Source organism: Burkholderia vietnamiensis LMG 10929, assembly GCF_000959445.1.
GTDB classification, from domain to species: Bacteria; Pseudomonadota; Gammaproteobacteria; order Burkholderiales; family Burkholderiaceae; genus Burkholderia; species Burkholderia vietnamiensis.
Genome location: NZ_CP009630.1, coordinates 1604968 through 1835013 on the forward strand (window position 1 = coordinate 1604968; position 230046 = coordinate 1835013).

A 230046-nucleotide genomic window follows, 5' to 3' on the forward strand; every position below is an offset into this window, starting at 1 on the left:
CGCGCATGGGTCGAGGAGCCGTGCTACTGGGGCGTGCGCAGCGTGCTGCAGGCGGCCGGCCTGACGCTCGCGCCGGTGGCGGTCGATCAGGAAGGGCTGGATCCGCGCACGAGCGACATGCAGCATCCGCCGCGGCTCGTGCTCGTCACGCCGTCGCACCAGTATCCGCTCGGGATGGTGATGAGCCTCGCGCGGCGCCGGATGCTGCTCGAATACGCGCGTCAGCATCGCTGCTGGATCATCGAGGACGACTACGACAGCGAATTCCGCTACGGCAGCCGGCCGCTCGCGTCACTGCAGGGCCTCGACGACGGCGGCCGCGTGATCTACGTCGGCAGCCTCGGCAAGATGCTGTTCCCCGGCTTGCGGATGGGCTACATGGTCGTGCCCGAGCATCTCGTCGACACGTTTCGCACCGGGCTGTCGGAGCTGTACCGCGAAGGCCAGCTGATGCAGCAGGCCGTGCTCGCGGAATTCATCATGGATGGTCACCTGACGTCGCACGTGCGGCGCATGCGCACGCTGTACGGCGAGCGTCGGCAATTGCTGATCGATGCGATCCATGCGCGCTTCGGCGACGCGCTGCCGGTGATGGGCGACGAGGCCGGCCTGCATCTGGTGCTCGGTCTGCCCGAAGGATGCGACGATCACGAGGTCACGCAAAGCGCGTTCGACGCCGGAGTGATCGTGCGCCCGCTCACCAGTTACTACAGCAGCGAGGCCACCGCACGGCCCGGGTTGCTGCTCGGCTATGCATGCGTCGCGCACGAGCGCATCGGGCCGGCGTTCGATACGCTCGCGGCAACGATCGAACAGCATCTGCCGCGGCATTTCACGCACGCGGCGTAGCGCACGGGCGTCAGCGCGTGGCGTTGGCGCGTGCGGTTACCGCGTGCCGGCCGCGCTGCGATCGAACGCCGCGGCGCGCACCGCTTCGCCCGGCTTCGTGAAGATCCGCTGCCGCAGCGCCGCGATCTGCGCATCGCGATCCTGCTGCGACAACCCGGCCGCATCGATCTGCGCGCGCTGCGCCGCATAATCCGCGTAACGGCTTTGCCACGACGCGTCGTCCTGCTGCATCTGCACGACGCGCGCGGCCACGTCCGCACCGAGCGACTGCGTCAGTTGTGCGCGCACCGCGTCCGGCGTCGCGCCGCTCTTCTGCAATTGCGCGATCTGGTCGAGCGCCGCGCGCTGCCGCTCGGCCGGCGCGCGCGCGGCACGCTCGTCGGCCGGCATCTGCTGGTCGAGCGCCGCGAGCCGCTCCGCTTTCTGCGCATCGGTCAGCGTGCGGTCCTGCACGATCCTGAGCCGTGCGAGATCGTAGCGCTGCTGCGATTGCTCGGCACCGAAGAACGGCTGGCTCCAGTCGCCGAGCGTCCGGTGCGCGATCGACGCGCGCTGGTCGAGCGCGCGCTGCAGCGCCTCGGGATCGATCTTGTCGACCGCGCCGCCGTCCGGCAGCTTCTCGAGCGCGTCGAGATACGCACGGTAGCGGCGCCACACGTCGAGCGCCTCGGGCTGCGCGGGCGTTGCATCGAGCTGCGCGGCGATCTCGCGTGCGACCAATGCGTCGAGCGCGGCCGCAGTGAGCTCGCTGCGCGCGGTCAGGCAGTAATCGAAGAAGTCACGCACCGCGCGCACCTTCGCGAGATGCCCGCCCGAATCGAGCGGCAACCGCGGCGCGCTGGAGCCGACCAGTGGCGCCGGCAATGCGGCGCTCGCCGGCAGCGCGGCCTGACGAACTGCGGCGCTCGCGCCGTCGGCCGCGACCGCATTGGCTGGCGTGCGCGCCGCATCAGCGCCGCTCTGCGATCCCGTGCCGCTCCAGATCGCGACGCCGACGATCGCGGCCAGCCCCGCCGCACCGTATGGCGCGATCCGACGCAGCAGCGGTGCGCGTGTTTGTTGTGCACTCATCGATCACACACCCGCGAGTTTCAGCCGGTTCGCATGCGTGCGGATGACCGCGACCGGGTCCTCCGCAAACGCACCGTGCACGCCGAGCGTCTGATTGATCTCGTCGACGTGATTCCACTTGTAGTGCGTGCCCAGCACCTGCCCGTACAGCGCGCTGCATTTCGACACGAGCCCGTCGTTGCGCCCCGAGCCGCGATTGATCATCACCGTGCCGGTGGCGAGCATCGCAAGCGTCGAAGAGTCGTCCTTGTACGCGGGATCGATCAACGGAATCGTGCTGACATCCTTCGCGAGCATGACGCCGGATAGCGAAAAGGCCGGCCGAATCGCGGTGCCCGTCCACGAGTACAGCAGATGCGTATGGCCGCCGATCGTCTCGGTCGACGCGCCCGTCTCGCAGCTGCCCGGCGCGCCAAGGCCCGCGCTCGGATAGTTGACGTTGTAGACGGCGGCCTGCGACGTGGTCAGCGTCTGCAGCGCGGCCAATGCGTCCTGCTTCAGGTTGAAGTTGGTGCTCGTCAGGAATGCCATCAGATTGACGAACTTCGCGATCACCGCCGACGACAGCCCCGTCGGGTCGTAGGCGAGCACGCGCTGCACGAAGTCCGCGAACTCGGAGCCGCGGTGCGGCGTGCCGATCGTCGTCACCGATGCGACGAGTTCCGGCGCGACCGCCGCGACATAGCGCGACGTGAGGCCGCCCTGGCTGTGACCGACCAGGTTCACCCGCGTCGCACCGCTCGCGGCGAGCACCCGCTTGACGTAAGCGAGCAGCTGTTCGCCGCGCCCGTTCGGACCGTCGTCGCTCTGGAACGCCGACAGATTCGCGACATAGACGCTCGCGCCGTGCTGCTGCAGATCGCCACGTATGCCGTACCACTGATCGATCGCGCCGCCGATTTTCTCGTTGCCGTTGATGCCGTGCACGAAAACGAGCGGATAACGCGTCGCCGCGTAAGTGTCCGATGGCGCGGTTGCCGCCACGGCCGTGCGCGTCGTCGCGAGCGCCATCACGGCAGTCGCTCCCGCGAACGGCGCAGCGCTCATCGCGCATGCCGCTGCACCCGCCATCACCCTGGAACGCATCGATTTAGTCATGTGTACACCCCCGAATTCATCGTCCTCAAAGGCGTGCCGCCGGCCATTGCGTTGCCGTTGCGAACACGCGTCGGCGACGCGCACGCGCCGTTGCAGACAACGGTACCGGCGTGCGCGTCGAGGCCGAGAGTGAATCACAAACCGCGAAGGTTTGACCACCCCGCGAGACCGTTCGCCGAGTGGTCGACACGTCCCGCGACGCAACGCGACGCGCGTCGCGTTGCGCGCGAGCGGAGGTCACACACCCGCGAGTTTCAGCCGGTTCGCATGCGTGCGGATGACCGCGACCGGATCCTCCGCATACGCGCCGCGCACGCCGAGCAACTGGTTGATTTCGTCGAGGTGGTTCCACTTGTAGCGCGTGCCCAGCACCTGCCCGTACAGTGCGCTGCACTTCGACACGAGGCCGTCGTTCTGCCCGGCGCCGCGGTTGATCATCACCGTGCCGGTGCCCAGCAGCGCAAGCGTGGACAGGTCGAGCGCGTTGGCTGGATCGATCACCGGAATCGTGCTGACGTCCTTCGCGCCGGTGACGCCGAACATCGACACGGTGGGCTGAATCGCGGTGCCGGCCCACGAGTACAGCAGGTGCGTATTGCCGCCGACCGTCTCCGTCGGCGCACCCGTCTGGCAGCTGCCCGGCGCGCCGAGACCCGCGCTCGGATAGTTCTGGTTGTATGCAGCGGCCTGCGAAGTCGTCAGCGTTTTCAGCGCGGCGAGCGCGTCCTGGTTCGTGTTGTTGCTGCTGCTCGTCAGGATGCCAAAAACGTTGAAGAAGGTTGCAATCACCGACGACGACAACCCCGTCGGGTCGTAGGCGAGCACGCTCTGCACGAAGTCCGCGAACTCGGAGCCGCGGTGCGGCGTGCCGATCGTCGTCACCGATGCGACCAGATCGGGCGCGACCGCCGCGACATAGCGCGACGTGAGGCCGCCCTGGCTGTGACCGATCAGGTTCACCTTGGTCGCGCCGGTCGCGGCGAGCACCGTCTTCACGTAAGCGAGCAGCTGCTCGCCGCGCCCGTTCGGACCGTCGTCGCTCTGGAAACCGGACAGATTCGCGACATAGACGGCCGCGCCGTGCCGCTGCAGATCCTCCTGGATGCCGTACCAGTACTCGAGCACGCCTGCGTACTTGTCGGTGCCGGTAAGGCCGTGCACGAGGACGACCGGATAGCGCGTCGCCGCGTAGTCGTCCGTCGCCGCGGTTGCCGCGGTCGCCGCGTGCGTCGTCGCGAGCGTCATCACTGCGGTCGTCCCCGCGAACTGCGCGCCGCTCATCGCGCATGCCACTGCCGCTGCCACCACCCTGGAACGCATCGATCTGACCATCTATGTTCTCCTGATTATTGTGATTCTGGTGCGAATGAGATCGGATCGATGCACATTGCCCGTTGCCTCGAACGCAGCCGGCATGTGCATCGAATGCGGGAGTGAATCACGAGTGGCGAACGTTGGGTCCCGACTAGATACGGTTCTCTAATCGCTTGACGCGCCCCGCCGCTTCGGGCGGGGGCGCGCCGCTGCGCGCGCATGCTGCATCGCACACGCGCTGCGCGTTACAGCTTCGCGCTGACGCGCACCCACGCGGTACGCCCGGGCTCCATCACCGGCGCGTTCGCCGAATAACCGAAGCCCGCGTTGCCCGCGAGGTTCAGATGCTCGGTGTAGGCCTTGTTCAGCACGTTGTCGACGCCGACCGAGATCTGCACCTTCTTGCTGACGTTGTATTGCGCATGGAGCGACAGCACGCCGAACCCGCTGCTCGGACCGAAGTCCTTGCCGACCACGTTGCCCTGGTTCAACGCATAGCGATGCTGCGCCGCAACGACTCGCCACAGGCCACCGGCCGACCAGGCGCCACGGGTGTATTCGAGCCCGAAGCGCGCGTCGAGCGGCGGCATCTGCGGCAACGGATCGCCGCTCGTCGCGTTGCGCCCCCATGCATACGCGAGCGACGTCTCGACGCGCAGCGGCGCGACGGGCCGCCACGACACGCCCGCTTCGCCGCCCATGATCTGCGCGTTGACGTTGGTCGCCCGCGTGGTCGCGCCCATCATTCCGGTCGAGTAGTCGAACAGGATGTAGTCCTGTACGTAGCCCGCGTAGGCCGACACCCACGCATCGAACCGGCCGCTCTTGTACTGCGCGCCGATGTCGAGCTGCGTGGTCTTCTCCGGCCGCACCGCCGAGAACGCGTTGATCGAGCCCGCCGGGCCGCGGGTCGCGGAGAACAGCTCCCAATAGTCGGGGAAGCGTTGCGCGTGGCCGATACCGGCGTACCACGTGAGCGGCAGCGACGCGAGGTCGCGTTCATAGCGCACGAAGGCGCTCGGCAGCACGCGTGCGCGATCGTCGTCGAACGTGGGATTCGGCTTGCTCGTCATCATCCCGCTCGTCGCCGCACGCTTGTCGCGCGCGCTCGCGTAGTCGACCCGCGCGCCGCCGATCACGCGCGCCGCATCGCTCGCGAACCACGTCAGCTCGCCGAACGCGCCGGCATTCCACATCGTCGCCTGCGGGTCCCAAGGCTGGTCGCCGTAGTTCTGCCGCCCCATCGCCGAGCGCGAATCGAGCCGGTTCGACTGCGCGTCGACGCCGGTCACGAGCTTGAAGTCGTCGCCGAACCGGAGCGTCGCCGCCGCGCGCGCGCCGAACGTGCGGCGCCGCACCTCGGAGGCCATCCGCATCGGCATGCTGCTGGTCGGATCCGGCTGACGCAACGTGTAGTTGTCCATCACGTGATCGGCTTCGTTGTAGTACACCCGCGCCTCGATCCGCTCGAGCACGTCGCCGAGATGCCGCTTGTCGAACGACAGGCCGAACGTTTCGCGGCGAAAATGCGCGCCGTCCATTCCGCGCCCCGCGTAGCGGGCGTAGCCGTCGCCGGTGCCCGCCGTCAGCTCGACTCGCGTATGGTCGTCGGGCGTCCAGCCGAGCGCGGCGTCCGCGTTCCACTTGTCCCATTGCGACGGCACGGTATCGCCGTTGCCGTCCTGGTAGTCCTGCGCGTGCGCGTGATTCGCGATCACGCGGCCGTAGACGTCCGGCGTGCCGGCCGTCACGTCGACGTTCTGGTCGTTGCGGCCGAACGAGCCGCCGACCACGCTGCCGTCGAAGCGCATGCCCGGCCGCTCGAAACGCGGCGTCACGCGCTCGAACAGCACGGTGCCGGCCGACGCGCCCGGCCCGTACAGCACCGTCTGCGGCCCCTTCACGACGGTGACCTTGTCATAGCTCTCCGGCGCGATGTACGAGGTCGGCGCGTCCATCCGGTTCGGGCAGGCGCCGAGCGTCGGCAGCCCGTTCGCCAGGATGTTCAACCGCGAGCCGAACATCCCGCGCAACACGGGGTCGCCGTTGGTGCCGCCGCTGCGGATCGACGTGAAACCGGGGATCGTCTTCAGATAATCGGCGCCGTCGCTTGCCGGGAGCGGCTGACGCGGCGTCTTCGGATCGGTGACGACGACGAGCGGCGTCGTCAGCGGCGACGCGACGACTTCGACGGGCGGCAACAGCCACGCTGCGTCGTCCGGCGGCGCGCCGGCGACGCGCACGGGTTCGGCCGCGACGGCGGCGGTCATCGCGCTGACGGCCAGCGCGGGAACGGTGAGAGTGAGCACGCGCGGCACGCGCCGTGCATCGGGATGGCGCGACGCGTTCGGCGCGCGCGACGAAAAATTGGTCATGAGTAAGCCCGAGTGACGCCCTCCACGCAGCCTCGACGGACTGCACGGATAGCGGCGATGAAAGAGACGGAAGACTGCGCGTCAGGCGCGCTCGGGCGGTGCGCGTGGATACGCGCGCGGATAGCGTCGTGTGGCAGCCGCAAGCGTGCGCGGTGCGGCAGCGCCCGCGAACACGGCGGGGATGAAGGCGATCGACGCGGCGACGGGGCCGCCGATCGCGGGAACGTGCGCGAAGAAGCCGCAATAGCCGCAGGCGTCGAGATGCGCCGCGTGATCGTGCGTCTGCTGCGCCGCCCGCGCGAGATGTGCGCCGTGCCCGGTGCCGCAGACGACCGCATCGGGCGATGCGGCCTGCGCGATACGCCACTGCGATACCAGCGGCGCGGCGATCGCGAGCCAGATCGCGAACACGCCGAGCCAGGCGGTCAGATGACGATGTCGATGCAGCATGCGCGGCAATGCGTAAACAGAATGTAAAAGCAGCCGCGATGTTACAGAATGTTTAGCGCGCTGGCCAGCCGAGCGCGGCCGTAAACGACGCAGGGGCGCATGGTTGTATCGGCAACCATGCGCCCCTGCAGCGTGCGCGCGTCGAACCTGCGCGGCTTACGGCATCATGCGCCGCAGCACGTCGTCACGCCGGACGAAATGATGATAAAGCGCAGCCAGTGCATGCAGGCCGATCACGAAGTAGAAGGCGTTGCCGATCAGCTCGTGCGCTTCCTTGATCGTCGGCCGCAGCGCCTTGTCCGGGCCGAACAGCGTGAACGACACGCCGAGCCAGTCGAGCGACACCGGCTTGCCGCCCATGTTGACCATCATGATGCCGAGCAGCGGCTGCGCGACGATGAACACGTACAGCGCCAGATGCGCGAGCGTCGACAGCCACTTCAGCAACGGCGCCTGCGCGATCGCGTCCGGCGCGCGGCTCACCATGCGCCACACCACGCGCAGCACCGACAAGGCGAGCACGAACGTGCCTGCGGTCAAATGCACGTTCATCCAGAACGCGCGGCTGTCGCTGCCTTTGGGGCCGCGAACCTCGATGGCCAGATAGGCGAGCGCAACCAGCAGGAAGACGGCCCAGTGAAAGAAGATAGCCGGCGTGCTGTAGCGCGACTGTTTCGCGATTATGTTTTTCATCGTTGCTCTCATGTTGCTCGTGGAGTATGCGCGGCCGGCACGGGCCGCGGCTGCCCGGCGCGCGGCGGCTGTCGCGATTGTAGCGTCGCGGGCAGCGGGTATTGCACGACTGGATCAAATATCCGACGAATCAGAGCGGCGCGGCGGCATGGCGGCATGGCGGCATGGCGGCCATATGGAAAGTCCGCATCGCGCGCGTGCACGGCTGTGGCACGATGAAGCTTTGGTGCGACGTTGCGCAGGCATCATGAGCAAAGCGTTCTTCGTTGCGGCCTACCGGCTCGTCGCCGCGCTGCTCGCGGTGTCCACCACGCTGCACAGCGTCGCCGGCCGCTGGGGCCTGCCCAGTTTTCATCTCGGCAACTATCTCAGCTATTTCACACAACTGAGCAGTCTGTACGCGGCGGCGATGCTGATCGCGGGGCTGTCGCGCATTCCACGCACCGGCTCCGCGCGCTACGAGTCGATGCGCGGCGCGGCGGTGCTGTACGTGCTGATCACCGCGATCGTCTACGAGCTGCTGCTCGCGCGGCTCGATGCGTTGCGTCACGTCACGCCACCCCTGAACAACTGGGTGCTGCACCGGATCGTGCCGCTCGTCGTGCTGTGCGACTGGCTGTACGTGAGGCCGCGCTCGCCGATTCCGCGCCGCAGCACAGTCGCGTGGCTCGGCTTTCCGGTCGTCTATCTCGGCTATACGCTCGTGCGCGGCGCACTGGAAAACTGGTACCCGTATCCGTTCGTCGATCCGCGGCCGCACGGCTACCTGCCGGTCGCCGTTCAGTGTTCGCTGATCGCGCTCGGCGCCGCGGCGCTCGCGCTGGGGATTCGCTGGCTCGGCAATCGTCCGGCGCGGCTCGGCGCCGCGCAGCTCGAGGACGGGTGAAGGCGGGAACGTGTGCGCCGCGCGGCGCACACGTCGTCATGCGATGGCGTCAGCCGCCGTTGCGCGCCAGGAAGTTCATCGGATCGGCGACCTTGCCGTTCTGGCGAACTTCGAACTCGAACGTCGCGCGTCCGCTCGGATCGGTGCCCATCTCGGCGATCGGCTGCCCCGTGCGCACCGCGTCGCCTTCGTTCACGAGCAGCTTGCCGTTGTGCCCGTACGCGGTGATCAGGCCGTTTTCATGCTTCAGGATCACGAGCGGCCCATATGCCTTGACGCCCGTCCCGGCATAAACCACGCGCCCGTTCGCCGCGGCGCGCACCGAATGATCGGGCCCCGACGCGGCAATCACGATGCCGCGCGTCTTGCCGGCCGAGAACGGCGTCGCGACGATGCCGGTAGCCGGCCATGCCAGCGAGCCCGGCTGCGCGGAGGCGGACGGCGCCTGCGTGAGCGACGTCGCGGCCGGCGGCGGCGCGACGCGCAGCACCTGGCCGGGCGACAGCGCGTCGTTGGGCGACATGTGGTTCCAGCTCGCGACGTCCTGCACGCGCTGCCCGTAGGCAGCCGCGACGCTCGCGAGCGTGTCGCCCGGGTTGACGCGGTAATAGCCGGCGATCACGCCGGGCGTCGCGGCCGACATGGGCGTCGACGATCGCATCGGCTGCCAGCTGTCGGTCCACGGCGTCATCGTACAGCCCGACAGCGCCGCGGCCGCGACGACCAACGCCGCCTGCGGCAGCCAGCGCGTCAGCGCCTCGTGGATCGGAATCGTTTCTCTCAAGGGTCCTCCGGGGTTTGCGTCGTTGCGCCGCCCACCGCCCTCCGGCATGCGACGCACGATGTCCGGCCGCACGGCCGGACCAACCAGTATCCGACCGCTGGCGCGGCCGGCAGTTTCCACTGCGGAACGTCGGCGCGAATGGGCTCATCGGCCCCTTTTTCGCGTCGTCCCGCCCGGCAAAGATACCATTGGTCGCGCCCATGCCCGCGACCCGTAGCCGATCCCGCAACAATCTTGCGGCTGCCGCCGCCCGCTCGCGACCGGTGCAGCCCATGAAAACAGCCCGCCGTTCCGGGATGCGGAACGGCGGGCTGTTCGTACTGCCTGAGATCGGTCAACGCGGGCCGCGGTAGCGGCCCGCCGACCGTCGGCGATCAACGACCCTTGTAGATCGGTGCGCCGTCCGACACGCGCTTCACTTGCCAGCCGGTCTTGGCTACCGGTGCACCCGACTCTTGCTGGCCGGCCGGTTGCGCGCCGTAGCCGCTGGTATCGGCAGCGGCGACGTTCTGTTGCGGGTTCACACGCGCTTCAGCTGCCTGGATGCCGACCGGGTAGTCGGTCCGGTCGCTGCCCAGCTTGTAGCCGGCCTGTTGCAGTTGGACCAGCTCGGCCTTCACTTGCGCACGGGTGACCGGCGCATTCTGTTGGGCGAACGACACGGCGGGGACGGCGAGAACGGCAGCTGCAGCGAACGTTGCGATCAGCGATTTCATGATTACCTCCGGAATTTTTTTGCTCCGCCGCACACACCATGTCTGCAGCGATGGAACCAAGTTTAGTCCGGCGAGCACCTAGGGAAAACCATGAAAGAACGAAAACACTGTTTCCGTGACGCCAACAATTCCGGGATCTGGAACCAAAAACCCTACTCAAAGAATAGAATTTCGCAACAATCGCGGCTCGCCGCCTCCCTCAGGACCAGTTCGCGTGGAAGCTGCCGGGGCGGTCGGTCCGCTCGAACGTATGCGCGCCGAAGAAGTCTCGCTGCGCCTGCACGAGGTTCGCCGGCAGCCGTTCGGAACGATAGCTGTCGAAGTACGCGACCGCCGACGCGAACGCCGGCACCGGCACCCCGGCCTTCACCGCGGCCACCACGACGTCGCGCAGCGCGGTCTGGTAGTTGGCGGCGATGTCCTTGAAGTACGGGTCGAGCAACAGGTTCGCGAGCGCCGGATCCTTCGCGTAGGCGTCCGTGATCTTCTGCAGGAAGCGCGCGCGGATGATGCAGCCCGCGCGGAAGATCTTCGCGATCGTGCCGAGATCGAGATTCCAGCCGTACTCCTCGGATGCGGTGCGCAGCTGCGCGAAGCCCTGCGCATACGAGATCACCTTGCTCAGGTACAGCGCGCGGCGCACGGCTTCGACGAACGCGGCCCGATCGCCGTCGAACGGCGCGGCAGCCGGCCCCGACAGGATCTTGCTGGCCGCGACGCGCTCGGTCTTCAGCGACGACAGCACGCGCGCGAACACCGACTCGGTGATCAGCGGCAGCGGCACGCCGAGATCCAGCGCGTTCTGGCTCGTCCACTTGCCGGTGCCCTTCTGCGCGGCGCGATCGAGGATCACGTCGACGAGCTGCTTGCCGGTTTCGTCGTCCTTCTTGCCGAAGATCTTCGACGTGATCTCGATCAGGTAGCTGTCGAGCTCGCCCTGGTTCCACTCGGTGTACACCGCGCCGAGCTCGTCGTTCGTCAGGCCCGCGACGTCCTTCAGCACCGCGTAGCTCTCGGCGATCAGCTGCATGTCGCCGTATTCGATCCCGTTGTGAACCATCTTCACGTAGTGGCCCGCACCGTCCGGCCCCATGTACGCGACGCACGGCTCGCCGTCCGACGGCGCCTTCGCGGCGATCTGCTTGAGGATCGGCTCGACCAGGTCGTACGCGTCGCGCTGGCCGCCCGGCATGATCGACGGGCCGCGCAGCGCGCCCTCCTCGCCGCCCGACACGCCGGTGCCGATGAAGTGCAGGCCCGATTGCGCGAGTTCCTGGTTGCGGCGGATCGTGTCGGTGAAGTGGGTGTTGCCGCCGTCGATCAGCACGTCGCCCTTCTCGAGCAGCGGCTTGAGCGACGCGATGGTCGCATCGGTCGCTTCGCCGGCCTTCACCATCATCAGGATCCGGCGCGGCGTTTCGAGCGACGCGACGAATTCCTCGAGCGTATAGGTCGGGACCAGATTGCGACCCGGGAATTCGGCGATCAGTTCGTCGGTTTTCTCGCGGCTGCGGTTGTACACCGACACCGCGTAACCGCGGCTCTCGATATTGAGTGCGAGATTGCGCCCCATCACCGCGAGCCCGATCACACCGATTGCTTGTTTGCCCATTAGTCAATTCTCCGGAAAAAACGGTGCGCGGCCCGAATCGGGCCGCGCGCACAGGCGAAAGGATAGTGGAAACCCGGTCGCGATGCGCGACGACGTGTCATTGCTCCGCGTGCGGCAAGCGCCGGAACACGACGCTCAGATTGTTCGCCGGCATTTCGACGACCTCGACGCAGTCGAGCCCGCAATCGAGCCCGAGTGCGACGACGGCCTCCAGATCGCGCACGCCCCACGACGCGTCGCGCTCGCGCAGTTGCCGGTCGAACGCTTCGTTGGACGGCGCGGTGTGACGGCCTTCGCGCCGATACGGACCGTACAGGAACAGCACGCCGCCCGTGCGCAGCGCGCGCGCCGCGCTGGCGAACAGCGCGGCGGTGCACGCCCACGGCGAGATATGGATCATGTTGATGCAGACGACGGCGTCGAGCGCATCGGCCGGCCACGACGCGTCGCGCACGTCGAACGCGAGCGGCTCGGCGAGGTTCGCGACGCCCGCATGCGCGGCCCACGCGGCGATCGAGCGGCGCGCCCGTGGATCGGGATCGCTCGGCTGCCAGCGCAGCCCCGGCATCGCCTGCGCGAAATGCACCGCATGCTGGCCCGTGCCGCTCGCGATCTCCAGCACGCTGCCTTGCGCCGGCAGCACGCGGCGCAGCACGTCGAGAATCGGTCCGCGGTTGCGCTCGGCGGCCGGCGCCGACAACCGTTCGGCCGGATCGGGCGATGCCGTCGGCCCGCTCACGCTGCACGCTCCGGCACGCCGGCCGCAATGCCGAGCCGCGTATTCAACGCGTCGAGCGCGGGCGCGCAATGCGCCTCGACTTTCAGCGTCAGCATCGGATCGGCACGCGTGTGGCCGAGATTCAGCGCGGCTACCGGCTTGTGCTGCGCGTGCGCCCACACGCAGAAGCGATAGCCCGAGTACACCATCAGCGACGAGCCGACCACGAGCAGCGCATCGGCCGCATCGAGCGCCTGCGACGCCAGTGCGACGCGCTCGCGGGGCACGTTTTCGCCGAAGAACACCACCGCGGGCTTCAGCAGCCCGCCGCACGCTGGGCACGCCGGCGCGCGGAACGTATCGAGCGCGGTCCATTCGAGATGCGCGTCGCCGTCGGCGGCCGGCTCCGCCTGTGCGCCGAGCAGTTCGGGGTTGTCCGTTTCGAGGATGGTCTGGATCGTCGCGCGCGCATGATCGGCGCCGCAATCGAGACACGTCACGCCGTTGATGCCGCCATGCAGTTCGATCACGTCGGCGCTGCCCGCGCGCTGGTGCAGGCCGTCGACGTTCTGCGTGACGAGGCGCTCGATCCGGCCGGCTGCGCCGAGCCGCGCGAGCGCGCGATGCGACGCGTTCGGCTGCGCGCGGCCGACCACCGGCCAGCCGATCATGCTGCGCGCCCAGTAGCGCCGGCGCGCGGCGTCGGAGCCGAGAAAGTCCTGCAGCTGGATCGGCGGCGAGCGCATCCATTTGCCGTCGCGGTCGCGATAGCCGGGAATGCCGGAATCGGTGCTGATGCCCGCGCCGGTCAGCACGAGCAGCCGCGGATGGCGCTCGACGAAGGTATGCAGCGCATCGAGCGCGGCCGGGTCGATGCCGGCGGACGGCGGGTCGTACAGGTCGTGCAGGTCGGGATCGTGCAGGCGGGTGTCGTTCATGTCGGCGGGCGGGATCGAGCGTGATCGAACGTGATGGGGCGCGCCGGAACGTCGTGCGCCCCGCAGCGGCGCTCCAGCACGCCAGCACATGATACAGAACGCTGCGCGATCCGGCCGGAGGCCGGCACACGACCGCGATGGCGCAAAAAAAGACGCCCATCGGCCACATGGCGATGGGCGCTCCAACAATTGATCCATCGGGGTAGTGGATCAACTGACAGCACAAACTCGTCGGATCCGCCGCTGCTCGGCCGGCGAACCCTACCCCTGAACTGCACCTGCGATTTCCCGGTATGGCGTGGCGGCCTGCGCGTCCACACTTCGCGGTTTTTGGCGATTCGCCGCGCCGCAGCGAGCGCGTGGCGTCCGGCTCGCGCCTGCTGCGCGCGGCGGGCGGCACGACGACGCTTCGCTGCCGTCGGTCGTCCCGCAGCATGCCGCCGCGGGTCATGCCGGCCGGCAGCGGTCGATCCCGTGCGTCACGCCTGCACACTGGCTGTCGGCGTGCGTCCGGACGGAACGGACGGGCGCGCGCCTACGTCGCCACCAGCGGCGGCGACGCGCGTGCACGATCACGGACAGGACTGCGATTCATGTTTGCAACACGACAGGTTGCGCTTCGATCTGTTCTCATTGTCTTGTCCCCGTGTTCGATGCGTCCGACCCGCTGAAGCGAAGGCCGCGCGCCACGGCGGCGGCGCGCGCACTTTTGGCGTGCACAAGACATGCAAGGAGCGCACCATGCTGCACGGCGCAAGGCTGCACGGGCCCCGATATCGCGGCGATGCAACGCGCGCAGCGACGCCAATGCGTGAATGATTCGAAAATGAAACAGCGAGGCCGTCCGCGCGAGCGGCGGACGGTGACCGCACTGTCGTGGGCGATCGCTCGCGTTGGCGGGCGCGATTCACCGGTGCCGACGCGATACCGACGATCCGCTTACAATCCTGCGATCGTCGCCGCGGCAGCACGAATCGCGCGGCGCGCTCCGCAGCCGGCCCGACGCACGATGCACGATGCGTGCTCAACGCGATGCCCGTCGGTACATCGCCAACCCCGGACACGGCCGCACGCGTGTCCGCTTCGTCCACTCATTCGAGGAATGACCATGCCGCCGACCGCTACCGACCGCACCGGCGCCGCGAGCCGGGTCTTCTCGGACGAGCGGCTGTCGATCGGCCTGACGCTGCCGCTGCTGCGCGCCGGCGACAGCGTCGCGGATTTCAACGAACAACTCGAACTCGCCGCCCTGGCCGACGCGCTCGGCTTTCGCGCGCTGTGGGTGCGCGACGTGCCGCTGAACAGTGCCGACTATCCCGACCCGGTCGGACATCTCGACCCGTGGGTGCTGCTCGGCGCGCTCGCGTCGCGCACGCGCCGGATCGTCCTTGCGAGCGGTGCGATCGTGCTGCCGCTGCGGCATCCTCTGCACATCGCGAAGGGCGCGCTGTCGGTGGCCGCGCTGTCCGGCGGGCGCTTCGTCCTCGGCCTCGGCTCCGGCGACCGGCCGTCCGAATATGCGGCGTTCGGCGTCGACGCGCAAACGCGGCGCGACCGCTATCGCCGCCATTGGGAAGTCGTCGCGGCGGGGCTCGACGTTCCGTCGCGCGTGCTGCCCGACGAGACGCCGCCCGGCGCGCCGGCGTTCGCGCTGCTGCCGCACGGCGACGCCGCGGTGCCGATGCTCGCGGTCGGCTCGGGAGGACAAAGCGTGGACTGGATCGCGCGCAACGCGATCGGCTGGATGACGTATCACCGCGATCCGGAGACGCAGCATGCGCGTCATTCGATGTGGCGAGCGGCCGTCGAGCGGCTGGCACAACCGGCGTTTCGCGCGTTCGGCGTGGCGATGCGGCTCGATCTCGATGCGAACCGCGCTGCGCCCGCCACCGCCCTGCCGCTCGGTTACGCAACCGGACGCGCGGCGCTGATCGAGGTCCTGCAACGCATGCGCGCAGCCGGCACGCATCACGTGACGCTGAACCTCGGCTCGGCGCGGCCGCTGCGCGAAGTCGTCGAGGAAATCGCGGAACACGTGCTGCCGGTTTTTCACGACGGTCGCGAATGATTCGTCAGTGATCCGGGAAGTGCCGCGCAGCACGTTGCATTCCCGGCGGATGAACCCCATGGTCGCGCAACGATCGAGCGCGCGGGCCGCACCGCGACGCTTTCATCGCCTGAGCCGATGCGCTCGCATGCGCCGCCTGGGTTGCCCCATTCGCGCCCGCTCGCCGCCGATGGAACTATTCGGTTCCGGTCGCGATCATGTTAACGTCCGTCCATCGTCCAGACCGCCGGGCCGCATCCGAATGCGCGCCCGCATGCCCATCCATGCGACATTTCCTGCTCGGCTGGCTGCTCGCCGCCGTCGTCTCCATTGCCCATGCGGCCGCCCCGGCCTCGGCTCCCGCTGCCGCGTCCGCCGCGTCGGGCGCCGTGCCTGCGTTGACGCCGCAACAGGCGCAACAGGCGCTCTCCGTGCTGCAAAACCCGCGCGAGCGCGAACAGGTCGAAACGACGCTGCGCGCGATCGCCGCCGTCGGCGTACTGAGCACGCCAGCGTTGCCGGCGAGCGCGGCGGCGCCGGCCAGCGCTGCGTCGGCGGCCGCGCCCGCCGCGCTCACGACCAACGGGCTCGCGTCGATGCTGGTGCGCCAGGGCTCGCACTGGGCCGGCGAAATCGGCGACGCGCTGAACGAATCGCTGCGCTCGCTGCTCGACGTCGCTTCGGTCGGCAACTGGTGGCACGAACGGCTGGTACGCGCCGACGAACGTGCGGACCTGCTGCACGCGCTCCTGACCATCGTCGCCGTGCTCGTGCCGGCATTGGGCGCCGAATGGCTCGCGAGAAGGCTGCTGCGACGCACGCTGCGCGCATTGGGCGCGCGTCGCGCCGAGTCGTCGCGACGGGCCGACGCCGCGCCGTCCGACACGGAGCCGCCCGAGTCGACCGAGTTGCCCGAGTCGATCGACCCCGCCGCGTCGACACCGCTCGCGGCCGGCACCCCGAGCGCCTCGAGCGTATCGAGCACGTCCGCCACGCCCGAGACGCAAAGCCGCGGCCACGCGCGGCGCCATACGACGCTGCTGCACCGGATGCCGCGCGCGCTGGTCAGTCTGGTGGTGCGCGCGGTGCCGCTGCTGGTGTTCGCCGGCGTCGCGAGCCTGACGATGTCGGTGCTCGACGGCGACGGCACGCCGACCGACACCGCGCTCGGCTCGCTGATCGACATCTACGTGATCTGCCGCCTCGTGACGATCGTCAGCCGCTTGTTTTTCCAGCCCGATGCGCGACAACTGCGGCTGCTGCACATCAGCGACGCGTGGGCCGCGTACGCGCAGCGCGCGATCGCGCGGATCGCGATCGTCGTCGGCATCTGTACGGCCGCGATCGAGCTCGCCGCGAGCTTCGGCCTCAGCGAGGCCGGCCACGTCGCGCTGCTGAAAGCGGTCGCGCTCGTCGGCCACCTGATGATCTCCGCGCTGATCCTGCGATGCCGGCAGCCGGTCGCCGCGCGCATCCGTGCGACCGGCGACGAGCACCGCGCGTTCGCGATGTTCTCCCACGCGCTCGCCGACGCGTGGGCGCCCGTCGCGGTGTTCGCCGTGATGGCACTGTGGTTCGTGTGGGCGCTCGACGTCCACAACGGCTACCGCGTGCTGATCGCGCTCGGCGGCCGCTCGATCGCGGTGATGATCGGCATGCGGATCGTATCGATCGTCGTGTTCGGCGCGCTCGCGCGGCTGTTCCAGCGCCGCGACGACGACCGTACGCTCGTCCATCTGCACGCGTACCGCTACTACCCGCTGCTGCGCAGGATCGTGTCGACGGTGATTGCGATCGTGACCGTCGTGCTGCTGCTGCAGATCTGGGGCGTGCCGATCTTCCATGCGTTCAAGACCGGCACGATCGGCCATCGGCTGGCGTCCGCGCTGATGACGATCGCGATCGCGGCGCTCGTCGCGCTGTTCGTCTGGGAGGCCGCCAACATCGCGATCGAGCGCCGCCTGCAGCAGTGGACGCGGGAAGGCAATCTCGTGCGCGCCGCGCGGCTGCGCACGCTGCTGCCGATGCTGCGCTCGCTGCTGTTGATCATGATCGCGCTGGTCGTCGTGCTGACCGGCCTCAGCCAGATCGGCGTGAACATCGGCCCGCTGCTCGCCGGCGCCAGCATCTTCGGCGTCGCGCTCGGCTTCGGCTCGCAGAAGCTCGTGCAGGACTTCATCACCGGTATCTTCCTGCTGATGGAGAACGCGATGCAGGTGGGCGACTGGGTCACGCTCGCCGGCGTGTCGGGTACGGTCGAATACCTGTCGATCCGCACCGTGCGGCTGCGCGGCGGCGACGGCTCGCTGTACACGATCCCGTTCAGTTCGGTCACGACCGTCAACAATACGAATCGCGGGCTCGGCAACGCGGCCGTCAAGGTCAGCATCGCGTACGGCCAGGACATCGATCCGGCAATCGCGACGCTGAAGGAGATCGGCGCCGCGCTGCGCGACGATCCGAACTACAAGGACGGCATTCTGTCGGATTTCAGCTACTGGGGCGTCGATCAGGTCGATGGCGCGACCGTCACGCTCGCCGGGCAGATCCAGTGCAAGGATTCGGCACGCTGGGGCGTGCAGCGCGAGTTCAACCGGCGCATCGCGGTGCTGTTCCGCGAACGCGGCATCCGCATTGCGAACCCGCAGCGCAGCGTGGTCGCGTATGACGCGGGCGCACAACGCGGCGGCGCTGACGGCGCCGAAGGCCCGGATACGGCTGCCGCCCCATCGGCCGCGGTCAATCCGCCACCGCGGCCCGCACCGCAGTGATCCGCGCCGGGCGCGACGCGCGCGTGCCCGGATGCGCGCCGTCCCGCCCGGCACTCTGCCGAGCCGGCTGTCCACGCACGTTTCACGCACGTTTCACGCACGCCGCGTCACAGCTGCGATTCGATCGGGAACAAGCCGAGAAACCACACCTCGACGCGTCGTGCCGTCGACACTTCCGGCTCGTGGTCGAATTCGGTCACCTTGCCGTCCTCGTCGGTCTGAATCCACTCGAGGCGCCGTGTGCCGGACGGATCGGTCGTCGCTTCGACCCGCCACGCGATGCGATCGAGCCGCGGCTCCAGGTCCGCCGCGACTTGTGCCGCGAGCGCCGGGCTCTCGCAGTAAACGCCGATCTCGGTATTGAGCCTCAGCGAGCGCGGGTCGAGATTCATCGAGCCGATGAACACGCTCTTGCGATCGAACACATAGGTCTTCGCATGCAGCGACGCGCGCGACGAGCCGATGATCAGCCGCTTCGAAATGCTCTTGTCGCCTGACGGCCGGCGCTCGTACAGCCGCACGCCCGCTTCCACCAGCTCGCGTCGATAGCGCCGGTAACCGGCGTGTACGGCCGCGACGTCGGTCGATGCGAGCGAGTTGGTCAGGATCGTCACGCGGACGCCGCGCGCGGTGAGCGCGCGCAGCCGTTCGATCATCGCCGCGCCCGGCACCAGATACGGCGACACGATCAACAGGTCGTGCTCGGGCCGCAGCGCCAGCGCGCGCAACTGCGGCAGCAGGTGCCCTTCGCTGTCGTTCGGCGCGCGTGCGATCTTCGCCGGATCGTCATACAGCACGGTCGCGCGTCCCCACGACAGCTCCGTGCCTTCGCCATGCACGATCCGGTCGAGCCGCTCGCGCGCTTCGAGCACGTACGGGTTGTCCTCCATCGCACGCAGATAATCGCGCAGCCGCTCGCGCTCGCGATCGAGGCTGCCCGGCGTCGCGTCGTGCCCGACCAGCGCGCCGACGGAATACGCATACGGCGAATTCCAGAACGTATCGAACTCGGTCGAGATGTCGTTGACCACGCGGCCATGCACGACCACGTCGAGATCGCCGAACTCGAGCATCGACGACGCGCCGAAATACTCGTCGCCGATATTGCGGCCGCCGATGATCGCCGCCTGGTTGTCGGCGATCATCGCCTTGTTGTGCATGCGCCGGTTGACCCGCGAGAATTCGAGCACCGTGCCGATCTTCTTGAACTCGCGCGTCGCGACCGGATTGAACAGACGGATCTCGATGTGCGGATGCGAGCTGATTTCGAGCAGCTTGCGGTCGTCGGCGTTGGTGCCGAGATCGTCGAGCAGCACACGCACGCGCACGCCGCGATCGGCGGCCCGGATGATCGCGTCCGCGAGCGCGTGACCGGTCAGATCGTCGTGCCAGATGTAGTACTGAAGGTCGAGCGAACGATCGGCACGATCGGCGAGCAGCACGCGCGCATCGAGTGCGTCGACCGGATCGCTGAGCAGATGAAACGCGTCCTGCCCAGGGTGGGCGGCGGCCTGCGCGCGGAACGCGACGCCGAGGCGCGTGTTGCCGGTATCGGTGTAGGCATGCGTCGGCGTGCGGTCGACCTGCGGCGGCAGGCTCGCGCACGCGGCAAGCATCAGCAACGAGAGAATCGCACCCCACGAACGCAGCATGGTCATGATGGACGCCCGCCGTCGGGCGAAATCGGTTTGTGTTTGTTCCGGCTGACGGATGAAACGCGGCGCCGGCTGCGTCATAGGATACTTGATTGCGATCGCGCCGCTCCCGACATTTCTCGATGGAAACGTTGCCAGCGGATGCGGTGGCGGCCGCGCGCGGCGAGCCGCCGCCGATCCCGCGAATCGTGCTTGAATACGGTCCGGGGCCAACCGTTCAGCGGCAGCAAATGCTGCCGCGCGATCGAATCGACAATGCACAATATCGAACTTTATTTCGGCAGCACCGAGGAACTGAATTCGTCGGAGCAGCAGGCGCTCGAGCGCGTCGTTCGCTGGCTCGCGGAACACGAACAGGCGGCGGTCATCCTCTGCGACATCTCGGTCAACGGGCGACAGGTCGACATCCTCGTCGGCACCGAGACGACGACGTTGCAACTCGAAGTCAAAGGCTTCCGCGCGCCCGTCACCGGTCAGGAAAACGGCGAATGGACGCTTAACTACGCCGACGGATCGACCAGGCGCGTGGGCAATGGTTACCTGCAGGCGCTGCGCAACAACCAGGCGTTGCGCAACGCGATGTCGGAACATCGGCCCGACGGCGAAGCGGTCTCCTATCCGAAAGGCGCGGTGTTGTTCGAACCGGAAATCCCGCCGAGATCGAATCTGCGCATTCACGTCGATCCGCGCGTCGAGATCTGCGGCGCCGACGCGCTCGAGCTCCTGCTGTCGACGCGCGGCCGCGAACCGTGGCCGCTGGCGTGGCTGCGTGCGTTCGCGCACGAGCGCGAGCTGATTCCGCAGGCGATACCGGTCGCCACGACCGCGCGAACCGTCGAGCGCGCCAGCGCGCCGACTTGGGAGGTGGTCGCGATGCCGGTCGCGAGCATCGTAAAGGCAGCCGAAGCGGTGGAAGCCGCTGAGCCGGCATCATCGCGCGCACCTGCACCGGTGCTGCCCGCGTCGCGGGCAGCCGACGAAAACACAACGTTCACCGTCGCGCCGCGGCCGGCAGCCGAGCGCGGCCACGTCTCGCAGGACACCGCGCGGCACGCGCCGTTGGCGACGGCGCGCACCGGCGGACACACGCCGTTCGGCTCCGGCGACGCAATCGCGCGGCGACCGAAACGGCGCCGCACCGTGCTGCGCTATGCGTCGGTGGCGATCGCCGCAGCCGCCATCGCCTATGCGGCCGCCCATCGGCATCGGGCCGCCACCGTCGCTGCGACGCCCGCAGCGGCGTCGCAGCCGGTCGGACACACAGCACGTGCGCCGGCGAAGGCGCCGCGCGGCGAGCGCCACGGTGCCGTGCGGCAGGCCGCGCATGAATCGCGCGCACCGGTGGCGTCGGCTTCGCCGAACGATACGGTCACTGCGGCGCACACGCGCGCTGACGAGACACGCGCGCCCGTTGCGGCCGTCGCCGCGATGGCCGCGCCGGCCACGTCGGCGATCACCTGTCCCGCAGGCGTCGACCGCCTCGGATGCAACGGCAGGACCGGCACGCTCGCCGCCCCCGAATGTCCGCCCGCGTTCCACGCGCAGGGCAACACCTGTGTTCGCGATCGGGAAAACTGATCGGGCGATACCGATTTCTGAAACGGGAATTTCGGGGCCGAGATTCGTCGGCACCTCGAACCACAAGCAGGATAGCTAAGGCCAAGCGGACAGAATTCCGTCCGCCTCCGAACGCGAGCGATTTCATCGCACCTCGATCATCCCAAGCATGCCCAACCACCGATAAGCCGGCCAGGTTCGAATGTTTCAGATATACGCAATTCGATCGGCATTGTTTTAATTTCGATTGGATTTTCCTCTTTTGCACACCTTGTCATCCGGCATTTCATTTCCTATAAATCACTGGTATCAAATCGATCGACAATAAAACAGCGATACCCGAGACCACCACACAGAAGGAAATCGAATCCTGGGCCTTCCATGAAGCCATGCTCCCGCATGTCCCGCCGTCGCGGACGTGAGCATCGGCGTCGTCCGCCGCCATGGTCGATCCGCTATTGCCGAGCCAGATCGGAGCACCACGAAATTCGCCGGAATCGCGGCCTTTGACGATGCCGGCGCGCATGCGTCCGCGGCGCATGCAGCTGTTCTCGAAGGCACGGGGAAGCATCCAACCTCTTCAAGGTGAAAAAATGAACCTCAATCCGATTGAAAACCAGCCGCACGGGACCTTTGCCGAATTCGCCAATACCGTCCCTGTTTCTGCCCGCGCCGTCGATACATTCAAAATGGCGCTCTATCACGATGGCGTGCAGTTGGGCTGGCTGGGGCAAAACAGCGGCGAATGGGCCATTCTGGTCGATTCCGCCGCGAAAGCGCTGACGCTCGAACAGTACCCTTATAACGGCGTGACGTATTACCGGATTCTCGGCACCAGCCGGTATATGTCGGTCAGCAACAATGCCTACGTCGGTTTTTATAACTGGATCGGCGCGCGCGGCTGGACGCGGCAAGGCTCGGTTTTGATTTCCGATTTCAATCACCAGAAACTCTCGGTCTATTCGAAGGACAACGCGTATTTATATGCGTGGGACGCGTACACCGTGCTCGATGTGAAGTTCGACGAGCAATAACGCAGAACGCTTCGTCCGTTTGCTCGAATTTCCGGCTTCAACCCAGCGCAGGAAGCAGGCGCCCGCCCGACGACACGGGCGGGACGCCCGCCGGGTTGCGCCGTTCACATTCATCTCACGATCAAGAAAGGCAACACCATGACCTTCAAGATTCTCAGTTGCGATGGTGGCGGTATCCGGGGATTGATCACTGCCCTGCTCATCCAGGATCTCGACCGGCGCAGCCAGATCATCGCGCGCGCCGACGGCTTTGCCGGCACCTCGACGGGCGGCCTGATCGCCCTCGGGCTTGCGAACGGCGTATCCATTTCCGAGATCGTCGACATCTACAGGACGAAGGGTTCGGTGATCTTTCAGGAAAACGACGCATGGCTCGCACAAAAGCAAGCCGTCGAACAGGGCACGGTCTTCGCCGGACCCGGCTTCTTCCAATGCCAGTATGTCAACACCGGGCTGCAGCAGATCGCCAGATCGCTGGTGGGCAACGGCAGGCTGGCCGATCTGTCGCGCTTCGTCGCAATCAACTCGGCACGCCTGTGGGATCCGTCAGTCAAGAGCTGGGCGCCGTGCACGCTGTCCAACGGAAACGGCAACACCTATCGCAATGTCAGCCTGTTCGATGCCGCTCTTGCCACGTCGGCTGCACCGACCTATTTCCCGCCGTACGAGATCGCCGGGCTCGGCTATTTCGCCGATGGCGGCGTGTTCGCCAACAATCCTTCTTTGTCGGCGATCGCCGAGGCGCTGGCCAGCCGTCGCGCAGGCAGTCTCGACGACATGCGCCTGCTGTCGCTCGGCACCGGAACCAGCCCGGCGGGCATTCCGCCGAGTGCGGTCGGCAACCCGTTGGACTGGGGCGTTTCGACATGGCTGTGGCCGGCCGAAAGCGGGAACGTACCGGCAGCCGCGCTGCTCGGGCTGACGATGGATACGACGGCGATGGTCGCCGCACAACAGGCCGGGCAGATCCTGAACGCCAACTACCAGCGCGGCAATTTCGTGCTCAGTCAATTCATCGGCCTCGACGACTGGCATAAGGCGCCGGAGCTGGAGAAGGAAACCCAGGCGTACATGCGCACGGCCGAGTGGCAGCGTGTTTGCCAATGGGTGGAGCAATTCTGGCGCTGACGATGGCGGCTCGATAGTCAGGCCTCGCCGCGATGCTTCCGGGGTTCGCAGAGATGTGGACTGAAACCGGGACGATCGGCGGCGGGCCTGCATCGGCATCTCGTTCGTCGCGAAGACCAGTCAGGCGACGCCGCGACGCAACATCGGCGCAAACACATCCTTCAGAATCCGCGCGGCCAATGAATCGGGTACTGCGTCCGGCATCGACATGCTGACGTGCCGCAGGCCATCCAAGATGCGCGATCACGACGAGCGCGTGATCAGTGGACGAAGCTGCTGTTTCATGGAATCGAGAAGCGGTGGCATGGATCAGCCGCAGCAAGCGAAGTCGAGGTGGAAGCACCGTCACTATTCGACATGAGGGCGTCCGTCGACATACCTCCGTCGACGAGACAAAAGCGACGCTCGTGCATGCGGCGTTCGGGCTGTTCTCGATCGCGCGCAGCGTCGGGCTGCTCGCCCGCTGCATCGAGCAGCTGCCCGAGAGTGCCAGCGCCACGCGGCGGCGCTCCACCGTTCGTCCTTTTTTATCGTTGGTGAAACCCGTCACGCTTCGCCGAGGCGGAATACCGCCACGGCGGCCTTCATCGATTGCGCCTGATGCTCCAGCGCATCCGCGGCGGCGGCGGCCTGCTCGACGAGCGCCGCATTCTGCTGCGTGACTTGATCCATCTGGCTCACGGCGATGCCCACCTGCTGTATGCCGGCGCTCTGCTCGCTCGTCGCCGACGTCATTTCTACCAAGATGGTCGCCACGTTGCGCACGGCGCCCACGATCTCCTCCATCGCCGCGCCCGCTTCGGCCGCGAGCGCGTTGCCGTTTTGCACCTCGTTCATCGAGGCGCCGATCAGTTCCTTGATCTCGCGCGCGGCGTTCGCGCTGCGCTGCGCGAGCGTTCGCACCTCGCCCGCGACCACCGCGAAGCCACGCCCCTGTTCGCCCGCACGCGCCGATTCGACGGCCGCGTTCAGCGCGAGAATGTTGGTCTGGAACGCGATGCTGTCGATCATGTTCGTGATCTCGGCGATCTTGAGCGCGCTTGCGCTGATGTCCTGCATGGTCCGGACCACGCGGCCGACCACGTCGCCTCCCCGGCGCGCGAGGTCCGCCGTGCCGCTCGCGAGCGCGCTCGCCTCGGTGGCGTTCGCCGCGTTCTGTCTGACCGTCGAGGTCAGTTCCTCCATGCTCGCGGCGGTTTCCTCGAGCGACGCCGATTGCTGCTCCGTGCGGCTCGACAGATCGAGATTGCCGGCGGCGATCTCGCGCGCGGCAGTGTGGATCGCGTCGCAGCTGTCTCGCACGCCGCTCACGGTGCGCGAGAGTCCGTCGAGCATGCGCCGCATGGCCGCGAAAAGCAGGCCGATTTCGTTGCGGCCCGCCTCCGGCACACGCACGGTCAAATCGTTCGACGCGATGCGGTCGAGCACCGCCACCGCTTCGCCGAGCGGGCGCGTCACGATGCGCGCGAGCGCGACGTGCGTGATGACCACCAGCGCAAGCGCCAGCCCGACGCCGACCACCACGAAGCCCACAATCCACTGGTAGCGCGCGTTGCCGTCGTTGAGCGCCTGTTCGGTGAGGGTGTTCGCGAGTGTCTGCAGCTTCTCGACGTTTTGCGAGTACACCATGCCCGCGCGGGTGACGTCGCGGTCATTGATGGTCACGTAGGCGGCAGTGTCGTTATTGCGCAGCGCGTCGGCCGCGCGCGCGAGCGGCGCGGCGAGCCCGTCCGACGACGCCACGAGCTGGCGCTTGAGCTCCGCATCCATGCCGTCGAACGCACTTGCGTCGCGATACGCGCGGGTTTCGCTCGCGGAGCGTTCCAAGGTGCGGTTCGCGCTCTGCAAGGCCGAATCGCGCGTCGCCGTGTCGTTACGCTCTTTCAGCGCGCTATAGGCGCGCACCAGCGCCGAACGCGTGCGGGTGCTGTCCTTGTAGGCGTCGTTGACGAGGATGGTTTGCCGCGCAATCTCGTGCAGGCGCTGCGCGTTCGCATTGGCCATCCGCAGCGACACGACGCCGGCGATGCCGCCAATCACGATCACCACCCCAAACATCGTCAGTGCCACGAGCAGACTGGCTCGTACCGTCATGTTGCGCATCTTGCTTTCCTGTCTCTGCTTGGTCATTGGCCGCTTGACGGCATGTCGTGGGACGTCCCGGGCATCGGGCCTGTACGTTCCGGGCATTTTTGGGCGGATTGTGAGTGTGTTACGTGGCGCCCGACGCATCGGTCGCGCATTTTAACGTATGACATCGTACTTTCAATACAGGATTTTTGCGCTGCGCCATAGGAAATTCGTGCCCTTTTAGGCAAACCAAAAGGGCACAAAAGACCCCAATACCCTCATATACTGCGTGGAATACACTAGTAACTCTGACGGCTTAGCCTCTGGCAGACACGGACGGGAGCGCTGGTGCATACCGCGATAATATCATCGTGTCATCGTATGACATAAATCCTGCCAATGGTATCGCCTCGTCGACAAGATCACAAGACCAGGACGGAGACAGCAGTGACCGACACCAATTTCGATACGCAACCGGGGCGGACGTCGACTTTTCACCTGAGCGCGAAGTGTGCGATCTTCTTTCGCCCCGGCCGACTACGCGAAGGACGGCCCCGTCGACTGCGGCGCCAACGGCGAGCTGTTCTACAGCCGCTGGCAGGCCAACGACTGCCTGAACTTCGCGCGCCGGTGTACGCCCGCAACGCCAGCCATATCCCGCTCACCGACGAAGGCAACACCTCGCGATCCTGAACGTGCACGCGATGCCGCCGTTTGCCCGCTCGGGCAACACGGCCACCTGCTCGTCGACCGACAAAGGCAACACGGGCGTCTACGATTGCGCTGGCGGGTGCACGCCGTCGCAGGCCTATACGACCCGAACAACGTCGCCCTGAAAACGGCCATCGTCGAGCAACTGCTGCGTGCCGGTCGATCAGTCGCCGGCGCAGTCGTTCAACCCGGATGCCCGTGAGGCCATGACCGGCATCCGAGGCATCATGGACAGACGTCAGAGGGGCTAGAAGGTGCCCGGACTGAACTGGGCATGCCGATTTATCAGAAACGAAAAAGCCGACCCACTGGGTCGGCTTTTTCGCGTCGAATCGCGGTCGATTGCCACCGCGAACCAAACCTTCAAACGTACAGCCAATTTCCGATAAAGCTGAAGCGAAACGTGTCCAGGTGGACAACTTGTGCTCAACGGCACAACGCAACGCATCGACCGGAAAGGAAATCTGGTGGGCCCCCCGGGAGTCGAACCCGGCACCAACGAATTATGAGTTCGCTGCTCTAACCAAGCATGAGCTAGGGGCCCCGATGTGAAACCAGGCGTGCGGCGCGCAGTTGCGGCGACGACGCCGGGCCGGCATTGTAACAACAAAGCGGCGGGGAGAGGACAAACGCCACCGGCATCGCGTGGATGCCGGCGGCGTTCGCAAGTGAAACGCTGGCGATCAGTTCCCTTCGAGGAACGACTTCAGCTTGTCGGAACGGCTCGGATGACGCAGCTTGCGCAGCGCCTTGGCTTCGATCTGACGGATCCGCTCACGCGTGACGTCGAACTGCTTGCCGACTTCCTCGAGCGTATGGTCGGTGCTCATCTCGATGCCGAAGCGCATCCGCAGCACCTTCGCCTCGCGCGGCGTCAGCGAATCGAGCACGTCCTTCACGACGTCGCGCATGCTGGCATGCAGCGCGGCGTCCGCCGGCGCGACCGTGTTGTTGTCCTCGATGAAGTCGCCGAGGTGGGAATCGTCGTCGTCGCCGATCGGCGTTTCCATCGAGATCGGCTCCTTCGCGATCTTCATGATCTTGCGGATCTTGTCTTCCGGCATCTCCATCTTTTCGGCGAGCGTTGCCGGATCCGGCTCGAGACCGGTTTCCTGCAGGATCTGCCGCGAGATGCGGTTCATCTTGTTGATCGTCTCGATCATGTGAACCGGAATACGGATCGTGCGCGCCTGGTCCGCGATCGAGCGCGTGATGGCCTGACGGATCCACCACGTCGCATAGGTCGAGAACTTGTAGCCACGACGGTATTCGAACTTGTCCACCGCCTTCATCAGGCCGATGTTGCCTTCCTGGATCAGATCGAGGAACTGCAGGCCACGGTTCGTGTACTTCTTCGCGATCGAGATCACGAGACGCAGGTTCGCCTCGGTCATTTCGCGCTTCGCCTGGCGTGCCTTCAGTTCGCCGGCCGCCATCTGACGGTTGGTTTCCTTCAGGTCCTTCAGCGGCAGCACGACGCGCGCCTGCAGGTCGAGCAGACGCTGCTGCTGTTCGCGGATCGCCGGGATGTTGCGCGACAGCACCGCGCTGTACGAATGACCTTCGGCCGCGATCTTCTCGGCCCAGTCGAGATCCGTCTCGCTGCCGGGGAAGCGCGCGATGAATTCCGAGCGCGGCATCCCGCACTTGTCGACGACGATGTGCAGGATCTGACGCTCGACCTGACGCACTTCGTCCACTTGCGCACGCAACGTGTCGCACAGACGCTCGACGGTACGCGCGGTGAAGCGGATCGTCATCAGCTCGGTCTGGATCGTTTCCTGCGCCTTCAGGTAGGACTTCGACTTGTAGCCTTCCTTTTCGAACGCACGGCGCATCTTGTCGAACCACTCGCTGATCTGCGAGAACTTCTCGAGCGACGCGCGCTTCAAGGCTTCGAGCTGGGCGGCGTTGGCGGTTGCCTGAGCGGCGCCGTCATCGTCCTCCTCTTCCTCTTCTTCCTCTTCCTCTTCGGCTTCTTCGTCCTCGTTCTCGATCGCTTCCGCTTCCTTCGCGGAGAAACCGTCGGTATCGGCGGCGTCTGCGGCGTTCGGATCGAGCAGGCCGTCGACGAGCTCGTCGACGCGGATCTCTTCGTTCGCGACGCGCTCGGCCATCGCGAGGATGTCGGCGATCGTCGTCGGGCACGCGGAAATCGCCATCACCATGTGGCGCAGGCCGTCCTCGATCCGCTTCGCGATCTCGATTTCGCCTTCACGCGTGAGCAGCTCGACCGTGCCCATCTCGCGCATGTACATCCGGACCGGATCGGTCGTGCGACCGAATTCCGAATCGACCGTCGACAGCGCGACTTCCGCTTCTTCCTCGACTTCGTCGTCCGACGACGCGGCCGGCGCGTTGTCGTTCAGGAGCAGCGTTTCCGCGTCCGGCGCCTGCTCGTAAACCGCCACGCCCATGTCGTTGAACGTGCCGATGATCCCTTCCAGGGCTTCCGTCTCGGTGAAGTTGTCCGGCAGGTGGTCGTTGATTTCGGCATACGTGAGGAAGCCGCGCTCCTTGCCGAGCTTGATCAGCGCGCGCAGCTTCACGCGGCGCTCTTCGAGCTCCTCGGCCGTGCCGGGCGTGCTCGTCGCGAACGCTTCCTTCAGCAGCGCCTTTTCCTTGGCGCGACGGTCGCGCACCTTGGATTTGCCCGGAGCCGCGGCCGCCGCTGCTGCTGCGGGCTGCTGCTCGTCGCTCTGATTTGCGTCGTCATCGACGGATACTTCGTTCAGCTTTTTGGTCATGGAGTTCGCCGTACCGGCTATATCGACTCGCGGCTGCTGGACGACAGCCGGTTGAACCGTGGGTGCATGAGTAGTACGTACTGCCGTTTCGTCCGCGGCGGCAGTCGTGTCCCTTGCGCTTTTCGCACTTGCCCGCTTCGCCGCCGGCTTGGCCGGCCCGGAGTCGGGTCTCGCGGCAGCTCGTGATCCGGCTGCCGGCGCCGGCGCAGCCTGAGCAGTGCCGGCCGCGGTTTTCTTTCCTGCAGGGGCCGACGTGGCCGAAGACGTTGCCCTGGTGGAAGAAGCAGACTTGGCCGCTGTGACCTTTTTGGTCGGCTCCGTCGAGCCCTTGCCCGTTGCTTTCTTTCCGCCTGTCGTCTTTGCCATCGCGATTCTCGCCTCTGCTTGGAAAACAAACCGCTGGAAACCTTATATTATAGCACGCTGGGTAGCCCTCTCCTGACGCCCCGGCCGCCTACAGCCCGAGCCGACGTTTCATGTCGGTTCGCTGCTGGTTCAATTCCGTCAACTCGGTCAGCTCCTCGGGCGTGAACGTCGATTGCCGCGCCAGCCGGTCGAGCCGGTCGCAGCAGGCGTCGTAGCGCATCTTCAGCACGGCCGCCTGCAATTCCTCCCCGGCGATCCGCTCCTGTTCGCGCTGTCGCTCGAACACCGTCTCGTCCTCCGGATTCTGTAACAGCAGATCGCGGACGTTTTCATCATAGTCCAGAATTTCGCGGAAGATTTCGTCGTAAGTCGCGCTGTTCGACGAGGCTCGCAGCACATCGGACAGCAGCCGGAACTCCGCGCCGTCGCCCAGCGCGCGTGCGTGCTCGGCCACTTCGGCGAACAGCTCGCCGATCCGCGGCAGCGCCCGCAGGGTCGCAAGCTGCTCGTCGTCGAGCGCGGTCGCGATCCGCGGGTACATCACCAGCGTACGCAACGCACGCTTTTCGCTGTCGGTCACGCGCCGCCGCTCGCTGCGCGCGGGCGCCTGGCGCGGCGCCGCCGCGATGCGCGCGTCGACCTCCGACAGCGCCGCGACTTCCTCGAACGGGATGTGCAGGCGGTCAGCGAACATGTGCATGATCTGCGCGCGCAACGCGTTGGCCGGCAGCGCCTGCAGCAACGGCTTTGCGTCGAACAGCGCCTTCGCGCGGCCTTCCGGCTGGTCGAGCGCCTTGCCGGCGATCGCTTCGTTCAACAGAAATTGCGACAGCGGCATCGCACGCTCGACCTGCTCCGAGAATGCATCGGCGCCGAATTCGCGCACATAGCTGTCCGGATCGTGCTCGGGCGGGAGGAACAGGAAGCGGATCGTCCGGTTGTCGGCCGCATGCGGCAGGCACGCTTCGAGCGCGCGGCGCGCGGCGCGCCGGCCGGCCGAATCGCCGTCGAAGCTGAAGATCACCGTATCGGTCTGGCGCAGCAGCTTCTGCACGTGGATCGGCGTGCAGGCCGTGCCGAGCGTCGCGACCGCGTTCGGAAAACCGAGCTGCGCGAGCGCGACGACGTCCATGTAGCCTTCGACGACGAGCACGTACTTGCGCTCGCGGATCGCGAGGCGCGCCTCGAACAGCCCGTACAGTTCGCTGCCCTTGTTGAACAGCGGCGTTTCGGGCGAGTTCAGGTACTTCGGCTCGCCGCTGCCGAGCACGCGCCCGCCGAAGCCGATCACCTGCCCCTTCACGTTGCGGATCGGGAACATGATGCGCTCGCGGAACCGGTCGTAGCGTCGCGCGGCGCCTTGCGCGTCGGTCTTTTCGCTGACGATCACGAGCCCCGATTCGACGAGCGAGTCGTCGCGGTAGTCGGGGAACGCGCTTTCGAGGTTCTGCCAGCCGTCCGGCGCATAGCCGAGGCCGAAGCGGGCGGCGATCTCGCCGGTCAGGCCCCGGTTCTTCAGATACTGGATCGCGACGGTCGCACCGCGCAACTGCTTGCGGTAGTAGTCGCACGCGACGGACATCACGTCGGACAGCGCGGTCGCGACCGATTTCGACACCGGCGCCGGATAGTCGCCACCGCCGCCGCCCGCACCGCCGCGCATCGACGGCTCGTGCGGCACGGTCAGCCCGACCGACTGCGCGAGCTCCTGCACGGCTTCCGGGAAGGTCAGCCCCGCGTGCTCCATCAGAAAGCCGATCGCGGTGCCGTGCGCGCCGCAGCCGAAGCAGTGATAGAACTGCTTGGTCGGGCTGACGGTGAACGACGGGCTCTTCTCGTTGTGGAACGGGCACAAGCCCATGAAGTTCGCGCCGCCCTTCTTGAGCTGCACGTAACGCCCCACCACGTCGACGATATCGACGCGGTTCAGCAAGTCCTGCAGGAACGAATGCGGAATCACCGTGGGATCGAGCGAGAAAGGGCCATACGACGCCCGGCGCGCGCGTGGCGACGCGCGCGCCGGGATGTGGGTGTCAGCTGGACAGCGCGGCCTTGACCAGGGCGGAAACGGCCGTCATGTCGGCACGGCCGGCGAGCTTGCCCTTCAGCACGCCCATCACCTTGCCCATGTCCTGCGGGCCGGCTGCGCCCGTGGCGGCGACGGCGGCCTGCACTTCGGCGGCCACCTCGGCGTCCGACAGCTGCGCGGGCATGTACGCGCCCAGCACGTCGAGCTCGGCTTGTTCCTTCGCGACGAGATCGTCGCGGCCGGCGGCCTGGAACTGGCTGATCGAGTCCTTGCGCTGCTTGATCATCTTGTCGATCACCGCGGTGATGCCCGCGTCGTCGAGCGTCACCCGATCGTCGACTTCGCGCTGCTTGATCGCGGCCATCAGCAGGCGAATCGTCGCGAGACGCTCGCTGTCCTTGGCGCGCATCGCGGTCTTCATGTCTTCGCTGATCTGCTCTTTCAAACTCATCTTGCACCCGGGATGAAAACGTGACTTCGACGCCCGCAACCGGGCGTCAACACAAAAACCCGCTTGGGAACATGTCTCAAGCGGGTTGCTCGAATCCTGCATCGGCGACTCGCGACCCCGGACCGGGGCCGAGCGTGCGAAGCTCGCCGGTGCGCCGCTCAGCGAACCGCGCGGCGCTCAATCGTTCAGTACAGCTTCTTCGGCAGCGTCTGGCTGCGGATGCGCTTGTAGTGGCGCTTCACCGCTGCAGCCTTCTTACGCTTGCGCTCCGCCGTCGGCTTTTCGTAAAACTCCCGCGCACGAAGCTCGGTCAGCAGACCGTTCTTCTCGATCGTGCGCTTGAAGCGGCGCATGGCGACTTCGAACGGCTCGTTTTCTTTAACGCGAATGATCGTCATGATCCGACACGAATAAAGGTTTGCAGGGAAGATTCACGAGTATAGCAGAGCGACCTCGCGAGGGATAAGGGCCGGGCCCCGCCGCGCGCGGCGCTGCGCCGCACGTCACGCGGCGCGACTGAACTCCGCCGCGGCTTGCCCCGCGGCCGTCCCCGACGCCCATGCCCACTGAAAGTTGTAGCCGCCGAGCCAGCCCGTCACGTCGACGACCTCGCCGATGAAGAACAGCCCGGGCACCCGCGCGCTCATCATCGTCGCCGACGACAGCTCGCGCGTATCGACGCCGCCCTTCGTCACCTCCGCCTTCTTGTAGCCTTCGGTGCCGTTGGGCGTCAGCGTCCAGCCGGCCAGCGCGTCGCCGATCTGGCGCAGCGTCCGGTCGGGCAAGTCGGCGAGCCGCGCATCGGCCGCCACGCGATGCGTGTCGAGCCACACGTGCGCGAGGCGCGACGGCACCCAGTCGGCGAGCAGCGAGCCGATCTGACGCTTCGACGTACGCTTCGCGTCGAGCAGCTCCGCGACGGCGTCGCGCTGCGGAAGCAGGTCGATGCGGATCGGATCGCCGGGCTGCCAGTAGCTCGAGATCTGCAGGATACCGGGGCCGGACAGGCCGCGATGCGTCAGCAGCAGGTCTTCGACGAATTCGCCGCCGCGCTTCTTGTCGCCGGTCGACACGCGCACCTCGAGCGACACACCGGACAGCGCCGCGAACGGCTCCCAATCCTGCGATGCGAACGTCATCGGCACGAGGGCCGGCCGCGTGTCGATCAGCTTGTGGCCGAACTGCTTCGCGAGCCGGTAGCCGAAATCGGTCGCGCCGATCTTCGGGATCGACAGGCCGCCGGTCGCGACGATCAACGCCCTGGCGCGGATCGCCCCCGCCTGCTGCGTGTCGAGCGTGAAACCGTCGTCCGGCGCGTGGCGCACGGCGTCGACGACCACGGGCCGGCGCCACGCGATGCCGCCGGCGTCGCATTCGTGCTTGAGCACGTCGATGATTGCGTCGCTGCCGTGATCGCAGAACAGCTGCCCTTTGTGCTTCTCGTGCCAGCTCACTTGATGGCGCTTGAGCAGGCCGACGAAGTCGCGCGGCGTGTAGCGCGCCAGCGCCGAGCGCGCGAAATGCGGATTCGACGACAGGTAGTTGTCGGGCCCCGCGTAGAGATTCGTGAAGTTGCAGCGGCCGCCGCCCGAGATGCGGATTTTCTCGGCGAGACGCGGCGCGTGATCGACCAGCACGACGCGGCGGCCAAGCTGCCCGGCCACCGCGGCGCTCATCATCCCGGCGGCGCCCGCGCCGATCACGGCGATATCGTAAGTTTCCATGGCGCGGATTGTACCTGTCCGACCTCGCACCCGGGCCGCCGGAGCCGGCGCGCAGCCTTCGCCTGCTATAATTTCGGGTTACGTTTACCTCCCGCTGCGCGCCGCTACGGCACGCGCCTTCCCGACCCATGCTCGTTCTCGGCATCGAAAGCTCCTGCGACGAAACCGGCCTCGCGCTCTACGACACGCAGCGCGGCCTGCTCGCACACGCGCTCCATTCGCAGATCGCGATGCACCGCGAATACGGCGGCGTCGTGCCCGAGCTCGCATCGCGCGACCACATTCGCCGCGCGCTGCCGCTGCTCGACGAAGTGATGGCCCAGAGCGGCACGCATCGCGACGACATCGACGCGATCGCATTCACGCAAGGGCCGGGCCTCGCCGGCGCGCTGCTGGTCGGCGCGAGCATCGCGAACGCGCTCGCGCTCGCATGGAACAAGCCGACGATCGGCATCCATCATCTCGAAGGCCATCTGCTGTCGCCGCTGCTCGTCGACGCCCCGCCGCCGTTCCCGTTCATCGCGCTGCTGGTGTCGGGCGGCCACACGCAACTGATGCGCGTGACCGACGTCGGCGTGTATGAAACGCTCGGCGAGACGCTCGACGACGCGGCCGGCGAAGCGTTCGACAAGACGGCGAAGCTGATCGGCCTCGGCTATCCGGGCGGCCCGGAAGTATCGCGGCTCGCGGAAACCGGCACGCCCGGCGCGGTCGTGCTGCCGCGCCCGATGCTGCATTCGGGCGACCTCGATTTCAGCTTCAGCGGCCTGAAGACGGCCGTGCTCACGCAGATGAAGAAATTCGAATCGGCGAAGCTGGAAGGCGACGCGCTCGAACGCGCGAAGGCGGACCTCGCACGCGGCTTCGTCGACGCGGCGGTCGACGTGCTCGTCGCAAAGTCGCTCGCCGCGCTGAAGCAGACGAAGCTCAAGCGACTGGTGGTGGCCGGCGGCGTCGGGGCGAACCGCCAGTTGCGCGCGGCGCTGTCGGCTGCGGCCGCGAAGCGCGGCTTCGACGTGCACTACCCCGACCTCGCGCTGTGCACCGACAACGGCGCGATGATCGCGCTGGCCGGCGCGCTGCGGCTCGGCCGCTGGCCGGAGCAGGCGAACACCGACTATGCGTTCACGGTGAAACCGCGCTGGGATCTCGCATCGCTCGCACGCTGACGCGCGCACCGCGCCGATAGACGCCGCAAAACAAACAGGCTGCCCGATCGCGAGCAGCCTGTTTTCATTTCAGCGCCGATACGAACCGGCGAACCGATACCGACAACCCGGCGTTACGCCGCGAGCCGCTTGTCGCGCTCGATCAGCGCATACGCGCTGTGATTGTGGATCGATTCGAAGTTCTCGGCTTCGAGCACGTAGGCGATCACGCGCTCGTCCGCATCGAGACGCTGCGCAACGTCGCGCACCAGATCCTCGACGAACTTCGGATTCTCGTATGCGCGCTCCGTGACGAACTTCTCGTCCGGACGCTTCAGCAAACCCCACAGCTCGCACGACGCCTCTTCCTCCGCGATGCGGATCAGCGCCTCGACCGGCAGGTCGCCCGCGAGTTCGGCATCGATCGTCACGTGCGAGCGCTGGTTGTGCGCACCGTACTGCGAGATCTTCTTCGAGCACGGGCACAGGCTCGTCACCGGCACCAGCACCTTCAGAAACACGCGCGTGTGGCCGTCGCGGCTTTCGCCCGCGAGCGTGACTTCATAGTCGAGCAGGCTCTGCACGCCCGACACCGGCGCCGTCTTGTTCACGAAGTACGGAAACGTCACTTCGATGCGGCCGGCCTGCGCCTCCAGCTTCTCCAGCATCGACGCGAGCATCGCGCGAAAACGCTCGACCGTCAGCGGCGCACGGTTCTCTTCGAGCAGCGCGACGAAGCGCGACATGTGCGTACCCTTCTGATCGGCCGGCAGGCGAACGTCGAGGTTCCAGACACCGACGCTCGGCTGCACGTCGCCGCTCTCGGTGCAGACCGTCAACGGATGCCGGACCGCCTTCACGCCCACGCGCTGAATCGGAATCTGACGGGTATCGACCGTGCTCTGCACGTCGGGCATCACGAAGGCGGGGTTCATCTGGTTCATCTTGTTCAATCCTTGTTGTCCGCGCGTCCGACGACGCGCACGCCGCGTCATGCGGCAGCACAAAAGCAACATGGGCCCGCAGGCCCATGTTTGTCGCATCAGTGAAGACCGGTTGCGCCAGTTTATGCGACGCGCTTCGCCTCGCCGGCGAGATCGGCTACCGGGCTGAGGAAGCGTTCGCGAATCGACTTCGCGATGCCCGCGCTGTCGAGGCCGCATTGCGACAGCAGCTTCGCGGGGTCGCCGTGATCGATGAACTGGTCAGGGAGGCCCAATTGTAGTACGGGTCGGATAACCCCACTCTCCATCAGGGCTTCGACGCACGCGGAACCTGCGCCACCCATCAGGCAGCCTTCCTCGACCGTGACGAGATAGTCGTGCGTCTCGGCGAGCTCACGCACGAGCGCCGCGTCGATCGGCTTCACGAAGCGCATGTTCGCGACCGTTGCGTCGAGCTCGTCGGCCGCCGCGAGCGACGGCGCGACCATCGTGCCGAACGCGAGGATCGCGACGCGCTTGCCTTCCGGCTGCGACGAACGGCGGCGCACTTCGCCCTTGCCGATCGGAAGCGCGGTGAACTCCTTGACCGTCGCCACGCCGGTGCCCGAGCCGCGCGGATAGCGCACGGCGGTCGGGTTCGGCTGCTGAAGCGCCGTGTGCAGCATCTGCCGGCATTCGTTCTCGTCGGACGCGGCCATGATCGTCATGTTCGGGATGCAGCGCATGAACGCGAGATCGTATGCACCCGCGTGCGTCGCACCGTCGGCGCCGACGAGGCCCGCGCGGTCGATCGCGAACACGACCGGCAGGTTCTGCAGCGCGACGTCGTGGATCAGCTGGTCGTACGCACGCTGCAGGAACGTCGAGTAGATCGCGACGACCGGCTTGAGCCCTTCGGTCGCGAGCCCGCCAGCGAACGTCACCGCGTGCTGCTCGGCGATGCCGACGTCGTAGTAGCGATCCTTGAAGCGCTTCTCGAACTCGACCATGCCGGAGCCTTCGCGCATGGCCGGCGTGATGCCGACGACGCGTGAATCGCGCTCGGCTTCGTCGCACAGCCATTCGCCGAACACCTGCGTGTAGGTCTTCTTCGCCGGCGTGGCGGACGGCTTGATGCCTTCGGCCGGATTGAACTTGCCGGGGCCGTGGTAGAGCACCGGATCGGCTTCGGCGAGCTTGTAGCCCTGGCCTTTCTTCGTGACCACGTGCAGGAACTGCGGACCGCGCAGCTCGCGGATGTTCTGCAGCGTCGGGATCAGCGAATCGAGATCGTGACCGTCGATCGGGCCGATGTAGTTGAAGCCGAATTCCTCGAACAACGTGGCCGGCACGACCATGCCCTTCGCGTGCTCCTCGAGCTTGCGCGCAAGCTCGAGCACCGGCGGCGCCACGCTCAGCACGCGCTCGACGCCCGCGCGCGCGGCCGCGTAGAAGCGGCCCGACATCAGACGTGCGAGATGGCGGTTCAGCGCGCCGACCGGCGGCGAAATCGACATGTCGTTGTCGTTGAGGATCACGAGCAGCTTCGCATCCTCCGACACGCCCGCGTTGTTCATCGCCTCGAACGCCATGCCGGCCGTCATCGCGCCGTCGCCGATCACCGCGATCGAGAAGCGGTCGTCGCCGTTCAGCTGGCTGCCGATCGCCATCCCGAGCGCCGCCGAGATCGACGTGCTCGAATGCGCGGTGCCGAACGTGTCGTATTCGGACTCGCTGCGGCGCGGGAAGCCCGAGATGCCGTCGTACTGGCGCAGCGTGTGCATCTGGTCGCGGCGGCCGGTCAGGATCTTGTGCGGGTAGGTCTGATGACCCACGTCCCAGACGATCCGGTCGTTCGGCGTGTTGAACACGTAGTGCAACGCGATCGTCAGCTCGACCGTCCCGAGGTTGGACGACAGATGGCCGCCCGTCTTCGACACGCTGTCGAGCACGAACGCGCGCAGTTCATCCGCGAGCGGTTGCAGTTGGCGACGATCGAGGCGGCGCAGATCCGCCGGGTCGTCGATGGTTTTCAGCAAGTCGTACATCGTCGTTCCATTGTAGGAAATCAAACGCGCCCGCATTCTATTGCACGCACCGTAGCGTGTGCGCAGCGGCGGGCTTCGCGTCAGCTGACCCGGTTCACCACCAGGTCGGCAAGTTCGGCGAGACGCTGTGCGCGCGCGCCGAACGGTTTCAGCGCATCGTGCGCTTCAGCGCGCAGCTGCGCTGCGAGCTCACGCGATGCGTCGAGGCCGAGGATCGATACGTAGGTCGGCTTGTCGTTCGCTGCATCCTTGCCAGCCGTCTTGCCGAGCGTCGCCGAATCGGTCGTGACGTCGAGAATGTCGTCGACGACCTGGAACGCCAGGCCCACGGCCCCCGCGTACACATCGAGTGCGGCCATCGCATCCGCCGACGGCGTCTCGCCTGCCAGCGCGCCCATCCGCACAGCGGCGCGCAACAGCGCGCCGGTCTTCATCCGGTGCATCGTCTCGAGCTGCTCGCGCGTCAGCTTCAGGCCGACGCTCGCCAGATCGATCGCCTGCCCGCCGGCCATGCCGATCGAGCCGCTCGCGAGCGCCAGCTCGCGCACCAGCGCGGCCTGCTGCACGGGCGACAGCGCGTCGGCATCCGTCAGCGCGACGAATGCCTGCGACTGCAGCGCATCGCCGACCAGCAGCGCCGTCGGCTCGTCGTACTGCACGTGCACGGTCGGCTTGCCGCGACGCAGCGCGTCGTCGTCCATGCACGGCATGTCGTCGTGCACCAGCGAGTAGACGTGGATCATCTCCAGCGCCGCCGCCGCCGCGTTGCGCGCCGCTTCGGTCGCGCCCGTCAACTCACCCGCTGCATGGCACAGCAGCGGGCGAACGCGTTTGCCCCCACCGAGGACCGCGTAGCGCATCGCCTCGTGGAGTTGCGTGGGCACCACGTTGTCGGCCGGCAAATAGTGGCCGAGTGCGTCCTCGACACGGTCAAGTACGGACCGCATCCATTGTTCGAATGTCATAGATCGTCGTCGTCGCCGTCCGTGGCGGCCGTTCCGGAGGAAAGCGGCTTCAGCGTCGCGCCGTCGAGCACGCGGACCTGTTGCTCCACTTTCTCGAGCTGCTGTTGGCAAAACGCAACGAGGGCCGCGCCGCGGCGATACGCGGCAAGCGAATCCTCGAGGCTCAACGCGCCGCCTTCCATCCGGGCAACCAGCGATTCGAGTTCCGCCAGCGCCGTTTCGTACTTGTCCGGCAACGGTTCGGTGCCGTTACCGGCCGCGGTGTCGCCGGGGGATGCGGTTTTCGCCATGGACGAGGGTGTCAAATTGCAAAACAAGTCGGACATTCTACGGCAAAAGAGAAATTTCCGACCTGCCGACGTGGGTACCCGGCCCCACATGCGACCCCGTATCGGGCGCCGACCATGCGCGGGCCCATCGACGCCCGACAAAAAATTGACACAAATCAGGCACTTAATCCTGGCCTTACGAGGGGATCCGGGTATAATTCCCCGTTTCCCTAAATCGATTTTTCGATGGTTGGGTTGTTCACTGCTTTCACGCTATCACCGGGAGTGGGAATGTCCAATCTGAGCGATGCGCTTCAGTTGAAGTCGGCTCATAGCCAGCTTCCAGTCACTGCTTACTTCGATGAGGCGCTGCTTGAGCGCGAGATCGAAACCCTCTTCAAGAAAGGACCTCGTTACATCGGGCACGAGTTGATGGTGCCCGAAGCGGGGGATTATTTCGCGCTGCCGTCCGAACAGGAAGGCCGCGTGCTGGTACGCAATCAGGCGAACCAGGTCGAGTTGCTGTCGAACGTCTGCCGTCACCGTCAGGCGATCATGCTCAATGGGCGCGGCCGCACCCAGAACATCGTATGCCCGCTGCATCGCTGGACTTACGACCTGGACGGCCAGCTGCTCGGCGCGCCGCACTTCCCCGACAAGCCGTGCCTGAATCTCGGCAAGAGCCCGCTGCAGAACTGGCAGGGGCTGCTGTTCGAGGCCGAAGGCCGCAACGTCGCGCGCGATCTCGCGAATCTCGGCACGAAACATCATTTCGACTTCGCCGAATATCAGTTCGATCACGTCGAAGTGCACGAGTGCGATTACAACTGGAAGACGTTCATCGAGGTCTACCTCGAGGACTACCACGTCGTCCCGTTCCACCCGGGCCTCGGCAGCTTCGTGTCGTGCGACGATCTCAAATGGGAGTTCGGCGAATGGTACAGCGTGCAGACGGTCGGCGTGCACAACGCGCTCGCGAAGCCGGGCAGCGCGACTTACCAGAAGTGGCACGAGCAGGTGCTCAAGTTCCGCAACGGCGTACCGCCTGAGTTCGGGGCGATCTGGATGGTCTATTACCCGGGCCTGATGATCGAGTGGTATCCGCACGTGCTCGTGGTGTCGTGGCTGATTCCGCGCGGCCCGCAGAAGACGACCAACATCGTCGAGTTCTATTACCCCGAGGAAATCGCACTGTTCGAGCGCGAATTCGTCGAGGCGGAGCGCGCCGCATATATGGAGACGGCCGTCGAGGACGATGAAATCGCCATGCGGATGGACGCAGGCCGTCGTGCGCTGATGGCGCGCGGCGAATCGCAGGTCGGCCCGTATCAGAGCCCGATGGAAGACGGCATGCAGCACTTCCACGAGTTCCTGCGCCGCCATCTCGGCGATCTCTGATCGCCCACGCGACGGCCAGCCGCGCAACGCATCCGGCATCATGAAAAGACGGGCTTCGGCCCGTCTTTTTTTGTTTAGACTTCGGGTATCGGGCCGTTCGCACTCCAGGGAGCCGTCATGCCACACACTCACTACACCACGCTCATCTCCGCCGCCAATCTCGCCGAGCGGCTGGCCGCGGCACCGGGCAGCGTCGCCGTGTTCGACTGCCGCTTCGATCTCGCCGATCCGGCAGCGGGCGAAGCCGCTTACGCAGCCGGCCATATTCCCGGCGCACAGTATCTGCACCTCGATCGCGACCTGTCCGGGCGCAAGACCGGCACCAACGGCCGCCATCCGCTGCCGAGCCGCGACGCACTGGCCTCGCTGATGGCCAGCCGCGGCGTCAAGCAGGGCCAGCAGGTGGTTGCGTATGACGCGCACGGCGGCGCCTATGCGGCGCGCCTGTGGTGGTTGCTGCGCTGGCTCGGGCACGACTCCGTGGCGGTGCTCGACGGCGGTCTGCAGGCATGGGAGGCGTCCGGCCAGCCGCTGACGACGGACGTGCAGCATCCGGCTGCCGGCGACTTCCGCGCGGCCGCGCCGCTCGAGTCGACCGTCGATGCTGCGGCCGTGCTCGCGAACATCGCGTCGGGCGCGCGGATCGTGATCGACGCTCGGGCACCGGACCGCTATCGCGGCGAAAACGAAACGATCGATCGTGTCGGCGGCCATATTCCCGGCGCGCGCAACCGCTTCTTCAAGGACAATCTCTCGACCGACGGCCGCTTCAAGACGGGCCACGAGCTGCGCGAGACGTTCACCGCCCTGCTGGCCGGCGTCCAGCCGAACAGCGTGATCCTGCAATGCGGGTCGGGCGTGACCGCATGCCACAACGCGCTCGCGCTCGAAATCGCGGGGCTGCACGGCGCGTCGCTGTATCCGGGCTCGTGGAGCGAATGGAGCGCCGATCCGGCGCGGCCGATCGCGACCGGCCCCACGCCGTAAGCGCCGACACGGCACGACGAACGGGCGGCTCCCGACGCCGCCCGTTCGCTTACATCACGCCGTACTTCTGGAACCACTCGATCGCGCGTTTCCACCCGTCTTCGGCGTCGGCCTTCACGTAGCTCGGCCGGTAATCGGCGAAGAACGCGTGGCCGGCATCCGGATACACGACGATCTCCGACTGGCGCGCGCGCTTCGAATCGCTCGTCTGGATCGCATTACGCATGTCGGCGAGCGACGCCTGCGTGATGTTGGCGTCCTTCTCGCCATAGAGGCCGAGCACCGGCACCTTCAGCAACGACGCATGATCGACCGGATTGAACGGCGTCATCTCGTCGGTCTTGCCCTCGACGAAGCCGTACCACGCCACCGCCGCGAGCACGTGCGGGTTGTGCTCCGCATAGAGCCACGCCTGGCGGCCGCCCCAGCAGAACCCCGTCACGCCGAGCCGCGCCGGATCGCCGCCGTTCCTGCCGGCCCACGCGACGGTCGCATCGAGATCCTCGGTCACCTGCCGGTCGGGCACCTTGCTGATGATGTGCTCGTAGAGATCCTTCATCGTCGGATACTTCGCCGCATTGCCCTGCCGCGCGAACAGGTCGGGCGCGATCGCGAGATAGCCGAGCTTCGCAAAGCGCCGGCACACATCGGCGATATGCGCATGCACGCCGAAGATCTCGTGGATCACGATGACGATCGGCAGATTCGTCTTGTCGACCGGCTGCGCGCGATACGCGGGGATGCTCGCATCGCCGGAACGGATTTCGATCGTGTCGACGTCGAGCCCCGCGCTGTCGGTCGTGATCGTCTGCGCCGACACGGGCAGCACGGCCGCCGCGAAGGCGCTGCCGAGCGCGGCCTGCATGAACTTGCGGCGCGAGAACGGAACGTGGGGGACCAAGCTGTCGACTTCGGGTTTCAACATGAATGCACTCCTCGATTGGGCACCGCCGTCATGGCCGCGAACGGAACCGGACGGAGCGTCGCGCCGTCGAACGACGCGGATGTCGCGGCGGCTGGCACACCGCCGCAACCGGAAACCCGCACAAGATGCCCAATAATCCGTTGTCGCGTCAACTGTCGGAGATGTAAGACTCGATTACCGACGTGGCTGTCCCGCTCGTCGGCGGGCGCGCGACCCACCGCGTCGCGCGAATGAAACGGCGTGTCGTCATGCGTGCGCGGCTGGTCGGACGCGGACCTCGCAGCGCGGCAATCGCACGTGCCGCGGGCATCGACGCAGCCGGTCACGCGCTGCCCGCTCGATGCCCGCATCCACCGCGCGCGACTAGTGCAGCTTCACACGCGGCAGCGTCGTCCGCCGCAGCCAGTGCGCGACCGTATCGAGCACCATGCGCGGATAGCCGTGCAGCGCCGCGACGTGCAGCCGGTACAACGACATGTACATGAACCGCGCGAACAACCCTTCGATCAGCATGTTGCCGCCGATCAACCCGCCCATCAGGTTGCCGACCGCGCTGAAGTGGCCGAGCGACACGAGCGAACCGAAATCGCGATACGTGAACTCGGGCAGCGGCCGGCCGTCGAGCCGGCATCCGATCGCCTTCAGCAGGAAGCTCGCCTGCTGATGCGCGGCCTGCGCGCGCGGCGGCACGTTGCGTTCGTGGCCGGGCCATGCGCATGCCGCGCAGTCGCCGAGTGCGAACACGTTGTCGTCGATGACGGTCTGCAGCGTACGGCGCACGTCGAGCTGGCCGAGCTTGTTGACCTGCAGGCCGTCCAGCTGCCCGAGCACGGCCGGCGCCTTGATGCCGGCCGCCCACACCGTGAGGTCGGCGCGCACGGCCTTGCCGCTCGCGGTGTGCACGAATCCCGGCGCGACTTCGGTCACGCGCTCGGCCAGCATCAGGCGAACGCCGAGCTTCTCGAGCAGCTCGGCCGTCGCCGACGACACGCGCTCCTGCAGCGCGGGGAGAATGCGCGGGCCCGATTCGATCAGCACGATGCCGACGTCATGCCGCGGATCGAGCTTGTGCAGCCCATACACGGACAGCACCTGCGCGGTGTTGCGCAGTTCGGCCGACAACTCGACGCCCGTCGCCCCGCCGCCGACGATCACGACCTGGATGCGCGGCTCGGCGGCCGCGCCCGGTGCGGGCTCAGCCGGTGCCTGGTGCTCGGCGCGCATGCACGCAGCAATCAGGCGCTTGCGGAAGCGCTCGGCTTCGCCGACCGTATCGAGCGCGATCGCGTTTTCCGCCGCGCCCTGCACGCCGAAGAAGTGCGTCGTGCTGCCGATCGCGACCACCAGCGTGTCATATTCCAGATTGCGCGCGGGCAGCAGTTCCGCGCCGTCGCTGTCGTTGACCGGCGCCAGCGCGATGCGCTTGGCGGTGCGATCGAGCGCGGTCAGCTCGCCCTGCTGAAACTCGAAGCCATGCCAGCGCGCCTGCGCCGCGTATTCGAGCTCCTGCGTGAACGGGTCCATGCTGCCGGCCGCGACCTCGTGCAGCAACGGCTTCCAGATGTGAGTCGGATTGCGGTCGACGAGCGTGACGAGCGCACGCGCGGGACGATTGCCGCTCGCGCCGTAACGATCGCCGAGCCGCGTCGCCAGTTCGAGGCCGCCTGCGCCTCCGCCTACGATGATGATCCGATGCATCCGATTCCCCCTTTGCGATTCGACACTGCTGCCGCCGGACGAGGCAGACGCGATGCCTTCGCGCCGCCCGCTGGATTAACCGGTTCGGACACCATCGATGTGCAGTTCGAAACACACTCCGATGCGTCCAAGCCAGGGAACGCGGGGCGCGCAGCCCCGAAACAATCAATTGCTGATCTGCATTGTCCGGAGCTTGCGCGTCGATCACAAGCAAACCATCTCGATATTCAGCATCCCCGCAACAATATGCCGAAGGGAGCGGGAATCGCGCGATGCGTCAGTGGGCCTCTTCCCAGTTCGCGCCGGCGCCGACTTCCGCGACCAGCGGCACCTTCAGCTTCGCGACGCCGCACATCATTTCGGGCAGCTTCTCGCGCACCAGCGACAGCTCGTCGTCGGGCACCTCGAGCACCAGTTCATCGTGCACCTGCATGATCATGCGCGATGCAAGCCGGTCGCGCGTGAGCCAGTCGTCGACCGCGATCATCGACAGCTTGATCAGATCGGCTGCCGTGCCCTGCATCGGTGCATTGATTGCGGCACGCTCGGCCGCCTGCCGGCGCGGCCCGTTGCCGCCGTTGATTTCCGGCAGCCACAGGCGACGGCCGAACACCGTTTCGACATAGCCCTGGTCCTTCGCCGCCGCACGGGTGTCTTCCATGTACTGCGCGACCCCCGGGTAGCGCGCGAAATAGCGGTCGATGTACAGCTTCGCCGCATCGCGCGTGATGCCGAGATTCGATGCGAGTCCGAACGCGCTCATCCCGTAGATCAACCCGAAGTTGATCACCTTCGCGATGCGGCGCTGATCCGAATTCACCTCGAGCGGCGTCACGCCGAACACTTCGGCCGCGGTCGCGCGGTGGATGTCCTCGCCGTGCGCGAACGCGCGCAGCAACGACGCATCGCCGGAGATGTGCGCCATGATCCGCAATTCGATCTGCGAATAGTCGGCCGACACGATCCGATGGCCCGGCGACGCGATGAACGCTTCGCGAATGCGCCGGCCTTCGGCCGTGCGCACGGGGATGTTCTGCAGGTTCGGCTCGTTCGACGCGAGCCGGCCGGTGACCGCCACGGCCTGCGCATAGTTCGTGTGTACGCGGCCTGTGGCGGGGTTCACCATGCGCGGCAGCTTGTCGGTGTAGGTCGACTTCAGCTTCGACAGCCCGCGATGCTCGAGCAGCAGCTTCGGCAGCGGGTAATCCTCGGCGAGCTTCTGCAGCACTTCTTCGTCGGTGGACGGCGCGCCGCTCGGCGTCTTCTTCACGACCGGCAACTGCAGCTTCTCGAAGAAGATCTGGCCGATCTGCTTCGGCGAGCCGAGATTGAATTCGCCGCCGGCCAGCTCGTACGCCTGCCCTTCGAGCTCGATGAGCCGCGTCGCGATCTCGTTGCTTTGCGCGTGCAACAGCGCGTCGTCGATCAGCACGCCGGTGCGCTCCATCTTGCGCAGCACCAGCGACACCGGCATCTCGATCTCGCGATACACGCGCTCGAGGCCCGCTTCGCGTGCGATCTGCGGATAGAGCACGTGATGCAGCTGCAGCGTGATGTCGGCGTCTTCGGCCGCGTACGCGGCAGCCTGGTCGAGCGCCACCTCGTCGAAGCCGATCTGCTTCGCGCCCTTGCCTGCGACGTCTTCGTACTTGATCGTCTTGACGCCCAGATGGCGCAGCGCGAGGCTGTCCATGTCGTGCGTGCGGTGCGATTCGAGCACGTACGACTCGAGCAGCGTGTCGTGCTCGATGCCGTTCAGCGCGATGTCGTAGTTCGCGAGCACCTGCGCGTCGTACTTCAGATGCTGGCCGACCTTCTTGCGGTCGGCCGCTTCGAGCCACGGCTTCAGGCGCGCGAGCACGTCGTCGAGCGGCAGTTGCTCGGGCAGATCGGGCCCGCGATGCGCGACCGGCAGATACGCGGCCTTGCCCGGCTCGACCGAAAACGACAGCCCGACGAGTCGTGCGGTCATCGGATCGAGCGACGTGGTTTCGGTGTCGAACGCCGTCAGTGCGGCTGCATCGATCTTCGCGAACCACGCGTCGAATTGCGCCCAGGTCTGGATCGTCTCGTACTCGCGCACGATGTCGGTTGAGACCACCGGCGCCGGCTCGCCGTCGCGCGCGTCGGCGCCGCCGCCTTCCGGCGGTGCGCTGTCGACCTCGCGCAGCCATGTCTTGAAGCCGTAACGCGCGAAGATGTCGCGCAGCAGGTCGCGTGCTTCGCCGTCGGTCTTCAGCGACGCCTCGATCGATTCGAGATGCGGTGCGAGATCGCAGGCCGTGTCGACGGTCACGAGCTTGCGGCCGAGCGGCAGGAAGTCGAGCGCGCGGCGCAGGTTGTCGCCGACCACGCCCTTGATCTCGCCTGCGTGCTCGATCACGCCGTCGAGGCTGTCGTATTGCGACAGCCACTTCACGGCCGTCTTCGGCCCGCACTTCTCGACGCCCGGCACGTTGTCGACGGTGTCGCCGATCAGCGCGAGGTAATCGATGATGCGCTCGGGCGGCACGCCGAACTTCGCGATCACGCCGTCGCGATCGAGCGTCTCGTTCGTCATCGTGTTGACGAGCGTGACGCGCTCGGTCACGAGCTGTGCGAGATCCTTGTCGCCGGTCGACACGATCACGTTCATGCCGCGCTGCTCGGCCTCGCGCGCGAGCGTGCCGATCACGTCGTCGGCCTCGACGCCCTCGACCATCAGCAGCGGCCAGCCGAGCGCGCGCACCGCGCCGTGAATCGGCTCGACCTGCAACGCGAGATCGGGCGGCATCGACGGACGGTTTGCCTTATAGTCGGCATAAAGGTCGTCGCGGAACGTCTTGCCCTTTGCATCGAACACGCAAGCGCTATACTCTGCACTGACTTCCTTGCGCATACGGCGCAGCATGTTGATGATTCCGTAGAGCGCTCCGGTCGGCTCCCCGCCAGGGCCACGCAGATCAGGCATCGCATGGTAAGCCCGATACAGATAGCTCGAACCGTCAACCAATAGCAGGGTCTTACCTTCCAGATTTCGTTCTTCAGGCATTATGAACAAGAGAAAAGTGATTCCGAGTCTGCGTTCGCTCGCAGATCAAGAACGCGCGACGGCCAAGAAGGCGCGCGCATCGTGGCAGATGTTCACGATTATGGCAGAGTTTATCGAGGCAACCGAGTACCTGTCGGAGATCCGTCCGGCCGTCAGCATCTACGGTTCTGCCCGCCTCAAGCCCGACACGCCGCACTACAAGCTCGCCGCGCAAATCGCCCGCAAACTGTCCGACGCCGGCTTCGCGGTGATCTCCGGCGGCGGCCCCGGCATCATGGAAGCGGCGAACAAGGGCGCGCACGCCGGCAAGGCGCCGTCGGTCGGCCTGAACATCGAATTGCCGCATGAGCAAGCCGGCAACCATTACCAGGACATCTCGCTGCGCTTTCGCCACTTCTTCACGCGCAAGGTCACGTTCGTCAAGAACTCCGACGCGGTGATCGTGATGCCGGGCGGCTTCGGCACGCTCGACGAACTGTCCGAAGTGCTCACGCTGATCCAAACGAAGAAGTCGCGGCTCGTGCCGATCATCCTCGTCGGCAGCGAGTTCTGGAAGGGGCTGCTGCAGTGGTTCCGCGACCAGCTGATTCCGATGGGCCTGATCAATCCCGAAGACATGGACCTGATGCAGGTGATCGACGATCCCGACCAGGTGCTCGACGCCGTGCTCGCCTTCTACGAGGACAGCGGCGAAGAAGAAGGCCCGGAAGGCGACGACGAACCGCCGCGCCCCGAAGAAGACCGCATGTTCTATCTGTAACCGGGACGATGCCGCTGCCGGCGCATTGCCGGCAGCGCGCGGTCCACACGCGGCAGGCGGCGCGATTGCGCTGCCTGCCGCGTGTCATTTTGTAACCTCGCATTAATCGGCGCCGCGCGGCCGCGTGCGGTCGAATGTCAAATTCGCGCGCAACGTCGCACGACGTTGCTTGGCCGTGAACCTTCATTGTCAAATCGCGCCGAACGTGGTGGCCGACACGGCCGCGCCCGGCGCCAATCAGCCGTTACAAACGCGGCTCGCATTTTTCGTCGCGCGCCAGCACACTGCATCTCGTCGGCGCGGCGTCCCCCCGGTGGAAACGATTCCCCCTCGCGTCCATCGCGTCGCACCGGCATCTGATCACGACATCACGGAAAACAACATGAAACCCACGCTGCTCGCCCTTTCTCTCGCCGGCCTCGGTCTCACGGTGTCCGGCCTCGCCCACGCCGTCAACGTCGACGTGAACATCGGCACCGCGGCGCCGGTGATCGTCGCCCCCGCGCCTGCGGTGATCGTCGGCTGGCACGGCGACCGCTATTGGGACGGCCGTCGCTACTGGGAGCGCCGTGAATGGGAAGACCACGAACGCGGCTACCGGCACGAACCGCGCGGCGGCTATCACTGCCCGCCGGGACACGCGAAGAAGGGCGAGTGCTGAGCATCCGCGCGGCGCGCTGATCGCGCCGTGTAACGCACCAACAAGAAGGCCGCATGCGAACCATGGTTCGCATGCGGCCTTCTTGTTGCACGCGCAACTGCGCTGCGACGTGAGGTTACTGGAACGCCACCTCGGCAAAGCTCCGCAGCTTGCGACTGTGCAGCTTGTCGAGTCCGTTGGTGCGGAGGATTTCCATCGCCTTCACGCCGATCTGCAGATGCTGATCGACCTGACCGCGATAGAACGTATCGGCCATGCCCGGCAGCTTCAGCTCGCCGTGCAACGGCTTGTCCGACACGCACAGCAACGTGCCGTACGGCACGCGGAACCGGAAACCGTTCGCGGCGATCGTCGCGCTTTCCATGTCGAGCGCGATCGCGCGGCTCTGCGACAGCCGCTGCACGGGCTCGCGATGATCGCGCAATTCCCAGTTGCGGTTGTCGACGCTCGCGACCGTACCCGTGCGCATCACGCGCTTGAGCTCGGTGCCTTCGAGCTGCGTGACCTCGGCCACCGCGCGCTCGAGCGCGAGCTGCACTTCGGCGAGCGCGGGGATCGGCACCCACAGCGGCAGGTCGGCGTCGAGCACGTGGTCCTCGCGCACGTAGCCATGCGCGAGCACGTAGTCGCCGAGGCGCTGCGTGTTGCGCAGGCCCGCGCAATGACCGAGCATCACCCACGCGTGCGGACGCAGCACCGCGATGTGATCGGTGATCGTCTTCGCGTTCGACGGGCCGACGCCGATGTTGACCATCGTGATGCCGCTGCCGTCCGCGCGCTTCAGGTGGTACGCGGGCATCTGCGGCAGACGCGGCGGCGCGGCGCCCTCGACCGGCTCGCTGCCGAGGTTCGCGTTGTACGTGACCACATCGCCCGGCTCCACGAACGAACTGTATTGACTGCGGTACGCACGCACGTCGGGATCGCTGCTTTCCGTCATCAGCGTGCGGCCGAGCTTCACGAACTCGTCGATGTAGAACTGGTAGTTCGTATACAGCACGTAATTCTGGAAGTGCGTCGGCGACGTGGCCGTGTAATGACGCAGCCGGTGCAGCGAGAAGTCGACGCGCGCCGCGGTGAACAACGCGAGCGGATGCGGCTCGCCGGGCGCCGGCTCGAACGTGCCGTTGACGATGCGATCGTCGAGATACGACAGATCGGGCGTGTCGAAGATGTCGCGCATCGCGAGCAGGCGGTCGCGGTCGAGCTCGCCTTCGAGGTGGATGCCCTCGGGAAACGCGAAGTGCACGGGAATCGGCTGCGACGAGACGCCGATCTCGATCTTCACGTGATGGTTTTTCGACAGCAGGCGAAGTTGCTCGCGATAGTAGTTCGCGAACAGGTCGGGGCGCGTGACGGTCGTCTCGAACACGCCGGGGCCGGCGACGAAGCCGTACGAGCGGCGCGAATCGACGTGCGTGTTGACGTCGGTGCGAATCCGCACGAACGGATAGCACGCGCGCACGTGCTCGGTGATCGGTTCGTGGCGCCGGTAGCGCGCGAACGCATCGCGCAGGAAACCCGTGTTGGTGTCGTAGATGGCCGACAGTCGCGCGACGGCGGCGATGGAATCGTCGAAGGCTTCGACGGGTGGGCTTTCGGGCGTCAGCACGCGGTGCCGGCGGCTCAAATCGTTCTTCATTTTCGTCACCTCATCTGATCGGACCACATTACCACGGAACCCGGTCACGCTCATGGCTCCGCGCAGCCACGGCGGTCGCACGCGACGGGCGGGCTGCACGCAGTAATTTGCTAAAATCGGCGGGTTCACTGGAGACTCATCATGAAGCCGCTCATTCTCGTCGTCGCCGCCGCGCTTGCTGGCACGTTTGCCGCCGCCGGAGCCGCGTACGCGGCCGGCAGCACGTCGGACGCCGACGCGCAGGCGCGCGCCGAGGCCAACGAAGCCGCTGGCCTGCCCGATCTCCGCAAGATCAACCGGCCGGGCGCCGAAGTCACGTCCAAGGTCGACTTCGCCGACATCCGCCGCACGCCGAGCTTTCACGAAAAAAGCAAGAACGGCACCGAAGTCACCGAGTATCGCGATCGCGGCAAGCCGGTCGAGATCGACGTGAAGTCGAATTTCGGCACGCGCTATCAGATGAGCTCGTCGATCGACACGTCGCCGAAGCCGCACGACGCCGGCGTGCCGATCACGCGCCTGCCGTCGGTGAACCTGCACTATTGATTTGCGCGACGCCGCGCCGGATTCGGCGCGGCGCGACGCTCTCCCTCCATTCCCGTCGCGCCGCACGCCGCGCGCGTCGACAACTGACCAGACGCATCTCGCATGGCCGTTTTCACCGCTGTTTCCGACTCCGATCTCGCGCAATGGATGCGCCACTACGAACTGGGCGACGTGCTGGCGTTCCGCGGCATTCCGTCCGGCATCGAAAACAGCAACTTCTTCCTGACGACGACGCGCGGCGAATACGTGCTGACGATCTTCGAGAAGCTGACGGCCGAACAGCTGCCGTTCTATCTGGACCTGATGCGCCACCTGGCAAGCCATCGCGTGCCGGTGCCGGACCCGGTGCCGCGCGACGACGGCGCCCTGTTCGGCCTGCTGCACGGCAAGCCGGCCGCGATCGTGACCAAGCTCGACGGCGCCGCGGAGCTCGCGCCCGGCGTCGAACACTGCATCGAAGTCGGCCAGATGCTGGCGCGCATGCACCTGGCGGGGCGCGACTACGCGCGCCAGCAGCCGAACCTGCGCAGCCTGCCGTGGTGGCAGGAAAACGTGCCGGCGATCGTGCCGTTCATTTCCGACGCGCAGCGCGCGCTGCTCGAAAGCGAACTCGCGCACCAGGCCGCGTTCTTCGCGTCGGACGACTACGCGGCGCTGCCGAGCGGCCCGTGCCACTGCGATCTGTTCCGCGACAACGTGCTGTTCGCGCACGCGGCGCCCGGCACCGGCCATGACGTACGGCTCGGCGGCTTCTTCGACTTCTATTTCGCCGGCTGCGACAAATGGCTGTTCGACGTCGCGGTGACCGTCAACGACTGGTGCGTCGACCTCGCGACCGGCGTGCTCGACACCGCGCGCGCCGACGCGCTGCTGCGCGCATACCAGACCGTGCGGCCGTTCACCGCCGAGGAGCGCCGCCACTGGAGCGACATGCTGCGCGCCGGCGCGTACCGGTTCTGGGTGTCCCGCCTGTACGACTTCTACCTGCCGCGCGCGGCCGAAATGCTGAAGCCGCACGACCCCGGTCATTTCGAACGCATTCTCCGTGAGCGGATCGCCCACACGCCCGCGCTTCCCGAGACCCACACCGCATGCAACTGATCGAAGTACCCGCGAAAGCGGGCTATGTCTGGTTCCGTCAAGGCATCTGGCTGTTCCGCCGGAACCCGCTCGCGTTCATCACGCTGTTCTTCACGTACCTGCTGGCGGTCACGCTGGTGTCGAGGGTGCCGGTGGTCGGCGCGGCGCTGCCGCTGGTGTTCATCCCCGGCATCGCGGTCGGCTTCATGGCCGCATGCCGCGACACCGTGGCCGGCAAGCCGGTGATGCCGACGATCCTCGTCGACGGCTTCCGGTCGTACGGCAAGACCGCGACGCAGCGGCTGCTGGTGCTCGGCGTCGTCTACGTCGCGCTGATGGTGCTGGTGTTCGCCGCGTCGTCGCTGGTCGACGGCGGCGGTCTGCTCCACATGATGCTCGGCACGACCGGCGACACGAATCCGACGCCGGAGTCGCTCGCCGCGCAACGCACGCTCGGTGCGCTGCTCCTCGCCACGCTGCTCTACACGCCGGTCGCGATGCTGTTCTGGTTCGCGCCGGTGCTCACCGCGTGGCACGACATCCCGCCGGCGAAGGCGCTGTTCTTCAGCATCGTCAGCTGCTGGCGCAATCGCGGCGCGTTCCTGGTGTACGGGCTGCTGTGGTTCGGCGTCGCGCTCGGCACGTCGTTCGGCCTGTCGCTGCTGTTGCAGGCGCTCGGCGCGGGCGCCTACGTTCTGACGATCATGATGCCGGTGACGATCGTGATCGTCACGATGATGTACTGCTCGTTCTACGCGACCTATCGCGGCTGCTTCGGCGTGCAGGAGCCGGGCACGGCGACGCCGATGTCGGGTCGCTGAAACGGCGGTCGGCCGGCTTGCTCGGCCGGCCCTATCCCGTCCTCGGCGGTCGCCCGACCGCCTCATCCAGCCCCGCTGCCCGCGCGCTGTTCAAGCAAGCCGTTTGCGCGCAAAATAATTTGCGTGCAAATCGTCAGCGCCGTTTCGCGCCCCATCGGATCATGGACCGCACGCCTTCCCTGCCTCAGACCCTCGACGAGCAACTCTGCTTCGCGCTCTATTCGACTTCGCATGCGATGACGAAGGCGTACAAGCCGTTGCTCGACAAGCTGTCGCTGACCTATCCCCAATATCTGGCGATGCTGGTGCTGTGGGAGCGCGACGACATCGCGGTGAAGGACATCGCGGCGCGACTCGACCTCGACCCGGCCACCGTCACGCCGCTGCTCAAGCGGCTCGAGGCGCTCGGCTACGTCGAGCGCGCGCGCAGCACCACCGACGAGCGCGTCGTGAACGTGCGGGTGACGCCGGAAGGCCGTGCGCTGAAGGACCAGGCGCGCTCGGTCCCCGCCGATCTTTTTTGCGCAATGCAGCAGACGCCCGAATTCCTCATGAGGCTGCGCGCGGATCTGCAGCAGCTGCACGATGCACTCGCGGCCGCCAACGGCGACTGACGAAGCGACCGCACGATGTTCCTGCTCAGCCCGACCGTGTCGCCCAAATTAATTTGCACACTAATCATTTGTGTTCTATATTGATCGGGTGGCTGGCGGCAGCATGTCGCCGGTCCGCTCTCCTCACCTCTACCGACAGGAGTTGCACGATGAACGTTCTATACAAGACGAGCGCGACGAGCACCGGCGGCCGCGACGGCCGCGCCGTTTCGGCCGACAACAAGCTGGACGTGAAGCTGGCCGCACCGCGCGAGCTGGGCGGCACGGGCGCGGAAGGCACGAACCCGGAGCAGCTGTTCGCGGCAGGCTACTCGGCATGTTTCCTGAGCGCGATGAAGTTCGTCGCCGGCCAGAACAAGCAGACGCTGCCGGCCGACACGCAAGTGACCGCCGAAGTGGGCATCGGCCCGAACGACGCGGACGGCTTCGGCCTCGACATCGAACTGCGCGTGTCGCTGCCGGGCCTCGACAAGGCCGACGCGCAAGCGCTCGTCGACAAGGCGCACCACGTGTGCCCGTACTCGAACGCAACCCGCAACAACGTGCCGGTGCGTCTCACGGTCATCTGACGCAGCGCGCCGCAGCGGATGCAAAAAGGGCGTGTGCGGCCCGATGGCCGCACACGCCCTTCTTTGCGTGGTTCTCCGTGCCGGCGACGACGCCGGCACGCGTCGCGCCGCTTAGCGGGCGCCGATCGAGAACGGACGGTTCATCGCCGCTTCGCGATCGATCTTGCGCATACGGAATTCGAGGTCGTAAATGTCGGTCGCTTCGGCCAGGTATGCGTCGGCGCGCTCTTTCGCGGCCCGGTCGGCGTTCTTGGTCAGCATCAGGAAGAGGTGGCTCAGCAGGTACATGTTCGATCTCGCTATCGGAAAGGTCTTTGACTAGGGTTTTCCCGTATTATAGGGAAAACCCTAGTTCCTTGCCAGCGTCGATCACACCACCCGTCGTTCCGTCGCCACAGTGCGGCGATTGCTTTCGAAAAACGACCAGATCATCGCACTCGCGTCGGGACCGACGGCCGCGTGAAACGGCACCGCTTCGTCGCCGCCGGCCCATGCATGATCGAGCCCCTTCACGTGACACAGGCGCACGACCGGCACGCCTTCCCGCCGCACCTCGGTGATTTGCGCGCCGGCCGACCGCGTTTCCACGCGCTCGCCGCCGCGCAGCGCGCCGCGGCTGTCCGCCAGCCCGTTCAGACGCATGAACTGGACGGCCAACTGATCGGCATTCTTCGGCGCGACGACGTGATCTCCATCGCCCTGAACGATCAGCGCCGGCATGCCCGGATACGCGCCGGCATCGACGAGCGCATCGACCGCCGCGGCCGGATTCTGCCGCAGGCCGCGGCGCATCACGTCCATTGCGCTGATCCCGGAATTGGCTTCGCCGAGCGCCGGCCCGGAGTGCAGCGCGACCGCCGCGAAGCGCTCCGGATGGTGCAGCGCCAGCAACGTCGCGAGGCCGGCACCGGCCGACAGGCCGGCCACGTACACGCGCGAGGCGTCGAAGCCGTGCTCGTCGACGACGGCGTCGACCAGCGACGCGACGGCATCGGCTTCGCCGCGGCCCGCCCGGTCGGTATCCTCATACCAGTGCCAGCAACCGTGCGCATGGGCGCGCATCGACTGCTCCGGATACAGCACGGCGAACCCGTGCTGGTCGGCCAGCAGATTCATCCGCGTGCCTTGCGCGAACTCGTCGGCCGATTGCTGGCAGCCATGCAGCATCACGACGAGCGGCATCGGACCGCGTCGGCGGCCCTGCGGCACGTACAGCGCGTACGCAAGGTTCTGAACCAACCGGCCGAGCGCGGGCGCCATCGGATGCTCGCCGCGCGTCCATTCGCCGGTTGCCCATGCCGCCGCGCGCGGACGCACGCGCGACTCGCGCACCGGCGACAGCTCGGCCGCAATGGGCGCCGCGGCGGCCTCCAGCGTTTCACGTGCGATCCGCTGCGCATCGCGCGCAGCGCGCTGCGCAGCCGGAGACAGCATGCGTTTCATGCCGCCCAGCCATACCTTCGTCAGACTTTTGGTCATCGATCGAGCTCGCATTCAGTAAAAAAGGGCACGACGCAGGAGCGCATCGTTTAAGTTTGTGCAATGCACCATAACACTGTTCATGAGATTTTTCCTGCGCCGCGGTAGTTCCATCGACCGGCGAAAAACGGGCCTCGATCAGGCGCGGCGCTATACTGGGGTTTGGCCGCACGTATCCGTTGTAGTCGTTCTGCCCGGCTCGCGCGTTGATTCAAGCATTCGTCCCGCCTCAGCTCGTTCCCTTCCCGATGTTCGACCTGCCCGCTCACTTGTGGATCACGATCACCGCGTTCGGTGGCGCCGGCCTGACGTTGCCGCTCGCGATCACGATCGCCGTATGGCTCGCGCTCGGCTACTCGTGGCAGCGCTCGGCCGCGTGGCTCGGCGTGCTCGCGGGCGCGATCGGCGTCGTCGCGCTGACCAAGATCGCATTCCTCGGCTGGGGTATCGGCATCCGCGCGTGGGATTTCACCGGGTTCAGCGGCCATGCAATGCTGTCGACGTCGGTCTATCCGGTCGCAATGTTCCTCGCGCTGATCCGCATGCGCACCGCCGTGCGGATCGCCGGCGTCGCGCTCGGCCTCGCGGCCGGCATTGCGGTCGGCGTGTCGCGCGTCGCGCTCGCCGCGCATTCGCCGTCCGAAGCCATCACGGGCTGCATCGTCGGCGCGCTCGCCGCGCTGGCGTTCATCGCGGGCTCGTGGCACGCCGTGCCGCATCGCTGGTCGGTGCCGGCCGTGGTCGCCAGCCTCGCGCTCGTGACCGTTGCGCTGCACGGCATCACGGTGCCGTCGCACCGCTGGGTCACGCGCGTCGCGCTCGAGCTGTCGGGGCACGAGCGGCCGTTCGTGCGCGCACGCTGGAAGGCCAATCCGAACTATCGGCCGGCGTCGCAGCCGTCCACGCTGCATCGCACCGCCGCGTCGGCGCCGCTGCACGCCTGAGTCCGCACGCAGCCGTCGTTCCAGCGCCTTTTTCCACGTTCCGTCCCGTCATGCGCAGCGCCGCATCTGCAGTATGCCGAGCGTTATAACCGGCGCTATATTACGATTACGGTTTTCGACCGTTCAGACGACCCGACCATGCGCCCGACCGCCCGCCCGCTTCGCCGTACCCTGCTCCGCCTGCTGCCGTGCGCCGCGCTCGGCGTCGCCATCGCGTTCAGCGCGCCGGCCCGCGCCGCCGACGAGCTCGTCGTGTCGGCCGCGGCCAGCCTGACGAACGCGTTCAAGGCGGTCGGCGACGCCTACCAGAAGCAGCACCCCGAAACCAGAGTGCTGTTCAACTTCGGCGCGTCGGACGTGCTGATGCAGCAGATCGCCAAGGGCGCGCCGGCCGACGTGTTCGCGTCGGCCGATCAGAAGGCGATGGATCGCGCGGTCGGCGAAAAGGTCATCGTGCCCGGCACGCGCCGCGATTTCGCCGCGAACTCGCTCGTGCTGATCGTGCCGGCCGACAGCCGCACGCCGGCACCGACCACGCTCAAAGATCTGAGTGGGCCCGGCGTGAAGCGCATCGCGTACGGCGACCCGGCGTCGGTGCCGGTCGGCCGCTACACCGAAGGCGCGCTGCGTGCGGCGGGCGTATGGGACGCCGTCAGCGCGAAGGGCGTACTGGCCGCCAACGTGCGCCAGAGTCTCGACTACGTCGCGCGCGGTGAAGTCGATGCCGGCTTCGTGTTCGGCACCGACGCGGCGATCATGCCCGGTCGCGTGAAGGTCGCGCTGACCGTGCCGACGCAGACGCCCATCACCTATCCGATCGCGGTCGTCAAGGACAGCCGCCATACCGCGCAGGCGCAGTCGTTCATCGATTTCGTCGTGTCGCCGCAGGGGCAGGCCGTGCTGTCGACGTTCGGCTTCAAGCCCGCGGGCAAGTGAGCGCCGCATGATGCAGGACGCGTGGGTGCCGCTGCTGTTGTCGCTGAAAGTGGCCGGCTGGGCGACGGCGCTCGACATCGTCCTCGGCGTCGCGGCTGCCTTCATGCTCGCCCGCTGGCGCTCGCCGCTGCGGGATCTGCTCGATTCGCTGCTGACGCTGCCGCTGGTGCTGCCGCCGACGGTGCTCGGCTATTACCTGCTCGTGCTGCTCGGCCGGCGCGGCTGGCTCGGCGCCTGGCTCGACCGGCTCGGCATCGAGCTGGTGTTCACGTGGCAGGGCGCGGTGATCGCGTCGATGGTCGTGGCCTTTCCGCTCATTCTGAAATCGGCGCGCGCCGCGTTCGAGGGTGTCGATCCGCATCTCGAACGCGCGGCGCGCACGCTCGGGCTCGGCGAAGCCGCAGTGTTCTTCCGCGTGACGCTGCCGCTCGCCGCACGCGGCATTCTGGCCGGCGCGCTGCTCGCGTTCGCGCGCGCACTGGGCGAATTCGGCGCGACGCTGATGATCGCCGGCAACCTGCCCGGCCGCACGCAGACGCTGTCGGTCGCGATCTATGCGGCGGTGCAGGCCGGCGACGACGGCACGGCCAACTTCCTGGTGATCGTGACGTCGATCACCTGCGTGCTCGTACTGCTCGCAGCCGGCTGGCTCGTGCCCGCGCGCGCGGCCCGGAGCGAACCGACATGACACGCACGCCGCATCCGCATCGCAGTACGGCGCCGCGCGCGACGGGCGCTCGAACGGCTACGCGTGCGCGACGGAGGCTTGCATGAGCCTCGCCGTGGCTATCCGCAAGACCTACGCGAACACGGAGCGCCGCTTCACGCTTGACGTGTCGTTCACGGCCGATACGCAGCGCGTCGTGCTGTTCGGGCCTTCGGGCGCCGGCAAGAGCATGACGCTGCAGGCGATCGCCGGCTTGCTCGCGCCCGACGAAGGCACGATCACGCTGAACGGCGAAGCGCTGTTCGACGCCGCGCGCGGCATCGACGTGCCGACCCGCGCGCGCCGCGTCGCCTATCTGTTCCAGGACTACGCGCTGTTCCCGCATCTGAACGTGCGCCAGAACATCGCGTTCGGGCTCACCGGCGGGCTGCGCAACCCGCGCGCGAACGCGGTGCCGCCGGAAGTCGCGTACTGGCTGCACGCGTTCGAGCTCGACGCGCTAGCCGGGCAGTTTCCGGCGCAGCTGTCGGGCGGGCAGAAACAGCGCGTCGCGCTCGCGCGCGCGCTGGTCTCGCAGCCGCGCATCCTGCTGCTCGACGAGCCGTTCGCCGCGCTCGACCGCACGATGCGTCAGCGCATGCGTCACGAGCTGGCCGAGCTACAGGCGCGGCTCGATATCCCGATGGTGCTGATTTCGCACGATCCCGACGACGTCGCCGCCTTCGGCGATCAGGTCGTGCAACTCAGCGACGGGCGCGTGCAGGCCGCGACGCCGCCCGCGGCGTGGCCATCGCGCGTGACGTGAGCATGCCGACGCACGAGCGCGCGAGGCGCGGTGTGCGCGCGACCGGAGTCGCAGCGGCGGCATGCGGCGGAATGCTACGAACGCGCGAACGCAGCGCGCACGTGCTGGTGAGCGGCGCGGCTGCTATCGCACGATCCGTCCGTAATGCCGCCAGCGATCGCGCGCCGCCCGGAGTCGAGGCGCGACGCGCCGACACTCTCGTTCGCGATCACGGCAGTGAGCGTGCCGCCGCCATCACGCTCAGCCCGTCACCGCCAGAATTACGCTCGATGCCTTGAACAGCGCGATCGCGCGCCGCCCGGCCTCGAGCTGCAACGCGCCGACACTCTCGTTCGTGATCACGGCAGTGAGCGTGCCGCCGCCGTCGAGCGCAAGCGTCACCTCGCCGCCATCCCGCTCAGCCCGTCACCGCCAGAATCACGCTCGACGCCTTGAACAGCGCGATCGCGCGCCGCCCGGCCTCGAGCTGCAACGCGCCGACACTCTCGTTCGTGATCACGGCGGTGAGCGTGCCGCCGCCGTCGAGCGTAAGCGTCACCTCGCTGTTGACCGCGCCCGCCGCGATGGTGTCGACGGTACCGTGCAGCTGGTTGCGCGCCGATATCTTCGAGATGGCGCCGGCCTCGCGATCTGCGTCGTCGTCGACGGCCAGCACGACCCACGACGCCTTCACGAGCGCACAGGCATCGGCGCCCGGCCGCAACGCGAGCGCATCGGCGCTTTCGTGCGTGAGCACGGCCACGATCGTCTGGCCGCCCGGCAGCGCGAGCGTCACCTCGTCGTTCACCGTGCCGCGCACGATCGTCGCGACCTTGCCGAACAGCTGATTGCGCGCGCTCGTCTTCATCCCGATCCGCCCGATCAGCGCCCAGTCGACGTCGAAACCGGACACCGCCGCGCTGGCGGCCTCGATGAAGCGCCGATGCTCGCGCTCGATGGTGCGGTACGCGGCGATCAGCGATGCGGCACGCGGCGTGAGCGTCGTGCCGCCGCCGCCCTTGCCGCCGGTCGAACGCGTGACGAGCGGCTCGCCGGCCAGGTTGTTCATCGTGTCGATCGCATCCCAGGCGGCCTTGTAGCTGAGCCCGACGGCCTTCGCCGCGCGCGTGATCGAGCCGGTTTCGCCGATCGCCGCGAGCAGCGCGATGCGGTTCGCGCCGCCGAGCGTCTGCGGCCCGGCGCGCAGCCAAAGTTCGCCGCCCAGTGCGAGCGGTTCGGCGGAGGAAGAAGGAGGCGACGCGTCGGTCATCGGTCTGTCGGAAGAATACGGGCGGCCATTATAGGAACGCGAATAGGGACGCGGGCGCGCGCCGCTCAGCGCGCCCGGCCGTCGAGCTTCGGCGCGCGCAGGCTGGCGAGCAGCGTCTCGGCGTCGGCCGCCGCGCGCCGTTCGAGCGCGGCGCCGTAACCGCGCACGAAGCCCAGCTGGTAGGCGGGCGCGCCCAGCTGTTCGAGATGACGCAGCGCGCCGATCATGTCGTTCGCATCGCCCAGCACGCTCTGCACGCGCGCGAGCGTCTTCACCGTTTCGTTGCGCGTGCGGCGCGACGCGAGCGACGCGAAGAATTCGAGCGCATAGCGCAGCCGCTTCGCGTCGATCCGCACGCGATGCCGCGCAGCCGTATCGAGCGAGCCGAGCGACGGCACCGCGTAGAGGTGACCGAACAGCCGCCGCACGCGCTTGGTCGCGTGACGCCGCAGCGACGGCGCATCGTCGTCGGCGTCCGGCGGCAGCGCGAGCGTGCCGAGCCATTCGAGCCAGCCGAGCGTCAGCCGCGCATAGCGCGCCGAATGCAGCGCCTGACGCAGCTCGGCACGCGCGCTGCGCGCGTGCGCGCGCGACGCGTCGAGCGTGCCGTCCCAGTCGGCGCCGCCGCCATCGGCCGCGGCCAGCGCAGGCAGCGTTTCGGTCGAAAACACGTCCCAGTCGCGCACCGTGCCGAGCAGCGCGGCAAGCCAGCGCAGGTCCGCGCCGAAGGCGTCCTTCCAGCGCTCGTCCGCGAAGCGCGGAAACAGCCGCGCGAGCGTACGCAAACGCCGCAACGCGACGCGCATTTGATGGACGAATTCGGGATCGTCGCGTTCGAGCACGCCGCTCTCGTTGCCGAGCCATTGCGCGGCGATGTCGCCGCACAACGCGAACAGCGCGGCGCGCTGCGTGCGCAGGCCGGTCAGGTCGACCGATTGCGCCTTGACCGGCCCGGCGATCGCCGGCTCGCCAACGCAGGTGCGGTCGATCACGCTCGCCAGTTGCACGAAGGCGGGCCACGCGCCGCTCAGTTCGCGCGCCGCCGCGAACAGCGCATGCAGCGCCGCGGTGCGCGCGGCAGGCGTTTCCCAATCGGGCGCCGCGAGGCGCAACTCGACGTGGCGGCGCGGCGGCGCGCCGCCGTCGTCGGCGCCGTGCAGCGTCACGTCGTCGAGCGTCATCTCGACCACCACGCCGCTGTCGTCGGCCCAGCGCCCGCGACGGCGTTCGCTGACGAGCCGCAGCGGGCCGGCCCCGGACGCGGCGGCGCGCGCCGCTTCGTCGACGGCGGTGGCCGTCGCGCCGTCGTCTGCGGCGCCCGGCTGGGCGTCATTCTCCGCATCCGCATCCGCTTCCGCATCTGCCGGCCGCGCGTCGGCGCACTGCGCGGCGACGGCAATCCCCGCATGCTCCGCGTCGAACAGCTCGCGCTCGACGACGCCCGGCGCGAACGGCCTCGTCCGCGACGCGACGACCCGCGGCCCGTGCGCCGTCGACTCGACCCACGTGCACCAGCGCCCGCCGGCGTCCGGCTCGGCCTCGTGGATCCGGCACGGCTCGATCGTCACGCGCTCGTGGCCGCGACGCATCCGCACTTGCGGGCAGATTCGCCACGCGCGCACCAGCTCCGCGCCGAAGTCGCGCGATCCGCCGCGGGCGCGGCTTGCGGCCTTCACCGGCCAGCTTTCCAGCGACAAGGACAACACGATTTCCAGCACACCCGACATGGAAGCTCCTGCACATGAAAAACCGCCGGCGCATCGTGCGCCGGCGTCGTCCGTGAAGCAGCTTCCATAGTACACGGCACGAACGGGCGCGGACGACGATCCGGCCCTGCCGCGATGCCGCAGGTCAAACGACGTATTGCGCGATGCCGTTGCCGAACGACCAGTCTTCCTTCAGCACTTCGACCAGGCTGATGAATACGTCCTGCGGGCGCACGCCGGGCTGCTGCGCGAGGTTCGCGACGATGGTCCGATACAGCGCCTGCTTCTGCTCGAGCGTGCGCGTGTTGTTGGCGGTGATCTGGATCATGACGAGATCGTCGCTGCGCTCGATGTCGAGATAGCGGCGGCCGAACACGAAGTTCTCCGCCGCGTGCTCGGTCACGACCATGAAGATGTCGTCCTCGGGCACGTTGAACGTGTGCATCAGCGCGGAATGCACGCCGTCGACGAGCGCCGCGCGATATGCGGCCGGTTTGCCTTCGCGCAACGCGATACGGGTGAATGGCATGGTCCTGCTCCTTTCGATGACGTTGAACAAGCGAAAACGCCACGTCAGGTTAGGGGCCGCGAACTATAATGAACAGTCATCTCCGGATATTTCATCCATTTACACTTGAAATGAAAGTTCTCGACCTTGATGCAGTGCGTGCGTTCGTGCTGGTGGCCGATCTCGCGAGCTTCACACGCGCCGCGGACGCGCTCGGCACCACCCAATCGGCCGTCAGCCTGAAGCTGAAACGGCTCGAAGCGCACCTCGGCAAGCCGCTGCTCGCGCGCACGCCGCGCGTCGTGAAGCTCGCGCCCGACGGCGAGAATTTCCTGCCGGCCGCGCGCACGCTGCTCGATGCGCACGAACGGGCGCTCGGCGCGATTTCGGCGGGTACGCATCGGCTGTCGCTGGGCGTCAGCGAGCACGTGGCCGTGCCCGACCTGCCGGCCGTGCTGACGAGCCTGCACCGGCAAGATCCCGGGTTGATGCTGGAAATGCACCTGGGGACGTCGACGAGCCTGCTCGCGCAATACGACGAACGGCGGCTCGACGCGGCGATCGTCCGCCATGAACCGGGGGAGGATCCGCCGCGCGACGACGCGACGCTGCTGTTCACCGAGCCGCTGTCGTGGCTCGCCGCGCCCGACTGGGCGCCGCGCGCCGGCGAGCCGCTGCCGCTCGCGGTGCTGGCCGGCCCGTGCGGCGTGCGCGCGGCCGCGCTGCGCGCGCTCGATCATGCGGGGCTGCCTTGGCGCGAGCGCTTCACGGGCGGCGGCATTGCGGCGGTCACGGCCGCGGCGGCGGCCGGGCTGGCCGTCTGCCCGCTCGCGCGGCGCGTGGCGCCGCGCACGCTGGCCGACGTCGGCGCGAAATTCGGGCTGCCACCGCTGCCGCATTCGCAGGTGGTGCTGTATTCGCGGGTGCGCGACGCGCGCGCCGCCGTCGCGCTCCGCAGGTTTGCCGACAGCCTTGCAATCTCGGCGTAAACTAGCGGGTTTCGCCCGCCGCACGCCTCCGCCCTATTCCGATGACACCCGAAGCCCGCAAGCATGTCCGTGCCAACCTGTTGATGCTCGCGGCCGCCGCGATCTGGGGCTCCGCGTTCGTCGCGCAGCGCTTGAGCCTCGACGTGATCGGCCCGTTCCTGTTCACGGGGCTGCGGTTCCTGCTCGGCGCGCTGGCGCTGGTCCCGCTGCTCGCGCTGAACGCCGCGTCGCGCGCGCAGTGCGCGTCGATACGCCGCACGCCCGCGCAATTGCTGCCCGGCGTCGCGCTCGGCGCGCTGCTCGCGGTGTCGATCTCGCTGCAGCAGGTCGGCCTGCAGTACACGCGGATCGCGAACGCGGGCTTCATCAGCTCCCTGTACGTCGTGATCGTGCCGCTGATGGGCGTGTTCGCCCGCCACCGGATCGGCACCGGCACCTGGTTCGGCGCGTTGCTGGCGGCGATCGGCCTGTACTTCCTCAGCATCGACGAGCATTTCGCGGTGCTGTACGGCGACTGGTTCCAGCTCGCCGGCGCGGTGATCATCGCCGCGCACGTGATGGCCGTCGGCCATTTCGCGAAGCGCTACGATCCGCTCGTGCTCGCGTTCCTGCAGTTCGCCACCTGCGGCGCGGCGTGCCTGGCGGTCGGGCTCGCGATCGAGCCGCTCAGCGCGGCGACGCTCGCGCACGCGCTGCCGACGCTGCTATACGGCGGGCTGCTGTCGGTCGGCGTCGGCTATACGCTGCAGGTCGTCGCGCAGCGCGATGCGGCACCCGCGCACGCGGCCGTGATCTTCAGCATGGAAGGCGTGTTCGCGGCGATCGCCGGCTGGGCCGCCCTCGGCGAAACGCTGACGCTGCGCGCGCTGCTCGGCTGCGCGCTGATGCTGGCCGGCCTGCTCGCGTGCCAGCTGCTGCCGAACGGCGACGCGCGGAAAAAGGACGAGGACGCGCTGCCGGCATGACGCGAGCGATCCCTATAATGTGGGCTCGTATCCCGTTCATGCCAACCGCTTCCGACAGGCCCGCTCCGTGACGTCCCTTCCCGTCGAACCCGCCGCCGACCTGCTGCGCGAACGCGCAGCGCACTACGCCGCCGAGGCCGCGCTGTTCCTGCGCGACCAGGCGCTTTCGACCGCGTCGCACGATCTGCGCAGCCCGCTGAATGCGATGCACAGCTGGGCGTACGTGCTCGAGCGTCAGCTCGCCGGCGCCGATGCGAACGTGCAGCGCGCGCTCGCGGGCATCCGCACCGGGATCGAACAGCAGGTCGCGCTGCTCGACGACGTGCTCGACGCGCCGCGCGCGCAAACCCGCGCGCTGCCGATCGCGCCGCATTCGTTCGCGCTGCGCGCGCTGCTCGACGACACGCTCGAGCTGACGCGCTTCGCGCTCGCCGACGCCCGGCAGGTGAGCATCGACGCAACGCTGCCCGACGGCGAACCGACGCTGCGCGCGGACCGCGCGCGGCTCGCACAGGCGCTGTGGACGATGCTGACCACGGCCGTCGAAGCCAGCGCCGCGGGCGGCCGCGTGACGGCCGCCTGCACGCGCGACGGCGCCCAGTACGTCGTGCGCGCCGAGTGCACGGTGCATGCCGCCGCGCTCGCCGATCCGGCGCTGCCGCACGCATTCGAAGCGTTCGCGCGCCAAGAGATGCTGCGCACGCGCGACGCAAAGCGCGTCGCATGGACGCTCGCGCTGTGCCAGCGCGTCGCACTCGCTCACGGCGGCACGTTCACGCATACGCCGTTCGCCGACGGCGCGGCCGTCACCCTGACGCTGTCGATCCCCTGCGAGGCGCCGGTGTAATCGATCGGCAGCCCGACACATTACGGTTTCCTTTCCGGCCCTATACTGACGGGCCTGTCATGTCCGGAGCAATTCCTTGTTACAAATCTTCGCGCTGATCGGCGCGTTGTTGCTGGTGGCCCTGAACGGCTTTTTCGTTGCGGCCGAATTCGGCCTCGTCAAGCTGCGCGGCACGCGCGTCAAGACGCTCGCACGCAAGCACGGCCTGAGCGGGCGCATCCTCGCGATCGTGCACGGCCGGCTCGACGCGTACCTGTCGGCGTGCCAGCTCGGCATCACGCTCGCGTCGCTCGGCCTCGGCTGGGTCGGCGAGCCCGCCTTCGCCGAGTTGCTCGGCCCGCTGCTCGACCTGCTCGGCGTGCATTCCGAACGCATCGTGCATCTGATTTCCCTGGTGTTCGCGTTCTCGCTGATCTCGTTCCTGCACATCGTGGTCGGCGAGCTTGCGCCGAAGTCGATGGCGATCCGGCAGCCGGAGAAGATCGGCCTGTGGGTGGCGCTGCCGCTCTACGCGTTCTACTGGGCGATGTATCCGGCGATCTGGGTGCTCAACACCAGCGCGAACGCGGTGCTGCGGCTCGCGGGGCTGTCGGCCGATCACGGCGGCGATGCGCACTATTCGACCGACGAGCTGAAGCTGATCCTGCGCAGCCGCCGCAGCGCGGCCGGCAATGCCGCGCAGCCGGCGCGCGGCGCCTACACCAACGACGAATGGAACACGCTCGCGCATTCGCTCGACTTCTCGTCGATGACGGTGTCGGACCTGATGCGTCCCGCGCACGAAATGATCGGCCTGCGGCGCGACCTGCCGCTGCCCGACAACATGGAGATCGTCGCGCGGCACCGCTTCAGCCGCTATCCGCTGTTCGAGGATGCGGCGCGCGAGCAGGTGAGCGGGCTGATCCACCTGAAGGACCTGCTGCTCGCGCGTCACGCCGGCGCGGCGCTGGAGGATCTGTCCGATTACGTGCGTCCGGTGCAGTACGTGAAGCCCGACACGCCGGCGCTCGAGCTGTTTCGCCGCTTCCGCAAGGGCGCGCCGCACTTCGCGCTGGTGGGAGACAAGGGCGCCAAGCCGATCGGCTTCCTGACGCTCGACAACCTGCTCGGCGCGCTGGTCGGCCAGATTCACGACGAGTTCCGCCAGGGCGACGCGGACTGGAGCCGCCTCGACGACGGCACGCTGATGGGCAAGGGCAGCCTGCCGGTCGTGTCGCTCGAGCAGGCGCTCGGCATCGACATCGACGAGGGCCGCGCGGAATCGGTCGGCGGCCTGGTGATCCAGGCGTTGAGCGATCTGCCGACCGAAGGCCAGCGCGTGTCGTTCGACCGCTTCGACGTCGTCGTGAAGAAGATGAACGGGCCGCGCATCGTGCTGGTGCGCGTCTATCCGAAGCTCGCGAAAGAGGCCGACGAATGACGGCCCGCGCGCGCGGCGCGCGATGAGCGTCGCGCTGCCCCGCTGCTGCGTGATCACGCCGGAGCCGGCGTCCGCGTCGGCGGCCGCTTGCCGCGCGTTGCTCGAGCGGCTGTCGGCCGTGCTCGCGCGCGGCGAGACGCTCGTGCAGCTGCGCGTCAAATCGCTCGACGCGGCTGCGTTCGCGCATCTCGCGGCCGATGCGCTCGCGCGCTGCGATGCCGCCGGCGCGCAGCTGATGCTCAATGGCCCAATCGACGCCGCCGGCGTGATGCGGCTCGACGGCGCGGGCTGGCACCTCGACGGCGCCGCGCTGCGCGCCGTCGCGCGGCGGCCGCTGCCGCCCGCGCGCCGCGTGTCGGCCGCGTGTCATACGGCGCACGACCTCGCACTGGCCGCACGCGTCGGCGCGGATTTCGTCACGTTGTCGCCCGTGCTGCCGACGCTCAGCCATCCCGGCGCGCCGACGCTCGGCTGGAGCGCGTTCGCCGCGCTGGCCGCGCAGGCGGCGATGCCCGTCTATGCGCTCGGCGGCATGACGCGCGCGCATCTGGACGACGCGCGCCGCCACGGCGCCTACGGCGTCGCCGGCATTCGGGGCTTCTGGTAGGTCGGCCGCGCGTGTCAGCCGTGGTTCGGCTCGGCCGGCCGCATGCGCCATGCGCCGCCGTCGATTCGCCGCACGTCGTGCGTGAGCGCATAGCCGTTGACGTCGCCCGTCAGCCAGGCGACGAGCGAGTACGGCGGCAACTCGCCTTCATCAATGCGATCGCGCGCGCGCGCCGGCGTCTCGAACACGACGCGCCCGCGCGGCGCGTCGAACGGCACCGCCTCGGGCGACAGGTTCAGCGCGATCGTCAGCGTCTCGTCGTCGGCCAGACGCCACGACGCGAGCAGCGCATCGGCTTCGCCGTCGCCGTCGCCGCCCGCCTTCAGCGTGCGCGCGTCCTGCGGGCGGCAATCGGACAAGCGCGGCGCGATCAGCTTCGCACGCACCGCCAGCGCCGACTGCACGAAATGCGCGCGCTCGGTATCGCGCGCGGTTTCGTCGAAGATCAGCGGAATCTGCGGCGTGAGCAGCGACAGCGCGAGCGCAGCGAGCCCGGCCGCCTGCCCTTGCTCGCCGGATGCGGCGCCCTGCCACGCGCCATCGGTGAGCACCAGCGACGTCAGCGACAAGCCGTCGAGCATCGCGCCGCCGTCGGGCGCGGCCGGCTGGAACGCCGCGCCCGACGCCGTCAGCGCGCGCGCGAGCGTGTGGATCGACTGGTGCATCGAGATGCCGTCGTGAGCGACCGCGTCGCGGCACGTCAGCCGATGCAGCGCTCGTTCGCCGCAACCGTTCCACTGCGCATCGAAGTGCGTGTCGGCCAGATGCACCGGATGACGCTCGCTGCCGAGCACGAGATGGATCAGCCGGTCGGCCGGCTCCGCGGCGTGCACGCGATCGGCGATCTCGCGCAGCCAGGACGCGCCGATCCGGTCGGCTTCGCGCAGCCGCAGGCCGTCGCAGCGGTACTCGTCGAGCCAGTACAGCGCGTTGTCGCAGAAGAAGTCGCAGACGTCCGGATGGTCGAGCGCGAGCGGCGCCGCCTGCAGCGGATCGTCGCGCATATGGAAGAACGGCGCGGCGTAATGGCGCAGCGCGTCGGTGCCGCTGCCGAAGCGCGAGTAGTCGAGCTCGAGCAGCACCGCGAGGCCGTAGCCGTGCGCGTCGTCGATCAGCGCCTTCAGCGCGTGCGGGCCGCCGTCCGCCGCGAGCGGCGCGAACGGCAGGCTGTCGTGCGGCGACGCCAGCAGCTCCAGCGCCGTGATGCCGAGCCGCGCGAGCTGCGGCAGGCGGCGGCGCACGCCGTCGAAGCCGCCCGCCGCGTGCGGCCGGATCGCATAGAGCGCGATGTCCTCCCAGGAACGCCCGCGCCAGAACGTGTTGCGCCACGTGAATGCGCGCGCATCGACGACTTCGCTCGGGCCGTTGAGCCCGTCGGGCTGCGAACGCGATGCGGGATCGGGGATCGACACGGCATCGTCGAGGCGGTAGCGGTAGCGCGCGCCCGCGCCGCATTCGACGAACGCTTCGAACCAGTTCGGACCGGCCGCCGTCATCGGGACGAGCGTCGGGCCGTGGCCGGTATCGAGTTCGAGCTGGACCTCGGTACTGCCCGGCGCCCACACGCGGAAATGCGTGCGCGGCGGCGCGCCATGCGCACCGCAGGGCTGCGCACCGAACGGCAGGCAGTGGATGTAGTGCTGCGCATACGGATCGTGCGAACAATCTGACATCGTGCGCTCCTCGTGCGGGCCGAGCAGCATGGCCGCATTCGACGCGGCGCATGGCGCCCGGCATGCGACGGCCAGGCAGGGGGGATGAAAAGTATGCGCCGTTTTGGCGACTGCGACGCAATCCGAACGATCCATTTTTAATACGAATCGACCCTGAGCGAACGCGGGGCGATCGGCCCGATGGCGGGTAGTCTGCATACCGGAATGGCCGCTGGTCTTGTTGGGCCGCGGCCCGCCCGCTTACGCTCGGGCCAACGCGCGCGGGCAGGTCGTCCGCGCCACCAACCCGAGGAATCCGCGATGTCGCTCCCCGCCAGCGCCGCAAAATTCGATCCTGCCCGCGCGCACGAATACGCCGAACAGTCGCGCATCGCGCTCGCCGGTTACGACGCGTGCCACGAACTGTCCGCATGCATGCTCGCGGCGGCGATCGGCGCGGCCGATGCGCGGATCCTCGTCGCAGGAGCGGGCGGCACGGGCCGCGAGATCTGCGTGACCGGTGCGCTCGAGCCGGGCTGGCAATTCACTGCCGTCGATCCGTCGGCGCCGATGCTCGCGCTCGCGCGCGCCGGCGTCGAAGCGGCCGGTTGCGGCGCGCGCACGCAGTTCGTCGAAGCCGGGGTCGACGCGCTGCCGGATGCTCCCGCGTTCGACGGCGCGACGCTGATCGGCGTCCTGCATCACGTCCCGGGCGACGCGGCGAAGGCCGCGCTGCTGGATGCGATCGCACGTCGCCTGAAGCCGGGCGCGCCGCTCGTCATCGCGGGCAACCATCGCCGTTACGCCGACCACCCTCGCCTGCTCGATGCCTGGCAGCAGCGCTGGCGCATGGCCGGAGCGACACCCGACGCGGTGCGCGCGCAGCTCGCGAAGATCCTGCAAGGCGCGGACCCGCCGGCGTCCGAGGAAGCCGTGTTTGCGCTGCTGCACGACGCCGGGTTCGATGCGCCGCTGCGCTTCTTTGCGAGCCTGTTCTGGGGCGCGTGGATCGCGCTGCGGCGCGCCGCGTGAGCGCGCGCCTTAGCCCAACAGCCCCGCCGCGACGTTGATCGACAGCCCGAGCACGGCCATGTTGAAGTAGAACGACAGGATCGACTGCGCGAGCGCCGAGCGGCGTGCGGAGCGGCTGGCGAGCGACACGTCGGCCGTCTGCGACGCGACCGCGAGGGTGAACGCGAAATAGAGGAAGTCCCAGTAGTCGGGCTCCGGATGGTCGTCGGGAAAGCGCAGCGCGCGGTCGGCGCACGGCGAGCCGTAATAGAGCCGCGCGTAATGCAGCGTGAAGATGGTCGGGATCAGGAACCATGCGCCGAACAGCGTCGCGCCGGTGATCGCGTAATGGCCGAGCCCGACGCGAAAGCCGACGCTCTTCGCGGTCGCAAGCTCGAACGCGATCGCGGCGATGCTCGCGACCGTCGCGATGCACACGACCGTCAGCACGGTCGTCGCATTCTCGTCCTCGCGGATCGCGATTTCGCGCACCTTGTGGTGGTGCGCCGTGATCATGCGCGCCCACATCAGCGCGAGATACAGCCACACCGCGCAGTCCCAGCCGATCAGCACGCGCGCGGCCGACCGCAGCGGAAACGGCAGCAATACGGCGCACAGCACGCCCGCGACGAAGGCGGCCACCATGCGCGGCCGGTTGCGTAATACCTGCGGATAAAGCGTCATCGTTGCATTCCGAAAGCGGATGGAAAGGGTTCGGCCGGCACGCGGCTGCCCGCTGCGCACGCGCCGGGGCGCACGGCGCCGATTATCGCCATTCCGGCACCAGGTTGCGATGGTCGCGAGCGCCTAAGATATCTGGATGACTTCCTCCCTGTGCCGCCATCCCGCCAATACGACGGGCCGCGACTTCGTCGTCGGCGATCTGCACGGCTGCGTGGACGTGCTGCGCGCGCTGCTGTACGACGTCGGCTTCGATGCGGCGCGCGACCGGCTGTTTTCGGTCGGCGATCTGGTCGACCGCGGCCCCGCGTCGGAAACCGCGCTCGAGCTGCTCGATCGTCCGTGGTGCCATGCGGTGCGCGGCAATCATGAGGAAGTGCTGAGCCTCGTCGCACGCGGCAAGCTGTCGGCCGACGCGTGGCGCGGCATCGGCGGCGACTGGGGCGCCGACCTGCCGCCGCAACTGCTGCAGGCGCATGCCGCGCGCGTCGACACGCTGCCGCTCGTGCGCGTGATCGGCGACGGTCCCGAGCGTTTCAACGTGCTGCACGCGGAATTCTTCGGCAGCGACGACGAACTCGACACGGGCAGCTACTCGCACGACGTGCGCGAGCGGCTGATCTGGGGGCGCGATCTGGTCCAGGGGCTCGCCGACCCGGCGTTGCAGGCCGGGCTGTCGCTGACCTGCACCGGCCACACGCCGGTGCGCGACCTGCAGCGCATCGGCGCGCAATGGTTCATCGACACGGGCGCGTTCGCGCCGTCCGGGCGGCTGACGATCGTCGAGCCGCACACCGGCCGGAGCTGGTCGCTCAGTCAGGCCGACGCACGCGCACGTCGCGCGGCCGATCTGCCGCTGCCGTGACGCCGCGGTTCCCGTGCGCACGCAGCGCGTTACGCTAACCGACCTGATTCAGTTCGAACACCGCATCGACCGCGCTGCCGTTCCAGTTGTATTCGAGGTACGCGGCGTGATGACAGTCGCGCAGCAGCGTCGTGCGCAACGCGGCGATACATTCGCCGTCCGGGTCGCGCACCGACGGATAGACGATGCCCGCGCCGCCCGCATTGCGCACGGCGCGGCCGAGCGCCTGCCCCGCGCTGTAGTCGAGCGGATCGAGCAGCTGCGGGTGGCGCTGCGGCCAGCTGCGCACGTCGACGACGTCGCCGTGCGCATACACCGTGTAGAGCCGCATCTGCTGGCGCATCGGCGGCTCCTTCGTCGCCGCGAGGAACAGCCCGCTGTGATAGCGCGTCTCCGCGATCGCCGTCGCGCGCGAACGGCCGCAGTAGAACACGCCGTAGGTGCCGTCCGAAAACCGGCTGCCCTGCGGGTTCAGATGCGTGAACGCGGCCATGATCGGCCCCCAGCCGGGGCCATAGCGGCGTTCGGCCGGCGGCACGAGCGCCAGCGTGCCGACTTCCTGACGTATCCGGTCGTTGGTCAGCGATTCGAGCGCATACAGCGCGTCGAAGTCGTCGGCCGATGCGACGCGGTCGAACAGGTTGATCGCGGGAAAGCGGGTGGGTATCGCACGATAGGCAGGCGCCCAGTCGACGACGGTCGTCGGCCAGGGTTGCACGTCGATCGGCATCGTCACGCCCAGCCACCTCGCATCGCGTCGAGGTATTGGCGCACGGCGACCAGATCGCCCACGTTGCCGGCCAGCATCCGGTCGAGCGCGCGCTTGCCGCCGAACGGCGCCGCGTCGTTGGGCCGCTTGACCCACGCGTCGGCCGCGGCCGGCTGCGGCAGCAGAATCTGCAAGGCCTTGTAGATGCCGAGCAGCAGCGATAGGCGCTCGAGCGTGTCGCGCGGCAGGCGCGCCGAGCCGGGCGACGCCTTCCACTTGAAGAACGTCGAGCGGCCGGGCGACCCGAGCAGCACGAGTTGCTCGTCGATCGTCAGCTCCCAGTCGCGCGCGATGTTGAAGAACGCACGCAGGCCGGCCGCCGACATCTGCGCAACCGAGGCCTGCGGCGGGGCGAGATCCGGATTCTGTGGGTCGAAGGCGGGCTGTGACATGATCGTTAGTCTCAAAACGAATTTACTAACAAGATTAGTCCATTTTCGCATTTATGCAAGGGTCGTCCCCTTTGCGGCGGCCGCCTCTGCGCCGATCATTCCGATATTTTTTGTCCATTCTGGACTGAGATTTTATTTTCTGCGTTAATGGGTGGGCGGACAGTGCGGCGGCATGCGATGCGGCCATGCACCCACCGCGCCGCCGCGGAACCGGATCGACCACGCCAAGGAACCACCATGAAGAGACTGATTGCCGCCGTTTCGATCGCCCTGCTCGCGGTATCGGCCGGCCCCGCCGCCGCGAAGGACTGGACCACGCTGCGGTTCGGTACCGATGCCAGCTACGCGCCGTTCGAATCGAAGGCGCCGGACGGCAAGCTCGTCGGCTTCGACATCGACCTCGGCAACGAGATCTGCGCGCGGCTGAAGGCGAAGTGCGTGTGGCTCGAGAACGATTTCGACGGGATGATCCCCGCGCTGAAGGCGAAGAAGTTCGATGCGGTGCTGTCGTCGATGTCGATCACGCCGCAGCGCGCGGAACAGATCGGCTTCACGACGAAGATCTACAACCAGCCGACCCGTCTCGTCGTGAAGAAGGGCTCGCCGTTGCTGCCGACCGCCGAATCGCTGAAGGGCAAGTCGATCGGCGTCGAACAGGGCACCACGCAGGAGGCGTATGCGAAGGCGTACTGGGCGAAACAGGGTGCGAACGTCGTGTCGTACCAGAACCAGGACGGCGTCTATGCGGACCTGACCGCCGGCCGCCTCGATGCCGCGCTGCAGGACGAGGTGCAGGCGGCGATCGGCTTCCTGAAGTCGCCGCGCGGCGCGGGTTATCAGTTCGTCGGGCCGGAGCTGGTCGACGAGAAGGTGCTCGGCATCGGCGCCGGCATCGGGCTGCGCAAGGAAGACACCGACCTGAAGGCGAAGATCGACCGCGCGATCCTCGACATGGTCAAGGACGGCACCTACAAGCGGCTGGCGTCGAAGTACTTCGACTTCGATATCTACGGCGGGTGATGGGGCTGATGCGGCGGCGCGCCGCATGCTGCCGCGTATCGCAGGCATCGCGGACAGTTCGTTCCCGCCAGCAAGCGCGGACGCTCGACGTCAAAACATGAAGGCAGCGCGCTGCTGCCGTCCACTGCCGCGCCGGTTTCGTCGCCCGTCTCGCGCGGCACGCTGCCGCGTATCGCCGGCATCGCGGACGATTCCCCCACGCCGCGAGCGCTCGACGTCAGAACGTGAAGATCGGGCGTCGCGGCACCCGCGCGCGCGCACACATGCCCATCCGGATCGGATTGGCGAGCGTGAAAGCACCGGCGCGACGCGGATGGCCGGGAATCAGCCGGATCCGCCTCGCGCCGAGCGCGCAAAGCTGGCCTGTCGATGCATGGCGGCCGGCCGCGCGCTGCGCGCTCGAGCGGCGATGCAACGCATCGCTGCGATCGCGGCCAGCCGGCAGCGGCGTGTGACGATGGTTCATTTTTGGTACCCCGTAGTCGCTGTGCTGCTTGTTTCGGCGTCCGGAAGACCCCGGCGCTCCGGCGACTCGACGACGGCCCTTGCCGCGCGGCGCGCGCCTGTCGCGCGCGCCGCCGCCCTCCCCGTGAGCTCGATTCCGGCCGTGTTCGTCCGTCGTGCTGCCGAACCGGCCGGATGCCCGTCGTCGACTTTCGCACCTCGACATTCGCAAGGAGCGCGCCAGGCGCGCGCAGGCCCGTCGCCACGGGGCTTTCGTCGGACGACTTGCGCCGCGAACCGGCGCCAGCAGGCCTGACGTTTCAAAACTGAAACACGCGATAGGGGAACGGCGACCGCACGGCGACGCGGAATACGCCGCAGGCCGATGCTCGGCGCGGGTGTGGAAAATTTGCCCGGCGCGTGCGGCGCGCCATGGCGGGCGATCGCCGCGCCGGTTCGCGCGCACGCCGGCACGAAACGTTTCACGGGCTTTACACAGAACCGCGAATCGCCCGCGCACGGGCGCACGGCCGGGACCCGCCGCAGCGCCGTTACGCGCCGCGTTCAGCCGACGCGCTGGTTGTCCGCGTCGCCGGCCGGCGAGCCGTCCTTGCCGTTTTCGCCGCCGTTGTCGTGATCGTTGAGCCCGTGCTCGATCATCATCCGGTACAGCGTCACGCGCGAAATGCCGAGTTCGGCGGCCGCCTTGTTGATCCGGTGATCGTTGCGCAGCAGCGCGTTCTCGATCGCCGTGCGCTCGGCGAGCGAGCGCGCCTGCTCGAGCGTCACGGGCTCCGTTTCGCCCGGCACGTCGAGCCCGAGATCGTGCGGCGTCAGCAGCCGGCTCTCGGCCATCACGATCGCGCGCCGCACGCGGTTGATCAGCTCGCGCACGTTGCCCGGCCACTCGTAGCGGCGCATCGCGTCGAGCGCCGCCGACGTGAAGCCGCTGATCTTGCGGCCGCTGTCGGCCTTGTATTTCTGCAGCACGTAATGCGCGAGGATGTCGATGTCCTTGCCGCGCGCGCGCAGCGGCGGCTCGTGGATGCGCAGCACGCAGAGCCGGTGATAGAGATCCGCGCGGAAGCGTCCGGCCTCGACCGCGCCGTCGAGATCGACGTGCGTCGCGGAGATGATCCGCACGTCGACCGGAATCGATTCCTGCCCGCCGAGACGCTCGATCTTCCCTTCCTGCAGGAACCGCAACAGGCTCGCCTGGCTCTCGACCGGCATGTCGCCGATTTCGTCGAGGAACAGCGTGCCGCCGTTCGCCGACTCGATCCGCCCGGCGCGCCGCTGGTTCGCGCCGGTGAACGCGCCGCGCTCGTAGCCGAACAGCTCGGATTGCAGCAGATGATGCGGAATCGCGCCGCAGTTGATCGCGACGAACGGCCCCTTGCCGCGCACCGAGCGCTCGTGGATCGCGAGCGCGGTCAGCTCCTTGCCGGTGCCCGACTCGCCGGAGATGAACACGCTCGCGTCCGTCTTCGCGACCTTGCGAATCGTGCTGAACAACTGCTGCATCGCCTCGCAGTTGCCGATCATCCCGTGCTCGCCGATCGACGCCGCATACGCGGCGCCGTCGACGCGATCGAGCGCGGCCATCCCGCGCGCATGGCCGAGCACGTGCGAAATCCATTCGTACGGCAACGGCAGCGTCACGTAGTCGAAGCAGTAGCTGCGAATCATCTCGCGCACCGCGGCGCTGATCGTGACGCCGCCCTGCGCGACGGAAATCCAGCCGATCGCGGGCTGGCTCAGACACGCCTTCAGCGCCGGATAGTCGCGCGACGTGAAGCCGGTGAAATCGATGAGCCCGGCCGCGACGTTGACGCCGGATGTCATGTTCTGCGCGGCGCCGGCCGTCTTCGCGACCGAGACTTCCCAGCCAAGGTCGCGTAGTTGCGCGAGCAACGGTTCGTCGGGCGAACGCATGATCACGAACAGCTTGCGTCCTGCCTCGGGTGCGGTAACGGACAAGAGCGGCGTTTCGGCCGCCGTCGGGTTTGCATCGGGTGATTTTGCAACCATCGTTGTTCCCCGCTTGGCGTTGGTATTGTGCGCCGGCTCGTCGCGGCGTGCGACGCAGCTGTTCGAACCCACATATTGGCCGCATTTCCGTCCGAATAGAATCCCCCAAGGCAATAATCGCGCGGCCCGCGAATCGGTCGATGAACGGTATATCGATACCGCCGAGGGGCGGCTGGATGGGGGTTATCCCGATTGGTGGGATTTTCCGGGGCGCGCGCGAGCGGTCCGGGAGTGCGCCGGTCGGGAGCGGGCCAGGCGCTGGACGGATGCGGGACGGGCGTGGGTCGGACCGACGCGGGCGCGGCGGCGCTCGCAGTGCGCAGCGCGGGCCGCGCATGCGTAACCGTTTTCCGATTGACCTCGGTCAATCGTCGGATGAAGGCGTCGATGATGCAGGAACGCAACACGCGCCGGTCAGGGCGCCGCAGCGCACCCGTTGCGCCCCCCAGCGCCCCTCACCCCGCGTCAGCGCGTCGAAGCGATCGGCCCGAGCGCACCGGCGCGACCGCGGCCGACCGACGGGAGGCTGGCCGCGCGCGATGCGGCGACGAGCCCATCCACCCGGGCGAGATGATGGCGGTTGTCGTGGTCCCACGGATGGAAGCCCGGCCGGAAATAGCTGAGCCATTCGCGCGCGATGCGCGGAAACAGCCCGCGGCGCGGCCCGTACAGGAACGCGATCATCCGCAGCATCCCGCGCAACCGGTGCCGGATCGCTCGATCGCGCGACAACAGCGTGACGTGCAGCAGGAACACGGTCGGCCAGAACGTCAGCGTCGTCAGCAGATAGGCGCCGATCCGGATCAGATAGCGACGCGGGCCGGGGCGGATCGCCGCGTTCCAGACATCGAACGACACGGCCTTGTGCTCGGTTTCCTCGAGCGCGTGCCACAGCCACATCTGCCGATAGCCGTCGACCGAGCCGTCGAGGCGCGTCGGGTCGCTCAGCAGCCAGTCGGCGAGCATCGCCGTGTAGTGCTCGGCGGCCACCGTATGCGCGAGCTGCATCGAATGCGGCAGCTTGCGCTTCAGGTACCCGAGCACGGTCCAGATTCGCTTGTCGAGCTTGCGCGCCGGCAGCCGGTTCGCCTGCATCAGCTCGTTGTATTCGACGTGTTCGCGCGTGTGCATCGCCTCCTGGCCGATGAAGCCGAGCACCTGCTGCTTGAGCAGCGGATCGTCGATGCGGTCGCGGTAGTTGCGCACCGAGTCCATGAAAAAGCGTTCGCCGGCCGGAAACAGCAGCGACAGCGCGTTGAAGAAGTGGGTCACGTGCGGGCCCATTGCGTGCCAATCCTTTGCGCGCTCGACCGCCAGCTCGAAGCGCAGGTCGCGGCGCACCGGCATCACGTCGGCCGCGATGGCGGCGGCGGAAGCGGCTGACTTCATGTTGGTCGTTCTCCTTGCTGCGGGCAGCCTCGAAGGCCGTGCGGCGCGCACGCCGTCCCGCAACGTACTGATCTTGACATCGATAGATGTAAAGATAGGCGCCGTCCGGTGGCGCGGGCAAGCCGAACGGTAGACGCGCGCTTCCAAACGGCGCACCGGGCGCGGCGTCGCAAAAACGGCGTTCGTGCAGCGTGTGGATGGACCGCGATTCGAACGCGCGAACCGTTGCGCGACCGGCACGCGCGGCACCCACGCGCGTGGCGGTATCGCCGCGAAAGCCCCGTGCGGCGGACGCTCCCGACGATCGCAACGCGGCTTGCGACGCGCCGCGGTACGCGCGTGCCGCCACGATTCATACGCGAGCTGCGACCGCCCGGTGCAGCGCGATCGATCGGATCGCAGCCGAATTCAAACGCGCGTTCCATTCGGGTTTCGCGCGCGCCGACGCCAGCGGCCGCGCCGGGCGCGCGGCGCCCGCCCGGCCATGCGCGCGCCGCGTCCGGTGACGCGCGGCGGGCTCGCCTACAATAGCGGTCTTACTCAACCCCTCTCAGGAGAAGTCATGTCCGTCACCACGACCGCATCGGGCCTCAAAATCGAAGACCTGACCGAAGGCACCGGCGCGGAAGCCGCCGCGGGCCAGACCGTCAGCGTCCACTACACGGGCTGGCTGACCGACGGTCAGAAATTCGATTCGAGCAAGGACCGCAACGACCCGTTCGCGTTCGTGCTCGGCGGCGGCATGGTCATCAAGGGCTGGGACGAAGGCGTGCAGGGCATGAAGGTGGGCGGCGTGCGTCGCCTGACGATTCCGCCCCAACTCGGCTACGGCCCGCGCGGCGCAGGCGGCGTGATTCCGCCGAACGCGACGCTCGTGTTCGAAGTCGAGCTGCTCGCCGTCTGACACAGCTGCCGACGCCCTCCCGATGGAACGCGTGCCGTCTCCCGCCATCGCGCTGCGCCGTTACGACACGTGCGAGGCGTCGGACGTGCACGATTTCCATCAGGTCGTGCTGGGCGTCGACGGCGCGATGGTGATGGCGGTCGACGGCGTCGGCCGCCGCATCGACCGGCATGCGGCATGGCTGATCCCGGCGGGCGCGCGCCACGAGTACGCCGGGCTCGGCGAGAATCGCCAGCTCGTGCTCGACCTGCCCGCCGCGTCGCTGGCGCTGCCGCAGCGTCTGTTCGACCGCGCACGCGCGGTGTCGATCGATCCGGCGCTGACGTCGCTGGTCGCGCAGCTCGCGACGGCCGCCGCGCAGCTCGACGGGCCGGCCGACGCCGCGCGCGCGCATCGTTTCCAGTGGCACGCTGCGGCGCGCCTGTGCGACGCGCTGCTCGACGACGCCAGCCTCGCCGCGCCCGCTGTGGGCCTCGATTTCGCGCGCATCGACCGCTGGCTGCGTGCGCGGCTCGCCGAGCCGCTGCGCATCGCGGATCTCGCCGCGCACTGCGGTTACGGGATGCGCCGCTTTCATCAGCTGTTCATCGACGCGTTCGGCGAAACGCCGCACCGCTACCTGCAGCGGCTACGGCTCGACGCGGCCGTCGTGCTGCTCGCCGACGGCCGTCATCCGCTCGTCGACATCGCCGGCATGGTCGGCTTCGCCGATCAGAGCACCTTCACGCACGCGTTCACGAAGCGCTTCGGCGTCGCGCCCGGGCGCTGGCGCAGCGAGCGGCACTGAAAGGTTTGGGGCGGCTCGGGCGCTGCTGCTGTCAAGCCGCCGCATCGCGCGACATCCGCATGGCGTTGCGTGCTTCACGTCCTGATCGGCGGTGGCATCGGGCACACGCGCTGCCGTCAAGCCGTCGCATCGCGCGGCCACCCGCATGGCGCTGCTTGCTTCACGTCCTCATCGGCGGTGGCGTCGGGCACACGCGCTGCCGTCAAGCCGTCGCATCGCGCGGCCACCCGCATGGCGTTGCTTGCTTCACGTCCTCATCGGCGGTGGCATCGGGCACACGCGCTGCCGTCAAGCCGTCGCATCGCGCGGCCACCCGCCTCGCATCCCCATCCTCAGCAACATCGATACTTCACCGCAGGCCGAAACATCCCGCACCCGGCGCGTCCTACGATACGCGCATGGACACGTCACGCTCCCCCGCCCTGCCGCCCGCGCTCGCACGCGTCGTGGCGACCGTCAGCGTCGGCTTCGTCGTCACGCAGCTCGACGTCACGATCGTCAACATCGCGCTCGCGCATCTCGCCGGCGATCTGCACCTGCCGGTCGCCGCGCTGCAGTGGGTCGTCGATGCGTACACGCTCGCCTTCGCGGTGCTGATGCTGACGGGCGGCGCGCTCGGCGACCGCTTCGGCGCGCGCCGCCTGTACGTCGCAGGCCTCGTGCTGTTCTCGGTCGCGTCGCTCGCGTGCGGCGCTGCCGTCTCGCCCGCGATGCTGATCGCCGCCCGCGCGGCGCAGGGCATCGGCGCGGCGGCAATGCTGCCGAATTCGCTCGCCTTGCTCAACGACGCGTGCCGGCACGACCCGCGGCTACGCGCGCGCGCCGTCGGTGCATGGACGGCCGCGGGATCGATCTCGATCGCCGCCGGCCCGGTGGTGGGCGGGCTGCTGATCGCCGCCTGGGGCTGGCGCGGCATCTTCCTCGTGAATCTGCCGCTGTGCGCGGCGGGGCTCGCGGCCACGTTCGCGTGGGTGCCCGCGCGGCGCGCCGATGCGGCGCCGCCGCCGGCCGCCGCGCGCCTGCTCGACGTACGCGGCCAACTGATCGCGATCGCGATGCTCACCGCGCTGACCGCCGCCGTGATCGAATGGCGGCCGCTCGGCTTCGTGCATCCGGTCGTCGCGGGCGGCTTCGCGGTGGCGGCACTCGCCGCGCTCGCGTTCGTCGCGGTCGAGGCGCGCAGCACGGCGCCGATGCTGCCGCTGTCGCTGTTCCGTCGCCGCACGTTCAGCGCGGCCGTGCTGTTCGGCGTCTGCGTGAACCTCACCTATTACGGCACCGTGTTCGTGCTCGCGCTGTATCTGCAGCGCGTGCGCGGCGAAACGGCGCTGCAGGCGGGCCTCGCGTTCCTGCCGCTGACGGGCGGCTTCCTGCTGTCGAATCTGGCGAGCGGCCGCGCGGTCGCGCATGACGGCCCGCGCATGCCGATGTTGGCCGGTGCGCTGGTCGCGGCCGTCGGCTACGGATCGCTGCATTTCGTCGACGCCCAGACGCCGCTGCCGCTGCTGCTCGTGCCGTTCCTGCTGATCCCGGCCGGCATGGGCTTCGCGGTGCCGGCGATGACGACGGCCGTGCTCGCGTCGGTCGAGCCCGCGCGCGCGGGCATCGCGTCGGCCGTGTTGAACACCGCGCGTCAGGCGGGCGGCGCGATGGGCGTCGCCGCCTTCGGCGCGCTCACCGGCGCGGGCGGCGCAGCGCAGACCGTCCACGGCCTGCGCGTCGAAACCGCCGTGTCGGTAGCGCTGCTGATCGCCGCCGCGTTGCTCGCGACGCTGGTGCGGCGCGACGCGCATCGCGACCCACATCGTGACGCGGCGGCCGCACGTCGGCCGGTGTCGGCCGCGGACTGATCGGCAGGTCCATCGTCGGCGCACGACGAGCCGGCCGATCGCAGACGCCAACCGCGATTGCGCGATGCGCAGCCGCGCGTCAGCGCGGCCCGTTCGAATCGTCGACGACCTTGCGCACGAACGTTTCCGCCGCCTTCACCGCGCGCCCGTCGTCGTGCCGCAACGCGATCTTGCGCAGCGCGCGGCCGGTGTTGCGATCGATCAGCACCGAACGCGGCTCGCCACGCTCGAACAGATTCGCCTCGCCCCACTGCCGCAACATCACGATGACGGGGAACAGCCCCTCGCCCTTCTTCGTCAACGCGTACTCCTGATATGCGCTGCCGTCCGATGCGGGCACGACTTCGAACACGCCGGCGTCCACCAGCATCCTGAGCCGGTCGGACAGGATGTTGCTCGCGACGCCGAGGCTCGCACGGAAATCGCCGAACCGCCGCACGCCGTCGAACGCGTCGCGCACGATCAGCAACGCCCAGCGATCGCCGACGATATCGGTCGCGCGCGCCACCGGGCACGGCGAATCCGCAAGACTTCTCTGTCTGGCCATATTGCTCTCCGCTTTCCTTTCGGCCACGTGGGCCGCTCTCGATGCGCGGGCCTGTCGCCCGACGCCTTTTCGGTTGCATTTTAAAACTTGTCTTCCTACACTCCAACACGTTTCTATTTGCAACTACTTTCATGAGAACGTCGATGGAATCGTCCTGCTGTTCCGACCTGGCCGCGTCGGCTGCGCCGCCGCTCGCCGCGAACCAGGCCCGCGTGCCGACCGCGACCGTCGCGTTGCTCGCGGTCTGCTGCGCGGCGAGCGTCGCGAACGTGTACTACGCGCAACCGCTGCTCGATTCGATCGCGCGCGAGTTCCGCGTCGCGCCGGCCGCGATCGGCGGCGTCATCACCGCGACGCAGCTCGGCTGCGCGCTCGCGCTGCTGTTCGTCGTGCCGCTCGGCGATCTGCTGAACCGCAAGCGCCTGATCGCCGTGCAACTCGTCCTGCTGGCGGCGGCATGCACGTGCGTGGCCACGGCGTCGACACGCATCGCGTTGCTGGCCGGCATGGTCGCGCTCGGCCTGCTCGGCACCGCGATGACGCAAGGACTGATCGCATGCGCGGCCGCGCTCGCGGCGCCCGGCGAGCGCGGCCGCGTGGTCGGCGCGGCGCAGGGCGGCGTCGTGATCGGCCTGCTCGCCGCACGCTCGCTCGCGGGTGTGGTGACGGACCTCGCCGGCTGGCGCGCGGTGTATCTGGTGTCGGGCGCGGCCGCGCTCGCGATGCTCGCGGCGCTCGCCCGCCTGTTGCCGGCCATCGACGCGCCGCGCGAGCGGATCGGCTATGCGGCGCTGCTCGGCTCGATGGTCACGCTGCTGCGCACCGAGCGCGTGCTGCGCGTGCGCGGCGCGATCGCGCTGCTGATGTTCGCCGCGTTCAGCATCTTCTGGAGCGCGCTGGTGTTGCCGCTCAGCGCGGGACCGGAGCCGATGTCGCATACGCAGATCGGCGCCTTCGGGCTGGTGGGCGCGCTCGGCGCCGCTGCGGCCGCACGCGCGGGCCGGCTCGCCGATCGCGGGCGCGGCGAGGCGACGACGGGCGCCGCGCTGCTGCTGCTCGCGTGCGCGTGGCTGCCGCTCGCGTTCGCGGGCACGTCGATCGCGTGGCTGGTCGTCGGCATCGTGCTGCTCGACGTCGGCGGGCAGGCCGTCCACGTCGTGAACCAGAGCATGATCCTCGGCGCGCGGCCCGATGCGCACGCGCGCGTGGTCGGCTGCTACATGCTGTTCTATTCGGCGGGCAGCGGGCTCGGCGCGATCGCCTCGACGATCGCATATGCGCACGCGGGCTGGCTCGGCGTCTGCGCACTCGGCGCGGCGGTCAGCGTGGCCGCGTCGTGCGTATGGGCCGCGACGCTCGAGCGCCGATAGCACACGCCGAACACGTCGCGCCGCCCGCGCGGCGGCCATGCAACGAACGAAAAAAACGGCTCGCCGAAGTCGGGCGAGCCGGTCCGTGCCCCGGCGCGAGGTCGCCCTGCGCGCCGGTCGCGGTGCGTCACGCGTCACGCGTCGCGCGCTCAGCTGGCCGCGCGGATCGCCTCTTCATAGACGCCGGCGACGCGCCGCGCGATCACCGCATTGTCGAAGTGCTCGCGCGCATAGCGCTTGCATGCGACTTCGTCGGGCAGCGCGATCGCGCCCGACAGCGCGCCGCCGATCCCTTCCGCGATCGCGTCGGCGCCGGTCGACGGCAGCACGAGGTCGCTCGACAGCCCCGCGACGGCCTCCGGCAGCCCGCCGACCGGCGTCACCAGCACCGGCGTGCCGGACGCCAGCGATTCGACGGTGATCAGCCCGAAGCCTTCGAGCGCGACCGTCGGCACGACGCTGACCGTCGCCGCGCGGTACAGCGCCGCGAGATGGTTGTCCGGCACGAACCCGAGCAGTTTGACGTTGTCCTGAAGCCCCGCGGCGTCGATGCGCTGCTGCAGCTCCTCGCCGATCTTGCCCTTGCCGGCGATCAGCAGCAGCACGTCGGGATGACGGCGCTTGACGATGCCGATCGCGTCGATCAGGTCTTCCAGCCCCATGCGCCGCACGAGCCGCCGCACCGCCAGCACGATCGGGCGGTCCTGCGGCAATTGCAGCTTGTGGCGCGCATCGGCCGGCGTGAGCGGCGTGTCGAACTGCGCGGTGTCGACGCAGCCGGGAATCACGCGCACGCGCGACGGATCGATGCCGTAGCGGTTCGTCAGGATCTGGCCGAACGCCTGCGACAGCACGATCAGGCGCGACGAGCGCACGTAGACGGCCTGTTCGAGATAGCGCTTCGCTCGCTGTCCCAGCGACGCGGCGCCCTCTACCTGACTTTCGTCGGCCCACGGCCCCTGGAAGTGCGACACCTGCGGAATCCCCCGCGTGACGTCGAGGCCCGGGAACGTATAGAGGGCGAAGTGCGACGAGATCACGTCGGGCCGCGCGCTGCGGATTTCGTCGCGCAACGCGCGGCGCGCGGCGAGCATGCGGCGCGCGAGCGGCTGCGATGCGGGCCCGAAGCCCTGGATCGCGCCGCCCGTGTCGTTGGCGACCTTCGGCGAGCCGGCCACCAGCCCGCGCACCTCGACGCCCGCACCGGGCAGCGCGCCGACGAGCGAGTAGTACATCCGGTCGAGGCCGCCCGCACGTTCGGGGAACCAGTGCATGCCGATCTGCAACGATTTGATCGGCCGGGAAGATTGATTCATCAGTTGCTCCGAGAAACTCGCCAGGTCCGCCGCACGCATGCGTGCGCCGGATCGCGCGATCAGCTGTGGGAATGCGCCGCGGTCAGGCGGCGGAACACGTCAACACGATTGCTCCTGCGTGAGCGCATCGTCGGCGCGCTCGAACGCGACCGGCTGCGACGGTTCGCCGATGCGCCGGTACAGCGCGACGTACTGCGCGCCCATGTGCGCCCAGCCGAAGCGCGTCATCAGTTCGCGCGCGGCTTCACCCATCGCGCGGCAGGTCTCGCGCGACGCGGCGAGCGAGCCGATCGCCTGCGCGAGCGCGGCCGGATCGTCCGGGTCCTCCAGCACGATCCCGCAGTCGCGCGTGATGATCTCCGCGCCGCCGGCGGTGCGCGCGGTGACGACCGGCAGCCCGGCCGCCATCGCCTCGAGCAGCGACAGGCTCATCGCTTCGTAGCGCGACGGGAACACGTACGCGTCGACCGAGCGCATCAGCGTCGGCATGTTCTTCACCAGCCCGAGGAAATGCACGCGCGCGTCGATGCCGAGCGCGCGCGCCTCGTCCGGATACGGACTGCCCGGCAGATAGCCGGCCACCGCCAGATGCACGTTCGCCGGCAGTTGCGTCAGCGCCTTCAGCACGGTGCCGAGGTTCTTGCGCGGCGTGCGCAGGTCGCCGACGAACAGCAGCAGGAACGCGTCGTCCGGCAGCTTGAAGGCCGCGCGGTCGGCCTGCGCGTGCGCGAACGCGCCGGCGTCGACGCCGTTGTAGATCACGCTGATCTTGCGGCTGTCGATGCCGAGCCCGGCGATCTCGTCGGCCACCTTCTGCGACACGGCCGTGATCGCGCGCGAGCGCCGGTATGCCCAGCGCTCGAGCGCCGTGTTCACGCGCGTATAGACGTACTGGTACGCGGACCACAGCCCCTTGGTCAGCCCGAACGGGTAGTACGGGCTCTTGAACCAGCCGCCGTGCACGAAGTGCGCGGTGTTCACGTCCGCGCGGACCCACGAGATGAAGCCGTTCACGTGCAGCACGTCGTACTCGGCGCGATGCGTGCGCAGCCACCACGCGCTCTTGAGCGCGAACACCTGCTGCTTGACGAGATTCGACGGCCACCAGCGCCCGGCCTTCACCGGCACCCAGCGCACGCGCGGTTCGGCCAGCAGCTCGGGCGCGACGTGCGACGCGACCAGCGTGACCTCGTAGCCCTCGGCCAGCGCGGCGCGCGCGATTTCGTAATTGACGCGGCCCTGCCCGTCGTTATGACGCACGACATGCGTGACGATCGCGATTCTCAATGGTCGCCTCCCCGTGAACGCGCGGCGGCCAGCAGGCGCTGCGCCTTCTGCCAGTGCGCCGCGGATAGTATGGAAAAAATGGCCGTGTACATCAGCAGCCCACCCGTGCCGATCAGCGAGTTCGTGAAGACCAGCATCGCGAACGTCGACAGACACAGGCTCAGGCACGCGCCGACGAACTTGTCCTTGCGCAGCTTGAACGCGGCGCGCAACGTGCGGCCGAACAGCATCACCACGCCGGCGAGATACAGCAGCGTGCCGGGCCAGCCGAGCACGAACGGCACGTTCATCACGCCGCTGTCGAAGCTGCCGTACTTGCCGAGCTCGCCGCTGTCGCTCGACAGCTTCGTCGAGGCGCCGGTCGCGCCCATCCCTTCGCCGGCGACGTCGGTGAACGCCGTCTGCGCGAAGGTCGCGTAGAACTTGTTGCGGTCGTCGTAGCTGCGGTCGTCCTTCAGGTTCGTGATCGATTCCAGACGCTGACCCAGCCGGTCGGCCACCGGCCCGACGGTCAGCAGCGGCACGCACAGCCCGACCAGCACGACGCCGCTGATCAGGATGCGCATCCGCACGCGATTGCTCGACTGCACGAGCTGGATCGCGAGCGCGATCACCCAGCCGCCCCACGTCGAGCGCACCAGGCACAGCGCGAACGACACGAAGCCGGCCGCGCCGGCGACCCAGCGAATCCGCTGCGGCGCGACCAGCACGAACACGAGCGCGCCCATCATCGCGAACGCGAACGGCCCCGACGAGTTCATCGTGCTGAACACCCGCACGCCGTACGGCACCGGCTCGCCCTGCGAGCCCATCTGCGAGCCGACCATCCACAGCACGTCCCACTGCGGCATCACGAAGTACTGCACGACGCCGTACACGCCCATCACGAGCATGCCCCACATGAAGGTGGCGAGCAGCACGTCGCGGTACTCGGGATAGTTGCGCGCGTTGACCATGATGTGAAAGCCGATCAGGATCGGATACAGCCAGTTCGCGAGGTCGTAGGTCGCGGCCATCACGCCGCTCGACACGATGCCGACCAGATACGCGTACACGAGCCCGAACAGCATCAGCAGCACCGGAATCCCGCGCCGCTGCGCGAGCACGCGGTAATGCCGGATCAGGCCGAGGCCGGCGATCATCGTGACCGCGAGCGGCGCGACCTGGATCAGGCTCGTCGGCGTGAACGCGCCCTTCGACCAGTCGGCCAGCCGCCGCACTTCGGGGCTCAGGAACCACACCCACCACATGAAGCCGACATAGCGCGCCGGGCTCTTGAAATACAGCCAGACGCCGACCGCGATGGCGAGCACCGGGAACGCGAGCGTCAGCACCTTGCCCTGGTGCACGGCGATCAGCGCGGCGGTAAACGACCACAGCGCGGCCTGCCCGGCCCAGTGCTTCGGCTCCGCGAACCAGCTGCGGCTGCGCGACGGCGCGCGTTCGGCGGCGATCGTACTCATCGCGACGAAGGCTGCGAATCCGCGAGCGGCATCGCCAGCTCCGCCGCCGCGGGCGTGCGCCGCCCGCGCAGCAGGTCGCGCGTGATCCGCACGTGCTGCTCGGCGAACGCCTGCGTGGTCAGATTGCGCTCGCGCAGGCACGCCGCCGCGGCGCGCGCGCAGGCGAGCGCCGCCGACGGATCGGCGGCGAAGCGATCGGCGGCCTGGCGCATCGCCTGCGCGTCGAACGCCGGCACGTACGCGGCCGTGTCGTGCGGGAAGTAGTCGCTCAGCCCGCCCACGTCGGACACGATCATCGGCTTGCCGACCGCCGCCGCCTCGAGCATCACGGTGATGCCCGACGCATGGAAGTTCGGCCGCAGCGGCACGACGATCACGTCGGCCCACGCGTACAGCTCGTGCTGCTTCGCGAGCCCCGACGCGGAGCCGATCTGCACGTTCGGCGCATGCCATTCGCGCGGCACGCGCCGCCGCGTCGCGAGCCGCACGTCGTAGCGCGCGTCGCCGCCGAACGCGGCCAGGAAGGTGCGCCAGTCGCGATCGCGGTCGTTGCCGATCGCGGCGATCCGCAGCGGCCGGCCCGGCTGCCATTGCACCGGCTCGATCGGCGGAAAGTCCTGCGTGTTCAGGCCGTAATAGACGAACGTCGCGTCGCGCCCGAGATAGCGACGGCACAGCTCGGCGTTGTCGCGCGCGAGCGTGGTCAGCACGTCGGCGCGCGCGACCAGCTTGCGGTACAGCCAGCGGCGCGGCGCACCGAAGCTGCTCCACTTGTCGAACAGCCACACGCTTTGCGCGAGCAGCAGCGGGCGCTTGCCCTGCGCGCCCGCGAGCTTGAGGATCAGCGCGGCCGCGAGGTGCTCCTGCTCGGTGTGCGTCCAGATCACGTCGGCGTTCAGCAACGCGCCGCGGTTGCGCCAGGCGTGCACGACGTCGAAGCCGAGCGCGGCCTTCAGCGCCCGCCGCGCGACGCCCGCGACGCGATTCTCGCGGCGGTCCTGCGAATAGCTCAGCCGGAATTCGTCGGACTCCGCGTGGTGATAGCCGTACAGGCAGCCGATGTTCTCGCCTTGGCGGTAGGTCCGCGGATCGGCGCCGTAGAACAGGTGCACGTGAACTTTCGTTGCGGTCATGAATGCCCTCCGGGGGTGGCCGTGCGCGCTGCGCGCGGCCGGTTCAAGACGTCACCGGCGGCATCGCCGCACGATGGGGGGCAAGGTTCGCTCGGCGCGCCTCGCGGGCGCCGCGGCGCACCGCGCGCCAGTGCTCGCGCACGCGCTCGCGCCGCGCCGTATGCAGCGACAGCAGCAGATGCGCGAGGCCCGGATAGACGCGCGTGCCGACCAGCGTCCACCACCACCACGCCAGCTCGCGGCGCAGCGGCGGCAGATGCTCGCGCAGGATCAGATGCAGGTTGTATGCGCCGTTGCTGATCGCATTCAGCGACGCCGCATCGCGCCGGTCGTCGTCGAAGCGTTCGGCCGGAAAGTGATCGACGGCGATCGCCGGGTCGTAGACGAGCTTCCAGCCTTCGCGCTGCACGCGCATGCTGAACGCCATGTCGTTGTGCACCTGTGCGCCGGCGCCGCGCAGGCGCGTGTCGAAGCGCAGGCGCTCGATCGCCGCGCGGCGATAGCTCATGTTGACGCCCTTCAGCATGTCGACCTCGCGCGCGCCGCCGACCCCGAGATGGTGATTGCCGACGATCTTGCCGGACAGCGTGAGCTGGCCGACGCGCTCGCGCGATTCGTCGAGCACGCGGCCCTTCTCGTGCACCCAGTCGCGGCCGCCGACCGCGCCCACGCGCGGGTCGGCCGCGAACGCGGCTTCGATGCGCGCGAGCCAGTCGGCGCGCGGCGCGGCGTCGTCGTCGGTGATCGCGACGATGTCGCCGCTCGCCGAATCGAGGCCCTGGTTCAGCGCGGCGACCTGCCCCGGCACATCGACCGGCACGATGCGCAGCGGCAGCGTGCCGGCCACGGCCGGATCGGCGAGGCGCTCGTGGGTGGCGTCGTCCTCCGGGCGCGCGACGACGATCACCTCGTCGGGCAGCCGCTGCTGCCGCTGCAGCGCGAGCAGGCAGCGCGCGAGGTCGGCAGGGCGCCGGTAGGTCGGAACGAGCACAGAAATTTTCATCGGGTGTTCTCCAGTCGGCCGGGCCATGCGGTCATGCGCTCAGGTATTCGTGGACGGCCGCGTAGCCGCGGCCGTAGCCGCGCGCCTTCGGCGCCACGCCGTTGAAGATCCCGCCTTCCAGATCGACGCCCGCCGTGCGCAGCCGCTTGATCGCATCGGCGATCTCGCCTTCGGTGTGCATGCCGGAGCGCAGCACCAGGAAGGTCGCGCCCGCCATGCGGCCGATGATGGTCGCGTCGGTCACCGCGAGCACCGGCGGCGAGTCGATCAGCACGACGTCGTAGCGCTTGCCGAGCCCTTCGAGGTATTGCGGCAGCCGCGTCGACATGAGCAGCTCCGACGGGTTCGGCGGCCGCGTGCCGGCCGAAATGAACGACAGGCCCTGCACCGGCGTCTCGCGCACGGCGTCCTCGAGCGGCGACTGGTCGCTCAGCAGCTCGGACAGGCCCGGCTGCACGGTAAGGCCGAAGTAGCGGTCGAGCATCCCGCGGCGCATGTCCGCGTCGATCAGCAGCACGCGCTTGCCCGAATGCGCGAGCAGCACCGCGAGGTTGACGGTCAGGAAGCTCTTGCCGATGCCCGGCGTCGGGCCGGTCAGCACGATCACGCGGCTCTGCGCGTCGAGCATCGCGAACTGCATCGCGGTGCGCAGGCTGCGCATGCTTTCGACGCTCAGATCCTTCGGGCGCAGGCTCGCGAGGATCGGCCGCGCGCGCGCGCCGCTCTTCTCGGCCATCGCGTCGAGCTTCACCTGCTCGGCGCTTTGCGGCACCAGCCCGTAGAGCGGCAGGTTGAAGGTGCGCTCGACGCGGTCCGGATCCTCGATCCCCTGGAACAGGTTGCGGCGCAGGAACACGATGCCGGTGCCGAGGATCAGCCCGAGGAACACCGCGGCCGACAGGATCAGCACCTTCTTCGGCTTGACCGGATCGCCCGGGCGCAGCGCCGAATCGACCAGGTGGATGTTGCCGCCCGTGCCGGCCTTCTGCACCGACAGCTCCTGCACGCGGTTGAGCAGCAGCACGTAGATGTCTTCGGCGACCTTCGCGTCGCGCTGCAGCTGCACGGCCTTCACCTCGGTCGCGGGCAGGCTGCGGAAGCGGTTGCTGAACTTGTCCTTCTCGGCCTGCAGCTCGGCGAGCTGCTGCTTCGCCGCGATCACCATCGGATGCGAGTCGGTGAAGCGCTGCGCGAGCGAGGCGAGCTGCAGCCGCTGCGCGGCGATCTGCTGCTCGTACTGCACGCTGCCTTCGAGGTAGACCTTCGCCTCGTCGCTCGCGTTGATCGAGCCGGAGGTGCGCTGATACTCGGTGAGCGCGGCTTCCGCGCGCTCGAGATCGGCCTTCAGGCGCGGCTCCTCGCCCTTCAGGAAGTCGAGCATCTTGGTCGCTTCGGCCTGCTTCGCGATCACGTGCTGGTTCAGGTACGACTGCGCGAGCGCGTTCGCGATCGCGGCGGTCTGCTCGGGGTTCTTGCCTTCAAGCGAGATCTGCACGACGCCCGTCTGCTTGCCCTGCTCGGACACCTGGATGCCCGACTGGAAGCCGGTGATCGCGTCGAGATCGTTGTAGCGCACCACGGTGAACTGCGTGCCCGGACGCGCGATGAGCTTCTGCACCAGCAGCGTCACGCCGCCGCCCTGCTCCGTTTCGCCGACGCGGCCCGCGAGCAGCCGGCGGCCGTCCGGGTCGACCAGCGTGTAGGTGCCGTCGGGGCCGGCCGTCAGCGTCATCTTCTTGCCTTCGAGCGCCGGCACCACGTTCACGGTGTCGATGTCGGCGACCTCGCCGCCCCACGCGTACGAGCGCAGCCCGAACCACGCGCGCGACGGCTGGCCCGGCGTCGCGATGCGCGCGGCCAGGCTGCCGAGCAGCGGCAGCGTCTTCGGCACGACCGAGAAGTTCAGCTTGAACTGCTCGACCACCGGCGCGACCACGCCGCGGCTCTTGATGATCTCGATCTCGGCATCGGTCGGCGCCTGCTGCGGACCGCTGTTGATCATCGCACCCGTCTGCGTCTGCGTGAGCGCCTGCGTCGTGTTGTCGTTGCCCTCGACGCGCACGTGCACGTCGGCCTGATAGACCGGCTTCGCGACGTAGCAGTAGAGGCCGGCGAGCGCGACGACCGTCACGGCGATGCCGAGCAGCAGCCAGATGTCGTCCATGATGACCTGGAGCAACTGGCCGAGGACGACGTCCTCTTCGTCGGTTTTCGCGGTCAGGTCCGCGTGGGAGTGTTTCGCTTGCGTGTTCACCATTCGTTCCCGCTTCAGTGGTGCCGGGGGGCAGACGCCGCCCCGGCGGGCTATCAGCGCGTGATTTGCCGCATGTAGAAGATCGTCTGGATCGTCGGCAGCACCTGCTGCAGCACACGGTTGAACTGCACCGAGCTGGCCGTGCTGACGTACACGACGTCGAGCGGCTGCAGCGGGAAGCGGCTCGACAGCATCAGCGCATCCGGCTGCGTCATGTCGAGACGGAACACTTCCGGCTTCGTCGGGTTGTCGCGCATGCCGCGCATCACGTAGATCTTGCGCGGGTTCGCGTCGGTGTCGAGGATGCCGCCGCCGGCCGTCAGCGCGTCGGCGATGGTCAGGCGACCCTTGAGCATCGGCACCGTGACCGGCGTCTTCACCTCGCCCATGATGAACACGCGGCTGTCGCTGCGGTCCGGCACGTTGATGATGTCGCCCGGTTGCAGCATCACGTTCTGCTTCACTTCGCCGCGATCGAGCACGCCGTTCGCGTCGAGCGTGTAGAGCTTGCCGTCGCGCGTGAGGCGCACGCGCTGCAGGTCGGCCTCGGCGGTCGAGCCGCCCGAGCGCGAGATCGCGTCGACGAGCGTGAGCGGCACGTCGCTCACCGCGAGCGGCCCCGGCTGCTTCACCTCGCCGGTGACCTGCACCTTCTGGCTGCGGAACGACAGCACGCGCACGTCGAGCTGCGGATTCTTCACGTAGCGCGCGAGGCTCGACGCCATCTGCTCGCGGATCTGCGCGACCGTCTTGCCCGCCACGCGAATCCGGCCGACGAACGGGAAGAAGATCGTGCCGTCCGCGGCGACGGTCTGGCCGTACGGGTCGGCCTGGCCCGGCAGCGCCGACGTATACGGCTGCTGCAACGCCCCGGCGACCGACTGCGTGGTGTTGCCGCCGCTCGAGAACGACTGGCCCTGCGGCGTCGTCAGCTCCGGGTGATCCCACACCGTGACGCCGAGGATGTCCTGCGGGCCGACGCAATACACGTACTGCGACGGATCGGTGTAACGGCCCGGCGGCAGCGGATGCTCGACCTGCTGCTTCTGCAACTGATCCATCACCAGCTTGGCGTCGATGTAATGAACCGGATAGGTCTCGGGCTGGCCTTGCCGGCCGTCGTCCTTCAGGTTCGACGAGTCGAGATAGTTGCCGGGCGCGCTCGCGCAGGCCGACAGGAAGGTCGTCAGCGCGACGGCGAGCGCCAGCGGGCGCATGGGACGTTTCAGCATAGTTTTTGCAGCCATCCTTGAACCAGACGTTCGATCAATGAGTAGCTCTCGCGATAGTCGGCCTCGGGGCCGCCATGCGGATCGGCGATCTCGGCGTCCTCCCACTTGCCCAGCAAGTGGACCTTGCCGCGCGCGAACGGATCGACGGCCTCGACGGCCGCGATCTGCCCGCGCTCGCTGACGAGAATCAGGTCGGCGTCGCGCACGATCCGGCGCGACAGCCGCCGCGAACGATGCGTCGTGGCATCGACGCCGCGCTCGGCGAGCAGGCGCCGCATCACCGGATCGATGCCGTCGCCGTCGTTCGCACGCACGCCCGCGGAATGGAACGTCGGGCGCGGGCCGCCGCGCGACGCGGCATGCGACTTGAACAGCATCTCGGCCGCCGGGCTGCGGCAGACGTTCGCGTGACAGACGATCAGGATGTTCCGGAACATGGCGTGTCGCTTCGGGTGACGGGTAGCGGCGCGCGCGTTACGCGCTCGCGCGCGCGGCGGCCGGCGCACGCGCGGCCACGGCCTGACGCGAACCGGGGCGGCCGATCGGGTGGTATTCGATGCCCTGCTCGCTCATCGTCTCCGGCTCGTACAGGTTGCGGCCGTCGAAGATCACCGGCGACTTCCACAGCCGGCCGAGCGTGACGAAATCGGGGCTCTTGAACGCCTTCCATTCGGTGACGATCACGAGCGCATCGGCGTCGCGCGCGGCCTGCGCCTCGTCGTCGACGAACGTCAGGCGCTCGAGCCAGCTCGGGTGATCCGCGAGATCGAGCGCCAGCACGCGGCGCGCCTCCTGCTGCGCGACCGGGTCGTACGCCGCGATGCGCGCGCCGCGCGACAGCAGCTCGGCGATCAGCTCGCGGCTCGGCGCCTCGCGCATGTCGTCGGTGTTCGGCTTGAATGCGAGGCCCCAGAGCGCGAACGTGCGGCCGCTGAGATCCTCGCCGAAGCGCGCGACGATCTTCTCCGCGAGCACGCGCTTTTGCGTCGCGTTCACCGACGACACGGCCTTCAGGATCTGCAGCGACTGGCCGTGCTCGTCGGCCGTGCGGATCAGCGCCTCGACGTCCTTCGGGAAGCATGAGCCGCCGTAGCCGCAGCCCGCATACAGGAAGTGATAGCCGATGCGCGGATCGGAGCCGATCCCGCGGCGCACGGCTTCGATGTCGGCGCCGAAGCGGTCGGCCAGGTTGGCGAGCTCGTTCATGAACGAGATGCGCGTCGCGAGCATCGCGTTCGCCGCGTATTTCGTGAACTCGGCCGAGCGCACGTCCATATACAGCGTGCGTTCGTGATTGCGGTTGAACGGCGCGTAGAGCTTCTTCATCAGCTCGCGCGCGCGCTCGCCCGGCACGTCGTCGTCGCAGCCGATCACGATGCGGTCGGGTCGCGTGAAGTCGTCCACGGCCGCGCCTTCCTTCAGGAATTCCGGGTTCGACACGACCGAGAACATCTGGCCGTCCTCGCCGCGCTTCGCGAGCTCGTCGGCGACGGCCGCGCGCACGCGCTCGGCGGTGCCGACCGGCACCGTCGACTTGTCGACGATCACCTTGAAGCCCTTCATGTAGCGGCCGATGTTGCGCGCCGCCGCGAGCACGTATTGCAGGTCGGCCGAGCCGTCCTCGTCGGGCGGCGTGCCGACCGCGATGAACTGCACGTCGCCGTGCGCGACCGCGGCTTCGATGTCGGTCGAGAAGCGCAGGCGGCCGGCCGAGCGGTTGCGCGCGATCACTTCCTTGAGGCCCGGCTCGTGGATCGGCACGCCGCCGGCGTTCAGGATGTCGATCTTCGCCTGATCTACGTCGAGGCAGAACACGTCGTGCCCGATGTCGGCGAGACAGGCGCCGGTGACAAGACCTACGTAACCGCTGCCGATGATAGTCAGATTCATGATGTGTCGGACCTCTTGACCAATGATTCGAAATGCGTGGAACCGGGTGTTGCGCGGGACCCGGCGTCAGTAAGCGTTGCTGCCCGTGAAGCCTTTCCAGAGCGTCAGCACGACGATCTTGATGTCGAGCCAGAACGACCAGTTCTGCATGTAGTACAGATCGAGCTTCACCCGGCCCATCATCTTCTCGATCTGGTCGGTCTCGCCGCGATAGCCGTTGATCTGCGCCCAGCCGGTGATGCCCGGCTTGATCCGGTAGCGGAACATGTAGCCCTTCACCAGATCCTTGTAGATGTCGTCGTGCGCGAGCGCGTGCGGCCGCGGGCCGACGACCGACATCTCGCCCTTCAGCACGTTGATGAACTGCGGCAACTCGTCGAGGCTCGTGCGGCGCAGGAAGCGACCGACCGGCGTCACGCGCGAGTCGTTCCTGGTCGCCTGCGTGACCTGGCCCGCCGTCTCCTGATGCACCTTCATCGAGCGGAACTTGTAGATCTCGAACTCGTGCCCGTCGATGCCCTTGCGCTTCTGGCGGAAGAACACCGGCCCGCGCGACGTCAGCTTGATCAGGCAGGCGATCGCCAGCATCAGCGGCGCGAGCATCGTCAGCGCTGCCAGCGCGAACAGCCGGTCGAACACGAACTTCGGCAGGATCCGCACGTCGGTGATCGGCGACGCCGCGAGGTTGATCGCCGGCACGCCGAGCAGCTCGACCACTTCCTGGTTGAAGAACGACAGCGTGCGCACGTCCGGGATGAAGCGGATGTTCACGAAGTCGTGGCGAAACACGGTCACGATCTGATGAATCCGGCGCTCCTCGGTGATCGGCAGCGCGAGCCACAGCTCGCTGAGCGCGCGGCTGCGCACCAGCCACACGAGCGATTCGAACTGCCGCTCGATGCGCACGTCGTCGAGCGCGACTTCGCCGGGCGCACCGCTTTCGTCGTACACGCACACCGGGTTGAAGCCGGCTTCGGGACGCGCGCGCATCTGCGCGATCAGCCGCCGCGCGGCCGGCGTGCCGCCGACGATCGCGACCGCCTTCAGGTTGTAGCCGCCGCGCCGCAGTTGCCGCAGCACGACGTGCACGCAGGCCTTCGAGCCGGCGAGCAGCGCGGTCGTCACGAGCGCCCAGTAGCCGAGCCACAGTCGCGACAGCTCGCCCGACTGGTGAAAGCTGAAGCTCATCAGGATGCCCGCGAGCTCGACCACGAGCCACGCGAACGCGACGCGCACCATCAGCCCGACCAGACGCTTGCCGCGCCACGACTGATAGATGCCCGCGGCGGGAAAGAACACGACGACGAGCAGGCAGTCGAACAGGACCGTCGTGCGTTGCAGGTCGTTGAGCCAGATGCTGCCGCCGTGCAACGCGGCGGCGAGCAGCGCTCCTGCCACGACCATCGCGATATCGATGACTCTCGCCAGCACGCTCAACATGTCAGCTTCCTCTTTGAACAGGCGTTTGCCGAACCACTCCTCGTACGACCCGTGCCGCACTTTCGATTCAAACGTTGCATGACGCTATTGAAGCGGCAAGAAAATCCACTCTCAAGCGCACAAGTATTTCGAAAAATAATCGGAAATTCTTGCCGCGCAATTCGCGAATTAATTCGGCAGCTTTTCCCGAATCGGCGCTGCCAAGGGGAATTTCATGGAACTTTACGGATCGGCCCGGAGCTTTACGGGAAGCGGCTGCTGGCCGCATCGGCGAAATATTTTTTTATTTTTTTATTTACGTCTGACGAGTAGCTGTAAAAATTTCCCGGAAGCGTCGGCGCTGAATATTACAGAGTGCCGCCGGTTTTATTGTCGATTTACTTCATGCTACAAACGGGCACTGACTCTAATCGAGGAGAGTGTCATCATGAATGCTCCGGCCGTGGCAGCAGTGGCAGCCGATACGCCCCCCAGTTCCGCCGCAACCGACGCCGCACTGCGCGTCGCGGTGCAGCCGGTGATTCTCGCCGGCGGTTCCGGCACGCGCCTGTGGCCGATGTCGCGCGAGCACTATCCGAAGCAGCTGATCGGCCTGCTCGGCGATCATTCGCTGCTGCAATCCACCGCGCTGCGCCTCGACGGTCTGGCCGCGTCGCATCCGGTCAACGACGACGTGCTGATCGTGTGCGGCGAGGATCATCGCTTCACGACCGCCGAGCAATTGCGCGTGACCGGCAAGCGCGCGTCGATCATGCTCGAGCCGCTCGGCCGCGATACGGCGCCGGCGCTGACGCTCGCCGCGCTGCGCATCGTCGCCGACGGCGGCGATGCGGTGATGACGGTGATGCCCGCCGACCACGCGGTCGCGGATCGCGCGCGCTTTCATGCGGCCGTCGCGGCCGGCGTGCATTGCGCGGCGCAAGGCAAGATCGCGACGATGGGGATCGTGCCGGCGCGCGCGGAGACGGGCTACGGCTACATCCGCATCGGCGCGCCGCTCGGCGATGCGGCCACCGGCGGGCTGGACGTGCGCCGCCTCGACCGCTTCGTCGAGAAGCCGCATCTCGAACTCGCGCGGCAGTACGTCGAATCGGGCGAATACTGGTGGAACAGCGGGATCTTCATCGTGCGCGCGTCGGTGTGGCTCGACGCGATCCGCCGGCTCGAGCCCGAGATCCATGCGGCCTGCGAGCAGGCGGTTGCGAACGGCAAGCAGGACGGCGACTTCTTCCGCGTCGATCGCGACGCGTTCGCCGCGTCGCCGTCGAACTCGATCGACTACGCGGTGATGGAGCCGCTCGCGAGCCAGCCGCAGCTGTGCGAGAGCGTGGTCGTGCCGCTCGACGCCGGCTGGTCGGACGTCGGCTCGTGGGACGCGATCTGGCAGATCCTGCCGAAGGACGACGCCGGCAACGTCGGCCGCGGCCACGTGCTGTTCGAGAACGCCGACTCGACGTTCGCGCATGCGGAGAGCCGCCTGGTCGCCTGTGTCGGCACGCAGAATCTGGTCGTCGTCGAGACGCCCGACGCGGTGCTCGTCGCGGACAAATCGCGCGTGCAGGACGTGAAGAAGATCGTCGGCCGCATCAAGGCCGAGCGCGGCGCGGAAGCGACCGACCATCGCAAGGTCCATCGGCCGTGGGGCCACTACGACTCGGTCGACATGGGCGAGCGCTTTCAGGTCAAGCGCATCGTCGTGAAGCCGGGCGCGCGGCTGTCGCTGCAGATGCACCATCACCGCGCCGAGCACTGGATCGTCGTGCGCGGTACGGCGCGCATCACGCGCGGCGACGAAACCTTCCTGCTCTCCGAAAACGAATCGACCTACATTCCGCTCGGCGTGTCGCACCGGCTCGAGAACCCCGGCAAGATGCCGCTCGAACTGATCGAAGTCCAGTCGGGCGCGTATCTCGGCGAGGACGACATCGTCCGCTTCGACGATACCTACGGACGCCAATGAAGCAACGCATGCCGGGCGCGCGGCTTCGCTTCAATGGCGCGCCCGGCAGGCAACGTTGCGCTCGAGGACCACAAAAAAAGCGGGCGCCGTGTGACACACGGCGCCCGCTTTTTCGTCAAGACCGCGATCAACCCACGCGGTACGCGTACTCGCGGCGATCGGGCTGCACGGGATCGTTGCGGCCTTCGGCCAGCGCGGCGCCGCGACGCTCGGCGATGAAGCGCTTGATGTCCGACTCCGCGCGCGCGAGCGCGGACAGGCCGGCCAGCACTTCGCCTTGCGGTGCGTGCACGGGCTCGTCGCTCGCGCCGTGGCGATCGATCCACTGGCGCGCCCAGTCGAGCGCGTACTGCTCGGCTTCGTCCGCATCGGTGAAACGCGGACCGATCAGGCCCGAGCGCTCGACGCGACGGCCGTCCTGCGTGATCTCGGCCCACGCGCGATACATCAGGTTCTGCACCGGCTGCGCGCTGCCGTAGATCGTATAGCCGCGATACTCGTCGACTTGCGGCTCGGCCGACGCGAAGCTCGCGGAGGACGGCCGGCCCTGACGCAGCCCGGCCGGGCGTGCGCCCGGCACGGTGAACGGCGATGCGGACGCACGCGCCGATTCGACGGCGGCGTCGCTCGACATCGTGGCCAGCGCCGTCGCACCTTCGCCATCCCAAACGTTTGCGCGCGCAACCGGTAGTTGCCACGATTCGGGGTTTTGCCAGAACACGCCGCGCAGGCGGTCGTTGTCCTGCACGGGCTCTGCGCGCGATGCCGGCGCGGCGGGCGCGGGCGGCGGCGGCACGTAGGCGAACGTGCGCCCGCTGAACTGCGTCAGCACGTCGATCATCTGAAGCAGCGTGCCGTTGGCGAGCCACTCCTCATAGCGGCGACGGCACGTCGGCCCGGACGGATAGCGCCCGGGAAGTTTGGACCATGCCTCGCCCGTCGTCAGGATCCACAGGACCGCGTTGGCAACGACGCGCGGTTCGGCACGCGGGCGGCCTCGGCGGTTCAGCCGGATCGGTTCATCGGCAATCAGCGTCGAAAGACGAAACCACTCTTCATCGGTAAGCTCATCGAAGAACATAGTAGATCTCTCCACGCAGCCAGGCCGGGGCTGCGATTGTCGCCGCCGCGTCACGCATCGCGCGACGCGGCGGCCCGGTTGCACATTATGTTTATCCGAATGTTGTGCATGCCGGCGCGGCACCGCCCTTCAACGGTGCCGCCATTCCCGGCAATGGCGCACAAATCACGGTCTCACTCCAATGTGGGAATTTTTGTGCACGAAGCATACCATCCTCAGGGTTTATCTCAATATGACAATGACTTAATGTTACGTACTGAAACAACCTGCCAAGGATGCGCAAACCATTTATGCTTGAATTTTTTTGATCGATCCTTATGCAGCGTGCTGGGAAGCCCCGTCCGGCGGGGCTGTGCGGGCGATACGGCAGGTCCGCCCGGTATGGCGCAGCGGGTGCTCCGACCCTGACGCGGTAACAAACTCGGCACGTGGCGGCCAAAATCGGTAATTCAGGGAGAAATTCGTAACAAGATATTCACGGATCGGTAAATCATTCAAATTGGCCGAAATGGAATTATCTTTGCGCACAATCTTTTTATTGTTTCTCTGCGAGTCGTGAAAAGCGGGGTTGACGCGCAATGCATGTTGTTTCCTGGTGTGCAAATTGAGCGGCCGGATTGCGGTGGCGGGCCGGCAACCGGGTGGGGCTTCATGCCGAATGGGACGGACGCGGAACACACGGCTCATGCGCGTATCGGGCATGAGTGACATGCGTGTCGGCAGCCAGATGGTTGAAGCCATGCGCGCGCGGATCGCACGGCAGCCGGCATCACTTCGCGCCGGGTCCACGCAATGCAGTCTTCGGCACAACGTCGCGATACCGCGAGAGCATATGGTTCAGCGGCCGACACGATGCTGGTCCCGTCGCACGCATCGCGGCGTCGATCGGAACGTCACCGGCAGCTAATACATATACATATGCGTCATGCGTCGGCCTGCGCGCGGCACCATGCCGTTGCGCGCGCAAGCGCTTCGACAGCGCCATGCTTGCAGCCCGCTTCGCCGCGACGCCGACGGGATCGCACGGCGCGAGCGGCGGCATAGCGCAGTTGACGTTGCGTACGGACGTCCCGGATGGAACGTCAGAATGTCGCGCGCAGCTTCGCCTGTCATCCGCTGTTGCTCGCTGGCCGCAGCCATGCGCGGCGGAACCGCGTGCACGACCTGCGGCACGCGCCACCGCAAGTCATGCATCCGCCGCGCGTCCGAGCAGCAATTCCCTTTCACGCGCATTGCGCGTCAACTCAGCGGCGCGCCGGAATTCGACCTTCGCCTCGTCGGCGCGGCCGAGCTTCGCGAGCAGGTCGCCGCGTACGCTCGGCAGCCAGTGATAGCGTGCGAGCGCCGGGTCGTCGCGCAGCGCATCGACGAGCTCCAGTGCGGCGGCCGGTCCGAACGCCATCCCGACCGCTACCGCGCGATTGAGCGCGACGACCGGCGAAGGCGCGACTTCGGCGAGTGCGTCGTACAGCGCGACGATCTGCGCCCAGTCGGTGTCCGCTGCGGTGTGCGCACGCGCATGGCAGGCCGCCAACGCGGCCTGCAGCGCATACGGCCCGCGCACACCGCCGAGCTTCGTCGCCCGCTCGAGCGCCGCGAGGCCGCGGCGGATCAGCAGCGGATCCCAGCGGCTGCGGTCCTGATCGAGCAGCAGCACGGGCCGCCCGTCGGCATCGGTGCGCGCGTGCATGCGCGACGCCTGCAACTCCATCAGCGCGAGCAGCCCGAGCACCTCGCTTTCATCGGGCATCAGCCCGGCCAGCACGCGGCCGAGACGCAACGCCTCGTCGCACAGCGCGGGGCGCGTCCAGTCGTCGCCGGCGGTCGCCGCATGGCCTTCGTTGAAGATCAGATAGAGCACTTCGAGCACCGACGCGAGCCGCGCGGGCCGCGCCTCGGCGGCCGGCACCTCGAACGGCACGCGCGCCGCCGCGAGCGTGCGCTTCGCACGCACGATGCGCTGCGCGATCGTCGGCTCCGGCGACAGGAACGCGCGCGCGATCTCGCCGGTGGTCAGCCCGCCGAGCAGCCGCAAGGTCAGCGCGACGCGCGCATCGGCCGACAGCACCGGATGGCACGACGTGAAGATCAGTCGCAGCAGGTCGTCGCCAATGTCGTCCGCGCGCGCGTCGGCGAGCGCATCGGCGATGTCCGGCACGACGTGCGCTTCGAGCGCGTCCATTTCGTGACCGAGCTGATCGCGCTTGGCCGCGTGCAGCGACTCCTGGCGCACGCGGTCGAGCGCACGGCGCTTCACGGCGGTCATCAGCCACGCGGCCGGATTGTCGGGCACGCCGTCGACCGGCCAGTGCTCGAGCGCCGCGACGAGCGTGTCCTGGGCGAGTTCCTCGGCCACGCCGAGGTCGCGCACCACCCGCGCGGCGCGCGCGATGATCTTCGGCGCCTCGATTCGCCACACGGCCTCGATCGCACGATCGGTCGCCTCGCGGGTCACGCCGAGGGCCCCTGGGCGGGGGTGGGTGGCCGGGGCGCGATGGCCTCGATGGCCGCGATGGTGGCGATGGCCGCCGTGGTCGCCGTGGTCGCCGTAGTCGCCGTAGTCGCCGTAGTCGCCGTAGTCGCCGTAGTCGCCGTAGTCGCCGTAGTCGCCGTAGTCGCCGTAGTCGCCGTAGTCGCCGTAGTCGCCGTAGTCGCCGTAGTCGCCGTAGTCGCCGGGGTAGCCGTGGTCCTCACGGTCCATGCGGTCGGCACTGTCCTCACGCTCCTCGCAGTCCTCATGGTCAGCACTGCCTTCGGAGCCCCCAAGCCCCCAGCGCCCGACACGCAACCGAACGCACCATCGAACGCCGCCACGCGTTCGCCCCGCGCCGCCGGCAAAGCGATGAAGGTCATGTCGTCCATGGCGATCACCCGACGACGTGGAATCAAACGCCGCGGCCGTGGCCGACGTTCAACTCGCGGAACCGTTCGACCGCGTCGCTCGGCGTCAGGTCGTCGAGTTCGAACAGCGGACGCACCTCGATCTCGCAGTCCATTTCCGCACCGAACGGCGCCGGAAACCGCCGCGTCCACTCGAGCGCTTCGTCGCGCGAACGCACCTGGATCAGCGTGTAGCCGGCGATCAGTTCCTTCGTTTCCGCGAACGGGCCGTCGACCACCGTGCCCTTGCCGCCGCTGTACCGCACACGCCAGCCGCTCGCGCTCGGCCGCAGGCCGTTCGCATCGAGCAGCACGCCGGCCTTCGCCAGTTCCTCGTGATAGACCGTCATCGCCTCGACCAGCCGGTCGTCCGGCAACGCGTCGGACTCGCTCACGGCGGTCGCCCGGATCATGATCATGAATCGCATCGCTCGCTCCTTGTCATCGGTGGAAAAGGCAGCCGTTCATCGGCGCCTTGACCCTACGACGCGCCGCACGCGGACGGATCGACGTGTTGCACGCCGAATCAGGGTAAATACCGACGCGGCGCTCGTCACAGGAAGCACGGGCCTACCGCGCGTACCTCGACCGTGCACCATTGGGCGGCCGGGCACTGGCGCGCGATCTCGATCGCTTCGTCGCGCGTGTCGACGTCGACGAGGAAGAAGCCGCCGATCATTTCCTTCGCCTCGGCGAACGGGCCGTCGATCAGGCGCGTGTCGCCGTCGCGCACCTGCACACGCGTCGCGCGCTCGGAACGCTCGAGCGACTCGACGCCGCGCAACACGCCGCGCGCTTGCAGCGTGCCGGCGAACTCCACCATCCGCGCGTATAGCGCCTGCCCTTCCTCGAGCGTGCGTTCGGCACGCTGGTCGGTCGGTTCGACTATCAACAGCATGTAGGACATCGTGCTCTCCCGTGGCGGCCGTACGCAGTATTGAACGCGCGGGCCGGAATGACGCGGCGGATGCAAAGCGTAGCAGCCGCTGCCGCGCGCGGCGACCGGCGCGGCTCCAATGGTGATTTCTCACGCTGCAAGCGATTTTGCCTTCAACCGGCGTGGCTGGCGTCCGGATTTTGCTGCGGCAAACGGATCGACGTGATGCGCACTACTCGACACGCCGCCCGTGCGACGCCCCACCGGCCAGCCCGCTCTCCGCGCGCGCATTCTGCCGTTGCATCGCCGGCCTTGCCCGGATTACAAAACCGGCACGCAACGAGCGACGCGTTACGCACGCCTGCACAACGAACGGCAGCGCGCGACCACGCGTTACGCGCCACGGGCCGTGGCACAGCGGGCCCCCCAACAGCAGGCACACAACCTGCTGCACGCATCAGCGTCGATTAGTGCAATTGCATCAGCACCATGCGTGCAACGGCACTATTTACCGGATCCATCGCGGCGGGCCATATTTACCGGACGCTTGCTTCATCGCCCACGTCCGCTACGCCGCCGCGACCGATCGCGACATTTTTTAACCGCCGTCCCGCCCGCGTGGCGCAAGGCGCTCAGGGAAGCGCGCCGACGAATTGAAAATTTGTATCGAAACTCAGGCGGACGATATGAATCTCATTGGATGCTGGGTTTCGTCTTATCTTCAAAGTGGCGTGTAAATCAAATCGAAGGAGGATAAACACCATGGCGCTCACCGACTCGATCGAACACAAGCTCGACCGCGGGCTGTCCGAGCTCCGACGCACCGGCCGGCGCGTCGGACGCAGCACCCGTTCGGCTGCTCGCGACCTGCACGAGGACGTCACCGACGACCTGCGCAGCCTCGTCGACGAACTCGAAGATCTGCTGAAGAACGATGGCGACGGCGATATCGCGGCGCTGCGCAAGCGCGTCCAGGCGCGGCTCGACGAAGCGCGCAGCAGGCTCGACTACGCGTCGGGCAACGCAGCCGTCCGGTTGCGCGAATCGGCCGAACGCATGGCGCAGGTCGTCCACGACAACCCGTGGCAGACGGCCGGCGTCGTCGGCGGCCTCGCATTCGTCGTAGGCCTGCTCCTTGCCCGCCGCTGAACCGGGCCGCTCGTCCCGCTCGTCCTCAACCCGACAACGAAGGAGAATCGCCATGCAGAAGTCCCTCGCACTGAAAGCCGCCACCGCCGTGATGCTCGGCAGCCTCGCCCTTGCCGGTTGCACGACCACCCCCGACCGACCCGACAACGCCTCGGCCAGCGCGTCGAAACGCGAGTCGATCGACGCGAGCGTGAATGCGACGCTGTCGCGCCTCTATTCGACGGTGCCCGGCTCCCGCGATCTCGTGTCGAAGGCGCGCGGCGTGCTGGTGTTCCCGAACGTGCTGCAGGCCGGCTTCATCGTCGGCGGCCAGTCCGGCAACGGCGCGCTGCGCGTCGGCGGCAGCACCGTCGGCTACTACAACACGTCGTCGCTGTCGGTCGGGCTGCAGGCCGGCGCGCAGTCGAAGGCGATCGTGTTCCTGTTCATGACGCAGGATGCCCTCGACACGTTCCGCAAGTCGGAAGGCTGGTCGGCCGGCGCCGATGCGTCGGTTGCGGTCGTGAAGGTCGGTGCGAACGGCGCGGTCGACACCAATACGGCCACCGCCCCGGTCGAGGTGCTGGTACTGACGAACGCCGGCCTGATGGGCGACCTGTCGGTGAACGGCACCAAGATCACCAGGCTCCACATCTGACGCTCCGGCGCGGCGCCGCCGCGCCCGCTGCCCAGCAACGCCGCGGCCCGTGCCGCGGCGTTTTCGTGTGCGCGCCGCGCAGCGGCTATGACGCGGCCCCCTTTGCGGGCATACTGCGATCCGGGCCGCCGTGCGGTGCGCGTCGCCGTGAACCGTGACGTTCGCGAGCCGATCGCGCCCGAGGCAACGAGATTCAATCAAACCAGGCATCAATCTGCGCGAACCATCCATGGACAGCGGACACGATCACCAAAAATTCTTCTACTTCCTGCTGTTCGCGGTCACCGTCGGACTCTGCTGGATCCTCGCGCCGTTCTCCGGCGCGGTGTTCTGGGGCACCATTCTCGCGATCCTGTTCCAGCCGGTGCAGCGCTGGCTCGCCGCGCGCTTCGGCAAGCGGCGCAACCTCGCCGCGCTGCTCACGTTGTCGCTGATCATCCTGATCGTGATCCTGCCGCTCGTGTTCGTCGCCGGGACGCTCGTGCAGGAAATCGCGTACGTGTACCAGGAGCTGAAGGACGCGCCGCCGAACTATTCGAAGTACGTGCACGACATCATTCAGGCGCTGCCGACGTCGATCCAGCATCTGTTGCAGAAATACGGGCTCACCAACGTCCCCGGCATCCAGAAGAAGCTGACCGATGGCGCCGCGCAGATCAGCCAGTTCGCCGCCACGCAGGCGCTCAGCATCGGCCAGAACACGTTCCAGTTCGTCGTCAGCTTCGGCGTGATGCTGTACATGGTGTTCTTCCTGCTGCGCGACGGCGGTGAAATCGGCCGCCGCGTGCGGCGCGCGCTGCCGCTCGACGAGGAGCACAAGAACCTGCTGCTCGCGAAGTTCACCACGGTCGTGCGCGCGACCGTCAAGGGCAACATCGCGGTCGCGCTGGTGCAAGGCGCGCTCGGCGGGCTGATCTTCTGGATCCTCGGGATCGAGGGCGTCGTGCTGTGGGGAGCGCTGATGGCGTTCCTGTCGCTGCTGCCGGCGATCGGCGCGAGCCTCGTGTGGGTGCCGGCCGCGCTTTATTTCCTCGCGACCGGCGCGGTGTGGAAATGCGTGATCCTGGTCGGGTTCTGCGTCGGCGTGATCGGTCTCGTCGACAACCTGCTGCGCCCGATCCTCGTCGGCAAGGACACGAAGATGCCCGACTGGGTCGTGCTGATCTCGACGCTCGGCGGGATGGCGCTGTTCGGCATCAACGGCTTCGTGATCGGGCCGCTGGTCGCCGCGCTGTTCATGGCCAGCTGGGACATCTACGCACGCGCCGAACAAGGGGAATGACGCGGGGTGCGCCGGTCGTCGCGAGCCGGCAGCCGTCGTCGGCGCCGCTCGGCCATACGAGCCGATACGATGCGCCCGGCTGCGCCACCGGTCGACGCGCGCAGCGCTGACACAAGCGATAACGCCGGGCGTACGTGCGTGATCGTCCGGCTCCCCCGCTTTCCCGCTCGAAGTCGAAAAAAAAACGGCGTGACGCGCACGTCACGCCGCCTCGTTCGCCAACACACCAACGTCGCCCACGGCAGCCGCAGCGAAGTTCCGCGCAACGGCTGACACGACGCCGTTACGCACGCACGCTGCGCGTCACGCCTGCGGATCGACGCGCAGCACGAGCTTGCCGCGATGGTCGCCGTCGAACAGCCGGTTCAATACGACGGGCGCGTTTTCGAGCCCGTCGGCGACGGTTTCCTCGGCCTTGAGCCGGCCGTCGCGCAGCCATCCGGCGAGCGTCTGCACCGCTTCGCGGCTCTTGCGGTAGTCGAGGATCAGGAAGCCGCGCATCGTCAGCCGCTTGGAGATCAGCACGCCGACGTCGTCGGCCGCGCGCCCGCTGTTGTAGGTCGAGATCACGCCGCACAGCGCGACGCGGCCGCCGATCACCATCCGCGACAACACCGCGCGCATCACGTCGCCGCCGACGTTCTCGAAGTTCACGTGCACGCCGTCCGGCGTGGCGGCCTTCAACTGCTCGCGGAAGTCGTCGGCCTTGTAGTCGACGGCAGCGTCGAACCCGAGCGTGTCGGTCAGGTAGCGACATTTGTCCGCGCCGCCCGCAATGCCGACGACGCGCGCGCCGTGGATCTTGCCGATCTGGCCGGCGATCGAGCCGACCGATCCGGCCGCCGCCGACACCACCAGCGTTTCGCCCGGCTGCACGGGCGCGATCTCGGTCAGCCCGTAGTACGCGGTCAGGCCGCTCATCCCGCACGCGCCGAGCAGCGTCGGCAACGGCAGGCCCGACTGCGCGGGCAGCTTGACGAGCTGCGCGGCCTGATCGGCCGGCACGCGCGCATAGTCCTGCCAGCCGACGAGCCCCTGCACCAGATCGCCTTCCGCGAAATCCGCATGGCGCGACGCGACCACGCGGCCGATGCCGAGCGCGCGCATCACCTCGCCGATCGCGACCGGCGGCAGGTATTGCGGCACGTCGCTCATCCACACGCGGTTGGTCGGGTCCATCGACAGATACAGCACGCGCACCAGCACTTCGCCGTCGGCGAGCGCGGCGACGGGTGTTTCGACCAGCGAAAAATGTTCGCGGCCGACGCGCGCTTCGGGGCGCGTCTTCAGCAGCAGCTGACGGTTCACGAGTGTCGACACGAGGTTCTCCTCCGGTAATGGTTGGTCGGTGCGCGTCACACCGCGCACATGCCGCCGTCGAGCACGAGCTCGGCGGCCGTCATGAAGCGGCTCTCGTCGGACGCCAGATAGACGGCCGCATGCGCGACGTCGTCCGGCTCGCCGAGGCGGCGCAGCGGGATGCCGCGTGCGAGCTTGCGCGTCGCGTCGCGCTCGCCGAGCGACTGGAACAGCGGCTCGACGATGCCCGTGCGAATGAACGCCGGGTGAATCGAGTTGCAGCGCACGTCGAGTTCGCGGCGCGCGCAATCGATCGCGACCGACTTCGTCAGCGACGCGACCGCGGCCTTCGACGCGTTGTACGCGGTGAAGTCCGGCTCGACCTTGAACGCGGCCACCGACGAGATGTTGATGATCGACGCCGCGCCGCTCGCACCGAGGTACGGCAGCGCGTGCTTGCAGCCGAGCACGATGCTCTCGACGTTGATCGCCATCACGCGCCGCCACTCGTCGAGCGCGATCTGCGTCGGCGCGCCGATCGATCCGACGCCCGCGTTGTTGACCAGCACCGACAGGCCGCCCAGCGCCTCGTCGGCCTGCGCGAGCAGCGCCTGCCAGCGCGCCTCGTCGCGCACGTCCTGCGTCGCGGCGAACGCGACCGGCGCCGCGTGCGCGGCGTTCAGCTCGGCCGCGAACGCATCGAGCGCCGTGGCGTCGGCGATGTCGGTCAGGAATACGCGCGCGCCCTGCTCGACCATCCGGCGCGCGATCGCGCGGCCGAGCCCGCCCGCGGCGCCCGTGATGAAGGCACGCTTGCCGGCGAGGCGTGAAGAAACGACTGTCATGGAACCTGCTCCTATCGTGATGGGCCGCGACGGCGGCTGCCGCGCGCCTGTCGGCGCTCGCGCGGTGTGCGAGTATAGCGAGCCCGCGTGGCGGCGTCGGACGAACTGTCCGGCGCAACCGGCCGCGCCGGGGATGCCCGAATTTCACGCGCACGCGGCGCTCGGCGTGAAGCTGATGCCGCACGCGATCGCCTGCCGATACAGCTCATCGCCGCCCGCAGCGACGCGCCCGCCCGTCGCTGCCGGCACCGCTCGATCGAACGCCAGCGTACGCGATCGCCGCCGATCGATGAAATGAATATTCGTAATACCCGGTCATCGACGGGATTGATGAGCGCCGCGCCCCTGGCCGGCGCGCGCGACAGGTCGCCGCGCACGGCGCTGGCGCACGCACGCGGGCCGTCGACGACGAAATGGCAAGGCGAGGAGGAAGCAGGCGTTGCAGCGCGACCGCGCCACGCGCGCGGCGGCATCGGCGACCGACGCGCCGCGCCGGCCGCGCGCGTCAGGCGCCGTTGCCGGCGCCGCGCACGAAAGCGCAGAACTGCGGGGAATGGGTGTCGATCATCTGCTGGAACGGCGCGCGGTGCCCGTACGCGATGCTGGACACGAGCAGCAGGCTGACGGCCGCGATGCGCGGCGAGAACGCGCGCGGTTGCGCGTCGCCGTACGCGCGCAGAAAGGCCAGCGCGACTGCCGCGCCGAGCAGCCAGCCGGCGACGACTTCCGGAACGGTATGCGAATGATCGAGCACGCGCGCGATCGCCGTCACCGCGCCGACGGCCAGCCCGGCCGCGACGCCGGGCGCCTTGCCGGCGCGAAACCCTTGCCACAACGTCGCCAGCGCGACCGTCCACACCGACGTCGACAGCATCGTATGGCCGCTGATCACGCGGAAATCGAACTGCGGGATCTCGATGCCGCACCCCGCATAGAGGATCTTGGTCGCGCCGACCACGCTCATGCCGGCCGCGAGCAGCGCGACCCAGCGCACCGCGAGCCGCCAGTCGGACAGTGCGAGCCAGATAGCGCAGGTCAGCGCGACCGGCAGGGTCAGCGCGGCGTCGCCGATGTTGCTGATTTCACTCCACATGATGGACGTCGAACGGCTAGCGAAAGGCCGCAGTTTAACGCATGCACACAGCGCGGCCGTTTCAGCCTGTGACAGGCTGTATCAGCTTGCGACGCCGGTGATCAGCAGCAGATTCGTGCCGCCGATGACGGCGAACAGCGCCCACGCGAGCGCCTGCATCCCGCGGCCGATCGCATGCTCGCCCATCGTGCCGCGATCGCTGACCGAGCGGATCAGCGGCCACATCGCGAACGGCAACTGGAGGCTCAGCACGACCTGGCTCCATACGAGCAGCTGCCCGACCGACCCGTCGCCGAGCCACAGCACGCCGATCAACGCGGGCACCAGCGCGAGCCCGCGGGTGATCAGACGCCGCTGGTAGCACGGGATCTTCGTGTGCAGGAAGCCGTCCATGATGACCTGGCCGGCGATCGTGCCGGTGAGCGTCGAGCTTTGCCCGGATGCCAGCAGCGCGATGCCGAACAGCAGCGCGGCCGCGCCGCCCGCGATCGGCGTGATCAGCCGGTAGGCCTGCTCGATGTCGGTCACGTTGTGCTGGCCGGTCGCATGGAACGCCGCGCCCGCGACGATCAGGATCGCCGCGTTGACGAGCATCGCGACGAACAGCGACACGCAGGTGTCGATGCGCACCAGCGCGAGCGTGTCGCGGATCAGCCCGCGCGCGCCGCCGACCACGTGGCGCGTCTGCACGACCGACGAATGCAGATAGAGGTTGTGCGGCATGATCGTCGCGCCGACGATGCCGAGCGCGAGCACGATCGCATCCTTGCTGTCGTGGCCGGGGTTGCCCGGCACCAGCCCCTTCGCGACCGCATGCCAGTCGGGCGGCGTGATGGCGACCTGCGCGACGAAGCAGAACGCCATCGTCGAGATGAGCCCGAGCACGATCGCCTCGATCTGGCGCACGCCCTTGCCCTGCAGTCCGAGGACGATCATCGTGTCGAGCGCGGTCAGCACGATCCCCCACGCGAGCGGCACGCCGAGCAGCAGCTTGAACGCGAGCGCGCAGCCGAGCACTTCGGCGATGTCGCACGCGATGATCGACACCTCGGCGGTCAGCCACTGCACGAGGCGGCCGACGCGGCCATAACGGTCGTAGCTCGCCTGCGCGAGATCCTTGCCGGCGACCAGACCGAGCCGCGCGGCCAGCATCTGCAGGAAGATCGCGGCGAGACTCGAGAACGCGACGACCCACAGCAGCGAATAGCCGAACTGCGAGCCGGCCTGGATGTCGGTGGCCCAGTTGCCGGGGTCCATGTAGCCGATCGCCACCAGCAGGCCCGGGCCGAAGAAGCGCTTGAACTTCATCCAGCGCGACGCGCGCGCGTCGATCGTGATGCTCCCCTTTACTTCCGACGGACAGAACGGGGCGGTGGCGGTGGTGGGAAGCAAGGGCATGGACACGGGCGATCGGCTGGGCAATCCGGCCATTTTACGGTCACCCCCCGCTTTTTACCGCAGGTGTGCGCGCGCCGCCGGGCCGGCCCAGTCGCCGGCCGCCGGCGCGGGCCGGGATGCGGTGCGCGCCTCGGGCTGCTGCGCGCCGTCGATCAGCAGCCGCTCGCGCTCCGCGATGCGGAATTCGGTCGGCGACACCAGCAGCCGCTGACGAAACAGTTTCGCCAGACGCTCGCCGCTGCCGAACCCGGTGCGGCGCGCGACCTTGTCAGCGGGCAGCGTCGTATGGACCAGCATGTGGCACGCGCGCTCGAGCCGCACGTGCTGCACAAACTCGGTCGGCGTCACGCCGATTTCCCGCTTGAAGCGCCGCAGGAAATTGCGCTCGCTCATCGCGGCCGTGCGCGCGACGTCGGCGATCGAGATGCGGTTCGCGCTGAGCGTGCGCAGCCGTTGCGCGGACATCCGGATCGACGGGCTCGCGCTCAGTTCGCGGTAGGCCCACATCGACTGCGTATAGCGTTGCTCGACCGGACGCATGAAGTTGTCGGCAATCTGCTGCGCGGCGCCGTCGCCGAGATCGGCGCGGAACATGTCGAGCACGACCGCGAACACGTCGACGGCGCCGGCCGGCGGCTCGATCGTCGCGGCCGGCCGGCGCGTGCCGTCGGCCGCCTGCGCGCGCGCCGCGTGCATGAGCGGCGGCGCCGCGGCGAGGCCCGGCAGATCGACCGCGTCGGCGATCCAGCGCGCCTGGCGACGGACGTCGCCGAGGCGCTGCTGCAAGGCGGCGTCCCAGTTGATCGTCACGCGCTCGCCATGAAGATGCAGGAATGCATACGCGCTGCGGCCGTGCTCGTCGTCGAATGCGTCGGCGGCGATCCTCACGCCGGACGACGACTGCAGCAACCCGCCGCTTTCGGACACGTACTTCACCTCATAATCCGCGCCGAGCGGCTGCAGGCGATTCGCCAGATTGAAAGCCTCGCCGAGACGCGCGGCCTGCGCCAACGAAAACCCCGTACTCAAATAGACAACTACGCACCGCTGATCTGCTGCTTGCACTGGCAAGGCCCCCGGACTGTTTCGACTTCTGCCGATACCGTCGAACTGTCAGGCTTATATTTGGTGTGGATGCGTGCGACAGGACGGCTATCTCGAAATATGAAGCGACGGCATCGTAGCCGAACGATCCGATTCCCGCGCGCCGGTGGCCGACCGCGACATCATGATGGCGGATTGATACAGGCTGTGCCGCGTGACGGCGCGGCAAACGGCGCGCCGCCGGGCCGGCCGGCGCATGCGCGGGTGCGCTTGGGTTGCCGCCGCATCCTTTAGAATCGCTGCACCGCCCTCTTCGCCGAGCTCGTCCTTGCCCGCCGATCATCGTCTCGACCTGAACCTGTTCCGCGTGCTCGACGCCGTCTACGTGCATGGCGGGATCGGCGCGGCCGCGCGTGCGTTGCACCTGACGCAGCCGGCCGTCACGCACGCGCTGAACCGGTTGCGCGCGCATTTCGACGATCCGCTGTTCGTGCGGCAGGGCAACCGCGTCGTGCCGACCGAACGCACGCGCGCGGTCATCGCCGACGTGCAGCTGCACGTCGCGGGCCTGCAGCGCGCGGCCCGCGATCCGTCGGCGTTCGATCCGGCCACGCTCGAGCTGAGCATCGCGATCGGCATTCGCGACGTGCTCGAATCGATCGCGCTGCCGCAAATCGTCGCGGCGTTCGCGAGCGACGCGCCGGGCCTGCGGTTCGTGAGCCGCCGCGTCGCGCTGTCGGAGATCGAACGCGAACTCGCGTCGGGCAATCTCGATCTAGTCGTCGATCGCCGCGTGCAGACCGGCCCGCGCATCGCGACCGAGCATCTGCTCGACGACTCGCTCGTCGTCGCGATGCGGCACGATCATCCGCTGATGCGCGGGCCGCTGCGGCGCAGCGACTATTTCGCGGCGCGGCACGTCGCGGTGTCGTCGCTCGGCGAGCCGCAATCGCTCGACGTGCTGCTCGGCAACGACGGGCGCTTCCGTCACATCCAGCTGATTTGCCAGCACTACTTCGCCGCGTGCCAGATCGCGGCGGCCGGCGACCTGCTGCTGACGCTGCCGCGCACGTATGCGCTGCGCATCGCGACCATGCTGCCGATCGCGGTGCAGCCGCTGCCGCTGCGGCTCAAGCCGTTTCCGCTGCTCGCGTACTGGCACGAATCGCGCGAGACCGACCGGGCGCATCAGTGGGTGCGCGCGCGGGTCGCGGGGTTGGTGCGGGAAATTGCGGGGGGTGCTGTGTAGCGGTGCGTGGCGCTGCGTGGCGCTGCTTGGGCGGTTGACGCGGTCAGTGCTTTTGATGTGTCCGGTGTGCTCGATGCGGTTGATGTGCTTGATACGCTGATGCGGTCGATGTGCTCGACGCCTCCGACGCCTCCGATGTCTCCGACGCCTCCGATGTCTCCGATGTCTCCGATGTCTCCGATGTCTCCGATGTCTCCGATGTCTCCGATGTGCTCGATGTCCCGATACGCCCACAGCACTCGACGCCCCCGGCGATCGCGACCCGCTCTCCCCGCAGCACGCTGCGCACGCGATGTCGGCTGAGACGGTATGCTGACGAGCCCTTTGCCGCGCCGCGTCGCGGCCGTTCCCATCCCGATCTTGGGAGACTCGCCATGTCGCTCATCCACGCTGCCGCCACGCTCGCCGCCGACGCCCCTGACTACGTCGTCCAGTTGCAAGCCGGCACGCATGCGCTGACCGGCGACGAGGCGCCGCGCGAAGGCGGCCAGGGCGTGGGGCCGGCGCCGTTCGAACTGGTGCTGGCCGGCCTCGCGCAATGCACGGCCGCGACGCTGCGCATGTACATGCAGCGCAAGACGTGGCCGGCCGCGCGCATCGACGTGCGCACCGAGCTGCATGCGGATCGCGAAGGACAGCAATACGTGCGCCGCGTCGTGACGCTCGACGGCCCGCTCGACGACGCGCAGCGCGCGCGCCTCGCCGAGATCTGCGAGAAGACGCCGGTCACGCAGTTCGTGAAACGCGGCACGCGCATCGAAACGACGCTGAACTGACGCGCGCCGGGCCGGGCTGAGCTGAACGGAGCCAACATGCCCTGCCACGCAGCGCACGGCCGCGCCCCCAACACCTCCACGCCGCCCGCCACGCGAACGCGCGCCATCAAAAAACGGGCGGCCCGCGCAAGATGCGCGGCCCGCCCGTTCACTCCGCTGCTACCGCGCTGCTTACAGCCCGAGCGCCGACAGGTCCAGCTTGCCGTCCTTCACCGGCGGACACCAGAAGTACGCGCCCGTCAGCGGCTGCGTGAAGCGGAACAGGCCGTCGACGATGCCATCGTCCGCGCCGCACATCCGGCGCATCTGCACGTCGAACGCGCGCAACGAACAGCCGAACGCAACGAAGTAGAGCCCGGCGCGCCGCGCATCCGCCCACGGCGACGAGCGGCGCAACATGAACGCTTCCGGTTCGAAGCTCTCCTGCGCGGTGCGCTTCACGTGCGCAAACGCGGGCGCGTCGTCGATCTCCTCGTTGTCCGAGCGGCGGCGGCCGACGATGTGATCCATGTCGCCCGACGCGATGCGCTCCATCCGGTCGAAGTCGTGCAGCCATTGCTGAACCGCGACGAAGCTCGAGCCGTCCAGGCCCGCGCCCTGCCCGGCCACGACGGCCGCGGCCAGCGCGTCGTCGCCGGTCGGATTCTCGGTGCCGTCCTCATATCCCGACAGGTCGCGATCGCCCGAATAGCGGAAGCCGTCGACCACGTCCTGCAGCGCGAAGGCCGGCGCGAGCGCACGCTCGATCGCGCGCGTGCGCAGCACCAGCTCGCCGCGATCGTCGCCGCGCAGCCACACCCACACGTCGGCGGGCGTGACGGGCAGCGTGCGGTCGTTCACCGCGAACGCCGGATATTCGGTCAGGCCCGGCACCGGGCGCCCGAGATGCGCGGCCAGCGCATGGCCGAAGCCGGCGACCGCGCCGCGTCCGTCGACGAGCTCGCGCAATGCCCGCAGCGCCGCCGCGACATTGACGTTGCTGGAAATCGTGAAAGTGAGGTATCGGGCCGCCGCATCGATCGGAGCCAGAATGCCTTGCTGAACGTCGCTCATCGTTTCCTCAGGAATGTATCGGGGTGAATCGGCCGGGCCGCAGCAGCCGGCGCAACCGCAAAGTTTAATCGATGCGGCCCCGCGCTCCGCGCAGCGCAGCACAGCGCCGCGCACGAAACGGGGCCGATACGTACCGAAACGTATCGAAGCCTCCGACGCGCCGCATGCCGCGCGTATCGACGCCGCAACGCGCATTCGTCAGACATTGCGGCGAGCCGAACACTGCTGCTAGAATCGATCCACGCTTTTTCGGCGTCCTTTTTTCTTCATTTCAACCGTTCGCTACAGGGAGGTGCAGATGTCACGAATGCCAGCAGCCTTCCCGAACGTGGTCTCGCGACGCCGCTGATCCTGCGCGTCGCACGCGCCGGCTTCCGGGTCCGCTCACCCGCCGGTCCGCGCATTTTCCCGACAGCCCGTTGTTCGTTTCATCCGCGCCGTGCGCGCGGGTCGGCTGTCGCGTTTTCGACGTTCTCCGAACCGGAAAGTCCCGACGCGCGACGCGCCGGGCAACGATACATGACCAGAAAAACCACCCATTCGGGCGGCCACGCATTCCGGGCCGTCTTCGGCTTCACGTTCCGCTACTGGCGCCGGCAGCCGGTACGCATCGCCGCGATCGCGGCGCTGGCGCTGCTCGGCGCGCTCGCCGACGTCCTCACGCCGCTGTTCGCCGGCCGCCTCGTCGATGCACTGTCGAGCGGCATGACCGAGCGCACCGCCGCATGGCGTTCGGCCATCACGGCGTTCGGCACGCTGGCCGGCCTTGGCATCGGCGCGACGCTGCTGCGCCAAGGCGTCTACCTGAACATCATCACGCTGACGCTGAAAATGATGAGCGAGATCGCCGCCGCGTCGTTCCATCGCGTGCAGCGCTTCTCCACCGACTGGCACGCGAACAGCTTCGCCGGCTCGACCGTGCGCAAGATCACGCGCGGGATCTGGGCGCTCGACCTGCTGAACGACACCGTGCTGATCGCGCTGCTGCCGTCGGTGATGATGCTGGCCGGCGCAACCGTGCTGCTCGGCACGCACTGGCCGGTGATGGGCTTCGTCGTCGGCGCGGGTTCGCTGCTGTATATCGCGGTGACGGTGGCCGTGTCGCTCGGGATCGTCGCGCCGGCCGCGCGGCTCGGCAACATGTGGGACACGCGCATGGGCGGCGCGCTCGCGGACGCGATCAGCTGCAACACCGTCGTCAAGGCGTTCGGCGCGGAAACGCGCGAGGAAGCACGCCTCGCGCGCGTGATCGGCAAGTGGCGGCAGCGCACGCGCCGCACGTGGGTGCGCGGCACGCTCAACGGCGGGCTGCAAGGCGCGATGCTGGTCGCGATGCAGGCGGCGATGATCGGCGTCGCGCTGCGGCTGTGGGCGAACGACGAGGCGAGCGTCGGCGACATCGCGTTCTCGCTGACGATGTTCTTCATGCTGCAGGGCTATCTGCGCGACGTCGGCATGCACATCCGCAACCTGCAGCGCTCGGTCAACGACATGGAAGAACTCGTCGCGCTCGAGCGCCAGCCGCTCGGCATCGAGGATCGCCCCGGCGCGCCCGCGATCCGCATCACGCGCGGCGAGATTCGCTTCGAGCACGTGACGTTCCGCTACGGCAACCATCCGGTGTCGCTCTACGACGACTTCTCGATGCGCATCGCGCCCGGCGAGCGCGTGGGGCTCGTCGGCCATTCGGGCTCGGGCAAGACGACGTTCATCAAGCTGATCCAGCGGCTCTACGACGTGTCGGGCGGGCGCATCACGATCGACGGGCAGGACATCGCGCAGGTGCAGCAGGAGTCGCTGCGCAGCCAGATCGCGATCGTCCAGCAGGAGCCGGTGCTGTTTCACCGCACGCTCGCGGAGAACATCGCGTATGCGCGTCCCGACGCGAGCCGCGCGGAGATCGAACGCGCCGCGCGGCTGGCCAGCGCGCACGATTTCATCGACGCGCTGCCGGACGGCTATGACACGCTCGTCGGCGAACGCGGGATCAAGCTGTCGGGCGGCGAACGGCAGCGCGTCGCGATCGCGCGGGCCTTCCTCGCCGATGCGCCGGTCCTGATCCTCGACGAAGCGACGTCGAGCCTCGACAGCGAAAGCGAAGTGCTGATCCAGCAGGCGATGGAGCGCTTGATGGTGGGGCGCACGACGCTCGTGGTCGCGCACCGGCTGTCGACAGTCCGCGCGCTCGACCGGCTGCTCGTGCTCGAGCGCGGCAAGGTGATCGAGGAAGGCGACCACGATACGCTGATCCGTATCCACGGCGGCGTCTATCGCCGGCTGTTCGAGCGGCAGGCGCTGGAGCTCGCGAAGGGCCTGATCGATGCGCCGCCGCGCACGCTCGGCGACGGCGCCGAGTCGCCGGAGCACCGGGCGGCCGTGTAACGCGGGCAGGCCGGTCAGCGGCCCGACGGCGCGGCGGCGGTCCGCGCGCGCGGGCCGCGCCGCCGACCCTGCTCGCGATGCGGGTTCCCGCGATCACTTATCATACGGACCAGGCAATTCGCGACGAAAGGCAGATCATGTTTACAGGCATTGTTCAGGGTGTTGGCGTCATCAAGGCCATCGAGGACCACGGCGAGCTGAGGACGTTCAGCATCGAATTCCCGGAACGCTTCACCGCCGACATCGAGATCGGCGCCAGCGTGTCGGTCGACGGGGTGTGCCTGACGGTGACGACGATCCATTCGCCGACGCTGATCGACTTCGACGTGATGCTGCCGAGCCTGCGGATCACCACGCTGGCCGAGCTGGCGACCGGCGCGCGCGTGAACGTCGAGCGGGCCGCGAAGGACGGCGCGGAAATCGGCGGGCATCCGCTGTCCGGCCACGTCGACTTCACGGGCACGGTCCTGCACATCGCGGCGTCCGAACACAACCGGATGATCCGCATCGGCGTGCCGGCCGAGTTCAAGCGCTACGTGTTCGCGAAGGGCTATATCGCGATCAACGGCTGCAGCCTGACCGTGGCCGACGTCGACCGCGCCGCAGGCTGGTTCGAAGTGTGGCTGATTCCCGAAACGCGCCGCGCGACCACCTTCGATGCGAAGGGCGTCGGCGCCAAGGTCAACATCGAGATCGAGCGCAGCACCCAGGTCGTGGTGGACACGATCCGCGAATCGGTCCAGGAGACGCTCGGCGAGCTGACCGGCATCGTCACGACGCTGCTGGCCGACAAGGGCGTCGATATCGAGGAACTGCTCGCGCGCAACGTCGCGAAGCTGCCGAAGCCGTAACGCGCGCGGCCGCCCCGGCGAGCGTCGGCGGCGGCATCGCGTCGACACCTGACGGCCGGCCGCCCGCCGCGCCGACGTCAGTCGATCTCGACCTGCGCGCCCTTGCCCACCGCGATGCGCTGCGCGCGGTAAATGCCCGCGTGTCCCGAGAACAGATACGCGACCACGCACGCGACGATCGCATACACGCCGAGATCCGCGCCGAACAGCTCGATCGCCATGATGGTCGACGCGATCGGCGTGTTGGCCGCGCCGGCGAACACCGCGACGAAGCCGAGCCCCGCGAGCACCGGCACCGGCAGCGCGAGCACCTGGCCGAGCGCGTTGCCGAGCGTCGCGCCGATGTAGAACAGCGGCGTCACTTCGCCGCCCTTGAACCCGGACGCGAGCGTCACCACGGTGAACGCGAACTTGCCCGCGAAATCGTACGCCGGCAGCGGCCCGTGGAACGCGGCCTCGATCGTCGGAATCCCGAGGCCCAGGTATTGCGGCACGTTCAGCACGGTGGCCGCGACGGCCACCATCGCGCCGCCGAGCACCGGCTGCAGCGGCGCGTAGCGCACCACGCGCCGGAACCAGGCGGTCAGCGCATGCGTCGCGAACGCGAACAGCCGGCCGACCACGCCGAACGCGACGCCGGCGACGACCGTCGCGGCCAGCCCGGTCGCCGACACCGCCGGCACCGACGCGATCGCATAGACGGTGTGATGCACGCCCCACGCGCGGCACACGACGTCGGCGACGATCGACGACGCGACGCAGGTCAGCAGCGCGTCGTAGCGCAGCCGGCCGATCGCCAGCACCTCGAGCCCGAACACCGCGCCGGCCAGCGGCGTGCCGAACACCGACGAGAAACCGGCCGCGATACCGCCCATCAGCAGCACGCGCCGATGCTCGCGGTCGAGCCGGAACAACTGCGTGACGCGGTCGGCGAGCGCGCCGCCCATCTGCACGGCCGTGCCCTCGCGGCCGGCCGAACCGCCGAACAGATGCGTGACGACGGTCGCGGCCAGCACGAGCGGCCCCATCCGCTTCGGCACGAGCGCCTTCGGATCGTGGATTTCGTCGATCAGCAGGTTGTTGCCGCGCGCGACCGACTGGCCGAAACGGTGGTAGACCCAGCCGGTCGCGAAGCCGGCGGCCGGCAGCCCCCACAACAGCCACGGATGCGCGATGCGCGTGCCGGTCGCCCAGTCGAGCGCGATCAGGAAGAATGCGGAAGCCGTGCCGGCCAGGATGCCGAGCAGGGCCGACAGGGCGAGCCAGCGGCACACGTAGCGCACGGTCGCGAAGAAATCGGCAGAGGTCGAGAAAAACATGATTTCCAGATTCGACGGAACATCAAAACCTGGGCGGCAGAATGCCGCAATGGACGGCCTGCGACCTCCTGACGACCCAGGAACACGCAGGCATCATCAGCCGGGCTCACCGGCGGTTGAGGGCCGACTCGCGCGCGCAACGCGCCGTGATCGACCGCAGGGAGGCATGCCATCTCCGCAGCCGGCGATTGTACGCGATGCGCGACGCGGCCGCCAGCATGACCAGCAGCATGACCAGCAGCATGACCAGCAGCGCGGCCGGCCGCGCCGGCGCTCTCTCAGTCGGGCGAGCGGCGCATCACGCGCGAGATGAGCCGCGGCGCGATGCGCTCGAGCGGCAGGATCGCCGCAGCCGCGCCGATCGCCGCGGCGGCCTTCGGCATCCCGTACACCGCACTGGTCGCCTCGTCCTGCGCGATCGTGTAGCAGCCCTTCGCGCGCATCGCCTTCAACCCCAGCGCGCCGTCGCGCCCCATGCCCGTCAGCAGCACGCCGAGCGCGTCGCCCCGCCAGCCGTCGGCGACGCTGGTGAAGAACACGTCGATCGACGGCCGGTACGGCGTGTCGACCGGGTGCCGCGTATAGCCGAGCACGCCGCGCGGCGACAGGCTCAGGTGATCGTTGGTGGCGGCCAGCAGCACCTCGCCCGCACGCGGCACGCCGCCCTGCCGCGCGATGCGCACGGGCAGCCGCGTGTGGCCGTCGAGCCACTCCGCCATGCCGACCGCGAACGCCTGATCGACGTGCTGCACGATCACCAGCGCGGCCGGGAAATCGGCCGGCAACGCGCGCAGCAGCGCGGTGAGCGCGGTCGGCCCGCCGGCGGACGCGCCGATCGCGACGAGCGTCGGCTGGCCGCACGCCGGCATCCGCGCGCACGGCGCGAGCGGCGCCGCGCGGCTTTCGAGCAGGCGGCCGATCTGGTCGATCTTCGCGAGCAGCGGCTGCGGCGCGGCGTCCGACGGCAGGCCGAGCGCGAGCGTCGGCGTGTCGACCGCATCGAGGGCGCCCGCACCCATCGCCTCGTAGACCGACGACGTGTTCGCGCTGACGTCCGCGGTCACGATCAGGATCGCGCACGGCGCACGCGCCATGATCTGCCGCGTCGCGGCGACGCCGTCGAGCTTCGGCATCACGAGATCCATCAGCACGAGATCGGGCGGCTGCGCGATGCAGAAGTCCACCGCTTCGTCGCCGTCGGTCGCGACCCACAGCACGCGATGTTCGGTGCGCGAGGCGATCACCCGGCGCAGCGCCTCGACGGCCAGCGGCAGATCGTTGACGATGCCGATGTTCATCCGCGCGCGTCTCCGATCAGGTCGTGCACCGCGTCGAGCAGCGCCTCGTCGTGGAAGCTGCTCTTGGCAAGGTAGTAGTCGGCGCCGGCGTCGAGCCCGCGCCGGCGATCCTCGTCGCGATCCTTGTACGAGACGATCATCACGGGCACGCGCTTGAGCGCCGGGTCGCCCTTGATCAGCATGACGAGCTCGATGCCGTCCATGCGCGGCATGTCGACGTCGGTGACGACGAGGTCGAACGCGTCGCTGCGCACCGCGTTCCAGCCGTCCATCCCGTCCACCGCGACGGTCACGTCGTAGCCGCGCTTCTCGAGCAGCTTGCGCTCGAGCTCGCGCACCGTCAGCGAATCGTCGACGACGAGCACGCGACGCCGCCGCTCGCCGAGCGCGCGCTGCGGATCGCGCGACAGCGTCGCGAGCTGGCCGCCGCGCACGAGCTTGTCGACCGAGCGGATCAAATCCTCGACGTCGACGATCAGCACCGGGTCGCCGTTCTCGAGCAGCGCGCCGGCCGCGATGTTCTGGATCTTGTGCAGGCGGCTGTCGAGCGGCTGCACGACCAGCATCCGTTCGCCGAGGAAGCGGTCGACCGCGACGCCGTACAGCTCGGGCTCGCCGCCGACCACCACGACCGCCGTAGTCGCCCGCGCGGCGTCGGAGGCGCCCGCATCGAGCAGCTGATGCGCGGCGACGAGGCCCGCGCGCCGCCCGTCGAACGGAAAATGCGGCTGGCCCTCGAGCACGTCGATGTCGTCGTGCGCCAGTTCGAGCGTGCGGCGCACGTGCGCGAGCGGAAACGCATACGGCTCGCCGCCGACTTCGACGAGCAGGCTGCGGATCACCGACAGCGTGAGCGGCAGCTGCAGCACGAAGCGCATGCCGACGCCCGGTTCGTTGAAGATCCGCACGGCGCCGCGCACGCCGCGCACCATCTCCTGCACCGCGTCGAGGCCGACGCCGCGGCCGGACACGTCCGTCACCGCGTCGCGCATCGAGAAGCCGGGCAGCAGCAGGAATTCGAGCAGCTCGGCGTCGGACAGCCGCGCGGCCGTCTCGTCGTCGGTGAGGCGCTGGCGCACGACGGCCGCGCGCAGCGCGTCGAGGTCGACGCCCGGCCCGTCGTCGATCACGCTGACGAGCAGCGAGCCGGCGCTGTGCCGCGCCTCGAGCGTCACGCGCGCGTCGGCCGGCTTGCCGCGCGCGCGGCGCACGTCGGGCGGCTCGACGCCGTGGTCGATCGCGTTGCGCAGCAGGTGGCCGAGCGGCGCGTCGAGCAGATCGAGGATGTCGCGGTCGACCTGCGTGCCCTCGCCGACGATCGAGAAGCGTACCTGCTTGCCGAGCGAGCGCGCGAGGTCGCGCACGATGCGCGGATACGCGCGCGTCGCATCGCCGAACGGCCGCATCCGGCATTGCAGCGCCTCGTCGTACAGCTGCTCGGCGATGTGCGTGCTGCGCCGCTCGAAGCGGTCGAATTCGTCCATGCGCTCGGCGAGCGCGCGCTGCAGATCGTTCAGCATGTGACGCACTTCGTTCATCGACGCGAGCGCGCCCGCGTCGAGATCGTCGGCGAAGCGTTCGTACAGCAGATCGAGCGAGCGGGCCGCGTCGCGTTGCGCGCGCTTCACGCGCAGCATCGATTCGGCGAACGGCTTGAGCCAGCGCGATTCGACGAGCGACTCGCCGGACAGGCTCAGCAGCCGGTTCAGCGTATCGGCGCGGACGCGGCGCATTGCGGCGGTGGCGGTGGCAGCCGCCTGGGCGGCGTGTGGGGGATCGGTCGCGGGCGGTGGCGTTGCGTGCGGCGCAGCTGCGTACGGTGGCGTTGCGTACGGCTGCTCGGCGTGCGGCTGCATTGCATGCGCCGGAGTTGCGTACGGCTGCGTTGCATGCGGCGCCGCTTCGTACGGTGGCGTTGCGTTCAGCTGCGCGGCGTGCGGCTGCGTTGAGTGTGGCGCCGCTGCATACGGTGGCATTGCGTACGGCTGCTCGGCGTGCAGCGGCGTTGCACGCGCCGGAGTTGCGTACGGCTGCGCTACGTATGGCTGCGCTGCATGGGGCGGCGTCGCCGCGCCAGCGTCCACTGGTTCGTTCACCGCGCCGTCATACCCGCGCTGCGGCGCGGCTGACGTCGGCGCTGACACCGGTGCCGAAGCCGATGCCGATGCGGGTACGTCCGCCGCCACCGGCACCGCCTGCGCGGCATCGGCACTCGTCAGCGCCAGCGCGAACGCGTCGATCTCGGCGGCCGACACGGGCGGCGCGTCCGGATCGGCGACGCGCAGCAGCAGGTCGACGCCGGCGAGCAGCACGTCGACGTGCGCCGCACTCAGCGCGATCGCGCCGGCCTGCGCGGCGACGAAGCATTCCTCCATCCGCCCGGCGATATCGACGCCAGGCGGCACGCCGACGATGCGCGCGGCGCCCTTCAGCGAATGCGCGGCGCGCATGCATGCGTCGAGCGCGGCGGCGTCGGGTTCGCGCGCTTCCAGCACGAGCAGACGCTCGGACAGCGCCTGCGTCTGCGTGCGCGTCTCCTCGCGATAGAGTTCGAGCAACGACAGATGGCTCAGATCGTCATCGCCGCTCATCGCATGCTCCGCGTGACCGCGTCGAACAGCCGGTCGTCGTCGAGCAGCCCCACCGACTTGCCGCGCCACGACAGCACGCCGCGCGACAGGCCGGCGCCCGCGCGGCCGACCGTCGCCGGCACGGGCACCCATTCGGATGCATCGAAGCGCAGCACGCCCTCGACTTCGTCCACCGGAAACACCACCGGCTCGCCGCGGTGCGCGGCCACCAGCAAGCGCGTGAAGCCGCCGTCGGCGCCGCGCGCGCGGGTCTTGCCGGCGTCCAGGCCGAGCAGCGCGCCGAGCGAGATCGCGATGCGCAGCGTGCCGCGAATGTTCACCACGCCGCGCACCGCCGAATGGCGGCGATGCGGCAGCGAATGAATCGGGCGCGTCCCGACGATCTCGCGCAACGCGCCGATCGGCAGCGCCAGCCATTCGTCCGCGACGCGAAACGCCAGCGCCGCATGGCGCGTATCGTCGTCGCGATGCATGCGGGCTGCGTCGTGCGCGCCGAGCCGCCGCGCGCCGTCGGCCATCTCGGCCGCGTCGAGCGGACGCTCCAGCAAGCGCGCAGCATGGTTTGCGTAGACCGGGCAGTTCAGGCAGCGCAGGCACGCGGCGAGCCGCTCGCACGAGCGGTCGCCGCTCGTGCCGATCCGGTTCCAGCAATCGTCGACGTCGATCGGCGCCGCGCCGGCGGCGGCAGCTTCGCGGTTCAGGGTTTCGTCGATCATTCCGCTCTCGGGTCCCAGGTGTCGTTTTCGTTATCCGACCGCACGCCGCGCTCGCTCGAGCAGCCAGCGCGCGCCGGCGCCATCGCCGCCGACGTCGAGCAGCGTCGCGAGATGCGTGAGCGCTTCGTGGTGGGTCGGCCGCAGGTACAGCGCCTTGCGGTAGAAGTCTCCGGCTTCCTCGGCGCGCCCGCGCGCGTCGGCGATCAATCCGTTCAGATAGTAGGCGTCGGCGTGCGGGCCCGCGTGCGCCGAAAACCGTGCGAGCATGCGCTCGGCCTCGTCGAACGCGCCCGCGTTAGCAAGCGCCTGCGCCTGCTCGAGCGTCGGCGCGTCGACGGCGTTGGCAGGCGCGGGCGATGGGGATCGTGCGCGCGCGAGTGGATCGGCTGGTGGGGGCGCGACCGGTTCGAACGGGCTGGGGGCGCGTGGCTGGAATACTGTCGGCGGTGCCGCGCGTGCGGCATCCAGACCCGACGGCGGCGGCACGACGGCGTGCAGCGCACGCGTTGCTGACGTGGGTGATGACGATGGCAATCCTGATGCCGTCGCGGACACTGACGCACACGTCCACGCTGACGCTAACGGCATCGCTGACGCCGTCGCCGCCCCTGACGTCGGCCCCGCCCCCAACGCCCCGCCCCGCGCCATACGCCCGTAAGAACCATCCCCACCCACATGCCCGGCCACGCACTCATCCGCCACCGCCCCGTCATCGGCGCGCTGAAACGCGAACGCCAGCGGCACCCGCGCCGAACGCATCCCGCAGCGCATCGCGACGCCCGTCTCGGCCGGCCCGACGAACAGCATCCCGTCGTCCGCGAGCCGGCTCGCGAGCTGACGGATCGCGCGATCCTGCGCGTCGCGATCGAAATAGATCAGCACGTTGCGGCAGAACACGAAGTCGTAGCGCACGCCCGTGTCGGCGCACGCCTCCATCAAATTGGCCTGACGAAACTGCACGCGCGATCGCACCTGCTCGTCGAGCAGCCAGCCGTCGGCCGTCGGCGTGAAGAAACGCGTGCGAAACGCCGTCTGCGTGCCGCGAAACGCGTTCCTTCCATAACAGCCGGCCCGCGCGTGCTCGATCGCTCGCGCGCTGAGGTCGAGCGCGTCGATCGCGAAGCTCGCCGGGTCGAGCCCCGCGTCGAGCAGCGCCATCGCCGCCGAATACGGCTCCTCGCCGGTCGAACATGGCGCGCTCAGCACGCGGATCACGCGCCCGGGCGCGCAGGCTACGCGCTCGGCCGCGCGCCGCGCGAGCGCCGCGAACGCCGCGCCATCGCGGAAGAACCACGTCTCGGGCACGACGAACAGCTCGATCAGCGCGCGCCGCTCGTCGGCGCATGCGTGCAGGCGCGCCCAGTACGCGCGCAGCGCCTCCGTCGTCACGGGCGCCCGCGCGGCCGACGGCAATCGTTCACCGTCGCACTGCAGCGCATGCACGCGCTCGGTCAGCGCACGGCTCAGGAAATCATGGCCGAGCGAATCGGGATCGATGCCGGTCTCGCGGCGCAGCCAGTCGCGAAACAGCGCGGCGAACGCATTCATCCGGGCGCCCCTTCGTGGGCCGGCTGGCCGTCGAACAGATACAGGTGCGCGACGTCGTCGACCAGGCCGGCAACCGACACCTGCTGCACGACGCCGTCCCGCGTGTTCGCGACGCGCCCGAGCCAGCGCGTGCGCTCGCTCGACACGCCGCTGATGCGAAATGCCGCGCGGTCGATCCGCAGCGTCCGCGTCGCGCGCTCGACGATCAGCCCGATCACGCGCTCGCGTCCGCTCCGGCCGCCGCGATAGCGCACCATCACGAGCCGCGTCGAACGCAGCGCCTGCGCCGGGCGTCCGAGCGCGAGCATCGGCAGGTCGATCACCGGCACCGGCTGGGCGCCGCGCATCAGCAAGCCGGCGATCCACGCGGGCGCGCCGGCCACGGCCGTGGTGGCGGCGAGCGGCAACACCTCGTCGACGTCCGCCGCGTCGAGCGCATAACGCGCGCCGTCGAGCTCGAACATCAGGAACAGCGCGTGCGCGGCGCCGTGCGGCTCGGCGCGCATCATGCGTCGACCTTGAAGCGCGACACGCTGGTGCGCAACTGGTTCGCGACGAGCGTCAGGTCGTCGATCGCCTGCGACGACTGGCGCAACGATTCGGCCGTCTGCTGCGCGGCTTCCGACAGCTGCGACAGTGCCTGCGTGATCTGCTCGGCGCCGCTCGCCTGCGTCTGCATGCCTTCGTTGACCATCTGGAAGCGCGGCGCGAGCGTCTGCACCTCGGCGATGATCTGCGACAGCTGCGCGCCGACCTGCTGCACGTCGAGCATCCCGCGGCGCACTTCCTCGGAGAACTTGTCCATCCCCATCACGCCGGCGGACACGGCCGACTGGATCTCCTTGACCGTCTGCTCGATGTCGTAGGTCGCCACCGCGGTCTGGTCCGCGAGGCGGCGGATCTCGGTCGCGACGACCGCGAAGCCGCGCCCGTACTCGCCGGCCTTCTCGGCCTCGATCGCCGCGTTCAGCGACAGCAGGTTGGTCTGGTCGGCGACCTTGGTGATCGTCGCGACGACCTGGTTGATGTTCAGCGCCTTCTCGTTGAGGATCGCGAGCTTCGCGTTCACCGAGCCGGCCGCGTCCATCACGCTGCGCATCGTGTCGCCCATCCGCGTGAGGCCGCTCTGGCTGACGCCCGCGAGCGTCGCCGACTGCTCGGCCACGCCGGCCACCTCGTTCATCGTGCGCAGCAAATCGCGCGACGTCGCGAAGATCTCGCGCGACGTCGCGCCGATCTCGGTCGTCGTCGCCGCGGTCTCGTTCGCGGTCGCCTGCTGCTCGCGCGACGTCGCCGCGATCTCCGCGACCGACGTCGTCACCTGCATCGACGACTGCTGCGCACGCGACACCAGCTCGGTCAGCTCGTCGGCCATCCGGTTGAAGCCGGTCTCGAGCGTGCCGAACTCGTCGCGGCGGCGCAGGTCGAGCCGATGCGTGAGGTTGCCGGTGCGCATCGCGTCGTGCACGTCGACGAGCCGCGCCATCGGCACCGTGACCGAACGGTAGAGCCCATAGCCGAGCCCGAGCGCCGACAGCAGCACGATCGCCAGCGCGATCGCGAGCACGACCTCGGTGTCCTGACCGGATTCGCGGATCAGCTTCGCCGACTGATCGGCGAACTTGCGATTCTCCTGCACCAGGATATTCGCGCTGCGCACGACCTCGGCCCACGCCGGCTCGACCTTCGCGTAGGCGGCGACGGCCTCGTCGTGCGACGCGCGGCCCTTCTGCACCGCGTCGTTCAGCAACGGCAGGTAGCGGTCGTATGCGCTGCGGAACACCGCGAAGCGCTGACGGTCCTCGTCGCGGAACGTGGTGTTCTGATAGTCGATCGACAGCGATTCGATTTCCTTGAGCGCGTCGCCGAGCTTCGCGAAATCGCGCTCCACGAGCTCCGGGCTCGTATCGACGAAGGTCGCCTGTTGCAGCGTCGCGAACGATTCGTTGACCGCCCCGCGCAACGACGCCGCAAGATACACGCCGGGCAGCGAATCGCGCTCGATGCTGACGGCTTCGGCATTGATCGCGCGCAGCCGCTCGTACGACACGCCGGCCATCACGAGCATCAGCACGAACAGCACGCCGAAGCTCAGCAGGATGCGATTGCCGAGCGTGAGCCGGGCGGCGCCGAGGGTCGGATGCAAGCTTTCATGGTTCGCACGGGGCGTCAGGGTGGCCATGTTCGTTGTGGGCTTTCAAAACAGCGTTAAAAAACCGCGCCTGCGCGCGCCGGACGGCGTGGCGCGAGCGCATCGGGTGTTACCGGCGGCACGGCGCGGGCAAGCGGCGCGCGCCATCACCGCTCGCGTTGAGCCGGCAACCGCAGCGCGACCATGAAGCCGCGCGCCGTGTCGCGCATCAGGATCTGGCCGCGATGCCGCGCCGCCGTCGCACGCACGAACGCCAGCCCGAGACCGAAACCGCCGCGCATCGCACCATGCACGGATTCGAGCCGCACGAACGATTCGGTCGCGGCCGCGCGCTGTTCGGGCGCGATGCCGGAGCCGGCGTCCTCGACGCCGATCAGCCACGCGCCGCCGTCGTCGTTCAGCGTGCAATGGATGTCGGCGCCGGCCGGCCCGTATTTCAGCGCGTTGTCGATCAGGTTCGCGACCGCGCGCGTGAGCATCATGCGATCGCCCATCGTCGCGCACTCGGCGTCGCACACGTGCGCGACGATGCGGCTGCCGAATCCGAGCGCCTTCTCCCACAGCTGGTCGACCGCGTCGAGCACGACCTCGTCGAGGCTCACGAGTTCGTGCGCTCGGCGCTCCGATTGCGCACGGGTCAGATGGATGAAGCCGTCGGCGAGCGCGAGCGCGCGGCGCGCGTGGCCCGCGATGCGCTCCAGCAGCGCGGGCATGTCGCCGTGTTCGTTCCGGTAGACCTCGAGCAGCGCGAGAATCGACGTCTGCGGCGAGCGCATGTCGTGCGACAGGAAATCCAGCGCCTCGTCGCGCTGCCGCGCCATCAGGTACGAACTCGAGTGGTAGCGGATGCGCGCCGTCAGTTCCATCGCGTCCGGCAGCTTCACCAGATAGTCGTTCGCGCCGGCGATGAACGCCTCGCGCTTGACGACCGGCTCCTCCTTCGCGGACAGCACGATGATCGGCACGCGCGCCGTGTCCACGTGCGCGCGCCACGCGCGCACGAGGTCCAGGCCGTCGATGTCCGGCATCACGAGGTCCTGCAGGATGACGGTCGGCTTGACGTCGCGCGCGACGGCCAATGCCCGGTGGGGATCGGTGCACACATGCAGGTCGATGTCGGGCTCGCTGCGCAATGCGCGGCGTATCACCTCGCCGACGAACGGCTGATCGTCGACGAGCAGGATCGACAGCCCCGATTCGAGACAATCCGGCGCATTTTGATCGCGCGATTCTTTCATAAATACCGTTTCAAACGAAAATCACCACTCGATTCATTCTCGCAAGTTGATTATTCAACTCACTCGCCATCTCGATAATTCGACCACATTCTTCACGATGATGGCGTTGTCGCTCGTCAGCCTTTACACACGGGGATTGCAGCGCCGATTTTCCCAAGCAACACCGAATTACATTCGCACACATCCTCTCAATAAAGATTACTGAGCGATTCTAATTGAGATTGCAACAGATCATCTATCTCCTTCAGGTTCAGCTTTGCCAAATATGGTGAAATAACCTGATTTGGATAAATCGGATCATTTCCTTGCGCGAAGCATGAAAACGTTTGCGAGGCCGGCGGGAGACGGTTTACGGGTGCGTATGCGGCGGTCCGGGCCGCCGCGCGTTGGGGCCGGACCATGGACACACTGAGGAATTCGATGGGACGACGGCGGGAGCCCAGGCAAGCCACCGATGCTGCGGGATGACGCGCGATGCGACGAGATGGGCGACGGTGACGGCTGCGGCTCTGATGCCGCCGGCAACCCCCGCGCCATCGGCGTCCTAAACAACCGCGCTCACCACCCGCGCGCCTGCCGCCGCTCAACCGCGCGCATGCTGCGCCGACACTTCCTGCAGGTCAAGATCGCGCTCGACCATGTGCAGCATCTCGTCGTGAATGTGGCCGGATCGATGCAGCCGCAGCAGTTCGGCGCGCCCGGCCCGGATCGCGGCCAGCACGACGTCGTAATGCGCGGCGCGAACTTCCGGCGGATATTGCGGCGCATCCTTCGTGCGCTCGGTGAGCGCCGCGCGATACGTGTACTGCTCGAGCAGGCGCGGATGTATCACGTTGCCGCTTGCGTCGTGCACCAGCGGCTGGATCGCGGCGAGCTGCGCGGCCTCGATGTACGCCCACGTCTGCGGCTCGCTCAGGTGATGCGCGGCACGTTCGTCGCGTTGCGGCAGGCGCAGCAGCCGAATCAGCGGCCCGATCGTCGTACCCTGCAGCAGCACGGTCACGAGGATCACCGCGAACGACGCGACCAGGATCACGTCGCGGCCCGGCATCGCCTCCGGCAGCGACAGCGCGATCGCGAGCGTCACGACACCGCGCATGCCGGCCCAGCTCATGACCGTCGCGGCCTTCCAGTCGGGCGCCGCGCCGCGCCGCACGATACCGCGCACCGGCCACTTCAGCGCCTCGACCGCATAGACCCACACGAAGCGCGACACGATCACGGCCGCCAGCACCGCGAGCACCGCCGGCATCATCGTGCCGAGCACCTGCTCGAAGCCGCCGAGCCGGTGAATCGCCCCGCGCAGCGACAACCCGATCAACACGAACACCATCGCCTCGAGCAGGAACACGATGACCTGCCAGAACGCGGTGCCGCGCGTGCGCACGGCCGCGGAGAACACTTCGTGCTGATGCCAGCCGACGATCATGCCGGCCGTCACCGTCGCGATCACGCCGGACACCTCGACCATTTCGCCGGCGATGTAGGCGAGCCAGCCGGCGATCACCGCGACGGTGATCACCAGATAGTCGTCGTCGAGCAGCTTCAGGAACCACACGACGATGCGCCCCACCAGAAAGCCCACCACGACGCCGCCGATTCCCAGCTCCGCGAAACGCACGACCGCGTGCTCGAGGCTGAACGCGCCCGTCAGCGCGGCGGCGACCGCGAAGCGGAACAGCACGAGGCCGGCCGCATCGTTCAGCAGGCTTTCGCCTTCGAGCAGCACCATCAGCCGGCGCGGCAGCGCGACGCGCTCGAGCACCGCCTTCGCGGCGACCGCGTCGGGCGGCGACACGATCGCGCCGAGCGCGAAGCACGCGGCCCACGGCAGCGACGGCACGACCCAGTGCACGGCGTAGCCGACCGCGAACGTCGTGAACGCGACCGCGCCGATCGCGAGCAGCAGGATGCCGCCGACGTTGCGCTTGAATTCCTCCCAGACGGTGAAATATGCGCCGTCCATCAGCAGCGGCGGCAGGAACACCAGCAGCACGAGCTCCGGGTCGAGGTTGACGGGCGGCAGGCCGGGGATGAACGCGATGCCGATGCCGCCCATCAGCAGCGCGGCGGCCGGCGGCAGGCGCAATCGCTTCGCAATGCATTCGAGCGCGACGATCGCGACGAACGACAGCAGAATCAGCTTGAAAGCCGCGACGGGGGACATGAATCGACCTCGTGAAAATTGAACGCGCGGCCGCACGGTGTCGTACGGAGTGCGACCGTTTCGCGCGATTACATCACGATGCGATGCGTTCAGTCGAGCGCATCGAGCGCGCGCGGCGCGGCTGCGCCAGGGTCTCTTCACGCTAATGGCGGGCTTGCGCTGGCCCGCAGAAGAGCCGAGCGCAAGGACTGCGACGAAGCGAATACTCGACGTATTCGCGAAGAGCATGACGCGGCACACGACCTTCTGGAGGCCTGCGCCACGAACGAACTTTCCAAACAGGTGCTCGTTGTTAGCGCGAACAGCCCCTAACGGCGCCGAACGACCATCAGGCGCGGCTCGGTCATGTCCTCGATCGCGTAGCGGATCCCTTCGCGGCCGAGGCCGGAATCCTTCACGCCGCCGTACGGCATGTTGTCGACGCGGAACGACGGCACGTCGTTGATCACGACGCCGCCCACCTCGAGTTCGTCCCACGCGCGCTGCGCGTGCGCGAGCGAATCGGTGAACACGCCGGCCTGCAAGCCGAAGTCGCTGTCGTTCACGCGCGCGAGCGCGTCGTCGAAACGGTCGAACTTCTCGAGGACGGCGACCGGGCCGAACGCCTCCTTGCGGTACAGGTCCTGCTCGCGGCCGACGTCTTCGAGCAGCGTCGCCTCGAACATCGCGCCGTCGACCTTGCCGCCCGCGATGATCTTCGCACCCGCCGCGACGGCCGCGTCCATCCAGCCGGACAGGCGGCGCGACTCCGATTCGGAGATCATCGGGCCGACGAACGTCGATGGATCCTTCGGATCGCCCATCTTCAGCGAGCGCGTCTTCGCGACCAGCTTGTCGCGCAACGTGTCGTACAGGCTCGCATGCACGAGGATCCGCTGCACGCCGATGCAGCTCTGGCCCGACTGGTAATACGCGCCGAACGCGAGCCGGTCGACCACGTAGTCGAGCTGCTCGAACTGGTCCGCATCGACGATGGCCGCCGCGTTGCCGCCGAGCTCCAGCACGACCTTCTTCTTGCCGGCCTTCTCCTTCAGCGCCCAGCCGACGGCCGGCGAGCCGGTGAACGACAGCAACCTGAAACGCTCGTCGGTGGTGAACAGGTCGGCGCCGTCGCGATGCGCGGGCAGCACCGAGAACGCGCCCTTCGGCAGATTGGTTTCCGCGAGCACCTCGGCGATGATCAGCGCGCCGACCGGCGTGCGGCTCGCCGGTTTGAGCACGAACGGGCAGCCCGCGGCGAGCGCGGGCGCGACCTTGTGCGCGGCGAGGTTCAGCGGGAAGTTGAACGGCGAGATGAACGAGCACGGGCCGATCGGCACGCGCCGCGTATAGCCGGTGTAGCCCTGCGCGCGCGCCGAGATCTCGAGGTTGAGCACTTCGCCGTCGATGCGCACCGCCTCCTCGGACGCGACGCGGAACGTATCGATCAGCCGCGTCACCTCGCCTCTCGAATCGTTGATCGGCTTGCCGGCCTCGATGCACAGCGCCTCGGCCAGCTCGTCGAAACGCTCGCGAAAGCGTGCGACGCAGTGATCGAGCACGGCCTGCCGCCGGTACGCCGGCAGCTCGCGCATCGGCTTGACGGCGTCGACTGCCGCGCCGATGGCCGCGTCGATCGCCTGCGCGTCGGCCAGCGCGACGCGCGTCGCGACCTTGCCGCTGAACTTGTCCGTCACTTCCAGATCGGTATTCGCGTAGACGGCCTCGTTGGCCAGATAGTACGGATAGGTATCCTTCAGCATGGCACGCTCCTTCCGGTGAACTGCGGATTCAGAGTTGCGCCGACAGGCGCTTGATTTCGCGGTTGAGCACGCGCTCGTTGTCCGAATAGTCGATCGGCACGTCGATCACGTGCACACCCGGTGTCGCAAAGCATTCGCGCAGCAGCGGCTCGAGATCGTCGGCCGCCTCGACGCGGTGCCCGTGCGCGCCGTAGCTCTGCGCATATGCGACGAAATCGGGATTCTTCAGCGTCATCGCGAAGTCGGGAAAATTCATGTTCTCCTGCTTCCAGCGGATCATCCCGAACGCATCGTCGCGCAGGATCATCACGACGAGGTCGAGCTTCAGCCGCACGGCCGTTTCGAGCTCCTGCGAATTCATCATGAAGCCGCCGTCGCCGCACACGGCGATCACCTTGCGCTGCGGATGCACGATCCTGGTCGCGATCGCAGACGGCAAGCCGGCGCCCATCGACGCGAGCGCGTTGTCGAGCAGCAGCGAGTTCGGCTCGTGCGCGCGCCAGTAACGCGCGAACCAGATCTTGTACATCCCGTTGTCGAGGCAGACGATCCCGTCGACCGGCAGCGCGTTGTACAGATCGTTGACGATCCGCACCGGATACATCGGGAAGCGCGGATCGTGCTGGCCCTTCTGCAGATGCGCTTCGAAATGCGCCTTGATCATTGTGAAGCGCTCGAAATCCCAGTGCGGCTGCGGCGCGATCGCTTCCTTCATCTGCCACACGGCGTTCGCGATGTCGCCGACCACCTCGATCTGCGGGAAATACACCGGGTCCACCTGCGCGCCGAGGAAGTTCACGTGGATCACGGTCTTGTCGTCCGTGCGCATGAAGAACGGCGGCTTTTCGATCACGTCGTGGCCGACGTTGATGATGCAGTCCGCGTGCTCGATCGCGCGATGCACGAAATCGCCGTCGGACAGCGTCGCGTTGCCGAGCCACAGCGGATGCGTCTCGTCGATCACGCCCTTGCCCATCTGCGTCGTGAAGAACGGGATGCCCGTCTCGTCGACGAACTCGAGCAGCATCTTGCAGGTCGTCTTGCGGTTGCCGCCCGCGCCGATCATCAGCAGCGGATGCCGCGCGGCCTGGATCGCATCGACCGCGTGCGCGACCGCCTTCTGCTCGGCGATCGGGCGGCGGCTGAAGCTGCGCGGAATCGGCTTGCCGTCGCCTTCCTCGTGCGCGATATCCTCCGGCAGCTCGAGATGCGCGGCGCCCGGACGCTCCTCCTCCGCGCGCCGGAACGCCTCGCGCACCGCCGACGGGATGTTGCCGATCGACACGATCTGCCGCGTGAACTTCGTGAGCGGCTGCATCATGCCGACGACGTCGACGATCTGGAAGTGGCCCTGCTTGCTCGACTTGATCGGCTTCTGGCCGGTGATCATCAGCATCGGCATGCCGCCGAGCTGCGCATACGCGGCGGCCGTCACGAAATTGGTGGCGCCCGGCCCGAGCGTCGCGAGACACACGCCGGTGCGGCCGGTGAGACGGCCGTAGGTTGCGGCCATGAAACCGGCCGCCTGCTCGTGGCGGGTCAACACGAGCTTGATCTTCGAGCGCCGCAGCGATTCGAGCAGATCGAGGTTTTCCTCACCGGGAATGCCGAACACGTATTCGACGCCTTCGGCTTCCAGCGCCTTCACAAACAGATCCGATGCTTTCATGGGGACTCTCCGTCGCTGCCGCGTGCCCGGTTTGCGGACGTGCGGCGTTCAGAACGCGCGCCGGCCTACGGCACGCGCACGCTTACCTACGGGATGCTGGCCACGGTGCTGCCCGCCGCGCAACACACGGCGGCGCCTCCCGATGCAGGAGGACGAACGGATCCGCCAGCGCGCAGGACGAACGCGCACGGGCGGCAGGGACGTTTTCGATTGTAGACGGATTCGCGGGATTCCTGCTTCGGCCGAACGGCCGATCCGGGCCCCGGCGCAGCATCGGCCTGACGGCCAACTTCGCGTCAAACGGCGCGCGCCGCTCTACTGTGACGGCATCGGAACCCCAGTTGAGCTTGTGAACCATGGTTGACATATCGAGTAACGTGCCTTACAGTGCTCCGACGTACAGCATCAGAACGACCGAAGTCTTCGACACATGGTTCGCCGGTCTGCAGGATCGCGTCGCACGGCGGCGTATCCAGGCCCGCATCGACCGCCTGCCGATGGGCAATCCGGGCGACTGGAAGTCGGCCGGCTCCCCGGTCGTCGAGATGCGTATCGACCACGGCCCCGGCTATCGCGTCTACTACGTCAGGCGCGCGACGATCTGGGTGATCCTGCTCTGCGGCGGCGACAAGTCGACGCAACAGGCAGACATTCGCGCCGCGCACGCAATGCTCGGGCGGCTCGACCTGGAGTAAGCGATGGACAAGATCAGCACCCGGCCGTGGGATTCGGCCGCCCACCTCGAAACCGACGACGACATCGCCGACTATTTCGACGCGTGCCTGCAGGAAGGCGGCGACGACCCGGCCTTCATCGCGCATGCGCTCGGCGTGATCGCGCGCGCGCGCGGCATGTCGCAGGTCGCCCGCGACGCCGGCCTGTCGCGCGAAGGGCTGTACAAGGCGCTGTCGCACGACGGCAATCCGAGCTTCGGCACCATCCTCAAAGTGATCAAGGCGCTCGGCCTGCAACTGCACGGCGCGAAAGCGCGCGCGTGACGCGCGGCGCGCGGCGGTGCGCGCCCGATGCGGCGGCGGTTGGCGCGTGACTATCGCGTGACTGTCGCGCGGCAACCGCGTCAATGCAGCCACGCGCCGGCCCAGCGCGGCACCAGCGACACGAGATACAGCCCGAGCCCGATCAGCCCGCCGACCAGCGTGCCGTTGATGCGGATGTATTGCAGGTCCTTGCCGATGTTCAGCTCGATTTGCCGCGACATCTCGCGCGCATCCCAGTTGCGCACCGTGTCGCGGATGTGCCGCATCAGAACATCGGCGAAATCCGGCGCCATCTCGTGCACGGCCTTTTCGACATGCTCGTTCAGCGACGCGCGCAACGCCGGGCTTTCCGCGAGCCGCGCACCGAGCCAGCGGCCGAGCGTCGCGGCCTGCCGCTGCAGCGTCGAGTCGGCGCGCGCCAGATCGGCCTTCAGCCACGCGCGCAACTGGTCCCACAGATCGCGCACATAGTCGTTGAACGCATCGCCGTCGCGAATGTAGCGCTTGATCTCGTCGCCCTTCGCGATGAACGCCGGGTCGTGCTTCAGCCGCTCGGTGAGCCGCACGACCGTGCCGTCGAAGCGCTGGCGCAACTCGTGCTCGGGGTCGGCCGCGACGCTCTCGAGCACGCGGCTCACCGCGCTCGCGAGCATGCGCGCGCCGTTCTCGCCGAACCACTGCGTCGGCATGATCTTCTCGACCTTCGGATATTGCGTCTTCAGCCATTCGACGATGAAGCCCGCGATCACCTCGCGGTTCTCCTCCTTGTCGAGGATGCCGACGATCTGCTCGATCGCATCGTCGAGCAGCGCCTGGTGACGGCCGTCCTTCGTCAGCGTGTCGAGGATCGCGCCGGCCGACTGCGACAGGTCGATCCGGTCGATCATCGCGCGCATCGCGTCGTGGACGAACGAGCGGATGCGCGCGTCGTCGGTCATGTCGAGCGCGAAGCTCATCAGCTTCGTCACGTAGGTGCCAAGGGCCTCGGTATTCGCCGGCTCGCCGAGCCATGCGCCGAGCCGCTGCGCCGGATCGTGCTGGCGAATCTGCGCGGCGAGCGCGTCGGGGCCGAGGAATTTCTCGCGCACGAACACCGCGAGATTGTCGGCGATCTTGTCCTTGTTCTTCGGGATGATTTCGGTGTGGCGCGACACGAACGGGATCGGCACGCGGCGAAACAGCGCGACCACCGCGAACCAATCGGCGAGCGCGCCGACCATCGCGGCCTCGGCCACCGCCTTGAAGCCGTCGACCCACGGGCCGCGCGGCAGCAGGATCGTCGTGACGAACACCGCGACGGCGGTCAGCAGCAGCCATAGCGCGCGGCGCTTGCTGCGTTTCAGTTCGAGGGCTTTGTCTGGCGTCATGGGCGATCGGTGAAACGGCAATGCCGCTAATATGCACCGATCGCCCGCCGGCGACAAACCCGCGCGCCACACGCGCGCGGAACCGCTTGCCCTCGGTCGGATGCGAGCCGCCTTGCCGCGTCGCGCGGCGCCGGCCCGGCGCGAGCGCGGTCATACGGAGCGCGTTCGCACCGAGCCCACGCAGCGCGTCACAGAAACGTCTTCAAGCCGACCGTCGGATCGGCGAGCTGCTGCGGGTCGGGCATCGCGCCGGCCGCGATCAGCCGGCGCGCGGCGCCGATGTCGCGCCCGAGATTGACCGCGGCCGCCGCGACGATCCTGCCGTCGTCGCCGAGCCCGAACACCGTGAACGGCCCGCGTGCCGGATCGCCGCGCACGACGGTCGTCTGCCCGGCGCCGAACAGCCCGAGCATCTGCAGGTTGCAGTCGTACTGATCGGACCACAGCCACGGCAGCTCCGCATACGCGTCGTCCGCGCCGAGCAGGTTCGCGGCCGCGACGGCCGGCTGGTTCTCCGCGACCTGCCACGACTCGATGCGCACGTGACGCCCGAGCAGCGGATTGAAGTGCATCGTCACCTCGCCCGCCGCGAAGATCGCGCGGTCGGCCGAGCGGCAGCCCGCATCGACGCGGATGCCGTTGTCGACGTCGAGCCCCGCCGCCTGCGCGAGCTCGACGTTGGGCAGCACGCCGATGCCGACCACGACGACGTCGGCATGCACGTCGCCGCGATCGGTCTCGACGATCGCGCCGCCGCCCGCCGCGGCACGTATCGCGCGCGGCAGCGTCGCCATCTGAAAACCGACGCCGCGTTCGTCATGCAACCGGTGCGCGTAGGCGCCGACGACTTCCGGCAACGCGCGTTGCAGCAAGCGTGCGGCCGGATCGATCACCGTCACGTCGCAGCCGAGCTGGCGCGCCGCCGCAGCCACTTCGAGGCCGATGAAGCCGCCGCCGAGCACCGCGACGCGGCGCCCGCGCACGAGCTGCGCGCGCAACGCACGCGCGTCGGCGACGGTGCGCACGTAGTGCGCCACGACGCCCGCGTCGAGCGGCCCGCCGAAGGTGCGCACGCGCGAGCCGGTCGCCAGCACGAGCTTCGCGTACGGCAACGTCGTGCCGTCGTCGAGCCGCACGCGTTGCGCCTCGCGCTCGATCGCGTCGACGCGCGTGCCGAGCCGCAGCGCGATGCGCTGCGCGTCGTACCACGCGGCATCGCGAACGAACGCGCGCTGCTCGCCGTCGTCGTTCAGCAACGCATCCTTCGACAGCGCGGGCCGGTCGTACGGCAGCTCGCGCTCGGCGCCGATCATCACGATCGGCGCGTCGGCGTCGCGCGCACGCAGCGCCTCGGCCGTGCGCCGCGCCGCGTGGCCGGCTCCGACGATCACGAACGGGTCAGCCGACATTGACTTCCACCTGTCCGTCGACGATCCGGATCGGATAGACGCCCACCGGCTCGGTGATCGGCGCGCATTTCGGCGCACCGGTGCGAATGTCGATCAGCCCCTGATGCAGCGGGCACTCGACGCACCCGTCCTCCACGTAGCCTTCGGACAGCCGCGCGTGGCCATGCGAACACAGGTCGTGCATCGCGAACAGTTCGTCGCCGATCCGGAATACAGCGATCGGCTTCTGGCCGGCGACGCGCGCCGCCGGTTCGTCTTCGGTGAATTCGTCGATGGCGCCCAGCGGATGCCATTCGGCGAGGGTTGCTTCGGTCATGTCGGCTCCTTGCTTCGTCGGGTCGGTCAGATCGGGGTCGCGAGCAGCGTCTGCACGCGCGACGTGTCGTAGATCACGCGCTTGGCCTTGTAGCGCAGGCCGTCGGGCGTGCGCACGACCGTGTCGTAATACTTGCCGGCCTGGTACACGTTCGATTCGCCGTTGCTGCGAGTCTGCACGACCACGTAGTTGCTCTCGGTGTCGATCTCGCCGTCGCGCTGCGCGACGATCGCGAGGCCCGAGGTCATGTGGCGGTACGTGTGCTCTTCATAGATGTTCGCGTGCCGCAGCGACACCACGCGATCGCGCAGCATCCGCTGGTTCGTGCAGTGGACGATGCCGACCGGCAGCCCGAGATCCGCGTTCTCCTTCGGCACGATCTCGTACGTGCAGTCCTCGGTGAACATTTCCGGCCAGCGTTCGAGCCGGTCGTTGTCGAGATGGCCGATGTAGCGGTTCTGCAGCATGTAAATCTCGAACCACGTCTTCATGTCTTCCGTCAGGTTTTCCATCTTTGCGCGCTCCCGCTTCAATAGCCCATCAGCTTCTGGTAGCCGACCCAGAACTTGCGGATCAGGCTTTCGGTGATCACCGTGTCCTGCTGCTCCGGATTGCCGCGCGACATCTCGATGACCGAGGTTGCGTCGGCGTCGCGCACCGTGCCGCGCTGCACGAGCTCGGTCGCCTCGGTGTCCTCCATCGAGATGTAGCCGGCCGGCCCGACCAGGTTCGCCTGCTTGATGCGCAGCGCGCGCAGCTCGGGCGTGTCGTCGGCGTAGCCGAAGAAGTGGAAGATCAGCTCGAAGTTGTCCGGCCCCTTCGGCAGGATCTGCCGCGCGACCAGCGTGTTGTGGATCTGCTGGATCACGAGCTGCGGGAAGATCGGCTGGATATGATTCGTGCAGTCCTCGTCGTATTCCGACACCAGATCGAGAATCGACTCGTCTTCCAGATGGAAGCCTTCGTCGAACGAACGGATGTTCTGCTGCTTGTACGCGGCCGACGTGTCGTCGCCCGTCTTCGTCACCGTGATGATGCTGTGCAGCCCGTGGTTCGCATCGGGGATCGAGCGCGCCTTCATCCCGACGCGGAAGATGTTGAAGGTCGTATGGAACAGATGCAGCATGCTCGCGTGATACGGATCCTTCACGTTCTCCATGTACAGCTTCCAGTTCGACTTCGAATACTGGCGCGTGCAGCCGAGATACTCGATCGGCTTGTGGAAGATCCGGTCGATCCACGGTCGCATCTGCGCGCCGAGATAATCGGGCAGCGGCGCGACGTCGTCGCTGAAGGTCGCGAACACGAGCCCGCGATAGCTGTCGACGCGCAGCTTGCGTAGCCCGTGCTGCTTCGGGTCGAAGTCGGCCGGCATCCCGGTCATCCCTTTCTGGCCGCGCCGGAACGGCACGCCGAGCAGGTTGCCCTCGTTGTCGAAGCTCCACTGGTGATACACGCACGTGTGCGAGCTGGCGTTGCCGCGCGACTTGCGGCACACCTGCGCGCCGCGGTGCGCGCAGCGGTTCACCCACGCGGACAGCGCGCCGTCCTCGGTGCGCGTGACGACGACCGGCGTGTCGCCGACGAAGGTGCTCTTGAAGTCGCCGGCGTTGGGGATTTCCGCTTCCAGCGCGACGAAGTTCCACGTCGGCCCGCGGAAGATGCGCTCCTGCTCGCGATCGTAGACGGCGCGCGAGCTGAACACCTTGTACGGGACGCGCGAGCCGTCGTCGTGGGGAAAGTGCACGTCGGACGCGTCGTCGCGCGCGGCAAATACGACGGGCGATGCTGTCTGCTCCATGTCGGACTCCTTGTGGTTCCGGTTCGTTGATGGCATGGAGCGGATTTTTGAAAAGCTAATATTCGGCGTCTATCCGGAAAGTGCGATTGCGGCGGCGCAATATCCACTTTCGGCGGATTTCTGCGCTAGCATGACGACACACGCGAGCCGCCGCCCGTTCGTGACCCATTCGTCGGAACGAAGCGCGCGTCGATACCAAGGCCGATGCCCATGTCCCCAACGTCGTTCGAGCCGCTCGCGCTGCGCGCGCACCGGCTGTTCGAATCCCGCGATCTCGACGAGACGCGCGAGCGCATCTCGCGCGTGATGCAGCCGCACGCGCTGCTGCCGAGCGGGCGCATGCAGGGCGCCGCGCACATGGACTTCGTGCGGCTCGGCGGGCTCGGGATCGGCACGATCGCGTTCGGCGACGCGATGCGCGTGCAGGTCGACGCGGTCGACGGCTATTACCTGCTGATGTTCTGTCTGTCCGGGCATGCGCAGGTCGCCGCGATGGGGCGCCGGCTCGGCGTCGACGGCCAGACGGGCGTGCTGTGCGCGCCTGGCGAGCGCTTCGATGCGGTGCTGTCGGCCGACTGCGAGCAGTTCGTGCTGCGCATCGACGCGGCGACCGTCGGCTCGCTCACCGGCAATCCGCGCGCGACGCTCGACCCGGTGCTGCACATCAGCGACGCCGCGCTCGCCGCGTGGCACCAGCAGCTGATGCTCGTCGCCCGCTCGCCGGCTTTGCTGGCGCGCGCCAACGCGAATCCGCGCGTCGCGGCGCAGCTCGAGCATCTGCTGATCGATCTGCTGATCGAAGGGCATCCGCCGGCGGCCGCGAGTATGCGTCACGATCCCGCGCCGGGCTTCCTGCTGCGCGCGCAGGAATTCGTGAACGCGCACTACGCGCAGCCGCTGCAGCTCGCCGATATCGTCGTGGCGGCCAACGTGCCGGAGCGGACGCTGCGCGACGCGTTCCTGCAGTTTCGCGGCATGAGCCCGATGCAATATCTGCGCGCGACGCGGCTCGAGCATGCGCGCGAGTTGCTGCGCAGGTCGCAGCCGGAGCGGCGGATCGCCGATGTCGCGCTCGATTGCGGGTTCACGCATCTCGGGCGCTTCGCGATCGCCTATCGGGAGAAGTTCGGGGAATCGCCATCGGAAACGGTGGGGGTTAGGCGGTAGGGGTTAGGCATCTGGCGGCAGGCATGCGCGGCCGGCCGCGTTGGTGGGTGGATCGCCGCGTGCGCGGGTGGTGCTGCGTCGGGCTGCATCTTCCGCATCTCCAGCGTCTCCCGCTTGGTCGCCTTGCCCGGTGCGTGCGGTGAGCCCGATGCGCCGCCCGTCGCCCCGGCCTCGCCCAACGCCCCCTTCTCGACCGAATCACCCCGCGTCGCCCCACCCGCCCGAATTGGCCGTTAGTTGCGGCCGCTCCATAAACCGCCCGCGCTAAAGCGTCGGTCCGAACATCGCGCGCGCGATCGCGCAAAACGCGGTCGTCGCCGGGCTTTCGCCGTGCAGCCGGCGGCTCATGATGATCGGCGACGTCGCCGTCGGCTCCGGCAGCCGCCGGTACACGACGCCCTTCACGCGCACGCCTTCCACGCTCTCGGGCACCAGCGACACGCCGACCTGCGCGGCCACCAGCCCGAGCGCCGTCTGCAGTTCGCGCACCTCGTGAACGCCCGCCGGCACGAGCGCGCCGTCGCGCAGCGCCGACAGCTGCTGGTCCGCGAAGCTCGGCCGCGGCGTGCTCGGGTAGACGATCAGCGTCTCGTGCGCGATGTCGGCGAGCGTCAGCGGTCGCGCGGGGTCGGCCAGCGGATGCCCGACCGGCAGCGCCGCGATCAGCTTCTCCTCGATCAGCGCCTCGCGCACCAGCTGGTCGTCGTCGAAGCGCAGGCGGCCGAAGCCGACGTCGATGCGCCCGCCCTTCAGCGCGCCGAGCTGCTCGAGCGTGAACATTTCGATCAGCGACAGCTCGACGCCCGGCTGCGCGTCGCGAAACGCGCGGATCACGTCCGGCAGCGCGCCGTAGAGCGTCGACGGTACGAAGCCGATCACGATCCGCTCCGACAGTTGCGCGAGGCGACGCGTGAGCGGCCCGAGCTCGTCGGCCTGCTCGAGGACGCGCTTCGCCTGCGCGTAGAACACGCGGCCCGCGTCGGTCAGCTTCAGCGGCCGCGCGCCGCGTTCGAACAACGGCAGCCCGATCTCTTCCTCGATCGTCTGCAGCTGGCGGCTCAGCGGCGGCTGCGTCATGTGCAGCCGCTCCGCCGCCCGCGTGATGTTCATTTCTTCCGCGACGGCGATGAAGTAGCGGAGCTGGCGCAATTCCATTTCATGCCTCGAAGGTATGGAAGTAGTCGGAAAGAGTGTTGGACGACGCGGGCCCGGAATTCCTACCATGTGCATCAACAGGAGGAATCGCATGATAGCAACTGCCGCCACCATCGAGCGCATCGACACGCTGCTCGTCGACGTGCCCACGATTCGGCCCCACAAACTGTCGGTCGCCACGATGAATTGCCAGACGCTCGTACTCGTCCGGGTTCGATGCACGGACGGTATCGAAGGCGTCGGCGAGGCGACCACGATCGGCGGGCTCGCATACGGCGAAGAGAGCCCCGAGAGCATCAAGGTCAACATCGACACGTATTTCGCGCCGCTGCTGCAAGGGATGGACGCGACGCGCCCCGGCGCCGCGATGGCGCGTGCCCGCAAGCTGTTCCAGGGCAACCGCTTCGCGAAATGCGCGCTCGAGACCGCGCTGTTCGATGCGCAGGCGCGCCGCGCCGGCGTGCCGCTGTCGGAGCTGTTCGGCGGCCGCACGACCGATGCGGTCGAGGTCGCGTGGACGCTCGCGAGCGGCGACACGCACCGCGACATCGCCGAAGCCGAGGCGATGCTCGACGCGCGCCGCCATCGCGCGTTCAAGCTGAAGATCGGCTCGAACGCGGTCGACGACGACGTCGCGCACGTAATCGCGATCAAGCGCGCGCTCGGCGATCGCGGCGACGTGCGCGTCGACGTGAACCAGGCGTGGAGCGAAACCGAAGCGATCCGCGCCGGCGCGCGGCTCGCGCACGCCGGCGTGAGCCTCGTCGAGCAGCCGATCGCCGCGACCAACCGGGCCGGGCTGAAGCGCCTCACGCAACTCGCGCACATTCCGATCATGGCCGACGAAGCGCTGCACGGCCCCGTCGATGCGTTCGCGCTCGCGCAGGAGCGCGCGGCCGACGTGTTCGCGGTGAAGATCGCGCAATCGGGCGGCCTGCTCGGCGCGGCGAGCGTCGCGTCGATCGCATCGGCGGCCGGCATCGATCTGTACGGCGGCACGATGCTCGAGGGCGCGGCCGGCACGATGGCGTCGGCGCAACTGTTCAGCACGTTCGGCTCGCTCAGGTGGGGCACCGAGCTGTTCGGCCCGCTGCTGCTCACCGAGGAAATCCTCGTCGAGCCGCTGCGCTACCAGGATTTCAAGCTGCATCTGCCGGCCACGCCCGGCCTCGGCATCACCTTCGACTGGCCCCGCATCGAGCGGATGCGACGCGGCGCCCGCTGAATCCGCTCGCCCCGACGAACGACGACACGACAAACGAAACCGGAGACACAGATGAACAAGCAAGACATCGACGCACTGCTGAAGACCTTCGACGACGCCGCGGAGAAGCCCGGCAACCCGCGCGTGCGCGCGATCGTCAACCGGATCGTGAAGGATCTCTGCTACACGATCGAGGACTTCGACGTCCAGCCGAGCGAGTTCTGGACCGCGCTGAACTACCTGAACGAAGCCGGCCGCGAATTCGGATTGATCGCTGCGGGCCTCGGGCTCGAGCGCTTCCTCGACGTGCGGATGGACGAGGCCGAGCAGAAGGCCGGCATCACGGGCGGCACGCCGCGCACGATCGAAGGGCCGCTGTATGTCGCGGGCGCGCCGGAATCGGTCGGCCACGCGCGGCTGGACGACGGCACCGATCCCGGCCAGACGCTGATCATGCGCGGCCGCGTGCTCGGCCAGGACGGCGCGCCGCTCGCGAACGCGCTCGTCGAGGTGTGGCATGCGAATCATCTGGGTAACTACTCGTACTTCGACCAGTCGCAGCCGGCGTTCAACCTGCGCCGCTCGATCCGCACCGACGCCGACGGCCGCTACAGCTTCCGCAGCGTGCTGCCGGTCGGCTACAGCGTGCCGCCGGGCAGCAAGACCGAGCAGCTGCTCGACCAGCTGGGCCGCCACGGCCATCGCCCCGCGCACATCCACTTCTTCGTTTCGGCCGACGGCTATCGCAAGCTGACGACGCAGATCAACATCGAGGGCGATCCGCACATCTGGGACGACTTCGCGTTCGCGACGCGCGAAGGGCTGATCCCGAAGGTCAAGCAGGCCGAAGGCGCGGAAGGCAAGCCGTATGGCGTCGACGGTCAGTTCGCGCTGATCGACTTCGATTTCTCGCTCGTCAAGGAACGGCAGCACGTACCGGCGAGCGATGTCGAACGCGCACGCGCGCAGGCCTGAGCGGCCGTAACGTTCGACGAACCGACAATACAAGGAGCGCAGGATGCTGTTTCATGTGGAAATGACCGTCCGCCTGCCGGCGGACATGGACCCGGTCAAGGCGGCGACGCTGAAGGCCGACGAGAAGGCGATGTGCCAGCGGCTGATGAACGACGGCCTGTGGCGGCATCTGTGGCGCATCGCCGGGCAGTACGCGAACGTCAGCATCTTCGACGTGGACAGCGTGCAGCAGCTGCATGACCTGCTGAGCCAGCTGCCGCTGTTTCCGTACATGGAGATGGAAGTGCGCGCGCTGTGCCGGCATCCGTCGTCGGTGCGGGACGACGATCGCTGAGATCCGTGCAGCCCGTGAAGCCCGTGCTGCCCGTGCCGGCGCTTGTCCGGCGGCGCACGGGCCGCAGTCCGTTACGACCCGACGAACGCCTGCCTCACGCGGCGTCCGCCGCCGCGGGCACGGGATCGCGCGCGTTGCTGCGTGGCGTACCGTGCGCCTCCTCGTGCGCGACGTGCGCCGCGAACCCCACGCTGCCGGGCGCGATCTCCGGCTTCAACGTCAGCGCCGGAATCTCGTAGTCGCCCGCGTTCTGCCGGCGAAACGGAATCGGCTGCGCGGTCCATAGCTCATCGAGACGCTTGCCGAGCGCCGCGCGTGTTTCGTCGAAGCGCACGTCGTTCATCTTTCCGGTACGGTGGATCGCGAACGGCGGCAGCACGTCGAACCCCGGGTAATACAGGACGCCGTGCTGGATCGGAAACAGCAGGTCGTCGAGCGGCCCGTTGATTCCGCGCGCGCTGTAGTGCGACGCCCAGCCGCCCGTCGTGACGATCACCATCGCACGCTTGCCGGCCATCATCCCTTCGCCGTATCGGTCGCCCCAGTGCGTATCGGAATGCTCGCCGACGCCGTACGCGAAGCCGTAGGCATACACGCGCTCGATCCATCCCTTCATGATCGCCGGCATCGAGAACCACCACAGCGGAAACTGCAGGATCAGCGCGTCGGCCCATTTCAGCTTTTGCTGCTCGCGCGCGATGTCGTCGCGCTGCGTGCCCGTCTCGTATGCGTGCTTCGAATCGTGCGAGGGATCGAAACGCGCGCCGGGCGCGCGCTCGGTCATGTCGTCGGCGTCGAGCGTGGGCTTCCAGTTCATCGCATACAGATCGGACACCTGCACCGCATGGCCGGCGGCCTCGAGATGCTGGACCGCGAAGTCGCGCAACGCACCGTTCAGCGAGCGCGGTTCGGGATGGGCATAGACGATCAGCACGTTCATGTTCGTGACTCCGTTGATTGAATGACTGCAGGATGCCGGCGCACTCGGTATATTGGAAATGAATTCCCGATATTCCTGGTATAGCCATGAACAATCTCAGACGCATCGACCTGAACCTGCTGGTCACGCTCGACGTGCTGCTCGCCGAGCACAACGTCACGCGCGCGGCCGCGCGGCTGAACATGTCGCAGCCGTCGGTGAGCGTGCAGTTGCAGAAGCTGCGCGACCTGTTCGGCGATCCGTTGCTGTTGCCGGGGCCGCGCGGCATGCGGCCGACCGCGCGCGCGCAAGCGTTGCGCGAGCCGCTGCGCGATGCGCTCGAAGCCGTCGAGCGCGCGGTGCTGACGGCCACGCCGTTCGATCCGGCCACCGCGACCAACACGTGGCGCGTGGCCGCGACCGACTACGGCGAATCGACGATCGTGCTGCCCGCCTTGAGCGCGCTGCGCGCGGCTGCGCCGGCGACGCGGCTGGCCGTCGTCGAGCTGGCGCCGCCGCGCATCGAGCAGGAAGCCGAACGAAACGGCATCGACCTCGCGTTCCACACGACCGAAGGCTCGCCCGACGGCATGCGGCGCCTGCCGCTGTTCGTCGAGCGATACGTGCTGGTAGGCCGCGCCGGTCATCCGAAGCTCAAGCGCCGCCTGACGCTCGCGCAGTTCGCTGCGCTGGAACACGTGATCGTGTCGCCCGACGGCGGCGGCTTCTTCGGCGTGACCGACGAAGCGCTCGCGAAAGCGGGCGCCGCGCGGCGGGTCGTGCTGTCGGTGCCGCATTTCCTGTTCGTGATCTCGGTCGTCGCCGCCACCGACCTCGTCGCGATGCTGCCCGAGCGACTGGTGCGCAATACGCCGGGGTTGCGCGTCGTCGACGCGCCCGTCGACGTGCCGGGCTACGAGATGTCGATGCTGTGGCACGAACGTGTACATCGCGACCCGGCGCATCGATGGCTGCGCGAGACGATCGTCGCGGCGGTGTGACGTGAAGCGGTCGCGGCAACGGGCGATGCATGCCGGTGATCGACGCCGCGGCCGTCGTACCACTGCCCGCACGAAGGACTTGAAACCGGATCGAACACTGTATATATTCACAGTGTTTTTGCATCATTCGACCCGAATTCCGTCACCCATGACGGACGGACTTTTGTGAGGCGACCATGTTTCAGTCATCCGCATTCGATCCCGAGCAACCCGGCTTCAATCCCGTCCAGTTCGAGCGTGCCGCGCAGCGGGCGGTCGGCGATCTGCAGCGTGTCGTCGGCGGCCCTGCGCAGCGCGCGCTCGGGCTGCGACGCCGCACCCACCCGGCCGCCGCCCGCACGATGAGCTGGCAGGCGCTGCTGAACGTCGAGGAGCTGGCGTTCTCGAATGCCGGTTTCCTGAACCGCAACGATCCGGCCGTCGTCGACGCGTTCATCCGGCTGCGCGACAGCCGGCTGGTCGCCGCGGACGTCGAGGAGCCGGTCGACTGGAGTCGCGACGACGACGATCTCCCGGCCGTCTACCTGATCGTCAAGGCGATGCTCGAAGCGGAACGGGAAGAGCGGGCCGAAGCGGCGTAAGGCGGGTGGCGGGTCGGTCGGGCTGGCGGTAAGCCGGCGGGCAGAACGCGCCGAGAGTGGGTCGGTCGCGCTCGGCATCATCGCGGGCGTGGGCCGTGTCGGGCCGTGTCGGGCCGAGTTAGCCGAGTTGGGGCCGGGGCTGAGTTGGCCGAATTGCGCGTATTGCGTGCGCTGCTCCGTATCGCGCGGCGCCGCGACGGTGCCAATCCGCGCCACCGCCCTGCGCGGAGATCGCCGCTTCATCGAAACAAACGCGCGCCCATCGCCCAGCCAAACCGCCGCACCGCCGCGCGCGCCATCGAAACGTCGAACCGAGCGCCGATTACAGCCGCGCCGCCAACCGCGCCCCCTGATCGATCGCCCGCTTCGCGTCGAGCTCCGCAGCCAGTTCCGCGCCGCCGATCAGATGCACCGAGCGTCCGGCCGCCTGCAGCGGCGCGAGCAGCGCGCGCTGCGGCTCCTGGCCTGCGCACAGCACGATCGTATCGGCTTCGATCAGTTCATGATCGCTACGTTGCTCGCCGTACGACACGTGCAGCCCACGTGCATCGATCCTTTCGTAGTTCACGCCGCCGATCATCTTCACCTGCTTCATCTTCAGCGTCGCCCGGTGAATCCAGCCGGTCGTCTTGCCGAGCCCCTTCCCGAGCGGCGCCGGCTTGCGCTGCAGCAGCGTCACCTCGCGCGCCGGCGCGGCGACCCGTGCGCGCGTCACGCCGCCGCGCGTCACGGCCGGATCGGTCACGCCCCATTCGGCCTTCCATTCGTCCAGATCGAGCGTCGGAGACTGGCCGTCCTGCACCAGGTATTCGGCGACGTCGAAGCCGATTCCGCCCGCGCCGACCACCGCGACACGCCGGCCGACCGGTTGCCGGCCCGCCAGCACGTCGATGTAGCTGAGCACGTTCGGGCCGTCCTGCCCCGGAATCTTCGGATCGCGCGGCGTCACGCCGGTCGCGAGCACGATCTCGTCGTAGCCGCCGTCGATCAACTCGCGCACGTCGACGCGGCGGTTCAGATGCAGCGTCACACCGGTCACCTCGATCTGGCGGCCGAAGTAACGCAGCGCCTCGTCGAATTCTTCCTTGCCCGGAATGCGCCTCGCCATGTTGAACTGGCCGCCGATCTGCGCGGCGGCGTCGAACAGGTCGACGCGATGGCCGCGCTGCGCGAGCACCGTCGAGCACGCCAGCCCGGCCGGCCCGGCGCCGACCACCGCGATGCGCTTCGGCTGCCGCACCGGCGTATAGACGAGTTCCGTCTCGTGGCACGCGCGCGGGTTCAGCAGGCACGACGCGATCTTGTTCTTGAACGCGTGATCGAGGCAAGCCTGGTTGCAGCCGATGCAGGTATTGATCTCGTCGGCGCGGCCCTGCGCGGCCTTGACGACGAACTCGGCATCGGCGAGCAGCGGGCGCGCCATCGACACCATGTCCGCGCAGCCGTCCGCCAGAATCTGCTCGGCCACCTCGGGCCGGTTGATGCGGTTCGTCGTCACCAGCGGGATGCCGACCTCGCCCTTCATCTTCTGCGTGACCCACGCGAACGCGCCGCGCGGCACCGACGTCGCGATCGTCGGCACGCGCGCCTCGTGCCAGCCGATCCCGGTGTTGATGATCGTCGCGCCCGCACGCTCGACGGCCTTCGCGAGCTGCACGGTCTCGCTCCAGTCGCTGCCGTCCGGGATCAAGTCGAGCATCGACAGCCGGTAGATCAGGATGAAATCGCGTCCGACCGCTTCGCGCGTGCGCTCGACGATCTCGATCGGCAGCCGGATCCGGTTCTCGTACGCACCGCCCCACTGGTCGGTGCGCTTGTTCGTATGCATCGAGATGAACTGATTGATCAGATAGCCTTCGGAGCCCATGATCTCGACGCCGTCGTAGCCGGCCTCGCGTGCGAGCTGTGCGCAGCGGACGAACGCGCGGATCTGCCGCTCGACGCCGCGCGCGCTCAGTTCGTGCGGCGCGAACGGCGAGATCGGCGACTTGATCTTCGACGGCGCGACCGCGAACGGGTGATAGCCGTAGCGGCCCGTGTGCAGGATCTGCAGCGCGATCTTGCCGTCGTGCGCATGCACGGCGTCGGTAATCACGCGATGCCGCCGTGCGCCGGCCGACGTCATCAGCGTGCCGCCGAACGGCTTGGTCCAGCCGGCCACGTTCGGCGCGAAGCCGCCCGTCACGATCAGGCCGACGCCGCCGCGCGCGCGTTCGGCGAAATAGTCGGCGAGGCGCGGCAGCGTCTTGCGGCTGTCCTCGAGGCCGGTGTGCATCGAGCCCATCAGCACACGGTTCTTCAACGTGGTGAAGCCGAGATCGAGCGGCGCGAGCAGGTGCGGAAAAGCGGTCGTCATGATGGTTTTGCCGGGATGCGATGAGCGTCATCGTAGGCCGCCCGCCGCGTTGAACGTGAGGGGGTAAACAGCCATAATGCTTGTCATTTCCGGCCAACTTCACATGACGAATCCGCGCCGCAAGGACCTTCTCGGGCTACGCCGGCCGACCATCCCGGTCGCCTATCCGCGCCTGCTGCTGCAGGCGCTGGCCGCGCGCGGCGTCGATCCGGCTGCCGTGCGCGCCGGCACGGGCCTGCGCGACGCGGTGCTGGCCGAGCCCGACGCGCGCGTCGCGCCGTCGCAATGGGGGCGGCTGGTGCTGAACGCGATCGCGATCGGCGGCGATCCGGGCATCGGGCTCGCGTTCGGCCTGTTGCTGAAGCCGACCGTGCACGGATTTCTCGGCTATGCGACGCTGACCGCGCGGGACATCCGCGACGCGCTGCGCGTCACGCAGCGCTACTTCCGGATGCGCAACCGCCAATACCGGCTCACCTACTCGGAGGACGCGCTCGGCGCGACGCTGGAATTGCACGGCGTGCAGGCCAGCCCGGTGCTGCAGCATCACGTGATGTTCGAGTTCGTGTTGACCGGGCTCGCGCAGAACATCTCGCAATGGTCGGCACGTTCAGCGCCGCCGATCGCGCTGCGCTTCACGTGGCCGGAGCCCGCCTACTTCGCGCGTTACCGCGAGCAGCTGCCGCCGGTCGAATTCGGCTGCGCGGCGAATGCGCTGTGGATTGCGCACGATGCGCTCGACTGGCCGCTGCCGCTCGCCGACGACGTCGCGCACCGGCAGGCGCTCGTGCAGGTCGAGCGCGAATACGCGCAGGTGCGGCAGGAAGAAGGCGATCTGGTCGAGCGCGTGCGCGCCGAGCTCGCGAGCGCGGCCGGCGACTATCCGGACCCGGATGCGCTCGCCGACGCGCTGCTCGTGTCGACGCGCACGCTGCGGCGCCGGCTGGAGGAAGCGGGAGCCAGCTATCGGCAGTTGCTGGACGAAGCGCGGTTTCGCGACGCGAAGCAGTTGCTCGCCGCGTCGGATCTCGATCTGAAGACGATCGCCGAGCGCTTGCAGTTCACCGATCCGGCGAATTTCACGCGGGCCTTCCGGCGCTGGGCCGGGCAGACGCCGAGCGCGTTTCGGCAAGCGGCTGCGGGCGATACGACGCAGGATTGAGCCGGACTATGCGTGCCGGCACGCGGGCGCGTTCGAGTGGTTCGAGTGGTTCGAGTGGTTCGAGTGGTTCGAGTGGTTCGAGTGGTTCGAGTGGTTCGAGTGGTTCGAGCGACCTCATCGGCTTGACCGACTGGACCCACGTGCCCGACCCGACCAACGCAACAGCGACCGGCGCATCGCGCGCGCAACGTCATCGACCACGCGCGACATCGCATCGGCGCATCTGCGCGCCCGCGCGGTGCAGTCACGACATCGCACCGCGCGTGCGGCCCGGCGCCTTCGCAGCCCGCCGCACCCGCGCCCTATCGCTGCCCGATTACGCCGAACAACTCGCTGCGCAGCGCCTTCGCGCGCGCACGGCCGAACTGCGCCTCGAACTCGTCCTGCGCAGCCTGCCACGCGATTTTCGCGCGCGCGTAGGTACGCCGGCCGGCGGCCGTGAGGCTCAGTGCATGCGCACGCGCGTCATCCTCGGACGCGGCCGCGGCGACCAGCCCGTCGCGCTGCAACGGCTTGAGTGCGCGCAGCAGCGTCGTGCGGTCCATCACCAGCGTGTCCGCCAGCTCGCTCATCCGCTGCTCGGGACGGTGCGACAGATTGGCCATGATCGCGAATTGCGCGGCCGTGACTCCGACCGGCGCGAGATGCCGCTCATAGAGTTGCGTGACGAAGCGCGCGGCCTGCCGCAGCGCGAGACAGTTGCAGGCCTGCACAATCTGGGTGTCGTTCATGCACGGCAATTTATATGTGCATATGCATAAAGTCAATGTACACTGCGCCGTGACATGGCTGGGCCGGCCGCGTACGTCACGTGCCCCGCCATCGCTTCGAGGAAACGGGCATGGACTACATCGACAAGTTGCGGGTCTTCCGGACGGTGGTCGAAACGCGCAGTTTCACGCGAGCGGCCGATATCCATGGCCTGGCGCGGCCGGTGGTGTCGCGGGCCGTCGCCGATCTCGAGGCGCGCTTCGGTAGTCGCCTGCTGCACCGGACCACGCGTCAGGTATCGCTCACCGAAACCGCCGAGCGCATCTACGACCGCTGTGCGGCGGTTCTCGACGAACTCGACTCGCTCGAAGCACAGGCGCTGGCGCACACGCGCGAGCCGGAAGGGCTGCTGCGGCTCGTCGCGCACACGACGGCCGCGCTGAACCGGCTCGTGCCGCTGATCGCCGGCTTCAAGGCCGCGCATCCGAAAATCCGCCTCGATGTCACGCTGACCGAGCGCCCGGTCGATCTCGTCGGCGAAGGTTACGACATCGGCATCGTCGTCCCGTACATGCTGACGAGCGAAACGACGATCGTGCGGCTCGTGGAACGCATCCCGGTGGTGATCGTCGCGACGCCCGCGTATCTGCGCACGCATCCGCGGCCCGAGACTCCCGCCGCACTCGCCGGCCACGCGTTCGTGCCGATGTCGCCGTCGTTGCGCCGGCCCGCGCTGTCGTTCCGCGACGGCAACGACATGGTGACCGTGCCGCTGAGCTTCGACATTTCGTCGAACAGCCCCGTCTTCAACCGCGAAATGGTGATGCGCGACTTCGGCATCGGCGTGGTGCCGAGGACGCTGGTCGAGCCCGAACTCGCGTCCGGTGCGCTGGTGCAATTGCTCGAAGGCGCCGATCTCGTCGACGCGTTCGTCGAGATCAAGCTCGCCTATGCGAACCGCGCGCTGCTGCCCGCGAAGGTCAAGGCGTTCATCGACTACGCAGCCGCCTACGGCGACGGCGCGCGCTGATTGGTGCCGGCGCGCGCACGCGCCGCGCATCGCACGCTCGATTGGTACGGCCGCGACACCAATCTGATCCCGCGCGGCTGCTCGCTTCGCGGCGCGCCGCGCCCTAGCATGTGCACATGCACAACACCCCACTCAGCGACGACGATTGCTTCGCGGTCCGGCAAGCCGCGCGGCGGATCTCGCAGTTCTACGAGCGCTACCTGTCGCGGGCGAACGTCACGCCGTCGCAGTACAGCATTCTCGCGCTGCTGCGCGAGCACCCAGGCCTGTCGATGGCGACGCTGTCGGCCGTCCTGGTGATCGAGCGCACCGCGCTGTTGCGCGCGCTGAAGCCGCTCGTCGGCGCGGCGCTCGTCAGCGGCCGCGTCGAGCCGCGGTGCCGCCGCCGAACGTTCTCGTTGACCGCAGAGGGCGAAGCGAAGATCGCCGCAGCACAGGTGCACTGGCGCGCCGCCCAGCACGCATTCGAGCAACGCTTCGGCACAGCACGCGCGGCACGCCTCAGAGACGAACTGTTCACGATCACGCACGACCTGGCGACGCGCTGATCGACGACCTCACCGATCGTCGACCAATCGCCGATCGCCCCGATACGTGCATATACATGGATGCATCGATGGAAACGACCCAAACCGCTGCGTCGCGCGACGCGGCTACAGCCGACCGGCCCGCGAAGCAGCAACGCCGCGTGCCGTGGATGCGGATCGCGGTCGCGGCGGTGGTCGTCGCGGTCGCGGCCGCGACGCTCGACTGGCTGTTCGTGCTGCGCTTCGAGGAAAGCACCGACGACGCCTATGTCGGCGGCGACGTGACGGTGCTCGCGCCGAAGGTCAACGGCTTCGTCGACAAGATCCTCGTGACCGACAACCAGCGCGTGAAAGCCGGCGACGTGCTCGTGCAGCTCGACGCGCGCGACTACGACGCGAAGCTGGCGCAGGCCAGCGCCGAAGTCGACGGCGCGCGCTCCGCGGTCGCCGAACTCGAAGCGAAGCAGCAGCTTCAGTACGCGGTGATCGGCCAGCATGCGGCGGACCGTCACGCGTCGGCGGCCGAGCTCGCGCGCGCCGCGTCGGATCGCGAGCGCTACCGCGAGCTCGTGAAGTCCGACGCGGTGTCGAACCAGATCGTCGAGCGCGCGGATGCCGACTATTCGAAGGCGGACGCCGCCGTCGCCCGCAGCGACGCCGCGCTGCTCGCCGCGCAGCGGCAGCTCGACGTGCTCGGCGCGCAGCTCGCCGACGCGCGGGCGCGCGTGAACACGGCACTGGCCGCCCAGCGGGTCGCGGCGCTGAACGTCGAATACACGACGATCCGCTCGCCGGTCGACGGCTACGTGGGCAACCGCACGGGCCGCGTCGGGATGCTCGCGAACGTCGGCGCGCCGTTGCTGACGATCGTGCCCGCGTCCGGCCTGTGGATCGACGCGAACTTCAAGGAAGACCAGTTGCGCAGGATGCGCGCGGGCGAGCGCGTCGACGTCGCGCTCGACGCGTCGAGCACGCGCCTGCATGGCCGCGTCGACAGCCTCGCGCCCGCGACCGGCGCGACGTTCAGCGTGCTGCCGCCCGAAAACGCGACGGGCAACTTCACGAAGATCGTCCAGCGCGTGCCGGTGCGCGTGCATCTCGACCCGCAGCCGGGGCTCGAACGCGTGCTGCGTCCCGGCCTCTCGGCGGTCGTGACCGTGCATCTCGACCGCGCGAACTGAGCCGGAGCCGACGATGACCACCGCGTTTTCCGGCAACCCCGCGTCGCAACCGACGAAGCAGCGCGTGTTCGCGTTCGCGCTGATGTGCGTCGGCTTCTTCATGGCGACGCTCGACATCCAGATCGTCGCGTCGTCGCTGCGCGACATCGGCGGCGGGCTCTCCGCGAGCCAGGACGAACTGTCGTGGGTGCAGACGGCCTACCTGATCGCCGAGATCATCGTGATCCCGATGTCGGGCTGGCTGTCGAAGGTGATGTCGACGCGCTGGCTGTTCGTCGCGTCGGCGGTCGGCTTCACGATCACGAGCATGCTGTGCGGGCTCGCCTGGGACATCAACTCGATGATCCTGTTCCGCGGGCTGCAGGGTGCGCTCGGCGCCGCGATGATCCCGACCGTGTTCACGACCGCGTTCGTGTTGTTTCCGGGCAAGCAGCGGCTGATCGCATCGACGACGATCGGCGCGCTCGCGTCGCTCGCACCGGCGATCGGGCCAGTGATCGGCGGCTGGATCACCGATCAATGGTCGTGGCACTGGCTGTTCTACCTGAACCTCGTACCGGGCATCGTCGTGGCCGCGCTGGTGCCGCGCTACGTGCACATCGACGAACCGGACCCGAGCCTCGTGAAGCGCGGCGACTATCGCGGCATCGCGCTGATGTCGGGCTTTCTCGGCTGCCTCGAATACGTGCTCGAAGAAGGCCCGCGCAAGAACTGGTTCAGCGACGACGCGATCGTCATCTGCGCGTGGATCTCCGCGATCTGCGGCTTCCTGTTCATCGTGCACGCGTTGACGGCCGACGATCCGATCGTCGACCTGCGTGCGCTCGCCGTACGCAACTTCGGGATCGGCAGCCTGCTGTCGTTCGTCACGGGGATCGGGATCTTCGTGACGGTGTTCCTCACGCCGCTGTTTCTCGCGCAGGTGCGTGCGTTCAGTTCGCTGCAGATCGGCATCGCGCTGCTGTCGGTCGGCGCATTCCAGTTGCTCGCGCTGTGCGCGTATGCATTCGCCGCGCGCTACGTCAGCATGCGCGCGCTGCTCGTGTTCGGGCTCGTCTGCTTCGGCCTCGGCTGCTACCTGTACACGCCCATCACGCACGACTGGGGCTGGCGCGAGCTGCTGCTGCCGCAGGCGCTGCGCGGCATCGGCCAGCAGTTCAGCGTGCCGCCGATCGTGACGATGGCGCTCGGCTCGCTGCCGCAGTCGCGGCTGAAATCGGCGAGCGGCCTGTTCAACCTGATGCGCAACCTCGGCGGCGCCATCGGCATCGCGGTGAGCGCGACGATGCTCAACGATCGGCTGAACTTTCACTACCTGCGGCTGAACGAGCACGTGAGCGCGGGCGAGCCGCAAGTCGCATCGCTGCTCGATCGCCAGGCCGCGTACTGGAGCGCGGTCGCCGGCAACACGCTCGATACCGCGCAGGCCGGCCTCGCGACCCTGCACCGGCTGATCTACCGCGAAGCGCTGACGCTGACCTACGCCGATGCGTACTACGCGCTGTCGCTGTGCTTCGTCGTCGCGCTGGTCGCCGTCGCGTTTTCCCGTCCGATCACGCTGAATGCGCCGCCACCCGACGCACACTGAAGCCGAGACCCCGATGATGAAACGACTGCTCGTCGCGCTGGCCGTCAGCGCATTCGCCGCCGGCTGCGCGCTGCAGCCCGCGCAGCATGCCGCGCTTCCCGATGCCGTTGCGTCGGTCGCGCCCGCCGCTTGGGACGCCGACGTGCCGCGCACGGACGTCGACGCCGCCGCGTGGTGGGCGCAGTTCGACGACCGCGTGCTCGATCGGCTGGTCGCAACCGTGCTCGACGCCAACCTCGATCTGCAGGCCGCCGCCGAACGCGTGAAGCAGGCGCAGGCGCTGACCGCACGCAAGCGCGCGGCGCTGCTGCCCGAGCTCGATGCGAGCGCGCACGCGGCCGACGCGCGCCAGAACACGCCGCCGCCGCTCGGCTACGTGCGGCAAGCCGGCGCCGGGCTCGCGCTGAGCTGGTCGCCGGACGTGTTCGGCGGCGAGCGGCTCGACCTGCTGGCCGCGCAAGCCGAACTGGTCGGGCAGAAGCATGCGGAAGACGCGATGCGGCTTGCACTCGCGGCCGACGCGGCGTCCGCCTATGTCGACCTGCGCTGGGCCCAGCAGGAGCTGACCATCCTCGAGGACAACGCGGCGCTGCGCCGGCGCGCGCTCGAACTGACGCGCAAGCGCCAGGCATTCGGGTTATCGACGGAACTCGACGTCACGCGCGCGCAGAACCAGCTCGATGCGCTGGACGCGCGGATTCCGCCGACGCACGCGCAGATCGCTCATCAGCTCAACCTGATTGCCGTGTACGCCGGGAGAACGCCCGAGTCGGTGGACCGGCTCCTGCTCGCGCAGCGCGGCGAGGTGCCGGTGTCGCCGGCCGGCTCGCCCGCGACGCTGCCGTCGCAGGCGCTGCTGCGACGGCCCGACGTGCTCGCCGCCTATGCGCAGGTCGAACGGCGTGCGGCGCAGGTCGGCGTCGCGAAGGCCGAGCGGTATCCGAAGTTCTCGCTGAACCTGACCGACGGAATCCTGGCCGCGTCGTATCTCGGGCTGCCGACGCTCACCGACAACCTGTTCAGCGCGGCATTGAGCGCGACGAGCCCGATCTTCGACGCCGGACGCATCACCGCCGACATCGCGCAGAGCGAAAGCCGGATGCGCGAGTCGGAGCTTCGACTGCGGCAGACGATGCTGCAGGCGCTGCGGGAGGTCGAGGATGCGCGGGCGAATCTGGTCAGCAGCGACGCGGCAACGCAGCGGCTCGCGAGCGCGCTGTCGGCGTCCAATCACGCGCTCGGGCTCGCGAACCAGCTTTACAAGGGCGGCGCCACCGATTTTCTCGACGTGCTGTCGGCACAGGAGGTGTATTTGCGCGACGCCGAGGCACTCAATCAGGCGCGGCGCGAGCATGCGCTCGCCGCGGTCGCGTTGTATCGGTCGCTCGGTGGCGGCTGGAGCTGCAACGATGCAGCGGGCGGGACGGAGCCGGAAGCCGTCGCGGCCACCGCTGCGGCCCGCTGACCGGTGCGCCGGCGACCTTCGCCGCATCGAAACGCTCCACGCCCGCCCGTCGACTCGGCGATGCCGCGCATTCAGCCGACGTCAGGCCACCGGTATCCGATCACCTCGCTCACCGGATACGCGAGCTCGCGCACCTCGTCGAGCTGATTGCCGCCGAACAGATGCACGTGCGTGTGGTCGTGACGCAGATAGAACCCGACGTGGCCCTTCCAGCTCGCCGGATCGTCGCGCGTGAGCACGGCGATGCAGCCCTGCTCCAGCGGCCGCCCCCAGTCGAGCCACGAACGCGCGAGCGCCGACCCGGTGCCGCGAATGCCCGCATGCGCGATGCACCAGTTGACGAACGACGAGCACCACGAAATCTTGTCGTCGTAGCCGACCAGATTCGTGTGGCCGTTGTATTCGACGATGCGCGGGTTGCTGCTGCCGGGCGGGAAGCGGCGGATGCCGAGCTCGGCCAAAGCGATGTGCATCCACGGCGGGTGGCCGGTGTGTGCGTTGCGTTCGGGATTCGATCGGTTCACGGGGGCCTCGGGTTCGGTTCTCGGAACGGTCGGCCAATCTTCGCATGAATCGGGCGGCCGTCGCAGCGGCGTTTTGCGGCTCGCGGCCCCGGTAACGAAACATGCGAACGACTTCATCGCCTGCGCCCACGGCCCCAACACGCTAACCGCTCCGCTCTGAGGCGCCGCACACGCACCGCCCGTCCCCGTCACTCCACCGTCACCGATTTCGCGAGATTCCTCGGCTTGTCGATATCCGCGCCGCGCAGCCGCGCCGCGTGATAGGCGAGCAGCTGCAGCGGCACGACGTGCAGGATCGGCGACAGCAGCCCGTAGTAGTCGGGCATCCGCAACACCGACACGCCCTCGCCGTCGTCGATGCGCGTATCGGCATCGGCGAACACGTAGAGCTGGCCGCCGCGCGCGCGCACTTCCTGCATGTTCGACTTGAGCTTCTCGAGCAGCGCGTCGTTCGGCGCGATCGTCGCGACCGGCATCGCGTGGGTCACCAGCGCGAGCGGCCCGTGCTTGAGTTCGCCGGCCGGATAGGCCTCCGCATGGATGTACGAAATCTCCTTGAGCTTCAGCGCGCCTTCGAGCGCGATCGGGTAATGCAGGCCACGCCCGAGGAACAGCGCGTTCTCGTGCTGCGCGAATTCCGCGGCCCAGCGCTCGATCTGCGGCTCGAGCGCGAGCACGTCGTCGAGCGCGTTCGGCAAGCGCCGCAACTGCGTCGTGTAGCGGGCGAGCTGCGCGTCGTCGACGCAGCCGCGCAGCCGGCCGAGCGTCACCGCCAGAATGAACAGCGCGACGAGCTGCGTCGTGAACGCCTTGGTCGACGCGACGCCGATTTCCGGGCCTGCACGCGTGAGAAAGCGCAGGCTGGTCTGGCGCACCATCGCGCTGGTCGGCACGTTGCAGACGGCCAGCGTGTCGATGTGGCCGAGCGCCTGCGCATATTTGAGCGCGGCGAGCGTGTCGGCGGTCTCGCCCGATTGCGACACGCACGCGACCAGCGTGTTCGGCAGCGCGAGCGCATCGCTGTAGCGGTATTCGCTCGCGATCTCGACCTGCGCGGGCAGCCGCGCGATCGTCTCGAGCCAGCGACGCGCCGTCAGGCCCGCGTAGTAGCTCGTGCCGCACGCGACGATCAGCACGTTGTCGATCTGCTCGAACGCGCGCGTCGCGTCGGGCCCGAAGGCAGCCGGATCGAACAGCCCCGCGTCGGGAATCGTCGCGGCGACGGCCTGCGGTTGCTCGAAGATCTCCTTCTGCATGAAATGCCGGTACGCGCCGAGCTCGACCACGCCGTGCGCCGGCGCGACCGTCTGCACCGGGCGCTCGACGGGCGCGCCGTCGCGCGTCAGAATCCGCACGCCGGCGGGCGTCAGCTCGACGACGTCGCCTTCCTCGAGAAAAATGAAGCGATCGGTGATGCCGGCCAGCGCGAGCGCGTCGGACGCGAGAAAGCACTCGCCGTCGTTCAGGCCGACCACCAGCGGCGAGCCGACGCGCGCACCGATCAGCCGCTGCGGCTCGTGCTTGCTGAACACGGCGATCGCATACGCGCCGTGCAGCTGTGACGTCGCATCGCGCACCGCGGCGAGCAGGTCGCCGCGGTACTTGCTGTGGATCAGGTGCGCGACGACCTCGGTGTCCGTCTGTCCGTCGAATTCGTAGTGCGCGTCCGATAGTTGCCTGCGCAACGTCTCGTGATTCTCGATGATGCCGTTGTGCACGAGCGCGATCTCGTCGCGCGAGAAGATCGGATGCGCGTTGCAGGTGGCCGGCGCGCCATGCGTCGCCCAGCGCGTGTGCGCGATGCCGGTGCTGCCGGCGAGGCCCGCGCTGCGCACGTGCGCGTCCAGATCGGCGACGCGCGACACGCTGCGCGCGCGGCGCGCCTGGCCGTCGACGACCGTCGCGACCCCGCATGAATCGTAGCCGCGATATTCGAGGCGACGTAAACCCTCGATCAGAACCGGAACGATGTCCCGTTGCGCGACCGCGCCGACGATGCCACACATGACCCGTCTCCTTGCCCCTGTTCGTCCATCGGCCGTGCGCCGCGGTTTTTCGTCCACCGTGGTCGCACCCGCAGGTCCGTCGCAACTGCGCACATGCGCGTGCATCTCGTGCGTCGCGCCACATCCGAACGTAGGCACACCGAGCGCTGTTTCCGGCTCCGCCGTATCGGTATCGCCGAGCTGCGTCGGCCGCCGCACGCCTGCACCATCGAACAAGCAAGCGTCGAGCCATCGACCGACTTCGCCCACGCGGCAAGGGCCGGCGATGCGCCGACGCGCTCGCCGACGCGCCGCGCCGTCCGTTTTTGATTCATCGCCGCATCATCGCTCTCGACCGTCGGCGAGACGATCCACCGCGTCGCGTCGCGCATCGACGCAAGGCCTGCAAGCCGCGCGGGGTAAGGGCTGCGCAGGCGTCGGTCATCGCATCGCGACTGCGTCGCCGCGCCGTGCCGTCGGCATCCGCGATGTCGCGCCGGCTGCGAATGGACACCGCACATGTTTCAGATGCGCAACATTTCGCGATCTCGCGCGGCCGTCCGGTCGTTTCACGCGCGGGCCGTCATGCAACGCGATGCCGCACGCAACGAACGACGCCACGCGTCGTACGGGGCGACGCCACGGGTGCAACTCAGCGTCCCCGCCGCGCGCCGGCGCGCCGCGCTCGTAGCAATTGTGAAACGTTCGACGCGTTGCCGATGCGGCGCGGGCGTCGGGGCCGGGCCACGCGGCGGGTGGTTTGAATATTGCTGTATTGGCAACGGGGAGCGGTCGCGACGAACGGCACGGCAAAGAACGCTCATGACGTAACCGGAATCGCGACGACACCACGGTCGTCCGGCGATGGCGCGGCGCAGATCACGCGGGCCAACACGCGGCGCTCGCCGTTGCAACGCCGCCGCACCTCGTGCGGTGCGAACCGACGCAATCGCGACGTGCGTCGGCCGGTGGCGTGCGAGCAGGTCGATGTCGGGAGCCGGTTCCTTCCGCTCAGAAAAGCTATACGGGGATATCAATGAAGAAGATCTTGCTTGTATTCGGAACCCGGCCGGAAGCCATCAAGATGGCGCCGCTCGTTCGCGCGCTGAAGGCGCGCGCGGATGTCGACGCGAAGGTGTGCGTCACCGCACAACATCGGCAAATGCTGGATCAGGTGCTGTCGTTGTTCGACATCGAGCCCGACTACGATCTCGATCTGATGCGTCAGGGCCAGACGCTCAGCGACGTGACGACCGGCATCCTGCATGCGATCGGCGCGGTGTTCGACGACCTGCGCCCGGACATCGTCCTCGTGCATGGCGACACGACCACCACGCTGGCCGTGAGCCTCGCGGCGTTCTATCGCTATCTGCCGATCGGGCACGTGGAAGCGGGCCTGCGCAGCGGCGACATCTGGTCGCCGTGGCCGGAGGAGCTGAACCGTCGCGTGACGGATGCGGTGTCGTCATGGCACTTCGCGCCGACCGGCCAGGCGCGCGACAACCTGTTGAGCGAAGGCGTGCCGGTCGGCTCGGTGGTGATGACGGGCAACACGGTGATCGACGCGCTGCACGACGTCAAGCACATGCTCGAACGCGACGACGCGCTCAGCCGCGAGGTCGCCGCGCGCTTTCCGTTCCTCGACCCGACGGCCCGCATGGTGCTGATCACGGGCCATCGCCGCGAGAGCTTCGGCGAGCCGTTCCGGAATTTCTGCGAGGCGCTGCGCACGCTCGCGCACCGCTATCGCGACGCGCAGTTCGTCTACCCGCTGCACCTGAATCCGAACGTGCGCGAGCCGGCGCTCGCGCTGCTCGGCGGCGAGGCCAACATCTACCTGATCGAACCGCAGGAATATCTCGCGTTCGTGTATCTGATGTCGCGTTCGCACTTCATCATCACGGACTCGGGCGGCATCCAGGAGGAAGGGCCGGCGCTCGGCAAGCCCGTGCTCGTCACGCGCGACACGACGGAGCGCCCCGAAGCGATCCGGGCCGGCACCGCGCGGCTCGTCGGCACGGACCCGGAGCTCATCGTGCGGGAAGCGTCGCGGCTGTTCGACAGCGCGAGCGCCTACGACGAGATGGCGCGTGCGAGCAACCCGTACGGCGACGGACATGCGAGCGAGCGGATCGTCCATGCGCTGATGCATACGCCGGCGTCGAGCGCGAATACGACGAGCTTCTCGATGGGCGCGGCCGAACTGCCGCTCAACGCGCTCACGCTCGGATTGCAGGCGTTGCGCTCGCCCTGAGCGGGGCGGCGTCTGGGGGCTCGGTCTGCCGGTTCCGGGCAGCGCGGAAGGTCGCCGCTATTGAGCGTAGCGGCGCGTGCGCGTGCGTTCGACGGATCGGCAGGCACCGGCAGGCACCGGCAGCAACGCGGCGTCGATCTCGGATGTGGAGCATCAGCACACGCAATGCAATCGCATCCGCAGCCGCAGCCGCCGTTCAGTACGCGACAAAGATCGTCACGCGCCGATTACGCGCGCGTGCGGCCGCGTCGTCGCCGGTGACGAGCGGCTGCGTATCGGCGCGGCCGATCGCCGCGAGCCGGTGCGGCGCGACGCCGCGCTCCGCGAGATAGCGCACGACGCTGCCGGCCCGCGCGGACGACAGCTCCCAGTTCGATTCGTATTTCGCGTTCGCGATCGGCACGTTGTCGGTATGCCCTTCGACGAGGATGTCGCCGCTCGCATGCTCGCTCAATGCGCGCGCGATCTGGGTCAGCACCGGCGCCGCATCGGGCAACAGACGCGCGTCGCCGACGTTGAACAGCACCTTCGCGTCGATGCCGATCTCGATCCCGTGCGGCGCGCGCACGAGCGCGATGCGGCCGGCCGTCTTCAGTGCATCGAGCGACGCGAGCCACGCGGGCACGCGCTCGGGCAGCGTGATGGCCGCCGTGCCGCGCGCGGCGTCGTCGTGCCGCGCGAGCGTCTGATAGCGCGCGTCGAGCGCGTTGTACTTCGCGAGCTGCAGCACGTACAGCGCGAGAAACAGCACCATCAGCGTCGTGATCAGATCCGCGTACGAGATCAGCCAGCGCCCGGTCTGCGCGTCGTCGCCTTCATCGTCGTCGCGACCGGTCGCCGTTGCGCCCGCGCGCGCGGCCTCAGTTCGTGCCGTCATGTCGATGCTCCACGGGCGTCATGCGAGCGACTCGGCCGCGCGGCCGCGCACGTCGCCGGCCAGGCGCGTTTCGATCGTGTGCGGCGATTCCTTGCGCGAAATCGCGAGCAGCCCGTCGAGGTACAGCTTGCGAAACCGCAGCTCGCTGTCGATCTGCGCACGCAGCTTGCCGTACAGCGGCAGAAACACGAGGTTCGCGAACGCGAGACCGTAGAGCGTCGCAATGAACGCGACGGCGATGCCCGGTCCGAGCTGCGCAGGCTCGAGGATGTGGCTCGTCACCTGCACCAGCCCGAGCACCGAGCCGAGAATCCCGAAGGTCGGCGCATAGCCGCCCGCCTGATGCCACACGCGCGCCGCCGCGAGCCGGCTGCGCTCGTAGGCGTCGAGCTCGCGCTGCAGCGCATCCTCGAGCACGGCGCTCGACACGCCGTTCGCGAGCAGTTCCAGCCCGCGTCGCGCGAACGGATGAATGCCGGTCACGTCCATCGATTCGAACGCGAGCAATCCGTTGAGCTTCGCGCGGTCGCCCCATTCGAGCAGGTCGCTCAGATGCTTGCGGTCCACTTCCTGCGCGCGCACGAACGCGAGCCGCAACTGCTTGACCGCATCGAAAAAGCGCGCCCAGGTGTTCTGGATCATCACCGCGCCGAGCGTGCCGCCGAGCACGATCACGAGCGCCTCGAACTGGAACAGCATCGAGAAGTGGCCGCCTTCGAGCGCGAAGCCGAACACGATGGCCGTGCCACCGAGCAGCACGCCAGCCAGGGTCAACAGGTCCATGTCGTCTCCGTCGGGCCGCGCGTCACGCGTCGGACGACGCGAGCGGCGCCGGCGCAGCGCCGGCGGCCGGCGCCTTGGCCGCGCGAACGGCCTCCACCACGCGGCGCTCGATCTCGCCGACCTCGAGCGGATCGAGCTTCAGCTCGCGGCGCATCACCCACGACACCTCGTTGCGCCGCGCTTCGGTCATCACCGAGAACAGCTTGTCGGCGATCGCACGATCGTCGAGGCTCGCGATCAGCTTCGCGAGATCGTACGTATCGAAGCCGCTGATCACGTCGAACAGCGTGCGCTGGTCGACCCACACGACGTCCTCCAGCGACTGCACGTCGCCCGCGCGCGGGTGACGCCGCGAGAAATACGCGACGCCCTTCTGCTCGACGTAGCCGAGCACCTTCGACTTGCGGAACGCGAACAACTCGTCGGCGATCTCGCCGTGCGACAGCTTGTTGAGCAGCAGCTTGCGGTCGACGCCGATCAGCGCCTCCAGATCGGCCAGCTCGATCAGCTCGAGCTCGCTGTTGATCGACAGGTCGAGGTCGTGATCGGCGACCTGCTGCGCGCGATCGACCACGCGGGCGGCGTCGAACGTGACGACCTGGCGCCCGTCCGTGGACGATCCATAGTCGGCCATGCCGCCGGCATGCTCGGCCGACGCGGCCTCGATCGTGACGAGATTGAGCTTCTCCATGCGGCGCAGCATCGCGAGCACGTGCGGGCGCGAATGGCCGGCGATCGCGCGGCAGCGGCGAATCACGTCGGCGAGCGGCACCGAGGTCTCCGCGGCTTGCGTCTGCATCGGCCGGCGCGACCATGCGTCGTCCGAGCCGCGCGCGTCGGCGCCGGCCATCAGCGACAGCACATGCGCATACGACAGCACGCCCGGCATGAAGTCGGCGTGCGTATAGGTCGCGAGCTGGTCGTCCTTGCGCTTCACGCGACGGATCATCGTGCGCACGATGTGGCGCAGCAGCGCGGACACATGCTCGATTTCCTCGTCGAGCGTCGACGCAGGCACGACCGTGAGCTGGCAGAACGACAGCGCCTTCGCGGTGTGCGCGCGCGGCTCGGCCCCGAGCAGCGCCGCTTCGCCGAAGAAGTCGCCGCGCCCGAGCGTGCCGATGACGATGCGTTTGTCCTCGCAACGCGTCGACAGCTCGACCTTGCCGTCCGCGATCAGAAAGATGACGGGCTCGCCGGCGAAGCCCTCCGAGTAGATGATCTCGCCGGGCGCGGCCGTACGCGTCCAAGATTGCTGACGGTTCAAGTTGGTTCCCCTGCTGCGCTGATTGTTGCGGACTGCGCGTCGCACGTCGGAGGCATGCGATCGACAGTCTTCCCCGTTCCCGTTTAACGTCATCGCCACACGCATCCTTTAGCAATTTCCTGCGGTTTTCCGGCCGAGATCAACGCCAAACGTTTGCGTGCCGCCTCGCGCACGGTCCACTTCGTGCGATGCGTGCGCCGGCGCTCGACGATGCATGCGTGCGCGTCGGGCGAGCCGAACCAGTGGATCGTCGCGCGAGCGCGCATGCAGCGCATCGCGCGCCGACACGCTCCGCCGCGCGAACCTCGCTCGCGACCGTGCGGAAAACGCGTTCTCGAATTCGCTTGGGGATGCTTCGTTTATCTCGCGCGCGCATGGGTCCGCGCATGACCCCACAGCCCATTGAACCCTTTTTCTTCCATTATCGTCGGATAATTAGCTTTTATTTTCGTCTAAAATCGCGCTTCCTCTGAACATAGGATGGAACGAGTTTTGATTAAGCTGACGAAAACTATCTCGCGTACGGCCATCGCCGCATGCGTGGCTTGTGCCGGTCTGATGCCGCTGTCCCAGTCGGCCCAGGCCCAGGTCGAGCCTTTGAAGAACCCCGTCTATGGGGTCACGCTGGACGACCTGACCAAACTCGATGCGATCGTCGCGTCGCTGCAGAACCTGCCGTACCGCCCGACGGTGCGCGTCGTGTTCGATCCGGGCACGTCGGCGGCCGACTACTACGCGCCGCTGCTGCGCCTGCACTCGGTCGCATACGTGATGGGCGAAATCTACGATTCGTACTATTTCCCGACGACGTTGTCGGCGTACCAGGCGCGCACGCAGGAACTGGTGTCGCAGCTGAAGAACACCGTCGACGTGTGGGAAATCGCGAACGAAATCAACGGCGAATGGCTGCGCAACGACCCGAACGGCACCAACACGGTGGTCAACTCGGAAGAGCAGCAGATCGGCCAGATGGTCGCCGCGGCCAATACGATCGTGAAATCGAACGGCGGCAAGACGGCCATCACGCTGTACTACAACGACGACAGCAAGGGCAACAACTGCTGGGCGAAGCCGCAGGATTACTGGAAGACCTGGCCGACGAATTTCCTGTCGTCCACGGTGCGCCAGCAAGCCGACTACGCGCTGTTCAGCTACTACCCGTATCAGGACTGCCCGGGCCTGAGCCCGTCGTGGAAGAACGACTTCGCGGCGCTGGAAAGCATCTTCCCGAACGCGAAGGTCGGCTTCGGCGAAATCGGCACGTCGGACATCGCCGCGCCGACGTCGGTGCAGCAGAACCTCATCACCACCTACTACCCGATGGTCAACAGCATGACCGATCCGCGCTTCATCGGCGGGTTCTTCTGGTGGAACTACGTCGAGGAGATGCTCCCGTATTCGACGAGCGGCTACTTCAAGCTGCTGCGTCAAACGATCATCACGCTCAAATCGCCCAGCTGATCGCGTCGTAGCGATCCGTCCAGGCGTCAGCGCAGCCGCTCAGAACCACAATGTCGCGCGCACCACGAGACCACGTGCGCGGGCCGCTGACGTCAACGGAAACCGGTATTGCACCGTCACATCGACGTAGCTCGCCGGCGCCGTATAGCGCCCTTCGCGGAACCAGTACCGGAACTGGATGCCCGGCCCCACGCCGATCGCCGTCTCGTCCTTCTCACGGTTGTCGTGATCGCCCGCCACCGCGACGTGCGGATAGACGGTCAGACGATTGCCGAGCATCGGCAGACGCCACGTGTGGCCATAGCGCAGCTCCGAATAAACGATGTAGCGCCCCGCGTGAATGAAATAGGCGCCTTCTACATAGGCCTGCCAGCTGCGCCAGCTCGGCTCGGTCACGCGCAGGTCGGTGCCCGCTTCCGACGAATATCCCAAACGCATCAGCCAGTCCGTCATCGACAGGCTGCCGATGTGGAACAGCCGCTCGGCGGTCATCACCACGTTCTGATCCGGTATCGGCTTGTAGCGCACGCCCACCGACCCCTGCACCGTCGGCATGCCGGTCACGTTGCCGTTGCCGTCGTACGCGGTGCCGTAACCGCGCACGAAGAACTGCAGGATGCGCCCGTTCTGGTAGCCGATCTTCGGCGGCTGCCAGTACGCCTCGACGCCCGGCTGCAGCACGCTGATCGTTCCTTGCGGGCCGAACGCGGCCGATTGATACGGCGCGCTCAGCACGAAACCCCACGTGCGCTGCAGTTGCTCGACTTCGCGCCGATAGCCGAACTTGCGCTGCGTGTCGAACGCGTGCTCGCTTTCGTCGGCATCGAGACTGTGCTCGAACATCTGCACCGATTCGTCGTTCAGGCCGATCCGCTTCGCCGCATAGCCGGCATCCGCATAGTTCATCGCGTTGCCGGCGCCGCCGGCGAAGCCTTGCTGGAACGCGTCGAGCGCATCGCGATCGCGGTGCTCGCGCAGCAGGTCGTACGCGTGTTGCAGATGCTGCATCGCCGAGTCGTCGGCCGGTGCCTGCGGCGGCCGATCGACCTGCCGCGCCTGCGCGGCGATCGCGGCGGCCATGTTGCGTTCGGTGTCCGTCGCCGCGTCGCTGGCGGCCAGTTCGGCCATCCGGATCGCCGTGTCGTGATCGCCGGCCTGCAGGCTCAATTGCGCGATGCGCACCTGGATCACCGCGGATTTTTCATCGGCGAGCGGCGCCAGCGCGATGCCCGCTTCATGCGGACGGTTCGCCGCGAGCGCGCTGTCCGACCATGCGAGCCGCAGGTTGCGCTGCTGCTCCGCGCTCCACTTGCCGCCCGCCACGGCGGCCGAGAAGTCGCGGCACGCGACGTCGTAGCGCATCTGGCGCTGCGCGAGATAACCGTGCTGCGCGAGCACGGCCGCGCTGTTCGGAAAACGTGTGCTCAGCGATTCGAGCAGCGCGTCGGCGTCGTCGACCTTGCCTTCGCGCCGGTACACGTCGACGAGCAACAGTCCGAGCTGCTCGCTGCCCGGCTGGATCTGCAGTGCGCGCAACGCATACACCTCCGCGCGGGGCAGGTCGCCGGCGTCGATTGCCTTGTAGGCGCCGTCGGCCAGCCGGAACGCTTTGGGGACGAGCGGCCGGGCAGCGTGCGCGGGCGGCTGCCACGCGAGCGACATGGCGAGCGCCAGTGCGCTGAGCCGCGCGCAGCGCGCGAGGCCGGCGGTGATCGGACGGGTCGAGCGTTTCATGCCTGTTCTCCCGACGGCCGAATCGCCGCAGATGCCTGCATCGACGCGCCGTCGCCGTCGCGTAGCCGCGAGATCTCGACGAAGCGCGAGTGCCGCGCGAGTTCGGCGGAAATTTCCGCATCGCACGCGATGAAGTACGCGACGTTGGTACGCGCGCCGCGTCGCACGACCTCCTGTTCGTCCTGAGTGAGCGGGCGGCCGACCGCGATGTTCAGCGTGCCGTCGTCGGCGGTGGAAAACGGAATCGCGCGATACGCGTACTGCAACTCGAAGGCCAGCGAGTCCGCGAAATGGCCGACAGCAACGTTGCCCAGGCTCACGCGCGGCAGATCGGCCTGCTCGGCGATCGCGTCGGCGAGCGATTCGGTCGACAGCATGCTCGCGTCGAGCAACAGCTCGCCGAGCCGCTTGCCGCACGTCACTTGCTTGTCGAGGCATGCCTGCAGCTGCTCGAGCGACAGCACGCCCCAGCCGACCAGGATCTCGCCGATCCTGCGCCGCACTTTCCCGAGCGCTTCGTTCGACAGATAGGTGTGGCTGGTCTTGTCCCACGCGATCGGCTTGCCGCTCACCAGGTGGCCAAGATAGATGCGCCACGCGCGGCAAACCGCGTAGAAGTTGATCATGTTGTTGACGAACATCCGCGGGACCGACAGCACCCCCTGCAGCGGGCCGTTCAGCTTGCTGACGAAGTGCACGCGCTGTCCGGCGCGCGCGACCAGCATGAAGGTGTTCACCCACAGCAGCGGCGCGATCCACGGGCCGTTCGTCGCGAAATGAACGCTGGCCGGGAGCGCATGGCCGGTTTTCTCGAGGACGGCAAGCAGCACGAAATTGAGCAGCACGACGTAGGCGATCACCGAGAACAGCGACGTCACGATGCCCTTGCGATCGTGGAAGAACATGTAGCGGGTGAGCAGGTCGCCTTTCCAGCCGAGCTGCTCCCAGCCTTGAAACGCGATGCCGAGCACCCAGCGCGCGCGCTGCCGGTATGCTGTTCTGAACGTCTTCGGAAAGTACTCGCGCGTCGCGAGCAGGTTCTCACGTGCCGCGCCTTTGCGCGCGTTGCGCGCCTGCGCATCGCGCGCGACGTCCGACAGCGGGAAGCGGGCGAACGTCTCCGTCATCCCGAGGTCCCTCAGCCGGAAGCTGAAGTCGTAGTCCTCGGTCAGCGAACTGGTGTTGAACGCATTGCCGCCGCTCGCCTTCATCGCCGCGTCGATCGCGCGGCGGCTGTAGCACGACGCCACGCCCGCGCCGGGCACGACGCCGGTCAGACGCGCGCGCACCGGCACGTCCTTCTGATGCGTTTCGCTGAAATCGTCGAGGTAACAGCCGGCGACGAACTCGTTCCATTTGCGCGGCAACGACAGCACGGGAAGCTGCACGAGGTCGCTCTGCGTGACCGCGTGGTTCAGGTACTTCAATTCGGCCGGGTGAATCACGTCCTCGCAGTCGTGCATCACGACGCCGGCGAACTGAATGCGGTGGACGTCCTCGTAACGCAGGATCGCATCGAGAATCCAGTTCAGGCAGTCGGCCTTGCAGGTCGGCCCGTCGTTGCGCACCGTCGCGCGCGTGACGCGCCCGGGGTAGCGTCGAACCATCCGTTCGACTTCGGCCGTAGTTTCGGCATCGTTGTGATAGGTGCCGACGAAGATCACATAGCGTTCGTACTCGATGGTCGCGAGCGTGTTCTCGATCATCTTCGCGATCACGTCGTACTCTTTCCACGCCGGCACCATCAGCGCCAGATAACGCTCGTCGAGCGCGCGCAGCATGCCGATGTCGATGGCTGGCGCCTTCTCGCGACGCAGGACCCGGCGGATTTCGAACGACCAGTAACAGGCATCGAGCGTGAGATCGTCGAGCGTGCTGATCAGGATAACGATCGCGGTCACGATGGCGACGACGTCGAGCGCCGACAGATACGCACTCCATATTGTATGGTTCATCATGTTTTCCGCGATTGTCGCTTGTCAGTGCTGTTTGCGCCCGCCGACGCAAGGCCGATAAGCAGCCCCACCTCGCCCCCGGTACAACTGCCCTTCCGTTCCTGCCCGCTGCGCGTGTGGCTCTGAAGCGGCGCCCGCGCGGCCGAATCGCACGCTCACGCATCAGGCGCCATCGACGCGCTCGCGCAAATTTTCCGACGCTGATTCCAACGAGACGCCGCACACTGCTGCGGTCATGCCCACGCGAAACCGCCGGCGTCGGTCGCGTCGCACGGCCCCCCGTACACCGCCGTCCGCACGCACGATTCGTCAAGCAAGTCGTGCGCCATCGGCACGCAATCCTTGTCGCTCGCGGGGTGCCGGCATGCGCGGCAGGCGGCCGGCACCGCGAAGGCAGGCCAAATGTTTCAGCACTGAAACGTGCGGTCGCGCCGCGCGTGAAAGCTGCCCGACAGGTCGGCCGCGCAGCGACGCCGGCCACGACCGCGCGCGGCTCGGACGAACGGCGCGCACGTCGCGCTCGGCGGCATGATGGGCCGCCATTCGAACCGCCCGCCAGCCGGCCCGCGCGCGGCGGTGCGCAGCGCGCCGCGCGTGCGTCGCGCGACGTTCGCCGCGGCACTCGCGGTCGGGCCCCGCGTTGTGCCCGCGTTACGCGCGTGCAACGTTTATCGCTGCAATTCCGGCTTGCCGCGCGGCACTGATGCCGGCGTCCCGGCACGGCGCGCGTTTGCGGTGGATGGTATGGATCTGGCTTGAAACACAGCCGACCGGTTTCATTTGCTTATCCGGTATCAGGCGCACAACAAATCACGACATGAAGTCCAGCTACGGATCGGGGGGGCTGGTCGTGCTCGTTTCCCGAACGAGGCGATCGCAATTTGCCTATCAAAGGATGAACACCATGCCTTCGCATCGAAACCACTCTTTCCGAACCGGGGTGAGCGCCGTCGGGCTGCTCGTTGCATTGACGTCCGCGCTCGTCGTGACGGGCCCGCTCCAGGCCGCGAACGCGCAGCAAGCCAGCAGCTCGTCCAGCGGCAAGGTGAAGCCACCGCCGTTGCCGAACGGCTCCGCGCACGTGCGCGTGAAGGCCGGCATGTCCGACGAGGATTGGGAAAAGGCCTACAAGGAGACCGGCCGCCCGCCGTTCAGCCCCAAATCCGTCAAGAAGGCTGGCGGCAACGTGGAACGCGAATAGGGAGAAACGGCCATGAAGAAGATCCTGATCGTCATCGCGCTGCTGGCCGGCTTCGTGCAAATCGCGACGCCCGGCACGGCCCACGCGCAGACCACCACTGCCCGCACGCTCGTGCTCTACGACAACCCGGCCAACGACCCGTATTCGAAGCTCGGACTGATGTACAGCATCATGTTGCGCAATCTGCTCGGCCACTTCAATACGACCGTGGACCTGGTTCCGATCCAGAACTACACGTCGGGCATGGTCGGCAATCACGACGTGACGTTCTACATCGGCGATTACTACAACAACCCGATTCCGACCGCGTTCATGAGCGACGTGATGACCGCCACGAAGACGGTCGTCTGGTTCAAGTACAACCTGTGGCAGCTCGCATGGAACACGGCGTACACGTTCAACCAGACCTTCGGGTTCAGTTTTCAGGGGCTGGCCGGGCTGAACGCGACGCCTTCGTCGAGCAATCCGAACCCCGGCTTCTACGACACGATCACCTACAAGAACCTGCCGATGGTGAAGTACTACGCGTACAACGCGTCGACCGGCGCCGTCAGCGCGGACCCGGACGTCGGCCTGACACAGGTGGTCGATGCGACCAAGGCGCAGGTGCTCGTCACGATGAAGAACAGCCAGAGCGGCGCAACCGCGCCGTACGTGATGCGCTCGGGCCGCCTCTGGTACTTCGCCGACGTTCCGTTCTCCTACATCGGGCCGACGGATCGCTACCTCGTGATCTGCGACATGCTGCACGACATCCTGCAGACCAACGCACCGGTGAATCATCGTGCGCTCGTGCGTCTCGAGGACCTCGACGCCTATACGACGACGAGTTCGATGAAGCAGCTCACCGACTACCTGTACTCGAAGAGGATCAAGTTCACGATGGCGACCATTCCGCTGTATACCGACCCGAACGGTTATTACAACGGCGGCGTGCCACAGACCATCCATCTCGCGCAGGCAACGGGGCTCAAGAATGCGCTGAACTACGCAATCCCGCGCGGCGGCTCGATCGTGATGCATGGTTACACGCACCAGTACGACTCGACGCCGAATCTGCTGACTGCCGTCAGCGGCAGCGACTACGAGTTTTGGTACGCGGTGCAGAACCGGCCGGTCGATGAGGACTCGGTGCAATGGGCGGAGGACAGAATGACGAACGGGCTGCTCGAGTTCACGGCCAACGGCTACAAGATCGTCGGCTGGGCTGCGCCGCAGTATCAGGTGTCGCCCAAGGCGGCGGCGGCGACGGCCGCGACGTTCCCGACCACGTTCCAGCGGGCCGTCTACTACACGGCGACCAATCCACAGCTCGGCACCGGCGCACCCAACCAGGACTTTTCGGCCGGGCAGTTCTTCCCGTACATCATCAACTCCGATTACTACGGACAGCGGATCATTCCGGAGAACCTGGGCAGCATCCAGTACAACATTTGCAGTATCGACCAGTTCTCGTGCATCACGTACACGTGGCAGCAGCTCGTGACCAATGCACAGTACGGGCTGGCCGTGCGCGACGGCTTCGCGTCGTTCTTCTTCCATCCGTACTGGCTCGAACCCGACCTCCGGCTGCCTGCATTGCAGGATTTCCAGAGTCTCGTGACCGGCATCACGAACCTCGGTTATACCTGGGTGGACGGCACGACGGCCAAGTAACGCGGCTGGCCGCAAGCGCGCGATCCGCAATGACGATGCGGATCGCGCGTGTGCTTCGGATGGGCTACGATGATGCGCGGGAGGGCTTATCTGGAGGCAAGCGATGACCATCTATGCCATCCGCGCGTTGCGCAGGTTTCGGCAGCGTATCGGCCGGCTCCGGCAGGCCGCAGGGCCGCGCCGGCGCGTGCACGTGGCGCATGCGACGCCGTTCGCGGCCGTTGCCGCGTCGCTGGCAATGACCGCTTGCAGCTGGACGGCGCACGACGTGCACGCCGACGGCATCGTCTGGCAGCTCGACAACGCGACGATCAATCCGGCCGGCAACTGGCAGCAGCTCGGCGTGCATGAGCTGTTGATCCAGTGGAGTGCCGTCGACGATACCGCGTATCTCGCCGGCACCGGCATGCGCACGGCCTCGCATCTTCCCGACTGGCAACGCATCGGCCGCGAGCCGTGGGCCCGCAACGTGATCCTCGGCCTGGCTGGCTACCAGGACGAACGGCGTGCGCGCACGCAGCTGTCGGCACTTGCCGATCAGTCGGTCGCGGTCGCACGCGCGCCGGTTCCGCTGCATGTCACCGGCTATTACTTCCCCGTCGAAATCGATCCGACCTGGCAGGACGCGCCGAAGCTCGCGGCGATCCTGAACCGGTTGCCGCGACCGCTGTGGGTGAGCGTGTACGACCAGAGCAACATCGGCGGGAAGGCGCTGGCCGACTGGCTCGTCACGTGGCTGCCCGCGGATGTCGGTGTGTTGTTTCAGGACGGTTGCGGCGTGTATGCGCGCGAACCGTATGTCGCGCGTACGTACGTCGATGACTTGGCCGCGCGGCTGGGCAAGCGACGCGTGCGGCTGATCGCGGAGGCGTTCCGACCCGCGGAGCGTGGTGGGTTTCGCGCGGCCACTGCGGATGAGCTGGCCGCGCAATTGGCCGTTTATCGCGGGTATTCAGTGTATTTGTTCGATGGCCCGCATTATGTGTCGGATGCGCTTACGCGGGAGCTCGTGGGCCGCAAGGGTCGGCCGCGAGCGGTCGCGGCGGGCGGGGTTGGGCAGTGAGGGGGTGACTAGCGTGCCGGTGAGTCGGTGTCGTGTATCGCGTATCCCGTATCGCGCATCGCGCATTGCGCATTGCGGCGCGTCGCGAAACGGCGAAAAGTAACCTTCGTGGAGTTCCGTGGATGTGGGCTTTCGACACGGTGCGGCCTGTCAGATTTGCCTCTAACGGCCATTCAGCGTCAGGCGTGGCGCCGATAGCATTCGCGTCTGGTCGGATGCAGCCGGCTAGCCCTGCGGAACCTGTCCGCATTTTTGTGGGCGAGGCGGTTGAACAGCACGTTATCCACGCGCCTGCATAAATCGCTCTCCGAACAGGATAGCAAACTGATTCATTGCTGATTTCCAGTCGAACGCGGACCGCACGGTCTTGGCCAGTACGTTGCGCAACGCCAGCCAGAGCAGCTTGATGGCCGCCTCGTCATTCGGGAAGTGACCGCGGGTCTTGATGATCTTGCGCAGCTGCATGTTCAAACTTTCTATCGCGTTCGTGGTGTACACGCCCCGTCGAATCTCCGGCGGAAACACGTAGAACGGCACGACGTGCTCCCACGCGCGTTGCCACGACTGCACGATCGTCGGGTACTTCACACCCCAAGGCCCGTCGGCGAAGTCTTGCAGCGCCTGCCGTGCCGCCTCTTCGCTGGCAGCCGCGTAGATCGGGCGCAGCGCGGCGGCGAGCACCTTACGGTCCTTGTAGCTGGCGTATTCGAGGCTGTTGCGGATCAGATGCACGATGCAGGTCTGAACGGTGGTCCGCGGATAGGCCGCGCCGATGGCTTCGGTGAGCCCCTTTAGGCCATCGACCACGGCGATCAGGATGTCCTGGCAGCCGCGCGTCTTCAGTTCGTTGAACACCTTGAGCCAGAACTTGGCACCCTCGGTCTGCTCGATCCAGAGGCCCAGCACGTCGCGCTGGCCATCGGCCTGAATGCCCAAGGCCAGATAGACGGCCTTGTTGCTGACCACGCCGTCGTCGCGGATCTTGACGCGCAGCGCATCGAAGAACACCACTGGATACATCGTTTCGAGCGGGCGGCTTTGCCAGCTCAGCGCCTCGGCCATCACCTCGTCGGTGACCGAACTGATGAAGTCGGGAGACACCTCGGTGCCGTAGCTCTCAGCCAGAAAGGCCTGAATCTCGCGCACGCTCATGCCGCGGGCGTACATCGCGATGATGCGTTCGTCGAATCCAGTGAAACGGCGTTCGTGCTTGGGAATCAGGATTGGCTCGAAGCTGCCGTCACGATCGCGGGGGACTTCGACCCGAACTGGGCCCCGATCGGTGATGACCGTCTTGCCGCTGGCGCCGTTGCGCTCGTTGGCTTGCCCGGGCGGCTTGGACTGGCCCGACGGGTAGCCCATATGCAGATTCATCTCGGCGCCCATTGCGCGTTCGATGACTGCTTTGTTGAACGCCAGCATCAAATCCTGGACCTCGGTCGGCGTCATCGGCCCCTTGACCAGTTGGTCCAGCAGTTCCTTGGGCAGTTCAGGCAGCGGCCCGCGGGCCGCTGCCTGACGCGCTACAGTTTGCCTTTTCTTCTTCATTGGCATATCCATGACTTTTACACCTCATGATATGCCTCGCCCACGAAATCGCGGATAGGTCCGCCCTGCGACGTGCGACCGTCGCAGATCAGCCCAGGTTGAGAGCATCTACAGGCGACCTCAGTGCTACCTGAGCCGTCCCTCGAACTCGCCGCTAGGCAGCAGTGGCCTGAACCAGACGCAGGCCCCATCCAGTTTGCAACGTACCGTCGTCGCTTTGCATGGGCGCGAACGCCGACAACAGTTCACTTTTGAACTGCGCGCGCGCCGCTTCCGACATCCGGTCGGCATCGTAGGTGTCCAGCATGTCCAACCACAGCTGCTCGGGTGTAGGCGTCCAGTCGATGTCGATGTCTTCAAAAGCCACATCAACAAAATCGCGTTTTAGCAGTTCTTGCCAACCGGCTTCACTGCGCGTGCGCGCGTCGCCGAGTCGCAACTCGGTGAGCCGAGCCTTCGCGATTGGCTTGAAGATGTCCAAAAAGACTTCGCCGATCTTGCCGGTCAAAAAGCTCCGCCCCACGATAGCGGAAAAACTGCCGCCGTCACGTAATACCCGGCGAATCTCTCGGACCACTTGTTCGATATCGTCCATCAACATGAGAGCCATGTGCGACAGCACGTAGTCTACTGAACCGCTATCGAGCGACATTTCTTGTGCGCGCTCGTTGAGCAATCGTATTTCGTGCGGCAATATTCCCCGAGCCACGCTCAACTCGCCATCGCTCATGTCTATGCCAATCAGCTTCGTGGCTGCATGCCCCCTGTCGTTCAGAATTTGCAGCAATGGCCCATCGCCACATGCCAGGTCGAGGACAGTCCGCGACATCGCTTCATTCGGCACACGATTCGCCAGTGCGTGATAGGAGGAAGGGTATGCCGCCTGCGCAGATCGGGCAGGTCGATTACCATAGGCTCGACGCGTTGCTCCTGCCCGGCGGCGATGAAAATCTCTCAAATATATTTCTGCGTGCGAGGTCATTCTTGCGCCATCCGATTGTTCGCGAGTTGGGGCAGTTGTGACGCTGGAGGCTGAACCCCCAGCGGATTGTCGACGAACCACACCGCGATGTCGAACGTATCAAAATGGCCGAATGCGGTCGGCAGACGCGTTGCAACGTGCGATGGTCTCGGATTGACCCACAACGGGCATTCAACCTTCTCCAAAGCGGCCGCTGGGGGGGACCTCAATGCTTTGACCAGTCTTAGGACGTTGCGCCACGAACGCTCAGCTCTGCGCAATTCACCGTTCGATTCGAACGGCGACGTTGCCACGCGACGCATCCTATCCGTACATTTCCGCGCCGGCTCAGCGTCGGCAGGATCGTGGCTCGGTCCTGCCTGGTCGCAGTGCACCTTGAAGTGCGTTAGCACGGCGGCCCCGAATGCATTGCTGATCGCGACATCCGCGGCATCGCGCCCGTATGCCGTCAAAACACGTCCATTACGCGGCGCGTTGTGTCGCGGATCGAAGGTCGGCCAGCTACCGCCCACATAGGCTTCGAACCACCCCGCGAGATCCATCGGCGCCGCAACGGGCGGCAAGCCCACATCGCTGATATAGCCAGTGTAATAGCGCCGTCCCCTATGCGATCACTGAGAGTATTGCATCGGGAAATAAACATGGAATCAGTCGACGGGACCGAGTAACACGTCGATAGCAGCTTGGCCGGCGATTTCGGCTACCAGATAGGCCCATCGCTCAGTAAAAGGGCCGTTGCGCAACGAGATGCGGCCTCCCCGCGCGCCGAGCACTTCGAGATCTGTGGCGCCTTTAATCTGAAAGGTCACGTCAAAGGTGTCCTCATCAGCAGCTGGAGTCAATTCGACCTGAATCTCGAAGCCGCGGTACGCGATCGTTCGTTGCATGAAAGCCTCCCTTTCGTCTTCGGAGACTAGCATGAGTCAGCATCGGACGGCCTACGCAACTATTGGGTTAGGTAGTCATGCATGCGCCACCACGTGAAATTCAAAATTCTACGTACCGGAGCGTTCAGGACCGCAACTACCAATTTGGTGAATGCGCCCCGATTGTCAGCGATCTAGGCGCTGTGTCGATCGACCGTTCTTGGCCGTACTGCGCCCCACACTCGAGCGCGGCAACCGGCCCGGACACTGGCGTTCATGCACGCGCATAACCCGTCCCTGCGCAGTCATCCAACGTTCTCCGAAGCGTCCGTGGGCGGGCTATGCGCCGTTGCTGCTGAAGTTCAGCAAAACGATGCCGGATATCGCAGCGATCAATCCAATCGCCTTAACGACGTTCATCGACTCTCCAAACCAGACGAAACCTATCACTACCGTCAGCACGGCGCTGCTTCCAGCCCAGGCTGCGTATGCCAAACTCATTTCGATTCTCTTCGTCGCGACGGCCATCAGAATGACAGCTGCCACGTAGAACGTCACGGTCAGTACTGACGGAAGCAGGCGAGTAAAGCCAACGGAGAGATTGAGGGCTGCAGTGCCGAGTGATTCAGCGGCGACGCTCGCAGCAAGAATGAGCCATGCGGCTTGGGTGGGGGACATGAACGTACCTCGCCAGCCCAACGTTTATACCGAACGTTAGAGCAAGCGTAAGAGGTAGCGGTACCCCGAGACTGAAAATATCGTCCCAAAACGAGGAACGGTTGTCAACGATGCTCAACGTGTCATCGTCGGACGCTTCATGGCTCCGGACTCAACCCGAGGCTGCCCCCGACGATCCGCAACGAAACAAAAAAGCCCCGCCACAACGGCGGGGCACGACGCCCAACGGCGCGTCGACGGACTCGGCGCGGAACCTACCCGCGCCATCGCCTTACGAGCAGGCTTTGCCGTGCGACGGGTGGAAGCCCTTCGCCTTCGCATCGGCTTCCGACATGTAGCTGCCGTGCTTGGTCTTGCCGTAATACTTGTCGGTCGAGCAGTGATAGACCTTCGTGCTGTCGTTGGCCCATACCTTGCCCGCGCCGCCGCCCGGCGCGGCTGCGGCGGCTGCGGCCGACGCGCTTTTCACCGGCGCGGCGCCGGATGCAGCACCGCCCGACGCAGCCGTCGCGGGCACTGCAGCCGATGCGCCGGCCGATGCGTTGCCCGCAGCAGCAGCCGACGCGCCATACCAGGCCTTCACGCCTTTGTGTCCTGCGCACGCGCCCTTCTTCGACGCGCCCGCATAGAACGAGCCGTCCTTGCACAGGCCGGTCGTGCCAGCCGGCGCGCTGGCCGGCGCCTGCACCTGTGCGAACGCAGCGGCCGACAGGCCGAAGCCGGCAGCAAGCGCGGCGATCAACATCGTCTTTTTCATCGTCCTCTCCTGATTGCCTGTATCGCGACATCGTCCCGGCCGTAGCCGGGCAAAGCCATGCTCAGCGCACCCAGCGGCACACGCGATGGTGGTGATGATCGAAATGGCACACGCGGTGCGAATGCGCTTCGGCGAGGGCCGGCACGAGCACGGCACATGCGAGTGCGCCGGCCGTCAAAATCTTCACGATGCGGTTCATGGAACGCTCCCGGATAGGTCAGCCGCCGATTCGGCTGATACCGGCTTAACGCCCGCCGACCCTACGCGGTGTACCGGTCAGGACTGAATTGACGATGTTTGACACCCACACGTAACGACAACACGAAGCGAACGATCGACGCGACATAGGCTTCCGATGCTTTCGATGGCGCACTCGTCCGCCATTCGACTGTCGCCACCCTGCGGCGACGAAGCGGAGCGTCGACCCATCCTTTGCGTGCGCACCGACCGCGATGCAGGCAAGGGCAATACCGAGCGCGCGTTTCTTCATGGCGTTCCTGTCAGAGGCGTAACCCTGCATTTGTCTATACTTTTGCAGCCGCAACGCGCGCCGATGCGGTGGTTGCCGCCGGTGCAGCCGGTCGCGAGCACATCGCGTGGACGCCGGACTTACCCGAAGCACCGGCCCGCAAGCGGGCCGGCGCGGCATCGAACCCGGTACACTCCGCCCGGGCACCGGATGAACCCGGGACGAACCGCGGATGACCGCCGGCACGCGACGGCACGCGGCCGCCGTCTCTCGAACAGCAATGCCATGACCACACCGATCTATCAGGAAATCAAGGACTTCATCCTCGCGCGCATTCATTCGGGCGAGTGGGCGGAAGGCGACCAGGTGCCGTCGGAGAACGAGCTTGCGCGCGAATTCAACGTCGCGCGCATGACGGTCAACCGCGCGCTGCGCGAGCTGACGGCCGAGCAGGTGCTCACGCGCACGCGCGGCTCCGGCACCTACGTCGCATCGCCGAAATACGAGTCGACGCTGGTCGCGATCCGCAGCATCTCGGACGAAGTCGCCGCGCGCGGCCATGCGTACCACGCGCAGGTGCTCGAAGTCGGCGCCGCCGTCGCCGATGCAGCGCTCGCCGATGAATTGCAGCTCGACATCGGCAGCCCGATTTTCCATTCGCGCGTGCTGCACTTCGAGAACGACACGCCCGTGCAGCTGGAAGAACGCTGGGTCAATCCGGCCTGCGCGCCCGAATACGCGTTGCAGGACTTCACGGCGACGACGCCGAACCAGTACCTGACGCGCGTCGCGCCGCTGCAGCGGGTCGAATACCGGATCGAGGCCGCGCTGCCCGATGCGCAGACACGCCGCCATCTGACGATGGACGAACGCGAACCGTGCCTGCTGCTGCATCGGCGCACGTGGTCGCAGGGGATGGTCGCGTCGGTCGCGAATCTGTGGCATCCCGGCAGCCGCTATCGGTTCACCGGGCATTTCTGAGCACGCACGCGACCTCGCCGCGCGCTGCCCCGTTTGCGCACTGCACAACAGGTTTGTTACGACGAACGCCGTCAGCGCATGCCAAATTTCCCGTGCAGCAGTATGCTGACGTCGTACGGCCGCGCACGCAGCATCGGGACATCCGTTTGGCCCGCACCTCGCCGCGCCGCCGTCGCGACCGCAATCATGCATTGCAAGGAGGGCTTCGTGATGGCTACCACGCATCAGCACTTCCACCTCAAGCTGCGGCACGCCACAGCGCCGACTTACTTCATCAGCTATCTGTTTCCCGCGCTGCTGTTCGCCTACGAGCTGTTGCGCGTCGGGCAGTGGATCCGCGATCACGGGATGCAATTCGGCGCGTTCAAGCAGATGGGTTACGAGTATCTGCTGATGCTGTTGTTCGTCGGGCTGCAGATCGTCGTCGAGGCGATCTTCCTGCTCGGCGCCGCGATGCGCCGCGACCATCGCGATTTCGAGCATCGGGTGCCGAACGTGGTGCTCGGGATCGGCTGCTCGATCGCGCTGCTCGCGATCGATCTCGCGATCCAGCTGGCGTTCTGAGCGTCGGCGGACGCGGCCCGCCGCGTGCGTCTCAACGAACGCGCGCTTACGCGTGCGCGTCGTGCAGCAACGTCGCGACGGCCGCGAGCACGTCGGCGGGACGCTCGCGGTGCGGGACGTGCCCGCATCCGTCGAGCAACAGCCACGACGACGGCCCCGCGACACGCGCGGCGATCCGCTTCGGATGCGCATCCGAGCCGTACTCGTCCTGCGCGCCGTGAATCGCAAGCGTCGCGCAGCGCACGTGCGGCAGTTCGTCGTCGAGCGTCCAGTCGCGGAACGCGGGCGACAGCCACGTGTCGACCCAGGCACGCAGCACCCACTCGGCCTTGTCGCCGTGATACCGGGCGAGGCGGTCGAGCTGCCCCGGCACGTCGAATTGCCGGGCGGCGTCGCGAATGCCGTCCAGCGTGCGACCTTCCACGAATGCCTGCGCGGCGACCGTGATCAGCGCCCGGCAGCGCCGCGCATGCGCGGCCGCGCACGCAACCGCCATCCCGCCGCCCACGCTGTGCCCGAGCGCGACGAACGGGTCGACGCCGAACCCTTCCAGTACCGCGGCGAAGTCGTGCTCGGCCTCATCGCGCACGAACGTCGCGGCGAGTTGTCCTGGGTGACGGTCCGAACGGCCGAAGCCGAGCCGGTCGTATGCAATCACGTCGCGCGCAGCGGCACGCGCGAGCTGCGCGGGGAAGTCGCGCCAAAGCTCGACACAGCCGAGCGAATCGTGCAGCAGCACGATCGGTGCGGCGCACGCCTGCCCGGCTGGCTGCGCGCCGCGCCAGCGCTTCGCAAAGAGACGCCCGTGCGGCGTCTCGATCCAGCTTTCGTCGATCACGATGTCGGTCATGGGTGCACGTGTGGGTGGTCAGTCGTCTGCATGATGGCGGCCGCACGCGCGGCGTCGAGCAAGCCGCCGGCGGCGGCGCGCTCATTCGGGCTGCGGATGCAGATACTCGATCTGCGACTCGTCGTAGAGCCGGTAGATCAGCGCCTGTATCGCGCGGATGTCCTCCGATTCGTCGAGCATCCGCATGCTCATGATGATCGGCGACACGAGGTTCGGATCGTCGAGCGGCTTGTAGCTGATGTCGTCGCGCTTGAGCCCGTACACGCTGTGCGGCACGACGGACACGCCCTCGCCCATCGCGACGAGGCCCAGCGCGATCTGCAGTTCGCGCGTCTCGTAGATGCGCCGCGGCTGCAGCGCGCGGTCGTGGAACGCCGCGAGCACCTGGTCCGCATAGCTCGGTCGCGGCGCCTTCGGGAAGATGATCAGCGTGTCGTTCACGAGGTCGTGCAGCGACAGCACCGGCTTCGCGCCGTCGAGCGCGTGACCGACCGGCAGCGCGACGATCATCCGTTCCTCGCGCAGCACGACGCGCCGCACGCTCGGATCTTCGTGGCGAATCCGCCCGAACCCGACGTCGATGCGCCCTTCCTTCAGCGCCTTGATCTGATCCATCGTCGACATTTCGTGCAGGCTCAGCTCGACGGCCGGATACTCGCTGCGAAAACGTCGGATGATTTTCGGCAGCATCCCGTACAGCGTCGAGCCGACGAAGCCGACCGACATGCTGCGCTCGATCTTGCCGACGCGCTTGGTCATCGATTCGAGTTCGGCCGTCTGCGCGAGCAGCTGCACCGCGTGCGAATAGAAGAAGCGCCCCGCGTCGGTCAGCTTCAGCGGCCGCGCGTTGCGCTCGAACAGCGACACGCCGAGCGCCTCCTCGAGCTGCTGGATCTGCCGGCTCAGCGGCGGCTGCGCGATGTGCAGCCGCTCGGCCGCGCGCGTGAAATTCCGCTCCTCGGCCACCGCGACGAAGTAGCGCAGATGTCTCAACTCCATGTTCGATTCCTCCCGGACGCGCGACGGGCACGCGCGCGGCACCGTGCGCAGATGCCCGCGCTCGCCACGCCGTGAGCGCCCGCTCGCGATGCCGTCACGATACCTCAGCCGGCGCGGGCAATGGGCGCCGCCGCACAAAGCAAAACGGGAAGCCGCGCGGCTTCCCGTTCCATCACCGACACCGCGCCGCGACAACGCAGCAGCGCGGCGGCCCGTCATGCCTCGGTCGCGTACAGCGCGTCGCGCTGCGCGTCGCTCAGCGAATCGAGCGGCACGTCGGGCAACCGGTAGCAGATCATCGTGCCGTACAGCTCGGCGAGGCAGTTGCTGCCCGCGTCGAGCACGTAGCCGTCTTCGCCGTCCGGTGCCGGCGGATACACTTCGCGCCACGCGTTGATCGCGGCTTCGATTCGCACGATGGAAACAGGTCCGGCCTTCCGCTCGGCGGGTGATGCGCTCATGGATTCCTCTGGGTTGCGCGTTCCGCCGGCCGTGCAGGCCGCGGCGGAACGATGAAAACGGCGGGCGCGGCCGGCCGCCGCCCGACGCGCGCGCCGGATGCCGATCCGCGCGGCGCGCATCGCGCCGGCCGGGACGTGAGCCCGGTAGGGTCGGGAAATATAACCGGCTTTGACCCCGCGCAGCGGAAAGCCGACAAAAAAAACGGGAAGCACGTGCGGCTTCCCGTTTTAGTGGCGTATCGCACACGACACGGCCGCGCCGGCGTCACGGTGCGGCAGCCGGCGACGGCGAAATCAGCCGGCCGTCTCGCGGTTCTCGACGCGCGGCGCAGCGCCGCCGCGGTTCGCGGCGATCCACGGCGCGATTTCCATGTCCTCGTAGCGCACGAAGCGGCTCCGGTTCATGAGCCGGTAGCCGAGCCAGACGACGACGAACAGCGGGATGCCGACATAGGTGGCGGCCACGCCCGCCCAGTCGATGCGGTTCGCGAGAAACGCCTGATAGTCCTGCCCGAGCGCGATCACCATGCACAGCACGAACGCGAACAGCGGGCCGAACGGGAACCACTTCGACTGGTACGGCAGCTGATCGATGCTGTAGCCCTGCGTCACGTAACCCTTGCGGAACCGGTAATGGCTGATCGCGATCCCGAGCCACGCGATGAAGCCCGTCATGCCCGACGTGTTCAGCAGCCACAGGTAGACGGTCTTGTCGCCGTACAGCGACGTGAAGAAGCACAGCGCGCCGACGGCGGTCGTCGCGTACAGCGCGTTGCGCGGCACGCCGCCCGGCGACAGCTTCGCGAACAGCTTCGGCGCGCGGCCTTCGGTCGCGAGGTTGTAGAGCATGCGCGTCGACGCATACATCCCCGAGTTGCCGGCCGACAGCACGGCCGTCAGGATCACCGCGTTCATCACGCCGGCCGCGAAAGCGAGGCCCGCATGACGGAACACGAGCGTAAACGGACTCACGCCGATGTCGGTCACGTCGCTCTTCAGCAGGTTCGGGTCGGTGTACGGAATCAGCACGCCGATCACGAAGATCGCCAGCACGTAGAACAGCAGGATGCGCCAGAACACCTGGCGGACCGCACGCGGGATCGTCGTGCGCGGATGCTCCGATTCGCCGGCCGCGACGCCGATCAGCTCGGTGCCCTGGAACGAGAAGCCCGCGATCATCGCGACGCCCATCAGCGCCGGCAAGCCGCCGGCGAACGGCGCATCGCCGATCGTCAGGTTGCCCCAGCCGTTGGCCGGCGCGCCCTTCAGAACGCCGAAGATCATCAGCAGGCCGACGCCGATGAACGCGAGCACCGTGACGACCTTGATCAGCGCGAACCAGTATTCGGCCTCGCCAAAGCCGCGCACCGTCAGCGCGTTGAGCAGGAACATCACCGCAAGGAACGCGGCGCTCCACCACACGCCCGGCACGTCCGGGAACCAGTAGTGCATCACGAGCTGCGCGGCGACGAGCTCGACCGCGATCGTCACCGCCCAGTTGTACCAGTAGTTCCAGCCGAGCGCGAAGCCGAAACCTTCATCGACGTATTTCGCGCCGTAGGTCGCGAACGAGCCCGACACCGGCATGAACGCGGCCATTTCGCCGAGGCTCGTCATCAGGAAGTAGACCATCAGGCCGATCAGCATGTACGCGACCATCGCGCCGCCGGGGCCGGCCTGCGAGATCGACGCGCCGGACGCGACGAACAGGCCCGTGCCGATCGAGCCGCCGATGGCGATCATCGTCAGATGGCGCGCCTTGAGCGCGCGATGAAGCGTGGGAGGGTTCGCGGGCGAACCGGGTGGGTCGGAATTCGGGATTGCAGACATAAACGAGACGAACGTTGAGCGAGCCGGCATCCAGGGCCGGCGCATGCGGAATCGGGACGCGGTGTGCCGCCTGCGATACGGCCCCGATATGCGTTGCACGCCGCGCGGCTGCGGCGAAGCGCGGATTCTACCCGATTCGCCCGCGACGACCCGGCCGCGGAACGCGCGGCGATGCCGGCGCGGCGGCGCAGTCAACGTTTTGCACGCGGCGTGGCGGGCAATCCGCGGACGTGGTACGCCCCTATTTCGCGATGGCGAAAATACTGGCTGAAAACGACATTTTGCCGCGGACATTCACAATAATCAGACGAAATAACCGATACTGAAAATTGATTTGAATCAACGTCATTCATCCGACCAGGGTAATGATGCGTAACCGTTTTCAAATCGACAGTTGAGATGCATGTTTTGCCTCGCGCGGCGAGAATTCCGATTTCGCGAGATAATGCGATTCACTCCGAAATAATCAACGTGCGCAATCGTCGACGACGAAATGCCCGCACCCCCACCCCTCCAGGATGAAGCTACGCCCGCTGCTTGTCGCATTGCGCCGCTATACCCCGTCGGTCGTGTCCCGCATTCTGTCGCCCCGGGGCGTACTGGTCGCAGGTATCGCGCTACTGGTATTCAGCTGGGGATTGTCGGCATCGCTATTGATCGAGGCACGTCGCGACGCATACGACCACGCGGTCGAAAATGCGCGCAACCTGCTGCTTCTGATCGAGCGCGATATTTCGCGCAATATCGAATTGTATGATCTATCGCTGCAAAACGTCGTGGACGGGCTCGCCGATCCCGAATTGGCAGCATTGCCGGCCACCCAGCGTCATCGGATGCTGTTCGACCGCGCGGCAAACGGCGCGTATCTCGGCGCCATTTTCGTGATGGATACGCGCGGCAATATCGTGATCGATTCGGGCGTCTCGCCGCCGCGGCAAGGCAATTTTTCCGATCGCGATTATTTCACCGTCCATCGCGACGGGCTCGCGCAGGGGCTTTACATCAGCCGCCCGTATGCGTCGCGGCTGCGCAGCGGCGCGCTGACGATCGCACTGAGCCGCCGGATCACGTTGCCCGACGGGTCGTTCGGCGGGATCGTCGTCGGCACGCTCAGCGTCGATTATTTCCGCGCGCTGCTCGACGGTCTCGCGGTCGGCACGCACGGCAGCGCGGCGATCATCGAGGACAACGGCGCGCTCGTGTCGCGCCTGCCGTACGACGCGCGCATGGTGGGGCTGAACCTGCGCGACGCGCAGCTGTTCATCGAAGCGCGACGCAACCGCGAAGGCGCGATCGTCGGCGTCGGCGTGATCGACGACGTGCGGCGCATCTATGTGTACAAGCACCTCGCGAACCTGCCGCTGACCGTCGACGTCGCGCCCGCCGAGACCGACATCTATGCGTCGTGGCGGCACCGCACGATCTGGACGGCCGTGCTGATGGGCCTGTTCACCGCGTTCATCGCGGGCGGCTCGCTCGCGCTGTCGCGCGAGCTCAAGCGCCGGCAGATCGCCGAGTCGAAGCTGTACCGGCTCGCGCACACCGATTCGCTGACCGGCGTCGAGAATCGCGGCACCTTCGACACGGTGCTCACGAAGGAAGCCCAGCGCGCGTCGCGCAGCGGGCGCCCGCTGTCGGTGCTGTTCGTCGACGTCGATCACTTCAAGGCCTTCAACGATCATTACGGCCACCTCGCCGGCGACGACGTGCTGCGTCGCGTCGCGCAAACCGCGTCGCGCTGCCTGCGCCGCAACAGCGATCACGTCGCGCGCTACGGCGGCGAGGAATTCGTGGTCACGCTGCCCGACACCGATGCGCGCGGTGCGGCGACCGTCGCCGACGCGATCCGGCGCTCGATCGCCGCGCTCGACATCGCGCACGAGCGCAGCCCGTACGGGCACCTGACGGTGAGCATCGGCGTCGCGACCTCCGTCGGCGGCCGCGTGAGCGCAGCGACGCTGCTGCGGCTGGCCGACGAAGCGCTGTACCGCGCGAAGTCGGGCGGCCGCAATCGCGTGTCGGACGCCGCGACGAGCGCGGCCGACGCGTGACGCCGCCGCGGCCGGCCGCCGTGCCGCGCCACGTCCCCGTGGACAGGCCGGCCGCGTTCGGCTAGCGTAACGCCAGCTGCGCGAGCGGCCCGCGCCGGTCCGCGCAGGCCGGTCCGCCTTTCCGGCCCTCCTCGCTTCGTCATGACCGCCCCGCTTCCCGCCCCACTTCCGTCGCTCCTGCGCCAAGCGCTCCGTCCACTGCTCGACCCGTACCGCCGCTACCGGCATGCGAAACTCATCCACGCGGCACGCGTCGCGCTCGCGGTGCTCGTGTCGATCGCATTGTCCACGGGGCTGCAAGTGCCGCACGGCGAATGGTCGACGATCACCGTGCTGATCGTCGTCGGCGGGCTGCAGCACCACGGCAACATCCGCAAGAAGGCGGCCGAGCGCGCGCTCGGCACGTCGATCGGCGCGCTCGCCGGGCTCGGCCTGATCGTGCTCCATTCGATGCTGCATGCGCCGGTCGCGATCTACCTGCTGATGGCGCTCGCGTGCGGCGTCTGCGCCTACCACGCGATCGGCAAGGCCGGCTACATCGCGCTGCTGTCGGCGATCACGCTGGTGATCGTCGCGGGGCACGGCGACAACGAGATCGCCGACGGCCTGTGGCGCGCAGTGAACGTCCTGGCCGGCATCGCGATCGCGCTGGCGTTCTCGTTCGCGCTGCCGCTCTATGCGACCTACTCGTGGCGCTACAAGCTCGCCGACGCGCTGCGCGCGTGCGCGGCCGTCCATGCGCGGATCGCCGGCGACCGCCACGTGAGCGACGACGCGCATCTGAAGGAAATGGCCGCGCTCAGCGCGCTGCTGGTGCAGTTGCGTTCGCTGATGCCGTCGGTGTCGAAGGAACGCGATATCCCGGTCGCGCAGCTCGAGGCGATCCAGCGCGGCCTGCGGCTCTGCATCGGCTACCTCGAGATCCTGTCGAGCGCCGTACCGGCCGGCGACGACCGCGCCGTCCATGACTACCTGCTGCGCGACATGAAGCCGGTGAACCGGCGTATCCGCGACACGCTGATCGGCGCGAGCCGCGCGCTCAAGTTCGGCAGGCCGAGCCGGCTCGTGCCGCGCCGCCGCCCGGTGGACGGCGCTCACGACGCACCGCCGCCGCAGCTGTCGGGCTACGTGTCGATCAGCGCGAAGCTGGCCGGCGAAGTGGACGTGTTGCGCGAGAAACTGCTCGATACCGCCCAGGCGTGGAATATTTGAGCGTCGGCGGGCCGTACTTCGACTTCGGCACGGCACCTTTCACATTGCTTTCGACGCGCTGCGCGGGCAAGCGGCCGGCTTCGGTCGTTTTTGCCGGTCGGCCCGCGTAAACGGGGCCAGTCGCGCTCGCGCCTTCCAGTCGGCTCCGACCGTCATGCGCGGCCGCGTCACGGCGGATTCTCCGGGCGGTCGAACGGGCGCGGCGCCTGTCGCGGCGGGGCTGACGATGCATTGGCGCGAAAATCAGGTCTTGCCCCAACTTCCCGGACAGCCGATACTCGCGTATTCCGCGAAATACGATCCACCGGCTTCAATCCACGGTAATTCCTATGAGCACGATTCTCGAAAGCCTCCCGACCGGCCAGAAGGTCGGTATCGCCTTCTCCGGCGGCCTGGACACCAGCGCCGCGCTGCACTGGATGAAACTGAAGGGCGCCGTCCCGTACGCATACACGGCGAACCTCGGCCAGCCCGACGAAGACGATTACGATGCGATCCCGAAGCGCGCGATCGAATACGGCGCAGCCGGCGCCCGTCTGATCGACTGCCGCGCCCAGCTCGTCGCCGAAGGCATCGCGGCGCTGCAAAGCGGCGCGTTCCACATCACGACGGCCGGCGTCACCTACTTCAACACGACGCCGATCGGCCGCGCGGTCACGGGCACGATGCTGGTCGCCGCGATGAAGGAAGACGGCGTCAACATCTGGGGCGACGGCAGCACGTACAAGGGCAACGACATCGAGCGTTTCTACCGCTACGGCCTGCTCGTCAACCCCGATCTGAAGATCTACAAGCCGTGGCTCGACCAGACGTTCATCGACGAGCTCGGCGGCCGCGCCGAAATGTCCGAGTTCATGAACCAGGCGGGCTTCGCGTACAAGATGTCGGCCGAGAAGGCGTATTCGACCGACTCGAACCTGCTCGGCGCGACGCACGAAGCGAAGGATCTGGAAAGCCTCGAGAGCGGCATCAAGATCGTGAACCCGATCATGGGCGTCGCGTTCTGGCGCGACGACGTGAAGATCGCCGCCGAAGAAGTGACGGTGCGCTTCGAAGCCGGCCAGCCGGTTGCGCTGAACGGCGTCGAGTTCAAGGATCAGGTCGAGCTGCTGCTGGAAGCGAACCGCATCGGCGGCCGCCACGGGCTCGGCATGAGCGACCAGATCGAGAACCGGATCATCGAGGCGAAGAGCCGCGGCATCTACGAGGCTCCGGGGCTCGCGCTGCTGTACATCGCGTACGAGCGTCTCGTCACCGGCATCCACAACGAAGACACGATCGAGCAGTACCGCGAGAACGGCCGCCGTCTCGGCCGCCTGCTGTATCAAGGCCGCTGGTTCGACCCGCAGGCGATCATGCTGCGCGAAACCGCGCAACGCTGGGTCGCGCGCGCGATCACCGGCGAAGTGAAGATCGAACTGCGCCGCGGCAACGACTACTCGATCCTGAGCACGAAGTCGCCGAACCTCACGTATCAGCCGGAACGCCTGTCGATGGAGAAGGTTGCGTCGACGTTCTCGCCGCGCGACCGGATCGGCCAGTTGACGATGCGCAACCTCGACATCACCGATACGCGCGACAAGCTGCGTGTTTATGCGCAAGTTGGTCTGCTGACGCCGGGTGAATCGTCGGCGCTGCCGCAGATCAAGGGCGACAGCGGCGAGTAAGCCGGTCGTTGTTGTGGGCTGCCGGGCGGCGGGAAGCCGGCCGGCAGCTTGTGGTTTCCTTCTTCCCTTTCTTCCCCTCATTGGCGTCCGTTGCAGACGCTGTCCCATCGGCCGGCAAAGCGATCGCTTTCCTGCGCACCCCGCTTCAGTCGTTTCGGCTCGGACGCGGCAACTGCGCGGTCGTGCCGATCAGCCCGAACCCGGCCGCTGCGCCGCCGAGATTGAAGACCTCGACACCGTCGCAGGCTCATCGCCTGCGCCCCCCGCCTCATAGCGAGAAGAAATCGACCTTGAGCCGCGGCACGTAGTTCGACATGTCGGTGTAGTACTGGATCACCTGGTCATGAAACTGATCGAACGCGTGCTTCACGTCGTGCATGTGGTTGATCGCGACGTGCGCGGCGTCGGCCGACACGTCGGTTGTGTGCGCAAGCGCCTGCTCCAGCAGGCCCGCATGGCCCGCGCCGACGTCGATGCGCATATGGCGCATCAGGCCGTCGAACACGTCCGCATCGAGCCCGGCGGCGCGCGCGATCTCGCGCCACGCGCCGCGCGCGCCGGCCTCGTCCTCGGGGCTCGCCTCGATCAGCTTCAGGCAGCACAGGTAACCGAGCGACGACGCGCGGCCGACCTCGCACAGCATGTTCACGAGCGACAGCGTGCCGATCACCGGATGCGCGTCGCGGATCTGCTCGCGCGGAATGCCCAGCTTCTCGACCGACGCAGCGATCAGCCCGTGATGCGCGTACTCGTCGGCCAGGTAGCCGCACAGCAGCTCGGCCGTCGCCTGATCGCGGCAATGCGCGATCGCTGCACCGACGTGACGCGGCGCGAGCCGGACGAAGTGGTAGGTCTCGAGCAGCAGCCCGGCGATCAGGTCGCGGCTTGCCTCGCCCCGCTCGAGCATGCCGAACAACCGGTGATAGCCGATCTGCGCGCGCCACATCCGCGTGCTGCGCTCGACCCGCTCGAGAAAATCCGCCACGGCGATCGTGGCGGCCGGCTGTTCGCGGCGCAGCAGGCCCAGTTCGTCCAGTTGCCCGACGATCGTCCGCACGCTGCCGATCGACACGTCCGAACGCTGCGCGATGTCATCGAGCGTATGTCGCCCGTCCAGGTAGCGCTTCATGCGCAGGAACGCGTCGCGGCTGCCCTGCACCTGCTCGAGCTCGAAACGCTCGTCGCCTACGATCATCGCCAGCCGCTCGCCGGCCAGCGCCACGAGCGTGCAATGCCGCAGCCTCGGCCGCACGCAGATTTCCGTCATCTCGCCCATGTCTTCGTCTCCGGTTGTTCGACCATCGTCCGATGCATTTTTCGAAACGATCGACGCATGCGCTGATTAAGAGAAAATAATCGCACGGGCGATTAAATCAATCTTGTATTGCGCAAACGTTGTACTAGATTATCTCCATGATTCCGCCAATTCAAGAAATCAGCGGACGTTTAAAATAAAGTTCGTTTTTACAAGAATATAAATAGGGGCCCCTTCCTTGGAATCATCCCAACCCATTTGAAGATCGGAGATGCCGCCGCTCCGGTGCCGCCTGGCCGCGGCACGGCTGCGTGCCGCGCTAATGGCGGCGGGGCGCTTGCGCCCGTTCTCATCGTCGGAGGTTGCTATGAGTGAACCGCTTACTGTCATCGTGCCACGAGGCACCAAGGTCGCCGTCAAGGAAGTCGACGCTTTGCAGACGGTCGACCCGCGCGCCGGCGCCGATCGTCACGCGCTGATCGTCGGCGGGGCCGATCTCAAGATTGCGATTGCAAAACATGCGGACGGTCAGCCGCTTTCGGCACGGGCCGCGTTCATGACCATGTGCGGATGAATATCAGTTAACGAATCGTCCGCACGACGGATGAAAAGGAATATATCCGATATTCACATTGCATTCCGGATTTCACTGTAAATCATCCAGCCCGATTATTCGAATCAGGCCGGAGCTCCTTTAATTTTCAAAACGGTGATCGATATGGCAAATACCCATCAGCCCACGGTTCATGAAGTGAAGAACGCCGAACCGGCCAAGAACGTGTTCGACGGCCACAAGGTGGATCTCTACATCAATACGGGCACGCTCGGCGGCAAGCACTACCTTGTCACCGTCAACAAGCCCGATGGCACGCCGACGCTGATCGCGATCCACCTGTAATCGCCGCGGCACCGATTCAGCCAGTTGCGGGGCGAGCCGCGCGCCCGCCCCGTGCGCCCACTTCGGGAGTCTCATCATGGAACAGATCGAATCGCCCGCATCCCGTCCGCGGCTGGTGACGCCGGTGACGCTGGGGCACGTCGACGCGCTGCCCGACGGCCCGCACGCCGCCGCCGCGCTGGCCCGCACGCTCGACCAGTTCGACGGCCGCCGCGATCTCGACGAGATCGCGCGCGACGAGCCCGCGTTGCCGCGCGCGCTGCTCGACGAGCTGGTCGGCACGCTGGACGAGGCCGGCCTGATCGACGACGACGCGCCGGTCGCGAGTCGCGCGGGCGCGGAAGTGATCCTCGAGATCGAGGATCTCGTCGAGCAGTACTGCGAGGAGACGCTCTACCGCAACCCGTTCTGGCGCGCATGCCTCGACACGCGCTCGCCGGGCGACCTGCCCGAGCGGCTCGCGATCGGCATGGTGATCGAGAACTGGCACTTCCTGTTCCGCGAAAGCTATTTCGATGCGCCCGTGCTGTCCTACGTGCCGAGCACGCCGGTGCGACTGACGCTCAACCGCTTCTTCTCCGAAGAGTACGGACACGACGAGATCCTGCTGCGCGCGCTGAACTTCGCGGGGCTGAGCCGCGCCGACATGCTCGACGCGATCCCGCTGCCCGAGACGATGGGGCTGTGCAATGCGCTCGCGTACTGGTCGCACAGCGATCCGCTGTTCTTCTTCACGACGCTCGGCTTGCTCGAAGGCCAGGGCATGCAGCACGACAGCTTCATCCAGGCGTGCGAGCGCGCGCAACTGCCCGACGGGCTCGTCGGCCCGCTCAAGACGCACGCGACCATCAACCTCAACGCGGCGCACGGCAGCCTGACACGCGCGATCTTTCACGACGTGCCGGTGCTCGATGCCGCCACCGTCGCACGCATGAAGGCCCAGTTGCGGCTGTTCGTCGAGCTCTACGACGACTTCTACACGGCCGTCTGGCACTACTACACATCCGACGCGCCGCTGCTGCGGCGCGCGTCCGACCTGTGAGGCAACCACCATGGACAGCTCGCTCGCAGCTCCCGCGATGCCGAAATTCCGCGGCATCGTGACCTCGCAGCTCACGGATAGCGGCGCCGTGCTGAGCGCCGGCGGCCGGCAATGCGCGTTCCGCTTCGCGCCCGACGAGGCGACCGACGTCGCGCGCCTGATCGGCGATTTGCACGCGGGCGGCATGACGCCCGAGGAACTGGCCGCGCGCTCGCCCCGCATCGCCGACAAGATCCCGCCGCTGCTCGCCGATTTCAACGTGCTGCGCCTGCTGATCGAATCCGATCCGCGCCGCGCCGCGGTGGCGACCAGCGGCGCGCAGCTCTACCGCGACATCCGCCGCATCGCGGAGCGCACCGCCGCGCGCAGCGCGCGCTCGGCATTCCTGCGCGCGCTGGTCGAACAGCGCGCGACGCGCCGCCAGCTGATCGGCTATGCGCTCGAGTATTACTGGATCGTGCGCGCGGCGCCGGGGCTGATCGGCCCAGCGCTCGGCTGGGCCGCCAGTCCCGCGGAGCGCACGCTGCTGCAGGACTTCCTGAAATCGGAGCTCGGCCACGACCGGTTTCTCGAGGCGTCGCTGAAGGCCGTGGGGCTCGCCGAGGCGCAGATCGAGCAGCACCAGCCGCTGCCCGCGACGTTCTCGCTCGCGGCCGCGCTCGGCGTGCACGCGCGCCAGCATCCGCTGTCGTTCAAGGCGAGCCTGTTTCTGTTCGAGCGCGCGCAGCCTGCATTCATCGACGCGTTCGACGCGCGCTGCGTCGCGCTCGGCATGCCCGAGGCGTTCTACCGGCCGCTGCGCGCACACGCGGACCTGAACGACACGTACCGGCACGAGGACATCTCGCGGCAGTTGATGGCGCTCGACACCGCGATCGATCCCGAAGCCTGCACGGTCACGAAACGCAACGTCTCGCTGATGGTCGAGACGCTGGTGCGCCAGGAACACGCCATCCTCGCCTACTACGCCGACGACAGCGCGCCGCTGCCGCGCATCTTCCACTGAGGGTCGCCATGGAACTCTGGACATTTCAGCGTTATCAGTCGCCGCGCCTCGTCGTCGACGCGATCCACCACGAGCCCGGCTCGGCGCTCGTCAGCATGCGCGCGGGCGCGCACGAATACCGGCTGGCGTTCGACGCCAGCGACGCAGCGGACCAGATCGCCGCGCAACTCCACAGCCTGACCGACACGGCGTCGCCGCTGTGGTGGACGCTGCGCGAAAGCGAACCCGACTCTGGCTGGCACGCGCTCGGCACGTTTCTCGACACGCATTCGCTGATCGGCGAGGCCGACGACACGGCCGCCGATGCGCTTGCCGCGCAGGCCGCGCGGATCGACTCGTGCATCGCGCAGACGGTCGCGGCCAGCCTCGCCACGCTCGGCGCGGCGCGGCGCGACGCGGTCGCGCGCGATGCCGCGACGCTCCGGCTGCACCTCGATCGACCCGCCTCCGCGCGCACGCTGTTCGACGCGGACGACGATCCGTTCGACGCGCAGGTCGAACCCAACTTCCATCTCGCGCTGCTGCGCATCGAGTTCGAATACTTCCGCCGCGCCGCGCCGCTCACGCTGGCAGCCGTCGCGCTGATGCTCGATGCGTTCTCCGGCGCGCCGCGCGCCAGCGCCGCGGACGACGCGCGGTTCGACACGGCCGGGCTGTACGACGAGCACGACCTGATGTCGCATCTATGGCTGGTCGCGTCGAGCCTCGTCGCCGCGAGCGGTGAAGACGCGCAGCGGCTGCCGTGCGCGGACGTGCCGGCCGTGTCGCTGTCGAACGGGCTCGAGTTCATGCGACAGACCGAGCTGATCACGCGCGAAACGCTGAACCTCTGGGGCGAGAATCCGTACGTGAGCGCGGTGGACGCGCTGAACGGCGGCTATTCGCCGCTCGTCGCCGGCCCGTTCATCGAGCAGTACCACGTGACGCGGCGCTTCGTGGAAATCATCGCGCCGCTGCTGAGCATGCGGCTCAGCATCCCGCTGCGCACGATGATGTTCCGCTACTACGGCGAGGAATACGGCCACGAGGCGCTCGAAAGCACGACCTGCGAGGCGCTCGGGGTCGCACCGCGCATGCTCGCGCAGATCGTGCCGCTGCCGCTGCACTTCGCGTTCGTCGACGCGCTCACGCTCCTCGCCGATGTCGACCCGGTGTCGTCGTTCGCCGCGATCATGGTCGTCGAGGGCATCTTCGGCGAGCCGCCGAAGATGTCGCTGCGCCTGATGGCGGCGGTCAAGGACAACGACGCGTTCCACAGCGTGTCCGGCGACCACGAGGAACTGAACGAATCGCTGAACCACAACAGCATCTCGCGCGACACGTTCGAGCAGATCGCCGCGATCGATCCCGTGCGCCAGACGATCGCGATGCGCCGCATCCTGTTCCTGCTCGAACTGAACCACCGCGCGTGGAGCGGCATCGCCGGCTTTTACGGCGCGCAGCCGACGCTCGCGCTGCACGGCCCGTACGGCCGGCTGCTCGACCCGCGCGGCTGACGGCGCCGCGCCAGCTCACACGCACGAGGAGAAGCCCGTGGACGAACGCTACGACTACATCGTCATCGGTTCCGGCTCGGCGGGCAGCATCGTCGCCGGGCGGCTCGCCGACAACCCGTCGATCAAGGTGCTCCTGCTCGAGGCCGGGCCGCTCGCGTCGCATTTCCCGCCGATCCGCGACCCGAACCAGATCAACTGCCTGTACCGCATCGGCGCGATTCACTGGGGTTACAAAAGCGTGCCGCAGACGCGCATGAACGATCGCGTGATGGACGTCTGGCGGGCGAAGGTGACGGGCGGCTGCACCGCGCACAACGACATGGTCTACGTGCGCGGCGCGCCTGCCGACTTCGATCAGTGGGCGAGCCGGTACGGCTGCGACGGCTGGCGCTACCAGGACGTCGCGCCGCACTTCGAGCAGGTCGAACGCATGCTGCAACCGACCACCACGACGCGCAACGCGTTCGGCGAGGCGTTCGTGAGCGCGAGCGAGCAGCTCGGCCACCGCTACAACCCGAACTACAACGACGGGCGGCCGATGGCCGGCGTGTCGCCGCTACGCTCGACCATCGACACGCGCTTCCAGCGCGTGACGAGCTACCAGCGCTACGTCGAGCCGCTGCTCGCGCGGCAGTCGAATCTGACGCTCGCCGCCGAATCGCTCGTCGAACGGATCGAGTTCAACGGCACGCGGCGCGCGGCCGCGGTGCACTACGTCCGCGGCGGCGCGCGCGTACGTGCGATCGCCGACCGGGAAATCCTGCTGTGCGCGGGCGCGATCAACTCGCCGCAGATCCTGATGCGCTCGGGCGTCGGCGACGCCGCGCAATTGCGGCAACTCGGCATCCCCGTGCAGATGGACCTGCCGGGCGTGGGCGCCAACCTGATGGACGCGTTGATCTTCCAGGGCATCTGGACGTCGCGGCAGCCGATCCTCGACCAGCCCGTCAACGAGGGCTACGCGATCGTCTGGGCGAACGCGAATGCCGACGGCCAGCCGGCCAATGCAGCCGAGATGATGCGCGGACGCTATACGTGCGGCCAGTCCGAGGAGGAACTGCGCAGTTTCTATTCGGTGACGGGCGACATGATGCGGCTACAAAGCCGGGGCCGCGTCGCGCTGCGCTCGGCCGATCCGACCGCCGCGCCGCTGATCGACATGAACTTCCTGTCGGCGCCGGGCGACTTCGAGCAATGCGTGCAGGGCTTCGAGCTGATGCGCTCGCTCGGCAACGCGCCCGGGCTGTCGGCCTGGCGCGGCGAGGAGCAGACGCCCGGCCCGTCGGTGCGCACGCCCGCCGAGATCCGCAACTGGATCCTGAGCAATGCGGGCTCGCTCAGCCATCCGGTCGGCACGTGCAGGATGGGCACCGGCAACGATGCTGTGGTCGATCCGCAGTTGCGCGTTCACGGGGTCGAGGCGCTGCGGGTCATCGACGTGTCGATCATGCCGCGCATCACGTCGGGGCATACGCAGGGGCCGGCGTTGATGATCGGGGAGAAAGGGGCTGCGTTGGTGTTGGGGGGTGGGTGATGGCGTGCGTGGATCGATACGCATGCGTTTGCGCGGGTTATGGTTCTTGGAATGTGCCGCGTCAAGAAAATATCCGCTTAGCTTGTTTTCGAGGCTGGACGTATCGAAGCCAACGCTGTTTGTGGCAACGACCGGAGCGCGTCAAGTGCGTCAACGAAGTCTGATCATCCTTGGTAATCCTCAAACTCCCACGCGGAAATGGATCATTCACGTATCGGCTTTAGCCACAGCCCTGTGAGTTGTTCATTTGTCAGTGACGCACCTGCGTTGGCTGCGAATTCCACGATGACATCTGCCGTATCACCGACGCCGGTATATAACCACCCAGACTCGCGGCGGAAATGTGTCTGCCATTCCGTGCCTCCAGGTAAGTCGACCGCAGCTCCGGGCACGAGAACGGAAATATCCGCGAGGAACAATCGGCCTGGACAAGTATTTGGAGGGACCATAACTCGATCTGTCCATCGCGTGTGTGGAAACAAGCCCCACGGAAATAGTATTTCGCCGGTTTCTACGGATACCTCCAATTGAAGCGTACCAATCGAAATAGATCCAGTTCGGGAGCCCCGAACTCGGCTGTTTAATTCATTTTCCCTCGGAACGAAGTCGAACGAGTACTCAGCTTGGCAGTACACCAGCTGCCCGGCGAGTACGGGGCCAGATTTCCATGTAAATCTCATTTCGGGCCGCTTTTAAAAAGGAAATGGATAACCGTCTTGGCACTTGGATTCACAACCAATTCATATGTGCCGGTCCTACCATTCATAGTTCCTGGTGAATCCCAGCGAAGTGCCCCCGGCACTCCGCCTGGGTCAGGGACTGGCGTAGTCGAGTCCATAATGCTCTGCATCAGAAGCCGCGCATCCCCGTAGAGACGAACCGATGTCCCGCCGCCGCTCACCTCACCAACGCGATTCTGCACCGTTTTCGACCACCGCAATCTGTTGGAGGGCAAGGTCCGAATAACTTGAGATCGACGTCGGCGCAAGCGAGCCGAACAAACCGACTACAATCCCCCCATCCCCGCCGCTGCGCCAACCCTGCCGGAGCCGCCATGTTCGACCTGACCACGCTGACCACCTTCACCGCCGTCGTCCTGGGTCTGTTCCTGATCCCCGGCCCCGCCGTGCTGCTCGTCCTCAGCCGCACCGTACAGGGCGGCCGCAAGACCGGCATCCTGACCGGCCTCGGCGTCGCCAGCGGCGACTTCGTGCATACGCTGTTCGCGGCCGTCGGTTTGTCGGCGCTGCTGATGACGTCCGCGCTCGCGTTCAACGTCGTGAAGTGGGTCGGCGCCGCCTACCTGATCTACCTCGGCGTGCGTGCGCTGATCGAGAAGCCGTCCGACCCGTCGCTGCCGAAGCTGTCGCCCGTCACGCCGCTGAAGGCGTATCTGCAGGCCATCCCCGCCGAAGTGCTGAACCCGAAAACCGCACTGTTCTTCCTCGCGTTCATGCCGCAGTTCGTGCATCCGGAACGCGGCTCGACGTTCGTGCAATTCGCCGTGCTCGGCCTGATCTTCGTCGCGCTCAGTTCGCTGTACACGACGCTGATCGCCTGCTCGGTCCGTCCGCTCGGCCGGCTCGTGAGGCGGCTCGCGTGGCTGACGCGTTGGCAAGGCAAGATCATCGGCTCGATCTTCATCGCGCTCGGCCTGCGCGTCGCGGCTCAGCAGCGTTGACGCATGCGCTCCGCATGATGTCCGACACGGCACCCGCCCGCGAAATCCTCTACACCGACCCGCGCCTCGTCGCGGTCTACGACCTGTTCAACGCGGGCGATCACGACTTCGCGTTCTACGCATCGCGCATCGGCACCGTTCAGCAGCGCATCCTCGATCTCGGCTGCGGCACCGGCCGGTTCGCGCGTCAGCTCGCTGCGGCCGGGCACGACGTCGTCGCGATCGATCCGGCCGCCGCGATGATCGAGCATGCACGGCAGCAACCCGGTGCATCCGCGGTGCGCTGGGCCGTCAGCGATCTCGCCGGCCTGTCGCCCGACGCGCGCTTCGATACGGTCGTGATGACCGGCCACGCATTCCAGTGCCTGCTGACCGACGCCGCGATCGACGCCACGCTGCACGGCGTGCGGCGTCTGCTGAACGAGGGCGGACGCTTCATGTTCGAGACACGCAATCCACGTGTCGAACCGTGGCGCAGATGGGTACCGTCCGCGCCCGCATCGCACGTCGAATCGCCCGATTTCGGCCGCGTCGAACTGCATCGCGCGGTCACCGCAATCGACGGCCCGGTCGTGTCGTTCGACACGTACTACCGTTTCTGCCGCGACGATATACGGCTGCAAAATACGAGCCGATTGCGCTTCATCGCCCAACCCGATCTGCAAGCACGCGTGACGGCAGCCGGCTTCTCGGCGACGCAATGGTGCGGCGACTGGCAAGGCGCGCCATTCGACGACGCGACGAGCGCCGAGATCATCGCGATCTGCCGCGCGTGAGCGCACGGATTCGCACCGCCCGCCACGACATCCCGCTGCGCAGCATTCGCTGAAAACGCACGCGATGCGCCGGCGCACCATAAGCAACAAACGATTCGTTCTAAAGCCCGCAGCGCCCGTGCTCCTATAATCGGCCGACCATCACAACAACGTACGGAGCACCCATGACCGATCAGGCCTCTTCGAACTGGCGCCTTGAAACCATCGCCGTGCACGGCGGCTATCGCCCCGACCCGACCACGCGCGCCGTGGCCGTGCCGATCTATCAGACGGTCGCGTACGCATTCGACGACACGCAGCACGGCGCCGACCTGTTCGACCTGAAGGTCCAGCGCAACATCTACACGCGCATCATGAATCCGACGACGGACGTGCTCGAGCAGCGCATCGCAGCACTCGAGGGCGGCGTCGGCGCGCTCGCGCTCGCGTCGGGCCAGGCGGCCGTCACCTATTCGATCCAGACGATCGCGGAAGCCGGCGACAACATCGTGTCCGCGAGTTCGCTGTACGGCGGCACCTACAACCTGTTCGCGCACACGCTGCCGCAATACGGGATCACGACGCGCTTCGCCGACCCGCGCGATCCGGCGTCGTTCGACGCGCTGATCGACGCGCGCACGAAGGCGATCTTCGCGGAATCGGTGGGCAATCCGCTCGGCAACGTGACCGACATCGCCGCGCTCGCCGACATCGCCCATCGCCACGGCATTCCGCTGATCGTCGACAACACGGTGCCGTCGCCGTACCTGCTGCGTCCGTTCGAGCACGGCGCGGACATCGTCGTGCACTCGCTGACGAAGTATCTCGGCGGCCACGGCACGAGCCTCGGCGGCGCGATCGTCGACTCCGGCAAGTTCCCGTGGGCGCAACATGCAGACCGCTTCAAGCGGCTCAACGAACCCGACGTCAGCTATCACGGCGTCGTGTACACGGAAGCGTTCGGCGCGGCCGCGTATATCGGCCGCGCGCGCGTCGTGCCGCTGCGCAACATGGGCGCGGCGATCTCGCCGTTCAACGCGTTCCAGATCCTGCAGGGCATCGAGACGCTCGCGCTGCGCATCGAGCGGATCAGCGACAACGCGCTGAAGGTCGCCCAGCATCTCGCGCGCCACGAAAACGTCGAATGGGTGAACTACGCGGGGCTGCCCGATCACCCCGATCATCCGCTCGTCGCGCGCTATCTGTCCGGCCGCGCGCCCGGCATCCTGACGTTCGGCGTCAAGGGCGGCCGCGACGGCGGCGCGAAATTCCAGGACGCGCTCAAGCTGTTCACGCGGCTCGTCAACATCGGCGACACGAAGTCGCTCGCGACGCATCCGGCATCGACGACGCACCGCCAGTTGTCGCCGGCCGAGCTCGCGAAGGCAGGCGTGAAGGAAGAAACGGTGCGGCTGTCGATCGGCATCGAGCATATCGACGACCTGCTCGCCGACCTCGATCAGGCGCTCGCGCAGCTGTGACGCGAAGCGGGCGTGCCGACACGCCCGCTTCGAAAGTCTGCCCTCGAGGCGGCTTCGCCGTGTTCAATCCCCGGCCGATGTCGGGGCGACGCCCGGCACGAAACCGTCGTACGCCGCAGCGCCTGCTGCGACGTCGCGGCCGTCGGATATGTGTCCACAATGTGCGTGGCGTTGACTGGGGCCGCGCCCTGGTTGCGCAATGCACGCCGCCAGTTCGATCGCATCTTCGCGCGACTGGCGGTTGCCGTGGTCGGCCAGCACGTTCAGCGCGCTCACTTCGTCGCACGGAGTCAGTCGTAGTTGCTCGTTCAATTTGCGCGATTGATGCGATGCGGTACCGACCTCGCCGCTCTCCGACGAGCTCACCTCCCGCCCTGCGCCTGGTATCGGCATGGCGGCGTTTCGCATCGCGCAGAAGCGCATCGCCGCGCATTCTCCGGCACGCGCCCGGCTTGCTCATCATCAACATTTCGTTGCTCGTCGCAAACGGCACATGGGGCAATCACCGCAACCGAACAAACAAGCTCCAGTTGCCGCTGATCAGACAATTAGTCTGACGCCTTGACAGCCGATTTTCTTATCGACCCATTCAACTTTTTCCAGTCCGATGAAATTGTTGCCGCGCCTGTTTCGATCGGCAATTTAGGGCTCGCAAACATTTGCGCCGACGCAGAATCGACATTCCACGCCGCGTCCCATGACGGCGACGCGTTGTTCATCGAAGTGTTCGTCAGCACGCGCCACGAGCGGCGGCCGAAGACCTGCCTAACAGCCTGAACGTGGAAGCCGATAATCCGGCGCAAACGTTTTTACCAACGAATCTGTTTCATGAAAATCGGCACCAGCGGTATATAACCCCATGTGCCGCACGGCCGCGCCATTCGATTTTCCTGCCATCCGCTAGAGCAGTTACGTCGCGAGCCGGCGGCCCTGCCGGAACCTTGAAAACACGCCGTTTGAATCAGGGGATAAACCCTGCCTTCAGAAACACAGGGCGGCGCCGTAAACACGACGAGCAAGACACTCAAGCCGTTCGACGCGGCCGTTGAATTCACAACCAACCCGACCGTCATGATCGGCGTGTCGCGCAGCAACATGCCCGTCAACATCCGCAATCCGTACCTCGGTCTGTCATTCATTATCGCGCTGGAAGGCAGCTTCCCGTCGCGCGGCTGATCGCGACCGGGCTTCAATCATCAGGCGGGGCCGGTGCGGCCCCGCAGCCGGCCGCACGGCATCTGGCAGGTAGCAGCAGGGAGAGCATCGTCATGAAGATCATCAAGCAGTGGTTCGCGCGCCAGAAGCAAAACGCCAGCCAGCCCGGCCCGCGCATCGCGGCCTCGCCCCTGTTGCTCGCCCTCGAGCCGCGTGTCGTCTACGACGCATCGGTGGCCGCCGTGGCCGCCCAGCCGCATGCCCACGAGCACGCGCCAGCGGAAGTCATCCATCGCACCGAGGCGCACATCTACACGCCCACGGGCAGCACATCGAACAATGCCACGGCCAACGCACCGGCGGACAAGCCGCAGGGCAGCGACCCGATCTCGCCGTTCGCGCAGAACCGGCAGCAGGCACCATCGACGCAACGGGAAGCGCAACATGCCGCCACGACCGACGGCAGCGCCGCGATGTCGGCCGCGCAGACCCAGATCGTGTTCATCGACCCGAGCGTCGCGAACTACCAGGTCCTGATCGCCGGTCTGCCCGCCGGTACGCAGTACGTGGTGCTCGACGCGAAAACCGACGGCCTCGCGCAGATCGCGCAATACCTGCAGGCCCATCGCGGCGTGGAGTCGATCAGCCTGCTCTCGCACGGCAGCGACGGCGCGATCCAGGTCGGCTCCACCTGGCTCACCAACGGCGATCTGTCCGGCTACAGCACGCAGCTCGCACAGATCGGCGCGGCGATGCACGCCGGCGGCGACTTCCTGATCTACGGCTGCGACGTGGCCCAACAGGCCGACGGTCAGGCACTGGTGCAGAAGATCGCCGGCATCACCCACCTGAACGTGGCCGCCTCGATCGACGCGACCGGCTCGGCCGCGCTCGGCGGCAACTGGACGCTCGAATACCAGGTCGGCAACGTCCACACCGCGCTGAACGAATCGGCCAGCGCCCAGGCGCAGTTCAACGAACTGCTCGGCGTGACGACGGAAACCTACGACAGCGCGGCCGCCGACAACTTCGCGGCGATCGGCCTGTCCCAGTTCACGCTCGACGGCCTCGTCTACACGTTCGACCAGCCCGGCAACACCTACGCCTACAACGCGTCGAACTCGCCGTTCCCGAGCGACATCTCCGTGTCGCCCACCGACGGCGTCCTGGACATCAACGCCGACGGCGCCTCGACGATGAGCAACGTCACCATCTCGCTCGCCAACGGCCACCAGTTCAGCCTGCAGAGCTTCGACCTCAGCTCGTTCAACGGCGACCTGTACATCCAGGCCACCTACGCCAACGGCTCGAAGAGCGCGCTGGTCCAGCTCGCCACGGCCGCGGTGGGCGGCTTCACCGGCACCGTGTCGAGCCAGATACAGCTCGGCAGCGCCTTCAACAACATCGTCTCGTTCTCGCTGATCGACCAGAACGACTCGGGCAGCTTCGAGCCCACGCTCAACAACCTCGCCTATACCGACAACGGCCCGTCGGTGACCACCAGCAGCGGCAGCGCGTCGTGGAGTTCGAGCGACAACGGCGTGGGCGGCACCGCTGTGGCGGTGGACCCCGGCATCACGATCTCCGACCCCAGTTCGGCCTCGGCAAGCACCGCCACGGTCCGCATCACCAACGTGCAGAGCGGCGACCAGTTGTCGTTCGTCGCGCAAAACGGCATCACCGGCAGCTACAACAGCGCCACCGGCGTCCTGACGCTGACCGGCAGCGGGTCGCCCAGCCTCGCCAGCTGGCAGGCCGCGCTGCAGTCGATCACGTTCTTCAGCACGCAGGCCTCGCCCAACCTGTCCACCACCACCCGCACGGTGTCGTTCGCGTTCAACGACGGCACCGAGGCGAGCAACGTGGCCACGCGCACCATCACCGTCACCTCCGTCGACCAGACGCCGCTCGTGACCGAGGGCGGCGCCACCAGCACCAGCTACTTCGCCGGCTCGGCCGCGGTCGCGGTCGACGCCAACGTGCACGTCAGCGACGCCGACACGCCGACGCTGACCTCGGGCGCCGTCACGATCGCAAGCGGCTACGCGACCGGCGACACGCTCGCGTTCAACAACTCGAACGTGACGCTGTATGGCAACATCATCGGCAGCTACAATGCGACCACGCACGCGCTCACGCTGACGTCGGCCGGCGGCACCGCCACCGTCGCGCAATGGCAGAACGCTTTCGACGCCGTCACGTTCGCGAGCGCGACGGGCACGACGGGCGGCACGCGCGACATCACGTTCGCCGTCAGCGACGGCACCAAGACCAGCGCGCTGCTGCATCACAGCATGGTGGTCACGGCCGGCCCGACGGTCAGCACCGACAGCGGCTCGGCGCAGTTCGTGAGCGGCGACAACACCACCTCGACGCCGGTGGCGGTCGACCCGGGCATTCTGCTCACCGACGGCAGCAGCACGACGCTGGTCAGCGCGACCGTCGCGATCACCGGCAACTTCCAGGGCAATCACGACCAGCTGCTGTTCACCGCCAATCCGGCGACGATGGGCAACATCAGCGGCGCGTACGACGGCAGCACGGGCGTGCTGACGCTGACCGCGGCCGGCGGCGCGTCGCTGCTGCAGTGGCAGAACGCGCTTGCCTCGATCCAGTTCACGAACGACCTGGTGGTGCCTTCGTCCAGCACACGCACGGTCAGCTTCCAGATCAACGACGGCACGCTGACCAGCTCGACGGCCACGCGCAACGTGACCGTGACGGCCACCGACCAGACGCCGGTGATCGGCGCCGGCGGCAACACCGTCTCGTTCGTGGCCGGCGACAACACCGCCTCGACGGCGGTCGCCGTCAACGACGCCATCACCGTCGGCGATCTGGACGGCGGCCCGCTCCAGCAGGCCGTGGTCACCATCACCGGCCATTACGAGGCGACCGACGTGCTCGCCTTCAACAACAACAGCACCGCGCTGTACGGCAACATCTCGGCCGTGTACGCGAACGGCACGCTGACGCTGACCTCGTCGGGCAACCAGGCCACGCTCGCACAGTGGCAGAACGCGCTGCGGGCCGTCACCTACGACTCGACGGCCATTACGCCGGGCGCACTCGCGCGCACCGTCAGCTTCGCGATCAGCGACGGCACCAAGACCAGCACCGCGGCCACCTCCACCGTGACCGTCGCCGATACCGACCAGACACCGGTGATCGGCGGCTCGTCGGGGAGCCTCACGTTCACGCAGGGCGACAACGTGCCCAGCACGCCGGTCGTGATCGATTCGGGCATCACGGTGTCCGATCGCGACAACGCCACGCTGACCCAGGCCAACGTCGTGATCGCGAGCGGTTACGACGCGAACGGCGATACGCTGCTGTTCACCAACGACGGCTCGACGATGGGCAACATCACGGGCGCGTACTCGAACGGCGTGCTGGCCCTCAGCTCGGCGGGCGGCACCGCCACGCTCGCGCAATGGCAGGCCGCGCTGCGCTCGGTCCGCTTTACCGATTCGGCCGCCACGCCGGACGGCACGCAGCGCGTCATCAACTTCGTGATCACGGACGGCACGAAGGTCAGCACCAACTTCCAGCGCACGATCAACGTCGTTCCGACCGACCAGTCGCCGATCGTCACCGACAGCGGCGGCACCACCACCTTCGTTTCGGGCGACAACGCGCCCTCCGCCCCGGTCGTGGTGGACGCCGGCTTGACGCTGACCGACTCCGACTCGGCGACCATGGCGTCGGCCACCGTGGCGATCACCGGCAACTTCCACAGCGGCGAAGACGTGCTCGCGCTCGGCAACGGCGCGTTCGGCGACATCCAGGCGCATTTCGACGCCGGCACCGGCACGCTCACGCTGACCTCGGCCGGCGGCTCGACCGCCGCCCAGTGGCAGGCCGCGCTGCGCTCGGTCACCTACACCGACACGGCCGTGGTGCCGCAGACCGCGAGTCGCACCATCAGCTTCAGCGTCAACGACGGCACCAAGTCCAGCGTCGGCTCGAGCAAGGTGATCGTGGTGCAGGCGACCCATCAGACGCCGCTGGTCGGCGCCTCGGGCAACAGCCTCGACTACCTGACCGGCCAGGCCGCCACCGCGATCGACAGCGGCATCACGCTGACCGACCGGAACGTGAGCGGCTCGACGCTGGTACCGATGTCGATCACGGTACAGATCACCGCGGGTCTGCAAAGCGGCGACACGCTCGGCATCAGCGTGCCGCCTTCGACGCTGACCAACGGCATGAACGTCAACTACGACGCGGCCAGCGGCACGCTGACGATCAGCTCGACCGGCGGCACCGTCGCGCAATGGCAGACGGTGCTCGACAGCCTGCAGTTCTCGACCGGCGCCAACGCCGCGCTCGGCACGCGCACCGTCAGCGTCGTCGTCAACGACGGCGTGAAGACCAGCTCGCCGCTCGACTACAGCGTCAACGTGATCAGCTCGGCGCCGGCGCTGGGCACCTCCAGCACCGGCAGCGCGAGCTTCGTGGCCGGCGACAACGCCAGCGCCGCGCCGGTGGCGATCGACCCGAACCTGACCGTCGCGGACCCGCTCGGCAACGTAGTCGACGGCGCGGTGATCGCGATCACGGGCAACCTGTATAGCGGCGAGGACCGGCTGTCGTTCAGCAACGACGGCCTGACGATGGGCAACATCACCGGCAGCTACGATGCGTCGACCGGCATGCTGACGCTGACCTCGGCGAACGGCTCGGCCACGCTCGCCCAATGGCAGGCCGCGCTGCGCTCGGTGGCCTATAGCGACACGCAGGTCACGCCGAACGACGCGACGCGCACCGTCAGCTTTTCGCTGAGCGCCGGCTCGCAGTTCAGCAACGCGCTGACGCGCACCATCGTCGTCACGCCGACCGAGCAGACCCCGCTGCTGTCCACCAGCAGCACCGGTAGCGCCGCGTTCGTGGCCGCCGACAACGCGGCATCCACGCCGGTCGCGATCGACACCGGCATCGCGGTGACCGACCTCGACAATGCGACGCTGGCCGCGGCCACCGTGCAGATCGGCGCGGGCTTCCACGCCGGGCAGGACGTGCTCGCGTTCACCAACGACCGCGCCACGATGGGCAACATCACCGCCGCCTACGACGCCGCGCACGGCACGCTCACGCTCGTCTCGTCGGGCGGCACCGCCACGCTAGCGCAATGGCAGGCCGCGCTGCGCTCGGTCACCTACACCGACACGGCCGTCACGCCCGACACGGCCACCCGCACCATCGGCTTCGCGGTCAGCGACGGCGCCAAGACCAGCGTCGCCATCACGCGCGACGTGACCGTCGCCACCACCGACCAGACGCCGACGCTCTCCACCACCAGCAGCGGCCCGGCCGCGTTCGTGGCGGGCGACAACGCCGCATCCGTACCGGTGACGATCGACGGCAGCCTCACGCTGAGCGACCTCGACAACGCCACGCTGGCCTCGGCCACCGTGCAGATCGGCGCGGGCTTCCACGCCGGCGAGGACGTGCTCGCGTTCAGCAACGACGGCACGATGGGCAACATCACGGCGAGCTTCGACGCCGCGCACGGCACGCTCACCCTCGTCTCCGCGGGCGGCACCGCCACGCTCGCGCAATGGCAGGCCGCGCTGCGCTCGGTCACCTACACCGACACGGCCGTCACGCCCGACGCGACCACCCGCAGCATCGGCTTCACCATCAACGACGCCGTCAAGACGAGCGCCGCGCTGGAGCGCAGCGTGTCGGTCACGGCGACGCACCAGACGCCACTGCTCGGCGTGGACGGCACGCAACTGAGCTATACGGCGGGCGGCCGCGTCACCGTCCCGGTGTCGATCGGCACCGGCATCACGCTGACCGATCTGAACGCCACGGCGCCCACCACCGCCACGATCGCCCTCAGCGGCGCCTTCGACGCCCAGCACGACGTGCTGAGCTTCGCGGCAGGCGCGGCCACCGGCGACATCGCCGCGAGCTTCGACGCCGCGCACGGCACGCTCACGCTGCACTCGGCCAGCGGCAACGCCACCGTGGCGCAATGGCAGGCCGCGCTCACCGCGGTCGGCTATCTCCATACGCAGGCCGAGCACACCGGCAGCACGCGCACGCTGGTGTTCACGGTCGGCGACGGCGTCAAGACCAGCGCGCCGCTCACGCGCACGCTGACCATCGTCGGCACGGCGCAGCCGGTCGGCACGCCGATCCTGCCGCAATGGGTGCTGCCGCACGACCAGAACGGTCAACCCGACCGCGAGCAAACCGGCGCCATGCCGATCGGCCTGCCGCACGCCGCGCCGCTGCTTGCCGACGACAGCCTCGGCCAGTCCGACGGCGTATCGAGTCCGCTGATCGTGCTCGATGCATTCGGCGCGACCAGCCAGCGGGACGTCGGTTCGATCGGCACGCGCGACACCTTCACCTTCGCGAGCCACGGTGCGCGCGAGCGTTCGCTCGGCGACACGCACGTGCGGCCGCTCGATTCGCTGGTACCGGCCGGGATCGAAGGCGCGACGCCGGCTGCTCATCCGCTGGCGCCGATCGACGTGCATCCGCTGCATCGTGCCGGCCAGGATTTCGCGGTGAACGTGCGGACGCTGGTGCAGACGCCCGCCACCCGCGACGCGCAGGCGCCGGGCGCCGACGACGCGGCCGTCACCGCCGTCACGCTCGCCAACGGCGCGCCGCTGCCGGCGTGGCTGCACTACGACGCGCAATCGGGCGTACTCAGCGGCAAGCCGCCCGGCGGCGTGCACGACGTTCGGGTCACGCTCGTGCTGCGCGATGCCGCCGGCAACCTCGTGCGCCGCGAGGTGACGATGCGCTTCGACGCCCACGGCAACGCCGCCGGCAAGCCCGCCGAACACGGCAAGGGCAACGGCCACGCCGTCGCGCCGCACGCGCAGGCCGCGCCCCTCGCCAAGCCCTCGCTCGCCGCCCAGTTCGCCAATGCGCTGGCCACCCTGCACGTCACCGGGGAGCGCCGCTCATGACCTTCGCTTTCGCCCGTTCATTCGCCCATTTTTCCAAGAGACCCCTCGACTTGAAAAACAAGACGCTCCGGGGACGCGCACCGCGTCCCGCATTGCTCGCGGCCGCCGTGGCCGTCGTCTGGCTGTCCGGCTGCGCCATCAAGCCTGTACCGTTCACGGATGCCGAGCGCGCCGCCACCGCCCACACCGACCGCACGGCGATGTTCGCCGACCAGCAGCCGGTGACCGGTCCGATCACGCTCGACGAGGCCATGGCGCGCGCCGTGCGCTACAACCTCGACCATCGCCTGAAGATGATGGAAGAGGCGCTCGCCCAGCGCCAGCTCGACCTGTCGAACTTCGACCTGCTGCCCAAGCTGACGGCCGCAGCCGGTTACGCCAACCGCAACCACGAGCTCGCTTCGTCGTCGGAAGGTCTCTACACGCACGACCAGTCGCTGATTCCGTCGTACTCCACCGACAAGAACAGCCGCACCGCCGACCTGAACCTGTCCTGGAACATCCTCGACTTCGGCGTGAGCTACTTCGAGGCCAAGGAACAGTCCGACCGCGTGCTGGTGCTCGAGCAGCGCCGCCGCAAGGTCGTGCAGCTGATGATGCAGCAGGTGCGCGAGGCCTACTGGCAAGCGGTGGGCGCGCAGCGCCTGCGCGATCGCATCGAGCCGCTGCTGACCCAGGCGCGGTCGGCGCTCGACGATTCGCGCCGCACCCAGGCGCAGGGCCTGCGCTCGCCGCTCGACACGCTGAACTACCAGCGCTCGCTGCTCGATCTGATGCGCCAGCTCGAGGCCGTGCGCGACCAGCTCGAGGAAGCCAAGCCGCGCCTCGCCTCGCTGATGAATCTCGAGCCGGGCAAGGACTTCACGCTGGCCGCGAGCAGCGACTTCAAGGTGCCGGCCTTCGACATGGCCATGCCGAACATGGAAGACATGGCGCTGCAACGCCGCCCCGAGCTGGTGGAAGCGAGCTACAACGAGCGCATCAGCGTGAACGAGACGCACAAGGCGATGGCCAAGCTGCTGCCCGGCATCGAGTTCAGCCTCGGCGCGCACTTCGACAGCAACAGCTTCCTGGTGTACAACGCCTGGCGCACGGCCGGCATCAGCGTGAGCTGGAACCTGCTGAACCTGCTGAACGCGCGCAACATCCGCGGCACCGCGCAGGCGCAGCTCGACGTGGCCAAGATGCAGCGCATGGCGCTGAGCATGGCGGTGCTCACGCAGGTGCACGTGGCGCGCAGCGAGCTCGCGGCGAAGACGCGCCAGTTCGACCTGTTCAAGCAGATGAACGACGTGGACGGCCAGATCCTGCGGCATACGCACAACGCCACGGAAGCGAACGCGCAGGGCAAGCTCGAGGAAATCCGCATCGCCACGCAGGCGATGATGTCGGAGCTGCGCCTGTACCAGAGCTACGGCGAACTCGAAAGCGCCTATGGCCAGATGCTCGCCACGCTGGGCCTCGACCCGATGAGCGACAAGCCCACCGGCTACGACCTCGCCGCGATTCGCAGCGCGATCACCGCCTCGCAGCAGCACTGGGACGCGCTCGCCGAGGGCGGCGACCCGGCCGCCGTGGCCCCCGCCCAACCCGGCCCGACGCTGGCCGCGGCCGCCTCGCGCGATGCAGGAGCTGTGCAGAAATGAAGCCGTTCAAGCACTACCGGGCAGCCGGCGCGATCGCGCTGCTCGTCGCCTCGCGCCTGGTCCTGGCGGCGCCCCCGGCGCCGCCGCCGGGCGCGCCGGCCGTCGACAATCCCGATTCGAGGATCCGCATCCAGCTCGTGTCGCGCGATCAGGTGGACATCTCGAGCGAAGTGGCGGCCAAGATCGCCTCCCTGCCGTTCCGCGACGGCGATTCGTTCCGCGCCGGGCAGACGCTCGTCACGCTCGACTGCTCGCTGTACAACGCGCAGCTGCGCAAGGCGCAGGCCGACGCGGACGGCGCCCGCGACCTGCTCGACACCAACCGCAAGCTCCTCGCGCTGCATTCGATCGGCGCGCTCGAGGTGCAGCAGGCGCAGGCCAAGCAGAAGGCCAGCGCGGCCGAGGTGGCCTATATGTCGGCCACCGTCCGCAAGTGCGCGATCGCCGCGCCGTTCGACGGCCGCGTGTCCAGGCGCAGCGCCTCGCCGCAGCAGTTCGCCGAACCGGGCAAGCCGCTGCTCACCGTGGTGGACACCAGCCACCTCGAGCTGAAGATGATCGTGCCGTCGAAATGGCTCGCCTGGCTGCGTCCGGGCCACGCGCTGAGCGTGCAGGTGGACGAAGTCGGCAAGACCTACCCGGCCAAGGTGGCGCGGATCGGCGCGCGCGTCGACCCCGTCACGCAGACGGTGGACGTGACGGCGGCGTTGAATGCCGGCGCGCCCGAGCTGCTGCCTGGCATGAGCGGGTGGGCGACTTTCGCGCGGTGATGCAATGACGGCAAACCGTACGGCGGACGAGGCGGCTCAACCCCGCATCGACGGCCAGCAGCTCGCGCTGCTCTGGCAACTGTCGGCGCGCGCTCGCGCGGCCGCGACCGAAACCACGCTCGGCTTCACGATCGTCAACGAGACGCTCGCGCTGGTGCCCTACCGTCAGGCCGCGTGGTGGCGCGGCGACACGCCGGGCCACGTGGCCGCGTTGTCGGGCCTGCCTCAGAGCGATCCGAACGCGCCCTACGTGCAATGGCTCGGCCAGCTTTGCAAGGCGCTCGCGCGCGGCCTGCAGAGCGCCCCGCCCGAGGACGCCGCGGCGCGCGTGGAAGGCCAGGGCGCGCCGGTGCTGCCGGCGCGGCCGCGCGTGCACACCTTCACCGCCGCCGACCTGCGCGCCGACGCGCCGCACGTGGTGGAGGAATGGGCCGCGTGGTGGCCCGAGCACGGCGCGTGGCTGCCGCTGACCGATCGGGCCGGCCGCGCCGTGGGCGGCGTGGTGTTCGCGCGCGACGGGATCTGGAGCGCCACCGACGCCGCGCTGCTGACCGAGCTCGGCCAGGTGTGGGCGCACGCGTTCGAGTCGTTCGCGCCCCGCGCCTCGTGGCGCGAGCGTGCCCGGATCTTGCTGAAGCCCGGCCGCCAGCAGCGCCGCGTGTTGATCGGGCTGGCGGTGGCGTGCGTGATCCCGGTGCGGCTCACGGTGCTCGCGCCGGCCGAGGTCACGCCGAAGGATCCGTTCGTGGTGCGCGCGCCGCTCGACGGCGTGATCGACCGCCTGTACGTGCGTCCGAATCAGGTCGTGCAGCAGGGCACGCCGCTGCTCGCGCTCGACGCCACCACGCTGCAGTCGCGCTACGCCGTGGCCCGCAAGGATTTCGACACGGCCCAGGAGGAACTCCGGCAGACGGCGCAGCTCGCGGTGACCGACGACAAGAACCGCCTCGACATGGCCGAACGCCAGGGCAAGCTCGACCAGAGCCGCGTCGAGCTCGACTACACCGCGCGCCAGCTCGCGCGCGTGAACGTCACCGCGCAGCGCGCCGGCGTGGCGATCTTCAGCGATCCAAACGAATGGACCGGCAAGGCGGTGGCCGTCGGGGAAAAGATCCTGCTGCTGGCCAATCCCGCGCACGTGGAAGTGACCGCGTGGCTGCCGGTGGCCGACAACATCGACGTGAAGCCCGGCACCACGCTGACGCTGTATCCGAAGAGTTCGCCGCTGGCGAGCTACGACGCGCGCGTCGACACCGTGGCCTGGCGCGCCGAGCCGACGCCCGAGGGCGTGCTCGCCTACCGCGTGCGCGCCACGCTCGATGCGGGCGACGCGCATGCGCCGCTCGGCGCGATGGGCACCGCACGGATCCGCGGGCCGTGGGTACCCGCGATCTACTACCTGCTGCGCCGTCCGCTGACGCTGGCCCGCCAGTGGCTGGGCTGGTGAAACACGACGACCCGCACGACGCTTTCGCACCATGCACCGACTCCCGCAACTGCGCCAGGAACTGACGCTCTCGGCCGGCCCCGTGACGCCCGACGGCGCGCCGACCTGGATGCTGCACGATCCTGCCGCGAACCGCTTCTTCCAGATCGGCTGGCCCGCGTTCGAGCTGCTCTCGCGCTGGGCGCTCGACGACGCGAACGCGATCGTCGAGGCCGTGAACCGCGACACCACCCTCACCGTCACGCTCGACGACATGGAGGCGCTGCTGCGCACGCTGCGCCAGGAGAACCTGCTGGTTGCCATGAGCGCCGCGGACACCGCACGGCTCGACGCCCACGAGGCGGCGCAGCATACCTCGCGCGCCATGTGGCTGCTCAAGCACTACCTGATGATCCGGATTCCGATCTGGCATCCGATGTCGTTCCTGCGCGCCACGCACCGCTACGTCGCGTTCGCGTTCCGGCCGGCGTTCTGGTACGTGGTCACGGCGGTGGCTCTGCTCGGCCTGTTCCTCGCGTCGCGGCGCTGGGACGAATTCCTGCACACCTTCCACAACTACGCCGACTGGCGCGGCCTGGTGGGCGTGGGCATCGCGCTCGGCTTCGCCAAGGTGCTGCACGAGTTCGCGCATGCCTACACGGCGCAGCGCCACGGCTGCCGCGTGCCCACCATGGGCGTGGCGTTGCTGGTGATGGTGCCGGTGCTGTACACCGACACCACCGAGGCCTGGAAGGTGCCCGAGCGGCGCCGCCGGCTGTGGATCGGCGCGGCCGGCATGCTCAGCGAGGTGGCGCTCGCCGCGTTCTCCACGCTGGCGTGGACGCTGCTGCCCGACGGGCCGCTGCGCGCCGGCGCGTTCCTGCTCGCCACCACCACCTGGGTGGCCACGCTCGGCATCAACGCGAGCCCCTTCATGCGCTTCGACGGCTATTTCCTGCTGTCGGACTGGCTCGACATGCCGAACCTGCACGATCGCGCGTTCGCGCTCGGCCGCTGGTGGCTGCGCGAACGGCTGTTCGGCTTCGGCGACCCGCAGCCCGAACCGTGCAGCGCCGAGCGCCGCCGCTTCCTGATCGCGTTCTCGTTCGCCACCTGGCTGTACCGGCTGACCGTGTTCATGTCGATCGCGCTGGTGGTGTATCACGCGTTCTTCAAGCTGCTCGGCATGGTGCTGTTCTGCGTGGAATTCGGCTGGTTCATCATGCGCCCGGTGTGGCGCGAGGCGCAGCACTGCTGGGCGCGCCGCGACGCGCTGCACTGGCGCCGCGAAACCCGGCGCAGCGCGTTGCTGGGCGCGGCGCTGCTGGCATTCTTCGTGCTGCCGTGGCATGCCGGCGTGAGCGCGCCGGCCGTGCTCACGCCGCTGCGCGCCCAGGGGCTCTATACGGTCGAGCCCGGCTACCTCGCCGAGACGCCGGAGCCGGCGCGCGACGGGCGCAAGGTACGGGCCGGCGACACACTCGCAGTGCTGGTGTCGCCCGATCTCGACGCGAAGCTGGCCAGCGCCAGCGCCGAGGAGGCGCGGCTGCGCTGGGAAGTCGAGCAGCAATCGTTCGACGATCGCCTGCAGCAGCAGGGCACGGCGTTGCAACGCCGCTGGGAGTCGGCGCGGCAGACGGTGGCGGGGCTGCGTGCCGAGATCGCGCGACTGACGATCCGCGCGCCATTCGACGGCACCGTGCAGGCCAACGACGACGCGCAAGCGCCCGGCACCTGGCTGCCGCGCGGCGAGCGGCTCTACGACATCGTGGCGCCCGGCGGCGTGAAAGGCGACGCCTACGTGGGCGAGCACGACGTGGAGCGCCTCGCGGCCGGACAGACGGCCGTGTTCGTGTCGGACGTGCCCGAACTCGCGGCGCGCCGTTGCCGCATCGCCGCGATCGACAAGGTCAACGTGGCCACGCTCGACGAGCCCACCGTGGCCAGCACGTACGGCGGCCCGATCCCCGCCGAGCAGGATCCGAAGACGCACCAGCTGGTGCCGCTGCAAGCCACCTGGCAGGTGCGCTTCGACGCGTGCAGCGGCGGCGACGGGCCGGGACGCGAGGTGCCCGGCACGGCGCAGCTCGGCGCCGGCCGCGAAAGCTACCTGGGCCGCGGCCTGCGGTTCGTGGCCGCGGTATTGCAACGCGAACTGGGCTTCTGACGCGTTGAGGAGCCTGCCGAGCGAGGCGCGACCGTTTGCGTATTGCCGGTGTCGTCAGGTTCGGCGCGGCATGCGTCGTGCTCCGAGACGCCCTTCGCGAGGTTGGGTGCGGCCGCGTATCGGCGCGGGAAAGTGCGCGGATCGTCCTAGAGCGAAGCCGGTGAAGACACGCCGTTACCGGCGTGTTCTCTTCCAGGAACCGTACGTGCGAGTTTCCCCGCATACGGCTCAAGCCCCCGCGAAACCGCACGGGCGTGCAACCGGTCCGCTCGGCTTCAAACGAACCTGCGCTTCGGTCGAAATCGTTGTTCCGCGCAAAAGCACGGAGGGCGCAGACATCGTCTCGGTGCCCCCTCACGCTCTGCCTCGAAGAACTCGCCGCACGAAAGGAAGATGAAGCGCGGGGCAACCGCGTGCCGGCTCGACACCGTCCGGCACGCAGCTTTACAGGCTGCCCCGCTTCGTAAGCCGCCGCTCCCCCAGCCAGTCCAGCAACCGCCGCCCATCGCGCTCGCCGAACCATTGCGCGTGGCCGATCAGGTAACCGTCGTATGCGACGTCGACGATCTCCGGCGCAGCGACGATACAGCCGAAATACGCGACTTCCGACAGCGCGAACTCCGTATGCACGATCGGCAGCATCGCGACGAGCGCCGCATACGCGTCGTCGCTCAACGGCGCAATCGACTCGTAACCGTCGAGCAGCGCGCCGATCTGATCGTATTCGACGCGGCGTGCAGCGGCCGGCGCCAGCCAGTCGATCGCATTGCGCTCGATCGCGAGCGCGAGGTCCATCACCGCGCAGGTGCGATCCGCCAATCCGAAGTCGAGCACCGTGCGCACCAGCGCGCCCGGTGCGGCGTCGGTCCACAGCAGATTCGACGCATGCCAGTCGCCGTGCGTCCACAGCGGCGGCAGCGCGCCCAGCAGCGGCACGAGGCGCGCGTGATACGGGCCGATCCACTTCGCGACGTCGCCGCGCCAGTCGCGCGTGCCGAGCGCGCGCGTCAACAGCGGCTGCGCGTCGACCCAGCGTGCGAGCGCGCCGGTCAGATCCGCGCACGACAACACGCGAAAACTCGACAGCAGCGTGCGCACGGGCCGCGCCGGCGCATCGTAGCCGGCCGACGCGCGATGCAGTTCGGCCAGCGCGCGGCCAGCCGCATACGCATGCGACGGATGCGCGAACGGCTTCCACGACATCACGCCGCGATACGCGTCCACGCCCGGCGCGAGCGCATGCACTTCGTAGGTCCAGTCGCCCGACGCGAACGCGCTCGCGCCGTCGCGCGCCGCCAGCACGTCCGCGACCGGCACGCCGTGCGCCCGCAGATGGGCGATGAAGCGATGCTCTTCGGCGAGCGCCGCGACGTCGCGCAGGCTCGCGTGATGGCGCTTGACGAACAGTGCGCGCTCGCTGGTGGTGTGGACCAGCACGGCCGCCGAGAACGGTCGCGGGCTGTGCCAGGCGAGCCGCGCCGGTGCGCCGGCGCCGTCGATGCGCGCGAGCACGCCGGCGACTTCGTCGAGCGTCATCAGCGGCCAGTCGCGCTCGGCCTGCTCGCCGTCGACGCCGAATTGCGGCGGCGCGACGTCATGCGTATCGGCTTCACCGCGCACTGCACGCGCGTCCGGCTCGAGAGGAAATGTCATGAACGACGTTGCTCCGTGAGGTGTCAGGCGACCGGGCTCGTCGCCGCATGCAATGCGTCGGCCGAGCGACGCCAGTCGCGCCAGCCGATCACCGCCAGCGCGATGAACAGCGCATAGAGCCCGGCGGTCAGATACAGCGCCTTGAACACGAACATCCCGACGTACACGACGTTCACGACGATCCACAGCCCCCACGACGCGATGTAGCGTCGCGCGGTCCAGTACTGCGCGACGAGGCTGAACGCGGTCAGCGACGCATCGACGAACGGCAGCGCCGCATCGGTCCAGCGCGCCATCATTCCGCCGAGCAGCGCGCTGCCGACGACCGCCGCGATCAGGTCGGGCAACATCTGCCGCGGCCGCACGCCGGTCACGGGCGCGACGTCGCCGGCCGGCGCAGCGCCCGCGCTGCCGGCGTCCAGCTCACGCTGCGCGATCCAGCGGCGCCAGCCGTACACCTGCAGCACCGCGAACGCGCCCTGCAGCAGCATGTCGGAATAGAGCTTCGCGTCGAAGAAGATCCAGCCGTACAGCGCGACCGACGCGAGGCCGACCGGCCAGCACAGCATGCGCCGCTTCGCGGTCAGCCAGATCGCCAGCGCGCTGACGATCACGCCGGCGATTTCGAGTGGGGACATCGTCTGTGCTCTCCTGGGTAACGGCCGGCGGCGCGCGTCATGCCGCGCACACCGGACCATCAGAAATCATAGGTCAACGATACGCGCGCGGTACGCGGCGCGCCCGGGAACAGGTACGCGTCGCCCTGCTGCTCGCCCGCGTCGCGCCAGTAGAACTTGTTGAACAGGTTGTCGACCGACACGCGCAGCACCGTGCGATGGCCGCCGATCTTCGTCGTATAGCGCGCGCCGAGATTGAACACGAACCACGACGGCACGCGCGCGGTGCCCTCTTCGTTCGCGTTGCGGCCCGCGCTGTACTCGACGCCGCCGAGCAGGTTCAGCCCCGCGACGTGCGGCACGGCGTAGTCCGCATACAGCGACGCGCGCAGCGCCGGCACGTTGATGATCTGGTGCCCCTCGTACGCCGGCGAGCCGGAATCGTAGGCACGCGCGCGAATCGCCGCGACGCTCGCGCTCAGCGCCATGCGCTCGGTCAGCCGGCCGGTCGCACCCAGCTCGATCCCCTGGTGCCGTTGCGTGCCGCGTTGCACGAACGTGTAGCTCGCGCCCGATGCGTCGGGGTCCGCGAACTGGAACGGCTTGCTGATCGAGAACACGGCGGCCGTGATGCTCATCCGGTCGAGCCAGTCGTATTTCGCGCCGAGTTCGAATTGATGCGACTCGACCGGCGGCAGGAACGCATACGCGTTGGTCGCGCGCACCGGCGCCTGATCGCCGAGCGACAGCGCCTTGCTGTACGACGCATACAGCGACAACGCCGTTACCGGCTTGTAGACGAGCGCGACCTGCGGCAGGAACACCGAGCGATCGGTATGCGTCGCATCGCCGTCGATGCTGTCCCAGTTGCGCTGGCGCAGCAGCACTTCCTTGCCGCCCGCCAGCAGCTGCCAGTGCTCGCCGAGGCTGATGCGATCCAGCCCGAACACGCCGTATTGCCACGCGTCGAGCCGCGGATACAACGGCCCCGGCGTGTTCGGCGACGGCGGGAACGCGACGTCCGGCCCGTAGACGTTCTCGCTGCCCACGTAGTCGTACACGGCATCGGCCATATGCACGACGCGACGCTGCACGCTGATGCCGAGCGTCAGCTCGTGGCGCAGCGGGCCGGTCGCGAACTTGCCGGTGGTGACCGCACGCAGGTCGTCGTTGCGGCGGTATTCGCCCGGGCTGCGGAAGTCGTACACGTCGTAGTCGCCGTTCGCGCCGAAGAAGAACGGCGAGGTCGCGCCGCCCGCGCAGCTCGCCGCGTAAGAGCAGCCGTACGGGAACGCGCTGTTGTCGTCGATCATCGTGCGGCTGCGGCCGGCCGCGACGTAGGCTTTCCAGTCGTCGCTGAACTGGTAGTCGAAGCGCGCGTTCAGGTTCAGCGCGTCGGTCGTCACCGGCTTCGCCCACGGCTGCGTGCCGAGCGCCTTCGAGGTCGTCTTGACCGACGGCACGACCGTGCCGCCGAGCAGCTGGTAGCCGGGCGCCGAGCGCTGGATCCACTGCTGGAATTCCGCATTGAGCTGCAGGCTCGCGCGCGGGCTGATGTCCCAGTCGGCGGCGATCGAGCCGAACGTGCGCCGCCCGTTCGTGTCGTCGACGTAGGAGTGCATATTCTCCTTCGCCGCATTGATCCGGAAGCCGAACTGATGATCGGCGCCGAAGCGCCGGCCGAGATCCACGGCCGCCGACGTCGAGCCACGGCTGTCGACACCGGCCGTCACGCTCGCGACGTCGGCCGCGCGCTTCGTCACGAAGTTGATCACGCCGCCCGGCGCGACCACGCCGCCGTCGATGCCGGCGAGCCCCTTCAGGATCTCGACGCGCTCCTTGTTCTCGAGCGGCACGTTCTGTTCGCCGGACACCGTCAGGCCGTCGATCCGGATCGCGCTCGCGAGATCGACCGGAAAGCCGCGAATCGCGAAGCCCTCGAAATAGCCGACCGGCGCATAGTCGTTGACCACCGACGCGTCGTTGCGCAGCACGTCCGACAGGCGCTTCGCCTGCTGATCGTCGATCAGCGCGCGCGTGACGACACTGACCGACGCCGGCGTATCGCGCAGCGGCGCATCGTCGAGGCCGGCGACCGACGCTTCGCGCGCGCGCAGCGCGCTGCCGCGTTCGCCGCTGACCGTGATCGCCGGCAGCGTCGCGCCGCCGGCCGCATCGGCATCCGAAGCCGGTCGCGCGTCGCCCGGCGCGGCCGCGGCCTGCGCCGCGAAAAGCGTGATGCCGAGGCCCACGCCCAAGCCGACCTTCGTGCGCCGCCGCCGTGCGGCCAACGCGATTGTTCTATTCACCGTCATCGTTCTGGATGGAAAACTTGCCGCTCGTTCCTGTCGAAACGCGCTGAACCTGGGAAACACGCAGCGCACGCCGCCGCGACGGTGCCGGACAGACGCCGTGCGCGTGCTCGACCCGCCGTGCGTCGGACGCGCCGCGCGATCGGGCCGCGTGCGGGCCGATCGGTCGGGATAGCGCAGGTTGGGGCATCTGAGCCGCTGACGCGCCGGGCGCCGGCCTGGCCGCCGATCGGTGGATCGGCGGCGCAGCGGGCGGCCGGCGGCTTCGCGCGGGCGTGTCGTGCGGGGAACGCTTCGAACGCCGCGGCGCGCGCGGCGGGCCTGTGTGCGCGCCGTTCGTCGGAACGGCGGGATGCCCGTCGCGCGCGGCATCGCGGCGCGGCGCGCATTTTACCGCGGGCACGGGAACGGGTCGGGGAATGGGGTGAAGCTCGCGCTGCGCGCCAGGCAGGTCAAGCGGGACGACGCGATTGAAGCGAGGAGAACGACTAGAGCGAAGGACGCGCCGCAGCGGCGCTCGCCGGGCAACGTGCAACGCCCGGGCGAACCGCGAAACGCGCGCGACGACTCGCGCGCGTTTCGGCCATCGTTCAGAACCCCTGCATCGTCGCGGTCGGATCGGCGACCAGATGAACGACGCCGTAGATCACCGCGCCGACCAGCACGGCGAGCACGATCGCGACGAACGGGAGCAGCGTGAAATTGACGTTCGCGAGGTCGGACGCGTGCGACTTGCTGTTGCGCACGCCGAAGAAACTCCACAGAACCAGACGGATCATGCTGAACAGTTTCATGATGTTGCTCCTTTGTTCGATCGGTTGACGCTATCGTCGGTCCGACAGGTCTCCGGAAAAAGAAGCAGTTGCGCGCGGTTTTAGCGCAGCACGCGTCGTGCGACGGCGTGTCGCAGCGTTGCCGCGTGTGCGTCAACGGTCGAGCACGAGCGGCTCGCCGGCCCGTGCGGCCGGCTGCGCGACGCACAGCAGCGCGCAGCCGGGTTCGACCGCTGCGTCGTATGCGTGCAGGTAGTCGACCGCGCCGGACAGCACACGCGTCGCGCAGGTCCCGCACGAGCCGGCGCGGCAATCCGACGGCACCGTCACGCCGCGGCTTTCGGCGAATTCGAGCAGCGTGCCGTCGGCGGGCGTCCATTCGGCGTCGCGCGCCGAGCGCCGAAACACCACGGGCACGCTCGCCGCCGGCGACGTGCGATCGGCTCGGTGCGTCGTACGCACGACGCTCGACGGCCCGAACGCCTCGAAACGGATCCGCTCGTCCGCGACGTTCAGCGCGCGCAGCCCGTCGTACAGCTCGCGCATGAAGGCGGCCGGCCCGCACAGGTAGAAGTCGTAGTCGTCGAACGGCAGGATGCGCTTGAGCTGCGCGACGTCGATGCGGCCCGCGCCGTCGCGCTGCGCGCGGCTGTCGAAGCAGTGCAGCGACACGCGCGCATCGGCATGTGCGAGACGCGCGAGCTCGGCGGCGAACGGCCGGTCGGCCGCGTCGCGCGCACCGTGCACGAACACCACGCGGCGCGACGCGCTGTCGTCGGCCAGCGCGCGTCGCAGCATCGCCATCATCGGCGTGATGCCGATGCCGGCCGACACCAGCACGGCCGGTCGCGGGCTCGCGACGTCGAACGTGAAGCGGCCGCGCGGCATCTGCGCGTCGAGCGTCATGCCGGCGCGCGCGTGGTCGTGCAGCCACGCCGACACGCGCCCTTCCCGCTTCACGGTGATCCGGTAATGGGCGGCGCCGGGCGCATCCGACAGCGTGTAGCTGCGGATCGCCGGCGCATCGCCGCCCGGCAGCGCGACGCGCAGCGTCAGATGCTGACCGGCTTCGTATGCGGGCAGCGCGCCGCCGTCCGCCGCCTCGAAATGAAACGAGCGCATCGCGCGCGCTTCGTCGACGATCTTCGCGACGCGCAGCGCGCGCCAGCCGGACGCCGACGGCGCGGCGGATGCGGGCGTCGGCACATGCGACGCCGCCGTTTGCGAAGCCGTCGCGGCCGGCGCTCGCGTCGACGCCGCAAACTGCGGCGCCCGCTCGACCGGCGACCAGCGCAACGGCAGCACGCGACGCGTGCGCCGCACTTCGCGCACCCGAAAACGCACGACGCGCTGCGCGCCGTCGAACGACGCGACGAGCGGCCCGTCCCACACGATCTCCGCATCGGCGGCGACGTACAGCAGGTCGCCGCTGTCGAAATCGACGAACAGCAGGCCCGCGCGCGGATCGAGCTGCAGATTGCCGAGCGTGTTGAAGAAGCGGTTGCCGCTGAAATCGGGCGTGGTCAGCGTGTGGGCATCGTCGACGCGCACGAAGCCCGGCATCCCGCCGCGATGCGACACGTCGGCGCCGCGCGCGGGGCCGGCAGCCGCCGCCGTGTTCGCGCTCGCGACGAAGAACGTATCGGCCTGCGCGAGCAGCACGCGATCGGCGTCGCTCAGCCGGTCCGACACCTCGGGCGCCGCATCAGCCGCGGACCGCTCGCCCTCACGCGGCACGCGCACCGGCTTGCGCGCCTGGATGTACTTCGCGCAATTGCCGAAGCTCTGGTCGACCGCAACCGTCAGCGCACCGCCGTCGACCGCGCGCACGACGCCGTTCACGCGATTGCGCCGACGCGTATCGAACTCGATGCCGAGCCCGCCGAACGGCACGCCGGGCCGCCACGTGCCGGCGAGCGGATCGCCGGGCAACGCATCGCCGTCGATGCGCAGCGTGCGCGGGTCCGGCGCCGTCACGAAGCCCGGCATGCCGACCCGCAGCGTCGCCCACGGCTGGCCGTGCGCATCGACGCCGCCGAGCACGAACAACGGCAGCTGCGCAAAGAAGGTCCGGTGCTGGTCCGGCATGAAGCGGCGAATGCCGCGCCGGCCGCCCGCACCAGCGGCCTCGGTCACGCCGGCACGCTGCTGCACGGCGAGCTCGCCCGCATGAAACGGCGGCACCTCGAGTTCCCAGCCCGGTACGGCGGCGCTCGGCGCGATCATCTCGTTCTCCCGGTGGTTACGCGTGTCGATCCGCCGCGCGTCACGCGGCGAGCAAGCCGGCGCGCGTCGCCGGCATCCCGACGAAACCCGGCAGCGCCTCGACGCGCGCGAGCCACGCGCGCACGTGCGGATACGGCTCGAGCGACACGCCGCCTTCCGGCGCATGCGCGATGTACGTGTACGCGGCGACGTCGGCGATCGTCGGCTGCGCGCCGGCCGCGAACGGCTTGCCGGCCAGCTCGCCGTCGATCGCGGCGAGCACCTTCGCGGCGGTGCGCTTGGCCGCGTCGTGATCGAGCGTCGCGTTGAACACGGTGACGAGCCGCGCGGCCGCCGGCCCCGACGCGATCGGTCCCGCTGCGTACGACAGCCAGCGCTGCACGGTGGCCGCGCCGAGCGCGTCGTCCGGCAGCCAGTGGGCGTCGCCATAGCGCTTCGCGAGATAGACCAGGATCGCGTTCGAATCGGCCAGCACGATGCCGTCGTCGTCGATCACCGGCACCTGGCCGAGCGGGTTGAGCGCGAGGAACGCGGGCTCGCGCTGCGCGCCGCCGGCCAGATCGACGTCGATCGTGTCGAACGGCACGCCGAGCAGCGACAGGAACAGACGGACGCGGTGCGCATGCCCGGACAGCGGGAACGAATAGACGCGAACCGGACGGGCAGGCTGGTTGGCAGCAGACATGGCAAGGCTCCTGGATCTCGCGCCGCCGGAATTCGGCGACGAACGGCCCCAGCGTAACGTGCGCCGTTGCTGCGCAGAAGACGGATAATCGCGGAAACATCATCCTCTTTCATAGGACAATCGACGATGGCCGATCTACGCGACGTGAACCTGAACCGGCTGGCGATCTTCGTCGCGGTGGTCGATGCCGGCTCGCTGACGGCCGCCGCGGAGCGGCTCGGGCTGGCGAAGACGGTCGTCAGCACGCACATGCAGCGGCTCGAATCCGAGGTCGGCGCGAACCTGCTGGTGCGCACCACGCGGCGCCTGAGCGTGACCGACGCGGGGCGTGCGTTCTACGATGCGTGCCGCGACATCCTGCGTGCGGCGGAAGCCGCGCTCGACGCCGCGTCGTCCGACGCGGGGCCGCTGCGCGGCACGCTGCGCGTGAGCGTGCCGATCGACTACGGCGCGCTGGTGGTCGCGCCGGCGATCGTCGCGTTGCGCGACGCGCATCCGGCGCTCGACGTCGAGCTGATCGCGAACGATCGGGTCGTCGATCTCGTCGCGGACAACCTCGACGTTGCGATCCGCATCGGCCGGCTCGCCGATTCGAACTACCGCGCGGTGCAGCTCGGCGAATACGAGAAATGGCTCGTGGCGAGCCCCGCGTTCGTCGCGCGCTACGGGCTGCCGCGCGATCCGGACGCGCTCGCCGCGCTGCCGTTCGTGATGCTGTCGACGCTGCCGCGCCCGCATACGCTCGAACTCCACCATGCGCGCGGCGCTCACGCGTCGGTGCGCTGCGTCGCGCCGGTCGTCTCGAACACCGCGACCGCGTGCCGCGCGATCGCGCTCGCGGGCGGCGGCTTCGGGCTCCTGACGGATTTCTCGATCGCGGACGACGTGGCGGCCGGCCGGCTGGTGCGGCTGTTGCCCGCATGGCGCTCGGCGCGGGCCGGGATCCACGCGGTGTATCCGTCGACGCGCATGCCGTCGCGGAAAGTGCGCGCGTTCGTCGACGCGATGAAAGCGTGCATCGGAACCGCACGGCCAACCGCACCGGCGCGCGCAACGGCGTCGAAACGCGCGGCGCGCCGCGCGCCCGGAGCGGCTTAGTCACGCGGCCGCATGCCGGTCGGGCAAGTCGGAAAGTTTGAAAGTCGGCGCCTCGCGCGCCTGCTGGCCGGCCGCTACCCGTCTTGCCGCAACGTGCCCAGCAGCACCTTCCGGCAACTCGCGACCATCTGCGCCTCGGGATCGCGATGGCCGGTGAGCAGCCACGCCGCGCCGACGTTGGTCATCGCGCCGACCAGCGCAAGCCCGACGAGCCGCTGCTCGATGCGTTCGGCGGGCGTCGCGGCCTCGGGCGTCGCGCCGATCTCCATGATCAGCTTGCCGAAATCGAGCAGCATCCGCTGGTAGGTCGCATCGGTTTCTGCGCTCACGCCCATCACTTCGAGCAGCAGCACGCGCGCCGCACACGGGTCGCGCAGGTAGCCGAAGAACGCCGCGAGCCCCGCGTCGACGCGCGCGTCGAGGTCGCCGCCGCGCGCCGCCACCGCGCGCGCGACCGCGCCGTGCAGTTGCTGCGCGTGATGCAGGTAGGTCGCGCGCAGCAGCGCCTCGGCGCTGTCGAACGCGGCGTAGAAGTAGCGATCGTTGAGCTTCGCCTCCTGGCAGATCGACCGCACGGTCGCCTTGCGGAACCCCACCGTGCCGAACACCTGCGTCGCGGCGCGCAGCAGCGCGTCGCGCCGCCCGGCCGCCCGGACTTCGTGCGCCACGCCGCCGTAAGCGCGGCCCCGCTTTGGCGTTTCGAGGGCTTTCTCCATTTCGCTGTTTGACATCGGGACGCCCGAAAACTAAGGTGGTGACGAACAACACCACAATAAGCGCGCCGCGGACGCAGCGCAAGCGGAACGGGAGGAAGACGCATGAAGGGATTTTCCGGCAAGGTCGCCGCGATCACCGGCGCCGGTTCTGGCATGGGCCGCAGTCTCGCGGTCGAGCTGGCGCGGCGCGGCTGCGCGGTCGCGCTCGCCGACGTGAACGACGTCGGGCTCGCGGCCACGGCCGCCGCGTGCGCGCAATACGGCGTGCGCACCAGCACGCGGCGGCTCGACGTCGCGGACCGCGACGCTGTGTTCGCATGGGCGGAGTTCGTGCGGGCCGAGCACGGCAAGGTCAATCTGATCTTCAACAACGCGGGCGTATCGCTGGCCGCGAGCGCGGAAACCGCGCGCATCGACGATCTCGAATGGATCGTCGGCGTCAATTTCTGGGGCGTCGTGCATGGCACGCAGGCGTTCCTGCCGCATCTGCGCGCGTCGCGCGACGGACACGTCGTCAACACGTCGAGCCTGTTCGGGCTCGTCGCGATGCCGACGCAGAGCGCGTACAACGCGACGAAGTTCGCGGTGCGCGGCTTCACCGAAGCGCTGCGGATGGAGCTCGAACTCGACGGCGCGCCGGTCAGCGCGACCTGCGTGCATCCGGGCGGCGTCGCGACCGGCATCGTCGACGCGAGCCGCGTCGACACCAGCATCCACGCGCTCACCGGGCAGGACGAAGCGACCCACCGCCGCCAGGCGAACCGCCTGATCGACGCGACGACCGCCGACGACGCCGCGCGGCAGATCCTCGCGGGCGTCGAGCGCAATGCGCGCCGCGTGCTGGTCGGCGCCGATGCGCGCCGCCTCGACAAGATCGCGCGCCTGCTCGGCGCCGGCTATCAGCGGCTCGTCCTGCGCCACGTGCGCCGCGCCCGCGCGCGCAATCTCGCGCGGGCGCACGGGCCGGCCGCGCTGCCCACGTCACCGACCAAGGACCCCGCATGAGCTCGACCACCACCGACCAGCGCGACGCGCGCCGCGATCCCGGCGAGAGCCGCGACCTCGACGTGTTGATCGTCGGCGCCGGGCTGTCCGGCATCGGCGCGGCCTGTCATCTGAAAAAGCGTTGCCCGCATGCGAGCGTGGCGATCGTCGAGGCGCGCGACGCGATCGGCGGCACCTGGGACCTGTTCCGCTATCCGGGCGTGCGCTCGGATTCCGACATGTTCACGCTCGGCTACAGCTTCCGCCCGTGGCACAGCGACAACGCGATCTCGGACGGCCAGACGATCCTCGACTACATTCGCGACACGGCGCGCGCGTACGGCATCGACAGGACGATCCGCTTCGGCCAGAAGGTCGTCGCGGCCGACTGGGATTCGGCCAGCGCGCGCTGGACGGTGCGCGTCGAGCGCAGCGGCGGCGGCGCGGCCGACGCGCTCGTCTATACGTGCCGCTTCCTCTACATGTGCAGCGGCTATTACGACTACGACGGCGGCTACCTGCCCGACTGGCCCGGCATGGAATCGTTCGGAGGCCGGATCGTGCATCCGCAGCAATGGCCGAAGGACCTGTCGTACGCGAACCGGCGCGTGGTGGTGATCGGCAGCGGCGCGACGGCCGTCACGCTGGTGCCCGCGATGGCGGCCGAGGCGAAGCACGTGACGATGCTGCAGCGCTCGCCGACCTACATCGTGTCGCTGCCCGCGCGCGACCGGATCGCCAACGCGTTGCGCCGCGTGCTGCCGTCGCGGTTCGCGCACCGGCTGGTGCGGATCAAGAACGTGCTGCTGACGATGTACCTCTACAACGTGTCGCGCCGCAAGCCCGAACGCACGAAGCGGTTCATCATCCGCGCCGCGAGCCGGCAGCTCGGCCCCGGCTTCGACGTCGCGAAGCATCTGACGCCGCGCTACATGCCGTGGGACCAGCGCGTGTGCCTCGTGCCGAACGGCGACCTGTTCAAGTCGATCCGCACGGGCCGCGCGTCGATCGTCACCGACGAGATCGAACGCTTCACGCCGACCGGCCTGCAGCTCAAGAGCGGCCAGCGGCTCGACGCCGACGTGATCGTCACCGCGACCGGGCTGAAGGTGAAGATGCTCGGCGGCGCGCGCGTCACGGTGGACGGCCGCCCGGTCGACCTCGCGCAGACGGTGTCCTACAAGGGCATGATGTACAGCGACGTCCCGAACCTCGCGTCGTCGTTCGGCTACACGAACGCGTCGTGGACGCTGAAGGCCGAGCTGATCGCGCGCTACGTCTGCCGGCTGCTGAACCACGTGCGCGCGCACGGCTACGACACCTGCGTGCCGCGGCTCGGCGCCGGCGAGCTCGGCGACGTGCCGGCCGTGAACCTGAGCTCCGGCTACATCCAGCGCGCGGCCGGCATACTGCCGAAGCAGGGCCATCGCAAGCCGTGGAAGTTTCACCAGAACTACGTGCTCGATCTCGCATCGCTGAAGTTCAGCGGGCTCGCCGACTCGGCGATGCGCTTCGAACGCCGCGCGCAAACCGGCCCGGCCGCCGCGCCGGCTGCCGACCCCGTACTCGAAACCCGTTGAGGCCGACATGACCCACACGCTGCATCTGATCCTGAACGTGCTGCTCGGCGTCGTCGCCGTGCTCGTCGCGCTCGCGTTGTTCTCCGCCTACGTCGCGCACCGCGTGACGCGCGCGTTTCCGCCCGAAGGGCGTTTCGTCGACATCGACGGCGATCGCCTCCACTACGTCGAGTACGGCAGCGGCCCGCCGCTCGTGTTCGTGCACGGGCTCGCCGGGCAATGGCGCAATTTTGCGTATCTGCCGCTCACGCGACTCGCGCAGCAGCATCGCGTGATCCTCGTCGATCGGCCGGGCGCCGGCCGCTCGCTGCGCGGCGCCGGCTCGCAGGCGAACGTGTTCGCGCAGGCGCGCACGATCGCGGCGTTCATGGACGCGCTGAAGCTCGAGCGGCCCGTGCTCGTCGGCCACTCGCTCGGCGGCGCGATCGCGCTCGCGGTCGGGCTCAACCATCCGGAGCACGTGAGCCGGCTCGCGCTGATCGCGCCGCTGTCGCACGAACTGAGTGCGCCGCCCGGCCCGTTCAAGCCGCTGATGCTGCCGTCGCCGCTGGTGCGCCGCTTCGTGTCGTGGACCTTCGCGATCCCGATGACCATCCTGACCGGGCGCAAGGCCGTCGCGCACGTGTTCGCGCCCGACGCGGTGCCGGACGACTTCGCGGTGAAGGGCGGCGGGTTGCTCGGGCTGCGTCCGCACGTGTTCTATGCGACCGCGACGGACCTGTTGTCCGCGCCGGTCGACCTGCCGGCGATGGAGCGCCGCTATGCGGACCTCACGGTGCCCGTCGACGTGCTGTACGGCCACGCCGATCCGATCCTCGACTGGCGCACGCATGGCGAAGCGCTCGCGCAGAAGTCGCCCCGCGTGCGGCTGAAGGTCGTGGAAGGCGGGCATATGCTGCCCGTCACGATTCCGGACGCGACGGCGGACTGGTTGCTCGAAGTCGCCGCGGCGCCCGTCGATGCGGGTGCAGCGCGCGCGCACGTCGAGCACTGATCGCGTTGGGCGGCGCCGCGGCGGGCGTGAAGCCGCGAGCCGCTCGCTCGAGTCGGCACGGCTCGGCCGCGGTCATGAACCGCGCCGCGCGTCGCGCGCGGTGACGCCGCCGCGGCGCATGCGCGCACGCGGCCCGCTTCGGCGACGCGGCTCAGGCTTCGTCGTCGGGCAATGACAATCCAAGCTCGGCGATGACCTCGCGCGCGCTGCGAAACGCCTCCACCGCGGCCGGCGCGCCGGCGTAAAGCGCGCTGTGCAGCAGCACCTCGCGGATCTCGACGAGGCTCGCGCCGTTGTTGAGCGCGCCGCGCACGTGGCCCTTCAGCTCCGTGCTGCGGCCGAGCGCCGCGAGCATCGCGCACGTGCAGAGGCTGCGCGTCTTCAGGTCGATGCCGCCGCGTTGCCACGTGCTGCCCCATGCGTGCTCGTTCAGCCAGTTCTGCAGCGGACGCGAAAAACCGTCGAGATCGCGCATCGCGCGTTCGACGAAAGCGTCGCCCATCACCGCCGCGCGGCGCGTCTTGCCCTGCTCCCTGTCCTGTTCGCTCATGTCGATGTCCTGTTCGAAGTGGGCCGCGTCGGCGTCGCCTGCGGCCCGGTGGGTTTCCGGTGGGTTTCGCGTGATGTTCGCGGCGTACGGGCGTTTCGTCAAAGGCGTCGCCCATCGCGCCGGCCGGGCGCCCGGGCACGCACGACGGCGGGCAGGACGCTACGTAACATCCGGCGCGGCGTTACGGCGACTGGCGGGAACACCGCGGCGGGCGATTCGTGCAGCACGCGGCGCCGTCTCGCGGAAACCTGCCTTCCCCCGTTTAAATCACCGCAATCTTCCCGATTCCCGCAACAAAGCGCGCATGGATCGCGCACAACATGTCGTGGCGCGGAATTTGCAGTGTTGGCTCGGACACAACTTCCAATGTCGAGGCCAACATGCATCATTACTTCAAGAAAACGACGGTGGCGCTAGCCGCCTTGTCGGTCGTCACGCTGTATGGCTGCGGATCGGTCGACGGGCCGGTGACGCCGTCGATCAAGCCGAGCACGTCGGGGACGTCGGGGACATCGGGCGGCGGTTCGTCGGGTACGTCGGGCGGCGGTAGCTCGGGGACTTCGGGCACTTCGGGCACTTCAGGCACTTCGGGCACCTCGGGTACTTCGGGTACTTCGGGTACTTCGGGTACTTCGGGTACTTCGGGTACCTCGGGCACCTCG

195 protein-coding genes, 1 tRNA gene, 2 pseudogenes and 1 riboswitch (2 of these 199 cut by a window edge) are annotated in these 230046 nt (G+C 68.0%); of the genes and pseudogenes, 87 read left to right on the forward strand and 111 right to left on the reverse strand.

Annotated features, from left to right (window positions below; all coding sequences use genetic code 11):
* Positions 1-849, forward strand: partial view of a MocR-like pyridoxine biosynthesis transcription factor PdxR gene (gene pdxR, locus AK36_RS07130; RefSeq protein ID WP_011881700.1) — the 3' portion only. It extends 675 nt beyond the left edge of the window; only the last 849 of its 1524 coding nucleotides appear in the window; its start codon lies beyond the left edge, outside the window; the stop codon is at positions 847-849.
* A gap of 36 nt (positions 850-885) precedes the next feature.
* On the opposite strand, the gene AK36_RS07135 is transcribed toward pdxR, so the two are convergent.
* From AK36_RS07135 to AK36_RS07160, 6 genes are all read right to left on the reverse strand, one after another.
* Positions 886-1920 carry a lipase secretion chaperone gene (locus AK36_RS07135; RefSeq protein WP_014724718.1) on the reverse strand — a complete coding sequence of 345 codons (1035 nt, stop codon included), beginning with the start codon at positions 1918-1920 and terminating at the stop codon, positions 886-888.
* A 3-nt stretch (positions 1921-1923) separates the two neighbouring features.
* Entirely contained in the window at positions 1924-3018 is a 1095-nt protein-coding gene (locus AK36_RS07140) for an esterase/lipase family protein (RefSeq protein WP_011881698.1), read from the reverse strand.
* A 237-nt stretch (positions 3019-3255) separates the two neighbouring features.
* Positions 3256-4350: a triacylglycerol lipase gene (locus tag AK36_RS07145; RefSeq protein ID WP_045578167.1), complete on the reverse strand. Its 1095-nt coding sequence runs from the start codon at positions 4348-4350 to the stop codon at positions 3256-3258.
* Between the two features lie 227 nt (positions 4351-4577).
* The gene (locus AK36_RS07150; RefSeq protein WP_045578168.1) at positions 4578-6707 is read right to left on the reverse strand and encodes a TonB-dependent copper receptor; all 2130 of its coding nucleotides are present in this window, start codon (positions 6705-6707) and stop codon (positions 4578-4580) included.
* Positions 6708-6788: 81 nt separating this feature from the next.
* The gene (locus AK36_RS07155; RefSeq protein ID WP_011881695.1) at positions 6789-7157 is read right to left on the reverse strand and encodes a DUF2946 domain-containing protein; all 369 of its coding nucleotides are present in this window, start codon (positions 7155-7157) and stop codon (positions 6789-6791) included.
* Positions 7158-7313: 156 nt separating this feature from the next.
* Complete coding sequence (locus AK36_RS07160; RefSeq protein WP_045578169.1) at positions 7314-7850, reverse strand: cytochrome b; 537 nt, start codon at positions 7848-7850, stop codon at positions 7314-7316.
* Positions 7851-8097: 247 nt separating this feature from the next.
* Between AK36_RS07160 and AK36_RS07165 the strand changes: the two genes are divergently transcribed.
* Positions 8098-8736, forward strand: a complete 639-nt coding sequence (locus AK36_RS07165) for a Pr6Pr family membrane protein (protein ID WP_045578170.1) — start codon at positions 8098-8100, stop codon at positions 8734-8736.
* 49 nt (positions 8737-8785) lie between these two features.
* Here the strand turns inward: AK36_RS07165 and AK36_RS07170 are convergent, their stop codons facing one another.
* The 5 genes from AK36_RS07170 to AK36_RS07190 all read right to left on the reverse strand — a co-directional run bounded on the left by AK36_RS07170 (position 8786) and on the right by AK36_RS07190 (position 13504).
* On the reverse strand, positions 8786-9520 hold the full coding sequence (locus AK36_RS07170; protein ID WP_045578171.1) for a peptidoglycan DD-metalloendopeptidase family protein: 735 nt from the start codon (positions 9518-9520) through the stop codon (positions 8786-8788).
* A gap of 374 nt (positions 9521-9894) precedes the next feature.
* The gene (locus AK36_RS07175; RefSeq protein WP_011881691.1) at positions 9895-10236 is read right to left on the reverse strand and encodes a DUF4148 domain-containing protein; all 342 of its coding nucleotides are present in this window, start codon (positions 10234-10236) and stop codon (positions 9895-9897) included.
* 199 nt (positions 10237-10435) lie between these two features.
* The gene (gene gndA, locus AK36_RS07180) at positions 10436-11848 is read right to left on the reverse strand and encodes an NADP-dependent phosphogluconate dehydrogenase (protein ID WP_011881690.1); all 1413 of its coding nucleotides are present in this window, start codon (positions 11846-11848) and stop codon (positions 10436-10438) included.
* Between the two features lie 97 nt (positions 11849-11945).
* Positions 11946-12587, reverse strand: a complete 642-nt coding sequence (locus AK36_RS07185; protein ID WP_045578172.1) for a DUF938 domain-containing protein — start codon at positions 12585-12587, stop codon at positions 11946-11948.
* Positions 12584-13504, reverse strand: coding sequence for an NAD-dependent protein deacetylase (locus AK36_RS07190; RefSeq protein WP_045578173.1), 921 nt, complete (start codon positions 13502-13504; stop codon positions 12584-12586). Before AK36_RS07190 ends, AK36_RS07185 begins: the two co-directional genes overlap by 4 nt.
* A gap of 1108 nt (positions 13505-14612) precedes the next feature.
* Here AK36_RS07190 and AK36_RS07195 point away from each other — a divergent pair.
* Both AK36_RS07195 and AK36_RS07200 read left to right on the forward strand, forming a co-directional pair.
* Entirely contained in the window at positions 14613-15572 is a 960-nt protein-coding gene (locus tag AK36_RS07195) for a TIGR03571 family LLM class oxidoreductase (RefSeq protein WP_045578454.1), read from the forward strand.
* Between the two features lie 263 nt (positions 15573-15835).
* Positions 15836-18322, forward strand: a complete 2487-nt coding sequence (locus AK36_RS07200) for a mechanosensitive ion channel family protein (protein ID WP_045578174.1) — start codon at positions 15836-15838, stop codon at positions 18320-18322.
* A gap of 107 nt (positions 18323-18429) precedes the next feature.
* Here AK36_RS07200 and AK36_RS07205 read toward each other — a convergent pair whose 3' ends face one another.
* Entirely contained in the window at positions 18430-19980 is a 1551-nt protein-coding gene (locus AK36_RS07205; protein WP_045578175.1) for a phospholipase D family protein, read from the reverse strand.
* Positions 19981-20232: 252 nt separating this feature from the next.
* Between AK36_RS07205 and AK36_RS07210 the strand changes: the two genes are divergently transcribed.
* Complete coding sequence (locus tag AK36_RS07210) at positions 20233-21555, forward strand: nuclease-related domain-containing protein (protein ID WP_045578176.1); 1323 nt, start codon at positions 20233-20235, stop codon at positions 21553-21555.
* A gap of 265 nt (positions 21556-21820) precedes the next feature.
* On the opposite strand, the gene AK36_RS07215 is transcribed toward AK36_RS07210, so the two are convergent.
* Positions 21821-22105 carry a hypothetical protein gene (locus AK36_RS07215; protein WP_043292103.1) on the reverse strand — a complete coding sequence of 95 codons (285 nt, stop codon included), beginning with the start codon at positions 22103-22105 and terminating at the stop codon, positions 21821-21823.
* Between the two features lie 22 nt (positions 22106-22127).
* Between AK36_RS07215 and AK36_RS07220 the strand changes: the two genes are divergently transcribed.
* Both AK36_RS07220 and AK36_RS07225 read left to right on the forward strand, forming a co-directional pair.
* Positions 22128-22568, forward strand: coding sequence for a hypothetical protein (locus AK36_RS07220; protein WP_011881682.1), 441 nt, complete (start codon positions 22128-22130; stop codon positions 22566-22568).
* A 138-nt stretch (positions 22569-22706) separates the two neighbouring features.
* On the forward strand, positions 22707-23696 hold the full coding sequence (locus AK36_RS07225) for a patatin-like phospholipase family protein (protein WP_034194994.1): 990 nt from the start codon (positions 22707-22709) through the stop codon (positions 23694-23696).
* Between the two features lie 546 nt (positions 23697-24242).
* On the opposite strand, the gene AK36_RS07230 is transcribed toward AK36_RS07225, so the two are convergent.
* A complete protein-coding gene (locus tag AK36_RS07230; protein WP_045578455.1) occupies positions 24243-25799 on the reverse strand; it encodes a methyl-accepting chemotaxis protein in 1557 nt (518 codons plus the stop codon).
* Between the two features lie 459 nt (positions 25800-26258).
* On the opposite strand from AK36_RS07230, the pseudogene AK36_RS30785 reads away from it, so the two are divergent.
* Positions 26259-26604: pseudogene (locus tag AK36_RS30785) on the forward strand (endopolygalacturonase); the annotation flags it as partial.
* 338 nt (positions 26605-26942) lie between these two features.
* Here AK36_RS30785 and AK36_RS07235 read toward each other — a convergent pair.
* From AK36_RS07235 to AK36_RS07260, 6 genes are all read right to left on the reverse strand, one after another.
* Positions 26943-27021, reverse strand: a tRNA-Ile gene (locus AK36_RS07235).
* Positions 27022-27160: 139 nt separating this feature from the next.
* A complete protein-coding gene (gene rpoD / locus AK36_RS07240; protein WP_072465298.1) occupies positions 27161-29590 on the reverse strand; it encodes an RNA polymerase sigma factor RpoD in 2430 nt (809 codons plus the stop codon).
* An 88-nt stretch (positions 29591-29678) separates the two neighbouring features.
* On the reverse strand, positions 29679-31550 hold the full coding sequence (dnaG, locus tag AK36_RS07245) for a DNA primase (RefSeq protein WP_011881594.1): 1872 nt from the start codon (positions 31548-31550) through the stop codon (positions 29679-29681).
* 73 nt (positions 31551-31623) lie between these two features.
* Complete coding sequence (locus AK36_RS07250; RefSeq protein WP_011881593.1) at positions 31624-32070, reverse strand: GatB/YqeY domain-containing protein; 447 nt, start codon at positions 32068-32070, stop codon at positions 31624-31626.
* Between the two features lie 185 nt (positions 32071-32255).
* Positions 32256-32468, reverse strand: a complete 213-nt coding sequence (gene rpsU / locus AK36_RS07255) for a 30S ribosomal protein S21 (RefSeq protein ID WP_006479415.1) — start codon at positions 32466-32468, stop codon at positions 32256-32258.
* A gap of 105 nt (positions 32469-32573) precedes the next feature.
* Positions 32574-33794 carry a BaiN/RdsA family NAD(P)/FAD-dependent oxidoreductase gene (locus tag AK36_RS07260; RefSeq protein WP_014724699.1) on the reverse strand — a complete coding sequence of 407 codons (1221 nt, stop codon included), beginning with the start codon at positions 33792-33794 and terminating at the stop codon, positions 32574-32576.
* Positions 33795-33922: 128 nt separating this feature from the next.
* Between AK36_RS07260 and tsaD the strand changes: the two genes are divergently transcribed.
* On the forward strand, positions 33923-34963 hold the full coding sequence (gene tsaD / locus AK36_RS07265; protein WP_045578177.1) for a tRNA (adenosine(37)-N6)-threonylcarbamoyltransferase complex transferase subunit TsaD: 1041 nt from the start codon (positions 33923-33925) through the stop codon (positions 34961-34963).
* A 113-nt stretch (positions 34964-35076) separates the two neighbouring features.
* On the opposite strand, the gene folE2 is transcribed toward tsaD, so the two are convergent.
* The 4 genes from folE2 to AK36_RS07285 form a co-directional block, all read right to left on the reverse strand.
* On the reverse strand, positions 35077-35886 hold the full coding sequence (gene folE2, locus AK36_RS07270; protein WP_011881590.1) for a GTP cyclohydrolase FolE2: 810 nt from the start codon (positions 35884-35886) through the stop codon (positions 35077-35079).
* A gap of 122 nt (positions 35887-36008) precedes the next feature.
* A complete protein-coding gene (dxs, locus tag AK36_RS07275) occupies positions 36009-37913 on the reverse strand; it encodes a 1-deoxy-D-xylulose-5-phosphate synthase (RefSeq protein ID WP_014724697.1) in 1905 nt (634 codons plus the stop codon).
* 80 nt (positions 37914-37993) lie between these two features.
* Complete coding sequence (locus AK36_RS07280) at positions 37994-38878, reverse strand: polyprenyl synthetase family protein (RefSeq protein ID WP_011881588.1); 885 nt, start codon at positions 38876-38878, stop codon at positions 37994-37996.
* Positions 38875-39168, reverse strand: a complete 294-nt coding sequence (locus AK36_RS07285) for an exodeoxyribonuclease VII small subunit (protein WP_011881587.1) — start codon at positions 39166-39168, stop codon at positions 38875-38877. The genes AK36_RS07280 and AK36_RS07285 overlap by 4 nt, the downstream gene beginning before the upstream one ends.
* A 270-nt stretch (positions 39169-39438) precedes the next feature.
* Between AK36_RS07285 and AK36_RS07290 the strand changes: the two genes are divergently transcribed.
* Positions 39439-40545: an aromatic ring-hydroxylating oxygenase subunit alpha gene (locus AK36_RS07290; RefSeq protein WP_011881585.1), complete on the forward strand. Its 1107-nt coding sequence runs from the start codon at positions 39439-39441 to the stop codon at positions 40543-40545.
* A gap of 117 nt (positions 40546-40662) precedes the next feature.
* A complete protein-coding gene (locus AK36_RS07295; RefSeq protein ID WP_011881584.1) occupies positions 40663-41532 on the forward strand; it encodes a sulfurtransferase in 870 nt (289 codons plus the stop codon).
* Positions 41533-41581: 49 nt separating this feature from the next.
* On the opposite strand, the gene AK36_RS07300 is transcribed toward AK36_RS07295, so the two are convergent.
* From AK36_RS07300 to polA, 3 genes are all read right to left on the reverse strand, one after another.
* Positions 41582-42457, reverse strand: a complete 876-nt coding sequence (locus AK36_RS07300; protein ID WP_014724693.1) for a dienelactone hydrolase family protein — start codon at positions 42455-42457, stop codon at positions 41582-41584.
* A gap of 363 nt (positions 42458-42820) precedes the next feature.
* Positions 42821-44155: an NAD(P)/FAD-dependent oxidoreductase gene (locus AK36_RS07305; RefSeq protein WP_014724692.1), complete on the reverse strand. Its 1335-nt coding sequence runs from the start codon at positions 44153-44155 to the stop codon at positions 42821-42823.
* Between the two features lie 277 nt (positions 44156-44432).
* Positions 44433-47186: a DNA polymerase I gene (polA, locus tag AK36_RS07310; RefSeq protein WP_034194991.1), complete on the reverse strand. Its 2754-nt coding sequence runs from the start codon at positions 47184-47186 to the stop codon at positions 44433-44435.
* A gap of 1 nt (position 47187) precedes the next feature.
* Between polA and AK36_RS07315 the strand changes: the two genes are divergently transcribed.
* Together AK36_RS07315 and AK36_RS07320 are read left to right on the forward strand one after the other, a co-directional pair.
* On the forward strand, positions 47188-47946 hold the full coding sequence (locus AK36_RS07315; protein WP_011881579.1) for an LOG family protein: 759 nt from the start codon (positions 47188-47190) through the stop codon (positions 47944-47946).
* Between the two features lie 382 nt (positions 47947-48328).
* Positions 48329-48607 carry a hypothetical protein gene (locus AK36_RS07320; protein WP_011881578.1) on the forward strand — a complete coding sequence of 93 codons (279 nt, stop codon included), beginning with the start codon at positions 48329-48331 and terminating at the stop codon, positions 48605-48607.
* A 115-nt stretch (positions 48608-48722) separates the two neighbouring features.
* Here the strand turns inward: AK36_RS07320 and AK36_RS07325 are convergent, their stop codons facing one another.
* Positions 48723-50249 (reverse strand): AMP nucleosidase, encoded by a 1527-nt coding sequence (locus AK36_RS07325; RefSeq protein WP_014724651.1) that lies wholly within the window; start codon positions 50247-50249, stop codon positions 48723-48725.
* 141 nt (positions 50250-50390) lie between these two features.
* Here AK36_RS07325 and AK36_RS07330 point away from each other — a divergent pair, with 141 nt between their 5' ends.
* The 5 genes from AK36_RS07330 to AK36_RS07350 all read left to right on the forward strand — a co-directional run bounded on the left by AK36_RS07330 (position 50391) and on the right by AK36_RS07350 (position 53879).
* Positions 50391-50795, forward strand: coding sequence for a hypothetical protein (locus tag AK36_RS07330; protein WP_011881576.1), 405 nt, complete (start codon positions 50391-50393; stop codon positions 50793-50795).
* A gap of 102 nt (positions 50796-50897) precedes the next feature.
* Positions 50898-51896 (forward strand): homoserine kinase, encoded by a 999-nt coding sequence (locus AK36_RS07335; RefSeq protein ID WP_011881575.1) that lies wholly within the window; start codon positions 50898-50900, stop codon positions 51894-51896.
* Positions 51887-52696, forward strand: a complete 810-nt coding sequence (locus AK36_RS07340) for a BPSS1780 family membrane protein (RefSeq protein ID WP_045578178.1) — start codon at positions 51887-51889, stop codon at positions 52694-52696. The genes AK36_RS07335 and AK36_RS07340 overlap by 10 nt, the downstream gene beginning before the upstream one ends.
* A gap of 161 nt (positions 52697-52857) precedes the next feature.
* A complete protein-coding gene (locus AK36_RS07345) occupies positions 52858-53310 on the forward strand; it encodes a MarR family winged helix-turn-helix transcriptional regulator (protein WP_014724649.1) in 453 nt (150 codons plus the stop codon).
* Positions 53311-53459: 149 nt separating this feature from the next.
* Entirely contained in the window at positions 53460-53879 is a 420-nt protein-coding gene (locus AK36_RS07350; RefSeq protein ID WP_045578179.1) for an organic hydroperoxide resistance protein, read from the forward strand.
* A 111-nt stretch (positions 53880-53990) separates the two neighbouring features.
* On the opposite strand, the gene AK36_RS30790 is transcribed toward AK36_RS07350, so the two are convergent.
* Positions 53991-54167: a DUF3563 family protein gene (locus AK36_RS30790; protein ID WP_011881571.1), complete on the reverse strand. Its 177-nt coding sequence runs from the start codon at positions 54165-54167 to the stop codon at positions 53991-53993.
* Positions 54168-54248: 81 nt separating this feature from the next.
* Positions 54249-55358, reverse strand: a complete 1110-nt coding sequence (locus AK36_RS07355; protein ID WP_045578180.1) for an extracellular catalytic domain type 1 short-chain-length polyhydroxyalkanoate depolymerase — start codon at positions 55356-55358, stop codon at positions 54249-54251.
* Positions 55359-55606: 248 nt separating this feature from the next.
* Here AK36_RS07355 and AK36_RS07360 point away from each other — a divergent pair, with 248 nt between their 5' ends.
* The 4 genes from AK36_RS07360 to AK36_RS07375 all read left to right on the forward strand — a co-directional run bounded on the left by AK36_RS07360 (position 55607) and on the right by AK36_RS07375 (position 58710).
* Positions 55607-56302, forward strand: a complete 696-nt coding sequence (locus AK36_RS07360; RefSeq protein WP_014724646.1) for a phosphatase PAP2 family protein — start codon at positions 55607-55609, stop codon at positions 56300-56302.
* 138 nt (positions 56303-56440) lie between these two features.
* The gene (gene modA / locus AK36_RS07365; RefSeq protein WP_014724645.1) at positions 56441-57238 is read left to right on the forward strand and encodes a molybdate ABC transporter substrate-binding protein; all 798 of its coding nucleotides are present in this window, start codon (positions 56441-56443) and stop codon (positions 57236-57238) included.
* 10 nt (positions 57239-57248) lie between these two features.
* Positions 57249-57926 (forward strand): molybdate ABC transporter permease subunit, encoded by a 678-nt coding sequence (gene modB / locus AK36_RS07370; protein ID WP_041494272.1) that lies wholly within the window; start codon positions 57249-57251, stop codon positions 57924-57926.
* Positions 57927-58008: 82 nt separating this feature from the next.
* On the forward strand, positions 58009-58710 hold the full coding sequence (locus AK36_RS07375) for an ATP-binding cassette domain-containing protein (RefSeq protein WP_034194985.1): 702 nt from the start codon (positions 58009-58011) through the stop codon (positions 58708-58710).
* Between the two features lie 240 nt (positions 58711-58950).
* On the opposite strand, the gene AK36_RS30795 is transcribed toward AK36_RS07375, so the two are convergent.
* From AK36_RS30795 to AK36_RS07390, 4 genes are all read right to left on the reverse strand, one after another.
* Entirely contained in the window at positions 58951-59091 is a 141-nt protein-coding gene (locus AK36_RS30795; RefSeq protein WP_014724641.1) for a TOBE domain-containing protein, read from the reverse strand.
* A 16-nt stretch (positions 59092-59107) separates the two neighbouring features.
* Positions 59108-59959 (reverse strand): TOBE domain-containing protein, encoded by an 852-nt coding sequence (locus AK36_RS07380; RefSeq protein ID WP_045578181.1) that lies wholly within the window; start codon positions 59957-59959, stop codon positions 59108-59110.
* Positions 59960-60024: 65 nt separating this feature from the next.
* Complete coding sequence (locus AK36_RS07385; RefSeq protein ID WP_045578182.1) at positions 60025-61686, reverse strand: CHAD domain-containing protein; 1662 nt, start codon at positions 61684-61686, stop codon at positions 60025-60027.
* A 124-nt stretch (positions 61687-61810) separates the two neighbouring features.
* Entirely contained in the window at positions 61811-62194 is a 384-nt protein-coding gene (locus AK36_RS07390) for a tautomerase family protein (protein ID WP_045578183.1), read from the reverse strand.
* 110 nt (positions 62195-62304) lie between these two features.
* Between AK36_RS07390 and AK36_RS07395 the strand changes: the two genes are divergently transcribed.
* The 5 genes from AK36_RS07395 to AK36_RS07415 all read left to right on the forward strand — a co-directional run bounded on the left by AK36_RS07395 (position 62305) and on the right by AK36_RS07415 (position 67001).
* A complete protein-coding gene (locus AK36_RS07395; protein ID WP_034194981.1) occupies positions 62305-63162 on the forward strand; it encodes a LysR family transcriptional regulator in 858 nt (285 codons plus the stop codon).
* 41 nt (positions 63163-63203) lie between these two features.
* Positions 63204-64127: a DMT family transporter gene (locus AK36_RS07400; protein WP_011881561.1), complete on the forward strand. Its 924-nt coding sequence runs from the start codon at positions 63204-63206 to the stop codon at positions 64125-64127.
* 67 nt (positions 64128-64194) lie between these two features.
* On the forward strand, positions 64195-64974 hold the full coding sequence (locus AK36_RS07405; RefSeq protein ID WP_034195057.1) for a sensor histidine kinase: 780 nt from the start codon (positions 64195-64197) through the stop codon (positions 64972-64974).
* 76 nt (positions 64975-65050) lie between these two features.
* Positions 65051-66394, forward strand: coding sequence for a hemolysin family protein (locus AK36_RS07410; RefSeq protein WP_011881559.1), 1344 nt, complete (start codon positions 65051-65053; stop codon positions 66392-66394).
* Between the two features lie 22 nt (positions 66395-66416).
* Positions 66417-67001, forward strand: a complete 585-nt coding sequence (locus AK36_RS07415; protein ID WP_045578184.1) for a thiamine phosphate synthase — start codon at positions 66417-66419, stop codon at positions 66999-67001.
* 14 nt (positions 67002-67015) lie between these two features.
* On the opposite strand, the gene AK36_RS07420 is transcribed toward AK36_RS07415, so the two are convergent.
* Positions 67016-68674, reverse strand: a complete 1659-nt coding sequence (locus AK36_RS07420; RefSeq protein ID WP_045578456.1) for a DUF3459 domain-containing protein — start codon at positions 68672-68674, stop codon at positions 67016-67018.
* A 300-nt stretch (positions 68675-68974) separates the two neighbouring features.
* Between AK36_RS07420 and AK36_RS07425 the strand changes: the two genes are divergently transcribed.
* Entirely contained in the window at positions 68975-69685 is a 711-nt protein-coding gene (locus AK36_RS07425; RefSeq protein ID WP_045578185.1) for a class I SAM-dependent methyltransferase, read from the forward strand.
* 9 nt (positions 69686-69694) lie between these two features.
* Here the strand turns inward: AK36_RS07425 and AK36_RS07430 are convergent, their stop codons facing one another.
* Positions 69695-70348 (reverse strand): DUF1345 domain-containing protein, encoded by a 654-nt coding sequence (locus tag AK36_RS07430; RefSeq protein ID WP_011881555.1) that lies wholly within the window; start codon positions 70346-70348, stop codon positions 69695-69697.
* Positions 70349-70484: 136 nt separating this feature from the next.
* Between AK36_RS07430 and AK36_RS07435 the strand changes: the two genes are divergently transcribed.
* A complete protein-coding gene (locus tag AK36_RS07435) occupies positions 70485-71210 on the forward strand; it encodes a metallophosphoesterase (protein ID WP_045578186.1) in 726 nt (241 codons plus the stop codon).
* Between the two features lie 34 nt (positions 71211-71244).
* On the opposite strand, the gene AK36_RS07440 is transcribed toward AK36_RS07435, so the two are convergent.
* Together AK36_RS07440 and AK36_RS07445 are read right to left on the reverse strand one after the other, a co-directional pair.
* Positions 71245-71940, reverse strand: coding sequence for an RES family NAD+ phosphorylase (locus AK36_RS07440; protein WP_045578187.1), 696 nt, complete (start codon positions 71938-71940; stop codon positions 71245-71247).
* Between the two features lie 2 nt (positions 71941-71942).
* Positions 71943-72371, reverse strand: a complete 429-nt coding sequence (locus AK36_RS07445; RefSeq protein WP_034194976.1) for an MbcA/ParS/Xre antitoxin family protein — start codon at positions 72369-72371, stop codon at positions 71943-71945.
* Between the two features lie 237 nt (positions 72372-72608).
* Between AK36_RS07445 and AK36_RS07450 the strand changes: the two genes are divergently transcribed.
* Entirely contained in the window at positions 72609-73391 is a 783-nt protein-coding gene (locus AK36_RS07450) for an ABC transporter substrate-binding protein (RefSeq protein ID WP_014724627.1), read from the forward strand.
* Positions 73392-73608: 217 nt separating this feature from the next.
* Here AK36_RS07450 and AK36_RS07460 read toward each other — a convergent pair whose 3' ends face one another.
* The 3 genes from AK36_RS07460 to AK36_RS07470 form a co-directional block, all read right to left on the reverse strand.
* Positions 73609-73857: a hypothetical protein gene (locus AK36_RS07460; protein ID WP_014724625.1), complete on the reverse strand. Its 249-nt coding sequence runs from the start codon at positions 73855-73857 to the stop codon at positions 73609-73611.
* A gap of 542 nt (positions 73858-74399) precedes the next feature.
* On the reverse strand, positions 74400-75866 hold the full coding sequence (locus tag AK36_RS07465) for a sigma-54 dependent transcriptional regulator (protein ID WP_011881549.1): 1467 nt from the start codon (positions 75864-75866) through the stop codon (positions 74400-74402).
* 465 nt (positions 75867-76331) lie between these two features.
* Positions 76332-77255, reverse strand: coding sequence for a metal-dependent hydrolase (locus tag AK36_RS07470; RefSeq protein ID WP_011881548.1), 924 nt, complete (start codon positions 77253-77255; stop codon positions 76332-76334).
* Between the two features lie 562 nt (positions 77256-77817).
* Between AK36_RS07470 and AK36_RS07480 the strand changes: the two genes are divergently transcribed.
* The 3 genes from AK36_RS07480 to AK36_RS07490 all read left to right on the forward strand — a co-directional run bounded on the left by AK36_RS07480 (position 77818) and on the right by AK36_RS07490 (position 80796).
* Positions 77818-78159 carry an FKBP-type peptidyl-prolyl cis-trans isomerase gene (locus tag AK36_RS07480; RefSeq protein ID WP_011881547.1) on the forward strand — a complete coding sequence of 114 codons (342 nt, stop codon included), beginning with the start codon at positions 77818-77820 and terminating at the stop codon, positions 78157-78159.
* Between the two features lie 22 nt (positions 78160-78181).
* The gene (locus AK36_RS07485; RefSeq protein WP_045578189.1) at positions 78182-78946 is read left to right on the forward strand and encodes an AraC family transcriptional regulator; all 765 of its coding nucleotides are present in this window, start codon (positions 78182-78184) and stop codon (positions 78944-78946) included.
* A gap of 398 nt (positions 78947-79344) precedes the next feature.
* On the forward strand, positions 79345-80796 hold the full coding sequence (locus tag AK36_RS07490; RefSeq protein ID WP_011881545.1) for an MFS transporter: 1452 nt from the start codon (positions 79345-79347) through the stop codon (positions 80794-80796).
* A 79-nt stretch (positions 80797-80875) separates the two neighbouring features.
* Here the strand turns inward: AK36_RS07490 and AK36_RS07495 are convergent, their stop codons facing one another.
* A complete protein-coding gene (locus AK36_RS07495) occupies positions 80876-81343 on the reverse strand; it encodes a winged helix-turn-helix transcriptional regulator (RefSeq protein WP_011881544.1) in 468 nt (155 codons plus the stop codon).
* 143 nt (positions 81344-81486) lie between these two features.
* On the opposite strand from AK36_RS07495, the gene AK36_RS07500 reads away from it, so the two are divergent.
* Positions 81487-82713, forward strand: coding sequence for an MFS transporter (locus tag AK36_RS07500; protein ID WP_011881543.1), 1227 nt, complete (start codon positions 81487-81489; stop codon positions 82711-82713).
* Between the two features lie 149 nt (positions 82714-82862).
* Here the strand turns inward: AK36_RS07500 and AK36_RS07505 are convergent, their stop codons facing one another.
* The 10 genes from AK36_RS07505 to AK36_RS07550 form a co-directional block, all read right to left on the reverse strand.
* Positions 82863-84029: a glycosyltransferase family 4 protein gene (locus AK36_RS07505; protein ID WP_011881542.1), complete on the reverse strand. Its 1167-nt coding sequence runs from the start codon at positions 84027-84029 to the stop codon at positions 82863-82865.
* 99 nt (positions 84030-84128) lie between these two features.
* Positions 84129-85316, reverse strand: a complete 1188-nt coding sequence (locus tag AK36_RS07510; RefSeq protein ID WP_014724616.1) for a glycosyltransferase family 4 protein — start codon at positions 85314-85316, stop codon at positions 84129-84131.
* Positions 85313-86779, reverse strand: coding sequence for a glucose-6-phosphate isomerase (locus AK36_RS07515; RefSeq protein ID WP_011881540.1), 1467 nt, complete (start codon positions 86777-86779; stop codon positions 85313-85315). Before AK36_RS07515 ends, AK36_RS07510 begins: the two co-directional genes overlap by 4 nt.
* Positions 86776-87912 (reverse strand): glycosyltransferase family 4 protein, encoded by a 1137-nt coding sequence (locus AK36_RS07520; RefSeq protein ID WP_045578190.1) that lies wholly within the window; start codon positions 87910-87912, stop codon positions 86776-86778. The genes AK36_RS07515 and AK36_RS07520 overlap by 4 nt, the downstream gene beginning before the upstream one ends.
* Before the next feature lie 43 nt (positions 87913-87955).
* On the reverse strand, positions 87956-88915 hold the full coding sequence (locus tag AK36_RS07525; protein WP_045578191.1) for a glycosyltransferase family 2 protein: 960 nt from the start codon (positions 88913-88915) through the stop codon (positions 87956-87958).
* Positions 88916-88946: 31 nt separating this feature from the next.
* The gene (locus AK36_RS07530) at positions 88947-91172 is read right to left on the reverse strand and encodes a polysaccharide biosynthesis tyrosine autokinase (RefSeq protein WP_011881537.1); all 2226 of its coding nucleotides are present in this window, start codon (positions 91170-91172) and stop codon (positions 88947-88949) included.
* 50 nt (positions 91173-91222) lie between these two features.
* Positions 91223-92401 carry a polysaccharide biosynthesis/export family protein gene (locus AK36_RS07535; RefSeq protein ID WP_045578192.1) on the reverse strand — a complete coding sequence of 393 codons (1179 nt, stop codon included), beginning with the start codon at positions 92399-92401 and terminating at the stop codon, positions 91223-91225.
* A complete protein-coding gene (locus tag AK36_RS07540) occupies positions 92395-92838 on the reverse strand; it encodes a low molecular weight protein-tyrosine-phosphatase (protein WP_011881535.1) in 444 nt (147 codons plus the stop codon). Before AK36_RS07540 ends, AK36_RS07535 begins: the two co-directional genes overlap by 7 nt.
* 37 nt (positions 92839-92875) lie before the next feature.
* On the reverse strand, positions 92876-94291 hold the full coding sequence (locus AK36_RS07545) for a UDP-glucose dehydrogenase family protein (RefSeq protein ID WP_011881534.1): 1416 nt from the start codon (positions 94289-94291) through the stop codon (positions 92876-92878).
* Positions 94292-94357: 66 nt separating this feature from the next.
* Positions 94358-95731: an undecaprenyl-phosphate glucose phosphotransferase gene (locus AK36_RS07550; RefSeq protein ID WP_014724613.1), complete on the reverse strand. Its 1374-nt coding sequence runs from the start codon at positions 95729-95731 to the stop codon at positions 94358-94360.
* 74 nt (positions 95732-95805) lie between these two features.
* Here AK36_RS07550 and AK36_RS33810 point away from each other — a divergent pair, with 74 nt between their 5' ends.
* Together AK36_RS33810 and AK36_RS07555 are read left to right on the forward strand one after the other, a co-directional pair.
* Positions 95806-96036, forward strand: a complete 231-nt coding sequence (locus tag AK36_RS33810) for a hypothetical protein (RefSeq protein WP_162486632.1) — start codon at positions 95806-95808, stop codon at positions 96034-96036.
* A 122-nt stretch (positions 96037-96158) separates the two neighbouring features.
* A complete protein-coding gene (locus tag AK36_RS07555) occupies positions 96159-97691 on the forward strand; it encodes a mannose-1-phosphate guanylyltransferase/mannose-6-phosphate isomerase (protein ID WP_045578193.1) in 1533 nt (510 codons plus the stop codon).
* Between the two features lie 127 nt (positions 97692-97818).
* Here the strand turns inward: AK36_RS07555 and AK36_RS07560 are convergent, their stop codons facing one another.
* From AK36_RS07560 to AK36_RS07575, 5 genes are all read right to left on the reverse strand, one after another.
* The gene (locus AK36_RS07560; RefSeq protein WP_045578194.1) at positions 97819-98772 is read right to left on the reverse strand and encodes a transposase; all 954 of its coding nucleotides are present in this window, start codon (positions 98770-98772) and stop codon (positions 97819-97821) included.
* 315 nt (positions 98773-99087) lie between these two features.
* Complete coding sequence (locus AK36_RS32695; RefSeq protein WP_124260008.1) at positions 99088-99513, reverse strand: hypothetical protein; 426 nt, start codon at positions 99511-99513, stop codon at positions 99088-99090.
* Between the two features lie 445 nt (positions 99514-99958).
* The gene (locus tag AK36_RS07565; protein WP_011881528.1) at positions 99959-101227 is read right to left on the reverse strand and encodes an RNA polymerase sigma factor; all 1269 of its coding nucleotides are present in this window, start codon (positions 101225-101227) and stop codon (positions 99959-99961) included.
* 430 nt (positions 101228-101657) lie between these two features.
* Positions 101658-102080, reverse strand: coding sequence for a YciI family protein (locus AK36_RS07570; RefSeq protein WP_011881527.1), 423 nt, complete (start codon positions 102078-102080; stop codon positions 101658-101660).
* A 125-nt stretch (positions 102081-102205) separates the two neighbouring features.
* On the reverse strand, positions 102206-102559 hold the full coding sequence (locus AK36_RS07575; RefSeq protein WP_011881526.1) for a YciI family protein: 354 nt from the start codon (positions 102557-102559) through the stop codon (positions 102206-102208).
* A gap of 732 nt (positions 102560-103291) precedes the next feature.
* On the opposite strand from AK36_RS07575, the gene AK36_RS07580 reads away from it, so the two are divergent.
* The 3 genes from AK36_RS07580 (at position 103292) to AK36_RS07590 (ending at position 105597) form a co-directional block, all read left to right on the forward strand.
* Positions 103292-103678, forward strand: a complete 387-nt coding sequence (locus AK36_RS07580) for an ElaB/YgaM/YqjD family protein (RefSeq protein WP_045578195.1) — start codon at positions 103292-103294, stop codon at positions 103676-103678.
* A gap of 52 nt (positions 103679-103730) precedes the next feature.
* The gene (locus AK36_RS07585; protein WP_034194961.1) at positions 103731-104315 is read left to right on the forward strand and encodes a BPSL1445 family SYLF domain-containing lipoprotein; all 585 of its coding nucleotides are present in this window, start codon (positions 103731-103733) and stop codon (positions 104313-104315) included.
* A gap of 229 nt (positions 104316-104544) precedes the next feature.
* Entirely contained in the window at positions 104545-105597 is a 1053-nt protein-coding gene (locus AK36_RS07590) for an AI-2E family transporter (protein WP_011881522.1), read from the forward strand.
* Positions 105598-105900: 303 nt separating this feature from the next.
* On the opposite strand, the gene AK36_RS07595 is transcribed toward AK36_RS07590, so the two are convergent.
* The 5 genes from AK36_RS07595 to AK36_RS07620 form a co-directional block, all read right to left on the reverse strand.
* A complete protein-coding gene (locus AK36_RS07595) occupies positions 105901-106917 on the reverse strand; it encodes an NADP-dependent oxidoreductase (RefSeq protein ID WP_045578457.1) in 1017 nt (338 codons plus the stop codon).
* 35 nt (positions 106918-106952) lie between these two features.
* Positions 106953-107741: an SDR family oxidoreductase gene (locus tag AK36_RS07600; RefSeq protein ID WP_014724604.1), complete on the reverse strand. Its 789-nt coding sequence runs from the start codon at positions 107739-107741 to the stop codon at positions 106953-106955.
* 505 nt (positions 107742-108246) lie between these two features.
* A complete protein-coding gene (locus tag AK36_RS07610) occupies positions 108247-108834 on the reverse strand; it encodes a phosphatase PAP2 family protein (RefSeq protein ID WP_011881519.1) in 588 nt (195 codons plus the stop codon).
* Positions 108835-108915: 81 nt separating this feature from the next.
* On the reverse strand, positions 108916-110232 hold the full coding sequence (locus AK36_RS07615; protein ID WP_034194958.1) for an Nramp family divalent metal transporter: 1317 nt from the start codon (positions 110230-110232) through the stop codon (positions 108916-108918).
* 54 nt (positions 110233-110286) lie between these two features.
* Positions 110287-111168: a helix-turn-helix domain-containing protein gene (locus tag AK36_RS07620; RefSeq protein WP_224019868.1), complete on the reverse strand. Its 882-nt coding sequence runs from the start codon at positions 111166-111168 to the stop codon at positions 110287-110289.
* A gap of 436 nt (positions 111169-111604) precedes the next feature.
* Between AK36_RS07620 and AK36_RS07625 the strand changes: the two genes are divergently transcribed.
* Together AK36_RS07625 and AK36_RS07635 are read left to right on the forward strand one after the other, a co-directional pair.
* Positions 111605-112525: a LysR family transcriptional regulator gene (locus AK36_RS07625; RefSeq protein ID WP_014724599.1), complete on the forward strand. Its 921-nt coding sequence runs from the start codon at positions 111605-111607 to the stop codon at positions 112523-112525.
* A gap of 374 nt (positions 112526-112899) precedes the next feature.
* On the forward strand, positions 112900-113301 hold the full coding sequence (locus AK36_RS07635; RefSeq protein WP_014724598.1) for an OsmC family protein: 402 nt from the start codon (positions 112900-112902) through the stop codon (positions 113299-113301).
* A gap of 171 nt (positions 113302-113472) precedes the next feature.
* On the opposite strand, the gene AK36_RS07640 is transcribed toward AK36_RS07635, so the two are convergent.
* The gene (locus tag AK36_RS07640) at positions 113473-114354 is read right to left on the reverse strand and encodes a Dyp-type peroxidase (protein ID WP_045578197.1); all 882 of its coding nucleotides are present in this window, start codon (positions 114352-114354) and stop codon (positions 113473-113475) included.
* A gap of 519 nt (positions 114355-114873) precedes the next feature.
* Here AK36_RS07640 and AK36_RS07645 point away from each other — a divergent pair.
* Together AK36_RS07645 and AK36_RS07650 are read left to right on the forward strand one after the other, a co-directional pair.
* Complete coding sequence (locus tag AK36_RS07645) at positions 114874-116736, forward strand: ABC transporter ATP-binding protein (RefSeq protein WP_045578198.1); 1863 nt, start codon at positions 114874-114876, stop codon at positions 116734-116736.
* Positions 116737-116873: 137 nt separating this feature from the next.
* A complete protein-coding gene (locus AK36_RS07650) occupies positions 116874-117587 on the forward strand; it encodes a riboflavin synthase (RefSeq protein ID WP_011881512.1) in 714 nt (237 codons plus the stop codon).
* Positions 117588-117664: 77 nt separating this feature from the next.
* Here AK36_RS07650 and AK36_RS07655 read toward each other — a convergent pair whose 3' ends face one another.
* From AK36_RS07655 to AK36_RS07705, 11 genes are all read right to left on the reverse strand, one after another.
* Entirely contained in the window at positions 117665-118906 is a 1242-nt protein-coding gene (locus AK36_RS07655) for a voltage-gated chloride channel family protein (RefSeq protein WP_011881511.1), read from the reverse strand.
* Between the two features lie 80 nt (positions 118907-118986).
* Positions 118987-119092: riboswitch (Fluoride riboswitch) on the reverse strand.
* A gap of 92 nt (positions 119093-119184) precedes the next feature.
* Positions 119185-120204 carry a chemotaxis response regulator protein-glutamate methylesterase gene (gene cheB / locus AK36_RS07660; RefSeq protein ID WP_014724595.1) on the reverse strand — a complete coding sequence of 340 codons (1020 nt, stop codon included), beginning with the start codon at positions 120202-120204 and terminating at the stop codon, positions 119185-119187.
* Positions 120201-122795: a hybrid sensor histidine kinase/response regulator gene (locus tag AK36_RS07665; RefSeq protein WP_045578199.1), complete on the reverse strand. Its 2595-nt coding sequence runs from the start codon at positions 122793-122795 to the stop codon at positions 120201-120203. Before AK36_RS07665 ends, cheB begins: the two co-directional genes overlap by 4 nt.
* The gene (locus tag AK36_RS07670) at positions 122792-123496 is read right to left on the reverse strand and encodes a chemotaxis protein CheW (RefSeq protein WP_045578458.1); all 705 of its coding nucleotides are present in this window, start codon (positions 123494-123496) and stop codon (positions 122792-122794) included. Before AK36_RS07670 ends, AK36_RS07665 begins: the two co-directional genes overlap by 4 nt.
* A 45-nt stretch (positions 123497-123541) precedes the next feature.
* The gene (locus tag AK36_RS07675) at positions 123542-125059 is read right to left on the reverse strand and encodes a CheR family methyltransferase (RefSeq protein WP_045578200.1); all 1518 of its coding nucleotides are present in this window, start codon (positions 125057-125059) and stop codon (positions 123542-123544) included.
* On the reverse strand, positions 125056-125568 hold the full coding sequence (locus tag AK36_RS07680; protein WP_011881506.1) for a chemotaxis protein CheW: 513 nt from the start codon (positions 125566-125568) through the stop codon (positions 125056-125058). The genes AK36_RS07675 and AK36_RS07680 overlap by 4 nt, the downstream gene beginning before the upstream one ends.
* On the reverse strand, positions 125565-127241 hold the full coding sequence (locus tag AK36_RS07685; RefSeq protein ID WP_045578201.1) for a methyl-accepting chemotaxis protein: 1677 nt from the start codon (positions 127239-127241) through the stop codon (positions 125565-125567). The genes AK36_RS07680 and AK36_RS07685 overlap by 4 nt, the downstream gene beginning before the upstream one ends.
* Positions 127242-127357: 116 nt before the next feature.
* On the reverse strand, positions 127358-128449 hold the full coding sequence (locus tag AK36_RS07690) for a hybrid sensor histidine kinase/response regulator (protein ID WP_011881504.1): 1092 nt from the start codon (positions 128447-128449) through the stop codon (positions 127358-127360).
* A gap of 583 nt (positions 128450-129032) precedes the next feature.
* Complete coding sequence (locus AK36_RS07695) at positions 129033-130616, reverse strand: Na+/H+ antiporter (RefSeq protein WP_045578202.1); 1584 nt, start codon at positions 130614-130616, stop codon at positions 129033-129035.
* A 308-nt stretch (positions 130617-130924) separates the two neighbouring features.
* Positions 130925-132358, reverse strand: coding sequence for an aldehyde dehydrogenase family protein (locus AK36_RS07700; protein WP_045578203.1), 1434 nt, complete (start codon positions 132356-132358; stop codon positions 130925-130927).
* A 28-nt stretch (positions 132359-132386) separates the two neighbouring features.
* Entirely contained in the window at positions 132387-134027 is a 1641-nt protein-coding gene (locus tag AK36_RS07705; protein ID WP_011881501.1) for an acetolactate synthase large subunit, read from the reverse strand.
* Positions 134028-134404: 377 nt separating this feature from the next.
* Here AK36_RS07705 and AK36_RS07710 point away from each other — a divergent pair, with 377 nt between their 5' ends.
* Positions 134405-134722 carry a type II toxin-antitoxin system RelE/ParE family toxin gene (locus tag AK36_RS07710; RefSeq protein ID WP_330992708.1) on the forward strand — a complete coding sequence of 106 codons (318 nt, stop codon included), beginning with the start codon at positions 134405-134407 and terminating at the stop codon, positions 134720-134722.
* A 3-nt stretch (positions 134723-134725) separates the two neighbouring features.
* Entirely contained in the window at positions 134726-135025 is a 300-nt protein-coding gene (locus AK36_RS07715) for an addiction module antidote protein (protein WP_011881499.1), read from the forward strand.
* 80 nt (positions 135026-135105) lie between these two features.
* Here the strand turns inward: AK36_RS07715 and AK36_RS07720 are convergent, their stop codons facing one another.
* From AK36_RS07720 to andAc, 5 genes are all read right to left on the reverse strand, one after another.
* Positions 135106-136392, reverse strand: coding sequence for a DUF445 domain-containing protein (locus AK36_RS07720; protein WP_045578205.1), 1287 nt, complete (start codon positions 136390-136392; stop codon positions 135106-135108).
* 188 nt (positions 136393-136580) lie between these two features.
* Complete coding sequence (gene andAa / locus AK36_RS07725) at positions 136581-137801, reverse strand: anthranilate 1,2-dioxygenase system ferredoxin--NAD(+) reductase (RefSeq protein WP_045578206.1); 1221 nt, start codon at positions 137799-137801, stop codon at positions 136581-136583.
* Positions 137791-138117, reverse strand: a complete 327-nt coding sequence (gene andAb / locus AK36_RS07730) for an anthranilate 1,2-dioxygenase ferredoxin subunit AndAb (protein ID WP_045578207.1) — start codon at positions 138115-138117, stop codon at positions 137791-137793. Before andAb ends, andAa begins: the two co-directional genes overlap by 11 nt.
* A gap of 26 nt (positions 138118-138143) precedes the next feature.
* Positions 138144-138629: an anthranilate 1,2-dioxygenase small subunit AndAd gene (gene andAd / locus AK36_RS07735; protein ID WP_034194948.1), complete on the reverse strand. Its 486-nt coding sequence runs from the start codon at positions 138627-138629 to the stop codon at positions 138144-138146.
* Positions 138630-138646: 17 nt separating this feature from the next.
* Positions 138647-139918, reverse strand: a complete 1272-nt coding sequence (gene andAc / locus AK36_RS07740; RefSeq protein WP_014724582.1) for an anthranilate 1,2-dioxygenase large subunit AndAc — start codon at positions 139916-139918, stop codon at positions 138647-138649.
* A gap of 210 nt (positions 139919-140128) precedes the next feature.
* Between andAc and andR the strand changes: the two genes are divergently transcribed.
* Complete coding sequence (gene andR / locus AK36_RS07745) at positions 140129-141085, forward strand: anthranilate 1,2-dioxygenase regulatory protein AndR (protein ID WP_034194947.1); 957 nt, start codon at positions 140129-140131, stop codon at positions 141083-141085.
* 264 nt (positions 141086-141349) lie between these two features.
* Here andR and AK36_RS07750 read toward each other — a convergent pair whose 3' ends face one another.
* A complete protein-coding gene (locus AK36_RS07750) occupies positions 141350-142240 on the reverse strand; it encodes a LysR family transcriptional regulator (RefSeq protein WP_045578208.1) in 891 nt (296 codons plus the stop codon).
* A gap of 91 nt (positions 142241-142331) precedes the next feature.
* Here AK36_RS07750 and AK36_RS07755 point away from each other — a divergent pair, with 91 nt between their 5' ends.
* Genes AK36_RS07755 through catC form a run of 3 tightly spaced genes read left to right on the forward strand, consistent with a single transcriptional unit; the run spans position 142332 to position 144753 of the window.
* The gene (locus tag AK36_RS07755; RefSeq protein WP_011881491.1) at positions 142332-143465 is read left to right on the forward strand and encodes a muconate/chloromuconate family cycloisomerase; all 1134 of its coding nucleotides are present in this window, start codon (positions 142332-142334) and stop codon (positions 143463-143465) included.
* Between the two features lie 51 nt (positions 143466-143516).
* Entirely contained in the window at positions 143517-144419 is a 903-nt protein-coding gene (gene catA, locus AK36_RS07760) for a catechol 1,2-dioxygenase (protein ID WP_034194945.1), read from the forward strand.
* Between the two features lie 43 nt (positions 144420-144462).
* Positions 144463-144753 carry a muconolactone Delta-isomerase gene (gene catC / locus AK36_RS07765; RefSeq protein ID WP_011881489.1) on the forward strand — a complete coding sequence of 97 codons (291 nt, stop codon included), beginning with the start codon at positions 144463-144465 and terminating at the stop codon, positions 144751-144753.
* A gap of 94 nt (positions 144754-144847) precedes the next feature.
* On the opposite strand, the gene AK36_RS07770 is transcribed toward catC, so the two are convergent.
* Complete coding sequence (locus tag AK36_RS07770) at positions 144848-145693, reverse strand: NAD(P)H-dependent oxidoreductase (RefSeq protein WP_045578209.1); 846 nt, start codon at positions 145691-145693, stop codon at positions 144848-144850.
* Between the two features lie 86 nt (positions 145694-145779).
* Here AK36_RS07770 and AK36_RS07775 point away from each other — a divergent pair, with 86 nt between their 5' ends.
* Together AK36_RS07775 and AK36_RS07780 are read left to right on the forward strand one after the other, a co-directional pair.
* Positions 145780-146673, forward strand: a complete 894-nt coding sequence (locus tag AK36_RS07775; RefSeq protein ID WP_045578210.1) for a LysR family transcriptional regulator — start codon at positions 145780-145782, stop codon at positions 146671-146673.
* Positions 146674-146849: 176 nt separating this feature from the next.
* Positions 146850-147254, forward strand: a complete 405-nt coding sequence (locus tag AK36_RS07780; RefSeq protein WP_011881486.1) for a DUF2471 family protein — start codon at positions 146850-146852, stop codon at positions 147252-147254.
* Positions 147255-147576: 322 nt separating this feature from the next.
* Here AK36_RS07780 and AK36_RS07785 read toward each other — a convergent pair whose 3' ends face one another.
* Entirely contained in the window at positions 147577-149610 is a 2034-nt protein-coding gene (locus AK36_RS07785) for an NADPH-dependent 2,4-dienoyl-CoA reductase (RefSeq protein ID WP_045578211.1), read from the reverse strand.
* Positions 149611-149686: 76 nt separating this feature from the next.
* Between AK36_RS07785 and AK36_RS07790 the strand changes: the two genes are divergently transcribed.
* On the forward strand, positions 149687-150772 hold the full coding sequence (locus tag AK36_RS07790; RefSeq protein ID WP_041494083.1) for an AraC family transcriptional regulator: 1086 nt from the start codon (positions 149687-149689) through the stop codon (positions 150770-150772).
* Between the two features lie 302 nt (positions 150773-151074).
* Here AK36_RS07790 and AK36_RS07795 read toward each other — a convergent pair whose 3' ends face one another.
* The gene (locus AK36_RS07795; protein WP_011881483.1) at positions 151075-151503 is read right to left on the reverse strand and encodes a MarR family winged helix-turn-helix transcriptional regulator; all 429 of its coding nucleotides are present in this window, start codon (positions 151501-151503) and stop codon (positions 151075-151077) included.
* A 110-nt stretch (positions 151504-151613) separates the two neighbouring features.
* Here AK36_RS07795 and AK36_RS07800 point away from each other — a divergent pair, with 110 nt between their 5' ends.
* From AK36_RS07800 to AK36_RS07820, 5 genes are all read left to right on the forward strand, one after another.
* The gene (locus tag AK36_RS07800) at positions 151614-152513 is read left to right on the forward strand and encodes a LysR family transcriptional regulator (protein WP_011881482.1); all 900 of its coding nucleotides are present in this window, start codon (positions 151614-151616) and stop codon (positions 152511-152513) included.
* Between the two features lie 116 nt (positions 152514-152629).
* Positions 152630-153061 carry a MarR family winged helix-turn-helix transcriptional regulator gene (locus tag AK36_RS07805; RefSeq protein WP_041494082.1) on the forward strand — a complete coding sequence of 144 codons (432 nt, stop codon included), beginning with the start codon at positions 152630-152632 and terminating at the stop codon, positions 153059-153061.
* Positions 153062-153129: 68 nt separating this feature from the next.
* Complete coding sequence (locus AK36_RS07810; RefSeq protein ID WP_034194939.1) at positions 153130-154221, forward strand: HlyD family secretion protein; 1092 nt, start codon at positions 153130-153132, stop codon at positions 154219-154221.
* Positions 154222-154234: 13 nt separating this feature from the next.
* The gene (locus AK36_RS07815; RefSeq protein ID WP_011881479.1) at positions 154235-155809 is read left to right on the forward strand and encodes a DHA2 family efflux MFS transporter permease subunit; all 1575 of its coding nucleotides are present in this window, start codon (positions 154235-154237) and stop codon (positions 155807-155809) included.
* A gap of 16 nt (positions 155810-155825) precedes the next feature.
* Entirely contained in the window at positions 155826-157274 is a 1449-nt protein-coding gene (locus AK36_RS07820; RefSeq protein ID WP_045578459.1) for an efflux transporter outer membrane subunit, read from the forward strand.
* A 71-nt stretch (positions 157275-157345) separates the two neighbouring features.
* Here AK36_RS07820 and AK36_RS07825 read toward each other — a convergent pair whose 3' ends face one another.
* The gene (locus AK36_RS07825; protein WP_045578212.1) at positions 157346-157747 is read right to left on the reverse strand and encodes a TIGR02594 family protein; all 402 of its coding nucleotides are present in this window, start codon (positions 157745-157747) and stop codon (positions 157346-157348) included.
* A 239-nt stretch (positions 157748-157986) separates the two neighbouring features.
* Positions 157987-159804 carry a glutamine--fructose-6-phosphate transaminase (isomerizing) gene (glmS, locus tag AK36_RS07830; RefSeq protein WP_034194938.1) on the reverse strand — a complete coding sequence of 606 codons (1818 nt, stop codon included), beginning with the start codon at positions 159802-159804 and terminating at the stop codon, positions 157987-157989.
* Positions 159805-160819: 1015 nt separating this feature from the next.
* Here glmS and wecB point away from each other — a divergent pair.
* On the forward strand, positions 160820-162037 hold the full coding sequence (gene wecB, locus AK36_RS07835) for a non-hydrolyzing UDP-N-acetylglucosamine 2-epimerase (protein WP_011881474.1): 1218 nt from the start codon (positions 160820-160822) through the stop codon (positions 162035-162037).
* Positions 162038-162233: 196 nt separating this feature from the next.
* On the opposite strand, the gene AK36_RS07840 is transcribed toward wecB, so the two are convergent.
* From AK36_RS07840 to AK36_RS07850, 3 genes are read right to left on the reverse strand one after another with little or no spacing between them, the layout of a single operon-like run.
* Entirely contained in the window at positions 162234-162914 is a 681-nt protein-coding gene (locus tag AK36_RS07840; RefSeq protein ID WP_014724567.1) for an OmpA/MotB family protein, read from the reverse strand.
* An 18-nt stretch (positions 162915-162932) separates the two neighbouring features.
* A complete protein-coding gene (locus AK36_RS07845; protein ID WP_045578213.1) occupies positions 162933-163697 on the reverse strand; it encodes a flagellar motor protein in 765 nt (254 codons plus the stop codon).
* A 22-nt stretch (positions 163698-163719) separates the two neighbouring features.
* The gene (locus tag AK36_RS07850) at positions 163720-164964 is read right to left on the reverse strand and encodes a Crp/Fnr family transcriptional regulator (protein WP_014724565.1); all 1245 of its coding nucleotides are present in this window, start codon (positions 164962-164964) and stop codon (positions 163720-163722) included.
* Positions 164965-165444: 480 nt separating this feature from the next.
* On the opposite strand from AK36_RS07850, the gene AK36_RS07860 reads away from it, so the two are divergent.
* The gene (locus tag AK36_RS07860) at positions 165445-166425 is read left to right on the forward strand and encodes a hypothetical protein (protein WP_014724562.1); all 981 of its coding nucleotides are present in this window, start codon (positions 165445-165447) and stop codon (positions 166423-166425) included.
* Between the two features lie 39 nt (positions 166426-166464).
* Here AK36_RS07860 and AK36_RS07865 read toward each other — a convergent pair whose 3' ends face one another.
* The gene (locus AK36_RS07865) at positions 166465-168159 is read right to left on the reverse strand and encodes a bacteriophage N4 adsorption protein A (RefSeq protein WP_014724561.1); all 1695 of its coding nucleotides are present in this window, start codon (positions 168157-168159) and stop codon (positions 166465-166467) included.
* Positions 168156-170114 (reverse strand): glycosyl transferase family protein, encoded by a 1959-nt coding sequence (locus AK36_RS07870; protein WP_014724560.1) that lies wholly within the window; start codon positions 170112-170114, stop codon positions 168156-168158. The genes AK36_RS07865 and AK36_RS07870 overlap by 4 nt, the downstream gene beginning before the upstream one ends.
* 817 nt (positions 170115-170931) lie before the next feature.
* Here AK36_RS07870 and AK36_RS07880 point away from each other — a divergent pair.
* The 3 genes from AK36_RS07880 to AK36_RS07890 all read left to right on the forward strand — a co-directional run bounded on the left by AK36_RS07880 (position 170932) and on the right by AK36_RS07890 (position 174034).
* Positions 170932-171315, forward strand: coding sequence for a hypothetical protein (locus tag AK36_RS07880; protein WP_224056520.1), 384 nt, complete (start codon positions 170932-170934; stop codon positions 171313-171315).
* Between the two features lie 12 nt (positions 171316-171327).
* Positions 171328-172971, forward strand: a complete 1644-nt coding sequence (locus AK36_RS07885) for a DUF2334 domain-containing protein (protein ID WP_014724553.1) — start codon at positions 171328-171330, stop codon at positions 172969-172971.
* A 103-nt stretch (positions 172972-173074) separates the two neighbouring features.
* A complete protein-coding gene (locus tag AK36_RS07890; RefSeq protein ID WP_014724552.1) occupies positions 173075-174034 on the forward strand; it encodes an alpha-amylase family protein in 960 nt (319 codons plus the stop codon).
* 279 nt (positions 174035-174313) lie between these two features.
* Here the strand turns inward: AK36_RS07890 and AK36_RS07895 are convergent, their stop codons facing one another.
* From AK36_RS07895 to AK36_RS33915, 7 genes and pseudogenes are all read right to left on the reverse strand, one after another.
* Positions 174314-175588 (reverse strand): IS256-like element ISBcen18 family transposase, encoded by a 1275-nt coding sequence (locus AK36_RS07895; protein ID WP_414137097.1) that lies wholly within the window; start codon positions 175586-175588, stop codon positions 174314-174316.
* 148 nt (positions 175589-175736) lie between these two features.
* Entirely contained in the window at positions 175737-176564 is an 828-nt protein-coding gene (locus tag AK36_RS07900; protein ID WP_045578215.1) for a class I SAM-dependent methyltransferase, read from the reverse strand.
* Between the two features lie 362 nt (positions 176565-176926).
* Positions 176927-177160: pseudogene (locus AK36_RS30825) on the reverse strand (transglutaminase family protein); the annotation flags it as partial.
* A 51-nt stretch (positions 177161-177211) separates the two neighbouring features.
* On the reverse strand, positions 177212-177451 hold the full coding sequence (locus tag AK36_RS07905) for a hypothetical protein (RefSeq protein WP_045578460.1): 240 nt from the start codon (positions 177449-177451) through the stop codon (positions 177212-177214).
* A gap of 318 nt (positions 177452-177769) precedes the next feature.
* Positions 177770-178108: a DMT family transporter gene (locus tag AK36_RS07910; protein ID WP_034194934.1), complete on the reverse strand. Its 339-nt coding sequence runs from the start codon at positions 178106-178108 to the stop codon at positions 177770-177772.
* Positions 178109-178379: 271 nt separating this feature from the next.
* A complete protein-coding gene (locus AK36_RS07915) occupies positions 178380-178865 on the reverse strand; it encodes a DUF3761 domain-containing protein (protein WP_045578216.1) in 486 nt (161 codons plus the stop codon).
* A 61-nt stretch (positions 178866-178926) separates the two neighbouring features.
* Entirely contained in the window at positions 178927-179064 is a 138-nt protein-coding gene (locus tag AK36_RS33915; RefSeq protein WP_014724546.1) for an HHHH-motif protein, read from the reverse strand.
* A gap of 555 nt (positions 179065-179619) precedes the next feature.
* Here AK36_RS33915 and hutC point away from each other — a divergent pair.
* Together hutC and AK36_RS07925 are read left to right on the forward strand one after the other, a co-directional pair.
* Positions 179620-180315 carry a histidine utilization repressor gene (hutC, locus tag AK36_RS07920; RefSeq protein WP_045578461.1) on the forward strand — a complete coding sequence of 232 codons (696 nt, stop codon included), beginning with the start codon at positions 179620-179622 and terminating at the stop codon, positions 180313-180315.
* A 210-nt stretch (positions 180316-180525) separates the two neighbouring features.
* Positions 180526-180879 carry a hypothetical protein gene (locus AK36_RS07925; RefSeq protein ID WP_045578462.1) on the forward strand — a complete coding sequence of 118 codons (354 nt, stop codon included), beginning with the start codon at positions 180526-180528 and terminating at the stop codon, positions 180877-180879.
* A 46-nt stretch (positions 180880-180925) separates the two neighbouring features.
* Here AK36_RS07925 and AK36_RS07930 read toward each other — a convergent pair whose 3' ends face one another.
* The 4 genes from AK36_RS07930 to AK36_RS07945 form a co-directional block, all read right to left on the reverse strand.
* Positions 180926-181729: an alpha/beta fold hydrolase gene (locus tag AK36_RS07930; RefSeq protein ID WP_045578217.1), complete on the reverse strand. Its 804-nt coding sequence runs from the start codon at positions 181727-181729 to the stop codon at positions 180926-180928.
* A gap of 81 nt (positions 181730-181810) precedes the next feature.
* The gene (locus AK36_RS07935; protein WP_011881453.1) at positions 181811-182728 is read right to left on the reverse strand and encodes a LysR family transcriptional regulator; all 918 of its coding nucleotides are present in this window, start codon (positions 182726-182728) and stop codon (positions 181811-181813) included.
* A gap of 215 nt (positions 182729-182943) precedes the next feature.
* Positions 182944-183189: a DUF3717 domain-containing protein gene (locus tag AK36_RS07940; RefSeq protein WP_011881452.1), complete on the reverse strand. Its 246-nt coding sequence runs from the start codon at positions 183187-183189 to the stop codon at positions 182944-182946.
* Positions 183190-183483: 294 nt separating this feature from the next.
* Entirely contained in the window at positions 183484-185019 is a 1536-nt protein-coding gene (locus AK36_RS07945) for an amino acid permease (protein ID WP_045578218.1), read from the reverse strand.
* Positions 185020-185537: 518 nt separating this feature from the next.
* On the opposite strand from AK36_RS07945, the gene AK36_RS07950 reads away from it, so the two are divergent.
* The 3 genes from AK36_RS07950 to argG all read left to right on the forward strand — a co-directional run bounded on the left by AK36_RS07950 (position 185538) and on the right by argG (position 189949).
* On the forward strand, positions 185538-187070 hold the full coding sequence (locus tag AK36_RS07950; protein WP_045578219.1) for a GGDEF domain-containing protein: 1533 nt from the start codon (positions 185538-185540) through the stop codon (positions 187068-187070).
* Positions 187071-187211: 141 nt separating this feature from the next.
* Positions 187212-188282, forward strand: coding sequence for an FUSC family protein (locus AK36_RS07955; RefSeq protein ID WP_045578220.1), 1071 nt, complete (start codon positions 187212-187214; stop codon positions 188280-188282).
* Positions 188283-188611: 329 nt separating this feature from the next.
* Entirely contained in the window at positions 188612-189949 is a 1338-nt protein-coding gene (argG, locus tag AK36_RS07960; RefSeq protein WP_045578221.1) for an argininosuccinate synthase, read from the forward strand.
* A gap of 268 nt (positions 189950-190217) precedes the next feature.
* Here argG and AK36_RS07965 read toward each other — a convergent pair whose 3' ends face one another.
* Positions 190218-191225: an iron-containing redox enzyme family protein gene (locus AK36_RS07965; RefSeq protein WP_045578222.1), complete on the reverse strand. Its 1008-nt coding sequence runs from the start codon at positions 191223-191225 to the stop codon at positions 190218-190220.
* A gap of 346 nt (positions 191226-191571) precedes the next feature.
* On the opposite strand from AK36_RS07965, the gene AK36_RS07970 reads away from it, so the two are divergent.
* From AK36_RS07970 to AK36_RS08010, 9 genes are all read left to right on the forward strand, one after another.
* Positions 191572-191778, forward strand: coding sequence for a hypothetical protein (locus AK36_RS07970; protein WP_224019383.1), 207 nt, complete (start codon positions 191572-191574; stop codon positions 191776-191778).
* Between the two features lie 144 nt (positions 191779-191922).
* On the forward strand, positions 191923-192102 hold the full coding sequence (locus AK36_RS07975; RefSeq protein ID WP_034194930.1) for a hypothetical protein: 180 nt from the start codon (positions 191923-191925) through the stop codon (positions 192100-192102).
* A gap of 76 nt (positions 192103-192178) precedes the next feature.
* Positions 192179-193144 carry a heme oxygenase-like domain-containing protein gene (locus tag AK36_RS07980; protein ID WP_045578223.1) on the forward strand — a complete coding sequence of 322 codons (966 nt, stop codon included), beginning with the start codon at positions 192179-192181 and terminating at the stop codon, positions 193142-193144.
* Positions 193145-193154: 10 nt separating this feature from the next.
* A complete protein-coding gene (locus AK36_RS07985; protein WP_224019380.1) occupies positions 193155-194150 on the forward strand; it encodes an iron-containing redox enzyme family protein in 996 nt (331 codons plus the stop codon).
* 8 nt (positions 194151-194158) lie between these two features.
* A complete protein-coding gene (locus AK36_RS07990; protein WP_045578224.1) occupies positions 194159-195646 on the forward strand; it encodes a hypothetical protein in 1488 nt (495 codons plus the stop codon).
* Between the two features lie 37 nt (positions 195647-195683).
* Positions 195684-197180, forward strand: a complete 1497-nt coding sequence (locus AK36_RS07995) for a GMC family oxidoreductase (RefSeq protein WP_045578225.1) — start codon at positions 195684-195686, stop codon at positions 197178-197180.
* A gap of 1054 nt (positions 197181-198234) precedes the next feature.
* The gene (locus tag AK36_RS08000; protein ID WP_045578226.1) at positions 198235-198861 is read left to right on the forward strand and encodes a LysE family translocator; all 627 of its coding nucleotides are present in this window, start codon (positions 198235-198237) and stop codon (positions 198859-198861) included.
* A 14-nt stretch (positions 198862-198875) separates the two neighbouring features.
* Positions 198876-199637, forward strand: coding sequence for a class I SAM-dependent methyltransferase (locus AK36_RS08005; RefSeq protein WP_080938652.1), 762 nt, complete (start codon positions 198876-198878; stop codon positions 199635-199637).
* A gap of 164 nt (positions 199638-199801) precedes the next feature.
* The gene (locus tag AK36_RS08010; RefSeq protein ID WP_045578227.1) at positions 199802-201097 is read left to right on the forward strand and encodes an O-acetylhomoserine aminocarboxypropyltransferase/cysteine synthase family protein; all 1296 of its coding nucleotides are present in this window, start codon (positions 199802-199804) and stop codon (positions 201095-201097) included.
* Positions 201098-201160: 63 nt separating this feature from the next.
* Here AK36_RS08010 and AK36_RS32730 read toward each other — a convergent pair whose 3' ends face one another.
* Positions 201161-201520: a hypothetical protein gene (locus AK36_RS32730; protein ID WP_144410633.1), complete on the reverse strand. Its 360-nt coding sequence runs from the start codon at positions 201518-201520 to the stop codon at positions 201161-201163.
* Positions 201521-201658: 138 nt separating this feature from the next.
* On the opposite strand from AK36_RS32730, the gene AK36_RS32735 reads away from it, so the two are divergent.
* The 6 genes from AK36_RS32735 (at position 201659) to AK36_RS08035 (ending at position 215196) form a co-directional block, all read left to right on the forward strand.
* Positions 201659-201874, forward strand: a complete 216-nt coding sequence (locus AK36_RS32735; RefSeq protein ID WP_106919415.1) for a hypothetical protein — start codon at positions 201659-201661, stop codon at positions 201872-201874.
* A 491-nt stretch (positions 201875-202365) separates the two neighbouring features.
* Positions 202366-209187, forward strand: coding sequence for a DUF4347 domain-containing protein (locus tag AK36_RS08015; protein WP_045578228.1), 6822 nt, complete (start codon positions 202366-202368; stop codon positions 209185-209187).
* Entirely contained in the window at positions 209184-210833 is a 1650-nt protein-coding gene (locus AK36_RS08020; protein WP_224383351.1) for a TolC family protein, read from the forward strand. Before AK36_RS08015 ends, AK36_RS08020 begins: the two co-directional genes overlap by 4 nt.
* A complete protein-coding gene (locus AK36_RS08025) occupies positions 210830-211603 on the forward strand; it encodes an efflux RND transporter periplasmic adaptor subunit (protein ID WP_052691549.1) in 774 nt (257 codons plus the stop codon). The genes AK36_RS08020 and AK36_RS08025 overlap by 4 nt, the downstream gene beginning before the upstream one ends.
* Before the next feature lie 4 nt (positions 211604-211607).
* A complete protein-coding gene (locus AK36_RS08030; protein ID WP_045578229.1) occupies positions 211608-213050 on the forward strand; it encodes an efflux RND transporter periplasmic adaptor subunit in 1443 nt (480 codons plus the stop codon).
* Between the two features lie 31 nt (positions 213051-213081).
* Positions 213082-215196, forward strand: a complete 2115-nt coding sequence (locus AK36_RS08035) for an HlyD family efflux transporter periplasmic adaptor subunit (protein ID WP_045578230.1) — start codon at positions 213082-213084, stop codon at positions 215194-215196.
* A gap of 444 nt (positions 215197-215640) precedes the next feature.
* On the opposite strand, the gene AK36_RS08040 is transcribed toward AK36_RS08035, so the two are convergent.
* The 6 genes from AK36_RS08040 to AK36_RS08065 form a co-directional block, all read right to left on the reverse strand.
* Positions 215641-216849 (reverse strand): phosphotransferase enzyme family protein, encoded by a 1209-nt coding sequence (locus AK36_RS08040; protein ID WP_045578231.1) that lies wholly within the window; start codon positions 216847-216849, stop codon positions 215641-215643.
* Between the two features lie 23 nt (positions 216850-216872).
* The gene (pnuC, locus tag AK36_RS08045) at positions 216873-217487 is read right to left on the reverse strand and encodes a nicotinamide riboside transporter PnuC (RefSeq protein ID WP_045578232.1); all 615 of its coding nucleotides are present in this window, start codon (positions 217485-217487) and stop codon (positions 216873-216875) included.
* Between the two features lie 59 nt (positions 217488-217546).
* Complete coding sequence (locus tag AK36_RS08050; RefSeq protein ID WP_045578233.1) at positions 217547-219781, reverse strand: TonB-dependent siderophore receptor; 2235 nt, start codon at positions 219779-219781, stop codon at positions 217547-217549.
* 587 nt (positions 219782-220368) lie between these two features.
* On the reverse strand, positions 220369-220572 hold the full coding sequence (locus AK36_RS08055) for a DUF2970 domain-containing protein (RefSeq protein WP_011881436.1): 204 nt from the start codon (positions 220570-220572) through the stop codon (positions 220369-220371).
* Positions 220573-220704: 132 nt separating this feature from the next.
* Positions 220705-222777 carry a 2Fe-2S iron-sulfur cluster-binding protein gene (locus AK36_RS08060; protein WP_045578234.1) on the reverse strand — a complete coding sequence of 691 codons (2073 nt, stop codon included), beginning with the start codon at positions 222775-222777 and terminating at the stop codon, positions 220705-220707.
* Between the two features lie 40 nt (positions 222778-222817).
* Positions 222818-223462: a glutathione S-transferase family protein gene (locus tag AK36_RS08065; RefSeq protein WP_011881434.1), complete on the reverse strand. Its 645-nt coding sequence runs from the start codon at positions 223460-223462 to the stop codon at positions 222818-222820.
* A 126-nt stretch (positions 223463-223588) separates the two neighbouring features.
* On the opposite strand from AK36_RS08065, the gene AK36_RS08070 reads away from it, so the two are divergent.
* Positions 223589-224560 (forward strand): LysR family transcriptional regulator, encoded by a 972-nt coding sequence (locus tag AK36_RS08070; RefSeq protein WP_034194924.1) that lies wholly within the window; start codon positions 223589-223591, stop codon positions 224558-224560.
* 74 nt (positions 224561-224634) lie between these two features.
* On the opposite strand, the gene AK36_RS08075 is transcribed toward AK36_RS08070, so the two are convergent.
* On the reverse strand, positions 224635-225291 hold the full coding sequence (locus tag AK36_RS08075; protein WP_045578235.1) for a TetR/AcrR family transcriptional regulator: 657 nt from the start codon (positions 225289-225291) through the stop codon (positions 224635-224637).
* Positions 225292-225378: 87 nt separating this feature from the next.
* On the opposite strand from AK36_RS08075, the gene AK36_RS08080 reads away from it, so the two are divergent.
* From AK36_RS08080 to AK36_RS08090, 3 genes are read left to right on the forward strand one after another with little or no spacing between them, the layout of a single operon-like run.
* Positions 225379-226281 (forward strand): SDR family NAD(P)-dependent oxidoreductase, encoded by a 903-nt coding sequence (locus AK36_RS08080; RefSeq protein WP_045578236.1) that lies wholly within the window; start codon positions 225379-225381, stop codon positions 226279-226281.
* On the forward strand, positions 226278-227840 hold the full coding sequence (locus AK36_RS08085) for a flavin-containing monooxygenase (protein WP_045578237.1): 1563 nt from the start codon (positions 226278-226280) through the stop codon (positions 227838-227840). The genes AK36_RS08080 and AK36_RS08085 overlap by 4 nt, the downstream gene beginning before the upstream one ends.
* 7 nt (positions 227841-227847) lie before the next feature.
* Complete coding sequence (locus tag AK36_RS08090) at positions 227848-228834, forward strand: alpha/beta fold hydrolase (protein WP_011881429.1); 987 nt, start codon at positions 227848-227850, stop codon at positions 228832-228834.
* A 151-nt stretch (positions 228835-228985) separates the two neighbouring features.
* Here the strand turns inward: AK36_RS08090 and AK36_RS08095 are convergent, their stop codons facing one another.
* Positions 228986-229384, reverse strand: a complete 399-nt coding sequence (locus tag AK36_RS08095; RefSeq protein WP_041494076.1) for a carboxymuconolactone decarboxylase family protein — start codon at positions 229382-229384, stop codon at positions 228986-228988.
* A gap of 380 nt (positions 229385-229764) precedes the next feature.
* On the opposite strand from AK36_RS08095, the gene AK36_RS30830 reads away from it, so the two are divergent.
* Positions 229765-230046, forward strand: partial view of a collagen-like triple helix repeat-containing protein gene (locus AK36_RS30830; RefSeq protein WP_045578238.1) — the 5' portion only. It continues 1713 nt past the right edge of the window; only the first 282 of its 1995 coding nucleotides appear in the window; the start codon lies at positions 229765-229767; its stop codon lies off the right edge, out of view.

What these genes read in the sequence shown, in the direction of transcription:
- AK36_RS07135 (WP_014724718.1), bottom strand. Translation starts at nt 1,920, where the DNA reads ATGAGTGCACAACAAACACGCGCACCGCTGCTGCGTCGGATCGCGCCA.
- AK36_RS07140 (WP_011881698.1), bottom strand. Translation starts at nt 3,018, where the DNA reads ATGACTAAATCGATGCGTTCCAGGGTGATGGCGGGTGCAGCGGCATGC.
- AK36_RS07145 (WP_045578167.1), bottom strand. Translation starts at nt 4,350, where the DNA reads ATGGTCAGATCGATGCGTTCCAGGGTGGTGGCAGCGGCAGTGGCATGC.
- AK36_RS07150 (WP_045578168.1), bottom strand. Translation starts at nt 6,707, where the DNA reads ATGACCAATTTTTCGTCGCGCGCGCCGAACGCGTCGCGCCATCCCGAT.
- AK36_RS07155 (WP_011881695.1), bottom strand. Translation starts at nt 7,157, where the DNA reads ATGCTGCATCGACATCGTCATCTGACCGCCTGGCTCGGCGTGTTCGCG.
- AK36_RS07160 (WP_045578169.1), bottom strand. Translation starts at nt 7,850, where the DNA reads ATGAAAAACATAATCGCGAAACAGTCGCGCTACAGCACGCCGGCTATC.
- AK36_RS07165 (WP_045578170.1), top strand. Translation starts at nt 8,098, where the DNA reads ATGAGCAAAGCGTTCTTCGTTGCGGCCTACCGGCTCGTCGCCGCGCTG.
- AK36_RS07175 (WP_011881691.1), bottom strand. Translation starts at nt 10,236, where the DNA reads ATGAAATCGCTGATCGCAACGTTCGCTGCAGCTGCCGTTCTCGCCGTC.
- gndA (WP_011881690.1), bottom strand. Translation starts at nt 11,848, where the DNA reads ATGGGCAAACAAGCAATCGGTGTGATCGGGCTCGCGGTGATGGGGCGC.
- AK36_RS07190 (WP_045578173.1), bottom strand. Translation starts at nt 13,504, where the DNA reads ATGAACGACACCCGCCTGCACGATCCCGACCTGCACGACCTGTACGAC.
- AK36_RS07195 (WP_045578454.1), top strand. Translation starts at nt 14,613, where the DNA reads ATGCCGCCGACCGCTACCGACCGCACCGGCGCCGCGAGCCGGGTCTTC.
- AK36_RS07200 (WP_045578174.1), top strand. Translation starts at nt 15,836, where the DNA reads ATGCGACATTTCCTGCTCGGCTGGCTGCTCGCCGCCGTCGTCTCCATT.
- AK36_RS07205 (WP_045578175.1), bottom strand. Translation starts at nt 19,980, where the DNA reads ATGACCATGCTGCGTTCGTGGGGTGCGATTCTCTCGTTGCTGATGCTT.
- AK36_RS07210 (WP_045578176.1), top strand. Translation starts at nt 20,233, where the DNA reads ATGCACAATATCGAACTTTATTTCGGCAGCACCGAGGAACTGAATTCG.
- AK36_RS07215 (WP_043292103.1), bottom strand. Translation starts at nt 22,105, where the DNA reads ATGCTTCCCCGTGCCTTCGAGAACAGCTGCATGCGCCGCGGACGCATG.
- AK36_RS07220 (WP_011881682.1), top strand. Translation starts at nt 22,128, where the DNA reads ATGAACCTCAATCCGATTGAAAACCAGCCGCACGGGACCTTTGCCGAA.
- AK36_RS07225 (WP_034194994.1), top strand. Translation starts at nt 22,707, where the DNA reads ATGACCTTCAAGATTCTCAGTTGCGATGGTGGCGGTATCCGGGGATTG.
- AK36_RS07230 (WP_045578455.1), bottom strand. Translation starts at nt 25,799, where the DNA reads ATGCGCAACATGACGGTACGAGCCAGTCTGCTCGTGGCACTGACGATG.
- rpoD (WP_072465298.1), bottom strand. Translation starts at nt 29,590, where the DNA reads ATGGCAAAGACGACAGGCGGAAAGAAAGCAACGGGCAAGGGCTCGACG.
- AK36_RS07250 (WP_011881593.1), bottom strand. Translation starts at nt 32,070, where the DNA reads ATGAGTTTGAAAGAGCAGATCAGCGAAGACATGAAGACCGCGATGCGC.
- rpsU (WP_006479415.1), bottom strand. Translation starts at nt 32,468, where the DNA reads ATGACGATCATTCGCGTTAAAGAAAACGAGCCGTTCGAAGTCGCCATG.
- AK36_RS07260 (WP_014724699.1), bottom strand. Translation starts at nt 33,794, where the DNA reads ATGGAAACTTACGATATCGCCGTGATCGGCGCGGGCGCCGCCGGGATG.
- tsaD (WP_045578177.1), top strand. Translation starts at nt 33,923, where the DNA reads ATGCTCGTTCTCGGCATCGAAAGCTCCTGCGACGAAACCGGCCTCGCG.
- folE2 (WP_011881590.1), bottom strand. Translation starts at nt 35,886, where the DNA reads ATGAACCAGATGAACCCCGCCTTCGTGATGCCCGACGTGCAGAGCACG.
- dxs (WP_014724697.1), bottom strand. Translation starts at nt 37,913, where the DNA reads ATGTACGACTTGCTGAAAACCATCGACGACCCGGCGGATCTGCGCCGC.
- AK36_RS07280 (WP_011881588.1), bottom strand. Translation starts at nt 38,878, where the DNA reads ATGACATTCGAACAATGGATGCGGTCCGTACTTGACCGTGTCGAGGAC.
- AK36_RS07285 (WP_011881587.1), bottom strand. Translation starts at nt 39,168, where the DNA reads ATGGCGAAAACCGCATCCCCCGGCGACACCGCGGCCGGTAACGGCACC.
- AK36_RS07290 (WP_011881585.1), top strand. Translation starts at nt 39,439, where the DNA reads ATGTCCAATCTGAGCGATGCGCTTCAGTTGAAGTCGGCTCATAGCCAG.
- AK36_RS07295 (WP_011881584.1), top strand. Translation starts at nt 40,663, where the DNA reads ATGCCACACACTCACTACACCACGCTCATCTCCGCCGCCAATCTCGCC.
- AK36_RS07300 (WP_014724693.1), bottom strand. Translation starts at nt 42,457, where the DNA reads ATGTTGAAACCCGAAGTCGACAGCTTGGTCCCCCACGTTCCGTTCTCG.
- AK36_RS07305 (WP_014724692.1), bottom strand. Translation starts at nt 44,155, where the DNA reads ATGCATCGGATCATCATCGTAGGCGGAGGCGCAGGCGGCCTCGAACTG.
- polA (WP_034194991.1), bottom strand. Translation starts at nt 47,186, where the DNA reads ATGCCTGAAGAACGAAATCTGGAAGGTAAGACCCTGCTATTGGTTGAC.
- AK36_RS07315 (WP_011881579.1), top strand. Translation starts at nt 47,188, where the DNA reads ATGAACAAGAGAAAAGTGATTCCGAGTCTGCGTTCGCTCGCAGATCAA.
- AK36_RS07320 (WP_011881578.1), top strand. Translation starts at nt 48,329, where the DNA reads ATGAAACCCACGCTGCTCGCCCTTTCTCTCGCCGGCCTCGGTCTCACG.
- AK36_RS07325 (WP_014724651.1), bottom strand. Translation starts at nt 50,249, where the DNA reads ATGAAGAACGATTTGAGCCGCCGGCACCGCGTGCTGACGCCCGAAAGC.
- AK36_RS07330 (WP_011881576.1), top strand. Translation starts at nt 50,391, where the DNA reads ATGAAGCCGCTCATTCTCGTCGTCGCCGCCGCGCTTGCTGGCACGTTT.
- AK36_RS07335 (WP_011881575.1), top strand. Translation starts at nt 50,898, where the DNA reads ATGGCCGTTTTCACCGCTGTTTCCGACTCCGATCTCGCGCAATGGATG.
- AK36_RS07340 (WP_045578178.1), top strand. Translation starts at nt 51,887, where the DNA reads ATGCAACTGATCGAAGTACCCGCGAAAGCGGGCTATGTCTGGTTCCGT.
- AK36_RS07345 (WP_014724649.1), top strand. Translation starts at nt 52,858, where the DNA reads ATGGACCGCACGCCTTCCCTGCCTCAGACCCTCGACGAGCAACTCTGC.
- AK36_RS07350 (WP_045578179.1), top strand. Translation starts at nt 53,460, where the DNA reads ATGAACGTTCTATACAAGACGAGCGCGACGAGCACCGGCGGCCGCGAC.
- AK36_RS30790 (WP_011881571.1), bottom strand. Translation starts at nt 54,167, where the DNA reads ATGTACCTGCTGAGCCACCTCTTCCTGATGCTGACCAAGAACGCCGAC.
- AK36_RS07355 (WP_045578180.1), bottom strand. Translation starts at nt 55,358, where the DNA reads ATGACCAAAAGTCTGACGAAGGTATGGCTGGGCGGCATGAAACGCATG.
- AK36_RS07360 (WP_014724646.1), top strand. Translation starts at nt 55,607, where the DNA reads ATGTTCGACCTGCCCGCTCACTTGTGGATCACGATCACCGCGTTCGGT.
- modA (WP_014724645.1), top strand. Translation starts at nt 56,441, where the DNA reads ATGCGCCCGACCGCCCGCCCGCTTCGCCGTACCCTGCTCCGCCTGCTG.
- modB (WP_041494272.1), top strand. Translation starts at nt 57,249, where the DNA reads ATGCAGGACGCGTGGGTGCCGCTGCTGTTGTCGCTGAAAGTGGCCGGC.
- AK36_RS07375 (WP_034194985.1), top strand. Translation starts at nt 58,009, where the DNA reads ATGAGCCTCGCCGTGGCTATCCGCAAGACCTACGCGAACACGGAGCGC.
- AK36_RS07380 (WP_045578181.1), bottom strand. Translation starts at nt 59,959, where the DNA reads ATGACCGACGCGTCGCCTCCTTCTTCCTCCGCCGAACCGCTCGCACTG.
- AK36_RS07385 (WP_045578182.1), bottom strand. Translation starts at nt 61,686, where the DNA reads ATGTCGGGTGTGCTGGAAATCGTGTTGTCCTTGTCGCTGGAAAGCTGG.
- AK36_RS07390 (WP_045578183.1), bottom strand. Translation starts at nt 62,194, where the DNA reads ATGCCATTCACCCGTATCGCGTTGCGCGAAGGCAAACCGGCCGCATAT.
- AK36_RS07395 (WP_034194981.1), top strand. Translation starts at nt 62,305, where the DNA reads ATGAAAGTTCTCGACCTTGATGCAGTGCGTGCGTTCGTGCTGGTGGCC.
- AK36_RS07400 (WP_011881561.1), top strand. Translation starts at nt 63,204, where the DNA reads ATGACACCCGAAGCCCGCAAGCATGTCCGTGCCAACCTGTTGATGCTC.
- AK36_RS07415 (WP_045578184.1), top strand. Translation starts at nt 66,417, where the DNA reads ATGAGCGTCGCGCTGCCCCGCTGCTGCGTGATCACGCCGGAGCCGGCG.
- AK36_RS07420 (WP_045578456.1), bottom strand. Translation starts at nt 68,674, where the DNA reads ATGTCAGATTGTTCGCACGATCCGTATGCGCAGCACTACATCCACTGC.
- AK36_RS07425 (WP_045578185.1), top strand. Translation starts at nt 68,975, where the DNA reads ATGTCGCTCCCCGCCAGCGCCGCAAAATTCGATCCTGCCCGCGCGCAC.
- AK36_RS07430 (WP_011881555.1), bottom strand. Translation starts at nt 70,348, where the DNA reads ATGACGCTTTATCCGCAGGTATTACGCAACCGGCCGCGCATGGTGGCC.
- AK36_RS07435 (WP_045578186.1), top strand. Translation starts at nt 70,485, where the DNA reads ATGACTTCCTCCCTGTGCCGCCATCCCGCCAATACGACGGGCCGCGAC.
- AK36_RS07440 (WP_045578187.1), bottom strand. Translation starts at nt 71,940, where the DNA reads ATGCCGATCGACGTGCAACCCTGGCCGACGACCGTCGTCGACTGGGCG.
- AK36_RS07445 (WP_034194976.1), bottom strand. Translation starts at nt 72,371, where the DNA reads ATGTCACAGCCCGCCTTCGACCCACAGAATCCGGATCTCGCCCCGCCG.
- AK36_RS07450 (WP_014724627.1), top strand. Translation starts at nt 72,609, where the DNA reads ATGAAGAGACTGATTGCCGCCGTTTCGATCGCCCTGCTCGCGGTATCG.
- AK36_RS07460 (WP_014724625.1), bottom strand. Translation starts at nt 73,857, where the DNA reads ATGAACCATCGTCACACGCCGCTGCCGGCTGGCCGCGATCGCAGCGAT.
- AK36_RS07465 (WP_011881549.1), bottom strand. Translation starts at nt 75,866, where the DNA reads ATGGTTGCAAAATCACCCGATGCAAACCCGACGGCGGCCGAAACGCCG.
- AK36_RS07470 (WP_011881548.1), bottom strand. Translation starts at nt 77,255, where the DNA reads ATGAAGTCAGCCGCTTCCGCCGCCGCCATCGCGGCCGACGTGATGCCG.
- AK36_RS07480 (WP_011881547.1), top strand. Translation starts at nt 77,818, where the DNA reads ATGTCCGTCACCACGACCGCATCGGGCCTCAAAATCGAAGACCTGACC.
- AK36_RS07485 (WP_045578189.1), top strand. Translation starts at nt 78,182, where the DNA reads ATGGAACGCGTGCCGTCTCCCGCCATCGCGCTGCGCCGTTACGACACG.
- AK36_RS07490 (WP_011881545.1), top strand. Translation starts at nt 79,345, where the DNA reads ATGGACACGTCACGCTCCCCCGCCCTGCCGCCCGCGCTCGCACGCGTC.
- AK36_RS07495 (WP_011881544.1), bottom strand. Translation starts at nt 81,343, where the DNA reads ATGGCCAGACAGAGAAGTCTTGCGGATTCGCCGTGCCCGGTGGCGCGC.
- AK36_RS07500 (WP_011881543.1), top strand. Translation starts at nt 81,487, where the DNA reads ATGGAATCGTCCTGCTGTTCCGACCTGGCCGCGTCGGCTGCGCCGCCG.
- AK36_RS07505 (WP_011881542.1), bottom strand. Translation starts at nt 84,029, where the DNA reads ATGAATCAATCTTCCCGGCCGATCAAATCGTTGCAGATCGGCATGCAC.
- AK36_RS07515 (WP_011881540.1), bottom strand. Translation starts at nt 86,779, where the DNA reads ATGAGTACGATCGCCGCCGAACGCGCGCCGTCGCGCAGCCGCAGCTGG.
- AK36_RS07520 (WP_045578190.1), bottom strand. Translation starts at nt 87,912, where the DNA reads ATGACCGCAACGAAAGTTCACGTGCACCTGTTCTACGGCGCCGATCCG.
- AK36_RS07525 (WP_045578191.1), bottom strand. Translation starts at nt 88,915, where the DNA reads ATGAAAATTTCTGTGCTCGTTCCGACCTACCGGCGCCCTGCCGACCTC.
- AK36_RS07530 (WP_011881537.1), bottom strand. Translation starts at nt 91,172, where the DNA reads ATGGTGAACACGCAAGCGAAACACTCCCACGCGGACCTGACCGCGAAA.
- AK36_RS07535 (WP_045578192.1), bottom strand. Translation starts at nt 92,401, where the DNA reads ATGCTGAAACGTCCCATGCGCCCGCTGGCGCTCGCCGTCGCGCTGACG.
- AK36_RS07540 (WP_011881535.1), bottom strand. Translation starts at nt 92,838, where the DNA reads ATGTTCCGGAACATCCTGATCGTCTGTCACGCGAACGTCTGCCGCAGC.
- AK36_RS07545 (WP_011881534.1), bottom strand. Translation starts at nt 94,291, where the DNA reads ATGAATCTGACTATCATCGGCAGCGGTTACGTAGGTCTTGTCACCGGC.
- AK36_RS07550 (WP_014724613.1), bottom strand. Translation starts at nt 95,731, where the DNA reads ATGTTGAGCGTGCTGGCGAGAGTCATCGATATCGCGATGGTCGTGGCA.
- AK36_RS07555 (WP_045578193.1), top strand. Translation starts at nt 96,159, where the DNA reads ATGAATGCTCCGGCCGTGGCAGCAGTGGCAGCCGATACGCCCCCCAGT.
- AK36_RS07560 (WP_045578194.1), bottom strand. Translation starts at nt 98,772, where the DNA reads ATGTTCTTCGATGAGCTTACCGATGAAGAGTGGTTTCGTCTTTCGACG.
- AK36_RS32695 (WP_124260008.1), bottom strand. Translation starts at nt 99,513, where the DNA reads ATGGCTTCAACCATCTGGCTGCCGACACGCATGTCACTCATGCCCGAT.
- AK36_RS07570 (WP_011881527.1), bottom strand. Translation starts at nt 102,080, where the DNA reads ATGCGATTCATGATCATGATCCGGGCGACCGCCGTGAGCGAGTCCGAC.
- AK36_RS07575 (WP_011881526.1), bottom strand. Translation starts at nt 102,559, where the DNA reads ATGTCCTACATGCTGTTGATAGTCGAACCGACCGACCAGCGTGCCGAA.
- AK36_RS07580 (WP_045578195.1), top strand. Translation starts at nt 103,292, where the DNA reads ATGGCGCTCACCGACTCGATCGAACACAAGCTCGACCGCGGGCTGTCC.
- AK36_RS07585 (WP_034194961.1), top strand. Translation starts at nt 103,731, where the DNA reads ATGCAGAAGTCCCTCGCACTGAAAGCCGCCACCGCCGTGATGCTCGGC.
- AK36_RS07590 (WP_011881522.1), top strand. Translation starts at nt 104,545, where the DNA reads ATGGACAGCGGACACGATCACCAAAAATTCTTCTACTTCCTGCTGTTC.
- AK36_RS07600 (WP_014724604.1), bottom strand. Translation starts at nt 107,741, where the DNA reads ATGACAGTCGTTTCTTCACGCCTCGCCGGCAAGCGTGCCTTCATCACG.
- AK36_RS07610 (WP_011881519.1), bottom strand. Translation starts at nt 108,834, where the DNA reads ATGTGGAGTGAAATCAGCAACATCGGCGACGCCGCGCTGACCCTGCCG.
- AK36_RS07615 (WP_034194958.1), bottom strand. Translation starts at nt 110,232, where the DNA reads ATGCCCTTGCTTCCCACCACCGCCACCGCCCCGTTCTGTCCGTCGGAA.
- AK36_RS07635 (WP_014724598.1), top strand. Translation starts at nt 112,900, where the DNA reads ATGTCGCTCATCCACGCTGCCGCCACGCTCGCCGCCGACGCCCCTGAC.
- AK36_RS07640 (WP_045578197.1), bottom strand. Translation starts at nt 114,354, where the DNA reads ATGAGCGACGTTCAGCAAGGCATTCTGGCTCCGATCGATGCGGCGGCC.
- AK36_RS07645 (WP_045578198.1), top strand. Translation starts at nt 114,874, where the DNA reads ATGACCAGAAAAACCACCCATTCGGGCGGCCACGCATTCCGGGCCGTC.
- AK36_RS07650 (WP_011881512.1), top strand. Translation starts at nt 116,874, where the DNA reads ATGTTTACAGGCATTGTTCAGGGTGTTGGCGTCATCAAGGCCATCGAG.
- AK36_RS07655 (WP_011881511.1), bottom strand. Translation starts at nt 118,906, where the DNA reads ATGTTTTTCTCGACCTCTGCCGATTTCTTCGCGACCGTGCGCTACGTG.
- cheB (WP_014724595.1), bottom strand. Translation starts at nt 120,204, where the DNA reads ATGAACATCGGCATCGTCAACGATCTGCCGCTGGCCGTCGAGGCGCTG.
- AK36_RS07665 (WP_045578199.1), bottom strand. Translation starts at nt 122,795, where the DNA reads ATGAGCGGCGATGACGATCTGAGCCATCTGTCGTTGCTCGAACTCTAT.
- AK36_RS07675 (WP_045578200.1), bottom strand. Translation starts at nt 125,059, where the DNA reads ATGAATGCGTTCGCCGCGCTGTTTCGCGACTGGCTGCGCCGCGAGACC.
- AK36_RS07680 (WP_011881506.1), bottom strand. Translation starts at nt 125,568, where the DNA reads ATGATGCGCGCCGAGCCGCACGGCGCCGCGCACGCGCTGTTCCTGATG.
- AK36_RS07685 (WP_045578201.1), bottom strand. Translation starts at nt 127,241, where the DNA reads ATGGCCACCCTGACGCCCCGTGCGAACCATGAAAGCTTGCATCCGACC.
- AK36_RS07690 (WP_011881504.1), bottom strand. Translation starts at nt 128,449, where the DNA reads ATGAAAGAATCGCGCGATCAAAATGCGCCGGATTGTCTCGAATCGGGG.
- AK36_RS07695 (WP_045578202.1), bottom strand. Translation starts at nt 130,616, where the DNA reads ATGTCCCCCGTCGCGGCTTTCAAGCTGATTCTGCTGTCGTTCGTCGCG.
- AK36_RS07700 (WP_045578203.1), bottom strand. Translation starts at nt 132,358, where the DNA reads ATGCTGAAGGATACCTATCCGTACTATCTGGCCAACGAGGCCGTCTAC.
- AK36_RS07705 (WP_011881501.1), bottom strand. Translation starts at nt 134,027, where the DNA reads ATGAAAGCATCGGATCTGTTTGTGAAGGCGCTGGAAGCCGAAGGCGTC.
- AK36_RS07715 (WP_011881499.1), top strand. Translation starts at nt 134,726, where the DNA reads ATGGACAAGATCAGCACCCGGCCGTGGGATTCGGCCGCCCACCTCGAA.
- AK36_RS07720 (WP_045578205.1), bottom strand. Translation starts at nt 136,392, where the DNA reads ATGACGCCAGACAAAGCCCTCGAACTGAAACGCAGCAAGCGCCGCGCG.
- andAa (WP_045578206.1), bottom strand. Translation starts at nt 137,801, where the DNA reads ATGTCGGCTGACCCGTTCGTGATCGTCGGAGCCGGCCACGCGGCGCGG.
- andAb (WP_045578207.1), bottom strand. Translation starts at nt 138,117, where the DNA reads ATGACCGAAGCAACCCTCGCCGAATGGCATCCGCTGGGCGCCATCGAC.
- andAd (WP_034194948.1), bottom strand. Translation starts at nt 138,629, where the DNA reads ATGGAAAACCTGACGGAAGACATGAAGACGTGGTTCGAGATTTACATG.
- andAc (WP_014724582.1), bottom strand. Translation starts at nt 139,918, where the DNA reads ATGGAGCAGACAGCATCGCCCGTCGTATTTGCCGCGCGCGACGACGCG.
- andR (WP_034194947.1), top strand. Translation starts at nt 140,129, where the DNA reads ATGTCCCCAACGTCGTTCGAGCCGCTCGCGCTGCGCGCGCACCGGCTG.
- AK36_RS07750 (WP_045578208.1), bottom strand. Translation starts at nt 142,240, where the DNA reads ATGGAATTGCGCCAGCTCCGCTACTTCATCGCCGTCGCGGAAGAAATG.
- AK36_RS07755 (WP_011881491.1), top strand. Translation starts at nt 142,332, where the DNA reads ATGATAGCAACTGCCGCCACCATCGAGCGCATCGACACGCTGCTCGTC.
- catA (WP_034194945.1), top strand. Translation starts at nt 143,517, where the DNA reads ATGAACAAGCAAGACATCGACGCACTGCTGAAGACCTTCGACGACGCC.
- catC (WP_011881489.1), top strand. Translation starts at nt 144,463, where the DNA reads ATGCTGTTTCATGTGGAAATGACCGTCCGCCTGCCGGCGGACATGGAC.
- AK36_RS07770 (WP_045578209.1), bottom strand. Translation starts at nt 145,693, where the DNA reads ATGAACGTGCTGATCGTCTATGCCCATCCCGAACCGCGCTCGCTGAAC.
- AK36_RS07775 (WP_045578210.1), top strand. Translation starts at nt 145,780, where the DNA reads ATGAACAATCTCAGACGCATCGACCTGAACCTGCTGGTCACGCTCGAC.
- AK36_RS07780 (WP_011881486.1), top strand. Translation starts at nt 146,850, where the DNA reads ATGTTTCAGTCATCCGCATTCGATCCCGAGCAACCCGGCTTCAATCCC.
- AK36_RS07785 (WP_045578211.1), bottom strand. Translation starts at nt 149,610, where the DNA reads ATGACGACCGCTTTTCCGCACCTGCTCGCGCCGCTCGATCTCGGCTTC.
- AK36_RS07790 (WP_041494083.1), top strand. Translation starts at nt 149,687, where the DNA reads ATGCTTGTCATTTCCGGCCAACTTCACATGACGAATCCGCGCCGCAAG.
- AK36_RS07795 (WP_011881483.1), bottom strand. Translation starts at nt 151,503, where the DNA reads ATGAACGACACCCAGATTGTGCAGGCCTGCAACTGTCTCGCGCTGCGG.
- AK36_RS07800 (WP_011881482.1), top strand. Translation starts at nt 151,614, where the DNA reads ATGGACTACATCGACAAGTTGCGGGTCTTCCGGACGGTGGTCGAAACG.
- AK36_RS07805 (WP_041494082.1), top strand. Translation starts at nt 152,630, where the DNA reads ATGCACAACACCCCACTCAGCGACGACGATTGCTTCGCGGTCCGGCAA.
- AK36_RS07810 (WP_034194939.1), top strand. Translation starts at nt 153,130, where the DNA reads ATGGAAACGACCCAAACCGCTGCGTCGCGCGACGCGGCTACAGCCGAC.
- AK36_RS07815 (WP_011881479.1), top strand. Translation starts at nt 154,235, where the DNA reads ATGACCACCGCGTTTTCCGGCAACCCCGCGTCGCAACCGACGAAGCAG.
- AK36_RS07820 (WP_045578459.1), top strand. Translation starts at nt 155,826, where the DNA reads ATGAAACGACTGCTCGTCGCGCTGGCCGTCAGCGCATTCGCCGCCGGC.
- AK36_RS07825 (WP_045578212.1), bottom strand. Translation starts at nt 157,747, where the DNA reads ATGCACATCGCTTTGGCCGAGCTCGGCATCCGCCGCTTCCCGCCCGGC.
- glmS (WP_034194938.1), bottom strand. Translation starts at nt 159,804, where the DNA reads ATGTGTGGCATCGTCGGCGCGGTCGCGCAACGGGACATCGTTCCGGTT.
- wecB (WP_011881474.1), top strand. Translation starts at nt 160,820, where the DNA reads ATGAAGAAGATCTTGCTTGTATTCGGAACCCGGCCGGAAGCCATCAAG.
- AK36_RS07840 (WP_014724567.1), bottom strand. Translation starts at nt 162,914, where the DNA reads ATGACGGCACGAACTGAGGCCGCGCGCGCGGGCGCAACGGCGACCGGT.
- AK36_RS07845 (WP_045578213.1), bottom strand. Translation starts at nt 163,697, where the DNA reads ATGGACCTGTTGACCCTGGCTGGCGTGCTGCTCGGTGGCACGGCCATC.
- AK36_RS07860 (WP_014724562.1), top strand. Translation starts at nt 165,445, where the DNA reads ATGGAACGAGTTTTGATTAAGCTGACGAAAACTATCTCGCGTACGGCC.
- AK36_RS07865 (WP_014724561.1), bottom strand. Translation starts at nt 168,159, where the DNA reads ATGAAACGCTCGACCCGTCCGATCACCGCCGGCCTCGCGCGCTGCGCG.
- AK36_RS07870 (WP_014724560.1), bottom strand. Translation starts at nt 170,114, where the DNA reads ATGAACCATACAATATGGAGTGCGTATCTGTCGGCGCTCGACGTCGTC.
- AK36_RS07880 (WP_224056520.1), top strand. Translation starts at nt 170,932, where the DNA reads ATGAAGTCCAGCTACGGATCGGGGGGGCTGGTCGTGCTCGTTTCCCGA.
- AK36_RS07885 (WP_014724553.1), top strand. Translation starts at nt 171,328, where the DNA reads ATGAAGAAGATCCTGATCGTCATCGCGCTGCTGGCCGGCTTCGTGCAA.
- AK36_RS07890 (WP_014724552.1), top strand. Translation starts at nt 173,075, where the DNA reads ATGACCATCTATGCCATCCGCGCGTTGCGCAGGTTTCGGCAGCGTATC.
- AK36_RS07895 (WP_414137097.1), bottom strand. Translation starts at nt 175,588, where the DNA reads ATGCCAATGAAGAAGAAAAGGCAAACTGTAGCGCGTCAGGCAGCGGCC.
- AK36_RS07900 (WP_045578215.1), bottom strand. Translation starts at nt 176,564, where the DNA reads ATGACCTCGCACGCAGAAATATATTTGAGAGATTTTCATCGCCGCCGG.
- AK36_RS07905 (WP_045578460.1), bottom strand. Translation starts at nt 177,451, where the DNA reads ATGCAACGAACGATCGCGTACCGCGGCTTCGAGATTCAGGTCGAATTG.
- AK36_RS07910 (WP_034194934.1), bottom strand. Translation starts at nt 178,108, where the DNA reads ATGTCCCCCACCCAAGCCGCATGGCTCATTCTTGCTGCGAGCGTCGCC.
- AK36_RS07915 (WP_045578216.1), bottom strand. Translation starts at nt 178,865, where the DNA reads ATGAAAAAGACGATGTTGATCGCCGCGCTTGCTGCCGGCTTCGGCCTG.
- AK36_RS33915 (WP_014724546.1), bottom strand. Translation starts at nt 179,064, where the DNA reads ATGAACCGCATCGTGAAGATTTTGACGGCCGGCGCACTCGCATGTGCC.
- hutC (WP_045578461.1), top strand. Translation starts at nt 179,620, where the DNA reads ATGACCACACCGATCTATCAGGAAATCAAGGACTTCATCCTCGCGCGC.
- AK36_RS07925 (WP_045578462.1), top strand. Translation starts at nt 180,526, where the DNA reads ATGGCTACCACGCATCAGCACTTCCACCTCAAGCTGCGGCACGCCACA.
- AK36_RS07930 (WP_045578217.1), bottom strand. Translation starts at nt 181,729, where the DNA reads ATGACCGACATCGTGATCGACGAAAGCTGGATCGAGACGCCGCACGGG.
- AK36_RS07935 (WP_011881453.1), bottom strand. Translation starts at nt 182,728, where the DNA reads ATGGAGTTGAGACATCTGCGCTACTTCGTCGCGGTGGCCGAGGAGCGG.
- AK36_RS07940 (WP_011881452.1), bottom strand. Translation starts at nt 183,189, where the DNA reads ATGAGCGCATCACCCGCCGAGCGGAAGGCCGGACCTGTTTCCATCGTG.
- AK36_RS07945 (WP_045578218.1), bottom strand. Translation starts at nt 185,019, where the DNA reads ATGTCTGCAATCCCGAATTCCGACCCACCCGGTTCGCCCGCGAACCCT.
- AK36_RS07950 (WP_045578219.1), top strand. Translation starts at nt 185,538, where the DNA reads ATGAAGCTACGCCCGCTGCTTGTCGCATTGCGCCGCTATACCCCGTCG.
- AK36_RS07955 (WP_045578220.1), top strand. Translation starts at nt 187,212, where the DNA reads ATGACCGCCCCGCTTCCCGCCCCACTTCCGTCGCTCCTGCGCCAAGCG.
- argG (WP_045578221.1), top strand. Translation starts at nt 188,612, where the DNA reads ATGAGCACGATTCTCGAAAGCCTCCCGACCGGCCAGAAGGTCGGTATC.
- AK36_RS07965 (WP_045578222.1), bottom strand. Translation starts at nt 191,225, where the DNA reads ATGGGCGAGATGACGGAAATCTGCGTGCGGCCGAGGCTGCGGCATTGC.
- AK36_RS07970 (WP_224019383.1), top strand. Translation starts at nt 191,572, where the DNA reads ATGAGTGAACCGCTTACTGTCATCGTGCCACGAGGCACCAAGGTCGCC.
- AK36_RS07975 (WP_034194930.1), top strand. Translation starts at nt 191,923, where the DNA reads ATGGCAAATACCCATCAGCCCACGGTTCATGAAGTGAAGAACGCCGAA.
- AK36_RS07980 (WP_045578223.1), top strand. Translation starts at nt 192,179, where the DNA reads ATGGAACAGATCGAATCGCCCGCATCCCGTCCGCGGCTGGTGACGCCG.
- AK36_RS07985 (WP_224019380.1), top strand. Translation starts at nt 193,155, where the DNA reads ATGGACAGCTCGCTCGCAGCTCCCGCGATGCCGAAATTCCGCGGCATC.
- AK36_RS07990 (WP_045578224.1), top strand. Translation starts at nt 194,159, where the DNA reads ATGGAACTCTGGACATTTCAGCGTTATCAGTCGCCGCGCCTCGTCGTC.
- AK36_RS08000 (WP_045578226.1), top strand. Translation starts at nt 198,235, where the DNA reads ATGTTCGACCTGACCACGCTGACCACCTTCACCGCCGTCGTCCTGGGT.
- AK36_RS08005 (WP_080938652.1), top strand. Translation starts at nt 198,876, where the DNA reads ATGATGTCCGACACGGCACCCGCCCGCGAAATCCTCTACACCGACCCG.
- AK36_RS08010 (WP_045578227.1), top strand. Translation starts at nt 199,802, where the DNA reads ATGACCGATCAGGCCTCTTCGAACTGGCGCCTTGAAACCATCGCCGTG.
- AK36_RS32730 (WP_144410633.1), bottom strand. Translation starts at nt 201,520, where the DNA reads ATGCGCTTCTGCGCGATGCGAAACGCCGCCATGCCGATACCAGGCGCA.
- AK36_RS08015 (WP_045578228.1), top strand. Translation starts at nt 202,366, where the DNA reads ATGAAGATCATCAAGCAGTGGTTCGCGCGCCAGAAGCAAAACGCCAGC.
- AK36_RS08020 (WP_224383351.1), top strand. Translation starts at nt 209,184, where the DNA reads ATGACCTTCGCTTTCGCCCGTTCATTCGCCCATTTTTCCAAGAGACCC.
- AK36_RS08025 (WP_052691549.1), top strand. Translation starts at nt 210,830, where the DNA reads ATGAAGCCGTTCAAGCACTACCGGGCAGCCGGCGCGATCGCGCTGCTC.
- AK36_RS08030 (WP_045578229.1), top strand. Translation starts at nt 211,608, where the DNA reads ATGACGGCAAACCGTACGGCGGACGAGGCGGCTCAACCCCGCATCGAC.
- AK36_RS08035 (WP_045578230.1), top strand. Translation starts at nt 213,082, where the DNA reads ATGCACCGACTCCCGCAACTGCGCCAGGAACTGACGCTCTCGGCCGGC.
- AK36_RS08040 (WP_045578231.1), bottom strand. Translation starts at nt 216,849, where the DNA reads ATGACATTTCCTCTCGAGCCGGACGCGCGTGCAGTGCGCGGTGAAGCC.
- pnuC (WP_045578232.1), bottom strand. Translation starts at nt 217,487, where the DNA reads ATGTCCCCACTCGAAATCGCCGGCGTGATCGTCAGCGCGCTGGCGATC.
- AK36_RS08050 (WP_045578233.1), bottom strand. Translation starts at nt 219,781, where the DNA reads ATGACGGTGAATAGAACAATCGCGTTGGCCGCACGGCGGCGGCGCACG.
- AK36_RS08055 (WP_011881436.1), bottom strand. Translation starts at nt 220,572, where the DNA reads ATGAAACTGTTCAGCATGATCCGTCTGGTTCTGTGGAGTTTCTTCGGC.
- AK36_RS08060 (WP_045578234.1), bottom strand. Translation starts at nt 222,777, where the DNA reads ATGATCGCGCCGAGCGCCGCCGTACCGGGCTGGGAACTCGAGGTGCCG.
- AK36_RS08065 (WP_011881434.1), bottom strand. Translation starts at nt 223,462, where the DNA reads ATGTCTGCTGCCAACCAGCCTGCCCGTCCGGTTCGCGTCTATTCGTTC.
- AK36_RS08070 (WP_034194924.1), top strand. Translation starts at nt 223,589, where the DNA reads ATGGCCGATCTACGCGACGTGAACCTGAACCGGCTGGCGATCTTCGTC.
- AK36_RS08075 (WP_045578235.1), bottom strand. Translation starts at nt 225,291, where the DNA reads ATGTCAAACAGCGAAATGGAGAAAGCCCTCGAAACGCCAAAGCGGGGC.
- AK36_RS08080 (WP_045578236.1), top strand. Translation starts at nt 225,379, where the DNA reads ATGAAGGGATTTTCCGGCAAGGTCGCCGCGATCACCGGCGCCGGTTCT.
- AK36_RS08085 (WP_045578237.1), top strand. Translation starts at nt 226,278, where the DNA reads ATGAGCTCGACCACCACCGACCAGCGCGACGCGCGCCGCGATCCCGGC.
- AK36_RS08090 (WP_011881429.1), top strand. Translation starts at nt 227,848, where the DNA reads ATGACCCACACGCTGCATCTGATCCTGAACGTGCTGCTCGGCGTCGTC.
- AK36_RS08095 (WP_041494076.1), bottom strand. Translation starts at nt 229,384, where the DNA reads ATGAGCGAACAGGACAGGGAGCAGGGCAAGACGCGCCGCGCGGCGGTG.